The organism is uncultured Flavobacterium sp., assembly GCF_963975515.1.
Classification (GTDB): Bacteria; Bacteroidota; Bacteroidia; order Flavobacteriales; family Flavobacteriaceae; genus Flavobacterium.
In genome coordinates, this window is the sequence record NZ_CAXBGY010000003.1 from 173,015 (window position 1) to 359,980 (window position 186,966).

General features: G+C 29.4%; 170 protein-coding genes, 1 tRNA gene and 1 pseudogene (1 of these 172 running past the window's edge). 77 read left to right on the forward strand and 95 right to left on the reverse strand.

Translation table 11 applies throughout. The annotated features are described in order from the left end of the window. The 7 genes from AAC008_RS05475 to AAC008_RS05505 form a co-directional block, all read left to right on the forward strand. Positions 1–641: the 3' end of a TolC family protein gene (locus AAC008_RS05475; RefSeq protein WP_339887917.1), read on the forward strand. Its footprint begins 673 nt before the window's first position; only the last 641 of its 1,314 coding nucleotides appear in the window; its start codon lies beyond the left edge, outside the window; the stop codon is at positions 639–641. A 93-nt stretch (positions 642–734) separates the two neighbouring features. Next, entirely contained in the window at positions 735–1,820 is a 1,086-nt protein-coding gene (locus AAC008_RS05480; protein ID WP_339887918.1) for an efflux RND transporter periplasmic adaptor subunit, read from the forward strand. An 84-nt stretch (positions 1,821–1,904) separates the two neighbouring features. Further along, positions 1,905–5,135: an efflux RND transporter permease subunit gene (locus AAC008_RS05485; RefSeq protein WP_339887919.1), complete on the forward strand. Its 3,231-nt coding sequence runs from the start codon at positions 1,905–1,907 to the stop codon at positions 5,133–5,135. Between the two features lie 5 nt (positions 5,136–5,140). Then, positions 5,141–5,446 (forward strand): hypothetical protein, encoded by a 306-nt coding sequence (locus AAC008_RS05490; protein WP_339887920.1) that lies wholly within the window; start codon positions 5,141–5,143, stop codon positions 5,444–5,446. Positions 5,447–5,457: 11 nt separating this feature from the next. Continuing rightward, positions 5,458–5,646 (forward strand): DUF2892 domain-containing protein, encoded by a 189-nt coding sequence (locus AAC008_RS05495; protein WP_339833703.1) that lies wholly within the window; start codon positions 5,458–5,460, stop codon positions 5,644–5,646. A gap of 174 nt (positions 5,647–5,820) precedes the next feature. Beyond that, entirely contained in the window at positions 5,821–7,347 is a 1,527-nt protein-coding gene (locus AAC008_RS05500) for a PAS domain-containing sensor histidine kinase (protein WP_339887921.1), read from the forward strand. A gap of 17 nt (positions 7,348–7,364) precedes the next feature. Continuing rightward, entirely contained in the window at positions 7,365–7,751 is a 387-nt protein-coding gene (locus AAC008_RS05505; RefSeq protein ID WP_339887923.1) for a response regulator, read from the forward strand. 174 nt (positions 7,752–7,925) lie between these two features. On the opposite strand, the gene AAC008_RS05510 is transcribed toward AAC008_RS05505, so the two are convergent. Then, positions 7,926–8,180 carry a heavy metal-binding domain-containing protein gene (locus AAC008_RS05510; RefSeq protein WP_339887924.1) on the reverse strand — a complete coding sequence of 85 codons (255 nt, stop codon included), beginning with the start codon at positions 8,178–8,180 and terminating at the stop codon, positions 7,926–7,928. Positions 8,181–8,325: 145 nt separating this feature from the next. Here AAC008_RS05510 and ffh point away from each other — a divergent pair, with 145 nt between their 5' ends. From ffh to AAC008_RS05525, 3 genes are all read left to right on the forward strand, one after another. After that, a complete protein-coding gene (ffh, locus tag AAC008_RS05515) occupies positions 8,326–9,663 on the forward strand; it encodes a signal recognition particle protein (RefSeq protein ID WP_339887926.1) in 1,338 nt (445 codons plus the stop codon). Between the two features lie 76 nt (positions 9,664–9,739). After that, positions 9,740–10,627: a tetrahydrofolate dehydrogenase/cyclohydrolase catalytic domain-containing protein gene (locus AAC008_RS05520; RefSeq protein ID WP_339887927.1), complete on the forward strand. Its 888-nt coding sequence runs from the start codon at positions 9,740–9,742 to the stop codon at positions 10,625–10,627. A gap of 80 nt (positions 10,628–10,707) precedes the next feature. Beyond that, a complete protein-coding gene (locus tag AAC008_RS05525) occupies positions 10,708–11,199 on the forward strand; it encodes a GNAT family N-acetyltransferase (RefSeq protein ID WP_339887928.1) in 492 nt (163 codons plus the stop codon). Between the two features lie 8 nt (positions 11,200–11,207). Here AAC008_RS05525 and AAC008_RS05530 read toward each other — a convergent pair whose 3' ends face one another. The 6 genes from AAC008_RS05530 to AAC008_RS05555 all read right to left on the reverse strand — a co-directional run bounded on the left by AAC008_RS05530 (position 11,208) and on the right by AAC008_RS05555 (position 19,550). After that, a complete protein-coding gene (locus AAC008_RS05530; protein ID WP_339887930.1) occupies positions 11,208–12,518 on the reverse strand; it encodes a DUF2254 domain-containing protein in 1,311 nt (436 codons plus the stop codon). Between the two features lie 220 nt (positions 12,519–12,738). Next, positions 12,739–14,586, reverse strand: a complete 1,848-nt coding sequence (locus AAC008_RS05535; protein WP_339887931.1) for a Xaa-Pro dipeptidyl-peptidase — start codon at positions 14,584–14,586, stop codon at positions 12,739–12,741. 229 nt (positions 14,587–14,815) lie between these two features. Then, the gene (locus tag AAC008_RS05540; RefSeq protein WP_339887932.1) at positions 14,816–16,660 is read right to left on the reverse strand and encodes a cystathionine beta-synthase; all 1,845 of its coding nucleotides are present in this window, start codon (positions 16,658–16,660) and stop codon (positions 14,816–14,818) included. Between the two features lie 32 nt (positions 16,661–16,692). Further along, the gene (gene rluF, locus AAC008_RS05545; protein WP_339887933.1) at positions 16,693–17,490 is read right to left on the reverse strand and encodes a 23S rRNA pseudouridine(2604) synthase RluF; all 798 of its coding nucleotides are present in this window, start codon (positions 17,488–17,490) and stop codon (positions 16,693–16,695) included. Between the two features lie 182 nt (positions 17,491–17,672). Further along, positions 17,673–18,452, reverse strand: a complete 780-nt coding sequence (locus AAC008_RS05550; RefSeq protein WP_339887934.1) for a C4-type zinc ribbon domain-containing protein — start codon at positions 18,450–18,452, stop codon at positions 17,673–17,675. Between the two features lie 3 nt (positions 18,453–18,455). Next, positions 18,456–19,550 (reverse strand): Nif3-like dinuclear metal center hexameric protein, encoded by a 1,095-nt coding sequence (locus AAC008_RS05555; protein ID WP_339887935.1) that lies wholly within the window; start codon positions 19,548–19,550, stop codon positions 18,456–18,458. Positions 19,551–19,634: 84 nt separating this feature from the next. Between AAC008_RS05555 and lpxK the strand changes: the two genes are divergently transcribed. Both lpxK and AAC008_RS05565 read left to right on the forward strand, forming a co-directional pair. Beyond that, on the forward strand, positions 19,635–20,654 hold the full coding sequence (gene lpxK, locus AAC008_RS05560) for a tetraacyldisaccharide 4'-kinase (RefSeq protein ID WP_339887936.1): 1,020 nt from the start codon (positions 19,635–19,637) through the stop codon (positions 20,652–20,654). Further along, on the forward strand, positions 20,626–21,441 hold the full coding sequence (locus AAC008_RS05565) for a purine-nucleoside phosphorylase (protein ID WP_339887938.1): 816 nt from the start codon (positions 20,626–20,628) through the stop codon (positions 21,439–21,441). Before lpxK ends, AAC008_RS05565 begins: the two co-directional genes overlap by 29 nt. Here the strand turns inward: AAC008_RS05565 and gap are convergent. The 7 genes from gap to recF form a co-directional block, all read right to left on the reverse strand. Continuing rightward, positions 21,424–22,416, reverse strand: a complete 993-nt coding sequence (gene gap, locus AAC008_RS05570) for a type I glyceraldehyde-3-phosphate dehydrogenase (protein WP_339887940.1) — start codon at positions 22,414–22,416, stop codon at positions 21,424–21,426. The genes AAC008_RS05565 and gap overlap by 18 nt on opposite strands. Before the next feature lie 94 nt (positions 22,417–22,510). After that, positions 22,511–23,386, reverse strand: a complete 876-nt coding sequence (gene lipA, locus AAC008_RS05575; RefSeq protein ID WP_339887941.1) for a lipoyl synthase — start codon at positions 23,384–23,386, stop codon at positions 22,511–22,513. Positions 23,387–23,493: 107 nt separating this feature from the next. Beyond that, positions 23,494–24,039, reverse strand: a complete 546-nt coding sequence (locus AAC008_RS05580; protein WP_339888142.1) for a sigma-70 family RNA polymerase sigma factor — start codon at positions 24,037–24,039, stop codon at positions 23,494–23,496. 5 nt (positions 24,040–24,044) lie between these two features. Further along, on the reverse strand, positions 24,045–25,151 hold the full coding sequence (locus AAC008_RS05585) for a glycosyltransferase (protein ID WP_339888143.1): 1,107 nt from the start codon (positions 25,149–25,151) through the stop codon (positions 24,045–24,047). An 18-nt stretch (positions 25,152–25,169) separates the two neighbouring features. Further along, complete coding sequence (locus AAC008_RS05590; protein WP_339887943.1) at positions 25,170–25,373, reverse strand: membrane or secreted protein; 204 nt, start codon at positions 25,371–25,373, stop codon at positions 25,170–25,172. 117 nt (positions 25,374–25,490) lie between these two features. Beyond that, positions 25,491–26,498: a UDP-N-acetylmuramate dehydrogenase gene (gene murB / locus AAC008_RS05595; protein ID WP_339887944.1), complete on the reverse strand. Its 1,008-nt coding sequence runs from the start codon at positions 26,496–26,498 to the stop codon at positions 25,491–25,493. A gap of 53 nt (positions 26,499–26,551) precedes the next feature. Continuing rightward, entirely contained in the window at positions 26,552–27,631 is a 1,080-nt protein-coding gene (gene recF, locus AAC008_RS05600) for a DNA replication and repair protein RecF (RefSeq protein ID WP_339887945.1), read from the reverse strand. Between the two features lie 156 nt (positions 27,632–27,787). On the opposite strand from recF, the gene AAC008_RS05605 reads away from it, so the two are divergent. From AAC008_RS05605 to AAC008_RS05635, 7 genes are all read left to right on the forward strand, one after another. After that, the gene (locus tag AAC008_RS05605; RefSeq protein WP_339887946.1) at positions 27,788–28,570 is read left to right on the forward strand and encodes a tetratricopeptide repeat protein; all 783 of its coding nucleotides are present in this window, start codon (positions 27,788–27,790) and stop codon (positions 28,568–28,570) included. Positions 28,571–28,572: 2 nt separating this feature from the next. After that, on the forward strand, positions 28,573–29,052 hold the full coding sequence (gene ribH / locus AAC008_RS05610; RefSeq protein WP_339887948.1) for a 6,7-dimethyl-8-ribityllumazine synthase: 480 nt from the start codon (positions 28,573–28,575) through the stop codon (positions 29,050–29,052). Positions 29,053–29,156: 104 nt separating this feature from the next. Continuing rightward, the gene (locus tag AAC008_RS05615) at positions 29,157–29,432 is read left to right on the forward strand and encodes a hypothetical protein (protein ID WP_026718069.1); all 276 of its coding nucleotides are present in this window, start codon (positions 29,157–29,159) and stop codon (positions 29,430–29,432) included. Next, a complete protein-coding gene (gene mutL, locus AAC008_RS05620; RefSeq protein ID WP_339887950.1) occupies positions 29,432–31,267 on the forward strand; it encodes a DNA mismatch repair endonuclease MutL in 1,836 nt (611 codons plus the stop codon). Before AAC008_RS05615 ends, mutL begins: the two co-directional genes overlap by 1 nt. After that, positions 31,267–32,013 carry a rhomboid family intramembrane serine protease gene (locus AAC008_RS05625; protein WP_339888144.1) on the forward strand — a complete coding sequence of 249 codons (747 nt, stop codon included), beginning with the start codon at positions 31,267–31,269 and terminating at the stop codon, positions 32,011–32,013. The genes mutL and AAC008_RS05625 overlap by 1 nt, the downstream gene beginning before the upstream one ends. Positions 32,014–32,042: 29 nt before the next feature. Next, on the forward strand, positions 32,043–32,885 hold the full coding sequence (locus tag AAC008_RS05630; RefSeq protein WP_339887951.1) for a rhomboid family intramembrane serine protease: 843 nt from the start codon (positions 32,043–32,045) through the stop codon (positions 32,883–32,885). A 6-nt stretch (positions 32,886–32,891) separates the two neighbouring features. Continuing rightward, positions 32,892–33,932, forward strand: a complete 1,041-nt coding sequence (locus AAC008_RS05635) for an endonuclease/exonuclease/phosphatase family protein (protein ID WP_339887952.1) — start codon at positions 32,892–32,894, stop codon at positions 33,930–33,932. 3 nt (positions 33,933–33,935) lie between these two features. On the opposite strand, the gene AAC008_RS05640 is transcribed toward AAC008_RS05635, so the two are convergent. The 7 genes from AAC008_RS05640 to AAC008_RS05670 all read right to left on the reverse strand — a co-directional run bounded on the left by AAC008_RS05640 (position 33,936) and on the right by AAC008_RS05670 (position 42,111). Next, positions 33,936–34,547 (reverse strand): WbqC family protein, encoded by a 612-nt coding sequence (locus tag AAC008_RS05640; RefSeq protein WP_339887954.1) that lies wholly within the window; start codon positions 34,545–34,547, stop codon positions 33,936–33,938. Positions 34,548–34,559: 12 nt separating this feature from the next. Continuing rightward, positions 34,560–36,320 carry a signal peptidase I gene (gene lepB, locus AAC008_RS05645; RefSeq protein WP_339887955.1) on the reverse strand — a complete coding sequence of 587 codons (1,761 nt, stop codon included), beginning with the start codon at positions 36,318–36,320 and terminating at the stop codon, positions 34,560–34,562. Between the two features lie 62 nt (positions 36,321–36,382). Beyond that, complete coding sequence (gene dapB / locus AAC008_RS05650; RefSeq protein WP_339887957.1) at positions 36,383–37,081, reverse strand: 4-hydroxy-tetrahydrodipicolinate reductase; 699 nt, start codon at positions 37,079–37,081, stop codon at positions 36,383–36,385. A 54-nt stretch (positions 37,082–37,135) separates the two neighbouring features. Next, positions 37,136–37,696, reverse strand: coding sequence for a DUF5683 domain-containing protein (locus tag AAC008_RS05655; RefSeq protein ID WP_339887958.1), 561 nt, complete (start codon positions 37,694–37,696; stop codon positions 37,136–37,138). Further along, positions 37,696–38,592, reverse strand: coding sequence for a ParB/RepB/Spo0J family partition protein (locus AAC008_RS05660; RefSeq protein ID WP_339887959.1), 897 nt, complete (start codon positions 38,590–38,592; stop codon positions 37,696–37,698). The genes AAC008_RS05655 and AAC008_RS05660 overlap by 1 nt, the downstream gene beginning before the upstream one ends. A gap of 3 nt (positions 38,593–38,595) precedes the next feature. After that, a complete protein-coding gene (locus AAC008_RS05665) occupies positions 38,596–39,363 on the reverse strand; it encodes an AAA family ATPase (RefSeq protein WP_339887960.1) in 768 nt (255 codons plus the stop codon). A 357-nt stretch (positions 39,364–39,720) separates the two neighbouring features. After that, complete coding sequence (locus AAC008_RS05670; protein ID WP_339887961.1) at positions 39,721–42,111, reverse strand: T9SS type B sorting domain-containing protein; 2,391 nt, start codon at positions 42,109–42,111, stop codon at positions 39,721–39,723. Positions 42,112–42,406: 295 nt separating this feature from the next. On the opposite strand from AAC008_RS05670, the gene AAC008_RS05675 reads away from it, so the two are divergent. After that, positions 42,407–42,967: a hypothetical protein gene (locus AAC008_RS05675; protein WP_339887962.1), complete on the forward strand. Its 561-nt coding sequence runs from the start codon at positions 42,407–42,409 to the stop codon at positions 42,965–42,967. 144 nt (positions 42,968–43,111) lie between these two features. Here the strand turns inward: AAC008_RS05675 and scpA are convergent, their stop codons facing one another. The 4 genes from scpA to udk are packed head-to-tail and all read right to left on the reverse strand — an operon-like array spanning position 43,112 to position 47,653. Next, the gene (gene scpA, locus AAC008_RS05680; protein WP_339887964.1) at positions 43,112–45,274 is read right to left on the reverse strand and encodes a methylmalonyl-CoA mutase; all 2,163 of its coding nucleotides are present in this window, start codon (positions 45,272–45,274) and stop codon (positions 43,112–43,114) included. A gap of 3 nt (positions 45,275–45,277) precedes the next feature. After that, a complete protein-coding gene (locus tag AAC008_RS05685) occupies positions 45,278–46,636 on the reverse strand; it encodes a methylmalonyl-CoA mutase subunit beta (RefSeq protein WP_339888145.1) in 1,359 nt (452 codons plus the stop codon). 54 nt (positions 46,637–46,690) lie between these two features. Further along, entirely contained in the window at positions 46,691–47,041 is a 351-nt protein-coding gene (locus AAC008_RS05690) for a septum formation initiator family protein (RefSeq protein ID WP_339887965.1), read from the reverse strand. Continuing rightward, on the reverse strand, positions 47,042–47,653 hold the full coding sequence (udk, locus tag AAC008_RS05695; RefSeq protein WP_339887966.1) for a uridine kinase: 612 nt from the start codon (positions 47,651–47,653) through the stop codon (positions 47,042–47,044). Positions 47,654–47,786: 133 nt separating this feature from the next. Between udk and AAC008_RS05700 the strand changes: the two genes are divergently transcribed. Further along, positions 47,787–47,861 (forward strand) — tRNA-Pro (locus AAC008_RS05700). Positions 47,862–48,009: 148 nt separating this feature from the next. Then, entirely contained in the window at positions 48,010–48,957 is a 948-nt protein-coding gene (trxB, locus tag AAC008_RS05705) for a thioredoxin-disulfide reductase (RefSeq protein ID WP_339887967.1), read from the forward strand. A 64-nt stretch (positions 48,958–49,021) separates the two neighbouring features. On the opposite strand, the gene AAC008_RS05710 is transcribed toward trxB, so the two are convergent. The 4 genes from AAC008_RS05710 to AAC008_RS05725 form a co-directional block, all read right to left on the reverse strand. Beyond that, complete coding sequence (locus tag AAC008_RS05710) at positions 49,022–49,858, reverse strand: DUF2807 domain-containing protein (RefSeq protein WP_339887968.1); 837 nt, start codon at positions 49,856–49,858, stop codon at positions 49,022–49,024. An 81-nt stretch (positions 49,859–49,939) separates the two neighbouring features. Continuing rightward, positions 49,940–50,680: a head GIN domain-containing protein gene (locus AAC008_RS05715; protein ID WP_339887970.1), complete on the reverse strand. Its 741-nt coding sequence runs from the start codon at positions 50,678–50,680 to the stop codon at positions 49,940–49,942. A 30-nt stretch (positions 50,681–50,710) separates the two neighbouring features. Then, positions 50,711–52,441, reverse strand: a complete 1,731-nt coding sequence (locus AAC008_RS05720; RefSeq protein WP_339887971.1) for a PspC domain-containing protein — start codon at positions 52,439–52,441, stop codon at positions 50,711–50,713. A gap of 10 nt (positions 52,442–52,451) precedes the next feature. After that, complete coding sequence (locus AAC008_RS05725; protein WP_026718092.1) at positions 52,452–52,775, reverse strand: PadR family transcriptional regulator; 324 nt, start codon at positions 52,773–52,775, stop codon at positions 52,452–52,454. A 304-nt stretch (positions 52,776–53,079) separates the two neighbouring features. On the opposite strand from AAC008_RS05725, the gene AAC008_RS05730 reads away from it, so the two are divergent. Next, entirely contained in the window at positions 53,080–53,538 is a 459-nt protein-coding gene (locus AAC008_RS05730; protein WP_339887973.1) for a DUF4442 domain-containing protein, read from the forward strand. A gap of 185 nt (positions 53,539–53,723) precedes the next feature. Further along, on the forward strand, positions 53,724–54,629 hold the full coding sequence (locus AAC008_RS05735; RefSeq protein WP_339887974.1) for a TIGR01777 family oxidoreductase: 906 nt from the start codon (positions 53,724–53,726) through the stop codon (positions 54,627–54,629). A gap of 45 nt (positions 54,630–54,674) precedes the next feature. Here the strand turns inward: AAC008_RS05735 and AAC008_RS05740 are convergent, their stop codons facing one another. Beyond that, on the reverse strand, positions 54,675–55,313 hold the full coding sequence (locus tag AAC008_RS05740; RefSeq protein WP_339887975.1) for a YceI family protein: 639 nt from the start codon (positions 55,311–55,313) through the stop codon (positions 54,675–54,677). Positions 55,314–55,463: 150 nt separating this feature from the next. On the opposite strand from AAC008_RS05740, the gene AAC008_RS05745 reads away from it, so the two are divergent. From AAC008_RS05745 to AAC008_RS05780, 8 genes are all read left to right on the forward strand, one after another. Further along, positions 55,464–56,021, forward strand: coding sequence for a nucleotide exchange factor GrpE (locus AAC008_RS05745; RefSeq protein ID WP_339887976.1), 558 nt, complete (start codon positions 55,464–55,466; stop codon positions 56,019–56,021). A 74-nt stretch (positions 56,022–56,095) separates the two neighbouring features. After that, a complete protein-coding gene (gene dnaJ / locus AAC008_RS05750; protein ID WP_339887977.1) occupies positions 56,096–57,220 on the forward strand; it encodes a molecular chaperone DnaJ in 1,125 nt (374 codons plus the stop codon). A gap of 158 nt (positions 57,221–57,378) precedes the next feature. Then, on the forward strand, positions 57,379–58,302 hold the full coding sequence (locus AAC008_RS05755; RefSeq protein WP_339887978.1) for an ABC transporter ATP-binding protein: 924 nt from the start codon (positions 57,379–57,381) through the stop codon (positions 58,300–58,302). Next, complete coding sequence (locus AAC008_RS05760) at positions 58,302–59,603, forward strand: ABC transporter permease (RefSeq protein WP_339887979.1); 1,302 nt, start codon at positions 58,302–58,304, stop codon at positions 59,601–59,603. Before AAC008_RS05755 ends, AAC008_RS05760 begins: the two co-directional genes overlap by 1 nt. Before the next feature lie 6 nt (positions 59,604–59,609). Continuing rightward, positions 59,610–60,434 carry a mechanosensitive ion channel domain-containing protein gene (locus tag AAC008_RS05765; protein WP_339887980.1) on the forward strand — a complete coding sequence of 275 codons (825 nt, stop codon included), beginning with the start codon at positions 59,610–59,612 and terminating at the stop codon, positions 60,432–60,434. Between the two features lie 188 nt (positions 60,435–60,622). Continuing rightward, positions 60,623–61,786, forward strand: a complete 1,164-nt coding sequence (locus AAC008_RS05770) for a sigma-54 dependent transcriptional regulator (RefSeq protein WP_339888146.1) — start codon at positions 60,623–60,625, stop codon at positions 61,784–61,786. 71 nt (positions 61,787–61,857) lie between these two features. Next, complete coding sequence (locus AAC008_RS05775; RefSeq protein ID WP_339887981.1) at positions 61,858–62,472, forward strand: DEAD/DEAH box helicase; 615 nt, start codon at positions 61,858–61,860, stop codon at positions 62,470–62,472. 82 nt (positions 62,473–62,554) lie between these two features. Then, on the forward strand, positions 62,555–62,773 hold the full coding sequence (locus AAC008_RS05780) for a DUF2007 domain-containing protein (protein ID WP_339887982.1): 219 nt from the start codon (positions 62,555–62,557) through the stop codon (positions 62,771–62,773). 132 nt (positions 62,774–62,905) lie between these two features. Here AAC008_RS05780 and AAC008_RS05785 read toward each other — a convergent pair whose 3' ends face one another. Next, entirely contained in the window at positions 62,906–63,520 is a 615-nt protein-coding gene (locus AAC008_RS05785) for a YceI family protein (RefSeq protein WP_339887983.1), read from the reverse strand. 274 nt (positions 63,521–63,794) lie between these two features. Here AAC008_RS05785 and AAC008_RS05790 point away from each other — a divergent pair, with 274 nt between their 5' ends. Beyond that, positions 63,795–65,429, forward strand: coding sequence for an ABC-F family ATP-binding cassette domain-containing protein (locus AAC008_RS05790; RefSeq protein WP_339887984.1), 1,635 nt, complete (start codon positions 63,795–63,797; stop codon positions 65,427–65,429). Positions 65,430–65,515: 86 nt separating this feature from the next. Next, on the forward strand, positions 65,516–66,136 hold the full coding sequence (locus tag AAC008_RS05795; protein ID WP_339887986.1) for a tetratricopeptide repeat protein: 621 nt from the start codon (positions 65,516–65,518) through the stop codon (positions 66,134–66,136). Between the two features lie 163 nt (positions 66,137–66,299). Here AAC008_RS05795 and AAC008_RS05800 read toward each other — a convergent pair whose 3' ends face one another. The 10 genes from AAC008_RS05800 to AAC008_RS05845 form a co-directional block, all read right to left on the reverse strand. After that, on the reverse strand, positions 66,300–66,989 hold the full coding sequence (locus tag AAC008_RS05800; RefSeq protein WP_339887987.1) for a hypothetical protein: 690 nt from the start codon (positions 66,987–66,989) through the stop codon (positions 66,300–66,302). A gap of 29 nt (positions 66,990–67,018) precedes the next feature. Further along, complete coding sequence (locus tag AAC008_RS05805) at positions 67,019–67,477, reverse strand: heme-binding domain-containing protein (RefSeq protein ID WP_339887989.1); 459 nt, start codon at positions 67,475–67,477, stop codon at positions 67,019–67,021. 82 nt (positions 67,478–67,559) lie between these two features. After that, complete coding sequence (locus tag AAC008_RS05810; protein WP_339887991.1) at positions 67,560–67,892, reverse strand: hypothetical protein; 333 nt, start codon at positions 67,890–67,892, stop codon at positions 67,560–67,562. Further along, positions 67,889–69,076 (reverse strand): hypothetical protein, encoded by a 1,188-nt coding sequence (locus AAC008_RS05815; RefSeq protein WP_339887993.1) that lies wholly within the window; start codon positions 69,074–69,076, stop codon positions 67,889–67,891. Before AAC008_RS05815 ends, AAC008_RS05810 begins: the two co-directional genes overlap by 4 nt. A 32-nt stretch (positions 69,077–69,108) precedes the next feature. Further along, positions 69,109–69,933, reverse strand: coding sequence for an RnfABCDGE type electron transport complex subunit D (locus AAC008_RS05820; protein ID WP_339887994.1), 825 nt, complete (start codon positions 69,931–69,933; stop codon positions 69,109–69,111). A 97-nt stretch (positions 69,934–70,030) separates the two neighbouring features. Beyond that, complete coding sequence (locus tag AAC008_RS05825; RefSeq protein WP_339887996.1) at positions 70,031–71,527, reverse strand: DUF2330 domain-containing protein; 1,497 nt, start codon at positions 71,525–71,527, stop codon at positions 70,031–70,033. A gap of 19 nt (positions 71,528–71,546) precedes the next feature. Next, positions 71,547–73,751, reverse strand: coding sequence for a von Willebrand factor type A domain-containing protein (locus tag AAC008_RS05830; RefSeq protein ID WP_339887997.1), 2,205 nt, complete (start codon positions 73,749–73,751; stop codon positions 71,547–71,549). A gap of 45 nt (positions 73,752–73,796) precedes the next feature. Continuing rightward, the gene (locus AAC008_RS05835) at positions 73,797–74,774 is read right to left on the reverse strand and encodes a hypothetical protein (protein WP_339887998.1); all 978 of its coding nucleotides are present in this window, start codon (positions 74,772–74,774) and stop codon (positions 73,797–73,799) included. 55 nt (positions 74,775–74,829) lie between these two features. Further along, on the reverse strand, positions 74,830–75,366 hold the full coding sequence (locus AAC008_RS05840; protein WP_339888000.1) for a sigma-70 family RNA polymerase sigma factor: 537 nt from the start codon (positions 75,364–75,366) through the stop codon (positions 74,830–74,832). Positions 75,367–75,431: 65 nt separating this feature from the next. Beyond that, a complete protein-coding gene (locus AAC008_RS05845; RefSeq protein WP_339888001.1) occupies positions 75,432–76,253 on the reverse strand; it encodes a hypothetical protein in 822 nt (273 codons plus the stop codon). Between the two features lie 60 nt (positions 76,254–76,313). Here AAC008_RS05845 and AAC008_RS05850 point away from each other — a divergent pair, with 60 nt between their 5' ends. From AAC008_RS05850 to AAC008_RS05870, 5 genes are all read left to right on the forward strand, one after another. After that, positions 76,314–77,192, forward strand: a complete 879-nt coding sequence (locus tag AAC008_RS05850; protein ID WP_339888003.1) for a PPK2 family polyphosphate kinase — start codon at positions 76,314–76,316, stop codon at positions 77,190–77,192. Between the two features lie 26 nt (positions 77,193–77,218). Next, the gene (locus AAC008_RS05855) at positions 77,219–78,595 is read left to right on the forward strand and encodes an MATE family efflux transporter (protein ID WP_339888004.1); all 1,377 of its coding nucleotides are present in this window, start codon (positions 77,219–77,221) and stop codon (positions 78,593–78,595) included. A gap of 6 nt (positions 78,596–78,601) precedes the next feature. Further along, the gene (locus AAC008_RS05860) at positions 78,602–78,829 is read left to right on the forward strand and encodes a hypothetical protein (RefSeq protein WP_026718117.1); all 228 of its coding nucleotides are present in this window, start codon (positions 78,602–78,604) and stop codon (positions 78,827–78,829) included. Positions 78,830–79,037: 208 nt separating this feature from the next. Continuing rightward, a complete protein-coding gene (locus AAC008_RS05865) occupies positions 79,038–80,828 on the forward strand; it encodes an OmpA family protein (protein ID WP_339888005.1) in 1,791 nt (596 codons plus the stop codon). A gap of 3 nt (positions 80,829–80,831) precedes the next feature. Further along, the gene (locus AAC008_RS05870) at positions 80,832–81,884 is read left to right on the forward strand and encodes a hypothetical protein (RefSeq protein WP_339888007.1); all 1,053 of its coding nucleotides are present in this window, start codon (positions 80,832–80,834) and stop codon (positions 81,882–81,884) included. A gap of 17 nt (positions 81,885–81,901) precedes the next feature. Here the strand turns inward: AAC008_RS05870 and AAC008_RS05875 are convergent, their stop codons facing one another. The 4 genes from AAC008_RS05875 to meaB form a co-directional block, all read right to left on the reverse strand. After that, complete coding sequence (locus tag AAC008_RS05875) at positions 81,902–82,543, reverse strand: response regulator transcription factor (RefSeq protein ID WP_339888008.1); 642 nt, start codon at positions 82,541–82,543, stop codon at positions 81,902–81,904. A 2-nt stretch (positions 82,544–82,545) separates the two neighbouring features. Then, complete coding sequence (locus AAC008_RS05880; protein WP_339888010.1) at positions 82,546–83,304, reverse strand: ATP-binding protein; 759 nt, start codon at positions 83,302–83,304, stop codon at positions 82,546–82,548. Positions 83,305–83,954: 650 nt separating this feature from the next. Further along, on the reverse strand, positions 83,955–84,590 hold the full coding sequence (locus tag AAC008_RS05885) for a hypothetical protein (protein ID WP_339888012.1): 636 nt from the start codon (positions 84,588–84,590) through the stop codon (positions 83,955–83,957). Positions 84,591–84,822: 232 nt separating this feature from the next. Next, a complete protein-coding gene (meaB, locus tag AAC008_RS05890; RefSeq protein ID WP_339888013.1) occupies positions 84,823–85,932 on the reverse strand; it encodes a methylmalonyl Co-A mutase-associated GTPase MeaB in 1,110 nt (369 codons plus the stop codon). A gap of 73 nt (positions 85,933–86,005) precedes the next feature. Between meaB and AAC008_RS05895 the strand changes: the two genes are divergently transcribed. Both AAC008_RS05895 and AAC008_RS05900 read left to right on the forward strand, forming a co-directional pair. Beyond that, on the forward strand, positions 86,006–86,917 hold the full coding sequence (locus tag AAC008_RS05895) for an AEC family transporter (protein ID WP_339888015.1): 912 nt from the start codon (positions 86,006–86,008) through the stop codon (positions 86,915–86,917). A 10-nt stretch (positions 86,918–86,927) separates the two neighbouring features. Then, positions 86,928–88,334, forward strand: coding sequence for an FAD-linked oxidase C-terminal domain-containing protein (locus AAC008_RS05900; RefSeq protein ID WP_339888017.1), 1,407 nt, complete (start codon positions 86,928–86,930; stop codon positions 88,332–88,334). An 11-nt stretch (positions 88,335–88,345) separates the two neighbouring features. Here AAC008_RS05900 and AAC008_RS05905 read toward each other — a convergent pair whose 3' ends face one another. The 6 genes from AAC008_RS05905 to AAC008_RS05930 all read right to left on the reverse strand — a co-directional run bounded on the left by AAC008_RS05905 (position 88,346) and on the right by AAC008_RS05930 (position 93,160). Further along, positions 88,346–88,972 (reverse strand): hypothetical protein, encoded by a 627-nt coding sequence (locus AAC008_RS05905; protein WP_339888018.1) that lies wholly within the window; start codon positions 88,970–88,972, stop codon positions 88,346–88,348. A gap of 128 nt (positions 88,973–89,100) precedes the next feature. After that, positions 89,101–90,159, reverse strand: a complete 1,059-nt coding sequence (locus AAC008_RS05910; RefSeq protein ID WP_339888020.1) for a nucleoid-associated protein — start codon at positions 90,157–90,159, stop codon at positions 89,101–89,103. Positions 90,160–90,194: 35 nt separating this feature from the next. After that, a complete protein-coding gene (locus AAC008_RS05915) occupies positions 90,195–90,554 on the reverse strand; it encodes a four helix bundle protein (protein WP_339888022.1) in 360 nt (119 codons plus the stop codon). Positions 90,555–90,598: 44 nt separating this feature from the next. After that, positions 90,599–91,126 (reverse strand): hypothetical protein, encoded by a 528-nt coding sequence (locus AAC008_RS05920; RefSeq protein ID WP_339888023.1) that lies wholly within the window; start codon positions 91,124–91,126, stop codon positions 90,599–90,601. An 83-nt stretch (positions 91,127–91,209) separates the two neighbouring features. Beyond that, on the reverse strand, positions 91,210–92,124 hold the full coding sequence (locus AAC008_RS05925) for a glutaminase (protein ID WP_339888024.1): 915 nt from the start codon (positions 92,122–92,124) through the stop codon (positions 91,210–91,212). 73 nt (positions 92,125–92,197) lie between these two features. Beyond that, positions 92,198–93,160 (reverse strand): lipid A deacylase LpxR family protein, encoded by a 963-nt coding sequence (locus tag AAC008_RS05930; protein WP_339888025.1) that lies wholly within the window; start codon positions 93,158–93,160, stop codon positions 92,198–92,200. Positions 93,161–93,308: 148 nt separating this feature from the next. On the opposite strand from AAC008_RS05930, the gene AAC008_RS05935 reads away from it, so the two are divergent. From AAC008_RS05935 to AAC008_RS05960, 6 genes are all read left to right on the forward strand, one after another. Next, a complete protein-coding gene (locus AAC008_RS05935; RefSeq protein ID WP_339888026.1) occupies positions 93,309–95,462 on the forward strand; it encodes a TonB-dependent receptor in 2,154 nt (717 codons plus the stop codon). A gap of 430 nt (positions 95,463–95,892) precedes the next feature. After that, positions 95,893–96,513, forward strand: coding sequence for a hypothetical protein (locus AAC008_RS05940; protein ID WP_339888027.1), 621 nt, complete (start codon positions 95,893–95,895; stop codon positions 96,511–96,513). A gap of 17 nt (positions 96,514–96,530) precedes the next feature. After that, complete coding sequence (locus AAC008_RS05945) at positions 96,531–97,871, forward strand: 2TM domain-containing protein (protein WP_339888028.1); 1,341 nt, start codon at positions 96,531–96,533, stop codon at positions 97,869–97,871. A 2-nt stretch (positions 97,872–97,873) separates the two neighbouring features. Beyond that, on the forward strand, positions 97,874–98,176 hold the full coding sequence (locus tag AAC008_RS05950) for a 2TM domain-containing protein (protein WP_339888029.1): 303 nt from the start codon (positions 97,874–97,876) through the stop codon (positions 98,174–98,176). Position 98,177: 1 nt separating this feature from the next. Further along, positions 98,178–98,546 (forward strand): 2TM domain-containing protein, encoded by a 369-nt coding sequence (locus AAC008_RS05955; RefSeq protein WP_339888030.1) that lies wholly within the window; start codon positions 98,178–98,180, stop codon positions 98,544–98,546. Between the two features lie 93 nt (positions 98,547–98,639). Continuing rightward, the gene (locus tag AAC008_RS05960; protein ID WP_339888032.1) at positions 98,640–99,395 is read left to right on the forward strand and encodes a LytTR family DNA-binding domain-containing protein; all 756 of its coding nucleotides are present in this window, start codon (positions 98,640–98,642) and stop codon (positions 99,393–99,395) included. Positions 99,396–99,489: 94 nt separating this feature from the next. On the opposite strand, the gene AAC008_RS05965 is transcribed toward AAC008_RS05960, so the two are convergent. The 11 genes from AAC008_RS05965 to AAC008_RS06015 all read right to left on the reverse strand — a co-directional run bounded on the left by AAC008_RS05965 (position 99,490) and on the right by AAC008_RS06015 (position 110,007). Further along, on the reverse strand, positions 99,490–100,263 hold the full coding sequence (locus AAC008_RS05965) for a CDP-alcohol phosphatidyltransferase family protein (RefSeq protein WP_339888033.1): 774 nt from the start codon (positions 100,261–100,263) through the stop codon (positions 99,490–99,492). Between the two features lie 54 nt (positions 100,264–100,317). Further along, complete coding sequence (locus AAC008_RS05970) at positions 100,318–101,337, reverse strand: COX15/CtaA family protein (RefSeq protein ID WP_339888035.1); 1,020 nt, start codon at positions 101,335–101,337, stop codon at positions 100,318–100,320. 66 nt (positions 101,338–101,403) lie between these two features. Then, the gene (locus AAC008_RS05975) at positions 101,404–102,819 is read right to left on the reverse strand and encodes an HD domain-containing protein (protein ID WP_339888036.1); all 1,416 of its coding nucleotides are present in this window, start codon (positions 102,817–102,819) and stop codon (positions 101,404–101,406) included. Positions 102,820–102,881: 62 nt separating this feature from the next. Then, complete coding sequence (locus AAC008_RS05980) at positions 102,882–103,448, reverse strand: L-threonylcarbamoyladenylate synthase (RefSeq protein ID WP_339888038.1); 567 nt, start codon at positions 103,446–103,448, stop codon at positions 102,882–102,884. 3 nt (positions 103,449–103,451) lie between these two features. Continuing rightward, positions 103,452–104,099, reverse strand: coding sequence for an acetyltransferase (locus tag AAC008_RS05985; RefSeq protein WP_339888039.1), 648 nt, complete (start codon positions 104,097–104,099; stop codon positions 103,452–103,454). Next, entirely contained in the window at positions 104,093–105,169 is a 1,077-nt protein-coding gene (locus AAC008_RS05990; RefSeq protein ID WP_339888041.1) for a DegT/DnrJ/EryC1/StrS family aminotransferase, read from the reverse strand. The genes AAC008_RS05985 and AAC008_RS05990 overlap by 7 nt, the downstream gene beginning before the upstream one ends. Continuing rightward, complete coding sequence (locus tag AAC008_RS05995) at positions 105,166–106,332, reverse strand: glycosyltransferase (protein WP_339888042.1); 1,167 nt, start codon at positions 106,330–106,332, stop codon at positions 105,166–105,168. The genes AAC008_RS05990 and AAC008_RS05995 overlap by 4 nt, the downstream gene beginning before the upstream one ends. A gap of 2 nt (positions 106,333–106,334) precedes the next feature. After that, a complete protein-coding gene (locus AAC008_RS06000) occupies positions 106,335–107,153 on the reverse strand; it encodes a glycosyltransferase (RefSeq protein ID WP_339888043.1) in 819 nt (272 codons plus the stop codon). Positions 107,154–107,172: 19 nt separating this feature from the next. Next, complete coding sequence (locus tag AAC008_RS06005) at positions 107,173–108,141, reverse strand: glycosyltransferase family 2 protein (protein ID WP_339888044.1); 969 nt, start codon at positions 108,139–108,141, stop codon at positions 107,173–107,175. Between the two features lies 1 nt (position 108,142). Further along, the gene (locus AAC008_RS06010) at positions 108,143–109,084 is read right to left on the reverse strand and encodes a lipopolysaccharide core biosynthesis protein rfaS (protein WP_339888046.1); all 942 of its coding nucleotides are present in this window, start codon (positions 109,082–109,084) and stop codon (positions 108,143–108,145) included. A 5-nt stretch (positions 109,085–109,089) separates the two neighbouring features. Then, entirely contained in the window at positions 109,090–110,007 is a 918-nt protein-coding gene (locus AAC008_RS06015; protein ID WP_339888047.1) for a glycosyltransferase family 2 protein, read from the reverse strand. A gap of 93 nt (positions 110,008–110,100) precedes the next feature. Here AAC008_RS06015 and AAC008_RS06020 point away from each other — a divergent pair, with 93 nt between their 5' ends. Then, positions 110,101–111,210 (forward strand): glycosyltransferase family 4 protein, encoded by a 1,110-nt coding sequence (locus AAC008_RS06020; RefSeq protein ID WP_339888048.1) that lies wholly within the window; start codon positions 110,101–110,103, stop codon positions 111,208–111,210. On the opposite strand, the gene AAC008_RS06025 is transcribed toward AAC008_RS06020, so the two are convergent. Then, positions 111,211–112,008: a glycosyltransferase family 2 protein gene (locus tag AAC008_RS06025; RefSeq protein ID WP_339888050.1), complete on the reverse strand. Its 798-nt coding sequence runs from the start codon at positions 112,006–112,008 to the stop codon at positions 111,211–111,213. 79 nt (positions 112,009–112,087) lie between these two features. Here AAC008_RS06025 and AAC008_RS06030 point away from each other — a divergent pair, with 79 nt between their 5' ends. From AAC008_RS06030 to AAC008_RS06040, 3 genes are read left to right on the forward strand one after another with little or no spacing between them, the layout of a single operon-like run. After that, positions 112,088–112,849 (forward strand): Kdo domain containing protein, encoded by a 762-nt coding sequence (locus tag AAC008_RS06030; RefSeq protein WP_339888052.1) that lies wholly within the window; start codon positions 112,088–112,090, stop codon positions 112,847–112,849. A gap of 25 nt (positions 112,850–112,874) precedes the next feature. Next, positions 112,875–113,690 carry a glycosyltransferase family 2 protein gene (locus AAC008_RS06035; RefSeq protein ID WP_339888053.1) on the forward strand — a complete coding sequence of 272 codons (816 nt, stop codon included), beginning with the start codon at positions 112,875–112,877 and terminating at the stop codon, positions 113,688–113,690. Between the two features lie 13 nt (positions 113,691–113,703). Next, complete coding sequence (locus tag AAC008_RS06040) at positions 113,704–114,282, forward strand: hypothetical protein (protein ID WP_339888055.1); 579 nt, start codon at positions 113,704–113,706, stop codon at positions 114,280–114,282. 36 nt (positions 114,283–114,318) lie between these two features. Here the strand turns inward: AAC008_RS06040 and AAC008_RS06045 are convergent, their stop codons facing one another. After that, entirely contained in the window at positions 114,319–115,380 is a 1,062-nt protein-coding gene (locus AAC008_RS06045; RefSeq protein WP_339888056.1) for a glycosyltransferase family 9 protein, read from the reverse strand. A gap of 92 nt (positions 115,381–115,472) precedes the next feature. On the opposite strand from AAC008_RS06045, the gene AAC008_RS06050 reads away from it, so the two are divergent. Further along, positions 115,473–116,234, forward strand: a complete 762-nt coding sequence (locus tag AAC008_RS06050) for a glycosyltransferase family 2 protein (protein ID WP_339888057.1) — start codon at positions 115,473–115,475, stop codon at positions 116,232–116,234. Here AAC008_RS06050 and AAC008_RS06055 read toward each other — a convergent pair. Further along, entirely contained in the window at positions 116,220–118,088 is a 1,869-nt protein-coding gene (locus AAC008_RS06055) for a sulfatase-like hydrolase/transferase (RefSeq protein WP_339888058.1), read from the reverse strand. The genes AAC008_RS06050 and AAC008_RS06055 overlap by 15 nt on opposite strands. A 42-nt stretch (positions 118,089–118,130) precedes the next feature. Next, positions 118,131–118,946: a 2,3,4,5-tetrahydropyridine-2,6-dicarboxylate N-succinyltransferase gene (locus AAC008_RS06060; RefSeq protein WP_339888060.1), complete on the reverse strand. Its 816-nt coding sequence runs from the start codon at positions 118,944–118,946 to the stop codon at positions 118,131–118,133. Between the two features lie 94 nt (positions 118,947–119,040). Here AAC008_RS06060 and AAC008_RS06065 point away from each other — a divergent pair, with 94 nt between their 5' ends. From AAC008_RS06065 to AAC008_RS06080, 4 genes are all read left to right on the forward strand, one after another. Then, positions 119,041–119,892: an META domain-containing protein gene (locus tag AAC008_RS06065; RefSeq protein ID WP_339888061.1), complete on the forward strand. Its 852-nt coding sequence runs from the start codon at positions 119,041–119,043 to the stop codon at positions 119,890–119,892. 7 nt (positions 119,893–119,899) lie between these two features. Next, the gene (gene ruvX, locus AAC008_RS06070) at positions 119,900–120,310 is read left to right on the forward strand and encodes a Holliday junction resolvase RuvX (RefSeq protein ID WP_339888063.1); all 411 of its coding nucleotides are present in this window, start codon (positions 119,900–119,902) and stop codon (positions 120,308–120,310) included. 125 nt (positions 120,311–120,435) lie between these two features. Further along, positions 120,436–121,023 (forward strand): peptide deformylase, encoded by a 588-nt coding sequence (def, locus tag AAC008_RS06075; RefSeq protein WP_339888064.1) that lies wholly within the window; start codon positions 120,436–120,438, stop codon positions 121,021–121,023. Positions 121,024–121,116: 93 nt separating this feature from the next. Next, positions 121,117–121,542 (forward strand): DUF5606 domain-containing protein, encoded by a 426-nt coding sequence (locus tag AAC008_RS06080; protein WP_339888065.1) that lies wholly within the window; start codon positions 121,117–121,119, stop codon positions 121,540–121,542. 79 nt (positions 121,543–121,621) lie between these two features. On the opposite strand, the gene AAC008_RS06085 is transcribed toward AAC008_RS06080, so the two are convergent. Further along, a complete protein-coding gene (locus tag AAC008_RS06085) occupies positions 121,622–122,038 on the reverse strand; it encodes a hypothetical protein (protein WP_339888066.1) in 417 nt (138 codons plus the stop codon). A 160-nt stretch (positions 122,039–122,198) separates the two neighbouring features. Here AAC008_RS06085 and mazG point away from each other — a divergent pair, with 160 nt between their 5' ends. Continuing rightward, the gene (mazG, locus tag AAC008_RS06090) at positions 122,199–122,972 is read left to right on the forward strand and encodes a nucleoside triphosphate pyrophosphohydrolase (protein WP_339888068.1); all 774 of its coding nucleotides are present in this window, start codon (positions 122,199–122,201) and stop codon (positions 122,970–122,972) included. 176 nt (positions 122,973–123,148) lie between these two features. Beyond that, the gene (locus AAC008_RS06095; RefSeq protein WP_339888069.1) at positions 123,149–123,442 is read left to right on the forward strand and encodes an antibiotic biosynthesis monooxygenase; all 294 of its coding nucleotides are present in this window, start codon (positions 123,149–123,151) and stop codon (positions 123,440–123,442) included. A gap of 31 nt (positions 123,443–123,473) precedes the next feature. Here the strand turns inward: AAC008_RS06095 and AAC008_RS06100 are convergent, their stop codons facing one another. The 18 genes from AAC008_RS06100 to AAC008_RS06185 all read right to left on the reverse strand — a co-directional run bounded on the left by AAC008_RS06100 (position 123,474) and on the right by AAC008_RS06185 (position 148,103). Then, a complete protein-coding gene (locus AAC008_RS06100; protein ID WP_339888071.1) occupies positions 123,474–125,465 on the reverse strand; it encodes a DUF349 domain-containing protein in 1,992 nt (663 codons plus the stop codon). A 140-nt stretch (positions 125,466–125,605) separates the two neighbouring features. Beyond that, positions 125,606–126,364, reverse strand: coding sequence for a shikimate dehydrogenase (locus AAC008_RS06105; protein ID WP_339888072.1), 759 nt, complete (start codon positions 126,362–126,364; stop codon positions 125,606–125,608). A gap of 10 nt (positions 126,365–126,374) precedes the next feature. Then, positions 126,375–127,343, reverse strand: a complete 969-nt coding sequence (locus AAC008_RS06110) for a DUF368 domain-containing protein (RefSeq protein WP_339888074.1) — start codon at positions 127,341–127,343, stop codon at positions 126,375–126,377. A 41-nt stretch (positions 127,344–127,384) separates the two neighbouring features. Next, entirely contained in the window at positions 127,385–128,782 is a 1,398-nt protein-coding gene (locus AAC008_RS06115) for a tetratricopeptide repeat protein (protein WP_339888075.1), read from the reverse strand. Positions 128,783–128,950: 168 nt separating this feature from the next. Then, on the reverse strand, positions 128,951–130,135 hold the full coding sequence (locus AAC008_RS06120) for an aspartate aminotransferase family protein (protein ID WP_339888076.1): 1,185 nt from the start codon (positions 130,133–130,135) through the stop codon (positions 128,951–128,953). A 53-nt stretch (positions 130,136–130,188) separates the two neighbouring features. Further along, complete coding sequence (locus AAC008_RS06125; protein WP_339888078.1) at positions 130,189–131,847, reverse strand: OstA-like protein; 1,659 nt, start codon at positions 131,845–131,847, stop codon at positions 130,189–130,191. Between the two features lie 181 nt (positions 131,848–132,028). Then, positions 132,029–133,300: an adenylosuccinate synthase gene (locus AAC008_RS06130; RefSeq protein ID WP_339888080.1), complete on the reverse strand. Its 1,272-nt coding sequence runs from the start codon at positions 133,298–133,300 to the stop codon at positions 132,029–132,031. Between the two features lie 37 nt (positions 133,301–133,337). Further along, positions 133,338–133,778 carry a transcriptional repressor gene (locus AAC008_RS06135; RefSeq protein WP_339888081.1) on the reverse strand — a complete coding sequence of 147 codons (441 nt, stop codon included), beginning with the start codon at positions 133,776–133,778 and terminating at the stop codon, positions 133,338–133,340. Between the two features lie 94 nt (positions 133,779–133,872). After that, complete coding sequence (locus AAC008_RS06140) at positions 133,873–136,095, reverse strand: RelA/SpoT family protein (protein ID WP_339888082.1); 2,223 nt, start codon at positions 136,093–136,095, stop codon at positions 133,873–133,875. Between the two features lie 480 nt (positions 136,096–136,575). Next, complete coding sequence (locus AAC008_RS06145) at positions 136,576–137,361, reverse strand: RNA methyltransferase (RefSeq protein WP_339888084.1); 786 nt, start codon at positions 137,359–137,361, stop codon at positions 136,576–136,578. A gap of 114 nt (positions 137,362–137,475) precedes the next feature. Next, complete coding sequence (locus AAC008_RS06150) at positions 137,476–138,762, reverse strand: amidohydrolase family protein (RefSeq protein WP_339888085.1); 1,287 nt, start codon at positions 138,760–138,762, stop codon at positions 137,476–137,478. A gap of 52 nt (positions 138,763–138,814) precedes the next feature. Continuing rightward, on the reverse strand, positions 138,815–141,790 hold the full coding sequence (locus tag AAC008_RS06155) for an amidohydrolase family protein (RefSeq protein ID WP_339888086.1): 2,976 nt from the start codon (positions 141,788–141,790) through the stop codon (positions 138,815–138,817). A 73-nt stretch (positions 141,791–141,863) separates the two neighbouring features. Further along, on the reverse strand, positions 141,864–143,198 hold the full coding sequence (locus AAC008_RS06160; protein WP_339888087.1) for a DUF58 domain-containing protein: 1,335 nt from the start codon (positions 143,196–143,198) through the stop codon (positions 141,864–141,866). 13 nt (positions 143,199–143,211) lie between these two features. Further along, the gene (locus tag AAC008_RS06165; protein WP_339888088.1) at positions 143,212–144,216 is read right to left on the reverse strand and encodes a MoxR family ATPase; all 1,005 of its coding nucleotides are present in this window, start codon (positions 144,214–144,216) and stop codon (positions 143,212–143,214) included. 44 nt (positions 144,217–144,260) lie between these two features. Beyond that, positions 144,261–145,466 (reverse strand): DUF4350 domain-containing protein, encoded by a 1,206-nt coding sequence (locus tag AAC008_RS06170; RefSeq protein WP_339888090.1) that lies wholly within the window; start codon positions 145,464–145,466, stop codon positions 144,261–144,263. A gap of 1 nt (position 145,467) precedes the next feature. Continuing rightward, a complete protein-coding gene (locus AAC008_RS06175) occupies positions 145,468–146,193 on the reverse strand; it encodes a DUF4129 domain-containing protein (protein WP_339888091.1) in 726 nt (241 codons plus the stop codon). Continuing rightward, the gene (locus AAC008_RS06180; protein WP_339888093.1) at positions 146,186–147,139 is read right to left on the reverse strand and encodes a hypothetical protein; all 954 of its coding nucleotides are present in this window, start codon (positions 147,137–147,139) and stop codon (positions 146,186–146,188) included. Before AAC008_RS06180 ends, AAC008_RS06175 begins: the two co-directional genes overlap by 8 nt. Next, a complete protein-coding gene (locus AAC008_RS06185; RefSeq protein WP_339888094.1) occupies positions 147,123–148,103 on the reverse strand; it encodes a stage II sporulation protein M in 981 nt (326 codons plus the stop codon). The genes AAC008_RS06180 and AAC008_RS06185 overlap by 17 nt, the downstream gene beginning before the upstream one ends. 20 nt (positions 148,104–148,123) lie before the next feature. Between AAC008_RS06185 and AAC008_RS06190 the strand changes: the two genes are divergently transcribed. Beyond that, positions 148,124–148,864, forward strand: coding sequence for an RDD family protein (locus AAC008_RS06190; RefSeq protein WP_339888095.1), 741 nt, complete (start codon positions 148,124–148,126; stop codon positions 148,862–148,864). A gap of 1 nt (position 148,865) precedes the next feature. Here AAC008_RS06190 and AAC008_RS06195 read toward each other — a convergent pair whose 3' ends face one another. After that, positions 148,866–150,668, reverse strand: coding sequence for a gliding motility-associated C-terminal domain-containing protein (locus AAC008_RS06195; protein ID WP_339888096.1), 1,803 nt, complete (start codon positions 150,666–150,668; stop codon positions 148,866–148,868). A 78-nt stretch (positions 150,669–150,746) separates the two neighbouring features. On the opposite strand from AAC008_RS06195, the gene AAC008_RS06200 reads away from it, so the two are divergent. Genes AAC008_RS06200 through AAC008_RS06210 form a run of 3 tightly spaced genes read left to right on the forward strand, consistent with a single transcriptional unit; the run spans position 150,747 to position 154,102 of the window. Beyond that, positions 150,747–151,727 carry a GNAT family N-acetyltransferase gene (locus AAC008_RS06200; RefSeq protein ID WP_339888097.1) on the forward strand — a complete coding sequence of 327 codons (981 nt, stop codon included), beginning with the start codon at positions 150,747–150,749 and terminating at the stop codon, positions 151,725–151,727. Further along, entirely contained in the window at positions 151,724–152,827 is a 1,104-nt protein-coding gene (locus AAC008_RS06205) for a DegT/DnrJ/EryC1/StrS family aminotransferase (RefSeq protein WP_339888099.1), read from the forward strand. Before AAC008_RS06200 ends, AAC008_RS06205 begins: the two co-directional genes overlap by 4 nt. Continuing rightward, positions 152,828–154,102 carry an O-antigen translocase gene (locus AAC008_RS06210; protein ID WP_339888100.1) on the forward strand — a complete coding sequence of 425 codons (1,275 nt, stop codon included), beginning with the start codon at positions 152,828–152,830 and terminating at the stop codon, positions 154,100–154,102. A gap of 1 nt (position 154,103) precedes the next feature. Here the strand turns inward: AAC008_RS06210 and AAC008_RS06215 are convergent, their stop codons facing one another. Together AAC008_RS06215 and AAC008_RS06220 are read right to left on the reverse strand one after the other, a co-directional pair. Further along, the gene (locus AAC008_RS06215; protein ID WP_339888102.1) at positions 154,104–155,516 is read right to left on the reverse strand and encodes a DUF6056 family protein; all 1,413 of its coding nucleotides are present in this window, start codon (positions 155,514–155,516) and stop codon (positions 154,104–154,106) included. Between the two features lie 2 nt (positions 155,517–155,518). Further along, complete coding sequence (locus tag AAC008_RS06220) at positions 155,519–156,670, reverse strand: glycosyltransferase (protein WP_339888103.1); 1,152 nt, start codon at positions 156,668–156,670, stop codon at positions 155,519–155,521. A 396-nt stretch (positions 156,671–157,066) separates the two neighbouring features. On the opposite strand from AAC008_RS06220, the gene AAC008_RS06225 reads away from it, so the two are divergent. Next, positions 157,067–158,161, forward strand: a complete 1,095-nt coding sequence (locus AAC008_RS06225; RefSeq protein WP_339888105.1) for a glycosyltransferase — start codon at positions 157,067–157,069, stop codon at positions 158,159–158,161. Positions 158,162–158,165: 4 nt separating this feature from the next. Continuing rightward, positions 158,166–158,564, forward strand: a complete 399-nt coding sequence (locus tag AAC008_RS06230; protein WP_339888107.1) for an FdtA/QdtA family cupin domain-containing protein — start codon at positions 158,166–158,168, stop codon at positions 158,562–158,564. On the opposite strand, the gene AAC008_RS06235 is transcribed toward AAC008_RS06230, so the two are convergent. Then, a complete protein-coding gene (locus tag AAC008_RS06235) occupies positions 158,539–159,486 on the reverse strand; it encodes a glycosyltransferase family A protein (RefSeq protein ID WP_339888108.1) in 948 nt (315 codons plus the stop codon). The genes AAC008_RS06230 and AAC008_RS06235 overlap by 26 nt on opposite strands. Positions 159,487–159,509: 23 nt before the next feature. Beyond that, positions 159,510–160,634: a glycosyltransferase gene (locus AAC008_RS06240; RefSeq protein WP_339888109.1), complete on the reverse strand. Its 1,125-nt coding sequence runs from the start codon at positions 160,632–160,634 to the stop codon at positions 159,510–159,512. 752 nt (positions 160,635–161,386) lie between these two features. Here AAC008_RS06240 and AAC008_RS06245 point away from each other — a divergent pair. Further along, entirely contained in the window at positions 161,387–161,998 is a 612-nt protein-coding gene (locus tag AAC008_RS06245; protein ID WP_339888110.1) for a hypothetical protein, read from the forward strand. Here AAC008_RS06245 and AAC008_RS06250 read toward each other — a convergent pair. Further along, positions 161,967–162,650, reverse strand: coding sequence for an ATP-binding cassette domain-containing protein (locus AAC008_RS06250; RefSeq protein WP_339888112.1), 684 nt, complete (start codon positions 162,648–162,650; stop codon positions 161,967–161,969). The two genes, AAC008_RS06245 and AAC008_RS06250, sit on opposite strands and share 32 nt — an antisense overlap. Before the next feature lie 173 nt (positions 162,651–162,823). Between AAC008_RS06250 and AAC008_RS06255 the strand changes: the two genes are divergently transcribed. The 10 genes from AAC008_RS06255 to AAC008_RS06300 all read left to right on the forward strand — a co-directional run bounded on the left by AAC008_RS06255 (position 162,824) and on the right by AAC008_RS06300 (position 181,026). Then, the gene (locus AAC008_RS06255) at positions 162,824–165,838 is read left to right on the forward strand and encodes a tetratricopeptide repeat protein (protein ID WP_339888114.1); all 3,015 of its coding nucleotides are present in this window, start codon (positions 162,824–162,826) and stop codon (positions 165,836–165,838) included. Positions 165,839–165,893: 55 nt separating this feature from the next. Then, a complete protein-coding gene (locus tag AAC008_RS06260) occupies positions 165,894–167,648 on the forward strand; it encodes a TonB-dependent receptor (RefSeq protein ID WP_339888115.1) in 1,755 nt (584 codons plus the stop codon). A 65-nt stretch (positions 167,649–167,713) separates the two neighbouring features. Next, positions 167,714–168,163, forward strand: coding sequence for a hypothetical protein (locus AAC008_RS06265; RefSeq protein ID WP_339888116.1), 450 nt, complete (start codon positions 167,714–167,716; stop codon positions 168,161–168,163). A gap of 194 nt (positions 168,164–168,357) precedes the next feature. Further along, a complete protein-coding gene (gene asnB / locus AAC008_RS06270; protein WP_339888118.1) occupies positions 168,358–170,022 on the forward strand; it encodes an asparagine synthase B in 1,665 nt (554 codons plus the stop codon). Between the two features lie 269 nt (positions 170,023–170,291). Continuing rightward, the gene (gene gyrB, locus AAC008_RS06275) at positions 170,292–172,235 is read left to right on the forward strand and encodes a DNA topoisomerase (ATP-hydrolyzing) subunit B (protein ID WP_339888119.1); all 1,944 of its coding nucleotides are present in this window, start codon (positions 170,292–170,294) and stop codon (positions 172,233–172,235) included. Beyond that, positions 172,207–173,241 carry a DUF6588 family protein gene (locus AAC008_RS06280; RefSeq protein WP_339888120.1) on the forward strand — a complete coding sequence of 345 codons (1,035 nt, stop codon included), beginning with the start codon at positions 172,207–172,209 and terminating at the stop codon, positions 173,239–173,241. Before gyrB ends, AAC008_RS06280 begins: the two co-directional genes overlap by 29 nt. Before the next feature lie 27 nt (positions 173,242–173,268). Next, positions 173,269–174,201: a malate dehydrogenase gene (locus tag AAC008_RS06285; RefSeq protein WP_339888122.1), complete on the forward strand. Its 933-nt coding sequence runs from the start codon at positions 173,269–173,271 to the stop codon at positions 174,199–174,201. 98 nt (positions 174,202–174,299) lie between these two features. Further along, positions 174,300–177,200 carry a T9SS type A sorting domain-containing protein gene (locus tag AAC008_RS06290; protein WP_339888124.1) on the forward strand — a complete coding sequence of 967 codons (2,901 nt, stop codon included), beginning with the start codon at positions 174,300–174,302 and terminating at the stop codon, positions 177,198–177,200. A 199-nt stretch (positions 177,201–177,399) separates the two neighbouring features. Then, a complete protein-coding gene (gene secDF / locus AAC008_RS06295; RefSeq protein ID WP_339888125.1) occupies positions 177,400–180,336 on the forward strand; it encodes a protein translocase subunit SecDF in 2,937 nt (978 codons plus the stop codon). 102 nt (positions 180,337–180,438) lie between these two features. Then, the gene (locus tag AAC008_RS06300; protein ID WP_339888126.1) at positions 180,439–181,026 is read left to right on the forward strand and encodes a hypothetical protein; all 588 of its coding nucleotides are present in this window, start codon (positions 180,439–180,441) and stop codon (positions 181,024–181,026) included. 65 nt (positions 181,027–181,091) lie between these two features. Here the strand turns inward: AAC008_RS06300 and lgt are convergent, their stop codons facing one another. The 4 genes from lgt to folE form a co-directional block, all read right to left on the reverse strand. Then, on the reverse strand, positions 181,092–182,018 hold the full coding sequence (gene lgt / locus AAC008_RS06305) for a prolipoprotein diacylglyceryl transferase (protein WP_339888128.1): 927 nt from the start codon (positions 182,016–182,018) through the stop codon (positions 181,092–181,094). A 233-nt stretch (positions 182,019–182,251) separates the two neighbouring features. Beyond that, positions 182,252–182,479 carry a membrane protein insertion efficiency factor YidD gene (gene yidD, locus AAC008_RS06310; RefSeq protein ID WP_339888130.1) on the reverse strand — a complete coding sequence of 76 codons (228 nt, stop codon included), beginning with the start codon at positions 182,477–182,479 and terminating at the stop codon, positions 182,252–182,254. 138 nt (positions 182,480–182,617) lie between these two features. Then, complete coding sequence (gene cysS, locus AAC008_RS06315) at positions 182,618–184,099, reverse strand: cysteine--tRNA ligase (RefSeq protein ID WP_339888132.1); 1,482 nt, start codon at positions 184,097–184,099, stop codon at positions 182,618–182,620. A gap of 154 nt (positions 184,100–184,253) precedes the next feature. After that, the gene (folE, locus tag AAC008_RS06320) at positions 184,254–184,925 is read right to left on the reverse strand and encodes a GTP cyclohydrolase I FolE (RefSeq protein ID WP_339888133.1); all 672 of its coding nucleotides are present in this window, start codon (positions 184,923–184,925) and stop codon (positions 184,254–184,256) included. Positions 184,926–185,093: 168 nt separating this feature from the next. Between folE and AAC008_RS06325 the strand changes: the two genes are divergently transcribed. Next, positions 185,094–185,495: a hypothetical protein gene (locus AAC008_RS06325; protein ID WP_339888134.1), complete on the forward strand. Its 402-nt coding sequence runs from the start codon at positions 185,094–185,096 to the stop codon at positions 185,493–185,495. Between the two features lie 9 nt (positions 185,496–185,504). Beyond that, a pseudogene (locus AAC008_RS06330) lies at positions 185,505–186,966 on the forward strand (hypothetical protein); the annotation flags it as partial.

The following is a 186,966-nucleotide window of genomic DNA, read 5'->3' on the forward strand; positions in this document are numbered from 1 at the left end:
CTTCAGATTATTTAGCTTTTTTATTGAATGAAGATAATACAAACAAAGTTTTCAAACCGATTGAAGATATTGAAAAAGTAATTGAAATTTTATCATTTGACCCAAAATTGATTTCCAATAGAAAAGACATTTTAGCCATGGATAAATCAGTAGAAGCTTATGGACAAATGACACAAATGAATAAAATGGGTTTCTTACCTAGATTAAATGCTTTTGGAAGTTATGAATTATATGACACCAAAATTTTTCAAACAGGTGCAAAAGGATATACAGTTGGAGCACAATTATCTTGGAGTGTTTTTGATGGCTATAAAACTATCGGAAAATATCAAAAAGCAAAAGCAGATTATGATAAAGCTCAAACAGAAAGCCAACAATACAAAGCTCAAAGTCAGTTAGAATTAAATAAAACCAATCGTCAATTGTTAGATGCTGAAAATAAAGTGAATCTTTCAAAATTAGCTTTAGAACAATCACAAGAAGCTTATAGAATTAGAGAAAATCGTTTCAAGGAAGGTTTAGAAAAAACAACCGATTTATTAAATTCAGAAACCTTACAATTCCAAAAAGAATTAGAATACTTACAAGCCGTTTTTGAATATAATTTCACCCAAAAATATTTAGAATTTTTAACCCAATAAGAAGAAAGAAACAAGAAGAAAGAGAAAAGACAGAATTTTTTAAGATTTCTCATATTTCTCAAATCTGTGTTCCAAAAAAATAAAATTATCAAGATGAAAACAAAAATAACAATAGTAATCCTTTCAACTCTTTTCCTAATCTCTTGTGGTGGTGAAAAGAAAAACGAAATAGCAACTGAAACTCCTATCGCAGTAAAAGTTAGCGGAACAACCGAAAATGATAACAGTCCATTTGTAACAGCCAGTGGGAAAATAGAATCACAAAATAGTGCTAATGTTAGTACAAGAATGATGGGTTATGTAACCAAAGTTCACGTAAAAATGGGACAAAAAGTAAGTCAAGGTCAATTATTGGTAAGCATTAATAACACGGATTTACAAGCCAAAAAAGCACAAGTTGACGCTTCCATTTTACAAGCTACAGCTGGATTTAATAATGCTAAAAAAGATTATGAACGTTTCAAAACCTTATTTTCTCAACAAAGTGCGTCTCAAAAAGAATTAGATGATATGACATCGCGTTACGAAATGGCAAAAGCCGGTTTAGAAGGAGCCAAACAAATGCGTAACGAAGTTATGGCTCAATTTTCTTATGCTAATATTACAGCACCATTTTCAGGAGATGTTACTAATACTTTCGTGAAAGAAGGAGATATGGCAAATCCAGGAATGCCTTTAGTTAGTGTGGAAGGAAACGGTTTAATGCAAGTAATGGCAATGGTTTCTGAAGGAGATATCACTTCAATCAAAAACGGAATGCCTGTGACAGTTTTAGTAAAATCATCTAACCAAGAATTAAAAGGAAAAGTGAGCGAAATAAGTGGTTCAGCAACAAATACAGGTGGACAATATTTAGTAAAAATCAATTTAGATAAAACAGATAAAAATATCCTTTCGGGAATGTTTGTAAATGTTCAATTTCCTATTGAAAAAGCAAAAAAAGCAACCGAAACTACTAAATCAGATAGAGTTCTCGTTCCAGAATCAGCTTTGATAACAAATGGACAATTAACTGGAATTTACACTGTAAGTAATAATGTAGCTATTCTACGTTGGATTAGAACTGGAAAATCATTCGGAAATCAAGTAGAAGTTTTATCAGGATTATCAGCAGATGAAAAATACATCGTTTCAGCTGAAGGGAAATTATATAACGGAGTAAAAGTTAGTGTTCAGTAATTAGTTTTTAGTATTCAATCATAGTTTTCAGTTTGCAACAACTTGAAACTAAAAAAACTAAAAAAAACTTTTAAACAAAAAATTATGCAAGAAGGTATAGCAGGTAAAATAGCCCATTTTTTCATCAATTCTAAATTAACCATTTTATTGATGGTTGGTTTGATGATTATTGGTATATATAGTTCGTTCTTAATTCCACGTGAAGAAGAACCACAGATTAATGTTCCCATGGCTGATGTAATGATTGGTTATCCAGGAGCAAGTCCGGCAGAAGTAGAAAGTAGAGTGATTAAACCACTTGAAAAAGTATTGTCAAACATCAAAGGAGTAGAGCATTTACATAGTATGGCTATGAATGGTCAAGCGATGATAATTGTACAGTTTTATGTAGGAGAAGATTCAGAGCGTTCATATGTGAAATTATACGATGAGTTGATGAAAAACGAAAATATATTCCCAAAAGGAGTATATAAACCAATGGTAAAAACACGTTCTATTGACGATGTTCCAATGTTGGGATTAACGCTTTGGAGTGAAACATTAAACGATTTTGAAATCCGTCAAATTGCGGAAGAAGTTACTTCTGAAATTGAAAAAGTAAAAGACGTTGCCATCACCAAAGAAATTGGTGGAAGAACTCGTGAACTTAAAGTAGTTTTAGACAAAGATAAAATGGCTGAAAACGGAGTAGATGCTCTTGGAATTATGCAAATGATTCAAGCCAATAATGGAAGTTCTCAATCAGGAAATTTTGTTTCAAACGATACGGAATACTTAATCACAACAGGTGAGTTTCTAAAAAGTTCAGAAGATGTAGAAAATTTAGTAATTGGTGTAAATGCAAATATGCCAGTATATTTAAAACAAGTAGCAAAAATTCAAGATGGACCAGCAACTCCAAGTAGTTATGTGTCTTTTGGATATGGAAAAGCCAATGAAAAATATACAAAAAATAAATCAGAATATCCAGCCGTTACGATTTCAGTAGGAAAAGTAAAAGGTGCGGATGCGATGAAAATTGCTGATAAAATTCTTGAAAAAGTAGAAGGTTTAAAGAAAACATTAATTACAAACGATGTGCAAGTTGAGGTTTCACGTAATTATGGAGAAACAGCTTCACACAAAGTAGGTGAATTACTAATGCACCTAGGAATTGCAATTATTGCAGTAACACTTTTAGTAATGCTAGCCATGGGTTGGCGTGGTGGATTAGTAGTATTTTTTTCTGTGCCATTAACGTTTGCCTTGACATTGTTTGCCTATTATATGTTAGGTTATACGTTAAACAGAATTACACTTTTTGCTCTAGTTTTCGTTGTCGGAATTGTTGTGGATGATAGTATCATCATTGCCGAAAATATGCACCGACATTTCAAAATGAAGCGATTGCCCTTCAAACAAGCAGCAATTTTTGCCATTAACGAAGTAGGAAATCCAACAATATTAGCAACGTTTACCGTAATTGCTGCGATTCTTCCAATGGCTTTCGTATCAGGAATGATGGGACCATATATGAGTCCAATGCCAATTGGTGCTTCTATAGCCATGTTATTGTCATTATTTGTTGCCTTAACGGTGACACCTTATTTAGGCTATCATTTATTACACGAAAAAGACGAACAAAAAGAAAAAGAAGAACAAGGTTTAGAAACGTCTTGGATTTATAGAATGTACAATAAATTGGAACGACCATTTTTAGATAGTTCTACAAAGCGTAGGGTAATGCTAGGAGTTACCGTTCTATTATTAATGGGTTCTGTAGCGATGTTTTTTACGAAATCTGTTTTAGTAAAAATGTTGCCTTTCGATAACAAAAACGAGTTTCAAGTTGTAGTAGATATGCCTGAAGGAACTACGTTAGAAAGAACAGCTGCTGTAACACAAGAAATTGCTCAATATTTGACAACAATTCCAGAAGTTGTGGATTATCAAAATTACATTGGAACTTCTGCACCTATTACGTTTAACGGATTGGTTCGTCATTACGATTTGCGTGGAGGAAGTAATATGGCTGATATTCAAGTAAACTTATTGCACAAAGCAGATCGTGATTTACAAAGTCATGATATTGCTAAAATCGTTCGTCCAGAAGTACAAAAAATTGCTAAAAAATATGGAGCTAATGTAAAAATTATTGAAGTGCCACCTGGACCACCAGTTTTATCGACTTTAGTTGCCGAAATTTATGGACCAGATTATAAACAACAAATCGAAGTGGCCAATCAAGTAAAAGGAATTCTTGAAAAAACAGCAGATATTGTAGATGTGGATTGGATGACCGAAGACAATCAAATTGAATACACATTAGAAGTAGATAAAGAAAAAGCAATGCTAAACGGAATTGCACCACAACAAGTAGTTGGAAATTTGACGTATTTATTAAAAGAATATCCAGTTTCTACTTTGTATGATGAAAATTCAAACAGTAGTGTGGGAATTGTACTTTCATTAGATGATAAAGACAAATCATCTTTACAAGACATTCAAAACTTAAAAATAAAAGGTAGTAGAGGCAATGTAGTTCCAGTTACTGATTTGGTTAAGGTTGTTGAGGGAACTTTGCAAAAAACCATTTATAGAAAAGACCAAAAACGAGTTGTTTATGTTACAGCTGATATGGCTGGCGATTTGGAAAGTCCTGTTTATGCTATTTTAGGGATGAATGAAGAATTGCAAAAAATGAAACTACCAAAAGGCTACAAAGTCAATGAATTGTATATGGAACAACCTACAGACGAAAGTGATTTTACTGTAAAATGGGATGGTGAATGGCAAATTACTTTAGAAGTTTTCCGTGATTTAGGAATTGCTTTTGGAGTAGTAATCGTAATCATTTACATGTTGATTGTTGGATGGTTCCAAAACTTCAAAACACCAATGGTAATGATGATGGCTATTCCGCTTTCATTAGTTGGAATTGTATTTGGTCACTGGTTATTAGGAGCTTATTTTACGGCTACATCCTTTATTGGAATGATTGCTTTAGCAGGAGTAATGGTCCGAAATTCCGTCTTGCTAATTGACTTCATAGAAATTAGATTAAACGATGGAATTCCCTTAAAACAAGCTATTATTGAAGCTGGAGCCGTAAGAACAACACCAATTTTACTAACAACTGGTGCAGTTGTAATTGGAGCCGTAATAATCCTTTTTGATCCAATTTTCCAAGGTTTAGCTATTTCATTGGTATTTGGAGCAATCGTTTCAACTGTATTAACTTTAATCGTTGTGCCATTAATTTACTACATCGTGGAACGCAAAAAATGGGAACATCAAGTGGTTGTTGAAGAAAGCACAGGTGAATCTAATAAATAAATATCATGAAATTACTAATAATTACAGCCATAAAAGAGTTTGAAAAAGAAATCAAACAACAATTAAAAAAAGCAAAAGTCAGTACATTTTCATATAAAAATGTCATTGGATATAGAGATAATACAGAAGATGCTATAGAATCCAATTGGTTTTCAAGCGAAATGAATAAGTCAGAATCTATATTGTTTTATGCTTTTGTAAAAAAGGAAAATGTAGATATGTTGTTTGAATCCATAAATGAATTTAACACAAAACAAGAAACGCTTTCAAAAATTCATGTTGCAGTTTTAGCAATTGAAAAATCAAATTAAAAACAGAAAAAATGGTAGAAAAATTAATAAAAAGAATCGCTGGAATATTTATAATTATAAGTGTTCTATTAGGAATGTATGTAAATCCAAACTTTTATTGGTTTACTTTATTTGTCGGAGCAAATTTGCTACAATCATCATTCACCAATTGGTGTTTATTAGGAGACATTCTTCGAAAAGTGTTTAAAGTAAAAGATTAAAAATAATTGTGACTGGTAAGTAATTCTTAAAAGCCGAAATGTAATTAGTTATGTTTCGGTTTTTTGTATTAATTTTAAAGACCAAAACTCAGATAATGAACGAATTATTATTTTGTTTTTATTAATTTATTTTCTTACATTTATGAACTATTGAATAGTAAAAACTAGCTTTTTATGATAGAGCGAATAGACCAGCAAATAAAAGATTTGAAATTAAAATTGGAGAACTTAGAAAAAGAAAAATTTCTAACAGACCAATTTTTAGACAGAATTACAGATGCATTTGTAGCATTAGACGAAAATTGGTGTTATACCTATGTTAACAAACATGCCGGAATATTACTTAATCGCGAACCTCAAGATTTAATAGGTAAACATATTTGGACTGAATTCTCTGAAGGTATAGATCAGCCATTTTATAATGCTTATCAGAAAGCATTTGAAAATCAGAAATATGTTTATTTTGAAGAATATTATTCTCCATACGATAAGTGGTTTAGTAATCATATTTATCCATCTCCTAATGGATTATCTATTTATTTTAAAAACATAACGGAAGAAAAAAAAGCAGAAAAACAATTAAAGAAAAGTGAATTATTTAATCGAAGTATATTAAATTCAATTGATTCGCAAATTATAGTTATTGAAAATTGTGGAACTATTGTAGCAGTTAATGAGTTATGGAAAAACTTTATAACTGATAATGGAGAAACAACTTTAATACATTGTAATGATGAATGTAGTGAAAAATGTAATTACATTATTGAAACACAAAAAAGAGTAGATTTAGGTAATAAAAAAGCAGCTGAAGCTTTAGAGGTAATTCGAGAAGTAACAGAAGGAAAGAAGGCTATAGCAGTTTATGAATATCCATGCAACAACCAACATGTAAACCGATGGTTTATGATGAGGGTAACAAGGTTTGAAAAAAACCTGCCCATGGTTGTAATAGTTCATACAGAAATTACAAATCTAAAAAAAGTAGAAGAACAACTTTTATTAAAGAATACAGAATTAATAAAATCCAATAACGAATTAGACCGTTTTGTATATAGCACATCTCATGATTTACGCTCTCCTTTAAAATCAATATTAGGCCTTTCTGAATTAATTAAAGATGAAATGGCACCGGATGATATTGAACAGAAAGGACGTATGGATATGATAAAAGAAAGTGTTATTAAACTTGATGATTTTATTGAATATATTTTGGTGTATTCTAAAAACTCAAGATTAGAAGTAACCCATGATGAAATTATTTTTGATAAATTAATTCAAGAAATAAGAAATTCACTTCAATTTTTGGAAGGTTCTGATAGCATTAAATTAATCTTAGATATTGATGAGTCTTTAAAAATCATTTCTGATAAAAATAGGTTAACTGTTATTATGAATAACATAATTACTAATGCTGTAAAATACCAAAGACAAGATATAAATGATTCATTTGTGAAAGTTAGCGTTAAAAAAACTAAAAATAAATTAACTATTATTGTTGAAGATAATGGAATTGGTATAGAAAAAGAAAAACAAAGTCAAGTATTTGATATGTTCTTTAGAGCAACTCACGAATCTACAGGTTCAGGGTTAGGATTGTATATAATCAAAGAAATGATTGAAAAATTAAATGGTTCAATTATTGTTGAATCAGAATTGTTAAAAGGCTCTAAATTTACAGTTACAATTCCAAATTTGGGTTAATAAATTACTTTTTGAAAATGAAAAAAAAACATATTTTATTAATTGATGACAATAAAATTGATAATTATTTATCTAGTTATATTATTTCTAAAAATCAACTAGCCGAAAAAACAACTATTGAAACTTCTGCAGTAAAGGCCTTAGAATTGTTAAAAGTATTGAATGATTCAGAATTTCCAGATTTGATAATGTTAGATTTAAAAATGCCTGCAATGGATGGTTTTGAATTCCTTGATGATTTAATAAACTTTCCTGTCAATAAAACAGAGAGTTGTATCGTTGTTATGGTAACTTCGTCAAATAACCAAATAGATATTAACCGTTCAAAAGAATATCCTATCATTAAAAAATTCATAAATAAACCAATCACATTACAAGCTTTTAACGAAATTATAAATATTTAGTAAGCTTAATTTGATGCAAAATAAAAAATTTGTGAGGAAAAATATTTTAAGTTGAAGACCAAATAAAATTAAAATGCCGTACCATTCTTGAAACTGCATTTTTTTTATCACTATAAATAAATTAAACTATCATTTTACTATACTAACAGCTGTACCGGTAATAGATACAGCAACCTAATTAGTTGTGGTTAGTTCAATGTCAACTGCAATTCCTACGACAGCATTTGCATTCAGTTTTTCAGCATTCTCTTTTAATTGCTCAAAGGCTTGTGCTTTAACTTCGGAAACACTTTCACTAATTCCTGCATAATATTTTTGCATGTTGAAAGTCATTTTCATTTTTTGCACATTTACTGCAGTTCCTGAAACAATACCTCTATATTCTAAAATTTTATAACCTTCTACGGAATTGGTTGTTGTTAATATCATAATAAAAGCTTTAATCGTTAAGTTAATGTGTTAGTCTGTTAATCTGAATTATTGTTACTATTTTTTTCATTTTAAATGCTATATTCATCTTTGCAACTTTGCAACTTTATACTATCTTTGTAGCTTATAAAAATCACAAACCATTATGTTTAATAATTTAACCGATAAATTAGATAAAGCGTTTCATATTTTAAAAGGGCACGGAAAAATTACCGATGTAAATGTTGCCGATACCTTAAAAGAAGTACGTAGAGCTTTATTAGATGCCGATGTTAACTTTAAGATTGCTAAAGATTTTACAACAAAAGTAAAAGAAAAAGCAATTGGTCAAAACGTGTTAACTAGCTTACAACCAGGACAATTGTTGGTAAAAGTTGTTAAAGACGAATTAACCGAATTAATGGGTGGTGAAGTTGAAGGTATAAACTTATCAGGGACACCTTCAGTGATTTTAATGTCAGGTTTACAAGGTTCTGGTAAAACAACTTTCTCTGGAAAATTGGCTAACTTTCTTAAAACAAAAAAGAATAAGAAACCATTATTAGTAGCTTGTGATATTTATCGTCCAGCGGCAATTAACCAATTGCATGTAGTTGGGGATCAAATTGGTGTTGAGGTTTATTCAGAACCAGAAAACAAAAATCCAGTTGAAATTGCTCAAAATGCAATCAAACACGCAAAAGCAAACGGATTTAATGTAGTAATTGTCGATACAGCTGGTCGTTTAGCAATAGACGAACATATGATGAACGAAATTGCTGAGGTTCACAAAGCAATTCAACCACAAGAAACATTATTTGTTGTAGATGCAATGACAGGTCAAGATGCTGTAAACACAGCAAAAGCTTTCAACGATAAATTAAATTTTGACGGAGTTATTCTAACGAAATTAGATGGTGATACACGTGGTGGAGCTGCTATTTCTATTAAGTCTGTTGTTGATAAACCTATAAAATTCATTGGTACAGGTGAAAAAATGGACGCAATTGATGTGTTCTATCCTTCACGTATGGCTGATAGAATTTTAGGAATGGGAGATGTTGTTTCCCTTGTGGAAAGAGCACAAGAACAATATGACGAAGAAGAAGCAAGAAAATTACAAAAGAAAATTGCTAAAAATGAATTTGGTTTTGATGATTTCTTATCCCAAATTCAACAAATAAAGAAAATGGGTAGCATGAAAGATTTGGTTGGAATGATACCAGGTGCTGGAAAAGCTATGAAAGACGTTGAAATCGAAGATGATGCCTTCAAACATATTGAAGCAATCATTCATTCAATGACGCCAATTGAAAGAAGTAAACCATCAGTAATTGATGTAAAAAGAAAAAATAGAATTGCAAAAGGTTCAGGGACAAAAATTGAGCAAGTAAATCAATTGATGAAACAATTCGAACAGATGAGCAAAATGATGAAAATGATGCAAGGTGGCGGTGGCAAAAATATGATGAAAATGATGCAAGGCATGAAAGGCATGAGATAATAGTTAAAGACGCGTTTTACCGCGTCTTTTTTTTAGATATAAATTATTAACTACAACTACACACAACAAACACAAAATGATTTTATTAGACGGTAAAAAAGTATCAGAAGACATTAAAAATGAAATTACTGCTGAAGTAGCAAAAATGAAAGCTAATGGAGAAAAAGTTCCTCATTTAGCAGCAGTTATTGTAGGAAGTGATGGAGCTAGTTTAACTTATGTAGGAAGTAAAGTGAGAGCTTGTGAAAGAGTTGGTTTTGAATCTACTTTAGTAAAAATGCCAAACACAACTTCTGAAACCGAACTGCTTAAAAAAATCAAAGAATTAAACGAAAATGATGATATTGATGGATTCATCGTTCAGTTACCATTGCCTAAACAAATTGATACTCAAAAAGTATTAATGGCAGTAGATCCAAGTAAAGATGTTGACGGATTTCATCCTGAGAACTTCGGAAAAATGGCTTTAGATATGTCAACTTTTATTCCGGCAACTCCTTTTGGAATTCTTGAATTATTAGAAAGATATAACGTTGATACAGCTGGGAAACATACCGTTGTTATTGGTCGTAGTCACATTGTGGGTCGTCCAATGAGTATTTTAATGGGAAGAAAAGGGTTTCCTGGAAATTCGACTGTAACATTAACGCACAGTCACACTAAAAATATCAACCAAATTACAAGCCAAGCTGACATTATTATTACTGCACTAGGTGTTCCAAATTATTTAAAAGCCGAAATGGTAAAAGATGACGTTGTAGTTATAGATGTCGGAATTACACGTGTAGCTGACGAAACAACAGAAAAAGGATATAGAATTACAGGTGATGTGGATTTTGAGAATGTTTCAAAAAAGGCATCATACATAACTCCAGTTCCTGGTGGAGTAGGACCAATGACAATTGCAATGTTGTTAAAAAACACACTTTTAGCTAGAGAACAAAAACGAATGAAAAACGCATAATTTTCAAAAATAAACTAAAACTATTATCACGAATTTACATCACTTTTTTAGTGTGAATTCGTGATTTTTTTCTAAAAAAAATGGAAATAATCCAAATAACTAAATCTCAATTACCAATAGTGGCTAAATTGGCTCATGAAATTTGGCCATCTGCTTATGGTGAAATTTTGTCAAAAGAACAATTGACATACATGTTAGATAAATTTTACAGTTTGGAAGCTTTAAGTCAACAATTAGAAGAAAAGAATCATGTTTTTTTACTAGCTGAAGAAAATGGAGAATTCATTGGTTTCGCTTCCTATGAATTGAATATTGAAAACCATAAGACAAAGATTCATAAAATTTATGTTTTGCCAACAACGCAAGGTAAAGGTTATGGAGTTCAATTGATTAATGAAATAGAAAATAGATCCAAAGCGATTAAAAATGATGTTTTGTTTCTAAATGTAAATCGTTTCAATAAAGCCCAATATTTCTATAAAAAGTTAGGTTTTGAAGTTGTTTATGAAGAAGATATTGAAATCGGTAATGGTTATTTGATGGAAGATTTTGTGATGGAAAAGAAGATTTAATTTTTATTTTACTCAGATAAAATTCTTTTTGACCTTACGTATAAATCATTAAAGTCAATTTCTTCTTTAATGGTTTGTTTTCCAACATTTAAAATCATTTTGGCATGTTTTATAACTGCTTTTTTATGATTTTCTTTCTTAACGAAACCATTAATTGTAATTTGTGCTTCCATTAGCCTAATAATTACAGCTGTACTTCCTGCAGAAAATTGTCTAATTTGATTAAAGGCTGCATCTAATAAACCTTCAAATTCAGTTGTGTTTGCAATTATTCTTAAATTATTCTCATTATCAATTCTATACTTTGAGGGAAAATCAATTTGAGAAAGTCGGCACATTGTAGCCGTTAAATTATCAATACAAGTAATAGCAGTATAAGGATCATTTACACCAGGAGAAAGAGCTCGTGATGCAATTTCAACCATTTGATGAATGGAGAACTCAAGGTCTTGTTCTGCAACTTTTATTTTTCCAATAACGAATTGATTACAAATATCTTCGATTTGTTCTTTGTTTAAATCATTGTTAAAGTATAATTTTCCAATTTCAATTCCTTCAACTAAATGATCTCCTGGTCTAAAATACAATTCTAACAAGGTATCAAAAGAAGAAACTGCTTTTAAAAGAGATTCACTATCAATATATTGAATATAACCGCTTTTTGGCGATTTAATAATAATTGTATTAAGATATTTTGACTTTATAGTGTCAACAATGTTTATTTTTTCGTTATCTAATGCTTCCCCCATTTTATTAGGATACAAAGAATTAATTTGCTCATAAATAACTTCTGAAATGTCTGAAATAACTTTATCAGCCTGAATACTTGTTGCTATTTTATGTATAAATATTATAAGAAGTATAATGTTAACTAAAGCAGTAATTATGGCTACAAGAATCGAAATTACAGGTATAAAGGTATAATTATCACCTTCTTTTATAGCATTTAGAACAAAAAGACAATATAAGTATGTTGCAACGTAAGAACCTAAAACAACTTGATTAAGTCTTACATACATGAAGTTTTTAATTAACCTTGGGCCAAATTGAGAAGAAGCCAAAGTTAATGCCACAAGAGTCACTGAAAAAACAGTTCCTGCAACACCTATCATGGCTCCGGAAATAGTAGACAATATACTTCTAGCCGAATCAGCACTAGTAACAAAAAAGTATTTACCCAAGCCATCCTGTGAAAATGTAAATTTTTGATCTAATATAACTAACCCAACAGATAGGAAAATCGAAATAGCAATAATCAATACAGGAACAAACCAAAAAGTAGTCATCAACTTTTTATAGAAAAATAGTATTTTTTTCATTTTAATAAGGAATTTTGTGATCAAAGAATCTTCTTTGTGGTTTTAGATTAATTATATAATTTAGTAATCTTATTATCTAAGAAATTAATCTAAACCGTCTCAATTAAAACAATATTTCATGAAAAATTTAAATCTTATTTTATCCAATTTAACAATACAAAGAGGTTTTTTAAATTAAAAATTTAATAAACTTTACTGAAGCTTTAATTACAACTTAATATTAATTTTCTTTTACGGCATTAGAAAAAGCATCAAGTCCACCCACAATAGGTAAAGTTAAAATTGTTCCGTCTAAATCAATAGTTAATTCCGTGCCTGGTTCTGGATGTAAAGTATATTCTTTATCGCTAGAAAAAATCATTAACCCTATTTGTTGTCCTTTTTTGATGATTTGATCGTCTGGCATTAAATCGAAAGAAACTTCATAGAATTTACCATTGACTAAAGGTTCACCTTTTCTTATCGAACTATGGTTTTGTGGATCAGCCCAACCACGAGTAATGATGTTGTCATTGATTTTTGTGCCTCTTCCTTCATTCCAAGGAAGTGATACTAACCAAACTGATAAATTGGCAGCAGGTTTACTACTGGATAATTTAACTGTAATTCTTGGAACTCCAGAAATATGCACATCTTGTGAAAACTTTGGAGTTACATATAAAACACGGTGATTTGTGTTTTCAGCTCTAGCTAAAATCTCACCAGTAAATGAATAATTATCAACTAAAGTTTCTTTCCCTTGATTTGAAGATTTAGTTGTTGTTAAACCTCCAACTTTCGGAGCACCTTTAGTTAAATAAAATGATATTGATTCAGCATCTGGGTTTGGGTAATCTTTATAGGGTGTTGGGTTGCTCATGTCATCATTTTCGCGAACAATCCATGCTTTGTTTGTTTCTTTTTCTATGCCATTATCAATACCAAATAAATAATGTGTAAACCATTTGTTCATCATACTAATTGGTGGCTGACCACCGTGAGCATTTTGATGGTAGTAAATACCTGTTTCTAAGCCCATTTCTTTGGCTTTCTTATAAATACGGTAACTATGTTCCGGCATCACATTCCAATCGTTAAAACCGTGAGACATTAGCATAGCGGCTTTCATGGTTCCCATATGATTAAGATAATCACGTCCAGCCCAAAAATCGTTGTAATCTCCAGTAATTCTGTCCATTCCGTTTTTCATTTCGGTATCACGAATTAAAGCATTGCTATAAGCTCGTTTAGATTCATCACCACTATGAATAAAATCATACAAAACATCAACGTCTTCTCCTAAATAACCTCCAGGAGAACGTACTAATCCGTTAGAACGATAATAATGATAATAAGATGTATTTGGAGCAACCGGAATGATAACTTCTAAGCCTTTTACTCCTGTTGTAGCAGCTGCTAAAGGAATAGTTCCATTGTAAGATGTACCAGTCATACCAACCTTTCCAGTAGTCCAATAAGCTTTAACTTTTTCATTTCCATCAGGAGTTGTATATCCTTTTGCTCTACCATTTAACCAATCAATGACTGCTTTTGGGGCTAAGGATTCGTTTTCGCCACCAACTGTTGGTGAACCTTGTGATAAACCAGTTCCAGGAGAACAAGAATGTACTACAATAAAACCTCTAGGTAACCAAGTTGAAACTTGTGAGTTTGATATAATAGGACGTTTACCTGTTCTAACCACTTCTGCATGAACACGTTCTTTTCCTATTTGTCCTAATTCATGATTTACATCCCAAAAGCCACCTTCTACATCTGGTGCAACACCAGAATAATACGGGCTTGATTCATAAATAACAGGAAGTTTTAATCCTTCAGTATCGGTTTGAATAGGTCTTGTGACATCAACATACATTCGGTCTTTTTTACCGTCACCATCAGTGTCAAAAGCTGTTTCTACCCAAAGATCATGTCTAATCCATTTTTCAGAATCTTTAAATTCAGGAACAATTTGTGCCTCTCCATTTTCAAAAACAGGAACAGATTTTGCAACCGTTTGTGCATTTGCAGAAATGAAAGGAAAAATTAGTACTGATAAAAAGAAACTTAATTTGATTATTTTTTTCATGATATCTTTTTTTTTTTTTTGTCTTTATTGGTTTTAATGTTTGTTAACGTTTTACGCTAGGATATTTGATTTTATTAATCACAAACATAACAAATATATACAAAATTTTTAATCGTAGTGGTTTTTCAGAAGGAAAAGTATAGTTCAAATTATTTAAATAAAACTCTTACTAGTCCTATTTTTTTAGTTTTTAATACACCAATTCGATTTTGCTTATCATAAATCAATATCAAATACTTTCAACAAACTTTAAAAACACTTTTTTATGAAGTTCAAGATCTAAATTAGGAGAAAGAGAAGCACGAACAATATAGTCTTTATCACCTTCTTTAGTTGTTCCTTGAGTAGAGGTTGCTGGTATTGTCCAATAGCATCCTTTTAACTGTCCATAACTTACACAAAATTTGCTTTCATTTGGAATTTCAGTGATCATTAAGTTGATTAGCTTTAGGTTTAATTCTCTCTTATGCGCTTCTTTTTCAGTAGCAGTATTTCCTTTTGCAGGAAGGTCTAATGAAAAAACAGAAGGTGTAAATCCTTGTTCAGTCAATTCTTCTGAAACAAAATTAATTTTTGCACCAGGTAAAGAAGTGTGGATGAAATTTACAAAATCACGAGTATTTTTATAGGCATCAACAATTCTTTGATTCATTGAAGGCAATTGTTTGGCTAATATCTCATATTGAAGCGCTGTAGCTTCATTATCACAAAGATCTAAATGCATAGCTATTTTTTCCATCAAAGCATCTGTTTTTTTATTTCCTACACAATAACCTGCAGTACATAGTCCGCCACTTGGGAATTTTGATCCACTTGCAAATGAAATCGTTCTAACTGTTGCAAGTATATCATTTTCACCTAAAAAATGTACATTAGGACAAAATGTTTGATCTAAAATAAAAACAGGATCAATTGCGATTGAACCTTTTACCGTTTTGCGTTCTTGACTTAAAACATTTTTTAAATCTATAAGATTTGGAACTTCAACTCTTGGGTTTGTTGGAATCTCGGCAATGATATACGGAATAGCATCTTCATTAGCAATTTGAGATAATACGGTATCAATACTTTGAACCATGTCATTGTCACCATCAACAAGCAAATCTATTATTTCAACATTATCAATACAAGCGGCAACACGTCTTGCTTGGTCATTTGTTCCACCATAACAATTAGGAGGAACGATAATTTTGATTGCTTTTCCGCTATGTTTCTCTTTTGCATCGTGAATTAATCCCATTAAAATTGCATACTGAATTGATAATCCACTTGAAGCAACTAATGGTTTTGTTTCCGTATTTGTTATCTTTTTAATTGAATTTAAGACCGATTTTTTGTCTGCTTCAATATTTTTTGTTGTTGTGTTAACGGCAGATTGTGATACAAGAAGTTTTAAGGCAGTAAGAGAATCATCAGGTGTCATTGCAATGGTTTCTCTTCTTCTTACATGCTGAATATCTGAAATGTAATTTTCATTTTGTTCTCCGTTAACAATCAAAACACTTCCTAAATTGCTATAAAGACTTATGAAAAAATCAACTCCAATTGGAATATCAATTGCATCAAATTTTTCTTCATTTGAAATTAAAACGGTACTACCATCAAAAGCTGGAATTGCTTCTGTATTTTCAACTTTCTTTAAATCAAAATGATAGCCATAAATGGTTTTTACTATTTCAGCATCAAAAAAATCAGGTAATTTACCCGTATAGATGATTTGGGTTTTTTTATTATCTAATAAGTTTTTTCTCAGAACTGCTAAAACAGGAACTGTCATCGATGAAAAACTAATTACATTTTCTGATTTTAGATTGTTTAAGTTAGCTATTCCCCATTCTAGTATACAAGATAAAGGGTGACCTAAACGAATATAATCGTAAGCAGTAGGTAATTCATTAAGTGCTAGTGAGTCGGAATTATTGTTATTGTATAAGGTTTCAAACTGATCTAAAAATTGCGTTTTGGCTAATTTTTCATCATAAATATCTAATCTATGAGTTGTTATATTCAACCAACCAATAGGCATGTTTTTTAGTACTTCTTTAATGTAATTTAGCATTTTATTTTCTTTCATTATTTTTCTTTTGAGTTGGATAGGAGCATTGATTATTTCTTCTTAAAAGTCTTATTAGGAGTAGCTCTTTGTCCTGGAATATTTCTGTCAACTTTTGGTAAACTAGCCTCTTCTGTTTTGCTTGAAGGTTCAATTAATTCGTTTAATTGTGTGATTTCAGATTCAGATAAATTTCTAAATTGTCCAACAGGAACATCTAATGAAATATTAATTATACGAGTTCGTTTTAAGGCTACAACTTCATAGTCTAAATATTCACACATTCTACGAATTTGACGGTTTAAACCTTGCGTTAAGATTATTCGAAAGACGGTTTTACTAATTTGTTCGACTTTACATTTTTTGGTCAAAGTCTCTAAAATTGGAATACCGTTACCCATTCTTTGGATAAAACGTTCTGTGATTGTTTTATTTACGGTTACAATATATTCTTTTTCGTGGTTGTTTCTTGCACGAAGAATTTTATTGACAATATCTCCATCATTGGTCATAAAAATTAAACCTTCACTGGCTTTGTCTAATCGTCCAATAGGAAAAACTCGTTCAGGATAATTGATATAATCAACAATATTATCTCGTATACTTTGATTAGTGGTGCATTCTATTCCGACAGGTTTATTGAAAGCTAAATAGATTCTTTTTTCAGTATTTTCATTAATCATAGTGCCATCGACACGAACTTGGTCTTTTGAAGTGATTTTTGTTCCCATTTCTGGGACAACTCCATTAATTGTGACTCTTCCTTGTTCAATTAACTTATCAGCTTCTCTGCGAGAGCAATAGCCAGATTCTGATAAGAATTTATTAATTCGTGTTGCATTTTCTTCCATAGTGCAAAGATATGAAATAGAATTATGAATTGTGAATTATGAATTATGAATTTCTAGAGCTTTAAGATTATTTAGAATTTAATATAATATGGAAAATTGTTATAAACGGATAGAGCTTAAAAATCGTATCTATAATCAAAAATAAAGGCAAAAAAAAATCCCGATTTTCATCGGGATTCATATTACATTTTAGCGAAAAGCTTTTCCATTTTTTCTCTTTCTTCTTCAGCTAACATACTGTCAACTAAAATTCTTCCACTATGTTCATCAGTAATTATTTTTTTTCTACCAGCAATTTCCATTTGAGTTTGTGGTGGAATTGTAAAGAAAGATCCTGCCGAAGCTCCACGTTCGATAGAAACAACTGCCATTCCGTTTCTTACACTTCCTCTAATTCTGTTGTAAGCGTTTAGCAATCTTTCTTCTATTTGTTTTTGATATTCTTCTGATTTTTTAGTTAAGAAAGTTTCTTCTTTTTCTGTTTCAGATAAAATATCGTTTAATTCAGATTTTTTATGCTTTAAGTGCGTTTGTTTAGATTCTAAACGCTCTTTTGATTGTCCGATAACTTCTTTTTTGTGCTCTAAAGAAGCTTTCATTTCTTTAATGTGCTTTTCAGCCAATTGAATTTCTAATTCTTGAAATTCCATTTCCTTAGCCAAAGAGTTGAATTCTCTATTATTACGAACATTATTTTGTTGTTCTAAATATTTTTTGATTGAAGTTTTATGCTCATCAATTGCATTTTTCTTTTCTTTGATTTTTTCATCAATGCTTTCCAAGTCAGCTTTTAACTTGTCTAAACGAGTAGTTAGTCCTGTAACTTCATCTTCTAAATCTTCAACTTCTAAAGGCAATTCACCTCTAACATTTCTGATTTCATCAATTTTAGAATCGATTAGTTGTAAAGCATATAATGCTCTTAATTTGTCTTCAACGTTTAATTCTTTAGTAGCTGCCATATTTTAAAAGTACTTAACTGGATTTGTATTTTCTTGTGATAAAATGATTGCAAAATTAGTGATTTTTTCTTTAAGATAATCAACAATATAGTTTTTTGTAAATCTTTCGCTTTCAAAATGACCAATATCGGCCAATAATAGTTGATTTTCAGCTTCGTAAAATTGATGGTATTTTAAATCTGCCGTAAGGTAAGCGTCTGCTCCCGAGGCAATAGCGTTCTTTATTGCATAACTTCCTGATCCACCAAGAACAGCAACTTTTTTAATGGGTTTTCCTAAAAGTTTACTATGTCTAATGCCTTTGCAATCTAGTTTTTCTCTAATTAATTGTAAGAAATCTGATTCTGAAAGAGCGTTTTTAAGCGAGCCAACTCTTCCTAAGCCTATATTTTGATGTTCATTTTCGATGCTGTAAATTTCATATGCAACTTCTTCATAGACATGATTTGAGAATAATGCTTTTATGATTTTTGATTGCAAATGCTTTTCAAATGTGACTTCAATTTTAATTTCTTTAGCTTCTACAAACTCAAATCGCGAACCCATTTCTGGATTGCTATTTTCATTTCCCATGTAAGTTCCGATACCTTGACTACTGAAACTACAATCTTCATAATTTCCTATATTTCCTGCACCAGCATCAAATAATGAATTTCTTAATTTTTCTGCATTATCAGAAACTGTATAAGTCACTAATTTTTGAATATAATTTTGTTTTGGAATCAATACTTTTGAATTTTCTATTCCTAAAGCATCACAAAAAATCTTATTAACTCCATCTTTATGATTGTCTAATGCTGTATGAACGGCATAAATTGCTACATCATTTTTAATGGCTTTAATAACAGCTCTTTCGACATAATTTTTTCCAGTAATTTTCTTTAAACCACCAAAAAGAATAGGATGGAAGCATACAACCAAATTGCAATTTTTAGCAATAGCTTCATCAATAACTGTTTCTAAAGCATCGTGACAAACTAAAATTCCAGTTAGATTTGTATTTGCATCACCAAGTAGTAAACCAACATTGTCAAAACTTTCGGCATAACCAAGTGGAGCCATTTCTTCAAGGATTGCAAGTGTGTCTTTGATTTTCATTTGGAAATAAATTTTAGTTTAACAAAGTAACGAATAATCATTTCAAGATAAAAATTTGATGTAAAAAAAGTGTATTTTCGTGCTATGAATATTTTTCGAAAACTACTGTTTCCTATCGCGCTAATTTATTGGTTAGTGACTTTTATTAGAAATTTTCTATATGATGTCGGATTTTTTAAAAGTGAAAGCTTTGATATTCCGATTATTGCAGTTGGAAATTTGAGTGTTGGTGGTACAGGAAAATCCCCTCAAATTGAATATTTAATTCGGTTATTGTCCGATAATTATCAAGTAGCAACTCTAAGTCGTGGTTATAAAAGAAGCACAACAGGTTTTGTTTTGGCGGACCATAACGCAAATGCAAAAACGCTTGGTGATGAGCCTTTTCAATTTTATTCTAAATATCCAAAAACTATTGTGGCTGTTGATGAAAATAGAGTAGAAGGCATTGAAATTCTTTTGGATTTAGATAAAAAACCAAACGTTATTTTGTTAGATGATGCTTTTCAACATCGAAAAGTTAAAGCTGGGTTTTATATTTTATTGACTGCTTATGATGATTTATTTTGCGATGATTTTATTTTGCCTTTCGGGAATTTACGTGAACCAAGTTTTGGAAAAAATCGTGCTGATATGATAATTGTCACTAAATGCCCCAATGATATTGACGAACTTGCACAACAGAAAATTAAAGATAAATTGAAAGTTTCGCAACCTATTTATTTTACTTCAATTGCTTATGATGCGAATGTGTATAATGAATCAGGTCGACTTTCGTTAAATGAAATAAAAGAAGAAGAAAAAGTTATCGTTGCTGGAATTGCAAAACCAAAGCCATTTTTTGACTTTTTAGAAGTAAATTCTAGTCAAACTTTGATTTTTCCAGATCATCATAATTTTGAAGAAAAAGATATAAATTCAATTTTAAATAAAGCAAAAAATAATAAAATCATTACAACCGAAAAAGATTATGTAAGACTGAATGATAAGTTGCCCAAAAAGCAGCTATATTATTTACCAATTCAAGCAAAATTTTTAAACGCTAGTACTGATTTTGATAAAAAAATAACAGATTATGTGGAACAAAGTTCAAGAAACCGTTAATTATATTCAATCAAAAACAAATAATTTCAAACCAGATTTTGGTGTGATTTTAGGTTCAGGTTTAGGAGGTTTTTCAGAAGACATTCAAATTGAATATACTTTAGAATATAAAGATATTCCAAATTTTCCAGTTTCGACTGTTGTAGGTCATAAAGGAGCTTTGATATTTGGATCAATTGGAACAAAAAAAGTGTTGGCTATGCAAGGTAGATTTCATTTTTATGAAGGTTATAATATGCAAGAAGTTACTTTTCCGGTTCGTGTGATGAAATACTTAGGTTTACAAAACTTAATTGTTTCTAATGCTTCTGGTGGAGTTAATCCAAATTTTGTTGTTGGTGATGTTATGATTATAACTGATCATATTAATATGATGCCAGAACATCCTTTAAGAGGGCATAATGATGAACGTTTTGGACCAAGATTTGTAAATATGAGTGAACCATATTCTAGAAAAATGATTCAATCTGCTAAAGAAATTTCAAAAAACTTGAATATTGATGTTAAAGAAGGTGTTTATGTAGGTTTACAAGGCCCAACTTTTGAAACGTTAGCTGAATATAAAATGGTAAAAGCAATTGGTGGTGATTGTGTTGGAATGTCAACAGTTCCAGAAGTTATTGTAGCCAAACACATGAATATGGATTGCTTTGGAGTTTCAGTAATTACAGATATGGGTGATGTTGAAAATATAGAAGAAGTAAATCACGAAGAAGTTTTAAAAGCAGCTAAAAAAGCTGAACCACATGTGAGAAGCTTGATTAAGAATTTAATTTCTAATTTTTAAAATCAAATCAATAATTCTTGATGAATAACCAACTTCATTGTCATACCAACCAACTATCTTAACCATGTTGTCAATTACTGAAGTTAGTTGCGCATCAAAAAGACAAGAATTAGTATTGCCAATTATATCAACAGAAACGATTGGGTCTTCCGTGTAATCTAAGATTCCTTTTAAATTAATTTCAGATGCTTTTTTGAATGCAGCGTTAATTTCATCAATTGTAACTTTTCTTTTTACATTTAAAGTAATATCAGTTAAAGAACCATCTGGAACAGGAACGCGTATGCCACAACCACCAATTTTACCTTCTAGTTCAGGAAAAATTTTAGTCAAGGCTTTGGCTGCACCTGTTGTCGTTGGTACTATAGATTGTGAAGCACCTCTTGCTCTTCTTAAATCTTTATGAGGTTGATCGTGTAAACTTTGATCAGTAGTGTAGGAGTGAACCGTCGTAATGTATGCTTGCTCAATTCCACATAATTCTTGCATAATTTTAAGCATTGGAGCAGCATTATTTGTGGTGCAACTAGCGTTTGAAATTATAGTTTCAGAACCATCTAAAATATCTTCATTTACACCTAAAACAACTGTTTTTATGATGTCATCTTCAGGTGGAACAGATAAAATTACTTTTTTGGCTCCAGCTAAAATATGTTGATTTAATAATTCTGTAGTTTTAAATTTTCCTGTTGCTTCAATTACAACATCAATATTTAAAGATTTCCAATCTAAGTTTTTGATTTCTTTTTCACTAAAAAACAAATACGATTTGTCATTGATAACAATCGAATTTGAAGTATGTGAAACTTTTTCTTTTAAAACACCATGAATACTGTCATATTTAATTAAATGACTCATGGTTTTTGTATCAGCAATATCGTTGATTGCAATAACTTCTATTGTAGGATGATTTAATAATAAGCGAAAAACATTTCGACCTATTCTTCCAAAACCATTAATTGCGATGCGAGTCATTTTTATGGGTTAAAAGGTTAATGTTTAAAATTTTAAAAGGGTTTGTGTGTAGGTTTTCTTTTAACCTCATAACCTTTTAAACTTTTAACCATTTTTATAAAATATGTTTTTCAGCATGATAAGACGAACGAACTAAAGCACCACTTTCTACATGTCTAAATCCTAATTCTTTTCCTATTTTTTCGTATTTTTCAAATTGTTCTGGAGTGATATATTCTTTAACAGGTAAGTGTTTTTTTGAGGGTTGAAGATATTGTCCAATAGTTACAATGTCTACTTTAGCATTAGCTAAATCGTGTAAAACTTCGATAACTTCTTCTTCTGTTTCTCCTAAACCTAACATGATTCCAGATTTAGTTCTTTTGATTCCTTGTTCTTTTAAGTAACGAAGTACTTCTAAGCTTCTTTCATATTTCGCTTGAATTCGTACTTCACGAGTTAAGCGTTTAACCGTTTCCATATTGTGTGAAACTACTTCTGGAGCAACTTCTACAATTCGGTCTATGTTTCTAGTATTTCCTTGAAAATCAGGGATAAGTGTTTCTAGTGTTGTAGTTGGATTCATTCTGCGAATTGCTTTCACTGTTTCTGCCCAAATGATTGAACCCATATCTTTAATGTCATCTCTATCTACACTTGTAATTACTGCATGTTTAATGCTCATTAGTTTGATAGAACGTGCAACTTTTTCTGGTTCATCCCAATCAACATCTTCTGGACGACCCGTTTTTACACCACAAAAACCACATGAACGTGTACAAATGTTTCCTAAAATCATAAATGTTGCAGTTCCTTCACCCCAACATTCACCCATGTTTGGACAACTTCCAGATGCACAAATAGTATTTAATTTGTATTTGTCAACTAATCCACGTAGATCAGTATATTTTTTTCCTGTTGGTAATTTTACACGGAGCCATTTTGGTTTTGGTTCTCTTGGTGGGAATACATTTTCTATAGCGTTGTTCATCGGCTTAAAATTTGAATGGCAAAGATACGATATTGAATTTAGAATTCAGAAGTTAGAATTTAGAAAATAAAGTTAAAAAGTAATAGAAGTTTTTAAAACAGAAAATATTATTTTTTCTTAATGATTTCAGCCAGCAATTTCTTGCCTCTTAAAAGCTTTATTTTAATATTATTCAAAGGTTCTTCTAATTGATCTGCTATTTCTTGGTAACTCATTTCTTGAAAATAACGCATTTGAATTACTTCTTGATAAGCAGGCTTTAATTCTTTAATACAAAGTAATAGTTGAGCTAAATTTTGTTCAATAATCAATTCATCTTCTGCAGTTGGCGAATCATCAGCAATTGAATTAGCATAATTAGAATCATCATTAGTGTCAACAAAAAGTGAAGATTTCTTTTTGCGAAGCATATCAATATGAACATTTTTTGCAATGGCAATTAACCAAGTATTAAAGCCATATTCAGTATTATAGTTGCTAATTTTATCGAAAGCTTTGGCAAAAGTTTCTATTACAATGTCTTCTGTGTCAGTTTCATTTTCAGTACGTTTAATCATAAAACCATAAACTTCATTCCAATAGAAATCTAATAGAAAAGTAAAAGCTACTTGGTCACCCATTTGAGCTTTTTCAATGTTGGTTTGTATGATAATTGATGTTACTTCCAATGTACAGGTTTAGAAAAAATATTTGTTAAAAATATATTGATATGTGTAAATATAAGCACTAATTCTATAATTGGATACCAATACATTACATCTTTTTCATTTAATTTTCCTGCTCCATAGCCTAATGAAATCCATGTAAATATGTATCTAAATAAAATAATTCCTAGAACAATCATCCATTGAAATTGAAAAGCTAATAAAATAATAGCCAAAACAAAGAACAAAACTTGCGAAAGGAAATATAATCCCAATTGGAATTTATCAAAAGGTTTGTAGAGTTTTGCAGTAGTTACGTGTCTTCTTTTTTGGTTAAACCAATCTTTAAAAGTTGTTCTTGGTGTTGAATAGGTAAAGCTTTCTTCTGAAAAAATTATAGCAGTATTTTCTTTATCAGCAGCTTGATTGACAAACAAGTCATCGTCACCAGAACGCACTCGCATATGATCCATAAATCCACGATTGTCAAAGAAAACAGATTTTTTATAAGCTAAATTTCGTCCAACACCCATATAAGGTTTCCCTATTTTAGCCCAAGAAAAATATTGAACAGCGGTTAAAAGGGTTTCGTAACGAATGATTTTATTTAAGAATGAATTCTTAATTTTATCATAAGCACCATAACCTAAAACAATTGTTTTCTTCATGGTGAATTGAGATGTAATTTGTTGCAACCAATCTTTTGAATTTGGATAGCAATCAGCATCAATAAATACTAAATAGTCTTTTGTTGCCGCTTTAATTCCTAATGTTAAAGCAAATTTTTTGTTTCCCCAAAAGGCTTCATTGTTTTCAACTTTAACCAATTTTACATTTGGATATTGTTTCTCAAATTCTTCAAAAAGATCTAGAGTTTCATCGCTAGAAGCATCGTCAATTAAGACAATTTCGTAATCCGAATAATTTTGATTAATTAATAATGGAAAAAATTTCTTTACGTTTTCAGCTTCGTTTTTTGCACAAACAATAACTGAAACCGGAACTTTTTTAGGAGTAATATCTTGTTTTTTAGCAAAAGTAAATCGACCAAAAATTCCGATATAATAAATAAATTGAATCACAACTATTGCTATGAATGAATAAAGCAAAATGAATAAAATCATTTCCATTTAAATAAATTAGTTATGAGATGTCTCTGTACAATCTTTCATTTGTTCTGGAGTTTTTCCGCAAAAGCCACAGCTTTCTCCGTCTTTATTTAAAAATGGACTTTGACTAGCACAAGTTCCTGAGAATTTACCGTCTTTTTTCGCCCAAATCTTTATAGCAATTCCAGCAAATGCAAGTGCTAATAATCCTATGGTAAGTAAAATAAGTTTCATCTTTAATGTGTAATTTTTATTGGGTACAAAGATAATAAAGTATTGTTAGATTTTCAGATTTTCGGATGATAGATTTTCTGAAAGTCTGAACATCTAATATCTGTACATCCAATATCTCTATATCACATTCACTTCAGCTTCAATAAAAATTCCAAATTTCTCAAAAATAGTTTGTTGAATATCTTTTGAAACGGCTAAAACTTCTTGACCTGTTGCGTTGCCATAATTCACTAAAACTAAAGCTTGATTCTTGTGAATTCCAGCATCACCAAAGCGCTTTCCTTTAAAACCAGCTTGTTCAATTAGCCAGCCTGCGGGAACTTTGACTTCTGTTTCAGAAACCACATAATGAGGTATTTCTGGATGATTTTGCTTGATTTTGTCGTAATCTGCTTTTAAAATAATTGGGTTTTTAAAGAAACTTCCGCTATTTCCAAGTTCTTTTGGGTTTGGAAGTTTACTTTGTCTAATAGAAATTACAGCATTACTAATCTCTTTTAAGGTAGGATTTGTAATATTGTCTTTTTCTAGTTCAGTATCAATTGCTCCATAAGAAGTATTGATTTTATGATTTGTCTTGGTTAACTTGAAAGTTACATCAGTAATAATGTATTGGTTTTTTAATTCGTTTTTAAAAACACTTTCTCTATAACCAAAATTACAAGTTGCTTTATCAAATGATTTTATACTTTGATCATCAATTTTCATGGCTGTGCAACTATCAAAAGTGTCTTTAATTTCAACGCCATAAGCACCAATATTTTGAATTGGTGTAGTGCCAACATTTCCTGGAATTAAAGATAAATTTTCAAGTCCTCCAAAATCATGTTTAATGCACCAAAGGACAAATTCGTGCCAATTTTCACCAGCTTGAGCTTTAACCCAAACATGATTTTCGTATTCTTTTACAATTTCAATTCCTTTTAAATTTACATGAACGACTAATTTTTCAATGTTTTGAGTTAACAACATATTACTTCCTCCGCCAAGTACAAAAATATCTTGATTCGATTTAAGAACAGAAGCTAATTCGTTTGTATTTGTCACAGCTACAAACTCTTTTGCTTGAGCAGAAATACCAAACGTATTGTATTCTTTTAATTGAAAATTTGACTGAAAATTCATAGGTAAAAATTAAAGGACAAAAATATGATTTATTATTCAATAATAATATCAACTTAAAGTTTAAAAATCTTATAAGATTGAAGAGTAGATTGAATTATTGTTTCGGTTCTCTGTTCGTGAGTATCAGTGATAAAAATTTGTCCAAAAACATCATTATTTACCATGGAAACTATTTTTTGAACTCTTGTTTCGTCTAATTTGTCGAAAATATCATCGAATAATAAAATGGGAAGAACACCACTTTTTTCTTTGATAAATTCAAATTGAGCTAATTTTAAAGCTATTAAAAACGATTTTTGTTGGCCTTGAGAACCAAATTTTTTAATAGGAAAACCATCAATTTCAAACGATAAATCATCTTTGTGAATTCCAACTGAAGTGTATTGTAAGGCTTTATCTTTAGGTAAATTATTCTTTAATAAATTTTCTAACGAATTTTCAAACAATTGACTTTCATATTTTAGTTGTACTTCTTCTGCCGAATCTGTAATAGTTTGATGATGTTTTTGGAAGATCGGAATAAAACTATCTAAAAATTGTTTTCTTTTGTTGAATATTTTTAATCCAATTTCAGCCATTGGTTCGTCATAAATGGCTAAATTATCAGCATCAAAAACCTGATTTAACGCAAAATACTTCAGTAAAGCATTTCTTTGAGAGACAATTTTTTGGTAACGAATTAATTCATTCAAATAGGAATTATCTAAAATAGAAATTACACTATCAATAAACTTCCTTCTCGTTTCACTTCCTTCTGTAATTAAATCAGAATCAGATGGAGAAATAATAACTAAAGGAATAAAACCAATATGCTCTGATAGTTTATCGTAAATTTTACCATTGCGTTTTATGGTTTTTTTTTGCCCTTTTTTTAGACTACAAACTACTTTTTCTTCTTTTTCCTCTTTTTCGAAAATACCATCTATTACAAAAAATTCTTCACCATGCTTAATATTTTGGCTTGCTAATGGGTTAAAATAACTTTTTCCATAAGCCAAATGGTAGATAGCATCCAAAACATTTGTTTTTCCAACACCATTTTTACCAACAAAACTATTGATTTTGGTATCAAAGTCATATTGTAGATCGGTTATGTTCTTGTAATTAAGTAAGGAAATGGATTTTAAAAACACTAGTAAATTTAAGATTTGGGAGGTGAAAAAATAGTAAAGCACAAATTTAAGTGTAAATTATGGAAAATAATAGAGAGATTGTTTTTAATTTTCTTAAAATTTTTATGGCTAATTCAATAAAAGTTATATTTTTGCACCTCATTAAATTAAAAGCAAATGGCAACGTATAACAAAAGAGGATATAAAGCACCTAAACCAAAAGATATTGCAGATGATGCATCAAATGAAATTGATGGAACTTTTGACGGGGATAGTACTACTGAAGAAGTTTTTGAAACCCTAGACGTTCAAGCTAATAAAGCGGAAGACTGGGTTGTTAAAAATCAAAAATTAATAATGGGAGTTGTTGGAGCAATAGTTCTTTTATTGGTTGCTTATTTTGTTTACGACAGGTTTATTGTTGAACCAAATGAAGAAAAAGCAGTTAACGAAATGTTTCAATCGCAACAATACTTTAAGCAAGCAGTTGATGGACAGGCTACTCCGGATTCATTATTTAATTTAGCGTTAAAAGGCGCTGAAGGAAAGTTAGGGTTTGAAGGAATTATTTCAGAATATTCTGGAACTAAGTCAGCTAACTTGGCTCAGTATTATGCTGGAATGTCTTATTTAAATTTAAAAGATTATAAAAAAGCGGTAGAGCATTTAGAGAAATTTTCTTCTGATGATGAAATGTTAAAACCAATTGCTTTAGGAGCTATCGGTGATTCATTCTCTGAATTGAAAAAAGTTGATGATGCACTTTCTTATTATTTAAAAGCTGCTGAAGCTTCTGATAATGATTTTACGTCTCCTCGTTATTTAATGAAACATGGTTTATTAGCTATGTTGAATGGTAAAAACGAAGTGGCTTTAAAATCATTCAAAACAATTAAAGAAAAATATAGCACTTCTACAGAAGCGGCAAATATTGACGGATATATTGCAAGAGTTGAATAAATATGGCAACAGAAAATAAAAATTTATCTAATTACGATAAAAACGCAATCCCAAACGTGAAAGATTTTCGGTTTGGGATTGTTGTTTCAGAATGGAACGACGATGTAACCGAAGGTCTTTTTAAAGGTGCTTTTGATACATTAGTGGATTGCGGTGCTTTGTCAGAAAACATTGTAAGATGGAATGTGCCAGGAAGTTTTGAACTAATCTTTGGAGCCAAGAAAATGCACGAACAAGTTGAAGTCGATGCAGTTATAGTAATTGGTTCTCTTATCAAAGGAGAAACAATGCATTTTGAATATGTTTGTGAAGGTGTAACGCAAGGAATTAAAGATTTAAACTTAATGTATGATGTTCCTACAATTTTCTGTCTTTTAACAGACAACAACAAACAACAATCACTTGACAGAAGTGGTGGAAAACACGGAAACAAAGGAGTTGAAGCAGCCATTGCAGCTATTAAAATGGTAACTTTGGGTTAAATTTGACTTAAAAAATAGTTAACCTACTCATTTGAGTAGGTTTTTTTATGGCTTTTAGCTAATAATTCTGTAAATTTGATTATTATTTAACTAACAAAAATGCTATGTTTATTAAATCATTGTTAAGACTTCATTCTCATAGAAGGTTTGATTATCAACCTCGCTATTATGACGAACAAAAAGAACAAAGAGAACAAAGACTTGAAAACAGACGACTATTGAGAGATACTGAAAAACGTATTTCCTTTAGAACGGGTTGGCATGCAGAAAGTAAAATGTATTCTTCAAGGTCAAGTAGTTTTAGAATAGCAATTATAGCTGGTGTTTTAATCTTAATTTGTTACTTCATTTTACGTTCGCTAAATATCGATTTATATTAATGTCAGCAAAAATTAAACTATTACCTGATCACGTTGCCAATCAAATTGCCGCTGGAGAAGTTGTTCAACGACCTGCTTCTGTAGTGAAAGAATTGATTGAAAATGCAGTAGATGCAAACGCTACAGAAATAAAACTTATTATAAAAGATGCTGGTAAAACCTTAATTCAAGTAATTGATAATGGTTCTGGTATGAATATTATTGATGCTAGAATGTGTTTTGATCGACATGCTACTTCAAAAATAAAAAATGCAGAAGATTTATTTGATTTACATACCAAAGGGTTTCGTGGTGAAGCTTTAGCTTCAATTGCTGCTATTGCTCATGTTGAATTAAAAACGAAACTAGCAGCTGAAGAATTAGGAACACATATAATAATTGAAGGAAGTAAATTTACTTCTCAAGATGTTGTTGTTTCTCCAACTGGAACTTCTTTTTCAGTTAAAAATTTGTTTTATAATATTCCAGCAAGAAGAAATTTTCTTAAATCAGATACAGTTGAATTTAGGCACATAGTTGATGAATTTCAACGTGTAGCTTTAGCGCATCCAAATATTTGTTTTATCTTATATCATAATGGAGAAGAATATTTAAATTTACCTATTTCAAATTATAGGCAACGTATTGTGAATCTTTTTACAGGAAAAACTAATGAAAAATTAGTTCCTGTAACTGAAAATACCGACATAGTTGCAATTCATGGATTTGTTTCAAAACCTGAATTCGCCAAGAAAAACAGAGGAGAACAATTTCTATTTGTAAATGATAGATACATAAAAAGTGGTTATTTGCATCATGCGATTATGAATGCATATGATGGTTTATTGAAAGAAGGAACACAACCTTCTTATTTTTTATATTTTGATGTACCAAAACATACCATTGATATTAATATTCATCCGACAAAAACTGAAATTAAGTTTGATGATGAGCAATCTATTTATGCAATTTTAAGAGCTAGTATTAAACATAGTTTGGGTCAATTCAATGTTTCTCCAATTTTAGATTTTGAACGTGATTCTAATTTAGATACACCATACGAATATTCTAAAAAAGAAGCAGATGCTCCTGTAGTAGAATTTGATACAACTTTTAATCCTTTTGTAAAATCTACTGAAAAGCCTGTTCGTCATGTCTATCAAAAGAAGGAGACGGCAAATTGGGAAAGTTTATATGTTGGATTAACCGATGAATTTCAATCTAAAAGTAATCATTATGAATCTGATGAAGTAGCCTCTTCTTTATTTGATAATGTAGAAGTAGATTCAGTTGTTCAAAAAAACTATCAATTACAGAAAAAATATATTGTAAGTCCAATAAAATCAGGTTTATTAATTATTGATCAAAGAAAAGCACATCAACGTATTTTGTACGAACAATTTTTAACAAACATTACTATATTAAAGGGAAATAGTCAACAATTATTATTTCCTTTATCAATCATAATGTCATCACACGAATTAGAATTACTAAAAGAATTAAAAGTCCAGTTGGAACACACGGGTTTTGTATTCGATAAATTTACAAAAGAAACCGTTATTTTTTCTGGAATTCCAACCAATGTTCAAGAAGGAAAAGTGCCTAGTTTGTTAGATGATTTAGTTAACGACTTGCAACAAGACTTTCCACAAAGTAGTTTTTCTCAAAATGATAGTATAGCCAAATCTATGGCAAATAGTTTAGCTATAAAAACAGGAACTTATCTAACACAGTTAGAAATAGACAATATGGTTAATGCTATGTTTGCTTGTAAAGATCCAAATATTTCACCTTTTCATAAACCAACATTCATCACAATAACAACTGATGATTTAGATAAACGATTCTCTTTATGATGAACATCACCGAAACAGTTAAGCAGCTGTTAATTATCAATATTTTATTTTTCATTGGAAGCCAATTCGTACCTGCTTCTTATGATCTATTGGCTTTACATTATTTTGAAAGCGAGAAGTTTAAACTTTGGCAACCTTTGACTTCGATGTTTATGCATGGAGGTTTGATGCACATTGCATTTAATATGTTTGCCTTATATTCATTCGGAAGTGCGTTAGAGCATAGATGGGGAGCAAAGAAGTTTATCTTTTTCTACATTTCTTGTGGTTTAGGTTCAGCCGTATTGTATTCTGCTTTCAATTATTATCAATTTCATGAAGCAATTCAACCATTATTCGATGGTGGTTTGTCTAGCTCTCAAATTTTAACTGCTTTCAACGAACGAAAATTTGATTTATTCAACGGAATTATTACTCAAGCTCAATTTAATGGTATGGATAGTGTGTTTTACGGAACAGCTGTTGGTGCTTCTGGAGCAATATATGGTTTACTAGTTGCGTTTGCATTTTTATATCCAAATGCTGAATTAGCTTTGATGTTTATTCCAGTTCCGATAAAAGCCAAATATTTTGTACCTGGAATTTTAGTTATTGATTTAGTGTTAGGTTTAAAAGGAAATTCAATTTTTGGTGATGGTGGAACAGGAATTGCTCATTTTGCCCATTTAGGTGGTGCATTATGTGGTTTCTTAATGATGTGGTATTGGAAAAAAAATCAATTTAACGATAACCGTTGGGATAGATAAATATAGTAGATTTTAGAATAAATAAACACATGAATATTTTCCAAGATTTAAAAAACCAATATACAAATAACGGTATTGTTCAAAAACTTATTTTTTGGAACATAGGTATTTTTTTGTTGACTATTGTTTTCTTTTATAATTTTAAATCTGGTGCTTTTTCTTTTCCTAAATGGTTAGTGCTTTACTCTACTTTTTCAGATGTAGCAACAAAACCATGGACATTGATTTCTTATATGTTTGTGCATTCAGATTTTATTCACTTGTTGTTTAATATGCTGACGCTACATTTTGTAAGTCGATTTTTCCTTACATTTTTCACAGAAAAACAATACTTAGTGGTTTATTTACTTGGAGGAATTTTTGCTGGATTTGTTTTTGTCTTAATTTATTATTTTTTAGGAATAACAGTTCCTGTTGTTGGAGCAAGTGGTGCTATCATGACTTTGTTAGTTGCTGCAACAACTTATTCACCTTATTATATTTTACAAATTCCTTTGATCGGAAGAATAAAATTGTGGCATATAACGGCTTTAGTTCTTTTCATAGATATCTTGCAATTGTTGTTGGTAAATACAGGAGGACATATTGTTCATCTTTCGGGTGCGTTTTTCGGTTTCTTATATGTATTTTTGTTAAAAAGAGGAACAGATTTAGCCAAACCGTTTTCTAATTTATCTTTTAAAAGACCAGTAAAAAAGAAAACACCTTTTTCAAGAGTTCACGTAAATAAACCTAGTTCAAATCTTTCTAAAGTTGCTAAAACAGATGTTGAGCAAAAAAAAGTAGATGATATTTTAGATAAAATAAGTAAATCAGGTTATGATAGTTTGACAAAAGAAGAAAAAGAATTTCTTTTTAAACTCGGAAAATAAGCAGGCATGAAGAACCAAACATGGTTAAGTAAAATTATGCATTTTTTAAATATTGTACTAGTTGTAGTTACAATACTTGCTTATGTCTTACCTTTTTTAGCACCCAAATTATTCCCTTTTTTAAGTGTGTTTTCATTGGTTTTGCCTTTTCTATTAATTCTTAATTTTTTATTTTTTGTTTATTGGTTGCTTCAATTAAAAAAATACATGTTTATTTCTGGAATCGTTTTGTTATTAGGAATAACATTCATCAATAAACTGTATAAATTTTCTGAAACTAATATTCCAGAATCAGAAAATGATTTTGTTATAATGAGTTATAATGTGCGATTATTCAATTTATATGAATGGTTGCCTAAAAAAGACGTACCAAAAGAAATTAATAAATTTGTTGCTCAAGAGAATCCAGATATACTTTGTATTCAAGAATTTTCTCCAGTTGATGCTATTAATTTTAGTCAGTATAAATATAATTACATTAATGTTGAAGGAAAGAAAAACAAATATGGACAAGCTATTTATTCTAAATTTAAAATAATAAATAAAGGAGAAATTGAGTTTCCACATTCTTCTAATAAAGTAATTTATGCAGATGTTTTACGTAAAAAAGATACAATTAGAGTTTATAGTATGCATATGCAATCTGTTAAAATAAGTACAGATATAAACGATAATATTGATGAAGAAAAGTCAAAATTTATTTTTAAAAGAATTAGCGAAGCTTTCACAGAACAGCAACTACAAGCAGAATTAATTAAGAAAAATGTTGACGCTTGTAAATTGCCAAAGATTATTTGTGGAGATATGAATAATAGTGCTTTTTCATACGTGTATAGGTTAATAAAAAATGATTTAAAAGATGCGTTTGAAGAAGCTGGCACTGGTTTTGGGAAATCGTATAACTTTAAATATTACCCTGCTAGAATTGATTATTTATTAGTTGAAAAAGAGTTTGAAGTTAAACAATATCAGTCATTTGATGCTTTTTTTAATAGTGATCACTTTCCGCTTTCTACTAGATTAGAACTGAAAAAGAAAGATAATTAGTATTTATAAAATTTGTTTTTTCAGATAATCTACAGCATATCTTCCTTCATTAAATAACAAATCAAGAATGCTTAAATTATTTATAAAACCATGTTTGTCATCAAAAACTTGCGTGTATGATTCAATTTGAGTTGTATCTTTTTTTCCGTTGACTAAGTAGCGTAAATCATTTTCGTTTTCAATAGTATGAAAATATTCTGTTGTTTTTAAAAAAGGTAATTCAATTCCTAAACACGAATTTACTATATCAAAAGTTTCAAAATTTAAATCAATTAAAAACTTATGTTTCTTTTGATAAATTGGAGCGATATCATCAATAAAATATTCAAAAAAAGGAGAATTTTTATAAGCAGATTCTAATGATTTTAAATGAATTTTTTGCCAATTCGAACTATCATCAATTAGTACATCTTTGTATTTCTGATTTTTTTCTGTAGAATGTTTAACGGAAATATTAAGCAATTGAAGTCCGTTTGCACTGTAAATATACATTCGGTTTCTATTCGTTTGCTTTTGAAAATTATCGTCAACTTCAAATACCAATTCTTCTGCCTGAATCATTGCAATATAATGACTAATAGAAGGAAAATATGTTGGATGAAGTAGGGTTTTCATTGATTTCGAGAACTACTGATTTTCTTTTTTCTTTTTCTTTCCTCTAAAGTAATCAAACGCAAAATAACCAGCTAATAAGAATAAGAAAAATTTAAAATACGATTGTGGTTGACCTTCACCGCTTACTGTAGTAAACATTCTATCCCAACGAATTTTGTTCATTATTCCTTGTGCATTTGAATCCCAACTCATCCAAATAAAGATTGGTTTTCCAACAACATGATCAGCAGGAACATAACCCCAATAACGTGAATCTTCAGAATTGTGACGATTGTCTCCCATCATCCAATAGTAATCTTGTTTAAACGTATATGATGTAGCAACTTGACCGTTAATTCTAATCTCGTTTCCAGTTTGTTGTAAAGTGTTTCCTTCGTATTCTGTAATTAACCTTTTGTAATATGGAAGTGTTTCTAAATTTAATTCCACTTTTTTTCCAGCTTCAGGAATATAAATTGGCCCTAAATTATCTTTTGTCCAGTTCTTCTGATTTGGTCCATGTGGAAAAATATCGTACATTTCTTTAGTACTTATTACCGATTTTTGACTTTTTATCAAATTAACAAACTCTAATGGAAGTCTGTTGATGCATAATAAGTTTTTGTTTGTATCTTCAAAGACAACAAATTTATTGGATTCTTTTATTCTAGTTACAATGTTTTTTAATTCATTGTCATTGATTTTTGGATCAATTTTAAATTCATATGAGAATATTGTATTTGTTGTGTCAATCATTCTTTCAACATCAGAGACACCAGGGATTTTCTTTAATTTCTCAACGTTTTCAGAAGTCAAAGCTGGAAAATATGCTGTTTTTTGTTCTGCAAGAAATCCATATCTATCGTGCGTATTTAATTCACTAAATAATGAATTATAGTCAACATTATCTAAAGGTTCTACTTTTGCTGAATATGAAAATTGTGGTTTTGCTCTTTCTGATAAAACTAAAACTTTATCGTTTACATATAGTTCAGAATTCTTTATTTCAATTTTATCACCAGGAATTCCAACACATCTTTTTACATAATTAGATCGTTTGTCAATTGGTTTCCATGCATATCTGTGTAAAGGGTCTCTAAATTGATAAACAGTATCAATAGGCCAGTTGAAAACTACAATGTCATTATTTTTTATTTTTTCATAACCTGGTAACCTAAAATAAGGCAATTGTGGCCAGATAGTATATGATTTAGTCTTTATGAAAGGAATAGTATCATGAACCATTGGAGCAGCAACAGTAGTCATTGGAGTTCTTGCTCCATAATTATATTTACTCACAAATAAGAAATCACCAACTAATAACGATTTTTCTAATGAAGAAGTCGGAATTGTAAAAGGTTGAATAAAATAAGTGTGTACAAAAGTAGCAACAACAATTGCAAATAATAATGAACTAACAGTATCAGCAGTTTTATTAGTTGGTACTAAACTTCTATCTGTAATATAAGTTGGGTTTTGCGTGTAATTAATATAATAGATATAAAAACCTAATGTAAGAATTACTAAAGCAGTATCTTTTGAAGAGTTATAGCCAAAACTTCTAATAGTTTCTACCCAAACAACTGGAATCATTATTAGGTTGATAATAGGAATAAATAGTAAAAAAGTGTACCATTTAGGTCTATTGATAATTTGCATTAAAACTATTGCATTGTAAACAGGAATAAATGCTTCCCAAGCTTGTCTACCTGCTTTTACATACAATTTCCAAGTTCCTAATCCGTGAATCAGTTGAACTATTATTATGAAGAATAACCATTGTAATGCTGTCATTTTTTATTGTTTAAAAGTTTAAAAGTTTCTGTGTTTAAATTAACTCAGAAACAACATATATTTTATATTCCTAAAACGTCTTTCATAGTAAAGACACCTTTTTTTCCTATTAACCACTCAGCTGCAATTACAGAACCTAGTGCAAAACCTTCTCTGTTATGTGCTGTGTGTTTTATTTCTATTTGATCTACTTCAGAATCATAAAAAACGCTGTGAGTTCCGGGTACGTTTTCAATTCTTTTGGCATCAATATGTATTTCGTTGTTCTTTGGATTTTCTAATGTCCAATTTGTATAATCTGAATTTTCTATAACGCCTTTAGCTAAAGAAATGGCTGTTCCGCTTGGGGCATCTAATTTTTGTGTATGATGAATTTCTTCCATTGAAACGTTATATTGTTTCAAATTACTCATCATTTTTGCTAAATAGTTGTTTAGTTCAAAGAAAATATTAACCCCTAGACTAAAATTAGAACCATAAATAAAGCTTCCATTATTTGTTTTGCAAAGTTCAACCACTTTGTCATAATTTTCTAACCAACCTGTTGTTCCTGAAATTACTGGAATATTGTTTTTTAAACATTCGGAAATATGAGAAACGGCAGAATCAGGAACGCTAAAATCAATCGCGACATCTGCATTTTTCAAACCTTCAAAAGAATTAGCACTTGATTTTTTTAAAACTATAGAATGTCCTCTTTCTAAAGCTATTTTTTCAATAACCTTTCCCATTTTTCCGTAGCCTAAAAGTGCAATTTTCATGTAGATAAGTATATAGAAATTAGTGTTTGTTACAGTTTGAAGCGTTAATTAAAGTTAAAAATTGTAATTAAAAGTCAATCCCAAATTTTGCCTATTGTTTAACTGATTTTGATATAAATCTGGTTTTATAGATAAGTTGTCATTCACGTTAAACTGAATCAAATGTGCGTCAACATTAGCATCTACTATGTTTAAAATGTAGATTCCAACAGTTAATAGCATCGATAAGTCTCTGTTTCTTTGATGGAATTTTTGAGCACTAATTAATCGTGCGTCATCTAAATTTCCATAAATAGGATGATTTGGATCTGATGTTCCATCAAGTCTTCTTTTGTACTCATCTCTAAATTTATGATATTCTCTTTGATTAAAAGTATAAGAATATATGGAAATTCCCAAGCCGGCATAAACAATTGGAATTTTCCAATATTTTTTATTATAGGCTTGTCCAAGACCAGGTAAAATAGCTGAATAAAATGCAGCTTTTGAAGGTGTCAAAGGATCTATAGTTTTAACAACAGTGTCTTTTGCCTTAATGATTTCTGGTTTCTGTGCAAAAAGAGTATTGCTACAAAAAAAAGAAAGAAGTAAATATATGAAAACTGTTTGCTTCACTATTCTTTAATAAGTTTCAAAATACGTTCAAAATCTTCTTCAGAATGAAATGGAATAGTAATTTTTCCTTTTCCATTTCCTGCTGATTTAATATCTACTTTTGCTCCAAAATAATGCGCAAAAGTTTTCTTTTGTTCTTCATCTATTTGAAAAGAATCAGATTTAGGTTTCTTAGCTTTTGGTAAAAGGCTTTCTTGGTATTTTTTTACTAAAGCTTCTGTATCTCTAACGGATAAATTTTCGGTAACGATTTTATGGTAAATATCTCCTTGAACATCGTTATCTTCTATGTTTATTAATGCTCTTCCGTGGCCCATAGAAATAAATCCATCACGAATTCCAGTTTGTATAATTGGATCTAATTTTAATAAACGAAGATAATTGGCAATAGTTGAACGTTTTTTTCCAACACGATCACTCATTTGCTCTTGTGTAAGGTTGATTTCGTCAATTAAACGTTGATATGATAAAGCAATTTCAATAGGATCTAAATCATGACGTTGGATATTTTCTACCAAAGCCATTTCAAGTGATTCTTGATCATTTGCAATACGAATATAGGCAGGAACAGTTTCAAGACCAATAATTTTTGAAGCTCTTAAACGTCTTTCTCCAGAAATTAATTGGTATTTGTTAAAGTCAAGTTTACGAACCGTAATAGGTTGTATTACACCTAGTTCTTTAATAGAAGTTGCTAATTCGTTAAGCGTTTCTTCATTAAAATTTGTTCTAGGTTGAAACGGATTTATCTCAATTGAATTAATGTCTAATTCAACAATATTTCCTACTACTTTATCTGCATTTTTATCTTCTACCGATTTTATATCATTGGCAGGATCTTTTAAAAGAGCAGATAATCCTCTTCCTAATGCTTGCTTTTTTACAGCTTTCGTCATGCGTTATGCTTTGTTTTTTTTAATAATTTCTTCTGCCAATTGTAAATAATTAGAAGCACCTTTACTGGTTGCGTCATAATTAATTATACTTTCTCCAAAACTTGGAGCTTCACTTAATTTGATATTTCTTTGAATTATTGTATTGAAAACCATATCAGAGAAGTGTTTTTGTACTTCTTCAACCACTTGATTTGACAAACGTAAACGGCTATCATACATAGTTAATAACAAACCTTCAATATCTAAATCGGCATTATGTATTTTCTGAACACTCTTAATTGTTGTTAATAGTTTTCCTAAACCTTCAAGAGCAAAATACTCACATTGAATAGGAATGATTACGCTATCAGCAGCCGTTAGTGCATTTAAAGTAAGTAAACCGAGAGAAGGAGCACAGTCAATTAAGATGTAATCGTACTTGTCTTTAACGCTTTCTAATGCTTGTTTAAGCATGTACTCGCGATTTTCTTTATCTACTAATTCTATTTCAATGGCTACTAGATCGATATGAGCTGGAATAACCCACACATTTGGTGCAGAACAACTTATTATAGCTTCTTCTGGAGTATTACTGTGTTCTAGAATTTGGTAAGAACCAATTTCAACAGCTTCAACATCGATACCCAATCCACTACTGGCATTTGCCTGAGGATCAGCATCAATTAATAGTACTTTTTTTTCCAAAGCTCCCAATGAAGCTGCTAAGTTTATTGAAGTTGTTGTTTTACCTACACCACCTTTTTGATTTGCAATTGCAATGATTTTACCCATTTGATATATTAAAATTAGGAACGGTAAAAATACAATTAATTATGGTTTTTTCAAGTCTATTTTGTTAACAATAGAATAAAGTTATTAGTGTAAAAGTTAAAATATTCTTTATAAATAAGGTGTAGTATTTGATTTAAAAACAAAAAACACGAAATGAATCGTGTTTCTGTAAGGTTTTAATCTCTTTTTGGACTATTTTTTTTGTCTCGTTTTTCTGCTTTCTTTTCTTTAGCAGTTTTAAGCGGTTCTTTCTTTTCCGTTTTTTTTGCGTCTTGACTCTTTGCCATAATATAAATTTTTAATTAAGTAAAGATAATAAATTTAATTTCATTAAATACAAAAGAAACACTTATTTGCTTATCGCGATAAGCTGAAATGAGCTCTAAAAGTTCTGGAAATATTGTTTTCTTCAAAATTAATAGTAAACCAATAATCATCTGCAGGTAAAGAATACCCATTGAAAGTTCCGTCCCAACCAGCATTATTAGGTAAAATTTGTTTAATTAATTTTCCATATCTATCAAAAATAGACACTTCTACTTTCTTTAAATTATTTAAACCAGTAATCATCCAATAATCATTTATTCCGTCACCATTTGGAGTAAAAAAATGAGGGTAATTTAATATAAGAATATCTTTTGATAAAGGAGGAGAACATCCATTTTGATCCATAACTGTAACTGTATGATTACCAGATGAAACATTGGTAAATATATTGTTGTTTTGGAAGTTACCATTGTCTAATTGGTATAAATAATCTCCACTAGCAAAGGCTAAAACGGTTACGATTTGATTTTCAGAAAAAGCTCCAGTTGTTGTGTATTCTATACTTGTTAAAGTAGGTTCTAAAACGTTTACACTTATGGTTTGTGAGACAGCACACTGATTAGGATTTGGTGTAAATGTGTAACTTCCTGAAGCTGTATTGTCAATTACTGAAGGATTCCAGGAGCCGTTAATGTTGTTAGGAGATGTTGTGTCTAAAGTTGGTGCATTTGAACCTGCACAAAACGTAATTACATCAATAAAATCAGGAATAAAACCACTGGAAACTGTAATTGATATTTGATATGTTTGAATATTTTGACAACTAGTTGCTTGTGGAGTGAAAGTATAAGTTGTAGTTCCAGTATTTGAAGTGTTAATAGTTGTAGGATTCCAAGTTCCAGTAATTGGGATTGTGTTTGATGATGTCGTTGGTAAAGTTGGAGCTGTTGCATTTAAACAATAAGTGGTTGGAATAGTTGTAAAAGTAGGGGTAATGTTTGTTTGTGGATTTATAGTTATCGTTATCGTTTCAGCCATTCCTTCACAACCGTTAACTATCGGAGAAACTGTATAAGTAACTGTTCCATTTGTACTTCCGGTATAAATTAAAGTTTGTGCAATTGTATTTCCAGTTCCGTTAGAAAATCCCGTAACATTTGTTGAAGTAGCCGTCCAATTAAAAGTTGCATTTGAATCTGAAGCTGTTAATGTAATGGATGTTGTTTCAGTTGAACAAATTGTTGTTGTTCCCGAATAAGAAGCTGTTGTCATTGGTAAAAGTGTGACAGCAGTTCTAGTATTGCTTATACAACCTGTAGATAAATTATAAGCTTCTGCATAAAAAGTTCCCGAAGCTGTTGAAGTGTAACTAGACGAGTTTGATTGCAGTAAATTGCCATTAGTTGGAGCATCATACCAATTGACACTCTCATTTGCGTTTGCTGTTACACTTAATGAAGTACCTTGGTTGCTGCAAAGCGTTTGATTGCCATTTGAGACAGGTGGATTTGGTAAAGCATTAATAATTACAGTAAAAACATCAGACAAAGTCGAGCAATAAGGGTTGCTTAAATTTACAATGTCATTAGCGACTTTCACTCTATAATAAGTAGTTGTTGTAATGGTTGGAATGAAGTAAAGAGAAGAGGTTTCACCTGTTATATCTACATAATTAACGTTATTGCTACTTTGTTGCCATTGGTAAACATTTGAAGCTGTTCCAGTTGTACTAACTTGTAATTGGTTGTTGGTTATAGTTTCGTTTTCACAAATTGATATTGAATTTGAAGGATTTCCACTATTAGTAATGTTGCTATATTCACCACAAGCACGAAACATAATATCGTCAATAGCTAAATCATTTCCTAAACCACCATTAAAATTATTTCTCATTTTTAAAATCACAGAGGTTTGCCCTGCAGGCATTGTAAAAACTAGACCAAATTGATTCCAAACCGGAGTAAATGTATTAGCAATAATTCCTGTGCTACCAGTTTTAAGCAATATTGTATCAGTTACATCCCATATTTCGAAAGTTACATTTATTGGAGATTGATTAGTAGTAGCATTTAATATATTTAATACCCATGCTGAGAATTCAAAAGTTGTATTGCTGCATAAACCAGTAACAGTTCTTTTGTAAAATTGACTTGGATTAATATCTGCATTAACTATTAAACATTTTCCATTTACTCCATCCGCTTCTGAATCAGGTGTGTGATCTAAAGAGTACATCCAATTTTGTGAATTTGGAATAAGATTAGTTCTATAGTACAAAGTATATTGGCCATCATTAGGAAAACCACTATTTACATAAGTATAATTGGTTACACCAGTCGCCAAAGCAGGTCCGTAACTTGTGCCACTTCCAAAATTTTCAAAGAAAATAGGTGCACCGCTACTTCCGTTGCAGAAACTTAATTGACTAAAAGCAAATGTATAATTTAAAAAAAGGACTAATATTAAGTAGTTCTTATTCATTATTGATAAATTTTAATATAAAAAAACATTTTTATAAATATAAACCCAAATAATTTATGATAATCATGATTTATGTTTATAAAAACTATACACTTAAGCTAGTGATATTGCCTAGTTAAAAAGCGTTCTATGCCATTTTACAAAGCAAGTTGAGAAAGATACCTAAAGGTGTATAGGTAATGTTAAGGTAATCACAACATTTTCGGTTGTATTATATTTCTTTGATTTTTAAATATGTGTTTAAATTGATAGTGTTGTTCTTAAAACAAGTTTTAACTTTACAAAAAATCACACCTTGAAAATAACAATCCTAACTCCAATGGAAATTGAGCAAGAAAAAGTACTAAATGCTCTTTCTCGCATTGCTAATTTAAAACATACTTATCAAGTCTTAGTTTCGGGTATTGGTAGAGAAAGTACAGCTAAAGCTTTAATGCAATTGTCAGAAAATGATGTTTGTGTTTTAATGGGTTTTGCTGCTGTGGTTGGTAAAGAATTAAACTTGCCTGCTCATTTGGGTTTAGGTAAGCCTGTTGAAATTACAACTTCTTCTATATATGGTTTTGAAGGTGGTTTGTTTGAGAATGGCAAACCTATAAGTGTTGACCCAAAACTAAGTTTGCCGTGTTTGTCTTCGTTGACTTCGGATAAGTTTGTTAGAACTACAGATTTAGAAGAAGGTACAGTTGTAAATATGGAAGATTATACTTTTATGTATTTAAAGAGACCTCAGGATTTTATTGTTCGCATAGTTTCTGATTTTTTACCTCATGAAACCGAAATTGACTTTTTTGAACATGTAAAAGCAATTGATTTTATGGAAGGGGTTTTAGCTATAGAACAAATTGAAGTTTAGTTTTTTAGGAACACAGATTTAAGGAGTTTGAGAAATCTATAAAATCTCTATTTGGGAGTTTTTGAATAAAAAAAACACCAACTTTTCAGTTGATGTTTTTGTAATTTTATATGCTGAATCGAGTTCGGCATGACAACGGTGAGATTAATCTTCCAATAAAACCTCCAAGATTGTTATTGCAGCTTCACTGATTTTAGTTCCAGGACCAAAAACGGCAACTGCACCAGCATCAAATAAGAATTGGTAATCTTGAGCAGGAATTACTCCACCAACAATAACCATAATATCTTCTCTTCCGTATTTTTTAAGTTCTTCAATTACTTGAGGAACTAGCGTTTTATGTCCAGCAGCTAAAGAAGAAACTCCTAAAATGTGAACGTCATTTTCAACAGCTTGTTTGGCAGCTTCTTTTGGAGTTTGAAATAATGGACCAATATCTACGTCAAAACCTACATCAGCATAACCTGTTGCTACCACTTTGGCTCCACGATCGTGACCGTCTTGTCCCATTTTGGCAATCATTATTCTTGGACGACGACCGTCTTTCTTTGCGAAAGCATCGGCTAATTGTTTTGCCTTTTCAAAGCTTTCGTCATTTTTTATTTCTTTACTATACACTCCGCTAAAACTTCTAATTTGTGCTTTATATCTTCCGAATACTTCTTCTAAAGCATCGCTAATTTCTCCTAATGTTGCTCTTTGTTTCGCAGCTTCAACAGCTAAAGATAATAAATTATCATTTTTATTCTGATGTATATTAGAATCTTTTGAACTTTCCACACTAGCTCTTGCACAATCAGTTAATTTTGCTAAACACGATTTTACTTTATCATTATCACGAGAAGCTTTTATTTGTTCTAATCGTTCAATTTGTTGTTTGCGAACCATATCATTGTCCACATCCAAAATATGTAAAGGATCTTCTTTTTCTAAACGGTATTTGTTTACACCAACTATTATATCTTGAGTACTATCAATACGTGCTTGTTTACGAGCAGCAGCTTCTTCAATACGTAATTTCGGAATTCCTTCTTCGATGGCTTTTGTCATTCCACCTAAAGATTCTACTTCTTCGATTAAAGCCCAAGCTTTTTCGGCAATTTCAGCCGTTAAACTTTCCACATAATAACTTCCAGCCCAAGGATCAACAGTTTTGGTGATTTTGGTCTCTTCTTGCAAGAAAATTTGTGTGTTACGTGCAATTCTAGCAGAAAAATCTGTTGGTAAAGCAATTGCCTCATCTAATGCATTGGTGTGTAAAGATTGTGTTCCTCCAAAAGCAGCAGCGGCAGCTTCAATAGTTGTTCTTGCTATGTTGTTAAAAGGATCTTGTTCTGTTAAACTCCAACCACTAGTTTGACAATGTGTTCTTAAAGATAATGATTTATCGCTTTTTGGGTTGAATTGTTTTACCAGTTTTGCCCATAACATTCTTCCAGCTCGCATTTTGGCAATTTCCATAAAATGGTTCATTCCAATTGCCCAGAAAAATGATAATCTTGGTGCAAATGTATCAATGTCCATTCCAGCTGCAATTCCAGTTCTGATGTAATCTAAACCATCTGCTAAAGTGTAGGCTAATTCAATATCAGCCGTTGCTCCAGCTTCTTGCATGTGATAACCCGAAATTGAAATTGAGTTAAATTTTGGCATATTATCACTGGTATATTCAAAAATATCAGCAATAATTTTCATAGAAGGAGTAGGTGGATAGATGTATGTATTTCTAACCATAAACTCTTTTAAAATATCGTTTTGGATAGTTCCAGATAAGTCTTTAATATCGACACCTTGTTCCATTGCGGCAACAATATAGAATGCCATTATAGGTAAAACAGCACCATTCATAGTCATGGAAACTGACATTTCTCCTAAAGGAATTTGGTCAAAAAGCACTTTCATGTCTTCTACAGAATCGATGGCAACACCAGCTTTTCCTACATCACCGAAAACTCTTTCGTGATCTGAATCGTAACCTCTATGTGTGGCTAAATCGAAGGCAACTGATAATCCTTTTTGTCCTGCGGCTAAATTTCTTCTATAGAAAGCGTTACTTTCTTCTGCAGTAGAAAAACCTGCATATTGACGTACTGTCCAAGGTCTTTGTACATACATTGTTGCATAAGGACCACGAAGATTTGGTGCAAAACCTGCTGCAAAACCAATGTGTTCAAGTTTTTCAATGTCTTCTTTTGAATACGTTGGTTTTACTTCTATATTTTCTGCAGTAAGAAAGTTTTCAGTGTTTGACACTTCTGATTTCTGATTTCTGACTTCTAACTTTAAATGTTGGATGTTTTTTCTCATGACTTATTCTTCAGCATTTAATCGTTCTTGTTCCATTTTTTCTGCTAAACGTTTTTCGATTATAGGTGTGATTAACGTTTTTCTTGGATTGTTTTTCACAAAAGGATATAATTCTAAATCGTGTTTCATTTTGTCATTTTTGTTGGGATATTTATTAGTTCCTAACAAAATTTCTTTTCCGTTATCGAATAAATCTTGCTCTTTTTGAGCAGATTCGTTAATTTTTCTTTGGATAGTTCCTTCTACTAATTGTGTAATAAAACCACCATTTAATTCAATGTCTTTAAATAATTCAAGAGCTTTTTCGGCTAATTGTTCTGTTAAAGATTCAATGTAATAAGCACCATCAGCTGGATTATTTACTTTATCAAAATAGCTTTCTTTTTTCAAAATTAATAATTGGTTTCTTGCTATTCTGTCACCAAATTCATTGTCTTTATGATATAATGCATCATAAGCTAAATTTGCTACTTCATTTGCTCCACCTAAAATAGCTGACATGCATTCAGTTGTTGTACGTAGCATATTTACATTATAATCGTATAATGTTTTGTTTCGTTTTGTGGGTGTTGCTATGATATTACATTCATGTGTGTGATTGTATTCTTTAGCTAAAGCATTGAATAGGATTCTTAAAGCTCTTAGTTTAGCGATTTCAAAAAAGTAGTTTGTTCCAACAGAAACTTCAATAGTAATAGGTTGGTTTAAGTTTTCAATTCTATTAAAATATTCGTTTATATGTGCTAAAGTATAAGCTAATTGCTGAACCATATTAGCTCCAGCATTTTGATATATTCCAGATTGGATGGATAAAAATGGAGTTTTAGCGCTAATTTGATTTAGAGATTTAAAATCAGTTTCTAAATTTTTAAACCAATTTCCATCTTTCACTAATTGTCCGATTGGATCGATTTGAACCGAGAAAGTAGCTTTATTTTTTGTTGCGAATTCAGTTAGTTTGTTAACGAAATCGATTGATAAAAATTTCAAATTAAAGTAATAAGAAATGTTTTCAAAAGGAAGGTTTTTTAGTAAGCTTTCTAAAGAAACGGTTTCATTTTCAATTGTAAATCTTATGCTTTCTGCTCCTCTTTTTAGAGAATCAATTGTTTTTGAATTAGATTTTTCTACATCATGAACATAAATGTTTTGTAGAATTTTAAATTCAGAAACTTTTGTTTGAACATTATTAATTAAATTATCTTCATCGTTATGATAAAAAGGTTTTACTTTGATGCCTTCTAAGCTTTCCCAAACTAGGTTTTCATTATAGTCGGCTCCTTTTAATTCAAATTGAATTTGTTGTTTCCATTGTTTGGAGGTAACTTTTTCAAACCCATTAAATAAATTGTTCTCTTTTATCACGATTGTTGAATTTATTTATTCCAAAACATTTTACTTGTTTTGGAATTTTATTTAAAATCTTTTTTTTGACTCTTCATCATGCAAATCATCTTCAAACTCTATGATGTAAATATCTTCGCTATCTTTTTTCATAAAGTATTTTTCGCGAGCATATTTTTCAATCATATCTGGATTTTGAAGTTTTTTTATTTTAATACTATCGGCAGTTATTTCCTCTTTATAGTATTTTTGATTTGCTTCTAATTCATTTATTTCTTTATTTAAAAGTCTATGATCAATATACGAATAATTGTCTAAGAATAACATCCAAATCACAAAAAACAACACTACCAAAAAGTACCTATTCCAAATAATTTTTAGGAAAGGATATTTTAGGCGTAATTGTTGAATTTTTTTGAACATTTATTTTTCTATTCGTTGATTAATTACTGCTCTTACTACATCAATAGCTACTGTGTTGTATTTGTCATTTGGTATGATAATGTCGGCAAAAGCTTTTGTAGGTTCAATAAATTGTTGGTGCATAGGTTTAAGTGTGTTTTGGTAACGATTTAAGACTTCTTCCATGTCTCTTCCACGCTCTGCAATGTCTCTTTTTAAACGTCTTATTAGTCTTTCATCAGAATCTGCATGAACAAATACTTTTATGTCAAACAACTCTCTAAGTTCAGGATTTGCAAGAATTAATATTCCTTCTACAATCATAACTTTTCTTGGATGAGTTACAATTACATCATCTGTTCTATTATGGGTAACGAATGAATATACAGGCTGTTCAATTGTTTTTTCTTCTTTTAATTGCTTTAAATGCTCTACTAAAAGTTCAAAATCTATAGCTCTTGGATGATCAAAATTAATTTTTGTACGTTCATCATAGCTCAAGTTAGAAGTTTCACGATAATATGAGTCTTGAGAAATAATTCCGACTTCAGTTTGAGGTAATTCGTTCATTATTTGGTGAACAACTGTTGTTTTTCCACTTCCTGTACCACCTGCAATTCCAATTATAAGCATAAAAATGTATCTTTATTATTTGACAAATTTAAGTATTTGAATTTAATTATATGCTTTTAATTTACACAGAAAAAAATATTTTTAAAATTCATTGCAGATATAAATAATTACATTACATTTGCACCTCACTTTTCGGGGTGTAGCGTAGCCCGGTCATCGCGCCTGCTTTGGGAGCAGGAGGTCGCAGGTTCGAATCCTGCCACCCCGACAAAAACCTTCTTGGACTTCAAGGAGGTTTTTTAATTTCAGAAAATCTTCAATAACTTATAATTATACTATAATAGATTTTTTGTAAGCTATAATACATTTCAATTCATTCAAAATTATTACTTTTGGGGCTTTAAAATAAAATAATTATGTCAGATACAATAGAGAAAGTAAAATGTTTAATAATAGGTTCTGGGCCTGCAGGATATACAGCTGCAATTTACGCTTCGAGAGCTAATATGTTTCCAGTTTTATATCAAGGAACCCAACCAGGTGGTCAATTGACAACAACAAATGAAGTAGAGAATTGGCCTGGAAATCCAGAAGGAATTACTGGACCCGAAATGATGGTTGGTTTACAAGCTCAAGCGCAACGTTTTGGTGCTGATGTTCGTGATGGTTGGGTTACTAAAGTAGATTTTTCTGGTGATATTCATAAAGTTTGGATTCAAGATGATAAAGAAATTCATGCAGAAACTGTAATCATTTCAACTGGGGCTTCGGCTAAATACTTGGGATTACCTTCTGAACAAAAATATTTAAATTTAGGTGGAGGAGTTTCTGCCTGTGCAATTTGTGATGGCTTTTTCTACAGAAATCAGGAAGTAGTAATAGTTGGGGCAGGAGATAGTGCTTGTGAAGAAGCTCATTATTTATCTAAACTATGTAAAAAAGTTACCATGTTAGTAAGAAGTGAGCAATTTAGAGCTTCTAAAATTATGGAGGCACGTGTTCGAAAAACAGCTAATATCGAAATTTTAATGAATCACGATACTGTTGAAGTTTTGGGTGATGGACAAGTTGTTACTGGTGTAAAAGTTCTAAATAAAGCAACTAATACTGAATTGGAAATTTCAGCAACTGGATTTTTCGTTGCCATTGGTCACAAACCAAACACAGATATTTTTAAAGATTTTTTAAACCTTGATGAAACGGGTTATATATTAAATACACCTGGGAGTTCTAAAACTAATATTGATGGCGTATTTGTATCTGGTGATGCTGCGGATCATGTTTATCGTCAAGCTATAACAGCTGCGGGAACAGGTTGTATGGCTGCATTAGATGCTGAAAGATATTTGGCTGCAAAAGAGTAATTAAGTATCACTTTGTTTCAGTTATATAAAAAAATCCAGCAATTGAGCTGGATTTTTTTTTATTCTATTTTTCAATTTTTTGAAGTCTAGCATTATTTCTAAAGACTGGAATTTCGACTTTAGCATCGCCTAGAAACTCGATTTCTGATTTTCCTGTGGCAGAAATGGTTACTTTATCTTTTACATTTATTTCGCAATAGCTATACATTTCAGTAGATAAATTCATTTCATTAACTGCTAATTTTTTTGCTTTTAGATTTGCATCGTTATCTAATCTGATATTCGCTATAGTAGTTTCGCCTTCAATTTCAGCTTTAGATTTTTGATACATATCTAATTTTAAACTCGCAGAAGCTATCAATGCTTTTAATTCGCTGCTTGTGCTTAATTCTAGTGTTGTTTTGTCAGCTTTTATGTTTAATTCGGCTTCTGATTTATCATTAAGTATAAGTGTAAAATCGGTAGATTTAACATTTAAAAATGATTTTGAATTATCAAAGTTTTTTATGGTGATGCTGTCTAAATTTAAATCGGCTAACGCATTCAGTTTAGCTTCATTTTTAACAACAACCATTTTTAAATTACTTGTATAATTTACTCGAACACTAAATTTTTTGGCTCTAATGACATCTTTTGTTGAATAAAGTTTTAGCGTGCTTCCTATTATTTCAAAAATAATTGCATCATGTAGATTGTCATCAGCTTCAATTTCCACTGAATTTTTTTCTCCTTTTACCAAATAGACATCTAAATTATCCGCTATGTCAACAGAGTCGAAAGTATCAACTTCTTTAACTGTCACTGTTATGATTTTAGATCCTTTAATTTTTTCTTTCTTTTGTGCATAAGAAAAAGTTGTTATAAATAAAACAACAATGATATAAGCTATTTTAAATTTCATAGTATTAATTTAATTAGTTACAAATGTATGTTTTTTTATATATCAAAAAAAACACCAGTTTTTGGCTGATGTTTATTTTTTTTATTTTTTTGATACACTTGCACCCGAACTTTCGTCTACTTTTATTTGTTTTGGAGTGGTGTAATATTTGATACTACTTCCACTTGAAGCATCTGCATCTAGAGATTCGGTTGGATTTACTTTTGTAGAACTTCCGCTAGAAGACTTACAAACAGCATTTGCTACTTCTAAATCATTTAGAATAATTGAGCTTCCGCTAGAAGCTTCTGTTCTTAGATTTTCAGATTTACCATTTGCAATAATCTCACTTCCGCTACTACTATCACATGTTAAGTTTTTAGCATTAACACGTAGGTTCATTTCGCTGCCACTACTTGATTTTAAATCTAAATTTTCTGATTTAATTGTTGTAACACTTTCTACAGAAGATCCGCTTGAAGAGGATATTTTTCTAAGATTAGGAACTTTAACATAAACAGTTCTTTCATCGGCTGTATTGATGTTTTTATCAAAATAGATGGCCAAAACTCCGTTTGAAACTTCTGTTTTTAAATGTTCTTGTAAGTTTTCATTTGTTTTAACTTCAATAGCATAGTTGTCAGATTGCTCAATGATAACTTTAATACCTGTTTTAGCTTCAATAGCATCAAAATTTTCGGTAGTTCTTTTTGATGATGTTACGTTTCCGTCTCCGGTTAGGCCATCATTCATGAAATTTACATTATTTCCACATGAAACCGCTAACAGTAACATGACAGCTGTAATAATGATTTTTGTAAGTTGGAAAATAAATTTTACCATGATTAGTTTTTTAGTTCTTCAGAAGAAGAGTTATTTTTTGTTTTTTGTTTGTATTTTTATTCCGTTTTCGTCAATATTAATAGTGCTAATTTCTGATTCAGAGGTAATAATATCTTTACCATTTATTTTTAATTCTACTTTACTGTCTTCGTCATCAGAATTCCATTCATTATCATCTTCATTATTTGGACAATCAAGACATTCAAATTCACCGTTAATTAGTTTGTAATGATGGTTTTCTTCTCCATAATACATATCAATATCAGAATAACGATTAGTTAAATAATCAGAAATAGATTCATTAGGGTAAATGACAGTTCCTTTTGGTATGTATAAATAAATATGAACTTCTTGATCTCTAAATTTATTACTTCTGTCTGTAAGTAAATAATTGTCTAAATTAATGATATTTCCTTGAATTTCAAAATTATAGATTATTTTTTGAGCTCTATTTTTGGCATCATTATAAGAACGACCATTAGCTGTCTTTTCAATTTGAATAAAGGGTTTGCTTTCATCTGTTTTCATTAAATGTATTTTTACATTGTTAGAATAGATGATTTCTTTGTCCTTTTCATCTGCTGTAAATCTAAAATCAGTTCTGTTGAAAACACTTTTTGAATAAAAGCTATTGTATTTCATATTGATTTTAAGCGTATCATTTGGAGAAATAATTAACTCTCTTTTTTCAACAACTTTACCTTCATGACCAACTTGAGATGCTTGACTTAATCCAAAATAGACTAAAAATACTATGGATAATATCCAAATTCCCAATAAGCTATATTTGGCATAACTTCCAATTGATTTTAAGTTGTTTACCAATAATTTCAATCCTAAAATAAAGAAGAAAAAGATTGGAATAGCAGCAGCAAAAAATGAAAATATATACAAAATCCACATTGGAAAATCAGTATAATTACTTGCTCTTAAATATTCATTCCAAGGCATGCTGACATGGTCAAGTGTGGTTGAAAAAAACATAAAAATTGTTCCGATAAGTAATCCAATTAAAGAAATTGAAGCTACTAAGACGATAAAACCTCCTAACAATTTACCTATAATTTTAAAAATAGTTGTAAAAATATCTTCTATAGTAGAACCTACTCTTTGAGAACCATTCCTTGCATTATGCATCATTTTTTCAGTATCAATGTCGCTAATTTTTGAAGTAATATCGTCAATGCCTTCCTTTACTTTTTTTTCGATATTAGTAATGTTAATAGGCATTCCACGCATTTCTAGCTTTTGGGTTGTTGTTATAGCTTCTGGAATAATTATCCATAAAATGATATAGATGAAAAATCCAGTTCCAAAGAATACTAATAAAATTGCCATAACAATTCTTAACCAAATAGGATCTACACCTATATATTGGCTTATTCCAGATAAAACTCCACCAATAATTGAATTGTCCTTATCTCTATATAGTTTTTTTGTACCACCATTATTATTGTAATTATATGTAGAACTATTATATGAATTATTTATTGGTTCATCGTCTATTTTATAATCTTCTGGTTGACCCATAATGGCAATCATGTCGTCAACTTCTTTAGCGCTAATTACTTGTTTTTCATTTTTAATTTTTTCTTGAAAAAGTTCAGCTATTCTGCTTTCGATGTCTTTAATAATTTCATCTCTTCCTTCAGGGGAAAGTGAACGTTTCACGGCATCTAAATAGCGGGTCAGCTTGCTATAAGCATCTTCGTCTATGTGGAAAAAGAACCCTCCTAAATTTATACTTATTGTCTTGTTCATGATCTTAATTTTAGTTTGTTATGGTGTTCACAGCGTCGGATAATTCTTTCCAAGTACTGCCTAATTCGTTTAAAAATTCTTTTCCTTCATCTGTTAAGCCATAATATTTTCTTGGTGGTCCAGATGTTGATTCTTCCCAACGATAAAGTAATAATCCATCGTTTTTTAGTCTTGTTAATAAAGGATAAACTGTTCCCTCAACGACTAATAGCTTAGCTTCTTTTAATGTTTCTAAGATTTCAGAAGTATATGCATCTTTTACTTTTAATACAGAAAGAATGCAAAATTCTAAAACACCTTTTCTCATTTGAGCTTTTGTGTTTTCAATGTTCATAATTCACTTTTGTTTTTTTTAAGTTACTACTCATTTTTTGATTTATTATGAACTCGTTTCAGAATCTGTTGAATTTTTAACTGATTTGTTTCAGTATTTCAGAATCTTCTGATTGATTTTAAGTCCATTTTTATTGATGATTGAAACTAATAAATTCTTTAACCTATTATTTTCCTATACAAATATATGTCTATTAGAAGGTATTATGTTACGCATAGTACTAATATTTAACATTAATTTAACTTTTTCGTTTTAGTATGTATGCATAGTATTTTTTTGTACATTAGCGAAAAATATACTACTCATGAGCATTTCTCCTTTTAAATTGAACTTATATATGTTTTATAAATTGCCTTCAGCTTTTTGGTGTGGCGTTAGAGCAAAATCAATTTCAGCGGAAGTTTGTCAATCAAGTGTTAAACACAGATGGTTTAATCAAAACCCTTTTAATTCAATGTATTTTGCTGTTCAAGCAATGGCTGCAGAATTCACTACAGGAGTTTTAGTGATGTATCAAGTTAAAAAAAGTGGAAAAAAAATTTCGATGTTGGTAGCAAATAACAAGGCTACTTTTACCAAAAAAGCAAAAGGAAGAATTACATTTGAGTGCAATCAAGGTGCTTTAATTGAAGATACAATTCAAAAAGCTATAGAAACAAAAGAAGGACAAACTATTTGGTTAACTTCAATAGGAACTGACGAAAAAGGAGATCAAGTATCAGAAATGCAATTTGAATGGAGTGTCAAATTAAAATCTCGATAATTCAAATTAGAATCTCAAAAAAAAGTAATTCATTTGCCGTTCGTTTTTTAGCCAAAGGATAATTTGTTTGTTTTCTGAAAATATAATAGTTGAAAATCCAGTATCTAATAACAACAACTGTTAAGAGTAGTTAAATACCTATTGATTTGATAATTTCTTCCGTAACTTTGAATAAAAAGATAAAGATGAAAGTATTAATAACAGGTGCAACCGGGATGATAGGTCAAGAGTTGGTGAAAGTTTTGCATCAAAATAATGTAAAAGTAAATTATCTATCAACTTCAAAAGATAAATTAGTTTCAAGAGAGAATTATAAAGGATTTTATTGGAATCCAGATACAAATGAAATTGATATCACTGCTTTTGATGGAGTTTCGGTAGTTTATCATTTAGCAGGAGCAACTGTAGCCAAAAGATGGACATCTTCTTACAAAAAAGAAATTCTTGACAGTAGAACGATTCCGACAAGATTGCTGTTTTCGACTTTAGAAAAGAATCCTAATAAAGTTACTCAAATTATTTCGGCATCTGCAATAGGAATATACCCTAATAGTTTAGGAGCTATTTATAATGAAGAGAATACCGGAGTAGATGATTCCTTTTTGGGAGAAGTGGTTCAAAAATGGGAAAATGAAGTTGATGCTTTTAAAAAGCTTAATATATTAGTTACAAAAATTAGAATTGGAATTGTACTTTCTAACAAAGGAGGAGCATTGCCACAAATGGTTAATCCTATTAAATATGGAGTAGGAGCAGCTTTTGGTTCAGGAAAACAATATCAATCTTGGATTCATGTAGAAGATTTGGTTAATATTTTTTATTACACCCAGGTTTCTGAATTAGATGGAATTTATAATGCTGTAGCACCACATCCTGTTACGAATTCAGTTATGACAAAAGAAATAGCTAAAGTTATTAAAAGACCTTTGTGGTTGCCTAATATTCCAAAATTCGTAATGAAAATGATATTAGGAGAAATGTATATTTTGGTTTTTTCAAGTCAAAGCGTGAGTGCTTTAAAGATTTTAAATCAAGGCTATCAGTTTAAATACGCTACATTAGAGAAAGCCTTAGCTAATTTATTAAAATAAAAAAAGCACCCTATTTGAGTGCTTATAGTGGAATTTAAATAGTATTTATTTTTTTTCTTTTATGTTAAGTTGAAGTACAATATCATCATCAATAAATTTATCTCCTAAATCATCAAAAATAGATTTTGAGCCATAATTAACACCCCAAAGTGTTCGGTTAATTTTAAATTCTGGGGAAGTCAATGTAATAACATCATCAACTTTTTCCAAAGAAACGGGAAACTTCACTTTGTTAATTTTATTTTTAATGGTTAAGTTTCCTTCAAGCATATCAACACCATTTTCATTTGTAAAGGTTAAGACTTCAAAAGATGCTTCTGGATATCTTTTAACATTAAAAAAATGATCTTCAACATCATCTCTATCGCCTTTTAAATGGGCTTCTAATTTAGCTTTATCTTCACCTTCTAAATCGTTAACATGGATGGTATTCATGTCAATTACAAACTTTCCTTCTGTAATTTTACCAGCATCAACACTAAATTCACCAAATTTAATTTTGATTGTTCCTGAATGTTTTCCTGTTTGTTTTGAGCCTATCCACGTAATAGAAGAAGTTGAGTCAACTTCAAACTTTCCTTTAATACTTTCATCAATAGTAGTTGATACTAAAGTTTCTTTTTCTTCCTCTTTACAACTAATAAATAATAAAAGCCCTAATCCTAATAGTGTTAATTTTTTCATATACTTTATTTAAGTTAATAATTATTTCAAATATAATGAAATATTAATCAATATTAAAAAATAGTAAATTCTGTTAAAATTAATTTTTGTGACAATTTGACATTAAATAAGAAATGGCAATACATTTGCTATATACCAACAAAAGAAAAAATGTTTAAAAAAATATTCAAAAATATGAACCAAGAAAGTACTGAAAACATTGAAAAAGATGAAGTAAACGGAGAAACTGTTTCAGAAAATCAAGAAGTACAACAACCAGAATTATCTTTAGAAGAACAACTTCAAGAAGATTTAGCAAAGGAAAAGGATAAATTTTTGCGTCTTTTTGCAGAATATGACAATTTTAAAAAACGTACAGCCAAAGAAAGAATCGATTTATTCAAAACAGCAAATCAAGAAGTTTTACAATCTATGTTACCTGTTTTAGATGATTTTGACAGAGCTATGATAGAAATTTCGAAATCTGAAGATGAGGATTTAATAAAGGGTGTAGAATTAATTCACGAAAAACTAAAATCTACATTGGTTTCTAAGGGATTAGAAATAGTTGAATTAAAAGCAGGTGATATTTTTGATGCTGATTTTGCAGAAGCTATTACACAAATTCCTTCTCCAGAGATGAAGGGTAAAATTGTAGATGTAATAGAAAAAGGGTATAAGTTAGGAGACAAGATTATTCGTTTTCCTAAAGTAGTAATTGGTCAATAATAGTAATCCATAACTATTCCATGAGCCAAATTTTATTGGAATATGGGATTTTTTTATTGGAATTTATATAAAACATGAAGAAAGATTTTTACGAAATATTAGGTGTTAGCAAATCAGCAACTCCAGAAGAAATAAAAAAGGCTTACCGAAAAAAGGCGATCCAATATCACCCAGATAAAAATCCAGGTGATTCAGAAGCAGAAGAAAATTTCAAAACGGCTGCAGAAGCCTATGAAGTTCTTGGTGATGCTGACAAAAGAGCACGATATGACAGAATGGGTCATGCTGCCTTTGATGGTGCTGGTGGAGGACATGGAGGTGGTCAACACATGAACATGGACGACATCTTTAGCCAATTTGGAGACATTTTTGGAAGTGCCTTCGGTGGTGGTTTCGGTGGAAGTGGTTTTGGTGGTGGAGGTCAACGTAGAGTAAAAGGAAGCAATCTTCGTATAAAAGTTAAATTAACATTAGAAGAAATAGCTAATGGTGTTGAGAAAAAAGTAAAAGTAAAACGCAAGGTACAAGCTGCTGGTGCTACTTTTAGAACTTGTTCTACATGTAATGGTCAAGGACAAGTTATGCGTGTTTCTAATACGATTTTAGGAAGAATGCAAACAGCTGCTACTTGTCCAACTTGTCAAGGTTCGGGACAAATTTTGGATAAAAAACCAGAAGGTGCTGATGCATTTGGTATGTTGGTAGACGAAGATACAGTTTCAATCAAAATACCTGCTGGAGTTGTAGATGGAATGCAATTAAAAGTTTCTGGAAAAGGAAATGAAGCACCAGGTGGAAATAGTATTCCAGGTGATTTAATTGTAGCCATTGAAGAAATTGAACACGAATTTTTAAAACGTGAAGGAGAAAACCTTCATTATGATTTATATGTAAGTTTTCCAGAAGCTGCTTTAGGAATTTCTAAAGAAATTGAAACAGTTTCAGGAAAAGTTAGAATCAAATTGGAAGAAGGAATTCAGTCTGGAAAAATATTAAGATTAAAAGGAAAAGGAATTCCAAGTATCAATTCATATGGAAATGGTGATTTATTAGTTCACGTTAATGTTTGGACGCCAAAAACCTTAAATAAAGAACAAAAGAATTTCTTTGAAAAAATGATATCAGACGAAAACTTCATTCCAAACCCTGAAAAATCTGATAAATCTTTTTTTGAAAAAGTTAAAGATATGTTTTCATAAGTAAAATTAATTAGTTACATTTGAAAATCACTTTTTTAGGAAAGTGAATTTTTCTTTTTCATAGCAATTTTTCCCATCTTAAAGTTTATTCATTAAGGTGGGTTTTTTTTGTAACAAATCTTATGCAACTCCAACTAATACAATAAACCTCATTTTAAATGAATTCTATATTAGAAGTAAAAAATGTAAACAAACAATTTGGTGATTATAAAGCACTAAATAATGTTTCATTTACAATTCCAGAAGGTTCTATTTATGGCTTACTTGGGCCAAATGGTGCTGGTAAAACAACTTTAATCCGAATCATCAATCAAATTACTATGCCAGATTCTGGTGAAGTTTATTTGGATGGAAAAAAATTAAGTCCTTCGGATATTCAACATATTGGATATATGCCAGAAGAACGTGGTTTGTATAAAACTATGAAAGTTGGAGAACAGTGTTTGTATTTGGCTCAGTTAAAAGGGCTTTCAAAAGAAGATGCAAACAAACAATTAAAATACTGGTTTGAAAAATTAGAAATAGAAGGTTGGTGGAACAAAAAAATCCAAGAACTTTCAAAAGGAATGGCTCAAAAAATTCAATTTGTAGTTACAGTTCTTCATAAGCCAAAACTTTTAATTTTAGACGAACCTTTTTCGGGTTTTGATCCAGTAAACGCAAATCTAATCAAAGACGAAATTATTGAATTAAACAAACAAGGAACATCTATCATTTTTTCAACACACAGAATGGAAAGTGTAGAAGAAATGTGTGATTACATTGCTTTAATTCACAAGTCAAACAAACTTATTGAAGGAAAATTAGTTGATGTTAAAAAAGAATACAGAACCAATACTTTTGAAGTTGGAATAATTTCTCCAAACGTAGAAGGATTAATGTATGACTTAACGCAAAAATTCAAAGTAGGACAAACAAATTTCAAATCGTTGAATGATGATATAAAATTAGATATTCAATTAGGAGCACATAACTCTAATGAACTTTTAAGTATTTTAACTAAAAACGGTCAAGTGACTCATTTTTTAGAGAAAATTCCAAGTGTAAACGATATATTCATTCAAACTGTAAGTAATAAATAATGAAAACATTATCCTTAATAATAAAAAGAGAATTTATTGCCAAAGTTCGAAACAAGTCTTTTATAGTAATGACATTTTTAAGTCCATTATTATTTGTAGGAATTGCAGTTTTCGTTGGTTTTTTAGCTTCAATGGATAAAGATGAAGCCACGCAAATTGCCATTCATGATGAAGTAGGATTGTTCAAAAATGAATTCAAAAACGACAAAAATACGCATTATGTAGATATTTCATTTATGTCTTTTCAAACAGCAAAAGACACTGCTACTAACAATTATGATGGGTTATTGTATATTCCAAAGGTAGATTCAATTCAACAATTGGCTCAAAAAATTGAGTATATTTCAGAAGATAGTCCAAGTATAGAATTTATTTCAGATGTTGAACATATTGTTGATTCTACACTAACTTCTGATAAATTAAAAATATTAGGTTTTGATGCCAAACAAATTGAAGATGCAAAAGTGAATTCAGATTTAAAACTTTCGAAATTCTCTGGAGAAGAAACTGTAAAAGGTATTAATGAAATTAAATTAATTATTGGAGGAGTTTTTGGTTATTTAATCATGATGTTTATCATCATTTATGGAAACTTTGTAATGCGAAGTGTAATAGAAGAAAAAACAAATCGAATTATAGAAATCATTATTTCGTCAGTGAAACCATTTCAATTAATGATGGGAAAAATTATAGGAAATTCATTAGCAGGAATTCTTCAATTTGTAATTTGGGCAATTGTTGGAGGAATCTTATTTTTTGTATTTTCTTATTTTTTAGGTATGCAAATGGGTGCATCATCACCAACAGATATGGCAGCAAGTGCAGAAGTTTCTAGTTTTTCAGCAAATATTCCATTATACATAAATGAAATGAAGAGCTTGCCAATTGCAACATTACTAATCAGTTTTATAATCTACTTTATTGGAGGCTACTTTCTTTACAGTTCATTTTATGCAGCAATTGGTGCAGCAGTTGATTCTGAAACAGATTCTCAACAATTCTTATTGCCAATAATTTTGCCTTTAGTATTGGGAGTTTATATTGGGTTTTTCACAGTTCTAAATGATCCACACGGAACAATTGCAACTGTTTTTTCAATATTTCCATTAACTTCACCAATAGTAATGTTAATGAGAATACCTTTTGGTGTACCTTTATGGCAAATATTACTTTCTATGGTAATTTTGTTTGCAACCTTCTTATTTGTAGTATGGTTTGCAGCTAAAATCTACAGAGTTGGAATACTTATGTATGGAAAAAAACCAACTTGGAAAGAACTATACAAATGGTTAAAATACTAATTGTAAATGCAAGAAATTTTAGACATATTAAACTTTAAATTAATTGATGGAGAAAAAATAAAATTTTCGCTATTAAACTTTATTTTTTTAGTTGCAATACTTGTTTTTACGTCATACATTTTAAAATTTGTTAGGAGTATTGTAACTCGTAAATTGCCATTAGAAGACAAAAATAAATTTATTAGCATATTTCAATTTATAAAATATCTTGTTTATGTTTTTGCAATTATGTTTACACTTGATATTTCGGGTGTTGATATGAAAATATTCTTAACAGCTTCTGCAGCCTTATTTGTTGGACTTGGATTTGCGTTACAAACATTTTTCTTAGATATTATTTCTGGCGTTTTAATGATTTTAGATCAATCACTTCATGTTGGAGATATTATAGAAGTTGACGGAAAAGTTGGGGTCGTAAAAGAAATTCGTTTAAGAACAACTCGAATGGTTACAAGAAATGATAGAGTTATGGTTATTCCAAATAACAAATTCATGACCGATATTTTGTTCAACTGGACGCAAAATACAACCACAAATAGAGAGCAAGTAAAAGTTGGAGTAGCCTATGGTAGTGATGTTAATTTAGTAAAACAAGTTTTAGAAGATTGCGCAAAAAATACTGAAGGAGTTGTAGAAGAAAATAAAATTTTAGTTCTTTTCGAAGACTTTGCTGATTCATCTTTAAACTTTTCACTATATTTTTATGTAAATGACGGAATGAAGAGTCCAAAAATTCAAAGCGATATTCGTTTCAAAATTGATGCAGCTTTCAGACAAAATAAAATTGCAATTCCTTTTCCACAAAGAGATATTCACATTATAAATAAATAAATTTTTTAAAAACAGCAAGTTTGGGCTTTATCTAGTTATGTCTTTCCTGCTGTCCATTCTATTTTTTTATCTCGTTTTAAAACGAGATAAAAAAGATGCCATTCCCATCAGGGTTAGATAGAGAAATGTCTTTATTTTTTACTAACTTTGCCCATAACCTTTTACCAATCATCTATAACCTAAAATTGATGCCAAAAATACTAATCATAGAAGACGAAGCAACAATTCGTAGAGTACTAATAAAAATCCTTTCAGAAGAAAACGATAGTTATGTAGTAGAAGAAGCAGAAGATGGTTTGCAAGGAATAGAAAAGATTAAAAATGAAGATTATGATTTGGTTTTGTGCGACATCAAAATGCCAAGAATGGATGGTGTTGAGGTCTTAGAAGCCGTTAAAAAAATCAAACCCGAAATTCCAATGGTAATGATTTCTGGTCACGGAGATTTAGAAACAGCTGTAAATACAATGCGTTTAGGTGCTTTTGATTACATTTCAAAACCACCAGATTTAAACAGATTATTAAATACAGTTAGAAATGCTTTAGATAAAAAACAATTAGTCGTTGAAAACAAAAACCTAAAGAAAAAAGTCAGTAAAAACTATCAAATGGTTGGAAACAGTGACGAAATTAATCATATTAGAACTATGATTGACAAAGTTGCTCCAACAGATGCACGAGTTTTAATAACTGGCCCAAACGGAACAGGAAAAGAACTAGTTGCTCATCAATTACACGAAAAAAGCGAGCGTTATTCGGCACCAATTATCGAAGTAAACTGTGCAGCAATTCCAAGTGAATTAATAGAAAGCGAATTGTTTGGACACGTAAAAGGAGCCTTTACATCAGCTGTAAAAGACAGAGCAGGGAAATTTGAAGCTGCTCACAAAGGAACCATTTTCTTAGATGAAATAGGAGATATGAGTTTGCCAGCTCAAGCAAAAGTTCTAAGAGCTTTACAAGAAAATTTAATCCAAAGAGTAGGAGCAGACAAAGACATTAAAGTAGATGTTAGAGTTATTGCCGCAACCAACAAAGACTTAAAAAAAGAAATAGCAGAAGGTCGTTTTAGAGAAGATTTATACCATCGTTTGGCTGTAATCTTAATTAAAGTTCCATCTTTAAACGAAAGAAGAAACGATATTCCAGAACTAATTGAACATTTTGCAAATAAAATAGCAGAAGAACAAGGAAATACGGTTAAAAACTTCTCAAAACAAGCCGTCAAACTATTACAAGAATACGATTGGACAGGAAATATTCGTGAACTTCGTAATGTAGTGGAAAGACTTATCATTCTTGGAGGAACAGAAATTTCTGAAAATGATGTAAAAATGTTCGCAAGTAAGTAATTTTGAGTAATTAGTAAAAAGTGATTAGTAACTAGCTAATTACTATTTACTAATCACTAATCACTAAAAAAATGAAATTAAAAAAAATAAATCAAGGACTTCAAAACGGATTAATTCGAAACGGATTAACAGAAGCCAATGAATTACAAGAAGAAACATTTTCTACTATTAAAAGTGGTGCAGATGTCGTTATCCAATCTAAAAAAGGAACAGGAAAAACAACAACTATCGTTTTAAATGTAATCCAAAAATTAAATGAACCTAAAGAACAATCTCCTAGAGCTTTAGTTTTTGTTGATGACAAGCCTCAAGTTTTAGAAATGGTAGAATTGTTCAAACAATTAGGAAAAGACAATGAAGTAAGAGTTTATGGAGTTCATGATAAAACTGATTTAGACGAAGACAAAAATCAAATTTCAGACGGAATTGACGTATTAGTCGGGACAGCAAATAAATTAAATTTCATGTTTTCTTCTGCGGGTTTCAATGTCAATCGTTTAAAAGTAATGATAGTTGATGATGCTGATAATTTGTTTAGAAATAGAATGGATTCGCCTATATTAAGAATGTCAGACAGCATGCCAAAAATGCAAAAAATATTCTTTTGCAATCAAATAACAGAAAAAATTGAAATAATGGCTGATAGAATAATGGTTGAGCCTTTATTTATAGAGTTTGATGAATAATACAGATTTTTAGATTTTCAGAAAGAAGATTTATATGCAAGTCTTTTAACCTCATAACCTTTAACCTTTTAACCCAAATAAAATGGCACTAGTAAAAATATTTTCAGGAAGCGAAATTATCGCAATGGCTTTACAAAAAAAATTACAAGAAAATGAAATTGTTTGTATGGCAAAAAACAACTTACAATCAGCAAGAGTAGCTGGTTTTGGTAACACAGATTTAGCTGTAGAAGTTTTTATTAACGAAGCAGACAAAGAAAAAGCAGAACCAATAATTGACGATTTTAAAATGAATCTTTAGTTTTTCACTTTATTCTTGTAATGCTGAACTTATTTCAGTAGCTAAAAAAGACACAAATTTCACAAATTAACACAAATAAAATCTGTGAAAATTCGTGAAATCTGTGTCAACTTCTTTAGGTTTTGATTATATTTATTGAAACAAAACTTCTCCCATAATATCTACGGTTTCCCAAGTTTTGCTTACACCATCTGCACCTTTGTGTAAATCAAAACAAGCTTTGTTGATTGCAGCTAAAGCAGTTCCTCCACCAAAGTCATTTAAATTTAAAGTAGTTTTCATACTCAATAAATTATTTTCAAAAGTATATTCTAAAGGAATTTGTTTTGTAACATCATTCATTGATAAAGTCATAAATAACTGATTATCTCTAAAATTTAAAATTCCAGAAAGTAATTCAGTATTTTTCATAGTACCAAAAAAGATAGTTTTTAATTTAGAGTCTCTATCCTCGTTATCTGTAAATAAACTGCTCACAGGAATTGAAAAAGCAACACCTTCTAAAACTTCTTGAGGAGTACTTCCAGTTTTTACATCTTTCAATTCAATTTGCTTAAAACTTCCACCAACAGCTACTTTTTCTGTTGTTTTAAAACCTGTCCATTTTACTTTTGTAGAATCATTTACAATAGTTAAACCTTTAACTTCTGTTGGAGTTTCAGTTGGAGTTTCTGTTTTTTCTTCTTTTTTACAACTAGTAAAAGTTACAAAAACTAATCCTAAGACTAGTAAACTTATTTTTTTCATATTATGCTGAATTTATTTCAGCATCTCATCAATGCTGAACGGTTACTTGTTAATTTTTATGCTGAATTCACTTCAGCATCTGTTAATTTTAACTAAATCAATCAAAGGTAAGAAGTTTATTAAACCGAATCCAAATACAACTGTTAATTATTGATTAAAAGTTAATTTTTTTCCAATTGCCAAATTCCACAATTAGACTATATTTGCACCTTCAAAATCGATTCTTCGATTCTTCGAAATTTCGAACAATCAAAAATCGAACAATCTAAACAAAATGATTACAGTAAACGACGTAGCAGTAGAATTTGGTGGAACAGTACTTTTTAGTGATGTAACTTTTGCCATAAATGAAACCGATAAAATTGCCCTTATGGGTAAAAATGGGGCAGGAAAATCTACGCTATTAAAGATTGTAGCTGGTCAAGACAAACCATCGCGTGGAAATATTTCAGCTCCAAAAGAAGCTGTGATTGCTTATTTGCCTCAACATTTATTGTCAAATGACGATTGTACGGTTATGGAAGAAACTTCAAAAGCATTTGCAGATGTTTTGGATATGAAGAAAGAAATTGACGAAATTAATGAGCAATTAACAATTCGTACGGATTATGAAAGTGATGCGTACATGAAATTAATTGAAAGAGTTTCTGAACTTTCAGAGAAATTTTATGCGATTGATGAAGTCAATTATGAAGCTGAAGTAGAAAAAGTATTAAAAGGTTTAGGTTTTGAACGTGAAGATTTTAGTCGTTTGACTTCTGAATTTTCTGGAGGTTGGAGAATGCGAATTGAATTGGCAAAAATCCTTTTAAAGAAACCCGATTTAATTTTATTAGATGAACCAACAAATCACTTGGATATGGATAGTATTCAATGGTTAGAGGACTTTTTAATCAATCAAGCAAAAGCTGTGATGGTAATTTCGCATGATAGAGCGTTTGTAGATAACATCACAAACAGAACGATTGAAGTTACCATGGGAAGAATTTATGACTACAAAGCCAAATATTCTCATTATTTAGAATTAAGAAAAGATAGACGTGTTCATCAGCAAAAAGCTTATGATGAACAACAAAAATTTATAGCCGATAATCAAGCGTTTATTGATAGATTTCGTGGTACATTTTCAAAAACAGAATCCGTTCAATCTCGTGTTAAAATGTTGGAAAAAATTGTTCCCATTGAAGTGGATGAAGTAGATAATTCAGCTTTAAAGTTGAAATTTCCAGCTTCAGTTCGTTCAGGACAATATCCTGTTGTGGTTAAAGATTTGCATAAAAGTTATGGTGATCATGTCATTTTTAAAGATGCAAATGTTGTTATTGAAAGAGGTCAAAAAGTAGCTTTCGTAGGTAAAAATGGTGAAGGAAAATCAACGATGATTAAAGCCATTATGAAAGAAATCGAAATTAATTCGGGTAGTGTTGAAATTGGTCACAATGCTCAAATTGGTTATTTTGCTCAAAATCAAGCTTCTTTATTAGACGAAAGTGCAACAATTTTTGAAGTCATTGATAGAATTGCTGTTGGTGATGTTCGTACGCAAATCAAGAATATTTTAGGAGCTTTCATGTTTCAAGGTGATGATATTCACAAAAAAGTCAAAGTGCTTTCTGGTGGTGAAAAAACACGTTTAGCGATGATTAAATTATTGTTGGAACCTGTTAATTTATTGATTTTGGATGAACCTTCAAATCACTTAGACATGAAAACTAAAGACATCATTAAAGATGCTTTACGCGATTTTGACGGAACATTAATCTTAGTTTCTCACGATAGAGATTTCTTAGACGGTTTAGCTACGAAAGTGTTTGAATTTGGGAACAAACGTGTTAAAGAACATTTCGAAGACTTAAAAGGTTTCTTAGAACACAAGAAAATGGATTCTTTAAAGGAAATTGAGAAATAGTTTTTTGAGTTGTGAATTGTTAGTTATAAATTATGAGTTAGTGGCAATCGGCGAGAAGAGGAAAATAAGACAAATAATTATTAAAAATGAAATTTAAAATATATCTAGTAATTATTTTAATTACTTTTCAATCTTGTAAAAAAGATAGTGCTAAAATAATCTATAATGTTGACGAAAAGCCACGAGAAATTATCGCTCATGGAAATGAAAAGTATATTAAAGATAAAAATGCTTTAAAGCTTTTTGAAATTGGATTATCAAATATTGAGTATAAAGACTATGAAAAAGCTAAAGAATATTTTCTTAAAGCTAATGTAATTGAAGAAAACAACATTGTAATTCTAAATTGTTTGGCATTAGTAGAAAGTTCAATGGGAAATAATAAGAAATCAATTGAAATGCTTTATAAAAATATTTCAATTGATTCATCTCAAATTAATACTTATACTAATTTAGGGCAAAATTTGATGAGTGAAAAGAAATATATTGAAGCAAACGAAATTCTACTTTTAGGTTTAAAAAAATCAATTGATCCTAATTTACATCAAAAATCTGGGTTATTATTAAATTTAGCTATTTCATTTAAAAATTTAAAACAATGCGATGAAGCACTAAAATATGCGAATGAAGCTCTTGCAATTTCTCAAAATAATGAATTTACAAACTTTGCTAATCAAATTATTGTCGAAAGTAAAAAATGTAAGTAGCAAAAGACTGCCACTAACAACGGTTTGTAGCAATTGCTTGGCTTGGTCTTTGTTTGAATTTTCTCCGAAAATTCATTAGGAGTTTGGTACTTGTGAAATTAAGTGTTAAATTTACGCAACTGCTTCAAGCCGCAGAACGTTGTCACGTTAATTACTTAGATTATTATATTTCTCCACCGCGAATTGAATTTGAATTAGAGATAATGAATACTTTATCAAAATTTAAATCAAAATCTATGCTTTCTCTCAATTGATCAAATTCAGTTTCGCTTAAACCATTTCCAATGTTATCAATCAAGGCAAGCCACCAAGTTTTATATTCAGATTTATATTCTTCTATTTGTTCGGCTTTTACTGGTATAATAACTTTTAAACTGTCGAGAATATTACCTAAAACAAATCCTCCTTCATTAAAGTCAACACAAGTACCAAAATGGTATTGAATATCAAATTTTTTATTTGAAGGGAATATTTTTAATTCTAGGTTTTCATTTATTTGGTATTCTTTTTTAAATTCCATAGTTAAGGAATGTGTTTCCAATATGAAATTTATTTTTTGTTTAATAATTTTATTATAATTAATTGGTCTGGAATATCTTATTCCAAAATATGCAGATTTTTTATGTTCTCCATTTCCAAAAGACTCAATTTGATTGATGATTTTTGGAAGTAAACTATGTCTTACTTTCTCAATTGGGTTTCCATTATGAAACTGATTTAGTCTTCTAACTTCAACTGCAATTTTATCATCAATTACAAAATCAGGGGTTCTATTTCCTTTAGGTTCAAATACGATGTTTTTGTAACCAATTGATTTAAAATAAGTTTCGGCAATTTTTTCTTCTATTTTCAACTTTTGTTCATATTAAATCAAACTTAAGACTATTGAATACCACTATTTATCTTCTTCTCAATCTCTTTAAAATAAGCTATAAGTTCAGCTTGTTGAGCTTCTGTCAAAACAGCTTCTTTGTGAATAATGGTATAACTTGATAAAGGCATTTCTCCTTTTTCAATCATTTCTCCACATTCTTCTAATTTATGTGCTTGTTTTTTAGCAGTATAAGTTCCAAATTCAGAAAAATTTAGGTGTTTTTTTCCATCTTCAATGTGGTTTTTCACAAACCATCCAACAGGTTGAATATTAGTATACCAAGGATAAGCACTTTGATTGGAATGACAATCATAACAAGCAGCTTTCATTGTTGAAGCAATTTCCGTTGGCGTTTCATGTATTTTTAAAAAATCTTGATTGATATCGGTTTCAGGATTTGTTTTATCAATCTGAAAAAACTGAATTACAACTAAAGCAACTAAAAGAACAATTAAAACTTTTTTCATAATTTAAGTATTTGAATAAATATAAATAAAAGTACTACTTTTTTGATAATTTTTTGACTAGGATTGTGTTTTTAAGCTCATTTTAAGTTTTCTTCCATTTTTCAAAACCTAAAACACCTTTTCTAAATTCTTTTTGCCATTTAGTTCCAAATTCTTTATTTAAGTCATCAAAAACGTGAGCATTTAGTTTTTCATATTTTTCAATATTTTCTGGGACAATACATCCAAAATCGTGAAATTGAACTTTGTATTTTTTTGCAAAAGCTACATCTTCTTTAGTAATAACAGAAGCAAATCCACCAATTACATAAATAGTTGGTTTATCATTTGGTTCTAAATCAACGTAAATCACTTCTTGTGCAGTTGCATTTATTCCTATTAAAAGAATTAGAAAAGTGTAAATAATGTTTTTCATAATGTTTTATTTTTTAAAATTTGATTTATCACATCAGAACCACCCCATTCTACAAGAGTAAATCCTTTTCGTTCTGTTTTAGGAAGTATTTGTTCTTTTATTGATGTAAATTCATCTAATCCATAATATTCCATATAAACTCGAATTGAAGTGTCAGGTTTTGGATTGACATTGTTTATAGAAACTTCATCACATTCATCATTCACTAAAAAATGAATGAAATTGTATTTTTTTTGTTCTAAAATCGGTAACCAAAACTGAATAAACTCGTTAGTTTCAATAGTGTTTAGTCCAATATGTTCCAATTTTTCGATTAAGAAATTGGTTAGTTCTTCTTTTTCAACTACAAACCCGCTTTCATATTGATAATGCTCTGGTTCAAAAGAAATATCTCCATCCCAAAATAAGGAAGAATAATTTCGTTTGGTTTTGGTATCAAATAATTGTCCGTTTGGTTCAGCAATTACGTTCCAATTTTTATCATATTTAGGAAAAGTAGTTAATAATTTACCTTTAAAATCAAAAGACAAAGTGACTTCTGTTTTTTCTTTTGGATATAAATAAATTATTGGTTTTAAAACCCTTATGGTTTCATTTGTTGGATTTTCCTTTAAGGAAACATTTATCACTTTTTGATTTTCAATTAAAATACGTTGCGAAATAGAACCAAATCTTGAAAACAATAAGACATCATCTTTTTGAACTTCAATAGCATAATTTCCCAAAGAATCAGATTGAGTAATTATATCTGAATTCAAATTTTCAATAGCAACTTTTAAAGGAATATCTTCACAATCAGTTATTTTTCCTGTGATTATTTTAGATTTTTCTTTTGTGTTTGGTTCATATGAATAAGCATATAGTTTGTAAAGTTTACTTAATTCTTTTTTTGAAATACCTTTTGAAGTAATTTCAATAGCTCCATATTTTCCTTTTTCGTCATATTTTGAAATTGAAGCATCTCCTTTTAAAACATTTATAGATTTAATTTTTTTTGAATCTAAAGTATTCATCAATTCATAATCAACTAATTTTTCATTTAAGATAATTAGAGGATTATCACTTTTGAGAATTACTTTATTTCTATTACTAATAGTCCAACCAGTTTTTTTAGGTAAACTATCCTGTCCCAAAAAAGTCATAGAACTAAAAAACAGCATTATAAGTAGATTTATTTTTATCATATTCTATTTTTATAAGTTATGTAAACGAAGTTTTACCAACAATATTTTTTGTTTTTCCAAATTTTATCAAACACAATTGTTAAAGGTGACAAGAATATCAAAACCCAAACTGGTGCTGCGTAAAAATGATTAAAAGTTGTTAAATAGAAAGCAATTATGGCTAAAATTAAAGCAAATACAATTCTTCCTTTTTTGTTATTTGGTGTTGTCATTGGATCTGTTATCATAAAAAATGTAAATAACATTAAAGTTCCGTTGGTCATTTGATGTGTCCAGAAATCTATGGGCCAGCCCAAATATAAGATGTTTCTAATGAATAACAAACCTCCAAATGTTGCAATGAAAGTTAATGCAATGTCAATTCGTGCTACTTTTTTAATGACTAAAAATCCAAGTGATCCAATAATGAATAAATAGACAACATTGCTTCCCCATTGTCCTGGAGAAATCCAGGCATGATGCGTAAATACTATTGTTCCAATAACACCAACATTCGCGGGATTAAAAACGTGTTTCCCTTTATATTTGATTAAGAATTTAGAACCAATTGCAATTAAACTGGCTAAAATTACCCAATAAAAAACATCCACTTTAAGCAACAAACAAAGTCCGAGAGAAGTGATAAATGCACTTTTCCATGAAGTATAATTTTTAGTTGTAAAGTGAATAAATACTAACTGAAAAATAATACAACTTGTAAATGTTAATCCAATTTGGAATAAAAATTCCTTTGGAAAATCATTGGCAAACAAAACCATAAGCAAGAAGCTTCCCAAAAATAAAATTTGAAAATGTCGAGCATCACTTAGTAATGATAATAAACTATTTTTAGGAAGTTCTATGGTTTTTGTGTTCATGGTTATATGTTTTTATAATTTTTTTACCACCCCGTCCTTCGGACACCCCTCCAAAGGAGGGGAAATTCCGTTTATAAGAACATTTATCGTTAATAATTTAGAATAAGAAGTTTTTGACAACAGCTAATTTTGGTAAAAGAGTTTTTCTCTTGTAAATCAAGAAAGCTATTAATGCAAAACCACTTAATTGTAATAAAATTGGAAGTGTTTTATTAGGTTTATTTCCTTTTGAGAAGAAAAATAAGCCTCCTTTTTTAGTGTCACTTTTTGCATTTTTATACCCTAATTTTGTTCTGATTTCGTTGGTGTAATCATCATAAGAATCAGTATCCCAATTGGTTAAATTGGCTAAAGTTTCTAATTCATTTTCTCGTCTGTTTAAAACATCATTGTAATATCTTCTTCCTTCTGAACAAGTTTCCATATCAACATTTACACTGTGTTGCATGATATATCTTCCTTGAAAAGATTGTTGGTCCATAGTTTCTTGAAATTGTAAATCCATTGGAAAATTAGCTCTATCATAACGAACATGTAAACGTGTAAAGAATAAATTTCCTTCATAATCACTTCCTTGCCAACCTTCTGGTGTTCTGTAATTGGCAAAGAAAACGCCAGCATCTTTCAATTCAGCATAACTTGGTGGAGTAGTGGAACAAGGGTCACATTTTTGATAATTGTGTGAACTCAAATCCCATGCATATTCCGTGAAAACAGCGTTTTTTCCATACTTTTTATATTGTTTTGAAAACATATCTTGATAAAAATTTTGAAATTTTTCTCTCATGAAAGTTGGAATATTTTTATCCGTTGGTATTTTTACGGTTCTGTAATTGGTACTTTCTACTCTTCCGTTTTTGGTAAAAGCATAGATGATTAAGTCTTGGGCTCCATTTGCATTTGCCATGCCTAAACGAATAGGTAACATGAATTTTTCGCTTTCAAATGAAATTTGGATTGGACTTAATTCATTTCTACCTAATTTTTTCATTTCTGCTAAATTGACTTTCACTACAAAAAAATTCATTTTCGATTTGATATATGGTTCCAAAACTTCTTCCGCTTTAGCTGGAATTTTATAATCATTTTGAAGTAACCAAGTTTTTAAACCAGTTGATTCTTTTGCAGATAAAATTAGAATATCATATTCACCAACAGTATATTTTGCTTCAATAGTTACACCTAAATCTTTTTCTTTTTTCGTAACCATTTTAATCGAATTAGCAGAAACACTTTCCATTACCATCATATCATCATACCTGTATTTTGGTTGACACGGGTGTTCGTCATAATATTCAACCAAACGAGGTTCTGAATATTTATTTAATTTGTTGAAAATATCTTTTCTAACGACTTTAATGTCGCTTTCTTTCAATACAGTTGGAACTGGAATTACAATGGCAAAATCTTTTACATCACCTTTAAAATCGCTGTTCATGGTTACTGTGTTTTTATTTCCATCACGCACAAGAATTACTTCTGAAGCTTGATTAAAAATTTTAGTATCACCTGTGGAAACATAAAATCCGCAGAACGATTGTAGTATTGGTAGCATTATAAATACTAGCAAAACAAGGATTACTTTCTTTTTCATAATTTTATTTTTTTTAAATTTAATTTATAGTATTTGTTGCTTCAACTAGGCGAATAAATTCAGCTTTATAACCTTCGACGTCAATTGATTTTCCTTGTAGTGCTAAGTTTTTTATATCGTTTGAAGCTTTGTTACTTATCAATTTTGAATCTCTCAATTTTAATCCAAACCAAGCGACTGCAGCACTAAATTTGAAGTCTTCAGTAGCATTTTGTAATGAATTATTTGTGTTTTTAATAACTTCAACCATTTCAATACTCTTTTTGCCATCTGGTTTTTTATAGCGAAATTTTACTGTTGCTAATTCATCTGAATAATTGGTTGCAGCCTTACTTTTTTCAGAATATTTTAATTCAGGAATTTCATTTGTAAATGAGCTTTCAATTCCTGTTGGGATAATTTCATATAAAGCAGTCACTGTGTGACCACTTCCTAGTTCACCAGCATCAATGGCATCATTTTTAAAATCTTCGGTACGTAATTTCCTGTTTTCATAACCAATTAAACGATAATTTTGAACGTGTTTTGGATTGAATTCAATTTGGATTTTAACATCTTTTGCAATGGCATACATACTACCTTTGAATTCCTTACCCAAAAAACGATTTGCTTCTTGAATATTATCGATGTAGGCATAGTTTCCGTTTCCTTTATCAGCTAAAATTTCCATTTTACTGTCTTTGTAATTTCCCATTCCGTAACCTAAACACGTTAAGAATACTCCAGTTTTACGTTTTTCTTCAATTAAAGTTTCCATGTCTTTGTTAGAAGTTGAACCTACATTAAAATCACCATCAGTGGCTAAAATAATTCTGTTATTTCCACCTTTTATAAAGTTTTCTGAAGCAATTTTATAAGCTAATTCGATTCCTGCTCCACCAGCAGTACTTCCACCAGCAGTTAAATTATCAAGAGATTTTATTATTGTTTCTTTATCATTTCCTGAAGTAGTTGGTAATACTAATCCTGCAGCACCAGCATAAACAACAATAGCTACTTTATCGTTTTCTCTTAATTGATTTACCAATACTTTCATAGATTCTTTCAAAAGTGGTAGTTTGTTTTGATCACTCATTGAACCTGATACATCGATTAAAAAAACAAAATTTGAATTAGGAAGGTTGTCACTTGGAATTTCTTTTCCTTGTAATCCAATTTTTATTAATTTATGTTTTTCATTCCATGGACAATCATTATATTCTGTATGAATTGCAAATGGATGATCATCAGATGGTTTTGAGTAGTTATATTTAAAAAAATTAACCATTTCTTCAACTCGTACTGCATCTTTTGGTACTATTTGACCTTGATTAATGAATCTTCTAACGTTTGTATAAGATGCATTGTCAACATCAATTGAAAAAGTTGAAAGAGGTTCATTAGTAGGATTTGTAAACTGATTTTCAACAAATGAATCATAATCTTCTTGATCTGGTTCAATAGCTGGAATTGGTTGGTTGTTCTTTTTAATTTGATCGAGTAGTTTTTTCTTCTCTTCTTTTGGTAAACCGTTTTTTGAAACCACAACAATTACTCCGTTTACACCTCTATCGCCATATAATGCTGCACCTTGAGATCCTTTAATTACATTCATTGCTTCAATTTCTTTAGGATCCATATTTTGTAATGTTTCGACTGTCGAAATTTTATTATCAATAACAACAAGAGCCTCATTAGTTCCTGTAATTGAGCGATTACCTCTTAATACAATTGAGTTATTTTGATTTACACCATTGTTTTTCGTAGTTATTTGAAGACCTGATACTTTTCCTGAGAGCGATTTTATTGTTTTAGGATTTGCTCTTTGTGCTAATTCACTACTCTTAACACTTTGATATGATGAAGTAGTTGCATCAGCTTTTCTACCTTTACCAACAATTCCAGTGAGTACGACTTCCTCACCGACATATCCATTTTCAAGAACCACATCAATGACTTTTTGTTTTCCCACTTTTACAGTTTTTTTCTTTTTTCCTGTGAAAGTAAATTCTATCTCATCTTGTTCACTTGCTTCAATGGAATATTTGCCGTTAAAATCAGTTGTAGTTCCTTTTGTAGTTCCTTTGACAATAACAGTTGCTCCAGGTAATGTTCCTAATTCATCACTTACGGTTCCAGTAATAACAATGTAGTTTTCATAATTTTTTTCATGATTTATAGTTTTAAAATTTAGGAAAAGTATAAGCATAGCAATCCCTGACGAAATATGTATTAGATTTTTCATAATATAATGTTTTAGTTAAAAAATTGGTTTTTCTTTTTTTTGAATTTAGTTTTTAATGGAAATAATAACTACTCCATTGTTTCCTTTTTTACCATATATTGGTTTGGCTTCTTCAGGTAAATAGACTTTTATGGAATCTATTTTTTGAGCATTTAAAGGAGCATATTTACTTGTAGGTTTTTCTCCAAATAAGGATTCTTCTGAAAACTCTTCTCCATTGATAATATAGATTGGGTTTTTTAGTTCAACCATTTCATCCATTTCGCTTGAACTTAAATCTTCTCTTTTTTTAGATGATAACTCTCCGTTAATTAGAACTAAATCATCGCTTTTTGTTTGAGGTTTTACAACTTTTTCTTCAATTTCGGATTTTTTAGATTTTACAACGTCGTATTTAAAGTTTGAACTTCTAGCAGCATATATTGTTCTGTTGCTTAAAAAATCATTGCTTTTCGAGCTTGAAGAATTATAATAACCTTTTTCAACAGCTTCTTTTTGAGACATTAATTGAATATCATCAGAAACCTCTTCTGCAGCAAATGATGTTTTAGGTGACTCTGAAATTTTTTTGTCTTTTTTTAATGTAGTAGAAATTTCATATTGAACGACTTCATCTTCATTAATTATTGCTTTCGGTTTGTTTGAAGTAGTAGAAGCATTATTTGAATTTGCAAAAGTTTCTACTTCTGGTAATGACTTATTATTTTCCGTTTTATTGGCATCAATTTGGATTTCAATATTCTCTTGAGATTTTTCTGTTGATGATTCAATATTTGTTTTTGGTTCGATTGGTTCAGTTAATTCTTTTTGTGTATTGAATAATTGAATTCCAACCGTAAAAAACAATAAGAAAGAAGCAGCAATGGCTAGTTTTTTCCAAACTTCGCTTTTCTTTTTTATTATTTTAGTGTCGAGTTTTTCTTCTACACGATTCCACACTTTATCCATTCCTGGAAATGATGTTTCTTCTGCTTTGTTAGAAGCGTTTTTGATTTTTTGATATATTTTTTCTTCGTTTTTCATTTTGTGCTGAATTTTATGCTGAATTTTTTACAGCATCTTTTCATGTATGTTTTAATTATTTTGCTTTTTGATAGTAAAAGGTATTCACTAATTCTTTCAATTTTGTTTTAGCAACGTTTAATTGTGATTTGGATGTTCCTTCAGATATTTTAAGTTGCTCGGCAATTTCTCTATGCGAAAAACCTTCAATTACAAAAAGATTAAAAATCGTTCGACAACCTTCTGGAATTTTCTCAACCAATTTCAACAAATCTTCTTCTTCTAAATCCGTTACTTCGTCTGTAAAAGGTTGCGATTGCATGTTAGTATCTTCCAAATAAAGATTGAAATTCAAATTCTTTTTGAGTTGTAACAAACATTGATTGACTGCAATTTTTCGTGCCCAACCTTCAAAAGCTTTATTTTCTTTGAGTTGTTCTATTTTAGTAAAGATGATGTAAAAAGCATCGGCCAATACTTCTTCAATCTCTTCTTCTTTTTTGAGATAGCGTTTGCAAGTGTAATACAACTTAGTTGCCATCTGTTCATATAATAAACGTTGGGCTTCTCGTTGATTTTTTTTGCAGGCTATGATTATATTTTCATCTATCATAAAAGGTTCCTTTATTATAAGAGCATAAAAAGTTGTAAAAGGTTGGAAAGGTTTTGAAAAAAAGTTTATTTCTTAATTGTTAATTTGAAAATATTTGATTCCAAAATGGCTGTGTCATTGTCTTCACACAATAAAAAATCTATTTGATTTTCTGTTTTTTTATAAAGTGTAATTCCTTCAAATTTATTTTTACTTGAAATTAAAATTGTTTCTTCAATTGAAAAATCCGTTAATTTCATTTTACCTAAAAATGTTCCTACTATTTCTCCATCGTCATAAGTTGAAATTGTGTTTTCTGCTGATGCTAAAAAATAAATGGTTTCATCTACTAAAATTGCATCTGTAAATGAAGATTGAATATTATTAATTTTAGGTAATTCAATTTTTTTAAATTCAATTTCAATTTCTTTGTCTTTATCAACGATAAAAATTCCATTTGACGCATTTTTTCCATTTCCTCTTTGAAATAAATAAAACTTTTTATTAAGATAAAATACACCTTCAATATTTAGTTCGTCATCTTGTATTGAAAATTGAGACTTTAATTTACTATAAAGTTCAGATAAATCTTTTTCTTTAATTCTATTATTCAAAAATTGATATGTTTTTAACATTTCCCTATTTTCAGTAGAACCAGAACCAAAAATAAATAATTTGTTTCCATCTAAAGCCATAGACTCAAAATCAGGTTTTTCTTTTTTTGGAATATTTTCTTGAGGATTTTCGACCAAAGCAATTTTATTTAATTTATTAGAATCTATTTTATATTCATATAAATACGAACTGTTATCTGAAATTAAATAAATTAAATTATTGTGAAAAAAAAGTCCAGAAGCTGAACCAATTCCTATTATTTGAAAAAAGAGTTGTAGTTGAAATTTTTCCATACTTTTACAAAACAAGTTAAATTATAAAGACAAATATAATTGTAATTAATAGTAAAACACATGAAAACCTTAAAATCTGAAGACTTTAAAGTAACAAAAACCATAAAGTTAAAAAATATTCCAACTTTCATAATTGTAGAAACTTCTGAAAAGAAGAAAGAAAAAGAATTACAAAAAATTCGTGAAAAATTAAGTAAAGTACAAGACAGAATGTACGCTCATAATAAATATGGTGTGTTAATTTGCTTACAAGGAATGGATACCGCTGGAAAAGATAGTCTAATTCGTGAAGTTTTTAAAGAATTTAATGCACGTGGAGTAGTGGTTCATAGTTTTAAAACTCCTTCATCCAATGAATTGGAACATGATTTTTTATGGAGACATTATATTGCATTGCCAGAAAAAGGAAAATTTTCGGTTTTTAACAGAACACATTATGAAAATGTTTTGATAACCAAAGTGCATCCAGAATATATTATGAATGAAAATATTCCGAGTATTGATAGTTTGGATGACGTTAATGAGGATTTTTGGGAAAACCGTTTTGAAAGTATCAATGCTTTTGAAAAGCACGTTGCCTTAAATGGTGTAATTATTATGAAATTCTTTTTGCACTTGAGTAAAGAAGAGCAACGTCAACGTTTGCTTCGAAGATTAGAAACTGAAAAACACAATTGGAAATTTTCTCCAGCTGATTTAGCAGAACGTCAATTATGGGATAAATATCAAAATTGTTATCAAGATATTTTGAATAAAACGTCTAAAGAACATGCTCCTTGGTTTGTAATTCCGGCTGATAATAAAGAAACAGCTCGTTATATTGTTGCCAAAACTATTTTAGACGAATTAAATAAATACGAGTTTCATTATCCAGAATTGGAAGATGAAGTAAAAGACAATATTAAAATGTATCATGATAAGTTAAGTAGCGAGAAATAACTATCTTTGCCGCTTTAAAATTACAAATGAATTTATCAACTTATACCAAAGAGTTTACTTATAATTTAAAACTGGCTTATCCTATTATTCTTGGAATGTTAGGGCATACTGTTGTTGGTATTGTAGATAATATCATGGTTGGGAAAATTGGTCCAGATGAATTGGCAGCAGTTTCATTAGGAAATAGTTTTGTTTTTATAGCCATGTCACTTGGAATTGGATTTTCAACAGCTATAACTCCTTTAGTAGCCGAAGCTGATGGAAAAAATAATATTGAAGATGGAAGAAGTGCATTTCATCATGGATTGTATTTGTGTACCATTTTAGGATTTGCATTATTTACAATAATCTTTTTTGCTAAGCCGTTAATTTCATTTATGGGACAACCAGAACATGTAGTTGAATTAGCAAAACCTTATTTAGATATTGTAGCTTTTTCATTAATTCCTTTAATAGTATTTCAAGCTTATAAGCAGTTTGCTGATGGAATGAGCGAAACTAAATACTCTATGTGGGCAACTATTATTGCTAATATTGTTAATGTAATTTTCAATTATTTGTTAATTTATGGAATTTGGTTTTTTCCAAAAATGGGAATCGTTGGAGCAGCAATTGGAACTATAATTTCACGTTTTGTAATGTTAGGTTACATGCATTATATGATGAATAAAAAAGAAAAGTTTTATCCCTTTTTTAAAGGTTTTGATTTAAAGAAAATTAAAAGAGAAGTCAATATAAAAATCATCAAGTTAGGAACACCTTCAGCATTACAAATGTTTTTTGAAATTGCTTTATTTACAGGGGCAATTTTGCTTTCGGGTTATTTAGGAACTACGAGTCAAGCCGCGAACCAAATCGCTTTAAGTTTAGCGTCTTTCACCTTTATGTTTGCGATGGGATTAAGTGTTGCAGCTATGATTAGAGTTGGAAATCAAAAAGGATTAAACGATTATAAAAAATTGCGAATTGTAGCTGTGTCAATATTCTTACTAGCTATTCTTTTAGAAATAGTTTTTGCATTAATATTTGTGTTATTTCATAACTCATTACCAGCTTTATTTGTTGATATGAATAGTTTAACAGATTTAGCTAAAAACACAGAAGTAGTTGCAATTGCTGGACAATTATTGTTAGTTGCAGCAGTTTTTCAAATTTCAGACGGTTTGCAAGTTGTTGTCTTAGGAGCTTTACGTGGCTTACAAGATGTAAAAATCCCGATGTATATGACTTTTGTTTCTTATTGGGTTATTGGCTTTCCAATCTCAATTTACTTAGGATTATATACAGATTTAAAAGCAGCAGGAATTTGGATAGGATTATTAGCAGGACTAACTTCTGCAGCAATATTTTTGTATATTCGCTTTAATTATTTGACAAAGAAATTAATAAATCAAAACTCATAGCTTACCATGGAAAGACCAAAATTTATATTAGGAGACAATACTGATTTTCCAGATGATATCTTTATTGTACATTTAGATTATCCACGTTTTTTAATCAATTTAAAAGATGATGAAGTTGAGTTTTTAGAAGATATCGAAGAAGAAGACGAACGCGAATTAGAATCAGAAATGGAACACCTAATAACTTTAGCAGGTGAATTTTATGATAAAGAAATGGAAAATTATGAAGAGTAAATATAATTAAATATTTTTTTTGAATTAGAAAAAAATATTTAATTATATTTATTTATGAATTTTATTACAGGAAGATAATAATAATGAAGTATCAAATTTGGAAAAAGTATCAAATTTGTAATAATATTCAATATTTTTTATAATCTTTGTAATTGATTTAGTTGTTTAATGAAGACAGATTACATTACATAATATTTTTTAATCAAATATGAAAAAAATAAAATTAATCATAATAATAACATTGTACTTAAGTCAATTAACAAGTATAAATGCACAAGAATTACAGCCAATAGACACTACATCTAATGTTGTTAATTTAAAAGGTTTTCAGGTAGCTTTGAGAGGTGGATTCGATATCCCAACATTTGACAACAATACTCCTTATATTGATTATAAAGGAGGATTAATGGCAGGAGCGTCAGTTGATTATTATTTTAAATGGTATGGGTTAGGGATTGATTTTGATTATATTCAAAACAAACCATCAAGTAGTTACGTTACTGGGAACTTGTATTATAATGGTTATAATGTTACTAGTTTAAATTTAACTGAAGATAAAATCACAAGAAATTTTATAGGAATTGGTCCAAGTTTCAAATATCAACCTACAAATAAATATAGTGTTGAATTGAAATTAAGAGCTGGTATAAGTTCTATAGATGGTGGACAAACAAGTTTAGTTGGAAGTTATGTGAATTCTTCCAATGTACCTTCAACAGAAATATTTAATTATCATAATGGATATTCTCAAACTAATGTATTTTCTGCAAAAGGATCATTACAGTTTAATTATTTTGTAACTAATAATCTTGGATTAAGTGTTGGTGGTTATTATTTAAAACATTTTGATTCAGAAGAATCTAAAAACAACTTATTAAATTACACGACTAGTTATAAACCTATTACTTCAGTATTAGGTGCTAATAATGAATCTACTAATCAAACATCTAATACACAATTAAGAGAAAATCCTTGTAATTGCGATGTTAGTTCTATAGGCGTTTTTGTTGGACTTGTTTATAAATTTACTTCAGATCCAAATAAGCCTAAAAAAGAAAAAAAGAAAAAAGAAAAAGTTAAGGAAGTTTACTCGTTGACAGTTACAGCTAGAGATAAATTCACAAAAAATATACTACCTGATACAGAAGTTGTTTTAAAAAATGATGATGATGAAATTTTAAAAACGGGAAAAACTAATTCTTTTGGTGTTGTTGTTTTTGAAGATATTGAGCCTGACAGTTACATTATAGAAGGAGCTCTTTACGGGATAAATTTAGAAACGGAAAATACAAAAAAGCGTGAATTTAAGAAAGGTCTAACATTACAAAAAGAGTTACAGTATACAGATAAAAACTTTATATTAAATGGAAAAACAGTAAGATGTAACACTACTAGCCCATTATCTGATGTCTCTGTTGTTTTAAGAAGTTTAGATGCAACTATTCAGAAAAATTCTATTACAAATGAAAAAGGAGAATATATTTTCAACTTGAATGAAAAAACTTCTTTTACTATTTATGGTAAAAAAAATAATTTCTTTTCACAGACAGAAACTATAAATACTGAAAATTATGACAGAAACACAACACTATTCGTTAAGTTAGAAATATGTATGGAACAAGTTGATTGTGGAAAAGCAATTAAACTAAATAATATTCAGTACGATACGGATAAATATGCAGTTAAGAAAGAAGCTAAAGTAGAATTAAATAGATTGGTTCAATTTTTAAATGATAATCCAGAGATAAATGTGGAATTATCTTCTCACACTGATTCTAGAGGTCAAAATAAATACAATCAGACCTTATCACAAAACAGAGCAAATGCTGTTGTTGATTATATTGTTTCTCAAGGAATTAAAAGAAGTAGATTATTAGCCAATGGTTACGGTGAGTCTCAACTTTTAAACGAATGTGCTGATGAAGTAGAGTGCACAGAAGAACAACATCAAGTAAATAGAAGAACAGAAATGAAAGTTATTTGTCCTGATAAAAAATAAATCATGAAAAAAAGAATAGTATATCCAGTTTTAGCTTTAATAGTAGCATCATTTTCAATTATTGTATCATGTTCTAGTAATGATTGTGAGTATGTATTGATAGAAGATATTAATGGCAGCAATTTATGTGCAGCTAAAAATATTTTAAATATCTCTACAGGAATTGACGAAGTTGGAAATGTTATTGCACCTGGTGATAATGTTTCAGACCCATATTGGAGATTGATTAATAGGCCCTTATATAATCAATTTTCTACTACAACTTCAGATCAAAATTTAATAAATACTATTAATGGTAATGCCTTTATAGTTAATTATAATAATTCTAATAGTACAGATTGGATTAACCAAAACAATTCCTCTTCAATTAGTCCTGTAAACGTAGGAACAAATCAAATATTTAGTGCTGGTACGATTGGTAATCCTTTTGGATTTATTACTCCATATATTTTTGAAAGATCCTTTTGTGTAAAAGATCCTATAAGTTTAATTATTGATATAGAAGCAAGAGGCGAATTAAGTGTGAAATTTGAATTAGTTAATAACGCAACTAATTTCGTATATGCTACAAGTCAAGATATAAATAATTCTAGTGATTCTTGGTATGATACAGTGAATATTCCCGCTGGTACTTATAGTATAAGAGCTTATTTGATTTATAAGGGCTCTACTTTACCAGCATTTTCTTTAGTAGGTTCTATTAAAACAGTTAATGATAGTTTTGTTCTAACAAATAATAACAATAACTGTTGTAGTAACAATATTATAGGTTTAACTGTAATAAGCGATGATGATTGTAATAATGACTTTGATTCAAATGTTGATAGCATTTTTAGTAATTTAATAACTGCTACTATTATTGATTCTTCAGGAACAGTTGTTAGTAGCCAAGATATTGATATAAATGGTAATATTATATTTGCAGGTTTACCAGACGGTACTTATACCATTCAACTATTTATTCCAGATTCGGCCCAAGCCATTTCTCCAAATAATTTTCAAGTTACTGTTGTAAACAATGAAGTAAAGAATTTCAATATTTTTGTTTGTCCGTAATCATTTTGTACTAAATTTTAAGGAACATAAATTTTGTGTTTAATTGCGTAAAGCACTAAACCTATTCTGTTTTTTACATTAAGTTTTACAAATAAATTGTCTCTGTAGCCATCAATTGTTTTGGGGCTTAGATTCATTTTATCAGCAACTTCCTTATAAGTTAATTCGGTGCAAATAAGTTTTAGAAATTCAATTTCATTTTCTTTTAAAATTGCTTCTTGTTGACTTTTACCGGTTACGGAATTCATAAGTGCATCCGTTACTATGTTTGAATGATAAACTCCAGTTTCAATAATTTTTAATAAGGCTATTTCTAAAGTTTGTTTGTCCACATCTTTTAGTAAATATCCTTTTGCACCAGCACGAACCATTTTTAGAATGGTATTTTCATCTTCCTCAACAGTTAAGGCCAAAACTGCTACTTCAGGATGATTTTTACTTATCCATTCTGTGGTTTCAATGCCATTCATAATAGGCATGTTTATATCCATAAGAACGATTTTAGGAATATTGTTTTTTGATTTGAATTGTTCTACTAATTCAGCACCATTCTTACATAAATAACTGACTTTAAATGATTCAAATTTATCAACTATACCAGCAATGGCCTGCGATAATAAAGTGTGATCTTCAACAAGAACTATAGAATGTTTTTTCATTTTTAAATTAATCGGTGAATAATTGTTAATAGTGTTCCTTTATTTTCTTCTGATTCTATTGAAATCTCAGCATTAATCAAAGCTCCTCTTTTCTTCATGTTATTTAAGCCAATTCCATTTGTTGAACTTTGAGAAGCATCAAAGCCAACTCCATTATCTTTTACTATAATTATTAATTCATGATTAGTGAATTTCAGTATCACATTTAGTATAGAAGCTCTTGAATGCTTAATAGTATTTGAGAAAAATTCTTGAAGAATTCTAAAAATAATGATTTCTGTTTTCGCATCTAAATCTATATAATCACCTTCAATAACTAAATCGGATTTAATATAATTTAAACGGTTAAATCTGTCAATTTCTAGTTGAATAGCTTGATTTAATTTAATATTTGAGATAAAATCAGGGTTGATTACTTTGGATAATGCTCTAACTTCATTTAAAATTACAGTTAAATTATCATTTACATCTTTAATGTTTTCAGGATTGTCACCGACACTTTGAAGTTGAATTTTAGCTAAAGTCAATAATTGACCAATATTGTCATGAAGTTCCCAACTTATATTTCTTAAAGTTTGTTCACGGATTTCTACTTGAGATTCAGCAATTTCTTTTTCGAATTGTTGTTGCGTTTCTACTTGTTTGTGTAGAAGGACATTTTTCTTTTTTTGAAAAATTATAAACAAGAAAACCATTATAACACATACACTAAATAAAACTATGATAGCTAAAAATAATCCCTCTGTTCCTTGCTGCTCCATATAAAACCTGAAATTATTATTAAATTATATACAAATACTAGTAAAAAATTTACAGCATAAATATAAGGAATTGTGGGTGAAGTTTTATAATAATTTCTAATTACATTAAAAGGAATGTTTGGTAATAAAAATAATAGCAGTCCAATACTTATCCAAAATACCATCATCTTATTAATATGTATAATTTTATCAGAGTTTAAAATTTCGTATAAATAGATTAAAATTGAAGTAATTATTACAATACCACCTGTTATATAAGTGTTAGAAAAATAATCTCTGAAAAAATCATCAATAAATAGCAAATTTATTAAGTAACTTGCATAATAACAGGCCAAAAGGATTGAAATTATTTTTTTGCTTTTTAAACTTTTTACAGCATTTTTAAACAATAATATATAAAAAGTAAAGGAGACAATTTGAAAAATATTATAAAAAAACACATTAAAAATGGATATGTTTTGACTATAATATCTTGCAGTAAAGTCATTTATTACAATATACCAAAGCAGAAATAAAAAGTATTTTAAATACGTATCTTTATACTTATAATAACACAAAGACCCTGCAATCGCTGTGACTATTTGAAAATAAGTAAAAAAAGTTTTTAAATCTGCTATAGGTATATTCTTAATTTCCATTAATTATTTAATTTATTCACCCGGAGGAGGTGTTAACTGCATGTCGTTTAATATCAAACTTGTTTTAACTGATTCATTTGATTTTGGGTTACTAGGACGTGAATCTTTTTTGCATAAAAGACCATCAATCGCTTTAAAGTTTCCAATTAATCTATTTTCTCCAGTGGGTTCTATATAAAAAGGAACATTTTTTAAATTTGGGTATACTCTTCCCCACTCATTAGGCTCAACTTCAATTGTAGGAGCTAAAAAGAATGTCTCTCTATTTCTATAAACTTGTGCTTTATGACTATTCTTTAATGTGTCAGGGTAAGCAGCAAAATAAACCCTAATACCAGATATTTTTTTCTTGTTTAAACGTTCAACTTCATCTAAATAGGCAATGTATTGTTTTAGAGAATCTAACTCGATAAAGGCAAACAACGTTGGGTCATATTCTTTTTCTGGTGTTGAGTTATTATCCTTAATTAACTTTCCAATAGAATCTTGATAAAAATTCTTCATCTCAATAGCTTGATCAACTGAAATTATTTGAGTTGGTTCTTTACTGTTATTTAGATTTTCTTCTTCACTTTTAGGATTACAAGAACTTAAAAATAATAAAGTTAAAAAAAGTAATGTGGTCGTAATTGCTTTATTTTTTTTCATCTTAATTTATTGTGTTACAAATTTAATTTAATGCTTTCATTTCCTTTAAGGAAAAACACCCTTTTTTACTGAGTGTTTAATCTTTTTATTAAAGGTTATTTTCCTTTTTATTATTAGTATAAAACGTTAATATTTGTACTATCTGCTTTATTAAAATAAGGTATAGTTAGTTTAGTTTGTTTTTGATAGAAAACCTCAGTGAATATAATTAGCATTGAGGTTTTTGCTTTGTTTATTTAAAATACTTCTCCAATAAACTCTTAGCTGCTACAAAAGGTGAAACTTCATTGTTTTGCACCGCTTTTTTATTTTCTTCAAGTAGTTTTATAATATCAGGATGATTATAGAAGTTGTTTTTTAACTGCTCATTTATGGTTTCCATCATCCAAAATTGATTCTGATCTTGTCTTTTCTTTTCGAAGAAATGATTCTCTTTTGCTAAATCAAAATACTCTGAAATTATAATCCAAACATTATCAATTCCTGTTTTTTCAAAAGAACTACAAGTTGTCACTTTCGGAATCCAACCGCTACTTTTTGCAGGAAATAAATGTAAAGCTCTATTAAATTCAGCTTTAGCCAATTTTGCTTTAGAAATGTTATCACCATCCGCTTTATTGATTACAATGGTGTCAGCCATTTCCATAATTCCACGCTTAATTCCTTGTAATTCATCACCAGCTCCAGCAATTTTTAAAAGTAAAAAGAAATCAACCATACTATGAACTGCGGTTTCACTTTGACCAACTCCAACCGTTTCAATTAATATAGTATCAAAACCACAAGCTTCACATAAAATGATGCTTTCACGTGTTTTTCGGGCTACACCACCAAGACTATCTCCAGATGCACTTGGACGAATAAAAGCATTTTCATCTTTGACTAATTCTTCCATTCGAGTTTTATCACCCAAAATACTTCCGTGACTTATAGAACTACTAGGATCAACAGCTAAAACAGCTACTTTTTTACCAATAGAAGTCAAATAAGTTCCAAAAGCTTCAATAAACGTACTTTTTCCAACACCAGGAACACCAGTGATTCCAATTCTAACGGATTTATTAGCAAAAGGCAAACAACTATTTATAACTTCATTTGCACGCTCTAAATGTTCTGGATTTGTACTTTCGACTAGAGTAATTGCTCTACTTAAAGCGATTTTGTTACCCTTTTTTATAGCTTCAATTAATTCATTTGCAGACGGAATAATTTTTCGTTTTAATTGAATCCTTTTAGCCACAGTATTGCTCAACGAATCTGGTTGATTGATGCCGTTAACTTCTGATAATGCTGATTTTTTGCCTTGCTCTTCCAAAAATTGTCTCTTTCTGTAAATGTACAATTTTTTTGAAAAAAAAGAACTTTCCATTTAATAATCAAATAATGCTTTTACCTTTGTAATTCATAATAATACAATGGATAATATTCTTCTAATTTTCATTTGTCTTTTGATTGGTGTTTCTTTTCAATATGTAAAAGCGTTTCCCAAAAACATGCATATTGCTTTAAATCAATTTGTTATTTATGTTTCTTTACCCGGATTAGCCTTGTATTATATTCCAAAAATAGAAATATCAACCGCTTTATTATATCCATTAGGAATCGCATGGTTGGGTTTTGGACTCTCGTTTTTGTTTTTTTACACTTTAGGAAAATATTTGGGCTGGTCCAAGAAACTAACAGGTTGTTTAATTTTAACTGCTGGTTTGGGAAATACGTCATTTGTTGGATTTCCAGTAATTGAAGCTTTATATGGCTCAAAAGGTATTGAAACAGCAATCGTTATAGATCAACCAGGGTCATTTGTAGTAATGGCAACCTTAGGAATTATTGTTGTTACACTATTTTCTAGAGAAAAATTGAGTTCAAATGCAATTGTTAAGAAAATTTTATTTTTCCCTCCTTTCATTGCCTTTATAGTTGCTTTATCGCTCAATATCTTTGATGTTGATTTTCCTGTAGATTTCCAATCTGTTTTTCAGCGAATTGGTAATACTGTTACTCCAATTGCATTGATTGCGGTTGGTTTGCAATTGAAAATTGAAAGAAAAAGCAAACATTGGAACTTTCTTACTTTAGGTTTGTTATTTAAATTAATGATTACACCTGTTTTTTTCTTTATTTTGTACAAGAAAATATTTGGAGCATCAGGCTTAATGATTGATGTTTCTATTTTAGAGTCAGCAATGGCTCCAATGATTACAGGAGCAATTTTGGCTTCAACTTATGGTTTAAAACCAAAATTAAGCAGTATGATGGTTGGAATTGGAATTCCGTTATCATTCATAACTTTAGCTTTTTGGTACTGGATTTTATTAAATTTTTAAAATAAGAAAAATGGAATTAAAGAAAAATATATACGATTTATTAAAAAATATTGTTGGTGAATCTTACATCTTTACGGATGAAGATACTAGAAATCATTACGGTCACGATGAAACAGAAGATTATGTTTTTCCTCCAAGTGTAGTTTTGAAACCTGCTAATGCTCATGAAATTTCTGAAATTCTAAAAGTAGCCAATCAATTTTATATTCCTGTAACACCAATAGGAGCAAGAACGGGTTTAAGCGGTGGTGCATTATGTGTTCAGAAAGGAATTGGACTTTCGATGGAACGGTTAAATAAAATCATAGAAATTGATGAAAAAAATCTTCAAATTACGGTTGAACCAGCTGTAATTACTCAAGTTTTGCGTGAAGCAGTTTTAGAAAAAAACCTATCTTATCCAGTAGATCCAAGTAGTCAAGGAAGTTGTTTTATTGGTGGAAATGTTGCCGAAAATGCTGGTGGAGCAAGAGCTTTGAAATATGGTGTAACGAAAGATTATGTTTTAAATTTAGAAATCGTTTTACCTAATGGTGAAATTATTTGGACAGGAGCAAATACATTAAAAAACTCAACAGGTTACAACCTGACGCAATTAATGGTTGGAAGTGAAGGAACTTTAGGAGTTATAACTAAAATCGTTTTAAAGTTGATTCCTGCTAATAAGCACAATGTGTTGTTGTTAGTTCCTTTCTATAATTCAACTCAAGCGTGTGAAGCCGTTTCTGCTATTTTTAGAGCTGGAATTGTGCCAAGTGCATTAGAGTTTATGGAGCGTGATGCTTTAGAATGGACGATGAAATATATTGATGGTGTAAGTGTTGAAATTAAAGATAATATTCAAGCGCATTTATTGATTGAAGTGGACGGAAATTATCCAGAAATTTTAATGCAGGAAGCCGAAAAAATTCTAGAAGTTGTTGAACAATATGAAATTGATGAGGTTTTATTTGCTGATTCAGATGAACAAAAGAATGCTTTATGGAAAATGCGTAGAGCTGTTGGTGAAGCCGTTAAATCAAATTCAATTTATAAAGAAGAAGATACAGTTGTTCCAAGATATGAATTACCAGCTTTATTAAATGGAATAAAGGCAATAGGAATGAAATACGGTTTTCAATCGGTTTGTTATGGTCATGCTGGTGATGGAAATTTGCATGTAAACATTATCAAAGGAGAATTATCTGATGAACAATGGAAGAAAGAAATCCCAAAGGGAATCAGAGAGATTTTTGAATTAACAGTTGCTCTAAAAGGAACACTTTCTGGAGAACACGGAATAGGATATGTACAAAAGAATTATATGGACATAGCGTTTACAAAAACACATTTAGAACTTATGGAAAGTATTAAACGCGTTTTTGATGCCAATCATATTTTAAATCCAGGAAAGATTTTTCCTGATGAAGAGGTTTAATTAGTAAACTACTAACTCATAGTATTCAGATATTCTCTCAAAATTTGAAGTTCTTTGTCTTCTTCTTCAATAGTAATTGAGTAATCTTTGATAATTGATTGTGTTAAGTGCTCAGCTGCTGTGATTTTAGTATTTCTGTGTTGAATTTTCTTTGTTAATCGAGCGATATAAAGTAAAATTATTCCAATTAAAAACCCTAAGATTGCCATAAATTGAAATTTATTTTTATCATTACTTTGTATTGAATCTCCAATGGATTTATCAATGTTTTGAACTAATAAAATAGAATTTGAATTGGCAGAATTATTAGAAATTTCTTCAACTTTTGCCTGTAATGAAGAACCTGTTTCTTGCATAAAATAGGTTTTGTAATCTTGAATAATTTCATTTTTTACTGCTTCATCTTTTACTATAATTTGAGGAAAAAAGAAAAACAAAATCGAACCTAAAATTAAAATAATTCCTAAAATAAGCGTGATAAATCTTTTGGTTGACAAATAAGCGCTTCCAAACCAACGACCAATTTTTGAACCTGATAATTCATCGTCCAAGTTGTTCAAAAGCGTCATTCGTTCTTTTAAAACTATTTGGCGGTTTGATTTTTCTTCTATGAATTTCTGTAAGTCTAGTTTGTTCATATACGCTGAATTTATTTCAGCATCTTATGATGCTAAAAATTATTATTCAAATATAAAGAAAATCCTCAATTACTTATTCGCAATTGAGGACTTTTATTTTTTGAACACTATTTACTGAATACTGAACACTAGCTTTTCTGTTCTTTGTTAAAGTAAACCAAGTAATAATACATTTGTTTTTCTTCGTCCCAACCTTTTTCAACAAATTTTTGAGCTGAATCAGAATTCACGAAGTCTAATTTAATTTGAACATTTGTATCTAAATGAATCGTATTTTTTAGTTTTTTACGAACGTCAGTCACAGCTGCATTTGCAATAGGAAAATTTGTTACATCTTCTATGCTATATTTTTCACCTTTATCTACTTTGTAGTTTTTAAATTCTGGAATAAACTCAGGGTTTTCCATAACTTCATTCAAGAAGGAAGTTTCTTCAAAAGCATCATTTTTTGCAAAGTGATTGATAGCTCTATTCATAAATAAAACCTCTTGTTGCTTATCTTCTGCGGGTAAAACGACATCTTTAGCAAAATCTTGACAGAATTTTAGATATTTCTTAGTCATGAAATTTTCATCCTGAAAAGCATCAACTGATAAGAAATGTTCTAACCAATAACGAGCATCATATCTGTTGCTATCAATTGTTAATATTTTATACCCTTCTTCTTTTTTATAATTGAAAATCAAACAACCTTTATCTAATTTGTTTAAATTGATTCCTTGTTGTAAAATCATTTCCAAACTACTACCGTTTTCTTCAAATTGTAAAAAATCAGTTTGGATTTCACTTTTGAAAACGCCAATAGCATCCACAACATTGTTATCAATCGACACATTTGAAAGGTAAGCTATATAAACTTCACCATTCTTAATATGTGGATGATTTGATTGCTCAAATAAGTGAGAAGTTATTTTTTTTGAAATGGTATGTACTTCGCTTGGATTATTGAAAATCTCAGTCGCCAAATTATACATATCATTATACTCTAAATCAACATCATGCGCAAACTGAAAGTAATTTTCTTCTTTTTCACGAAAAGGTTTAAAGAAATATTCTTTCAATAAAGGCATAATTTCATCGTTTAATCGATATGGATTTTCAGATAAAAAAATAGCTTCGTTACGGCTTTTGTTTCCAACTCTATGAATGGAAAGATTGTCTATGTGGGCGTTGAAAAGGTTTATCATTTGTTTTAAGTTTCTAAGTAACTAAGAGGTTGAAGTTACTGAGTGTTTTTAATTTTATTTATGAAAGAAACTAACATTCTTTCAATTTCTCTGGTGTCTTCATATATTTCATTGAATTTTACTTCATTTAAATATTGAATGTTTTTTGCAATTTCTAATTGTGTTTGTAATTCAAATAAAGATCCTAATGAAATGTTTAAAAATCTTAGATATTCTTTATTGCTTTCTCGTCCAAATCCTTCAGCAACATTACTTGGAATTGAAACGGAACATCTTCTAATTTGTGATGTTAAACCAAAGACTTCCTCTTTTGGAAAGTGATTTGTATAAGTATAAATTTTAGTAACTAAAGACATTGATTTTTGCCAAATAAATATATCTCTAAATGTTTTCATAAACTCAGTTACTTTTATTCTTAGCTACTTAGTTACTTTAAAAATTAATTCCAATTTTCTTCAAAACCAAAGTCTTCAAAGCTATCATCTCCTTCGAACATGTCTAAATCATCTTCGTCATAATCCTCTTCATCTAAACCACCTTCAGCTTCAAATAATTTATCTTCAGATTCTAAAGGAACTTCACCTTGTGAAAATAATAAGGCTGGATAGACTAATCCTTCTTGTTTTTCATCTTCAATTACGGCTAATTCCACGTAGAAAGTCCACATGTTTAAGAAATCATAAACGTAAATAATTTTTGTATGATGTTTGTCTAAATTATCTTCAAGGATAAATTCATTCATAGGTCTAACATCATCAGAATCATCACCTGTGTCAAATAAAGGAATTTCAAATTCTTGATTCCATTCATCATCACACATATAAAAGGAAGCCATTTCGGTTCCGTCAAAGCCAAAAGCGTTAACAATTGCGTTGTGTAAATCTTCTAAAGTATTTGTTTTTTCTATTACAATATCTCTAAAAATATCCTCTTTAGTATCTAATATAGCTCTAAATTTATAAATCATTTGTTTGAAATTTTATGAACTGCAAAAGTAAGTAATATTTAAGAAACTACTTTTGTCAAAAGTGCATTTGTTGATAAGATTTTCTAAAATATTGAGGCTTCAGTGATTGTGGTTAATCGTTCTAAAGTTTCTAATCCATAAACCGAATTTCCTTTTTTATTCAATTTTGGACTCCAAACAGCAACGGTATAATTATTTGGAAAAACAGCAGTAACGCCACCACCAACACCACTTTTTCCGGGTAAACCTACTTTAAAAGTAAATTCTCCAGCTTGATCATAAAAACCACACATTTGCATTAAGGCATTTATTCTTTTGCATTGACTTGAAGTAAGTAAACGTTCGTTATTATATGGATTTATCCCATTATTTGAAAAGATTTGAAAGCTTTTGGCTAGTTCTTCACAACTCATGGCTAAGGCACATTGATGATAATAAAAATCTAAAACATCTTCAGGATTGTTTTTAATATTTTCATAAGATTTGATGTAATTTACTAATGCAGCATTTCTAAAACCAGTTTCTTTTTCAGAATTGACAACCTCTAAATTATAATTTATTGATTTTGAATTTGCCAATGTTCTTACAAAATCTAAAAAATATGTTTTTGGATCTTCAAAATGTTCTAGCATTAAATCGGCAATAACTAAAGCACCAGCATTTATAAAAGGATTTCTTGGAATTCCGTTTTCATATTCTAATTGAACTAAGGAATTAAATGCATTTCCAGATGGTTCAAAATTGACTCTTTTCCATAAATCATTACCTATTTTGGAAAAAATTAAAGCTGTTGTGAAAACTTTTGTAATACTTTGAATCGAAAAATTTTCAGTTGCATTTCCTACATTATAAATATTTTGCTGATTGTCAATTAATGAAATTCCGAATTTAGAAGCATCAACTTTGGCTAATTCAGGAATATATTCAGCAATAGAACCATTATTTTCTAGTAGCTTTACTTCGTTATATATTGAGTTTAATATTTGTTGGTAATCCATGAGTAATGTTTTTGTAAATGTACTAATCAAAGAAGTACAATTTTAATAAAGTATATTTTATTTTTATACCTTATTAAAATGTGAAACCAATTTTAATTCCGCCCCATTTTGCTGAACTTCCAGAATCAAATTCTCTTGTGATAGCTGAACGGGAATATTCAAAATATAAAGTTTTTGTTTTTAAAACGATTCCATAATTGTGTTGAGCTGTAAAACGTTCAACAGAAGAATTAGAAATAGTATAAGGACTTTTTTGATTAAATAAACCACCTTGAAGCGTTGCATCATAACCAATTACATTCAAAACAGGTTGTGTGTAAAAATACAATTGAAATTTATTCTTTTCATTATTTGAAGTAAACGGTGAATTTATAATTCCGATTGTTGCATTTAAACCCAATGAAGCATTTGTAAATAGGGTTCCAGCTTTTAAATTTGCATCAGATTGTATAGAAAGTAAATTTTTGAAACGAAAAAGTTGTTTTTCTAATCCGATTTCATAATTTAGAACGATGTCATTTTTAACTTGATTTTTCCAACCTTGTGGAATTGTATTTCCGGTTGCTTCATGAATGGCAACTTGCATTTCTTTGCCAAATGCTCCAGGACCAATTATTCCAAGATTCAAAGAAGAATAACCTCTATATCTCTTTTCAATATTTGTCGAAATCACAAAACTTTTAAGCATTATTGCTGCAGCAAAAGGTCTGTCGCCATATTGAATTTCTGGACTTTTATAGGAATTAGGAGTAAAACCAATGTGCTCAATAGAAATTCCGAATTTGTTTTCAGTGTTTTCTGGAATAAAAAATAAGTTGTTGACAGGGTTTTTTTCAAAAAAAGGAGAAACTAACTCAAAATTATAACCTTGTGTGTAATTTTCATCTGTTGAAGTGAAGTAATCATTGTCATAATTAAACCTAAAATAAGTATCACTTTTAATATCTCTAAAAGAAGCCATATTATTAATTTTTTGTGCCAATAAACAATTAGGAATGATAAGTAGTAAAAGAAGTTTTATAGTATTTGTTTTCATACTATCATTTACGAAAATAAGGAAATAATAGTTTTTTAATACATAAATTACAATTCATCCTTAAAATTCTACAGTTCGGAAAAGGTTAGTTTTTATTGATTAGCTTTTACTACAATTTTGCTTCATCAAACTAACTAAAATTAAAAAGATGAAAACGATTTTAACTTTATTAATCACATTTATAACTCTTTTAAGTTACTCTCAAACCACTTTGAAGGGGAAAGTCATTGATGAGCAAAAGAATCCAATTGTAGCTGCCAATGTGTTTTTGAAAGGTACTTATGATGGAACAATTACAGATGAAAACGGAGAATTTTCATTTAGAACAACTTCATCGGGAAATCAAATTTTGCAAATCAGTTTTATTTCTTTTGAAACTCTAACAGTAAAAATTGAAGTTGAGAACTATCAACCAAAAACATTCAACTTAAAAGATGACTTAAATACACTAGATGCAGTGGTTGTTTCAGCCGGAACTTTTAAAGCTGGTGATAATAGTAAGGTTACAGCCTTGAAACCTTTAGATATTGTCACAACAGCTGGTTCTGCCGGAAATATTATTGGTGCCTTACAAACTTTGCCAGGAACACAAACTGTTGGAGAAAGTGGTCGTTTATTTGTTCGTGGTGGAGAATCGAATGAAACGCAAACTTATGTAGATGGAATTAGAGTAGCGCAACCTTATGGTGCAACAGCTAATAATGTGCCAACAAGAGGACGTTTTTCTCCGTTTTTGTTTGATGGAATTACGTTTTCAACGGGTGGTTATAGTGCTGAATATGGTGATGCCCTTTCAAGTGTGCTTTTGATGAATACAATTGATGAACCTGTACAAGATCAAACGGATATTTCGATAATGACTGTTGGTGCTGGTTTAGGAAAAACAAAGATATGGGAAAATAGTTCGTTGACTTTTAATACTAGTTATATGAATTTAGCTCCATATCAAGCCATTATTCCTCAAAATTTAGATTGGAATAAACCTGTTGAGGTATTTTCGGGTGAAAGTATTTTTAGAACTAAAATTAAAAAAGGATTGCTAAAAATCTACGCAGCTTTTGATAAAACCAATTTCGATATCAATCAAAAAGACGTGAATTTTGAAGATAAAATTAGAGTTGATATTACGAACAAAAACCTTTATTTGAATTCTTCATTCGTAGGATATGTTGCTGAAAACACTAAGCTTCAAACGGGTTTGAGTTATGGTTACAGTCAAAATAAAATCAATTTAGCAAATGATAACGTTGGTAATAATGAAAGAAGTTTACATTATAAATTAAAATTTACTCAGTTTTTGACCCATAGAATAAAATTAAATTTTGGAGGAGATTATTTTCATACCAATTTTGATGAGTCTTTTCAAGAAAATCAAGCCAATAGTTTTCTTTCCGGATATGATAATAATTTAGGAGCTTTGTTTGCTGAAACCGAAATCTTCTTTTCTAAAAAACTAGCTATGAATGTTGGATTAAGAGGTTCAAATGCTTCTATTGTAAATGACTTTGTAGTTGAACCAAGAATTTCAATGGCTTATAAAATCGCTGAAAATAATCAGGTTTCTTTGGCTTATGGAACTTTTAATCAAACGCCTAATCAAAGTTATTTGAAATATACTTCTAATTTGAATTATGAAAACACGTCACATTATATTCTGAATTATATGTATAATAAAGAAGGCAAAATGTTCAGAGCTGAAGGGTATTATAAAAATTATAATGATTTGGTAAAATACAATACTTCATCTGCTCAATTTGATAGTGATTTCAACAATAACGGTTATGGTTTTGCTAAAGGAATCGATTTGTTTTGGAGAGATAATAAATCCATTAAAAATTTAGAATATTGGATTTCCTATTCATTTATTGATTCAAAAAGAGATTATAAAAATTATGAAACTAACGTAACCCCAAGTTTTATTGCAAAACATAATTTTTCATTAGTCACTAAATATTGGGTTGAAAAACTAAAATCACAAATTAGTGGAACCTATTCATACAATTCAGGAAGACCTTATGATAATCCAAATTCAGTTGTTTTTATGAATGAGCAAACACAATCATATAACAATTTGAGTTTTAGCTGGGCTTATCTTTTATCACAACAAAAAATACTATTCCTTTCAGTTTCAAATGCCATAGGAACAAATACTATTTTTGGATACAATTATGCCAATTCACCAGATTTAAACGGACAGTTCCAACGTCAAGCCATTACACAACCAGCCAATCGCTTTGTTTTTGTAGGATTCTTTTGGACCATTAGTGATAATAAAAAGACTAATAATTTAGATAACTTGTAGGATTGAAATTAATAGTAGCAATTTAACTATTTGTTCATTTGAAGTTCATTGCCTTATTCTTTAAATTCAAGGCTTTAGACGTCATCTTTGGGGTTGTTTACTCCGTGTTTGGCATTGTCTGCGTCATATTTGGCATTATATAACGCCAATTTTGGGGTTCTAGACGTCATTTTTGGCATTGTTTACATCATTTTTGGGGTTATATAATGCCATACTTGGGGTTGTTAACGTCATATTTGGGGTTTTTGATGGTTGTTTATATAATTAAGTCCTATAAACACTAAAAATGAATTTTGTTATGCTCTTTTTTAGAAAACAACAATTCATCCTCAATATTCAACAGTTCGGTAATAACAATTTTATAATCATAACATTCTGGTGCAACTTTGTACTATCAAAAAAAGAAATACTAACTTTAAATTTTAATATCATGACAAAAATTATCACATTCATCGCAATTTTAGTTTGTGGATTAGTTTCAGCACAAACAAATTATGAAACAGGCATGGCAAAAGGAATGCAACTTTGGTCAGAAGGAAAAAACACAGAAGCTTCAGCTACATTTGAACGCATTGCTTCTGCAGAATCAAAAGAATGGTTGCCTAACTATTATGTGGCTCTTATTAATACGCTATCATCTTTTCAAACACAAGACAAAGAAGAAATTAAATCATTGTTAGATAAAGCTCAAAATGCTTTAGATGTTGAATTTAAGAAAGACAGCCAAAATGCAGAGTTATTAGTAGTTCAAGGATTAATCTACACAGGATGGATTGTTTCCGACCCTATGACAAACGGAATGAAATATTCTGGAATGGCAAATGGAGTTTATGCAAAAGCAGCTAAAATTGCACCAGAAAATCCAAGAGTTATGTTTTCTAAAGCAGAATTTGAAATGGGTTCAGCAAAGTATTTTGGACAAGATACAGCGCCAATGTGCGAACAAATTGCAAAATCGATACCTTTGTTTGAGAATTTTCAATTAGAAACACCATTTCATCCAAATTGGGGATTAGATAGAGCTAAAGAAGTTTCAGCGGATTGTAACTAATACTTAAAATTACTAAAATGAAAAATAGATATATAAAAGAATTTCCGAGAGCATTAATAATTGGTTTTTCTATTTTTTGTATCATAGTTTTGATTAATGTTCTTAATGGTCACGAAGTTTCTTTTAATGACGAATTAAAGATTACATTTTTATACACATTACTTTATAGTTTTTCATTACATCTGGCAAATACGTATTTGTTTATAGTATTAGACAAGGTTTTTGTAAATAAGAGATTTTCAAGAAAAAGAATTGTTGTAGGGTTTGTGTCTTCTTTTTTTTTATCCTTATTTATTATTTTTTTATTGAGAATGTTTGGAAATGTAATTGTAGAAGGAGAGAAGTTGTCTGATTTTATTAAATATGAAACTCCTTCAAACTACATAATGGCATCCATATTTACTTTTGTAGTTCTTTTGATTATTCATTTAATTTATTTCTATAAAGCCTATCAAGAAAATAGAGTAAAAGAACAAAAAATCATTGCAGGAACGGCTTCAGCCAAGTTTGAAAGTCTAAAAAGTCAAATTGATCCTCATTTTTTATTCAACAGTTTAAATGTTTTGAGTTCTTTGATTGAGGAAAATCCAGAAAATGCACAAAAATTCACTACTTCATTATCTAAAATTTATAGATATGTTTTGGAGCAAAAAGATAAAGAATTGGTTACAGTTGCTGAAGAATTAGCTTTCGCAAAAACGTACATGAACTTATTAAAAATGCGTTTTGAAGATAGTATTACGTATGAAGTTCCAGAGGGTTTTAATGATGAAGATGCTAAAGTGGTTCCGTTATCCTTACAGTTATTATTAGAAAACTGTATTAAACATAATATTGTAAGCGAGAAAAAGCCATTACACATCAAAATAAGCATACAAAACAACGAATTAATAGTAGAAAATAACAAGCAAAAAAAGGAAGTATTGCAGGATCGAAGAGGTGTTGGACTTCAAAATATTGTAAGTCGATATGCAATTTTAACTAAGAGAAATGTTCTAGTAGAGGATACTGATGAATATTTCAGAATAAAACTTCCAATTTTAACTAAACAAATATCAGTTATGGAAACAACCTACAATTACAACGAACAAACAGCTTACGATAGAGCTAAAGATAGAGTAGAAAAGTTAAAAGGGTTCTATGGCAATTTAATTTCTTATTGCTGTGTTATTCCAATTCTTATTGTGATTAATTTAAGCACATCAAGTTTTCAATGGTTTTGGTTTCCAATGTTAGGTTGGGGATTGGGTTTAACTTTTCATGCTTTTGAAACTTTTGGATATGGAAAGTCTTGGGAAGAAAAGAAAATTCAAGAGATATTACAAAAAGAAAATAAAGAAGAATCAAAATGGAAATAATTATGGAAACAAACAATGATTTTGAACGCTATCAGAAAGCAAAAAAACAAGTACAAGAATTAAAAGGATTTTATAGTCATTTATTAAGTTATGTAATAGTAATGATTGTAATAATATACATCAACCTTAAATATACACCAGAAGTTTTATGGTTCATTTGGACGTTATTAGGTTGGGGAATTGGTATATTTTTTCATGCGATGCGAGTGTTTAATTTTTTCCCGTTTTTCAATAAAGATTGGGAGAAAAATAAGATTAAACAATTTATGGAAGAAGAAAAGTCTAATAAAAATAAATTTCAATAAGATGAGTATAGGAGAAAGAGTACAACGAAGAATGGACAAAGGAGATTTTAAAAATTATATTCCAACAAGTCCAGAAGATGCTAAATATTATGAAGCATTAAAAAGAGTAAAACGCATAAAAGGATTTTATACACATGCATTAGTTTATTTTGTTATTAACTTAATGTTTGTTGTAATTAACTATCAAAATTTAGGTGAAGGAGAAAGCTATTTTCAATGGCATAATTTTATAACAGCTTTCTTTTGGGGAATTGGATTATTAGCTCATGGATTATCTGTTTTTTTACCAGGAATGATTTTAGGAAATGACTGGGAAGAACGAAAAATTAAAGAGTTGATGGAAAAAAATAAAAACAATAAATGGGAATAAATTTTGAATTTAGAAGTCAGAATTTAGAATTCAGAAGTTTTACATAAAACCTTTTAACCTCATAAACTTTTAAACTTATAACCATAATTTAAAATGAACATAATTATAATAGAAGACGAAAAACCAGCTGCAAGATTATTGCAACGAAAAGTTGAAAAATTGGGTTTAGAAGTACATACACTTTTACATTCTGTGGAAGATTCAATTGAGTGGTTTCAAAACAATAATCACCCAGATTTGATTTTTTTAGATATTCAACTTTCGGATGGATTATCGTTCGAAATTTTTGAGCAAATTGACATCAAAAGTGCGGTCATTTTTACGACTGCTTTTGATGAATATGCGTTGCGTGCTTTCAAGTTAAATAGCATCGATTATTTGCTAAAACCAATTGATGATGTTGACCTAGAAATTGCCGTAAATAAATTTAAAAATCAAGTCCAAAAAAACACGGCTTCAAACTTGGATTTTGAGATGATAAAAAAGATGATTTTAGGAAATGAAACTAAAGAATACAAAAGTAGATTTTCTGTAAAAATCGGACAACAACTAAAAGTGATTTCAATTGATGAGGTTGAGTGTTTTTACAGTGAAAATAAAGGAACCTATTTGCATACTTTTGAAAACCGAAATTATCTTTTAGATACAACTTTGGAACAAATAGAGGAGGAGTTAAACCCAAAAGAATTTTATCGCGTGAGTAGAAAATTTATTATTCCTTTAAAGGCAATTAATGAAATTCAAGTCTATAGTAATTCTAGATTAAAAGTAATTTTACCTTCTTATAAAGACGAAGAAGTTGTCGTTTCAAGAGAAAAAGTTTCTGATTTTAAGTCTTGGATTGGTTAAAATTACATATTGAATTAGTGGTTTATGTAATTTATTTTAAAATTTTGTTAATCAAATAATTAAAGGCTAACTATAGAATTTATCTATTGTGATTTTAAGTCTTTATAAAGCGTTTTCTTATGCCTATAAATGCAAAAATTAATAGCGTAAATAAAATGAAAAAAGGAACTATAAATTCTATTAAATTTAAGGGTAACATTATGGCAATTATCAGCAACTGAAAACCTAATCCAAAAACAGATAATGATGTCATAAACCAATTTGGAAACGTTTTTACCTTATACGCATCCTTATCTAAAAAGTGAATTATTTTATCAAAAACTCCGTAAACTACTGTGTAAATTTTGAACAAAATATCAACCGATTTTTGACTTTCACCAGGTAAAGCTTTAGGAGATTTGTATTCAAAAATCTTGCTCGTTGAGTCACCACCAACCGATTTATTTCTCAAAATTACATAGTAATAATTGTATAAAGTTCCTTGCAATTGTATGCCAAAAAAGGCCAGAATTGTAAGCCAAAAAGAGGTGTTTGAAACGTAACAAATTGCCATAAAAAACATGAAATTTAAGACAATGTCAAAGACACTATCAAGGTATCTTCCGGTGTAAGATGGAGTGTTTTTTATACGCGCTAATTCACCATCTGCAGCATCAATAATTGACTTTAAAACAATGAAAAATCCTGCGGCAAAATAGTAGTGATTTAAGATGCAATATATCGCAATTAATCCGGAAATTCCGAAAAGTAAAGTAACATGAATTGGAGTGAATTTGGTGTTTTTTAATTGCAAAGCAAAGGCTTTTCCAAAGGTTCTTCCATAGTCTGATAAATCTAAAAATTTATCTTTTTCGGCAAGTTTTGACATTCATAATAATCAAAGAAATGTGACAATATAGTCGGAATAGTAAATATACTATTTTTATTTAGATAAACGATGCAAGACAAATGTCATAGCCGTTAAAAGTAAAAAAGCCATCAATTGATGTGCTAAACCTAACCACATGGGAACATGAAAAAGTAAGGTAAAAACACCAAGAATGAATTGTAGAAAAACAAATGAAATTAGCACTTTTAAACTTCTACATTGAGTTGTGTTTAAATTAATTTTTCGGCTTTTATAATATAAGAATGCTATTAATGCAACAACGACATAAGCGAAAGTTCTATGTACAAACTGAACGCCACTTTTACCTTCAATTAGATTTTTAAATAATGTCGGTTGTTCAATAAATACACTGTCATGTATAAATTGCCCGTCGCTCATTAAAGGCCAATGGTTGTGTATTAAACCCGCATTTAAACCAGCTACAAATCCACCGTAAATAATTTGGATAATTAAAGCGACTAAAGCAACTTGTGCAATAATTTTTAATGATTTATAGATTTCATTTTTTTCGGGATACATTAAATCTAAAGCAACCCAAAGTGTGTAGGCAAAAGTAATAAACGCAAACGTTAAGTGTAAAGCCAATCTAAAGTGACTTACATCTGGATTATCAATTAAGCCACTTCTTACCATAAACCAGCCTAAAAACCCTTGAAAAGCACCCATTATTAGTAGAATGATACATTTCTTTATGGTTGCTTTGTCTAATTTCTTTTTTATTAAGAAATATACGAACGGAATTATAAAAACAATTCCTATAATTCGTCCAATAAAACGGTGAAACCATTCCCAAAAATAGATGAATTTATAATCAGAAAGCGTAAAGTCGTTGTGAATGTTGATTTTCTGGTATTCTGGAAATTTCTTGTACTCTTCAAAAGCATCAACCCATTTTTCATCGCTTAAAGGTGGAAAAGTATCAGTTACCAAATGCCAATCAGTCATCGATAAACCAGAATTTGTTAGACGAGTAATTCCTCCAACCATTACCATGATGAATAATAATACACATCCTGAAAGTAACCAAATTATGACTGATTTATTATTTTTCATCTTTACTTTTTACAAAAATAATTCTATATTTTTAATCTCTAATCCTAACAGTTGTTAAATGAAAAGTTAAACTTTTTTCAAGCCCATTTTTTCAGCTCTATTCAATACAAATTGATAAGCAGCTTCATATTCATTAGGAATTTCTCCTTCTAAAATTGCTTCTTTAACAGCTTCTTTTAGTGTACCAATCTCTCTTGAGGGCTTTAGATTGAATATTTCCATGATTTCTTCACCAGAAATTGGAGGTTGAAAGTTTCTTACTGAATCTTTTTCTTCAACTTCAACAATTTTTTGTCTAACGATATTGAAATTATTATGGTATTTTTTAAACTTGTGCGGATTTTTTGTGGTAATATCAGCTTCGCAAAGAGTCATTAAATTTTCTACATCTTCACCAGCATCAAAAACTAAACGTCTTACTGCAGAATCTGTTACAATATCTTCAGCTAAAACAATTGGACGTGAACTCAACATAACCATTTTTTGAACAAATTTCATTTTTTGGTTCTGAGGCATGTGTAATCTTATAAAGATACGTTTAACCATTTTTCCACCTAAAAATTCATGTCCATGAAAAGTCCAGCCATTTTTTTTACTGAATCTTTTTGTCGGAGCTTTTCCAATATCATGTAATAATGCAGCCCAACGAAGCCAAACATCATCAGTATTTGGACAAATGTTATCTACAACTTCTAAAGTATGGTAAAAATTGTTTTTATGTGTATGACCTTCAATTTCTTCAACATTATTTAAGTCAGTTAATTCTGGAAGAATAATATTTAAAAGTCCGGTTTTATATAACAATAGAAATCCAATAGAAGGTTTGTCGGTAGAAAGGATTTTATTTAGTTCATCTACAATTCGTTCACCAGAAATTATTGAAATTCTTTCTTTATTTCTTGATATTGCTTCTAAAGATTCTGTTTCAATTTCAAAATTTAATTGTGTAGCAAAACGAATGGCACGCATCATTCTCAAAGGATCATCAGAATAAGTAATGTCAGGGTTTAAAGGTGTTTTTATGGTTTTTGATTCTAAATCAGCTACACCATTAAAAGGATCAACTAAATCACCGTAATTTTCTTCCTTTAAAGAAAAAGCCATAGCATTTATAGTAAAATCACGTCTTTCTTGATCATCTTGTAATGTTCCTATTTCGACTTTTGGATTTCGACTTTCCGTTTGATAGCTTTCTTTTCGAGCACCCACAAATTCTACATCAGTGTCTTTGTAACGAAGCATTGCTGTTCCATAATTTTTAAAAACTTGGACTTTTGGTTTGTTAGGTAAAAGTTCAGAAACTTTTAATGCTAAATCAATTCCACTACCAACAGCAACAATGTCAATATCTTTTTTTAAAGGTCTTTCTAAGAGATAATCACGAACAAATCCACCAATAACATAACTATCTACATTAAGTTCTTGACTTGCTTTTGCAATGATTTTAAATATTGGGTTATTTAGTGCTTTTGTATAATTCATTTTTTTTGACCTCAAATTCGCAAATTCCTGTAATTGGGATTTGGGATTTATTTTTTGGAATTTTACTTACGAATAATCTTCACCTGACTATCTAAACTTAATTTAATTATAGTTGAAGGTTTTTCGCAAATTTTATCTTTGTGCAAATTTACTACATAGTCAACACCTTTAATAATTTCTGGGTCAATTTCTTTGAAAGATTTTGGTGAAGGCATTCCTGATAAATTAGCAGAAGTAGAAACTAAAGGTTTCTTCATGCGTTCCATAAGTTTGAAACAAAAAGGTTCTTTAACGATTCTTATGGCTAAAGTATTGTCTTCTGCAATTAAATTTTTAGCTACATTTTTAGGCTTGTCTAATATTAAAGTAGTTGGGTTTTCGGACATATCTAAAATTTCCCAAGCAACTTCTGGTACATCTTTGAATATGTTGAAAACCATTTTATCCGAATTCATCAAACAAATCATGCTTTTACTTTCTTCTCGCTTTTTTAATGCGTAGATTTTGGCAACAGCCTCTTCATTTGAAGCATCACAGCCAATTCCCCAAACGGTATCAGTTGGATAAAGGATTATTCCGCCTTCTTTAATTACTTCGTATGCGTTGTTTATTTCTGTATTTATGTCCAATTTTTAAAAATTAAGAGGTTCTATTTGTTTTTTTATTATCGCAGGAACACCTGCTACCATACAATTATCTGGAACGTCCTTTGTAACCACAGAACCTGCAGCAACAATAACATTTTTTCCTATATTTATTTTAGGCAAAATCGTAACGTTCGTGCCAATTATTGTATAATTTCCAATATTACAGTTCCCGGAAACATTTGTTCCAGGTGATATTTCAACAAATTTACCGATTTTGGAATCATGCCCAATAGTACAACTAAGATTAATCAATGTTCCTTTTCCAATATGAACATCATTTGTTATTATTGAGCCGCACATAATATTACAACCTTCTTGAATACTATTTCCATAATGACCAATTTGAGAATTTTTACTTACAATAGAACTAAAAACACCACCAATTGAAACAAATTTATCATATATTGTTTTTCTTAAAATTGGATTACCAATGCCTATTGAGAACGTATTTGAATTGGTTTTAAAATAATGAGAGGCCTCTTCAATATTTGTTAAAATATCAAATTGATTATAAAGTTTTTTTTCTTGAAGATCATTTACATCATCATAAAAAGCCAGGTTATTCAATTCATTATTTAAATGTAACACTTCAAGAATTTCTTTTGCAAAACCTTTTGCTCCAATAATTAGCATAAATTATTATTTATAATATTTATAATATTTTTTTGTTCGGGTAATGTAAGTTCAAAATATAAAGGTAAACATAAAACTCTAGAAGCAATAGACTCAGAAATTGGCATTTCATTCCCGTTTACGTAGGGAATTGTATTTAGAGAAGGATAAAAGTATCGTCTTGGAAAAATATTATTTTCATTAAGCACTTTTTGTACTAGAAGTAATTGACTTTCAGAATTAAAAATAATAGGATAATAACTATAATTCCATATGGTGTTTTCTCTAAGTTTCATTTTGTTTAAAATATCAAAATTTATCATTTCATCATAAACAGAAACTATTTTTTTTCTAGCTTTAAATATTTCATCAATTTGATCAAATACTGCTAATCCTAGAGCTGATTGTAATTCAGATATTTTTGCATTTATTCCAAGTCCATGAAAATCTAATGGACCGTTATGGCCAAAATTGTGACTATAAAAGAGTTTGTTATAGGTATTTTTATCATTACAAAACATGGCTCCACCTTCTCCAGTATGAAATATTTTAGTAGCATGAAAACTGCATGTACTAACATCACCGTAGTTAAAAATAGATTTGTTATTATAATACACTCCAAAACAGTGAGCTGCATCGTAAATTACTTTCAAGTTATGTTTAGTAGCTATTTTTTCAATAATATCTACATTGCAAGGATTTCCAAAAACATGAGTCGCTAAAATAGCAGTCGTTTTATTTGTAATTGCTGCTTCAATTTTAGTTTCATCTATTGTTAAATACTCTTTGTTAATATCAACAAAAACAGGCTTGCAGTTTTCCCAAATAATAGAAGATGTTGTGGCAACATAAGAAAAAGGAGTTGTTATTATTTCTCCATTATTTCCAAATAATTTTAAAGCTATTTGAATAGGTAGTGTTCCATTAGTAGTAATAATAATATTTTCTACTTTTAGAAAACTTTTTAATTTATCTTCTAATTCTAAGGTTAATTCGCCTCTATTTGTTAGCCATTGGTTTTTCCAAATCCTTTCAAGATATTGGTTATAAGCAATTAAAGAAGGAAAAAAAGTTTTTGTTACAGTTATCAAAATAATAAATTGTTAAAAAATTCTAGTCTTGGGGTAATTTGATTTTCAAAACTATACAAATGTAACATTTTATTCCTACCGTTTTCAGCAATTTTTTGGAGTTTAACTCTATCCTTATCTAATTCTATTATGTTTGCTACGATGTCTTCAATACTATCTTTAATTAAAATAAAACCTTCATTACCTTTTAAATTTATTTTTTCAGCCTCGTTGAAGTAGTCAGTCATAAAGTTTAAATTGCCATATAATGAAGCTGTTACGCAAGTTGCCAAAGGAAAACCATCAAAGCCATTTTTACTTAAAATAAATGGTCTGTTTGCTGAAATCAATATATGCGTTTCTTTTACTATTTTGGTGAATTCGAATTCATTTAAACTTCCTTTAAAATCAATTATATTTTTAATTTCTGTATCCCTGACGTCATTTTCTGAAAACCCTCCAATTACAATAAAATTAAAAGTTTCTTTTTTGTAAAGTAGTTGTTTTACAATTTTTAAAAATACATCAAACCCTTTGTCAGCACCATCGGATGTGTATTTGTTAGCAAAAAATAATATATTTAAACAGTCAGAAGATTTCTTATAGGTATAGTCTTTAATTTCAGGTAGATTTAAATTTAAAGGTACACCGAAAATAAGTTTAATCTTGTCTTCTTTACAAATTTTTTTTTCAATTAAATATGTTTTTGTAATGTTTTGATTTACAATAACACCTTTAAAATAATTTGACTGACAAACCTTTCTTAAATAAGAATCTATTTGTTCGTTATTAAAACCAAATCCTCCTCCTGGATAAAGTGTGAATGCAAAATTAGTATTGTTCTCTTCAAAAGTTGGATAAAATTTAATTAAATTATTGTAGAATAAAGTATAAGCTAAATCGTAATTTATATTAGTTTTTTTCTTTAAAACATAAATTTTTTCTTTTAACGAAGGGTAGTTAGAAGTTAATAGAGAAATGTTTTCTTTATAACTTTTATTCTGATTATAATGGATGTAAGTTGTACAATCAGTATAAATTTTAGTATTCTTGAAGACGTTACAAAGTTCTGCATATTCATTACTTCTCCATGGTGACAATGGTGAAGGAAAAATATCATCTAATATGACTAAGCCTTTATTTCTCTTTCTAATGATATTTTTAAAAAAGTTTATAATTTTCAAGCTTATTTTTTTAATAATGATTTTATTTTAATTTTAATTTTTTTTCTCCAAGGAATTTCTTCTGGTAATAATACTTTAATTTGTTCATTAAGTAGTGTTCTAATTTCTTTCTTAAAATGAGGCTTGATTTTCTTTATGAATTTAATCCATATTGCCGTTCGTTCTTCTTGATCTTTTGAAGACCAATAGGAAGCACCATGAACACGATAAACAGCCATAATATCTTTCATATAATAAATTTTTCCATATTGACTATTTAACATATGTAAAAAATAGTCTCCAACAGGAGATTTAATAAAGTACTTAGGAAATTTTGGAAACAAATTATTTCGATACATAACCGTACAAGTATGTATGAAATTTCCGTGTGCTAAATCTATAATTGTAGATGTTTCTTTTGGTTCTTTAGTAATAAAGTCATCGGTTAATTTGCCTTCAACTTCAACTAAAGCCTTATGAAAAGTCATTGCATAGTCTGGGTTTTTTTCAAGAAAGTTTACTTGTTTTTGAAGTTTGTTTTTGTCTGTCCAATAATCATCTCCTTCACATAAAGCAATATATTTTCCTTTTGAATTCTTTAAAGTATTTACAAAATTAGGCATCATTCCTATGTTTTGTGAATTATCTAAAAAACGAATTAAGTTTCCCTTTTCGTGATCTGTAATAATTTCATTAACTAACTCAGAAGTTTTGTCAGGAGAATTGTCATTAGCTACAATTAACTCAAAATCAAATGTTGTATTTTGATTTAAAACTGCCTCAATAGTTTGTTTTAAATAATTTTCATGATTATACGTTATCATGCAAATAGATACCATCATAGTCTAAGTGTTGATATGGTTAAATTTGTCTTTTACCTTTTTTCTTATCTTTTCGTTTTCTAAAAAAATATAAGATAGGATTAACTTTTTTCATTTGTTTATCAGCTTCAAAATAATAATCTAATAATTTTTTTTCAATTTTTTCAGAATCAAGAAATGTATCCATTTTTAATTCTTTATATTTCTCATACTGAGAAAAAAGTGTTCGTGTTAAAATTTTATAATCTCTAAACGATTTTGGTTTTAAAATTCCTAAAATTATTTGCATGTTTTTAGGAGATTTTTTTATTTTTTCTGCATTTTTAACAATGTTTCCAACACCCATTTGTTGGTTAGAATGTATTCTATACGAAATCAAATTTTCTGTTGAGTAAAACAAAGTTTTTCTTTCTGATAATATATATGCAAACCACTCGTCATGCAAAAATATTTTTTCTAGAGTTTGAAAAGGGAAACAAAAATCTTTTACTTCTTTTTTAATACACAAAGTAGCTCCTGTAAGGTAATTTCCTTTTAAAAGTAATAATCTATGCAAATCTAGAGGTTTTATTATTTTACTTTCAAAGAAATAAACGCTATCCCAAAGTGAAATGTTTTCAAATAATATTTTATCGTTATCATCAATTAAACTAGCATTTGAAAAAACTCCTTCTGCAGTAGGGTTGTTTGTGAATACTTCTAATGTTTTTTCTACTTTATCTTTTCTCCATAAATCATCTTGATCTGATAAAAAAATGAAATCACCAGAACAAAGCTGAATTGCTTTTTCAAAATTTTTATTACTTTTTAGATTTACTTCGTTTTTATAAAGTGTAATTAAATTTGGATATTTAATTTGATAATCTTCTATAATTTTTATAGTTGAGTCAGTTGAAATATCATCACAGATTACAATTTCATCAACAGTAATTGTTTGATTTAAGATTGAATCAAGTTGTTTTGTTAAAAAGTTTTCACCATTGTAGGTGCAAAGTGCTACTGAAATCATATTATTTTAATATTGTTTTAACCCAATTTTCTAAACTGTATTTGTTGTAAATATCATCAGGTAATTTTTCATATTCTTTTTCGAGAAAATCTTTCGGAATTTCTGTTACATTTTCATTCCAAACAAAAATATTATTTGGATTATAAAAATCATAATTTATTATGTCTTTATTGGTTGTAATTAATTTTTTATTTAAACCAATAGCTTCAAAAACTCTAAAAGTCAAACCGTTTTGAATTTCTTTATGAATGTCTAAAATAATTTTAGATTCTTTCATTCTTTTTTGATTTTCTTCAAAAGGTATAAATTCTGTTATAAATTTAATGTTTTTAGAAAAGTTTTCTGTTTTTGTATTGGATTTAACTTTAATAAAAATATCAGGTTTTAAACCATTGTTAATCAAAAGAGATGTTATTTTTTCAATGGTTAAAAGTCTGTTGTCAAAATTCCCAATATAATAGGCATCAATTATGTTTTTATTACTTGATTGAGTATCAAAATAAAAATTTGTTAGAAGTTGCATGTTATATTTTTCAACATCTTTAGGTTCAAAACTAAATTTTAAATCAAAAAAAGGTAATGTTCTTTCATATCTTCCAATTAATTTAAAGCTATCCCAATAATAAACAATAGATTTTTTAGCTTTTCTAGTAATATATTCTAGTTCATTATTTAATAAATAATCAGGACTTATTATAAAAACATAATCAAATTGGTCTGTTGGTTTAATTTGATTTGCATAATATTTACTCGCCCATTTTTTTTTTAAATTTATATTAAAAAGAGACTTACTAATAAAGTTTAATATTTTTTCAGTTTTGTTTTTGTACTTATAATCGTTAAACAAAATTGTTTTTACCTCAAATCCAGTAAATTCAATTATACCTTTTTCAATGACTTTATGAATACCTAAATAATCTTGGCAAAAAAACAAAACTTTCATTTTTATTATTTTTTATTTTGCTTATGTTTTAAGGAGTCGTTAAGTCTTCCACCTCTAAATAATATTTTGAATAAATACCAATATTTTGGTTTTCTAAAACTTTTTATAAAATACTTTACTTGAAGAAATATTAATATGATTCTATAATTAACATAGCCATAATGTTTTCTAATTACATATAACAGAGATATTTTTAATTCAGTTTTAATTTCAATAGATTTTGGTGTACTTGCACCATGAAAGTGAATGAATTTTGCATCTGGAATTAAATAAGCATATTTATTAATTTTAGCTAATCGAATGCATAAATCCGTTTCTTCATGATATAAAAAAATGTTAGTATCAAAACCACCAACATTCCAAAAATCTTCAGATTTTACAACCATAAAACTTCCAGAAACAAATTGGCCTTGTTTTGGTTGTTTGTATTCAATTTTTCTGTTTGGATATTTTTTAGGATTTATTTTTTCTAAAAAATAACGTCCAAATAACTCTTTTAAAGGAGATGAAAAATGATCTAAAGTTGGTAACAATGTACCATTTTCTTTAAAACTTTGTGGTCCACAAATTCCGTATAGCTTATTTTGTTTCATCTCATTAATAATGATAGAAAAACAGTCGTTTAAAAGTAGTGAATCGTTATTTATAAAAGCATAATAAGTAGCGTCAGAAAATTGACAGCCAATCATATTTCCCCCTCCAAAACCAACATTAATATGATTTTTTAAAAAAGAAATTATTGGGCTGTTTAATTCTTTTAAGTAATTTTCTAGTTTGTCAACATCTTCTTTATTAGAATGATTGTCAACTATCTTTATATTGTAATTTAATTCTTTTGAAGTATGTTCAAAAATGCTTTCTATACATTTAATAGTATAATTACTGGTATTGTAGTTAATAATAACAATAGATAAATCTAGCATTTTAGTTTTTTTTGTTTAATTCTCTTTTGTATCTGCAACTTTTTTTATATATTTTTACAAAAAATAATCATAGGCAAAGTAACAAATAATTTTATGAAAATACTACATATATCTGGTGCAAAAGGATGGGGAGGAAATGAGCAGCAGATAATCTATATAGTGCCACAGTTAAACGAATTAAATGTTGAAAATATTGTATATGGGATAAATAAATCTGTTTTAGAACAAGAATGTAATAAAGTAAATATCCCTTTTTTAGGTGTTAAAACAAGAAAATTAAACAAGTTTTCTAATTATAAGCATTTAGCAAAAATTATTAAAGAAAATAAACCAGATATTGTTCATTTACACACAAGTGATTCCTTAATGTTTTTTCTTATGTCTAATTTGATTTACAGTTTTAAAGTAAAATTAATTTTTTCAAAAAAAGGAGTAGGAGTTAGTGGTAGTTTTTTAAGTAAATTAAAATACAATAATAAAAGATTAGATTCAATTATTTGTGTTTCAAAAATGGTTCAAGATTCTTTTGGTAAGACTTTAAACAAAGAAACTCTAAATAAGACTGTTGTTATAAATGACAGTGTTTCTTTAAATATTTTAAATGAATCTAGTAAAATAAATATTAGAGAATTATATAATATTCCTAAAGAAAAATTTATTATTGGAAATATTGCTAATCACACTAATGCAAAGGATTTATATACATTAATTGATGTTTTAGCAGAATTAAAACATAATTTAAATAGAAAAGATATTGTTTTCATACAAGTTGGAGAATTTTCAAAAAAAACGGATAGATTAAAACAATATGCTATAGACAAAAAAGTATTTAAGGATATTGTTTTTATGGATAAAGTCAAAAATGCTTCATCATTAAATACTCAATTTGACGCTTTTTTATTAACATCACAAAGAGAAGGTGGTCCTACATCTTTACTTGAAGCTATGTTGATCGGAATTCCGACAGTTTCTACTAAAGTTGGAGTTGTTTCTGATGTTATTATTGATGGAGAAAACGGATTTATGGCAGAAATAAAAGACAGTAAATCATTAGCCGAAAAAACAGCACGACTTCTAGACAATAAAGAATTGCAAAAACAGTTTTCAGAAAAAGGAAAAACAATAATTAAAGAACAATTTACAGCAAGATATATAGCTCAAAAAACTTTAGAAGAATATCAAAAAATTGTAGCTAAAAACTAATTATAAATACTGATTTATCCCTTTTTCAATAAAAGTTATCTTCTTTTCTGTGGTTTCTTTTTCGATTGCATTATTAATTTCAAGATTGTTTTTATCTTGTTCTTTATGATAAACATGATAAGCAATGGCAGTTTGCTTCAATCTTTTACCTTTTATGCCAATATTGTGTAAACGTTGAATCATTTCAGAATCATCAATTCCCCAACCGACTAATCCTTCATTAAAACCATTGATTTTAATAAAATCTTCTTTCCAAAAAGACATATTACAACCTCTTAATTTACTCGAACGTTCCTCATGAGTTTTAGCAAATTTCATAAATAATGGAAAACGAACAGTTCTTGTTCTTTTTTTAATTCCTTCTGCAAAAAACCCAAAGTTGATTATTTTTTTATCAAAAATAGTTTTTAAAATATCTTTTTGAATATTTACTCTTGAACCAAATAAATAAAGTCCCTTTTCTGCATAAGTCAAATGATCTTTTACAAAATCTTTGTGCATAATAATGTCACCATCAATTTCAATAATGTAATCATATTTAGCTTTAGCAATAGCTTTATTCATAATCATTGGCTTCTGATTACCATTGTCTTCATGAAAAACATGTATTAATGGAACAGGAAAATCAGCTTGAAATTTTTTAATCAAAATTGTGGTTTCTTCTCTTGAACCATCATCAGCAATTAATACTTCATCGGGTAAAACACTTTGATTCTTTATACTTAAAAGTAAAAGTTCTAAAGCTTCTGGCCAATTATAAGTTGGAGTTACAAGGGATGATTTTGGTAATAAACTCATTTTTTTGATTTATTTTTTGGTAAAAATACCTAAAATATTGGTTTAATTAAATTGTATGCATAATTTTGAAAAAAAAATAATGGTGTACAAACTTAACGATGCCTTTTTAGAAAAGAAACAACAAATTGAAAATTTCATCAAGAATTTCGATAATTCGGGTAAAGTATTCATAAAAGGAAACAGAAATACCATTAAACTTTTTGAGTTAGATAAATTGACTTTAAATGTAAAATCGTTTAAAGAACCCAATCTAATTAATAAAATTGCTTATCGTTATTTTAGAAAATCTAAAGCACAACGTTCGTTTGAATATGCCAATTTTCTTTTAGAGAATAACATTGGAACACCAAGACCAGTCGCTTATTTTGAAAACACATCTTTGCTAGGTTTAAAAGACAGTTACTATGTAAGTGAACATTTAGAATGTGATTTAACGTATCGTGAATTAGTTGAAACCGATTATCCAGATGCAGAAAATATTTTACGTCAGTTTACACAATTCACGTTTTCTATGCACGAAAAAGGAATTGAGTTTTTAGATCATTCACCAGGAAACACTTTAATTATCAAAAGACCTGAAGGAAAATATGATTTTTATTTAGTAGATTTAAATAGAATGAAATTCCATACCAAAATGGATTTTGAAACGCGCATGAAAAACTTGTCTAAAATCACTCCAAAAGAAGACATGGTTGCTACTATGAGTAATGAGTATGCTAAGCTTTCTGGAATTAATGAAGATAAGGTTTTTTCAACAATGTGGAATCTAACTAAAGATTTTCAATATCGTTTTTACCGAAAAAAAAGGATAAAAAAGAGGTTAAAGTTTTGGAAAAAATAGTAATTTTCCATTCTTAATAGTTTTCATGAAGTTATCCGTAATTATTACTACTTACAATTCAGAAGAATGGCTATCAAAAGTTCTCGAAGGTTATTGCCAACAAACCGAGAATGATTTTGAAGTTGTTGTTGCTGATGATGGCTCTAATGAAAAAACCAAAGACATTATTGAATCTTTTCAATCAAAATTTAAATTTCCAATTATACACGTTTGGCAAGAAGACGATGGTTTTCAAAAATGTAAAATTCTAAATAAAGCCATTCTTAAAACGAATTCAGATTATTTATTATTTACGGATGGAGATTGTGTTCCTAGAAAAGATTTTGTTTCTCAACATTTAAAATTTCAGGAAAAAGGATATTTTCTTTCTGGTGGATATTTCAAATTACCAATGGAAACTTCAAAAGCCATTTCATTTGAAGATATAAAATCACAAAACTGTTTTTCAACTTCATGGTTAATAAAAAATGGAGTAAAAAGTAGTTTTAAGTTGACAAAATTAACGCATAATAAATACTTCGCTATTTTTATGAATTGGATAACTCCAACTAAGAAAACCTTTAATGGTCACAATACATCTTGTTTTAAGAGTGATTTAATCGCAGTAAATGGTTTTAACGAAGAAATGCAATATGGTGGTTTAGATAGAGAAGTAGGTGAGCGTTTATTTAATTTTGGAGTTTTAGCAAAGCAAATTCGTTATCAAGCTATTTGTTTGCATTTAGATCACAAAAGAGGTTATGCAACCAAAGAAATTTGGGATAAAAACTTTGCTATTAGAGCTTTCAATAAAAAGCATAATGTTACTGCAATTGAAAAAGGAATTTCTCAATATTTCTAAAATTTAAAATAACATGAAAAAATTAATTTTACTAACTATAATTATAATTGGAATTTTGGGTTGTTCAAACTTAAAAGAAGGTTTTAATTATGAAAATGAAGTTGGAATTAAAACAGAAACAGCTAATCCAAACATACCATTTATTTATAAAAACGGTTATAAAAATTTTGAAATAAAGCAAATTCTTTCATTAAATAAAAAAGATTCAATATATGTAAATCGGTTGTGTTTTAACGCTGTTCTTTCTGCAATGTATACACAAAGAATTATGTATAATAAGTTTGGAAAATGGGATAAAGAAATTTGGTTGAGTGAAACTGAGATGCCAATTTTGATTTGGGAAAAACGAAAACTTTTAGACTCTCAAGCTGAATTATTTACAGTTTTTGTAAGTGGAACTGAAAGTTGGGAAGAAATTTATGCTTCTGCAATTGTTTTTGATTCAAAAGACCAAGATTGTCTATCTGAAATTTCAGATAATAAAAATTTACTAATTAAGTTTTTTTCAACGGAAATCATAAACTTGAGTTCCAATAAAAAATTTCATGATGTATATTCGAAAATGATAAATGATCACAACGAGAAAAAATAATAAGTGCTAATTCTTGAAATTTGTGTAAAAAACAAACTAAATAATTCTCTCGAAAAACGCATCTAATTTTTTCTTAATCAAGTCAATAGGATATTCTTCAAAGTATTTAAAAGTATGTTCTTTTATGTGTTTTTCATCGTGTTCTGCATAAATTTCTGGTTTCAAATCTTTTAAATGAATAGAAATGTTCTTTTCATCTTCAAAAATCTGCCAAGTTTCTTTATCAACACTTGGAGAAAATAATGAAAACGTTGGTACAAATAATGCTTTTGCCATATTTACAGAACCACCTTCATTACCAATCAAAGCATTGCATTGAGATAATAAGCCTAAAAATTCACGTAGACTTTTTCCATAAATATCAAAGAAAATAACTTGTTGTGTTTTTTTGTTACACAAGTTATAAAGTTTTAAAGCATCTTCTTTTTGATTTGGAATATAATTGAAAAGTAAAGAAGCATTCGTTTTTTCTACCGTATAATCTAACAATTCAGCCATGTGTTGCAATGGATAGGTTTTGTACCATTCACTTCCTAAAATACCAATCATAAATAAAGGTTGGTTTTGTGGAATATTGGCTTCTAAAATTGTCTTTTTTGCTGATTCAATTTCTGAATTAGAAAGGAATATTTTTGGCTTAAAATCTATTATTTCTTCTTTGATTAAAGGTTTTAACAAAGCCAATCTGTTTTCAATAGCTAAACCATAGTTGCTTTTTGTGCCATTTGGTAAACGCTTGATATTGTGATTATAAAATACTTTTGAATACCCTTTGTCATAAGATATTTTATATTTTGCACCAGAAAAAAGAGTAATTAAATTGGTTTCTAATTTACTGTAAGCATCAATTACGACATCATATTTTTGACTTCTAATTTTAAAAATGAATTTAAATAACGATAAATAGTTTTTTCGAACCTTTTGTTCTAAAACAATTATGTTCGAAATCGCTTTGTTTTCTTTTAAAACATCCACGCAATTGGCATAGCACATATAATCAATTGTTGCATTTGGGTAATGATCTTTAAGGCTATTGGCTAATATTGAACTGGTTAAAACATCACCAATTCGTTTTTGTTGAATGATTAAAATTTTCATTTTTATAATTTAAAGTGCTAATGTACATAAGTAATATCAAACATAAAAACTTTAAATAAAAACTGTATTTTTGCAAGTATAAAATTCAAATTATGGCAATCAGCGGTTTAGTTATTACATTTAATGAAGAAAAAAACATTGGAAAATGTATTGATGCTTTATTCAAAGTTTGTGATGAAGTCATTATTGTTGATTCATTAAGTAAAGACAGAACAGTTGAAATAGCTGAATCTAAAGGGGCAAAAGTAATTTCTCAAGCTTATTTAGGTGATGGACCACAACGAACGCATGGTCTACCTTATTGTAAAAATGATTGGATTTTAAACTTAGATGCTGATGAATTTTTAGATAAAGATGCTGAAAAATTCATTGTTGAAGAACAATATTTAATAGGAAACTATGATGCTTTTTCTTTTAGAGTAAAGAATTTTTTAGGTGATGAATTAATCGATTTTTCAGGTTGGTATCCAGATCATAAAGTTCGTTTTTTTAACAAAGTAACAGCAAAACCATCAGAAGCTAAAGTACATCAATCTATTGTAACAACTAATGAAAAGAGAGTTTCAGTTCATATTTTACATTATGGTTGGGATTCATTAGAACAAATTATAGCTAAGAAAAATCAATATTCAACTTGGCATGCACAACAACTCTTTGATCAAGGAAAAAGAGTAGGAGCAGCAAAACCAGTAATCAATGGATTAACAGCATTTATTAGATGTTATTTCTTGAAAAAAGGAGTTTTTAACGGAATAGATGGAATTACAATTGCCTTGATTCAAGGATTCTTTTCACACATGAAATATGCGAAATTGCTAAAATTACAACGTCAAGAAAAATTATTGAACCGTTAATTGATTTTTGATAATTCGTTCGTTAAACGATTGTACATAAGCTTTTATAAAACGTTCCATTGTTGCCGTTTTTTCTTTTTCAGTCGAAATTAAATTGGTTTTCATCAATTCATCTTTCTTGAAATTATATAAAGCCAATGCTTTTTTGCCATCAAAAGCCATGTAATAATCACCTTGAATGTAATGGTAAATATTGTCTAAATAATACACCACAAAATCCTTGTCAGATTGATATGATTTACCAAATGAAACCATATTAGTTTTAATTTGTAATAAATCAATTAAAGAAGGCATAATATCAATTTGTTGAATGTTTTTATAATTTACACCTTCAAAAGTTGGATTTCCTGGGTTATAAAATAAAATAGGCACTCTAAATTTTCCAACATTAGTTTTGTATTTATCTTCTGTTGGTTCAGATGAAGTATGATCAGCAGTAATAACAAAAATGGTATTTTTAAACCAATCTTGTTTTTGTGCAGTAGCAAAAAATTGTTTTAAAGCATAATCAGAATACGCAATGCTTTCATGAATTTTTGTAGTTCCTTTTGGAAATTTTCCTTTATGTTTTTCGGGAATTTTATAAGGATTATGAGATGAAATACTAAAGATTGAAGTAAAAAATGGTTGTTTAAAACTCGACATTTTATTGCAATAAAACTGAAAAAACTCTTCATCAAAGATTCCCCATTTACCATCAAAAGCTTCAGGACCATTATATTCGTTTTTACCATAATAAGCGTCAAATCCAGCTACTTTGCAATATTGATCAAAGTTTTGACTTCCGTTAAAAGCACCATGAAAAAATGCAGTATTGTAACCGTTGTCTTTTAAAATTTTGGGCAAACCATAAATTTCATTAATAGAATAACTAGACGTAATCAAAGATGAACTCATCAAACTAGGAATACTAGAAAGCGTTGAAGGAACAGCATCAATAGATAATTTTCCATTAGCAAAACCGTTTTCAAAAAACAGTGATTTTGTAATTAGTGAATCTAAAAAAGGAGTTTGACCACGTTGGATATTTTCTCTTCCAAAACTTTCCAGAATAATAACAACAACGTTTTGTTTTGTAGCACTTTCTGTTGGATTAGTCAAAACTACTGGGTTGAAAATAGAATTCAATTCAGCTTCTTCATAATATTTTGGAGATTCAAGAGTTTCTTTTTTACCAATAGTTTTTAAGATGCAAAAAGGAGTATTTAAAACTAAAGCCGAATGACTAATTGACCCGTAATTAACAGCATCAACAACTTTTAAAGGCTTTTTTTGAAATCCACCACGACCTAATAAAAAGACAAATCCTAGTAAGAATATGAAAAGACCAATTTGTTTAACAACCAAATAGTTAGTTTTTTCCTCAGAAAACACAAGCTTAATATTCGGAATTACTTTCCAAAAAGCAACTGCTAAAACAAAAGCAATTATTGGCAAAAACCAAAATTCAGTTAAAAAGGAGAAGATTAATCCACCAATTTCATGTTCCATTCCGGTTGCAGTAATCATTCCAAAGGAACTTCTTCTTCCAGTGAATTTGTAATACTCAAAATCAACGAAATTCGTTAAGATGAAAAGTAAGTTCACTGCAAAAAAGCCAATTTTTAGTCCTTTTTGATAACCTGATTTATATTTAAATTTCCCTGGAATAAAATGCAGAATTGCAAATACAATATTGATATAAGCTATAGCTGATAAATCAAAATGTAAACCTCCTAAAAACGTTTTTAAGGATAAGCCGTTAAAAGCATTTTTATTGAAATACAAAAACAATAATCTACACAATTGATAAATGATAACAATCAGTAAAAAACGCTTAAAAAATAATTTTATACTTTGGAAGTAATTTCTCATCGATTAAATTGGAATTTGGAATTTCAAATTTTGGAATTTATTTTAAACAGCTACATCATATTCACGTAAAGCATCATTCAATGAAGTTTTTAAATCAGTAGAAGGTTTACGTTTTCCAATGATTAAAGCACAAGGCACTTGATAATCACCAGCAGCAAATTTCTTAGTATAACTTCCAGGAATCACTACACAACGTGCAGGAACAACTCCTTTATATTCAATTGGTTCATCACCAGTTACGTCAATAATTTTTGTAGAACCAGTTAAAACCACATTTGCTCCTAAAACAGCTTCTTTTTCCACTCGAACACCTTCAACCACAATACATCTTGAACCAATAAAAGCACCATCTTCAATAATAACTGGAGCTGCTTGTAAGGGTTCTAAAACACCACCAATTCCAACACCACCAGAAAGATGTACGTTTTTACCAATTTGAGCACAACTTCCTACTGTAGCCCAAGTATCAACCATTGTTCCTTCATCTACATATGCACCTATATTTACATAACTTGGCATTAAAATAACACCTTTAGAAATATAAGCACCATAACGAGCAACAGCTGGTGGCACAACGCGAATACCTTTTTCGGCATAATTGCGTTTCAATTCCATTTTATCATGATACTCAAAAATACCAGATTCCCAAGTTTCCATTTTCTGAATAGGAAAATACATAACAACTGCTTTTTTAACCCATTCGTTTACTTGCCAACCGTTATCTGTTGGTTCAGCTACACGTAATTTTCCGTTATCTAATAAGTCAATAACTTCTCTAATAGCAGCAGTAGTTTCAGTTTCTTGTAATAAAGCACGGTTTTCCCAAGCTTTTTCTATAATTGATTGTAAGTTTTGCATTTTATAAAATTTTCACAAATATAAGATTTAATATAAATTTGGAATTGTTTTTGTTTGGTTAATAATTGATTAATTTTACAAAATAATAAGAATTATGAAAAAGTTTTTAGTAGTTACTTTGATGATGGGTTTAAGTTTGACTTCTTGTAAAAAAGAAGCAACAATGAATAAAGAAGAAATAGTAGTTGATTCAACTGCGGTTGAAATTCCTATTGATATGCACAATGCGATGAGTAGTTTGGATTATCAAGGAACTTATTTAGGAAGTTTACCTTGTGCTGATTGTGAGGCAATTGAAACAAAAATAATTTTAACAGATGATAGTTTTATAAAAGAAGCTGTTTATAAAGGAAAATCAAAAGAAGTTTATAAAGAATCTGGTAGTATTCAGTGGAATAAAGAAGGTAATACCATTACATTAGTTGGTGTAGATCCTTCAAACCTTTATTTTGTTGGAGAAAATGTTTTAATTCATTTAGATTCAGATGGGAATAGGGTGAAGGGCTCTTTGGCTCCTTATTATGAACTAAAGAAAGAATTAAAATCAGAAGTTAAAGAAGAAACTAATTCAGGTACTGAAACTAAAGTTAAAAATCCTAAATTAGAGCTAAAGAATTCAAAATGGAAATTGGTAAAACTAAATGGTAAATCTATTGAAAATTCTAGCGAAGAAGAAGTAAAAGGAATCACATTTTCACCAAATGGAAGAATAAGTGCTTTTGCAGGATGTAATAGAATGGGTGGCGATTATAAGTTAGATGAAAATACTATGCGAATTAAATTTTCAAAGGTTTTTTCTACACAAATGGCTTGTGCAGACATGGAAACAGAAAGCGAATTAGCTAAAGTTTTAGAAGTTACAGACAATTATAGTTATGATGGTAAAATCTTAACCTTAAACAAAGCAAGAATGGCACCTTTAGCTGAATTTCATATAATTAAATAAAAAAATAATGCCAAGAATTCTATCTATAGATTACGGAATGAAACGAACTGGAATTGCTATAACAGACGAAATGCAAATTATTGCTTCTGGTTTGACAACAGTTCCTTCAGAAACATTAATTACTTTTTTAAAAGAATATTTTTCTAAAGAAAAAGTCGAAAAAGTGATTGTTGGTGAACCAAAACAAATGGATGGAACTCCTTCTGAAAGTGCAGCTGTCATTGAAAAATTTATAAAGACATTTAAAATTGCATTTCCAGAAATGCCTTTAGACAGAATAGATGAGCGTTTTACTTCAAAAATGGCATTTCAAACGATGATTGACAGTGGTTTAAAGAAAAATCAACGAAAAAACAAAGCTTTGATAGACGAAATTGCAGCAACAATTATGCTACAAGATTATATGAATAAGAAGTAGAATTAAGAAGTCAGATTTTTGGATGATGACTTTTTAGATAAAAGTTCAACAATTAAACTTTTTATACTGAAATCAAAATACTATTTTTGCACCAAATAAGTTTTATTACTTAAATAATTAAAAGAATGATTTTACCAATATATGGTTATGGCGAAGCTGTTTTAAGAAAACATTGCGAAGAAATTGCTAATGATTATCCAAATTTAAAGGAAGTGATTGCCAATATGTACGAAACTATGAATAACGCTTTCGGCGTTGGATTAGCAGCACCACAAGTAGGAGTGCCAATTCGTATTTTTATTGTTGATACTTCACCCTTTGCAGATAGTGATGATGTTTCTAAAGAGGAAGCAGCAGAATTAAAAGTATTTAAGCAAACATTCATCAATGCAAAAATCCTTAAAGAAGAAGGAGCAATGTGGACTTTTAACGAAGGTTGCTTAAGTATTCCAGATGTTCGTGAAGATGTTTCTCGTCATGATACAATTACGATTGAATATTATGATGAAGATTTCAACAAGAAAACCGAAGTTTATAACGGATTAATTGCTCGAGTGATTCAACATGAATATGATCATATTGAAGGAATATTATTTACAGATCACGTTTCTTCATTAAAGAAAAAGTTGATTGCAAAAAAGTTAAAAAATATCATGGAAGGCAAAGCATTTCCGGATTATAGAATGAAATTTTTCAGTAAAAAAGGAAGATAATTCACTGTTCAGTAAAAAAAGTTAAACTTTATACTTTCAACTTTGCATTTTCAACTTTAAAATATATATTTGCCACCCAATAATTACATTAAAATGAGTTTACAAAAAATATTAGCTATTTCTGGAAAGCCAGGATTATATGATTTAAAATTACAAACACGTACAGGATTTGTAGCTGAATCATTATTAGATGGAAAAAAAATTACTGTTGGTTTAAGAGCAAACGTAAGTTTGTTATCTGAAATTGCTGTTTATACATATAACGAAGAAGTTCGTTTAGCCGAAATTTTTAAAGCAATTGCAACAAAAGAAAATGAAGGTCCAGCTATTTCTCACAAAGAAACAGATGAAAATTTAAAAACATATTTTAGAGAAATTTTACCAGAATTTGATGAAGATAGAGTTTATACTTCAGACATTAAAAAAGTAATGAATTGGTACAACTTATTACAATCAAAAGGAATGATTTCTATTGAAGCATTAACAGCACAAGAAAAACCAGAAGAAGCTTCAGAGTAAGCTCTTTTTAATTATATAAAAAAAAGTCCAAACCTAGGTTTGGACTTTTTTGTTTTATATTGAAAAGTATATTTAATATTTATTTTTTTGAAAAAGACTGAGCTAATTTTGCACCAATCAAAGCCATAGGAATATAGGCTAAAGCAATATCTGCAACCGCAAACCATGTTGGACCAGGAAGCATATAATTAACCGCAATTCCGCCAAGAAGAAACAAACTACCAATTGCAATTGCAAACTTCATTTTATGAGTTGCAGCAAAATAATAAGCTATTGTTGCACCAGCTAAAGTTCCTAATGCATGGGCTAAAAGCGGAAAAATAAAATGTTCATTTGGTAAAGTTGGCATAACAGCTGCTAAAGCCTCCATGTCGTTTGGGTCAATTCCTTCGATTGGAAAAATTGTATTTCCTGCTTGAATAAGTCCCATGTTGATTATGCTTCCTGCAAACCAACCAAGAACGACTGCTAAAATATTTTTGATTATTGGGTTCATGATTTTTTGTTTTATGTAATTCCTCAAATATATAAAACAAATTATTAAAAAGCCTTACTATTTTTAAACTCCATATTTAATTCACTTCTAAAAATATTTCCATAATTTTACATTTATTCAATTACAATCTCAAAAATCAAATTCAATAGCAATTATAAATATGAACAACAGAGAAAATCAATTAGTAGCTTTTAATCGTTTGTTAGATATTATGGATGAGTTGCGAGAAAAATGTCCGTGGGATAAAAAGCAAACTTTAGAAAGTCTACGTCATTTAACCATTGAAGAAACTTATGAATTAGGTGATGCAATTTTAGATAATGATTTGCCAGAAATTAAAAAAGAGTTGGGTGATTTGTTGTTGCACATTGTTTTTTATGCAAAAATAGGAAGTGAAACTAATGATTTTGATATTGCTGATGTAGCGAATTCAATTTGTGATAAATTAATTGATAGACATCCACATATTTATGGTGATGTAGTTGTTGAAGATGAAGAAGAAGTCAAACGCAATTGGGAGAAACTAAAACTAAAAGAAGGACGAAAATCGGTTTTAGAAGGTGTTCCTAAGAGTTTACCAGCTTTGGTAAAGGCAAGTCGCATTCAAGATAAAGTTAAAGGTGTTGGATTTGATTGGGAAGAAAGTCATCAAGTTTGGGATAAAGTACAGGAAGAGTTAAATGAACTTCAAGTTGAAGTCAAATCAGGTAATAAAGACAAGATGGAAGCCGAGTTTGGTGATGTTTTGTTCTCAATGATTAATTATGCTCGTTTCTTAAAAATAAACCCAGAAGACGCTTTAGAACGTACTAATAAAAAATTCATGAAACGATTTATGTATTTAGAGAGTAAAGCGGTTGAATTAGGCAAAGATTTATCAGATATGTCTTTGGTTGAAATGGATGTTTTTTGGGAAGAAGCTAAGCGATTGTAATTTTCAGAGCTCAGTTTGCAGAATTTAATAATCAATATTTATATTAAAATTATATTTAGCTAATCTCATTTTTACAATTGCCGTTGACTTCAGTCAACGGTTATGAGTTTTGCATATAAAGGAATTTAGCCAAATATTTTCAGTTCAATAACTCAACAATTTAATAAATAAAAAAAATGTACTACGCAGTAATATTCACATCAGAACGAACAGAAATTGAAGAAGGTTATGTTGAAATGGCTCAAAGAATGGAAGAATTAGCTAAACAACAAGAGGGTTTTATTGGAGTTGAATCAGCTAGAAATGAGATTGGAATCACTGTTTCATATTGGAAAGATTTGGAAGCTATCAAAAAATGGAAACAAAACATGGAACATCTTGTAGCTCAAGAAAAGGGTAGGAGTGATTGGTACAAATCCTACACAACCCGAATTTGTTTGGTGGAACGAGAATATAGTTTTAAGATATAAAAAAAAATCCCGACGAATCGGGATTTTAATTTTATAATTGATTTAACCTTGAAAGTTTTTCTTTCCAGATTTTTAAATCTTCTTTATGCTTATCGATGTTTTTGTGAACCTCTTTAATAAATGGATTTTCTCCTTTTTTTGAGCTTGAAGTAATAAATTGAATGTTATTCTCTAATTGTAAAATTTCACTTTGGACTTCGTCAATTCTTTTGCGAAGAAAGTAAGATTCTTTTTCTAATGCTCTGTTGTCATCATTTTCGGCTAAATGCTCTAAACGATTATCAAACTTCATTAATTCTGTATCTTTTTTAGATAAACTTAATTTTTCAAAAAGTGCATCTAAAATTTTATTGAATTTTCCTTCAATATGTCTTTTGTTGAAAGGAACTCTTCCAAAAGATTTCCATTTTTCAATATTTGCTTTTATAGCATCTAAATCTTTTTTATGTTCACCAACTAATTCAAACGATTTAATTTCATCTAAAAAGTTTTTCTTATTTTCATAAGATTCAATTTCTTCTTTATTTTCTTCGTTTTGAACTTTGTGTAATCTATCAAAATAAGCATTACAAGCCGATTTAAAGTCTTTCCATACAGAATCAGAATGCTTTCTTGGTACATGACCAATTTTCTTCCATTCATCCTGAATTTGCTTCATTATTGGAGTAGTTACTTTAAAGTCTTCACTATCTTTTAGTGATTTTGCTTTTTCAACTAAAGCCAATTTTTTATTCAAATTATCTTGTTGGTCATGCTTAATCTCTTTGTAAAAAGCATTTTTGTTTTTATTGAATTCACGAACAGCCGTTTTAAATTTTGCCCAAGTTTCTTCATTTAATTCTGAAGGAACTTTTCCGGCTTTGAAAAAAGTTTCGCGTAAAGCTTCCATTTTTTTCATTTGGTTTTGCCAACCTTTGTGACCGCTAATTGCTTCAGTAGACAAAGCATTAATGCTTTCAATGATTTTTTGTTTAGCTTCAAAATGTTCCAATTCACGTACATGAGCGTTAGCATTTAATGCTTCACGTTTGTCATGCATTTGTTTAGTAATCTCACTAAATTCATTCCAAACAATTTCTCTATGTTCTCTGTCAACTGGACCAACTTCTTCTTTCCAAACTCTATGTAATTGTTGCAATTCTCTAAAAGCTTTCATTACATCTGGTTCAGCTAATAAATCTTTAGCACGAACAATTAATTGTTGTTTTTGTTCTAAATTATTTTTAAAATCTTGGTCACGAGCTTCCTTGTCTAAATGAATTAAATCATAAAAACGCTCCACATGAAAATGATAGTTATTCCAAAGGATATTATATTTATCTCTAGGGATAGAACCAGCATTGTTCCAGCGTTCTCTAATTTCGTTCATTTTTTTGAACATATCACCAATAGAGTCGTCAGTAGATTCAATAAGATTTTTTAAATCATCAATGATTGTATTTCTAACCTCAAAGTTGTTTTTAAGATTACTTTGTAATTGGTTATAATGTTTTGATTTTTTTGCACGATAATCGTCAAAAATATCATCAAATTTATTTTTTATTGTAGAGTGATATTCAAAACCTTCCGTATTTCCCTCGTTTTGCTCACTATATTGTTCACGTTTCTCTTCCAATAAATCATGAAAATGAGACATAAATGCTTTTCTAATTTCTTCAACATGGTCTTTTATAGCCATTACTTTTTCATTAGAAACTAATTTTTCTAATTCTTCAGTAAGAGCTTCCATTGACATTGAATCGTAATCCAATACTGGAATTTCATGTCTGTCTTTTATGGTGTCATCTTCGCTTTCTTCTGCATTTGAATTATCAATTTCGTCCATTGCAGCATTTGAAGTAGTGTTTTCAGCAACAACTTCTTTGGTTACTTCTTCGGTTACTTCTTCTGCAATAGGTTCAGCTTTATCTTTTACTTCAAGAATTTCTTCAACAACAGGTTGAATTTCAGTAGTTTCATGTGATAATTCTTGCTTGTTTTCTCCATCTGCGTTTTGCAGGTTATCATTCTTTTCTTCTAACATGATTCATGTATAAGTTACTATTATGCTTCGAAGATACTAACTCACAAGGAAATTTCAAAAGAAAAAGCTAAAGATTGAAGATTAAAGATTTACCACTAGATATTTAGGCGTTATTTTTTAATTTTAAAATAGCGATAAAATTATTTTTTATTCCAAATTTTCCATGATTTTTCAGCTTGAAAAACCAACATTTCATATCCGTTTTTTGTTATAGCTCCCTGTTCTTTTGCTTTTTTTAAAAACATTGATTCTTCTGGATTGTATACCAAATCAAAAGCGATGTGTTTTTTTGTAAATAAGCTGTAATCAAGTTTTGGGCAATCTTCAATATTTGGAAATGTTCCAACTGGAGTTGTATTTATAATTATAGAATATTCTTCAAATAAAGAGGCATTAATTTCGTCATAAGCGATTTGAAATTCGTCTGGATTTCTTGAAACAAAATCATATTCAATATTTAGTTTTTTTAGCGCATATGCAATTCCTTTGCTTGCTCCACCAGTTCCTAAAATTAATGCTTTTGTATGATGTGATTCTAATAAAGGTTTTAGTGCTTTTTTAAAGCCATAAAAATCGGTATTGTAGCCAATTAATTCTTTTTGTTTGTTGATAACTATCGTGTTAACTGATCCGATTTTTTTAGCATTTTTGGATAAAGAATCTAAATATGGAATAATTTCTTCTTTGTAGGGAATAGTTACATTTAAGCCTTTTAATCCTTTGTTTTTAGCGAAAATTTCAGGAAATTCTTTAATAGAAGATAAGTCAAAATTCAAATATTCACAGTTATCAAAATGATAGGCTGCAAATTTTTCAGTAAAGTGTTTTTTAGAAAAAGAATAGCTTATGTCTTTGCCGATTAAACCATACTTTTTTTGTTTTTTTACTTTCTTTTTCATCTTTAAATCATTAATTTTTCCCTAATCGAGCAGCGATTTTTTCCATTCCATAAATTACAAGAAATCCAAAAATAGCTAAAAGTATTGAAGTTAAAACTTGTGCATCACCATTAAAATCTTGTGGCAAAATACTTTTTTCTAAAAAAGGAACTGTTTCTCCGTGACTGTTTATGCGTGTTTCTAGAACTTCTTTCCAAGGCCATACTTTGTTTAAAGAGCCAATCATAAATCCAATTAACAAAGCTAAAGTAGTGTTTTTATGGCGTTCAAACATCCAATGTAGAATTTTTGAAAAAGACTTTAGACCGATGATTGCACCAATAGCAAAGACTCCAAGTTTCATCATTGCAGTTGATAGTAATTCCATATTCATCTGAGTTAAACCTTCTCTAAATTGATTAATGGTTCCAATTACGGTTTCATATGAACCCATTAATAACAAAATGAAAGCTCCAGAGATTCCGGGTAAAATCATGGCAATTATAGCAATAAATCCGGAAAGGAAAAGATAAGGATAACTATCTGGACTACTTACTGGTCTTGCAATTGTAATGTAATATGTCAAAACAACTCCAACGATTAAAGCAATAATTGAAACTATTTCCCATTTGGTTATTTGTTTCCAAATGAGTAAAATACTAGCAATAATTAATCCGAAGAAAAAGGACCAAACCATAATAGGTTTAGAAGCTAGTAAATGGGTTATTATCTTAGAAAAAGTTAAAACACTTATAGCAATTCCGATAAGTAGAGAAAGCAAAAAGGAAGCATTGGCTTGTTTCCAAGCTGCTTTTAAACCTTCTTTTTTTAGTGTTTTTAAAAGTGAAAGATTAATTCCGTTTATACTATCAATCAATTCTTGATAAATACCAGAAATAAATGCAATTGTACCACCAGAAACACCAGGAACAACATCTGCTGCACCCATAGCAATTCCTTTTAGTGAAATGATTAAGTAATCGGGAAATAATTTTCTCATTGTATGAAATAATTGAAAAAAGCTAAAATCAAAGGTATAAACTAATTTCTAAATTTAATGATTTGATTTTGAATTGATTTTTTATTCCAAATTGCAGGAAAATGATTTTCTAAAATACTGTGATTTTTATAATTACTTTGTAATGCATTTACTAAATGAAATTTTCCTTTTTTAGTCTGATTTAGAATATAATATAAACCAGCTAAACGATATTCTATTTCATAATGATCTGGGTGTTTTTCTACTCCTTGTAAAAGTGCTTCAATAGCAATTTGATAGTCACCAACATATTGTAATGAATCTGCCCAATAGATATAAGTGTCTAAATCAGTATCACCTAATTCAAAGGCTCTTCTGTAACCATATTCAGCTTCTTCATAAGATTTTAAAGCTCTATTTATTGACGCAAAACGTTTCCAGTACAACTTATTATCACCTTCAATTCCGATTGCTTTATTTACATAATACAATGCTTTCTTATAGTCAAATTGTCTAATGTAGAAGTCTGTGATAGCAATCCAAGCTTTATCTAATAATGGATCTTCGTGTACCGTTTTTGAATAAAATTTTAAAGCTTCTTTGTTGTTGCCTAATTTTTCATAACATTTGGCAACACGTAAGAGTACAAATGAAGTTACATCATCTAATTCCATAGTGATTTTGTAACAATCAATAGCTTCTTGGTATTTTTTTAATTTTTCTAGAGCTTTTGCTTTTTCTAAATAAGCACCTAAAAAGGAATCATCAATTAATGTTGCGTATTCAAAAGCCCAAACTGCTTTTTCGAAGTCTTTTAATGCGTAATATTGGCGTCCTAATTGATGCCAAGCTACTTCGCTATATGGATTTTTGTTTATAAATTGATCTAAATATAAAACAGCTTCTTGGTTTTGATCTAAGAAATCAAAACAATAAACTACATTATAAAGCGATGAATAATCTTCAGTATCTTCATTTAAACATTTGATGAAATTTTCTTTGGCTAATTCTAAATTATCCATAAAAAGATATTCCATTCCAATCATAGAATATACATCTGCAAAATCATCAGTATATTTTAGAGCAGTTTTTAAAGATTCAATAGCTTTTTCGTGCTCATCTTTTTTAGAAAAAATATTCGCTTTTTGAATATAAATTTCTTCGTTTGTAGGTTCAATAGCATATAAATCATTCAGTAATCTATCTGCTAATTCAATTTTATCATCAAAAATTAATATTTCTACTTGAACTAACTTTAATCCAGTAGATTTCGGATGTTGCTCTAAGGCAAGTTTTAGTGCTTTTTTGGCAAGGTTTAACCTTCCTGTATCCATGTAATGAAGAATGATTTCTTCAAACTCTTCGGAATCAAAAAATAAAACTTTGTTAGTTTTAAGCATTGATTCAAATTTGGATAAGGATAAGCCTTGGTTGTTTTCTTCTTCGTGACTCAAATTCATAGCTTTTGGTTTTGAAAATTTATCCTATCTAAAATTAACTAAATTAAAGGCTAATCTAATTTTTAGCTTTTATTGTTTTAAACAATTTAATTAACAATTTCAATAGTTAAATCGCTAAAAGTTAGGTAATAAAGGTTTTCCGTTTTTTGGTTTTCCAATAGTTCTCTTTTATTCAGCGTCAATTTCTTTAAGAACTTCAAGAATAATGCCACAACCTTCTTCAATTTCTTCGTTTGAAATTGTAAGTGGTGGAGTGATACGTATAGCACAACCTTCGAACAATAACCAAAATAAAATTAAACCTTTGTCTTGACAGCGAAGTATGACTTTGTCTGTTATTTCAGGACTTTTTGTCATGGCAGCCAACATTAACCCTTTTCCACGAATTTCGGTAATCAAAGGATGAACCAATAATTTTCGAATTAACTGTTCTTTTTCTAAGGCTTGTTGCATTAAATTGGTTTCGGTTAATTCTTGTAAAGTAGCTAAACAAGCTGCGGCAATAACAGGATGACCACCAAAAGTTGTAATATGTCCTAATTTTGGATTATGGCTTAATAAATCCATCATTTTTTCTGAAGCTGTGAAAGCACCAACAGGCATTCCACTTCCCATTCCTTTTCCCATAACAACTACATCTGGTATGACATCATAGTTTTGGAATCCGAATAATTTTCCTGTACGACCAAAACCTGGTTGGATTTCGTCTAAAATCATGATTGCTCCAACTTCATCACATCGTTGACGTACTTTTTTAAGAAAATCGTTATGAGGTTGAATAAATCCAGCACCACCTTGAATAGTTTCAAGTAGTATACCAGCAGTTTTTGTGGTAATCTTTTCTAAATCAGCTTCATTGTTAAATGTAATGAAATCTACATCAGGAATTAAAGGTCTGAATATTTGTTTGCGTTCTTCAAAGCCCATGACACTCATGCTTCCCATAGTGTTTCCATGATAAGCGTTATGACATGAGATTAATTGACTTCTTCCAGTAACTCTTCGGGCTAATTTTAAAGCACCTTCAATAGCTTCTGTTCCAGAATTTACTAAATAGGTTTTCGTTAATGGATAAGGTAAGTTTTTGGCTAATAATTTACACAATTCAACAGCTGGTGATTGTGCATATTCACCATAAACCATAACGTGTGAATATTTATCCAATTGATTTTTTACAGCATCATTAACGCGTTTGTTTTGATGTCCAAGTGTGTTTGCTGAAACTCCAGCTACAAAATCAAGAAATTTGTTTCCTTTTGTGTCATAAATATAAGAACCTTTAGCATAAGAAATTTCCATTGCTAATGGGTGAGGAGTTGTTTGTGCTTGGTATTTTAGGAAATCAGATAACATTTTATAGTTATGAATTATGAGTTATGAGTTTTACATATTAACTCATAACTGATTTATTTTTTCTTTTTTGGCTTGTTTTTATCGTAATCAAGAGTTTCTTTTAGAACATCCATTGGAACTTCTTCAATTAATTCTTTAGCTTTAGTTTCTGATTGAATTTTTTCATCTAAATCGAGTTCTTCTTGTGGAAAAATATCATCTTTTGATTTTATTTCTTCATCACCACGCCAGAGAAAACCTCTTAGCTTCCTGGCGTTTAATGGAAATTCTTCTTCTGGATATATATAACCGTCAGTTTTATTAAAAAATGTTATAGTCTCGATTTTATTCTCTACTAATTCTAAATTTATTCTGCTACAAACGCTTTTATTGATGCCAACTAATTCGTCTTCTTCATTATATAAATAAGATATAGCTTCACAATTTTTAACGATATCTACTTCATAAAGTTTATTTTCTCTAAATTTCCCATACAAATTTTGTCCTTTTACTTGATTGTAGCCATTTTCGCTTAAAGTATCTTTTTGAATCAAAAAAGCATTATTTAATACTTTTAAAGAATCCACTTTTTCTGATTCGTTATTGCCAATAATGTGCATAATATCACCAGTCATTTGGCTTTTGTTGCTCCATAAAATTGGTTTTCCAATCATTTTAGTTAAAGCATTTTTATTACTTGAATGAAGAGAATCACATTTACCACTCATGTCTAAATTAAAGAATCTTACATTGTTATAAGCTCTAATAATTCGATTTTCTGGTGGACCAGTTACTAAAATTCGTTTTCCATGCATGTACATAGAATCGTTTTCGGTTTTGGTAATAATCAATGCTTTTTTAGTAATAAACATTGAGTCGTTTTTGGTTAACGTATTTCTATAAACTTCAGCATAGTGTCCTTTGGCAACTAGATTATTGACTGTATCCGTAATTTTTACATTATTAACTAATTTAGAAAAGTTTTTCTTTCTATCATAGAAAATATCATCACCTTCAATTCGTCTGCTGTTGTAGAGAATATGAGAGTTTTTCTTTAATTTTCCAATGTCGTTTGTAGTGTCATAAAAACCATTTTCTGTATAGATATAATCGGTTTTACTTGTTATCGTTGATGGTCCATAAACATAAGCGTGTCCCGAATTATCGTAATAATCCAAATGATTTGTCTTGATTGTGCTTCTTGGGTTTACAACTGTTACAGCAGTTTTAAAGGAGTATTTTTTCTCATTCAAATGATATTTTCCTGATTTGCTTTTTAAGACATTGTCTTTATTAGTAATTGTACCGTAACTATTGTAAAAAGCTTCTTGGGATTTTCTGTCAAAATAAACAGTATCTGTAACTAAATTTGAATCAGGAGAACGCATATTTACGTCACCTGTGGCATATGCAAATTCTTTATCACCATTATATTCTGCATAACGACTGTTCATAAAAATAGTGTCACCTTGCACTAATTGTACATTTCCAAATGCTTTTACATAATTTTCTGCTGTAAAATGATAGGCTTTATTACAGCTTATTTTCACTCCATTGTGAAGTACACGAACATTCCCTGTAAAGACAATTGCTCCAGGAATTTCGTTTTGATTTTTATCAATAAAGTCAGAATACTCAATAATAATTTTACCTGAATTATTAGTCTCATTCTGTGCAAAAAGCGGATTACTTGTCAGAATAAAAAGTAAAAATATGTATATGTAATTTTTCAATGCTATTTATTTTGCGTCAAATTTAATTAAAAAGTACAAAAGCTAATTTCAATTAAGAAAGTTTTATAATTAAAATGTTTATTTAAGACACTAAAACTTTTCTAAAACGACAAAGATTTCACAAATTTTCACAGATTAATTTGTGAAAATTTGTGAAATCTGTGTAAAAAAAATAAATTAATTATTTTGTAATCGTTTGTTTTCTATCTGGTCCAACCGAAATAACTTTTATAGGCACTTCAACCTCTTTTTCAATGAATTCGATGTATTCTTTTAATTCTTTAGGTAATTCATCATAAGTTGTCATTTTTGTTAAATCTGCTTGCCAACCTTTTATTTCAGTATAAACTGGTTCTACGTTTTCTGGTTCGATGTTGTAAGGTAAATGACTAATTTCTTTTCCTTTATATGTATAAGCTGTACACACTTTTAAAGTATCAAAACCTGATAATACATCACCTTTCATCATGTATAATTCGGTTACACCATTTACTTGAACAGCGTATTTAAGAGCAACTAAATCTAACCAACCACATCTTCTTGCTCTTCCTGTTACAGAACCAAATTCGTTTCCGATTTTAGCCATTGCAGTTCCAACTTCGTCGAATAATTCTGTTGGAAATGGTCCACTTCCTACACGAGTTGTGTAAGCTTTGAAGATTCCGAATACTTGTTTTACTCTGTTTGGAGCAATTCCTAAACCAGTACAAGCACCTGCAGCAGTTGTATTAGAAGATGTAACGAATGGATAAGTTCCAAAATCAACATCTAATAACGAGCCTTGAGCTCCTTCTGCTAGAATTGTTTTTCCTTCTTTTAATGATTTGTTTAAATATTCTTCCGAATCAATAAAAGTCAATTTTTTTAGTTCTTCAATAGATGCGAAAAATTCATCTTCCATTTCTTGAAGGTTGTATTGTAAATCGACATCATAGAAAGCAATCATTGATTCATGTTTGTCAGCTAAAGCTCTATAACGCAATTTGAAGTCTTCTAATTCAATATCACCGACGCGAATTCCGTTTCTACCTGTTTTGTCCATGTAAGTTGGTCCAATTCCTTTTAGAGTAGAACCAATTTTAGCTTTACCTTTTGAAGCTTCAGAAGCTGCATCAAGTAATCTATGTGTTGGTAAAATAAGGTGTGCTTTTCTTGAAATTAATAATTTTGAAGTAATATCTAAATTGAATTTAGCTAGACCTTCAATTTCTTTATGAAAAACTACTGGGTCAATTACAACACCGTTTCCTATTATGTTTTTTGCGTTTTTATGAAAAATTCCAGAAGGAATAGTTCTTAAAACATGTTTTATTCCGTCAAATTCTAAAGTATGACCAGCATTTGGTCCACCTTGAAAACGAGCAATAATATCATATTTTGAAGTAAGTACATCAACGATTTTTCCTTTTCCTTCGTCACCCCATTGTAATCCTAGTAATAAATCTACGGTCATCTTTGTAATGTTTGTTGTAAGTTGTTTGTGTATGTAGTTAGTTTTCTTTTTTTGTTGCGTAAAAATACAATGAATGAGTTTGGATATTAATTCCAAAAATTTCTTCCATGGTTTCTTTAATTTGTTGAATTCTCGGATCACAAAATTCGATAACTTCACCAGAATCTGTCATAATGATATGGTCGTGTTGTTTGTCGAAATATGATTTTTCATAATGGGCTTGATTTTGTCCAAATTGATGACGTCTAACCAATCCACATTCTAATAATAATTCTATTGTGTTATAAAGTGTTGCTCTACTTACACGATAGTTTTTATTTTTCATTTTGATATAAAGTGATTCAATATCAAAGTGTTCTTTAGATTCGTAAATTTCTTGAAGTATAGCAAAGCGTTCAGGAGTTTTGCGATGTGCTTTGTCTTCTAAATACTTAGTGAATACGTTTTTTACTACTTCTTGATTTGTGTTGTTTTCCATAGGGTTAACCATCAGATAATGGCAAAGATACTTTTATTTTTTTGATTTTGTTTTCTGTGTGAAATACGTTTTCCAAATTTATTAACAATCACGTTTAATTTTTGTAAATTCTTGTAATCTTTTCAATTCCATCTACCTTTTTGATGTTCTCAATTAATTTTTTTAGAATTGTATTGTTAGCAACAACTACAGTTATTTTTCCATTAAAAATTCCTGCCTCACTACTCAATGCAATATTTTGAATGTTTACATGCATTTGATTGGAAATCACTTTTGTTAACTCATTGGTTAATCCCATTGTGTCCATTCCTGTTATGTTAAGCATTGCTCTAAATTCTTCTTGACTAGAATCGATCCATTTAGCTTGCATAATTCTATACGCATAATTTGATTGCATACTTATGGCATTTGGACAATCTTTTTTATGCACTTTTATTCCTTCATTAATAGTAACAAATCCAAAAACGGCATCGCCAGGAATTGGATTGCAACAACTAGAAAGTTTATATTCTAATTTGTCTTGTTCAGTCCCAAAAACGAGCATATCGTATTTTTTGTTAAGCTCGTTTTCTTTAATTTTTTCTGGTTTAACACTTGGTGTTCGAGTAATTGTTTTTTTGAAAAAATTAACTAATGTATTGCTTTTTTGAGCTGCAAAATCTTTTAGTTTCTGATTTTCTATAGAACCTGTACCTATTTTATAAAATAAATCTAAACTAGTTTGCAATTTGAAATAGTTGACTAGTTCATTTATCGTAGCTTCATTTAACGTTATTTTTAAATGACGCAATTTTCGAGTTAAAATTTCTTTTCCGTCTTCGGCAATTCGTTTTGTACTTTCGTTTAAAACATTCCTGATTTTATTTTTTGCTCTCGAAGTTGTAACATAGTCAATCCATTGTGAAGAAGGTTTTTGATTTTCAGAAGTTATAATTTCAACTTGATCACCACTACTTAAGACATGATTTAAAGGAACTAATTTTCCGTTAACTCTTGTTCCTCTTGTTTTACAGCCAATTTCGGAGTGAATACTAAAAGCAAAATCCAAGGAAGTTGCTCCTTTTGGTAATGATTTTATATCCCCTTTTGGAGTAAAAATATAGATTTCTTTTGCATATAAGTTTAACTTAAATTCTTCTACAAAATCTACAGCATTTTTTGATGAATGATTTTCAATAGCTTCTTTTAATTGATTTAACCAGATTTCTAAACCATGTTCTTCACTACCAACACCTTTGTATTTATGGTGTGCAGCATAACCTTTTTCTGCAATTTCATCCATACGTTCACTACGAACTTGAATTTCTACCCAGCGGCCTTTTGGTCCCATTACTGTAATGTGAAGTGCTTCATATCCACTTGATTTTGGAGAAGAAATCCAATCACGTAAACGGCTTGGACTTGGGCGATAATGATCCGTAACTATTGAATATATTTTCCATGCTAGAAATTTTTCTTCTTGAGGGTTGGATTTATATATAATTCGTAATGCAAATTTATCATAGACTTCATCAAAGGTGACACCTTGCGTTTTCATTTTTCTACGAATCGAATAAATGGATTTTGGTCTTCCTTTTAAAGAAAACTCAATACCTTCTTTATGCATAGATTCGCTCAAAACATCAGAAATTGATTTAATATACTCATCTTGCTCTTCTTTTGTTTCCTTAATTTTACTGACAATTTCATTGAAAACTTCTGGTTCAGTATATTTTAATCCTAAATCTTCTAATTGTGTTTTAATGTTATATAAGCCTAAACGATGGGCAAGAGGTGCATAAATATATAGTGTTTCGGAAGCAATTTTGGCTTGTTTGTAATCGACCATGCTATCCATAGTTTGCATATTGTGCAATCTATCAGCAATTTTTATTAAGATTACACGAACATCTTCGTTTAGTGTAAGTAACATTTTACGAAAATTTTCAGCTTGCATAGAAGCACTTTGTTCTGTTTTTACTTGAGCAATTTTGGTTAACCCTTCGACTAATTGTGCGATTTTAGGATTAAACATTTTTTCAATGTCCTTAACAGTGATGTCTGTATCTTCAACAACATCATGCATAAGAGCAGCAGCAATAGAAGTTGCTCCCAATCCAATTTCTGAGGCAACAATTTTTGCAACAGCAATGGGATGGAAGATATAAGCTTCTCCAGATTTTCGTCTTTGGTCTTTATGGGCATCTACAGCTACATCGAATGCTTTTCGAATTAGTTTCTTGTCTTCGGCTGTAAGGGTTTGATAACTAATGCGTAAAAGCTCTTTGTATTCTTTCGCAATGGCTTTGTTTTCTACTTCAATATCAATTTCAATCATAAGGTTGCATTAGATACCTAAAGTTATAACAAAGTTATGGATTGGACAAATTAATTTTGGAGATTTTATAAGTCAAGAGTTTAAATTAAATGATTATCTCTTATGTACTTTAATAATAAAAACATCAAAACAAAATTAACAATTATTAAAATATAAATTAACAACCTTTTTTTAAGTGAAATTTCAGTTTCTTTAACTATAGAATAACTAATTTTTTTAAATTTTGCTTGTAAAATTAAAGCTATGATAAAGATTAATATCAAATAAAAATAAAAAGGAATATCAATAAAAAGAAATGATACACACATTATATCAATAGTAAAAACACAAGTAATTATCATTAATGGAAAATAAAACCATTGTTCTTCTTCTGATTTATAAAATGGTGTGTAAAGTTTTGCAATCGATATGAAAATATAGTTTAAAATATCCAAATTAGTGTTGTTAAATCTTTTTAAATAAAAATATTGAATTAATAAATTAAAACCCACGTTGCCTTTTAGCTTCAAACAATAAAATCGCTGCAGCTACAGAAACATTCATAGAATCTATTGCTCCTTGCATTGGAATTATGATGTTTTGTGTGCTTTCGTCTCTCCAAAGTTGGGTTAAACCTGTGGCTTCTGTTCCAACCACTAAAGCAGTTGGAGTTGTGTAGTCTACTTTATGATATTCGTTTGAATTTTGCAACGTTGCACTATAAAAATTAATGTTTTTTTCTTTTAGAAACGCAATAACTTCTTCGGTTGATCCTGTTGCAATTTGGTTTGTAAATAAACATCCAACACTTGAACGAACGATATTTGGGTTATACAAATCTGTTTTTGGATTGGCTAAAATTACGGCATCAATATTTGCTGCATCAGCGGTACGAAGCATGGCTCCAATATTTCCAGGTTTTTCAATAGATTCTAAAACTAAAATCAAAGGGTTTTCTGGTAATTTTAAATCGGAAAGCGATAGGTTTTTTGTTTTGGCTATGGCTAAAATTCCTTCAGTCGTATCGCGATAAGCTAATTTTTGATAGACGTCTTTTGATATTTCGATATATTCTTTTGATTGATAGATTGAAGGATTGATAGATTGAAGGGAAAGTTCATTGCAATATAAAATTGTATCTATTTCGTAATTTCCTTTTAGGGCTAATTCAATTTCTCGTTTTCCTTCTATTAAAAATGTGCCCGTTTGTTTGCGTGCTTTTGCTTTTTCTTGCAATTGCACTAAAGTTTTGATGTAAGGATTTTGTATGGAAGTAATTTGTTTCATTGTATAGCAATTAAACGACAAATTTAGGTAAAAAAAAACCGCAAATTCACAAATTAATAAACCTAAAACAACTTTATTAATTTGTGAATTTGCGGTTTTTTATAAAACTACTTCTTATTTGTTTTCAAATTTTTCTTTATAACGGTTGTATAACTCTGTTTGGTGACTTTCTAAACTGATTTGTCTACCGTCAATTAAAGCTGTCGATATTTTGTTGGTTTTCATATCTAATGCATCTCCATCTGAAATGAATAATGTAGCACTTTTACCTTCTTCAAGCGTTCCATAATTGGCATCAATTCCTAGTATTTTTGCTGAATTTGATGTGATTAATTGTAGTGCTTTTTCTTTATCCATTCCCCAAGCTACACAAGTTCCTGCGTAAAAGGGAAGATTTCTAGCTTGCATTCTTTCCATGTCACCTTCATTTTGTAAACCAACTAATACTCCAGCATCAGATAATAATTTTGCATTTTTAAAAGGTAAGTTTACGTCTTCATCTTCTAACATTGGTAAATCGTGTACTCTTCTTAAAAGTACAGAAACGTTATTTTCAACTAATAATGCAGTATTTTTGAAGGCATAATAACCACCTACAATTGTCATTTTTTGAATGTTGTTTTTCTTTTTGAAAAGAATAGCATCTATAATTTCTTTTTCACCATCTGCATGAATGAATAATTGTTTCTCACCTTTTTCTATTCCTTTCATAGCTTCGTAAGGAATATCTTTTACTGTAACTTTTGAAGCAGCATAAGCTTTTGCATTGTTGAAAAAATCTTGAATTTCAGTAGTTTGGTCGTCGTATTTTTTATTCGGTTGAATTCCTCCTGGTTCAGCCCACCAACCAGCACGAGAATAACTTCTTGGCCAGTTTAAATGAATTCCGTCATTTTCTTTTATAACTGCATCTTCCCAATTCCATGCATCTAATTGAACGATTGATGAAGTCCCAGAAATTCGTCCACCTCTTGGTGTTATTTGTGCTAATAGAACTCCGTTTGGACGAGCTACTTCAACTAAGCCAGATTCTGCATTATAGGCAATAATACTTCGAATATGTGGATTCATTTCGCCTAGTTCACTTTCGTCATCTGAGGCTTTTACGGCATCAATTTCGACTAAACCTAGAGTAGCATTTGGAGCAATGAAACCAGGGTAGATTTCTTTTCCATGAGCATCTATTGTAATGTCATGTTGAAAAACCTTCATAACAGTTGCATCTCCAATAGCAACAATTTTACCTTCTTTGATAGAAATCAAGCTATTTTCAATAATTTTTCCGTTACCAATATGAGCTTTTCCTCCTATGATAAGAATGCTTTTTGTTTGTTTTGAAGCTGGTGTTTGTTGTCCAAAGGCAAAACTAGTTAGTAATAATAATACTATATATTTTTTCATTGTATAAGGTGTGTTTCAGTTTATTTCAATTGTTTTTGTTTAGAATTTATTTCTAAAATTCTTCCACAGTATCACAATGATAATGTTTCACTTCTTTTTTCTTTGGAGCTTGTGTTTTTAAGCCTTTGTTTTTTGCTTCAATTAAAGTGTTGATTAATTCACTACGTTGTTTTTGAATAGTTTCTAACGTTGTTGTCTCTTTTTCTAAATCGTAGAAAATAGTTCCATCTACAATAGTTTTTTCAGCTTTAGCGTAGATAGATAATGGATTGTCTGACCAAAGTACAACGTCAGCATCTTTACCAACTTTTATACTTCCAACTTTATTGTCTACTTGTAATAATTTTGCTGGATTTAAGGTTACAAAATTCCAAGCCACTTCTTCCGAAACATTTCCGTATTTCACTGCCTTTGAAGCTTCTTGATTTAGACGCCTTGACATTTCTGCATCATCAGAATTTATAGAAACCATTACACCTTGACTTTGCATTAAAGCTGCGTTGTATGGAATTGCATCGTTAACTTCATATTTATAAGCCCACCAATCTGCGAATGTTGAACCACCTACACCGTGTTCAGCCATTTTATCCGCTAATTTATAACCTTCTAATATATGCGTAAAAGTTTGAATTTTGAAATTATAACGTTCAGCCAATTTCATTAACATATTAATTTCAGATTGAACGTAAGAATGACATGTGATGAAACGTTTTTTACTAATAATTTCGTTTAAAACTTCCATTTCTATATCATAACGGAAATTTTTATTGCTTGCTTTTTCTTTTTTGTATTCTAAAGCACGAGTAAAATAATCTTCATACACTTGTTCAACTCCCATTCTTGACTGTGGAAAACGACCGCTTCCCCAATTAGATTGTTTTACATTTTCACCTAAAGCAAATTTGATATATTTTGGAGCGTCTTTTACAATCATTTCATCAGGAGAATAACCCCATTTTAACTTGATAAATGCGGCACGACCACCAATTGGATTGGCAGAACCATGCAGTAAGTTAGATGATGTAACTCCACCAGCAAGATTTCTATAAATATTGATATCATCCGAATTAACAACATCTTCGATTGTTACCTCGGCAGAAGAATTTTGCCCACCTTCATTAACTCCATTTGAAATAGCAATGTGAGAATGTTCATCGATAATTCCGGCTGTTAAATGTTTACCAGTAGCATCAATTTTTTTTGCTTTAGTTGAAGAAATATTTTTACCTATTTTACTAATTTTACCATTTTCGATTAAAACATCGGTTTCTTTAAGAATTCCTTCTTTTTCACCTGTCCAAACGGTTGCGTTTTTGAAAAGTAGTGTTTCCTGTTTTGGTTTTTTATCATTACCATAAGCTAAATTTGGAAACGTTACAGGAACCATTGTTGGTACTTTTGGTTCATCCTCTTTTTTGTCTTCCTTCTTTTTATCTTCAGGTTTTTCAGCAACTTCTTTTTTAGTGGCTTTCCAAGTTGTTTCCTGGCCATTTTCTAGAACTGCTTTTCCTTCTAAATAATTTAAAGTTTTTGTTCCAGTTAATCTATAATATGCAGATTTGATAGAATCGTTTGTTTTGATAACTAAATTTACCCAAGGTTCCTTGTAATTTAATTTAGTTCCATAATCGATACTGTCTTTTGAAGTTTTAGCCTCTAATTTTTCAAGTTCACCTGAAATTTTCAGGTCAAAAGATTTGTTGTTGAATACTAAATTGTACTCACCACGAATATCTTCCACATTCATTTTATCAAGAATATTTCTATTTCCTTGCACCCAATTTTCGTGAATTTTGCTGTCTTTTTCGAAAATATCTCCAGAAACTATGATAAAGTTGGCTAAAGCCCCTTTTTTCAAAGAACCTAAATTATTGGATTGATTCATTAATTTAGCTGGAGTTTCAGTTAAAGCAGCAATAGCTTTTTCCTTTGGTAAACCATATAAAACAGCTTTTCTTAAATTTTCTAAAAAATCTTTTGCTTCTTTATTATCATAAGTAGTTAAAACAAATGGAACATTATTGTCAGCTAAAATCTTTAAATTAAAAGGAGCTTGATTCCAAAATTTCATATCACTTAAACTCACTTGTTGTGCTAAATAAGGATCAGAAACATCATATGCATCTGGGAAATCTAAAGGGATGATATATGTTGCACCAGTATTTTTGATTTCTTTTATTTTTTCAAATTCATTTCCATCACCTTTAATAAGGTAATTTACACCAAATTCATTTGCAATTTTATTAGCTCTTAAACTATTTAATTTATCACCAGCGTTGAATATTTGGATAAGATTTTTGTTAGCATTAAAGCTTTCAAGCGACAAATCTTTTGTTTTTGAAGTACCTTGAGCGTACCATTTTCCATCGTGATAGACTTGACGGATTAAAGCCATTGCTCCCATTAAAGAAGAAGGATAAGATTGTCTAGAAAATTTACTTCTATTAAACGTAAAATGTTGTGATATTTTGTTGTTTAGGATTCTTGTTGCGTTATTTCCTTCATCATTTAAAGTCCATAATAAACCTGTACCTGCAATAACTCCATCATTAAAATGGCTTAAAACTGTTCCAAAACCAATAGCTCGTAATTTTTCAGCACTTTTGTTTTCATAGTTTAAGTTTTCAAAGGCATTGTAATCTGTTTTTATATGGTCATTCCAATAATAACCTTCACGAGAAGAATCATATTGAGCAGATGAACCTCTTTCTGGTTTGTCTGTTGGTTTTTGAATTCCGAATTCACTAAAAACATCAATAAATGATGCATAAATAGTTTTTCCAGTTCCATCTATAATAGTTGCATTTTTTGGAATTGAAACTTTTGTTCCGACTTCTAAAATTTTGCCATCTTTAAAAAGAAGAGTTGCTTTTTCTAGTTTTTGAGTGGATGAAACATAAATAGTAGCATTGGTTACAGCTACATGATTTTTGAAAGATTGTTTTACTCCATCATTTTTGGGAAAATAATCTTGGGCTTGAAGTGAAATTGTAAAACAAAACACTAATAGTAATTTAATGAAACGCATTTAATCGCAAATTTGAATTAGGCGATAAATATAGTTAAATATGTAAGTATAAAAAATATTTGTGAATTACTATTTATAAAATCCCTCTAGCTTTAATTTCAAGATATTTATTGATAACGTCTAATGTTAAGTTTTCAGGTTGCGTTAAAACCGAATAAATTCCGTATTTTCTTAATTCATTTACAATTAAACGTTTTTCGAAAGCGAATTTTTCGGCTATAACTTTGTCATATACTTCTTGAACGTTGTTTGCTTTTTTGTTTATTAATTCATTTAATTCTGTGTTGTTAAAAAATACAATTACTAATAAATGATTTTTTGCAATTCCTTTTAAGTAAGGAAGTTGTCTGTGTAAACCATCAAGAGTTTCAAAATTGGTGTAAAGAATTAATAAACTTCGTTGGTTAATTTTGTTTTTAATGTCAACATATAATCTACTGAAATCACTTTCAAAAAAATCGGTTTTGATGTTGTATAGATTTTCTAGAATTAACTGCATTTGACTTTGACGTTTTTCTGCAACAACTCTGTTTTCTACTTTTTTAGAAAACGCCAATGTTCCAGCTTTATCATGCTTTTTTAGAATTACATTTGATAAGACTAGTGTAGCATTTATAGCATAATCTAAAAGACTCAAACCATTAAAAGGCATTTTCATGACACGTCCTTTGTCAATTATCATGTAAACGTTTTGTGATTTTTCATCTTGGAATTGATTCACCATTAATTGATCCCTTTTTGCAGTAGCTTTCCAATTTATGGTTCTTATATCATCACCTTGAACATATTCTTTAATTTGTTCAAATTCCATTGTATGACCAATTCTCCTGATTTTTTTCAACCCATATTGGGATAATGAATTTGAAAAAGCCATCAAATCATATTTTCGTAATTGTATATAGGATGGATAAGTTGGAACTAATTGATTATTGGCAAAACTGAATCTTTTAGAAGTTAATCTCAACGGAGAACTCGCAAAAAGATTTAGACTTCCAAAAAAATATTCACCTCTTTCTGTTGGTCTTAAAAAGTATTTATATTCATCTTTAGACTGAGTATTAATTCGTCTAAAAACATTGAAATTTCTGACTTGAAATTGATACGGAATTTCATCAATAATTCTTGCATAAACAGGAAAAGTATATTTACTTTTTATCCGAATAACGATTTCGTTTTCATCACCATTTGAAAGTTTTTCTGGCGTTTCTCTAACTGCTTCTATTGGAGATTTTGCAAGGAAAAGCAATAAAATATCAATAATTGTAAAGACTATAAAAATGTATAAAATATACCAACTTGCATTGTAAAACATTGGAAAAAAATAAGACAACACAAAACAACCTATGATGCTAATAAGGCAATAGAAAAAGAAATTTGTAAGGTAAAGTTGTTTAAATAGTTGTTTCATTTTTTCGAAATAATTATCTTGGAATTTCTACAGAATCTATAATTTGTTTGATGATTTCGCTGCTGTTTAAACCTTCCATTTCTCGTTCTGGAGTTACGACAACTCTATGTTGCATAACTGGAATCGCAGCTTCTTTGATATCATCTGGTATAACGAAATCTCTTCCTTTTATAGCAGCAAAACCTTTAGCAGCATTTAAGATTGCAATGGAAGCTCTTGGTGAAGCTCCTAAATACAAAAACGGATTTTCACGCGTGTTTAAAACGATTTTTGCAATATATTCAATAAGATGTGGTTCAATTAAAATTTGCTTTACTAAACCTTGAAAACTTAAAATATCACTTTGAGAAACAATTTTTGCAATGTCAGACAATTTGTCTCTGTTTTGTAAATCATTTTCTTTGTGAATAATAGCAACTTCTTCTTCTAAATTAGGATAGCCAATATTTATTTTGAACAAGAAACGGTCTAATTGTGCTTCGGGTAAACGATACGTTCCTTCTTGCTCAATTGGATTTTGCGTTGCAATTACGATGAAAGGTTTCTCTAGAATATAAGTCGTTCCATCAGCCGTGATTTGCGTTTCTTCCATAACTTCGAACAAAGCAGCTTGTGTTTTGGCTGGCGCACGATTAATTTCATCAATCAAAATGAAATTTGAAAAAATTGGCCCTTTTTTAAACTCAAAACTCGATTTTGATAAGTCATAAACAGAAGTTCCAATAATGTCTGAAGGCATTAAATCTGGTGTAAACTGAATTCTATTAAAATCAAGAGATAACGTTTTTGATAATAATTTAGCTGTGATAGTTTTTGCAACTCCAGGAACACCTTCAAGTAAAACGTGACCATTAGCTAAAATGGCAACTAACAATTGATCAATCATTTTAGATTGTCCGACAATTACTTTCCCTATTTCTTCTCTAACTTTTTGTAAACTATCCTGTAATGGTGCTAAATCAATACGATTATTAAAATTCAAATTATCGTTTTCGTTTTCTTCTATATTATTTTCCATTTATACTTAATGTATTTCAACATCTTTCGATGCTTTGTTAATGTTTATTTATCTTTTTTCTGATTTAATTTTTCGATGGCAAGATTTAGTGTAACGATGTCACTTTCATTACAAGTTTCTTTTCTTTTTAATTGATTGATTAATTGGACTAATTCTGCAATTTCTTCTTTTTTGTTTCCTGATTTTTGTTGAAAACGGTTTATGAAAGTAGCATCGAGCTCAGTAGTTTCAATCAAATATTCATTTCTTGTTTTTTCAAGGAAATATATTATTTTTTTATCAATGATATTTTTGTGATTTCCTTCTTGATAATATAAATTTCCTATAGTTTTTGTAAAATCAACAGTAGTATTTCTCAAAGGTTCAATAATTGGAATTACTCGTTGTTTTCTTTTAGCGTTAAATACAATAAATATCAAAATACTGATCAATGAAATATACCAAGCCCAACGCAAACTTGCTTGACTTAAAATGTATCGCATTGGTGATTGATTGAGTTGTCCGCTATTATATGATTTAACAAACCAATAGATTTTATCCTGATTTAAATAGGAAGTAATTTGCTCTACATATTCATGATTCTTATTCTTTAACATGTAGTAATTGGTAAAAACAATAGGTTGTGTATGCAAGTAAAAGTTTCCACTTTTATATGGAATTTTTATAAAATTTGTCAAGTTTTCTTTTGTACTGCTTTGATGACCTAAGACTACTGTAGTTGTCGTATCAATTTTTGAAAAATATTTGGTTGAAACGCCTTTAGAATAGTAATAATCTTTAGGATTTAAATTTTTATTGTAAACCTTCAAAGCAAATGAATCCATGAAAATACTACTGGTTTCAATTTCAAAACCTAATGTGTCTTTTAAATTCTTAGAGAAAGAACTTGAGCTGATAAAAACATCATTTCCTCTACTAGCATAGTAAAAAAGTTCGTCGACAGAATTTTTATCAATAGTAAACTCATCATTTATGAAAAGAATATCACCTTTAACCGTGTAAGTTGAATCTTCATAATCATACTTGTCATAAAAATATTCATAAGGTGTATTACTATGTTTTGTCACTTTTTGATTAGAAAATAATTTTTCAGATTCTTGACCAAAAATATAAAGTCCAAACGGAATTTTATCATTTAAAGCAAAAGTTGGCGTCCAATTAATAGGCTTTGGTCTACTAGCATCAACAAGTATGATTCCTATTAAAATAAGAACCAATAAAAAGACATATACTTTTAGGTTTCTATTCATGTTAAGGTTGAATGGCTTTTAGGAATGATTTTTCTGCTTTTTGGAAATCAGTTTCAGATATAGCAAATTCACCATACCAACAATATTCATAGATGTATGATAAGAATTGAAATTCAGATTTAGTTTCAGCATTTTTAATTTCATACAAATAATCTGAATTGGTTTTTTCAATATCCCATTCAATAACTTTTTTATCAGACATTGATTTTAACAACCATAAATAATAATATCGAATAGAAGTTCTGTATTCTTTATCTGATTTTGAAGAAGATATTAATTTTTTAAAATCTACAGTATGAATGTTTTCTTCGACTAATTCTGAAACATTAATAGTTTTAGAAGATTTTCCAAAAACCCAACCACCTTCTTTATTAATGATAATTTTTACAATCATATAAATTACAAAACCAATTATCAAAAAAGCAATGACTTTCATTAAAATTTCTAAGCCTGAAAGTGTTCCTTGAGCATTACTAAAATCAAATAAATCTCTAAAAAAGTCACCTACATTTTTCCAAAATCTATTCCAAGCGGATAATTTTGTATCATCTACTTTTTGTTCATATAGAAATTCATTAGAAGTATATTCTTCTTTAAATTTTGGATCAAGTTTCTTAGATTTAATGGTTTCTGTATCATATTTTACATCTGTTATTGATCGCAATGAGTCGTTTTGTCCAAAACAAAAAGCAGTTATGAAAAATAAAATAGTTAAGAATTTATTCACTATCAGTTCCTATTAAATCAATATCACTTTTGATTGCGTTGTTTTCTTGTTCCTCTTTACTACTGTAATAAATTATTCCTTGATTGATTAGAATCAAATTTTGAAGCATATAATTAAATAGAATAGACGCTATCATTGCTATAGTCATCATTATTGTCATGAAAGAAAAAGCTTCACTATATTGTTCTTGGTTTCCTTGCATACGTTCAGGGTTAATAAAGAATGAAGCCACTCCGATAATGTAAGGAACAAAATAAACGATTCCAACAACGATTTGAACGATAACGAACATTATAACTGTTGAACCAATTATTGGCCAAATTTTTTCTTTTAAAAGGTTAAAACCATTGCTCATTGATGTCAAAAAGTTCTTTTCTGTTGAGATATAATCGTAATAACTTAACGAAACCCAACTAACAAAAGCAGGTAAAACGATAATCATTAATGGTAATCCAATAATTAGAAACATCAATGCAATAAGTAATGCAAAAGTTATAAAAAATAGGGGCAAAAATGTTATTAATGACGCTAAAAAGAAAATAATGGATTTTCCAATTTTAGATTTAATAAAGTTAATTAAATTCTTAGTAGTAATTTCTTTTTTTGACTCGATTAGGCTCAGGTAAGCGATTGGAAATGTATAATTGATTATACTGATAACAAAAATCAAAAGTAACATTGTAATTCCACCAACAATTAAAACTGGTAAATTTGAAGTTAGATTATTCAATAGAAGATTTTCGCTAGTTTGATTGTTATTAATACTAGCAAAAATACCTTCAAAAAATATTTTCATAAAAAAATACAAAAGCACAACCAAAATTAGTAAAAAACCACCGTTGATGATGAAATAATTTTTAAAGTAGTTTTTACCATGAATTTTAAAAAAATCAAAAGTATCACTCACTAATTCGTTAAAATCTCTCTTTTTATATAGCTGAAACATTTTGTTTATTTATTTTTTTGTGAACTTTAAAAGGATAAATCAAATAATAATAACTTATTGCGCTTAATGTTGAAAGTATGATAAAAACACTTAAAAAGTGAGGCATATCTATAGAATATCTTGTAATAAAACCTTCTAAAAACCCAGCAACAACAGTAAATGGCATTGTGCTTAAGAAAATTTTAAACGTATTTTTAAATCCAATTTTAAAGGAATTAAACCTTGAAAACGTATTGGGAAACAAAATACTTGCACCTAATGCAAAACCAGCAGCAGCTTCAATTACCATTGCAAAAATTTCCATGGAACCATGAATCCAAATTCCTCTTACGCTTTCCCAAAAAACACCTTCTCTGTAAAAGAAATATTGGAAAGAACCCAGCATTATACAATTTTTAATTAAAATATAAAATGTGCCAAAACCTAAAAATATACCAAAGAAATAGGATAATGCTCCAACTCTTAAATTATTAAATGTAATTCCAACAAAACTTCCCCAGTTAGTAGCTGATTTATATACTGCAACAGGATTTCCGTCTTTGATGTTTTCTAAAGACATGTTTACATAAGCATCACCTAAAATTAAACGAATGAAAGTATCATCATTTCTGGCAGAAATAGTTCCGATGGCTGTCAAAATTCCAAAAATTAAAAAAGCATACAAAACATATCGTCTATATTGATAAACTAATAGTGGAACTTCAGTTTTAAAAAAATAAATTAGTTTATTTGTGTCTTCTCTTTTAGTTTTGTAAATCTTTTGATAGGTTTGCGAAGCTAAATGATTAAGATAAACAACAGTCTTGCTTTTTGGATAGTAAGTTTGTGCGTACGACAAATCATTAACCAAATGTATGTACAAACTGGCTAAATCGTCAGGATTTTTTTTAAGTTTACCAAAAATAGCTTGTTCAAATTCAAGCCATTTTTCTTTATTTTGTTTTATGAATGCAACTTCTCTCATTAGAGGCTAAAATAAAAAATATGAATCAATTATCAATCACAACTACACAAAATGTTAATATAAATTTTACAGCGGCTTCTGTAGGTTCGAGAATTGCAGGTCAACTACTTGATATATTGGTTCTTATAGCTTACTCGGTTGTGATGTATTATATTATAGATTTATCAGGATTGAACAAAATGTTTGCTAAAATGGACGGCTGGTCTTCTGGTGCAATTATGATTATTCTTTTTTCTCCCGTTATTTTCTACACATTAGTTCTAGAAAGTCTGTGGGAAGGACAAACTATCGGAAAAAAAATTATGAAGATGAAAGTGATCAAAATAGATGGTTATCAGGCTGGTTTTGGAGATTACTTAATTAGATGGTTATTTAGATTAATCGAAGTAATGATAGGAAATGGTGTTATAGGGTTATTGGTCATAATATTCAACAAACGAAATCAGAGAATGGGTGATATGGCAGCAGGAACTGCAGTGATTTCTTTAAAGAGTAATATTAACATCAATCATACCATTTTAGAAGATTTAAACGAGGATTATATTCCGACTTATCCTTTAGTTATAAAGCTTTCTGATAATGATGCTCGAATTATTAAAGAAACTTTTGAAGTAGCTGTTAAAACTAGAGATTATGGAACTTTAATAAAATTAAGAGAAAAAATTATTAATGTAACAGGAATTAAAAACCAATCTGGAAACGATCAAGATTTTATTAGAACTTTACTTAAGGATTACAATTATTACACACAGAATATGTAATTTATCTAGTAAGGTAAAGATAACCTACTAAAGGTTCATTATAGTCTGGATCATTTAGAAATACTACATAGTAATACGTTCCAGCTGGAGCATATTTTTCGTCTACACCATTTTCGACATAACCGTCCCAATCTGGTTTTGATTGATTTCCAGTCCAAAGCCATTTTCCCCAACGGTTGTATATTTTAACTTCAAAATTCAGAAAAACATCACGTAAGCCTTCTATAAAAAAGCCATCATTAAATCCATCAAAATTTCCTGAAACATAATTATAAACAGTTGGCGGACAATTTTTTGTAGTTAAAAAAAAAGAAGTAAATCCATAACAATTGTCATTTTCTAACCGAATATAAATTTCTTGAGGAGTCGAATTAGCTACAAAATTAGATGTATTAAAGATTGGATTAGTTTGATTTAAAGCATCATCAATTGTTGTGTAAAAATGAACTATTTGATTAGTATCTGTTTTAACCAAATCTTCGTAATGAGAAAAATTAAATGTACCTTTTGTTAAACCTTCATTACAAGAAACCAAATCATCTAAATTATTGAAAGAAGGAGAACTATTTTGAGTTATAGTTAGTAAATCAATATTATTATTTTCGTTAATTTCTGTCACGATTCCAACACCAGTTCCAATATCATCAACTACAAATTGTAAATCAAAATTTGAAGGAATTCCAAACGGTAATAAAATACTAATTTGATCGCTCCAACTTCCACCAATAGGAATAGGCGTAAGAGTTTCTGTGTATTCAATGAATTCACCATTAGCATAAATTGAAATAGGTGTTCCAGCAGGAAGAATTTCGGTTGAATTTAAATTATAAACCGTAAAATCAACTAATAAAATATTTGAATTACATGCTTGATTAGTAACGTCGATAGAAATAGTAGCATCAGGTAATTGACTATTTAATTTAGAAACAATTGCATTAATCATTACAAAATCTTGGTTTGAAGTCATTTGAATATCTGCCGAAGTATCTCCAATTGCAATATTATTTTGAATGCTATAAATATCCAAATCCATGTTATAAAGGTCTATGCTATTAGTTATGGTATTTGTCCCGTTAAAAGCATTTGTTGGAGGATTTAAAGTGTTACTTAAAATATTTCCGTTAATTGAAAGCGTTTCGTTATTAGACAAACCTACATCACCTTCCCACGCGAGAAATCCAATTTTCGCATCATTATTATCAATTACATTTAGTGAGTTTAAAGTAATGTTTAATTGATTTTGGACTTGCGAAACTGCTTGTAAACCATCATAAACGTTTAATTGGTTTAAAGGTAAATTCGGATTATAATAAACCACAACAATTGCCCAACCAGCAAAATTTGTACTGTTTTGAGCATGTAAATTAATAAAACTAGTGACATCTAAGTCAGATAAGGTATAAGTTCCATTTCCAGTAGATTGAATTTGAGATGTAATATCTGTAAAAGCACTAAAAAAATTAAACTGTGTTTGTAGAACATTACTAAAAGTTCTTTGAGCAGTTATATCAACACCATTTAATTTGACATTAAAATCTCCTGTTCCGCAACCAGCCCAATATAAAAAAGCTTTTTCAACTACATCATTGGGTTGCAAAGTTAACGTTGCAGAAGAAGTTGTAAAAATTGCTGGAGTAACTTGAAAAGTATTTTCTACAGGATTCATAGTGTTTCCCAAAAAAGTAAAATCATATCTACCATTAAATTGTTGGTATAAAGAAACATCTTGTCCTTGCACATTTATAGTAAATAACAAAGATAAAAACAGTATTTTTGAAAAAAATAAAGAGTAGTTTTGTTTCAAGATTAGTTAATTTTGATACTAATTTATTAAAAATTAAGTTATTCAGTTAAGAATTTGAATTAATTCATAAAAATAGTTGTGAAAAACATCACTATAAAACAATATACATCTGATTATTATTCACTTTGGAACGAATTTGTAGCTAAAGCCAAAAACGCTACTTTCTTGTTTCACAGAGACTTTATGGAATATCACCAAGATAGGTTTCAAGATTTTTCCTTACTTATTTTTGAAGACGAGAAATTAGTGTCAATTCTTCCAGCCAATAGAGTAGGAGATACTTTATTTTCTCATCAAGGACTTACTTATGGAGGTTTTGTTTTAAACGATAAAATGTTACTTTCAGATTCAATTGAAGTTCTGAAAAAAGCATTGATGTATTTAAATATAAACGGAATTAAAACTCTAAACTTAAAATTAATTCCAACTATTTATCATAAACTTCCATCAAGCGAAATCGATTATATTTTATTTTTATTAGAAGCCAAATTAAACAGTAGAGATAGTATTGCTATTGTAGATTTAGAACATAAACTACCAATTTCTAGAATTAGAAAACGTGGAATTGAAAAAGGTATAAAAAATGAATTGATTCTTAAAGAAGTTGATACTTTTGATGAATTTTGGAACGAAATTTTAATTCCGAATTTAGAAAATAAATATCAAGCAAAACCGGTTCATTCTCTTGACGAAATAACTTATTTGAAAAGTAAATTTCCAAAATTTATTAAACAATATAATGTTTATCACAAAACTAAAATTGTTGCAGGAATTACTGTTTTTGAAAAAGGAAAAGTAATTCATCCACAGTATGTTTCTGGAAATGAAAAGACAAATAATGAATTAGGAAGTTTAGATTTTTTATACAATCATTTGATAAACGAAATTTACAAGGATAAAAAATATTTTGATTTTGGACCTTCAAGTGAAAATCAAGGTAAAAAATTGAATGAATCGTTGCATTATTTTAAAGAAAGTTTTGGTGCAAGAACTATAAATCAGGATTTTTATGAAGTTAAAACAGCAAATTTTAGTTTGCTAGAAAATGTATTAGTATGATAAAATTTCTCGATTTACAAAAGATAAATGCTCAATATCAAGACGAATTTCATCAAAAAATGCAATTGGTTTTAGATAAAGGTTGGTTTATTTTAGGTGATGAAGTAAAGCAATTTGAAACTGATTTTGCTAAATTTACAAATACTAAACACTGTATTGGAGTCGGAAATGGTTTAGATGCTTTAGTTTTGATTTTTAAAGCCTACATTCAATTAGGTTTTATGCAAAAAGGAGACGAAATCATTGTTCCTGCAAATACTTATATTGCTTCCATTTTAGCAGTACTCCAAGCTGATTTAGTTCCAGTTTTAGTGGAACCAAAGTTAGAAACTTACAACATGAATCCAGAATTGATTTCAGAAAAAATAACATCAAAAACCAAAGCCATTTTACCAGTTCATCTGTATGGACAATTATGTGAAATGGATAAAATTAATGAAATTGCCAAACAACATAATTTATTAGTTGTAGAAGATGCAGCACAATCTCACGGTGCTCAATTCGACAATCAACAATCGACAATCAACAATCTTAGATCAGCTTCAGCCTATAGTTTTTATCCAGGAAAAAATTTAGGAGCTTTAGGCGATGCGGGTGCAATTACAACTAATGATGATGATTTGGCTAAAGTATTGTTTTCATTGCGAAATTATGGTTCAGAAAAAAAATATCATAACGAATACGTTGGTGTAAATAGTCGTTTAGACGAAATTCAAGCCGCTTTTTTGAATGTAAAATTGCCTTATTTGAAAGGTGAAAATGCTAAACGAAAAATCATTGCAAAGCGCTATTTGTCTGAAACAAAAAATGACAAAATCACTTTGCCTTATTGGGATTTTTTAACTAATCATGTGTTTCATTTGTTTGTCATTCGAACAGAAAACAGAAATAAATTACAAGAATTTTTGAAAGAAAATGAAATTGAGACTATGATTCATTATCCAATTCCTCCTCATAAACAAAAAGCTTTTTCTGATTGGAATTCTTTATCATTTCCATTAACCGAAAAAATTCATAATGAGGTTTTGAGTATTCCAATTTCTCCCTTAATGACTAATGAGGAAGTTAGCAAAGTGATTCAAATTTTAAATCAATACTAATTGAATATTTTTAAACAAATAGCTCAAAAAGAATTATTCAAGATCACTTCATTGAATAGTGTTAGCGTTATTTTAAAAATTATTATAGGATTTGTTTCCTCAAAAGTAATTGCGATTTTTATTGGTCCAAGTGGAATGGCTTTAGTTGGAAACCTTCGTAATTTCGTTGCTTCAATAGAAGGTGTTGCTACTTTAGGATTTACTAATGGAATTGTAAAATACGTTGCTGAAAAAGAAAAAAATCAAGAGGAATTGAAACGGTTTCTATCCACTATTTTTATCACATTGTTTTTTGTGATTCTAACTTTGAGTGTCTCTCTTTATTTTTTAGCAGATTATTTGAATGAAGAAGTTTTTGGAACCTATTTTCAGTTTCAAGCGATTTTTAAAGCATTTGCCTTGGCTTTGCCTTGGTATATTGCTTCAATAGTTTTAATTTCAATAATTAATGGTTTTGGAGAATTCAAAAAAGTAATTTACATTAACATTATTGGTAATATTTTAGGACTAATAGTTACAGTTATTTTAATCTATTTTCATAAGACATTTGGTGCACTTTTGTCTGTTATTTTGTCACCATCAGTTTTGTTTTTTGTCACTTTGTTTTTTATTCATAAAAAGATAAATTTATTCCAATTAATTTCGATAAATTCATTTGACTTTTCAGTTTTGAAACCTATGTCAGAATATTCATTAATGGCATTAATTTCCATGATTTTTGGACCAATGGTTTACTTAGCTATTAGAAATTCAATAATAGAAGATTTAGACATAAATCAAGCTGGTTATTGGGAAGCAATTACTCGAATTTCAAATTATTACTTATTGTTTTTAACAACTGTTTTATCAGTTTATTTTCTGCCAAAACTTTCAAAATCAACTTCAAATGAAGAAACAAAATCTGTCTTTTGGAGTTATTATAAAGAGATAATTCCATTTTTTTTGGTTGGATTAGTTATGGTTTATTTTATGAAGAATATCATAATTCAAATTTTATTTACCAATGAGTTTTCGGCTGTTTCAGATTTATTCTTTTGGCAATTGTTAGGGGATTTTTTTAAAGCTTTATCTTTAATTTTGGGCTACCAGTTTTTTGCCAAGAAATTAACGAAAGCATTTATTATTACCGAAATAATTTCCTTAATAATTTTGTGGTTTTCAAGTACTTATTTGTTGCGTATTTATGGACTTGAAGGCATTGTAATGGCTCACGCATTTACCTTTTTTATGTATTTTGTAGTTTTGGGAATTTTCTTTAGAAAAAGTCTGATTTAATTTATTCTGTAAACTCAGTTTCAGAAGGTTCAACAGTTACAGATTTACCATAATATTCAGAAATATCTTGATTTTTCCAATTTTCTAAATCATTCGTTAAACCCATAATAATATCCTGATGAATTGTTTCTGGTTTCTTTGTCAAAGCAGGAACAATAATTTCTTTTTCCTTCGAATTTTTAATCAATTCAAAACGGTTTTTCATTTGATTGTTATATGAATAGGCTTTACCATTAACCAAATCTTCATATGCATTTGTAATAGGCGAGTCTGAAAAAGTAAAGAAAATTACAAGTAAACTTAAGGCTGTTTTAGTTGACTTATTGAATTGAATTTCGATATCATATTTAACTTTAAGAAAATTCAGTAGACACAGAATAGTATACAATCCAGAAATAATAAAATAGAAATAAATACTATTTAAAGATCTATCAGCAATCATATTATTTTGTATAAAAAAGCTTGGAAAAAGGCTCAAAAAAAGCAAGGAAATCAAAATTAAAAAAGACCATTTTGGGTGCAGAAATTTATAATGATTTTCTTGAATTATTTTATAGGTCTTCTTAATATATAATAAGATAAAAAGTAATAACAAAGGCAACCATTTTAAAAAGAATAAAACAGAGTGAATTGTAGATTTGAATATGGAATTAAATAAACTATGTTTTCCAACAATTGTCATTGTTTCACTTCTCGCTGCATTTCCTGGTGCAAATAATTCTAAACTACCAAAAACGACTGCAAATATTGCTAGTAATAAAAGCGGCAAATCAAGTTTTTTAGTTGTCCAAAGTTGGTAAATAAAATACACACCAATTAAAGCCAAATTTAATAGGGTTACAATTTCATTACAACCCATTGAAAAAGCTATGAATAATAGAGATAAAAACAGGTAAATATATTTATTTGTAATTTTAAATTTAATAAAAAATGAAATAAATAATAAAGTCAAAGTAACACCAAACTGATAAGTTATTGCTGCTGGTAACCAATAAAAAGCCGAACAAACTTCTGGAACTTGAATAAAATAGAGGATTATAATTAAACTACTAATTGCCCATTTTTTTGAAGTAGATATTGAATAAAAAATATTCGAAATAAAATATTTTACAGCAAAAACAAAAAGGAGAAGTAACGCAATTGGAATTATTTTATAAAAATAAAAATCCCCAAAATACAACGGACTAAAAAACAGCAAACCATTCGAAAAATATCGACCACTCCAATTGTTGTAATGCCAAAAATGCACATCATATAGTCCATGTTTTAATGATAAATTTGTTAAGTAGAAATCATCAGTTGCGGGATTGTTAAAAAACGATATAAGAACAAAAGGTATTAATATCACTACTAATAATCTTATTAGAAGTTTATCTGTTTTTAATGAAAATATGCTTTTTATTAAATTATTCATCTTTAATTTTTACTAGAATTCCATTTATCTAAATAAGTTTTAGCTATTTTAATGCAATCATGTTCTTTTTTTACAAATTTGCTTGCATTTTGACCAATTTCAATCAATTTTGATGGGTTTTCGATTAAAAATGATAGTTTTTTGACTAAATCATTCACATCAGGTAAAGCATTAATTGCAACTTCATTTTCTTCTAAATGATAATACTCTAAAAACTCTTTATCTGCACCAGTTAAAACTACTTTTCCTTTTGCCATTGCTTCTAAAGCATTATAACCTTGATCATAACCATAAACTTGGTCTAACAAAATGTGACAATCATTATATATGCTGATATATTGCTTGTAAGGAATATTTGTAGTGATTTGAATATTGACTTTGTCTTTATATTTTTCTTCTATAATTTCCAATGCTTTTTCGAAAAAATGAACCCCTTTTTTAAATGAATTTCCAGAATTTATACCTAAAAAAATATTGATTTTGCCTGAAATATCTAACTCTTTAGGTTCAATTTGAGTAAGATTTATTGGATTTGGAATCATGCCAATATATTTCAGATTTTCTTTTAATGGATTTACGTAATCTAAATCTGTAGCAATAACTCCAGCAATATTTTCATATAAAAACTGATGAATTTTTTGATGCGTTTTTGTCAAGTATTCAAACATAAATGCATATTGTTCTTTAGCTTTTTCAACTTTTTCAAAATAAGGATTCATTATAGAATATCTTTCTTTTTTTTGAAGCATGTGATTCAAAGTCATAAAATCAACGCCACTACACAAAAGAAAAACCTTTTTATTTTGATTGAATATTTTTTTCAGCAAATAAAATTCAAATTTCTGTGTCGTCTGAATTGGAGCTTCATTAATCAATTGAACAACATCAAAATTTCTCAACTTATTCAAATGAAAATAAAAACGAAGGCCACGTTCAATTTTAGAAATATCAAACTTAGTGGTTCTATAAATTATTTGTCTTGGAATATTTCCTAATTTGCTTTCGCACCAAACAGAACGATTTGAATAATCCGAAGGATAGTTTTTAAAGCCATCACCATTATTGATTAAGACAACTTCGTGACCTAAAGCAACCAAACCTTCTTTCAAAGAATTGTGCAATCGACTAAACTCACCTACAAGTAATATTCGCATTTAAAAAATTATTTTACATTTGCTAAAATACATAAAATTTAAGATTGTTGATTAACGATTGTTGATTTTTGAAGCTGTTCACTCACAATTAAATTTAATGTAAAGAAAATACAGATTACACAAATTTACACAGATTGTTAGGTTTTTTGCTTATTATATTATTTCTAAATTAATTTTCTACATAACTGTTATTAGTAATAATTGACAATTTTTATCTCTGAACTTGTTTCAGGGTGTTTTTTATTTCATATTTTACAAAAAAAATCTGTGTAAATTTGTGAAATCTGTGAAAAATTTGGTAATCTTAATTAGTTGTAAAGTTTTCTATAAAAGGTTTTTTATTTATGCAACTTTGTAACTTCTTTGTGTAACTTTGTGGAATAACCCCATCAATAATTGAATAAAACTAATAAACCTTTAAAAATCTGTTTAACAACGGTTTCACTTTCTGGTGGTGGAGCGGAAAGATGTGCTGCGTCTTTGTCACATTATTTTGTAAATCAAGGTTTTGAAGTGCATCACGTGGTTTTAGCTGGAGAAATTAAATATGATTACTCAGGTGAATTATTACATTTAGAAACCTTAAAAGATAAAAAGAATAGTATTTTTAGTCGTTTTAAAAGATTTTTTGCGTTAAAAAAATATTTCAAGAAACACCAATTTGATATAATTATTGATTTTAGAGTCAAGGAATTTTATTTACAAGAATTCATTATTCATAATTTTATCTATAAAAAATTTATCCAGACAATTCACAGTAACGCTATTGAACATTATATTCCAAAAAATAATTTTTTAGCCAATCAATTATACAAAAAAGCATCAGGTTTAGTGGCAGTTTCAAGTGAAATTGAAAAGAATATTCAAGATAATTATTCTTTTAAAAATCTGACTCAAATTTATAATCCTATTGATTTTTCAAGTATTGAAAAGTTTAAATCTGAAGCAACTAATTTAGATTTTAAATATATCTTAGGAGTTGGAAGAATGGAAGATAACGTAAAACAATTTGATCATTTAATGGAAAGTTATTCCAATTCTAATTTACCAAAAGAGAATGTCAAATTAGTTATTCTTGGTGAAGGAAAATTGAAACAAAAATGGCAAGATTTAGCTAAATCGTTACAACAAGAAAACAATATTGTCTTTTTAGGAAATGTACAAAATCCATATGCTTATTATTCTCAAGCTTTATTTACAACTATGACAAGTAAATATGAAGGTTTTCCAATGGTTTTATTAGAATCATTAGCTTGTGAAACTCCAGTTGTTTCTTATGATTTGCATTCTGGTCCAAGCGAAATAATTTTTCAAAATGGAAACGGAATTTTAGTCGATAATCAAAATAAAGTAGCAATGACTGAAGCTTTAAACGAAATGATTTCAAATAAAGAATTATATTTACATTGTACACAAAATGCTAAAAGTAGCGTTGAGCGATTTTCATTAGAAAGTATTGGAAATGAATGGTTACAAATTTTAAAGAATTAGAATAATGAACATAGAAATAATAGACATTCCAAAAGTAGAAGATTATAGAGGAAATTTGGCAATCATTGAAAAAGATGTGGTTCCTTTTGAAATTAAACGTGTTTATTATTTGTATGATGTGCCAAGTTCTGCACAACGTGGTGGACATGCACACAAAGATCAATTTGAATTTTTAATAGCTCTTTCGGGAAGTTTTGATGTGGTTTTAAACGATGGAAAATCTATTCAAAAAGTGACTTTAAACAAACCAGATAAAGGCTTATTAATTAAAACTAATGTTTGGAGAGAATTAGATAATTTTTCTTCTGGAGCCGTTTGTTTGGTTTTAAATTCGGATGTTTTTTTAGAAGAAGATTACATCAGAAACTTTGATGATTTTATTTCGTATTTGAGTAAGAAGTAAGTTTAATTCCTTTTTGAACCAAGAACTTCTTAAAATTTGAAACTAATTTCACAATTGAAGTTGGAAAAAGCAGTAAAAATTGTTGTTTTCTGTTTAAGTTTTTTAAATCTATTTGTTTGATAATTTCTTTACTTTTTTCTTCGTTTCCTTCAAATTTTAAATGTTTGGCTAAAACATAACGTTCAAAATCTAGATATTTTTTTAAATTAGGATTTTTTAGCGCTAAATCATCATACTTACTATAATCGGGCAAAGATTTATCAGAAATTTTTGAAGTTGTAATTTGGTTTTCAGATTGCATATTGTATTGCATTCCAAACACGTTAAAATAAGCCAATTTGAATTGCGAATTTACTCGAATATTAAAATCAATATCTTCAGAAAAAGTTAATGTTTCATCATAAAAACCAACTTTTTTAAAAACCGATTTGTGAAAACAAACAGAGCCATGATTGTAAATTCCTTGTTGTAAGTTATGCTTGAAAAAATCAATAATTTGCTTAGCATTTTTGGCTAAAAACTTAGTTCCGTTTTGTGGAATTACAACCTTGTTTCCATAAACTTCTTCATAGTTTGTTGCAAATATTTTAGCTTCTTTAAAAGTATCAATTAACTCTTTTATTAATTCTAGAAAATTAGGTTTCCAAACATCATCAGCGTCTAAATAAGTAATGTATTCAGCTTTTGCATTTTGAATTCCAGTATTTCTTGTTGCAGATAATCCTTTGTTTTTTTCGTGATGAATCAAAGTTACTTTTTCAGATAAATAAGATTCAATTTTAGAAACACTTTTGTCAGTAGAACAATCATTTACAATAATAACTTCAAAGTCTGCATAGGTTTGATTGAGAATGCTTTTTAAAGCACTTTCAACGTAGTTTTCTTTGTTGTATAGTGGAATGATTGCTGTAAAAAATGGCATTTTAATTAATTATGAATTGTAAATTATGAATTATGAAATTTATGCTGAACACTTTTTTCTTCTTCAAATATATAATCAAAAATGGAATTCCAACCGATAAAATCAGGTTTCTTTGAAATTAAAGTTTTGTCGAAAATTAATTTATTTTCAATAAATAGTTTTAATTTTTCAGCCAATTCTTCTGGTATTGTTGGATTAAAAAAACTCACTTTGTCATATTTACCAACAGTTTCTTTAGCATAAGGTAAATCAGAAGCAAAAATAGGTTTGTTAAATTCTTTAGTTTCAGTTAATGGCAAACCCCAAGTTTCTAGTTTTGAAGGAAATAATAAAGCGTCCATAACTTCATAATAACCAGCAACTTCACTTCTATTTAGTTTTCCAATGAATTTAAAGCAATTGTGATTTGAATATTTATCATAAATTGATTTTGCATACTTATTTTCGTTTCCAGAAATGGTAAAATGAACTTCAATTTTATCTTGAATGTCTTTTGGTAAAAGTAAAATAGCTTCACAAGCACATTCGAAATTTTTGAACATTCTAGGAAAACTAGGGTAAAAGAAGTGAACTTTTTTAGGATTCAATTCAATTTTACTATAATCAATATTAACTTGAGTTTCTGGATAAGCAACTTTGCAGTTTTTAAGAGAAAACCATTGTTCAAATTGATTTTTTATCCAATATTGTTGCACAAAAACGACATCATTTGAATGAATGTTTATTTGGGTTAAATATTTATAAAATTTTGAAAATAAGCCAATTTTAAATCCAAAAAGCCATTCTTTACTGCTTAATTTGTAAAAAGGGGCAGGATTATGATAATAGACATATTTCTTCTTAGAAACTACATTTGGAGATAAATCATGCATTGAAAACCAAATATCAGCATTGAGATCCTTAGATAATTTTTTAAAATAAAAATATTCATAATACAATCTAGAAAGCCAATTTCTTTTCGATTTTGGAAATTCAATGAATTCAATATTAGGAATTGGAAATAATTTCTTAGAATTTACTAAAGCAATAACCTTTATATTCTTGTTTGCAGTATATTTTTCTAATTCTACTAAACAATCCGTCATTATTGAAAGTATTCCACTATCAACAACATTTATTCCAGAAATTACGATTGTTTTTTGATTCATTATAATTTAAATATACCGTATTTAGATTGTAAACCATACAAAACTACATTTCTAAATTCAAATTACAATAATTTAGTTATTTTTGTTTAAATGTTTTTGAATTGAAAAAAGATATAGAAAAGTTTAAACCTTATTTGAAGCTATTATTTATTGGAATAATATGTATTTCTGTTTTTTATTTTTTAATGCAATTAGAATATCAAACGTATATTTTTCCTGATACATATTCTTATTTACAATCAATAAATCAACTTTATAGTGATTTTACATTTAACGACCACAGACCATTTTTATTTTCATTTTTAAATGGAATACCTTTACTGTTTAATTTACCTAACGAATATATTTTAAAATGGAGTTTACTACTAAATATATTAGCCTGGCTAGGAACTATTTTACTTATTTATAGAATTATTACATCTATAACATCAAAAAAAAGAGCTTTTGTTTTTGCATTATTTTATGTTTTTTTAATAGGTAGTTTAAGTATTGTGTTTCATCTACTAACTGAACCAATTTTTACATTTTTTTTACTTTTAATTGTTTATTTTTTTAGGGAGTTTGAAGTTACTAAAAACAATAAGTTTTTATCTTTTGCAATAGCTCTTTTACTATTAAGCCTTTTAATAAAACCAATTCTGAAATTTTTTATTTTAATTGTAATTATCTTTTATTTTAAAAACATTTTTAAAGTTTTAAAAAGCAAATTTTCAATAATAATATACATAGCTACAAGTTTAGTTTTTTTGCAAATGTATTCCATAAAAAAAACTTACGGAGATTTTACTATAAGTACTATTGACACTTCAACTTATTATAACTATTTGGGTACAAAAGCTGATTGTTTTAAAAACAATATTGAGTTTGAACAAGGACACAATCAAAGGCATTTGTATTTTTCAAAATTATCTCTTTTAGAAAAAAAAGAAGTTGCAATTGAAGATTTAAAGCAACAACTAAAGTCAAATAAAATAAATCTATTAAAAGCTTATTTTTCTAATTTATATATAAATACATCTAAAGGAAGTGCAAGTGTCTTTGGTTGTGATAACAAAATGAATACAAGGTACTTTAGTGCTGTTCAATTTGTTTTTAAAGCAATCTCAAAAATACAAAATATACTTTTTACACTGTTTGGTGTAATTGCATCGATAATAATTTTAATAAGAAATAAAGAGAAAGAAAAAACACTAAAAATGGTTTCTTTGGCAATATTGTATTTATTTTTTATATCAGGTGTTTCTAGTGATCAAGGTGATAGATTACATTTAGTCTTCTTTCCACTAGTGATAATTTTAATGGCAAAGTTTTTTAATGATAAATACATTAAAACTAAACCGTTCTTTGCACTACTTCAAAAATAGTTCCGTCTTCTAATTTTAGTGTTTTTGTTGGAAATTTCATAATTAAGGCATAATCATGCGTTGCCATTAAAATCGTTTTTCCGTTTTCGTTGATGTTTTTTAATACATTCATAATTTCAACCGAAGTTTGTGGATCAAGATTTCCAGTTGGTTCATCGGCTAAAATTAATTCAGGATCATTTAATAAAGCTCTTGCAATGGCAACACGTTGTTGTTCTCCACCAGAAATTTGATGAGGCATTTTGTGTGCTTGCATTTTCATGCCAACTTTATCTAAAACTTCTTCGATTTTTAAATTCATTTCGGCTTTTTCTTTCCAGCCAGTTGCTTTTAAAACAAACAATAAATTATCATGAATATTTCTATCTGGCAACAATTTAAAATCCTGAAAAACAACCCCTAGTTTTCTTCTTAAATACGGAATGTCTTTCTCTTTTAATTTACGTAAATCATAGTCAACAATACTTCCTTCACCTTCAAGTAAAGCTAAATCACCATAAAGAGTTTTTAATAAACTACTTTTTCCTGCACCGGTTTTTCCTATCAAATAAATAAATTCACCACGTTTTACTTCAAGATTCACATTAGATAAAACTCTATTGTTTTCTTGATTTATGGATACGTTTTGTAAGGAAAGAATGGTTTCTGCCATGATTTTATAGATTTATTGTGTAAATGTAATAATAGTAATGTTCTATTCAAAATAATATCAATCAATTGTAAAAAAATAACAAATTTGTTTAAAACCTTGTTCACAATATAAACTATGCTTCACCCGTTAGTAGTCATATATAACTTATATTTGAGATTCTAAAACCGGATAAAATGAAGCTTACAAAACACATTTTTTATTTATTACTATTCTTTCAAACCACCTTTGTTGTAGCGCAACAAACAGCTATTTATTCGCATGAATTAAAAGAATTTGATAGAGCAGTAGAACTTTATAAAGACAAACAATATCAATCGGCTCAAATTATTTTTGATAAAGTAATCAATACCGTTTCAAGTACAGATGTAAAAGCAGATTGTGCTTATTATATTGCTAATTGTGCTATTCGTTTAAACCAAATGGGTGCAGATCAATTAATGGAAGATTTTGTGGAAAAATATCCAACAAGTACAAAACAAAATCAAGCATTTATTGAAGTAGCTCATTATTATTTTGATCAAAGCAATTATCCTCAAGCGTTAAAATATTTTGATAAAGTAGATGAAAATGGTTTGACAACTTATGAAAGAGAAAAATTCAATTTTCAAAAAGGATATGCCTATTTTACAGCAAAAAACGTAAAAGAATCTTCAAATTACTTCAATAAAGTAGTTAATTCTAAAGAATTTGGAAATCAAGCCAAATATTATTTAGGTTATTTAGCTTATGAGACTGACGATTTTAAAAAAGCCAATGACTATTTCGACAAAGTATCAGACCAAGATAGATACAAAGAAAAAATGGGTTATTTTCAGGCTGATATGAATTTTAAATTAGGAAATTTCCAAAAAGCAATTGATTTAGGTTTAGCTCAAATGTCAAAATCTAGAGGAACTGAAATAAGTGAATTGTCTAAAATTATTGGAGAAAGCTACTTTAATTTAAAACAATATGACAAAGCAATTCCATATTTAGAAGATTACAAAGGAACAAGAGGAAAGTGGAATAACACAGATTATTACCAACTAGGTTATGCTTATTATCAACAAAAAGATTACGAAAAAGCAATATCGCAATTCAATAAAATTATTGGTGGAAATGATGCTGTGGCTCAAAATGCTTACTATCATTTGGCAGAATGTTATTTGCGTACAGATAAGAAAAATCAAGCATTAACAGCTTTTAAAACGGCATCTGAAATGGAATTTGATTTAAAAATTCAAGAAGATGCTTATTTAAATTACGCTAAATTGAGTTACGAAATTGGAAATTCATTCAAAAGTACTCCTGAAGTTTTACAAGCTTATTTGACTAAATATCCAAATTCGTCTTACAAACAAGAAATAAATAACTTATTGATTAGCTCTTATATCACATCAAAAAATTATAAAGAAGCTTTAGTCCTTTTGGAAAAAAATAAATCTCCAGAAAATCGTCAAGCTTATCAATTGGCAAATTTTTATAGAGGTTTAGAGTTATATATTGATGGAAATAACAAAGAAGCTTTAAGTCTATTCAAGAAAGCAATCACAGAAAATAAAGATCCAAAATACACGGCAAGAGCACTTTTCTGGAAAGCTGAAACAGAATATAATTTAGATCAATTTAGTGAAGCTAAAATTACATTTAAGCAATTTCAAAACAATAGTGCTTCAGCTTCTACGCCAGAAAACACAAACATTAATTACAATTTAGGGTATACTTATTTTAAATTGAAAGAATACGATAATGCTATTTCAACTTTTGGAACTTACATAGCTTCAAACAAAAATGATAAGACAAGACTAACAGATGCTTACTTACGTTTGGGTGATTGTAATTTTATTTCAGCAAAATATTGGCCAGCAATGGATGCCTATAATAAGGTAATGGAATTAAAAAGTCCAGATGCAGATTATGCAGCCTATCAAAAAGGAATTAGTTATGGTTTCGTAGGGAAAAATGACAGGAAAATAGATGATTTAGAAAATTTTTCAAAAGTATATCCTTCATCACAATATGCAGATGATGTTTTGTATGAACTAGGAAATACTTATGTAAATGAAAACAAAGTAGATAAAGCCATTCAGACTTTTGATAAATTAATTGCTAATCATAAAACAAGTTCTTATTTAGCAAAAGCGATTTTAAAACAGGGTTTAATTCATTATAACAACGGAAAAGAAGATTTAGCGATTGCAAAATTCAAAAAAGTGGCTGCTGATTTTCCAAACTCACCAGAAGCTTTAGAAGCAGTTTCTACAGCACGATTAATTTATATTGATAATGGTAGAGTAGATGAATATGCTGCTTGGGTTAAAACATTAAATTTCATTGAAGTTAGTAATGCAGATTTAGATAACACAACTTATGAATCAGCAGAAAAACAATATTTAATGAATAATGCAAAACAAGCTATTTCTGGATTTACAACCTATTTAGGTAGTTTTCCAAATGGTCTTCATGCATTAAATGCTAATTTCTATTTGGCACAATTATATTATGCAGATGGTTTAGAAAATAATGCTATCAAACATTATGAATATGTAATTAGCAAAGCTAGAAGTGAATTTACTGAACAAGCTTTAGCGCGTTTAGGTCAAGTTTATTTAAAGGCAAAATCATACGATAAAGCAATTATTGTTTTAAAACGATTAGAAACAGAAGCAGATTTTCCTCAAAACGTAACATTTGCTCAATCTAATTTGATGAAATCCTACTACGAGAAAAAAGATTATACAAATGCTGTGACTTATGCTGATAAAGTATTGTCAAATGATAAAACAGAAGATAGAGTAAAAAGTGATGCGCAAATTATTGTCGCTCGTTCTGCTATAAAAACGGGTGATGAAGGAAAAGCAAAAATAGCTTATCAAAACCTACAAAAAATAGCAAAAGGTGAATTAGCAGCAGAAGCTTTGTACTATGACGCTTATTTTAAAAACAAAGACGGAAAATTTGCTGATTCTAATAAAATTGTAGAAAAATATGCTAAAGATTATTCGGGTTATCAATATTTTGCCGCTAAAAGTTTAGTAATTATGGCAAAAAATTATTACCAATTAAAAGATAGTTTTCAAGCGACTTCAATTTTGAAAATGGTTATTGAGGAATATGATGAATATCCAGAAGTAGTAACAGAAGCAAAGGATGAATTAGCAACAATTAAATCAGAAGAAGCAAAACGTAATTCTTCAATCCAAGAGTAATAAAATCAATAAAGTCTGTCATGCTGAACTAGATTCAGTATCTAAAATAAGAAAAATGAGATATTTAAAAAATATAATTCTAGTAACAGTAATTTTTTCTTTCCAGTTGGCTTTAGCCCAAAAGAAAGATGAAAATATAGGTTCTGAAGTGGTAAATATTGTAAAACCATATAGTCCAACAATTTCTGATGCTTTCAAAGTAAAAGAAACACCAACTTTTGAAGATGATGCAGAAGTACAAAAAGAGAAAATAGAATATTCAATTTTTTCATTTCCTGTAGCTTCAACTTTTACACCAGCAAAAGGAAAAGCAGCTGATGTAGAAAAAGCTAAAAAAGAAAAATTATTCAAAAATTATGCAACTTTAGGTTTGGGTAATTACTTGACTGTTAATGCAGAATTATTCATCACAGAAGATATCAGTAGAAGTGAATATGTAGGAGGAATGATACGTCATTTATCATCACAAGGAGATATTGATGGAGTTGTTTTGGATAATCAATTTGCCACAACAAGTGCTGATGTGACTTACGGAAGTCGCGATAAAGATTTACATTACAATGTAGACTTAGGATTCAAAAATCAAGTAAGCAATTGGTATGGTTTACCAACTGAATTTGTAGCTTTTGATGAAGCAGCTTTAAACTCAATTAAAGAGAAACAATCTTTTAATACTATTCAATTAGGTGGTAAATTAGGAATGAAAGATAGTTTTTTAGACAATTCAACTTTATTGTTTAAACGATTTTCGGATGCATTAGGTTCTGGAGAAAACAGATTTTACATCAAGCCAGAAACTTCATTTGAAGTTATGAATACTAAAGTAAAATTAGATGTAATTGTAGATTATGTTGGAGGAAGTTTTGATAGAAGCTATTATGCTGAACAATCGTATAAATATAGCAACATAAACTTCGGCGCAAGTCCAAGTATTTTGCTACAAGAAGATGATTATTCTGTTCAATTTGGAGCTTCAGTTTTTTATAGTACACAGAAAGTAGATGGAATTTCAGACAGTAAAGTTTTTATATATCCAAACATAAAAGCATCATATAAATTAGTGCCAGAAATTTTAACAGCTTATGCTGGAGCAGAAGGAACATTACATCAAAACTCTTATGCAGATTTTGTAGATGTTAATCCATTTGTTTCTCCAACACTTTATGTTTCACCAACGAATCAAAAATATGATGTTTATGGAGGTTTAAAAGGAAAATTATCTAATTCCGTTTCTTTTAATTTAAGAGCATCATATAAAGATGAAGAGGCAAAAGCTTTATTCAAAAACAATGCATTTGATCCATTAGTAACAAATACTGAAGGATATGTTTTTGGAAACTCTTTTGATGTAGCTTATGATAACGTAAAAACAATTACAGGATTTGCAGAATTGAAAGCTGATTTTTCGAAAAACGTTTCTTTTGGAATAAGCGGTTCATATAATAACTATTCAGTGGACGAAGAGCAAGAAGCATGGAATTTACCTCAAATTCAATTAGCTTCAACAGTAGATTTTAATATTACAGATAAATGGTATGCTGGTGCAAAAGTATTTTTTGTTGGAGATAGAAAAGACCAAATTGCAGTACAAGATGATTTAATGATTGTTCCTGCAACTTTTACAACACAAACAGTAATATTAGACAGTTATTTCGATTTAAATGCACACATTGGATACAAATACAACGAAAGATTAACGGGTTTCTTAAAAGGAAACAACTTAGCAAGTCAGAATTACCAACGTTGGGCGAATTTTCCAGTGCAATCTATTCAAGTAATGATTGGAGCTAATTATAAGTTTGATTTTTAAATGATAATTAATTATAATGAAACGCTAAGTGATACTTTAACTTAGCGTTTTTTATTTAAAAGAAAATGCCAACAAAACCTCAAATCCTTTCTCAATACAAATCCATAGTTCAAGAAAAAATTGAAATCCTTCAAAAAATGATTTCAGATTTAGCTATTGATGCACAAAACGATGCCAAAGGTTCAGCTGGTGACAAACATGAAACTGCATTAGCCATGATGCATTTAGAACAAGAAAAACTGACTCAAAAGCTAAAAGAAGTACTGGAGCATAAAGCTATTTTAGATAAAATTGACGATTCTCAAAATCACAATGTTGTTGCTTTAGGAAGTTTGGTAAAAGCCAATGAAACTTATTTCTTTGTAAGTGCAGCTTTACCAAAAATTACAATAGAAAATCACGATGTTTTCGCACTTTCACCTCAATCACCATTAGGAACAAAATTAATGGGAAACAAAATTGATTTCCAGTTTGAAATTAATACTACAAAATATAGAATTCAATCGGTTGAATAACAATTTCAAATATAAATATCATTTTTTTGCATTTTTAGTTATGAATTTATATTAAAAAATATTTTTTGGTTACGAATTATAACTAAATATTAATTTATAGTTTCATTTAAGTCGTTTTATCCTCAATTTTGTTAAACAATTTAAACGGTTAGTCTTTTAACCCTTTAAACCAATAACTTTTTAAACTCAAAAATATGTGCGGAATAGTATGTGCCTTCGACCTAAAACAAAAAGCTGAAACTTTAAGACCAAAGGTTTTAGAAATGTCTAAAATAATTCGTCATCGTGGACCAGATTGGAGTGGAATTTATTCTGATGAAAAAGCGATTATGTCTCACGAACGTTTGGCAATTGTTGATCCAGCTTCAGGAAAACAACCTTTATTTTCAAAAGATAAAAGTTTAGTTTTAGCGGCTAATGGAGAAATATACAACCACAGAGAATTAAGAAAACAATTTGAAGGCAAATACGAATTTCAAACTGAAAGTGATTGTGAAGTCATTTTAGCTTTATACCAAGAAAAAGGAGTACATTTTTTAGATGAAATGAACGGAATATTTGGTTTCGCTATTTACGATGTTGAAAAAGACGAATATTTCATTGCTCGTGATCATATGGGAATTATACCTTTATATATAGGTTGGGATGAACATGGAACTTTTTACGTAGCGTCAGAATTAAAAGCTTTAGAAGGAGTTTGTACAAAAATTGAATTATTTCCACCAGGACATTATATGTCAAGTAAAGATGGTGAATTTGTGCAATGGTATAAAAGAGAATGGACAGACTTTGAAGCGGTAAAAGATAACGAAACAAGTATTATTGAAATAAAAACAGCCTTAGAAGCAGCAGTTAGAAGACAATTAATGAGTGACGTGCCTTATGGAGTTTTACTTTCAGGAGGATTAGATTCATCAATAACTTCAGCTATTGCCAAAAAATATGCTCAAAAAAGGATTGAATCAGATAGTAAATCAGACGCTTGGTATCCACAATTACATTCCTTTGCAGTTGGGTTAAATGGATCTCCAGATTTAGCAGCAGCTCAAAAAGTAGCAGATCACTTAGGAACGATTCATCATGAAATTAAATTTACTATTCAGGAAGGTTTAGACGCAATTAAAGATGTTATTTATAATATAGAAACGTATGATGTAACTACAATTCGTGCTTCAACTCCAATGTATTTAATGGCAAGAGTTATTAAGTCTATGGGAATTAAAATGGTTCTTTCAGGAGAAGGTGCAGACGAATTATTTGGAGGTTATTTATATTTTCACAAAGCACCAAACGCACAAGAATTTCACGAAGAAACAGTTCGTAAATTAAGCAAATTACACATGTACGATTGTCTTCGTGCTAATAAAAGTCTAGCCGCTTGGGGAATTGAAGGTCGTGTACCATTTTTAGATAAAGAATTTATGGATGTTGCTATGCGAATCAACCCACAAGACAAAATGATTAACGGTGAACGCATGGAAAAATGGGTTTTACGTAAAGCTTTTGAAGATATGTTACCAGAGAGTGTAGCTTGGAGACAAAAAGAACAATTCAGTGATGGAGTAGGGTATAGTTGGATTGATACTTTAAAGGAAGTCGTAGCTAAAGAAGTTTCGGATGAACAATTGGCAAATGCTAAATATAAATTTCCAATTCAAACACCAACATCAAAAGAAGAATATTATTACCGTTCAATTTTTACAGAACATTTTCCAAGTGATGCAGCTGCTAAAAGCGTTCCACAAGAAGCAAGTGTTGCTTGTAGTACAAAAATAGCCTTAGAATGGGATGAAGCTTTTAAAAATATGAATGATCCTTCCGGAAGAGCAGTTGCAAATGTACATACGGAAGCGTATTAGATTTTTCGATAGTTCGATTCTTCGAAACATCTAATAATCAAACCATCGAAAAGTCTCTTCTAAGCAATTTTATAAAATAAACTAATTTAAACAAAAGGCTAAATTGATTAAAATTCGATTTTAGCCTTTTTTTAAGCGATTTGCGAGACTTTTTAGAAATTAACAAATGTTGATAACTTGCGGTCATTTTAAGGTGCTTTTTAGCTATGTTCTTTATTAAATGGCTATATTTGTGTTTGTAATAAAAAAATCGTTTAAGATTTAATAATATGAGTGAAGAAATAAACAAAAGCAATTATTCAGCAGACAGTATTCAGGCCTTAGAAGGAATGGAGCACGTAAGAATGCGACCTTCTATGTATATTGGAGATGTTGGAGTCAGAGGACTTCATCATTTAGTGTATGAAGTCGTAGATAACTCTATTGACGAAGCAATGGGTGGTTATTGTGATACTATTAGAGTAGATATTAATGAAGATGGTTCAGTTTCAGTAGAAGATAATGGTCGTGGTATTCCAGTTGGAATTCATAAAAAAGAAGGAGTTTCTGCCCTAGAAGTTGTAATGACTAAAATTGGTGCTGGAGGTAAATTCGATAAAGATTCATACAAAGTTTCTGGAGGATTACACGGAGTTGGAGTTTCTGTTGTAAATGCATTGTCAAATCATTTACGCGCAACAGTTCATAGTTCTGATGGAAAAATTTACGAACAAGAATACGAAAAAGGTAAAGCGCTTTATCCGGTTAAACAAATTGGAACAACAGATAAAAGAGGTACAATTGTAACTTTTTATCCTGATGATTCAATCTTTACGCAGTCAGTTGAGTTTTCTTATGATACATTGTCTGCTCGTATGCGTGAATTGTCATTCTTAAATAAAGGAATTACAATTACATTTACTGATAAAAGAGAAGTAGATAAAGACGGAAACTTTGTGTCTGAAATTTTTCATTCAACAGAAGGTTTAAAAGAATATATCAGATATTTAGATGCAAATCGTGAGCCTATAATAAACCATGTTATTTCAATGGATTCTGATAAAGGAGAAATTCCAGTTGAGGTTGCATTGATTTATAATACAAGTTACACAGAAAATATATTTTCTTATGTAAATAATATTAATACACACGAAGGAGGAACGCATTTACAAGGTTTTAGAACAGGTTTAACTCGTTCTTTAAAGAAATATGCAGATGCTTCTGGATTACTAGATAAATTAAAATTCGAAATTTCTGGAGATGATTTCCGTGAAGGGTTAACAGCTATTATTTCGGTAAAAGTTGCAGAACCACAATTCGAAGGACAAACCAAAACAAAATTAGGAAATAGAGAGGTTGTTTCACCAGTTAGTCAGGCTGTTGGTGATATGATTGAAGCTTATTTAGAAGAAAATCCTAATGATGCTAAAATTATTGTTCAAAAAGTAATCTTGGCTGCTCAAGCTCGTCACGCTGCAAAAAAAGCACGTGAAATGGTTCAAAGAAAAACCGTTATGGGTGGTGGTGGATTACCTGGAAAATTATCTGATTGTTCAGAACAAGATCCAGCAAAATGCGAAGTATTCCTAGTAGAGGGAGATTCGGCAGGTGGAACGGCAAAACAAGGTCGTGATAGAATGTTTCAAGCTATTTTGCCTTTAAGAGGTAAAATTTTGAACGTTGAAAAAGCCATGCAACACAAAGTTTTTGAAAACGAAGAGATAAGAAATATATTTACAGCTTTAGGTGTAACTGTTGGTACAGAAGAAGATAGTAAAGCCTTAAATCTTTCAAAATTAAGATACCATAAAGTAGTAATTATGTGTGATGCCGATGTCGATGGTTCTCACATTTCTACTTTAATATTAACGTTCTTCTTTAGATTTATGAAAGAATTAATTGAAGGTGGACATGTTTATATTGCAGCACCACCTTTATATTTAGTTAAAAAAGGAAACAAAAAAGAATACGCTTGGTCAAATGATCAACGTGATTTAATAAATCAAAAAATGGGTGGTTCAGCGTCAATTCAACGTTATAAAGGTCTTGGAGAGATGAATGCAGAACAGTTATGGGATACAACCATGAATCCAGATTTTAGAACATTACGTCATGTAAATATTGATAGTTTATCCGAAGCAGATAGAGTTTTCTCAATGTTAATGGGAGATGAGGTTCCACCTCGTAGAGAGTTTATTGAAAAAAATGCAGCTTACGCAAATATTGACGCTTAAGATGGATAAAGTTGCTACGATTGTTTTATTTTTATTAGTTATTACAACTAATCAATTGAAAGCACAAAATGCAGAAGTATTTCAACAAATAGGGTATCTACTTAATGATGCCCTTTTGTATTCTGATAAATACATAACTCCTGCTACTGATGCCGCAGTTTATCAAGCATCTTCTGGTTGGATGACTTCTGCTAAGAAAAAAGAATTAGGAGAAGTAACGTTTGGAGTAAATGCTAATTTATTTTTTGTGCCTAAATTGGATAGAACTTTCACGGCAAGTAATAATGACTTTGAGTTCTTCTCTATAGAAGGACAAAATAGTGTTGAGGTTCCTACAGCTTTAGGAAACAATAATCAATATTATTTAGTGGGTGATTTAGGAGGTTCAGAAGTACGATTAAAATCTCCAGAAGGAGTTAATGAAGAAACTGTTTTTTATCCGTATTTACAAGCTGGTGTTGGTCTTTGGTATGGTACAGAAGTACTAGTTAAATACTCTCCAAAAACCAAGCTTAAAAAAGGAGATTATCAAGTTTATGGAGCTGGTTTAAAACATAATTTGGATCAGTATTTTTCTGAAAATTTCAACAAAACTATTCATGTATCTGCATTGGTTGCTTATTCTAAAGAAAATTTGAGTTTCGATTTTGTTGATATTCAATCTGCTTATGGAACTTTAGGAATTAATTCTTTAGGAAGTAGTATAGATACCTATCAAACTCAGATTAATATATCTAAAACACATAAAAATTTAGAAATATTATGGGGAATTATTTTTAACATAAGTGATTTCAATTATAAGTTTGATGGAGAAAAAGGAAGCATTGAAGAAATTATTCCTTTACAGGATATTTTGAATGATAGAATGAAAGATTTGAGTAAAACAAAACGAAATTTAATAGGTGAATTTTCTGGTAGATATCAATTTAACAAGTTTTTTGTACAAGGTACACTTGCTTTTGGTAAATTTGTAAACACAAATGTTTCATTACAATATGAATTTTAATTTAATAATTTTATAAATAACACAAATATGAAAGTTACAATAGTAGGTGCTGGTAATGTAGGTGCTACTTGTGCAGATGTTATTTCTTATAGAGGAATTGCAAGCGAAGTAGTTTTATTAGACATCAAAGAAGGTTTTGCAGAAGGAAAAGCAATGGATATTATGCAATGCTCAACCACAACAGGTTTTAATACTGTAGTTTCGGGAAGCACAAATGATTATACTAAAACAGCTAAATCTGATGTAGTAGTGATTACATCTGGAATTCCAAGAAAACCAGGAATGACTCGTGAAGAATTAATCGGAATTAATGCTGGAATTGTAAAATCAGTTGCAGTAAATATTTTAGAACATTCTCCAGATGCAATTATCGTTGTAGTATCTAACCCTATGGATACAATGGCATATTTAACATTAAAAGCAACAGGTTTGCCTAAAAATAGAGTTATTGGAATGGGTGGAGCTTTAGATAGCTCACGTTTCAAATATTTCTTATCACAAGCTTTACAGAAACCATCAAATGATGTGCAAGGTATGGTAATTGGTGGTCATGGTGACACAACTATGATTCCATTAACAAGATTAGCTTCTTACAATGGTTCTCCAATTGCAAACTTCATGTCACAAGAAGAAATGGATAAAGTTGCTGCTTCAACAATGGTTGGTGGTGCAACGTTGACAGGTTTATTAGGAACTTCAGCTTGGTATGCTCCTGGAGCTTCTGTAGCATTTTTAGTAGATTCTATCTTAAACAACCAAAAACGTATGATTCCTTGTTCAGTTATGTTAGAAGGAGAATATGGACAAAGCGATATTTGTATCGGTGTTCCATGTATTATCGGAAGAAACGGTGTAGAAGAAATTGTAGATGTAAAATTAAATGATGCTGAAAAAGCATTATTTGCTAAAAGTGCAGAAGCAGTTAGAAATATGAATGCTGATTTGAAATCGGTTTTATAATTCCTATAATAAATTTTTACTAAAGCGATAAATTATAAACATTTATCGCTTTTTTTATTTAATAATTATATATTTGAGATGATTAATATAGTAAAATCATGAAGAATAGTATAAAATTATTAAGTTGTTTTCTTTTATTATTTCTTGTTAAATTTTCAGGTTTTTCTCAGAAAACTGATTCTAGTTTTTCACCAAATGGAATATTTGATAATGTTTTTGACGACAAAGGCAATAGTTTTAAATTATCTGATATTATTGTTGAAGAATCTAGAAAGATAAGTAATGGAAATGTAATTAATAATACTCTGCTTTGTACTTCTGGTATTTTTGAATTATATTTTGAAACTGGTTGCGGAATGGAAGTTGTTGGAAATACTATTCATGACCAACGAAGAGCAATTATTTGTCAGGCATTTAGTGACATGTCTGATTTTATTATAACACCATTAAAAAATTCAGGAAATAGCAATAAAGTTAAAATTTGGATTAGAAGTCCCGTTTCATTAGGGTTACCTACAGGTGCTGTGGGTGCTGCTTCAGCTTATTACAATGTTCCTACTGGAAACAATATAATCGCATCTCAAGGATATCCTATTAGAGGTATTGTAGATAATGAAATATGGAAAACTATAAATTCAGGAACAGATTCATACTCAAATACTGTATTTCCAATTTCTACTACAGGTCAAGATATCAATTTTTATCACGGGTATACTTGTTTCAATTTTAATAGTTCTACCGTTTGGAATTTAGATATGAATAAACATGACTCAGCTTCAGGTTACGTTTTGAATAGTGTTGATTTTTATACAGTAATAATACATGAGTTAACACATTTATTAGGTTTTAATAGCTTGATGAATTCTACAGGATATAGTTTATTTTGGGGTAATTCTAATTTAGATAATTCAGGGTGGTATTTTACAAGATATGATAAATTTTTAAAAACACCATCAAATATATCGTTGATTAGTAATTCATATTCTGGTTCCTCTAATTGTCAGATGTATGATTATTTTTTCAATTCAAATGTTTCAAACGCAGTGATTTACCCTCTATGTGCAAATAGTACACCTTATCAAGGTAATTCAGGGTTGTTTAATTGTCCTACTTCAATTATTTATTCTGGTACTGCAACTGTTCCTGTTTATACACCACCATGTTTTGAAAACGGAAGCAGCTTAAGTCATTTTGAAGACGCCTGCTACAATAATAATTCTAATGACCAATATTTTATGATGAGTGATAGAGCAAGCGGTCTTTTTGCAAAACGATTTTTAACTACAGAAGAACGTTTAACTTTATGTGATATTGGTTATAGTTTAAATACTACTTTTGGTACTACTTCAAATTTTACTTATAAAGATTATAATTCAACTATTTGCAATGGCAATGGTGTTGCTGGAACTAATGATGGAATAAATTCTTCGGGTGGTTATATCTATCAGGGACTTTCTGGAACTATAATTCCAATTAGTGGAATATTGAGTAACGATTATACAAATGGTTCATTAAATAATTTAAGATATGAATATGTACAAAATTTAACGGATCCTAATGCATATTTTTCTCAAGCATCAGGCTCTAGTAACCAAACTATTACTATGACTTCTTACGTTCCAGGAATACATGTATTAAGATATGTTCCATATGACAATGCTACTGGTAAAAGAGGTAATGTTACTTATATATACGTTAATGTTCTAAACAATTGTAATCAAGAAGATATTTGTAGTTTAGTTAAAAATGGAAATTTTGAAGAACATAATTATTCCCCAAATAACAATAGTCAAATTTATAAAGCCTGTGGGTGGCAAAATGCTAGTTATAAGACAACTGCAGAGTATTACAACTCAAACGCAACATCACAGTCTTATGGGATTCCGTGTAATTTTGCAGGACTTCAACATGATAAAATTTCTAATAATCATGCCTATGCGGGTATGTTTATTAGTTTTTTTAGACCAAATTTTTTACAAAACGTTTATTCAGAATCTATTAAAACAGAATTAGTGAGTGCTTTAGAACCAAATACTCAATATAATTTGTCATTTGATGTTTCTAATGCGGATAAATATAGACAAAGGTCAATAAAATTTCAAGCACTGATTACTGATACAAATATAGAATTAATCACAGGTGGAATTATTCCAGATAACTTTATTAATAATAATGTGGTTTTTTTAACTAATTCAACTTTCTCAAATTCAAGTTCAGCAAGTACTGATGGATGGGAAAATATAAGTTTTACTTTTACAACAGGGAATAATGCTAATTTAAAATATTTGTATTTAGGAGGATTAAATAACGTTCTTACTCAAACTGAAAACAATCCAAATACAGATTGCAATGGAGTTACGCTTCCAAATTATAGTGCGGAAGCTTATTATTATCTAGATAATGTTAGACTGGTTCCTGTGTTTCCAATTAATTATTTAAATGCAAATGATGATGATTTTACAAATACACCTATTAATGGTCAAAATGGGGGAATAACTAACAGTGTTTTTAATAATGATTATTATGATGAATTATTAAATAACCAAGCTAATATATCAAATGTGGTTTTTTCACTAGTAAGTCCTTCACCTATTCCAGGAGCTTCAATAAATGACCTTGGGCAAATTGTTATTCCAGCAAATACTAATGTAGGGAATTATACATTTAATTATACGATTAGTAATTTAGATAACTGCGTTAATGATGCAGCAACAGCTATGGTGACAATAGATAATAATTTAGCTAACGATAATTATTCTAATTCAAACCAAACTATTAATGTATTTCCAAATCCAACTTTTAATTCAGTTTCCTTTGATAATAGTTTTGCTAACTATTATTCGGTATTTGTTTACAATACTTTGGGACAAAAGTTGAGTTTTCAAAATTTAGAATCTTCAAAAAATGAGACAATTAATCTAAGTGAATTACCTAAAGGAGTATATTTTTTAATGTTTTTAGGAGAAAACAACCAAGTTGTAAAAATTGTTAAAAATTAAATTTACTCATAAATATATTGTAATCTAATTAAAATCAGGCTGTTATTTTTTAACAGCCTTTTTTATTAAATATAAAATAACAGTTACTTTTATTATTATAGGACTATTTTAACATTAGTATAAAATAAAATTGTTTAATCCTATTGTATATTATATATTTGTTCGTTTTTTAAAATACAATAAATTAATTTTTTGAATAATGCAGAATAAAGGACTTATTAAATTTTTCGCAATTATTTTTGCCGTAGCATGTATCTACCAATTAACGTTTACTTACGTTGCAAATAGTTATGCAGAAAAAGCAAAATCATTTGCAAATGGAGATTTCGCAAAAGAGCAAAAATACCTAGATTCTATAGGTAAGGAGAAAGTATACATGGGTAATACTTACAATGAAGTAGTTGCAAAGCAAATCAACAAAGGATTAGACTTAGAAGGTGGAATCAATGTTATTCTTCAGATATCAGTAAAAGATATTTTAAAAGGATTAGCTAATAATACTAAAAACCCAGTTTTTAATAAAGCATTAGCCGAAACAGCAAATAATCAAGTTGGTAATCAAACTTATTTAGATGCTTTCTTTGAAACTTTTGATAAAGAGGCAGCAGCATCAAACACTAAATTATCTAGTGCTGAGATTTTTGGAACAAGAGCATTGGATGATGTTATTAAGTTTAACATGACTAATAATCAAGTTAAACCATTAATTAAAGCTGAAGTAGCAAAATCTGTTGAAAGTGCTTTTGAAGTATTAAGAAAACGTATTGACCAATTTGGTGTAACACAACCTAATATTCAAATGTTAGGAGAAACAGGTAGAATTTTAGTAGAATTGCCAGGTGCAAAAGATGTGGATCGTATTAAGAAATTATTACAAGGAACTGCACAATTAGAATTTTGGGAAACTTACAAAATTGACGAAGTTGCTGAATATATTGTTTCAGTAAATGAAGCTTTAAAGAAAACAGAAGTTAAAGGAAAAGATATTAAAGAAACAGTTTCTAAAGGAATTGACTCTTTATTAGTTGATAAAGCAGATACTTTATCAAATCAAGTAAATCCATTATTCGATAAAATTCAGGTTAGTCAACAACCAGGAACTTCAATAATTGGATATGCAAAACTTTCTGATACAGCAAAAATCAATTCTTATTTCAAAAGAAGTGATATGAAAGCTTTATTGCCAAGTAAATTGGCTGATGTAAAGTTTGCTTGGGGAAAAGTTAATGACAAGACTCCAGATATTACTGAATTATATGCATTAAAAGGAAATAGAGAGAATGTTGCTCCTATTAGTGGTGGCGTTATTACTAATGCAACGGATACTTATGATGGTACTGGGAAACCTGCTGTTAGTATGCAAATGAACGGTAAAGGAGCAAAAGCTTGGGAAAAAATGACAGGTGAAGTTTCTCAACAAGGTAACGCAATCGCAATTACATTAGATAATACAGTGTATTCTGCACCAGGTGTCTCAAAAGGACCAATTTCTGGTGGAAGTTCTGAAATTTCTGGTTCTTTTACAATTGAAGAAACAAAAGATTTAGCTAACGTATTGAGAGCTGGTAAATTACCTGCAAGAGCTGATATTTTACAATCTGACGTAGTTGGACCTTCATTAGGTCAAGAAGCTATTGATAATGGTATTATGTCATTCATCATTGGATTCTCATTGGTATTATTATGGATGGTTTTTTATTATGGAAAAACAGGGTTCTATGCTAATTTAGCATTATTAGTAAATATTCTTTTCATCTTTGGAGCTTTAGCAAGTTTTGGAGCTGTATTAACATTACCTGGTATTGCTGGTATTGTCTTAACGATTGGTATGGCAGTTGATGCTAACGTAATTATCTTTGAAAGAGCTAAAGAAGAATTAGATTCAGGTAAAACAATTGAAGAAGCTGTTAATTATGCATATACATGGAAAGGAGCAATGTCATCTATTATTGATGCCAATGTAACTACTTTTATTACAGCATTAATTTTATTCTTCTTAGGAACAGGACCAATTAAAGGTTTTGCAACTACTTTACTTATAGGTATTCTAACTTCGTTGTTTACTGCAATTTTTATAACTAGAATATTCTTAGATTGGAGTATTTCTAAAGGAGAAAAATTAGCGTTTTCAACATCAATTACTAAAAACTGGTTCAAAAACATGAACTTTGATTTCTTAGGAAAAAGAAAAATTGCTTATGTTATTTCAGGAGTTTTAATCGCTTTATCTTTATTCTCAATCTTTACAAAAAGCTTAAATTTAGGTGCAGATTTCGTTGGAGGAAGAACGTTTCAAGTTCGTTTTGATAAAGCTGTAGTTGCTCCAGATGTAACTCAAGATTTAGTAGCTACTTTTGGAAGTGCCGAAGCAAAAGTTTTTGGTAACGATAATCAATTAAAAATTACTACAAAGTATAAAGTTAATGAAGAAAGCGAAGGGGTTGATAAAGAAGTAAATGAAATGTTATACAAAACATTGCAAAAATATTTACCAAAAGGAACAACTTATGAAGATTTTGTTGTGTCTTCTGATACAAAAGCTTACGGAATTATGAAGTCTTCTAAAGTATCGGGAACAATTTCAAAAGATATAACAACGAACTCTATTTGGGCTGTTTTTGGTTCTTTATTTGTAGTGTTCTTATATTTAATGCTTTCATTTAAAAAATGGCAATTTGGACTTGGAGCTGTACTAGCAGTTGCACATGATGTTATTATTGTATTAGGTATATTCTCATTCTTCTACAACATATTACCATTCAACATGGAAATTGACCAAGCATTTATTGCGGCTATCTTAACAGTAATTGGTTATTCATTAAATGACACGGTAATTGTATTTGATAGAATTCGTGAATATTTAGATTATAACTCAACATCAGATTTTGATGGTTTAGTAAATAAAGCTATTAATACAACATTAAGTAGAACTATAAATACTTCTGCAACTACATTAGTAGTTTTAGTAGCAATATTTATCTTAGGTGGTGAAACTATCAGAGGATTCGTATTTGCTATTCTAGTAGGTATCTTAGTAGGTACATATTCTTCATTATTTGTTGCAACACCAATTATGCGTGATTCAATGAGTGAAAAAGAAAAATTAAAAATGGCTCAATTCAAAAAAGAAGATTAGTCAAAAAAATATAAGTTTGAAAAAAAATCCTAAAATGAAAATTTTAGGATTTTTTTTTGATTAACTCTATCTATATTTGTTTAAATTTTAACTTCAAAATATATGAAAAAACTTATTTTAGGATTACTGATTCTACCTTTAATGTCTATAGCCCAAGATGGAGAATCAAAGGAATATAGTGGGGAGATTAAATCCAACCTTTTTGACTTGGTAGTAGGAAAATCTTTTAATGTTGGATATGAACATTTTTTAAAGGGTAATCAATCCGTTCAGCTTGATGTTACCTTATTTGATACATATTCTTATATAGACGCTTCGGAGTTAGAAAAAAATGGACTAATTGGAATACAAGCCTCATACAATATTTATTTTTCTAAAAGTAAGAAACAACATGGCTTTGTGTTTTCACCTTTTTTAAAATATAGAGTTGGTAAACAAGAAACAATTGACTACTATTATTACTATGATTATAATAATGGTACAGGTTCAAGCTCAAATATGATTAGAGAATTTGATTTGAGTGGATTAGAAGCCGGTTTTGGTATAGGTCATAAATGGCTATTTAATGATAAAATAAGTCTTACTTTAGGATCTCAAATTGCTAGAAATTTTTCAAATTCAAAAGAAATTAGTGACAACTATTCAGATATAAATTTTAAAGCTCACGTAACTTTAGGATTTAGATTGTAAGAAAAAAAAAGGCCTTAAATTATTAAGGTCTTTTTTTCTTTATTCAATTGCTTAAATTGTTTTTTTTATGCAGATTTCTTTGCTCTAAACATAAAGAAAATTCCAGCAATTACAAATGGAATACTCAACCATTGACCAGTAGAAAGTAAACCTAGACTTTCTTCAAATCCACCTTGACTTTCTTTAACGTATTCAACTATAAATCTAACTGTCCAAAGTAATACTAAGAATGTTCCAAAAAGTAATCCTTGCTTGTTTCTAGCGTCAGTTTTCCAATACATATAAAAGAGTATAGCAAATACAAAAACATAACCTAAAGCTTCATATAATTGAGCAGGATGTTTTGGAGTGACTTCAGCTAATACATCAGAGAATTGTGGATTAGTTTCAATAGCCTTATAAGCATCATTTACATCTGAAATATTAGTTTTTTCAAAAGCTTCTCTTGGGGTAAATTTATCTCTTATAAATTTAATTCCGAATGACGAAGTAGTTTCTTTTCCAACAATTTCTGAATTAAAAAAATTACCCAATCGAACAAATATAGCACCACTAGCAACTGGAATTACAATTCTATCTAAAATCCATAATAAAGGCTTGTCAATTATTTTTTTACGTTTAATTATTATCATGGCAATTATAATAACTATTGCAGCACCATGACTTGCTAAACCAGCAAAACCTGTAAATTCCCAACCATCTGCAGTTTCTCTTATAGGTAATAAAATTTCCAATAAATGATTTTTGAAATAAGCCCAATCGTAAAAAAATACATGACCTAATCTAGCACCTAATAATGTTGCAACTACCGTGTACACAAAAACGTTATCTAATTTTTCAACAGATAAGCCATCTCTTTCAAAAATAGGTTTCATGATATACCAACCTAATCCGAAAGCAACTACAAACATTAAACTATAAAAACGAAGTGTAATAAAACCTAAATCAAATCCTTCAGAAGGATTCCAAACCATATATAATGCGTTGTTCATGTGTGTTTTTCTTTTAAAAGGGTAAAAATAAAGATTATTATCTGTTAAGTTGTTAAAAAAGATTAAAATTCAATAGCAATGATAATTTCAATATCAAAAAATAAAACCAATTTCAATGACAATAAAAAAATTATTCAAATTTCTCTAATTTTTAAAGTCTGTGTTCCAAATAATCTTCAATTTCTACTAAAAAATATTGGTTAATTTCAGATTTATAGAACTGAACACAAAAATCAAGGAACTGGATCATAACCACTTTTTCCCCAAGGATGACAACTAGCAATTCGTTTAATAGCTAACCAACCACCTTTAAACAAGCCATGTTTCTGTAAAGCTTCAACAGTATAATGGGAACATGTTGGTTCAAAACGACAAGCAGCAGGTGTAAACGGAGAAATTGCTCCTTGGTAAAAACGTACCAAAAGCACAAAAGGAAAAATTAATATTTTTTTTAAGCTCAAAATAATTCTTATTCATTGCCGTTCGGCTTAAGCCAACGGATTTGTTTTAAATTTCAATTTCAAAAAAAGATTATTCAAATTTCTATAATTTCTCAGATCTGTGTTCCAAATAATTTATTTATTCAGCAGTCTTATATTTTAAATTGAGAAACTCGTTCCATCTTTACCATCTTTCAAGATAACTCCTGTAGTAGCAAGTTTGTCGCGAATTTCATCCGATAAAGCCCAGTTTTTATTGGCTCTAGCTTCATCTCTCATCGTGATTAGCATCTCAACAACTCCTGTTAATTTATCTGTATTATTACTTGATGATTTTACATTTTTAATTCCTAAAACATCAAACACAAATGCATTCAAAGTTTCTTTTAAAATCGCAATATCTTCAGCAGTTAAAGTTTCTTTTTTATCATTTACTAGATTGATGTATTTTACACCTTCAAACAAATTTGCTATTAGAATTGGAGTATTGAAATCATCATTCATGGCTTTATAACACTGCTCTTTCCAGTTTTGAATAGATAGAGTAGAAGTAGTGCTTGGAACTAATTTGTCTAACAAAGCAATTCCTTCCATCAAACGATTAAAACCTTTTTCAGCTGCAACCATCGCATCATTAGAAATATCTAAAACACTTCTGTAATGCGCTTGTAAAAAACTGAAACGAATAACATTTGCACTAAAACTCTTTTCAAAAAATGGATTATTTCCACCTACTAATTCCATAGGTAAAACATAATTTCCTGTAGATTTACTCATGCGAAGTCCATTCATGGTCAACATATTTGTATGCATCCAATAATTTACTGGAGAATGACCAAAACTAGCTTTAGCTTGAGCAATTTCACATTCATGATGCGGAAATTTTAAATCCATTCCACCACCGTGAATATCAAAGTTTTCACCCAAATATTTTGTACTCATTGCAGTACATTCCAAATGCCATCCCGGAAAACCAGCTCCCCAAGGAGAGTTCCATCGCATTATGTGTGCAGGAGAAGCATTTTTCCAAAGCGCAAAATCTTGTGGATTTTTTTTCTCACTTTGTCCATCTAAATCTCTTGTGTTAGCAAATAATTCTTCTACATTACGGTTACTTAATTCACCATAATTTAAGCCTTTTTTATTGTATTCTAATACATCAAAATATACAGAACCATTACTTTCATAAGCAAATCCATCAGCAATCATGCGTTGCGTTAATTCAATTTGCTCAATAATGTGTCCCGTTGCAGTTGGTTCAATAGTTGGTTCTAAAAAATTAAACTCTTGCAAAACCTTATGAAAATCTACAGTATATTTCTGAACAATTTCCATTGGTTCTAATTTCTCCAATTTCGATTGCTTTACAAAACGATCATTTTCTACATCACCATCATCAGTTAAATGTCCGGCATCAGTAATGTTTCTTACATATCGAATGTTATAACCCAAATGCAATAAATACCTATAGATAACATCAAAACTCATAAAAGTTCTCACGTTTCCTAAGTGTACATTACTATAAACCGTTGGCCCACATACATACATACCTACATTTCCATCCGAAATCGGAGTAAATAATTCCTTTTTTCCAGAAGTTGTGTTATATAAGTGTAACGAATTGTTTTTATATAGTTGCATATTTTTTATTTCTTGTGCTGAATTTATTTCAGTATTTTGAAGCTAATCCTGCTATTCGCTATATCTTTTTATCTCGTTTTAAGAACGAGACAAAAAGGATGCCGCTACTATCAGGGCTAGGGCAATTATTTTCAGTTGAAATTATTTTTTAAAATTAAAAAGTAGTTTCCATTTTAATATAATCCAAAAACTCTCTTCTTACGTTGTCTTCTTTGAATTTTCCACCAAATTCGGCAGTAACCGTACTACTTTCTATGTCTCTTATTCCTCTAGAATTCACACATAAATGTTTTGCATCAATAACGCAAGCAACATCTTCTGTGCCTAATACTTTCTTAAGTTCTTCAACAATCTGAATATTCAAACGTTCTTGAACTTGAGGTCTTTTAGCAAAATAATCAACAATTCGGTTCATTTTAGATAAGCCTACAACAGTTCCGTTAGAAATATAAGCAACGTGTGCACGACCTACGATAGGAAGTAAATGATGCTCGCAAGTAGAATAAACAACAATGTTTTTTTCTACCAACATTTCGTTGTATTTGTATTTGTTGTCAAAGGTAGAAGAGCTAGGTTTTTTATCTGGATTTAATCCACCAAAAATCTCTTTTACAAACATCTTTGCAACACGGTTTGGAGTACCTTTTAGACTGTCGTCTGTTAAGTCCATTCCAAGTGTATTTAAGATATTTTCAACATCTTTTTTTATTAATTCAATTTTTTCTTCATCAGAAATAGCAAAAGCATCTGCTCTTAAAGGAGTATTAGTACTTGTTCCAATATGGTTTTCGCCAATTTCTAAATTAAAATCTTCGTTTTTAGACATATTATTATGCAATAAGTTTATAGCAATTTTTTAAAGTGCAAAGATAAATAATAAACTTTAAAAAAGAGTAGAAATGTTAAAACTATACATTTTAATATATTTTGTTTAATTTAATGTTAAATTTTTGTACATTTCGACACCCTTAATTAACTATTATTTTATAAAAATATGAAAGTAAAAGTACTTTTAGCGTTACTGCTATTTATCACATCAATCAGTATAAAAGCCCAGGAAACAAAATCATCTTGTGATTTTGAATATTCAATAGATATTAAATCTACTGAAAACAAAGGTTCAGCTATTTTTAACTGGGATATTTCGAAGAACAAAGATAAAACCATTGAAGTTATAGTTGAAATTGTTCCAATAAAAGATTGCTACAATAATGAGAAAGCAACCAGATATAGAGAAACAGTTTTCTTTAATTTAAAAAGTATTGAGTTAATAGATAAGAATTCAATAGAAACTAATACAGATAAATTAAGATCAAAATGTTTTAAATGGAGAGTAGTAATCAAATCAGATGTTTGTACTAAAAAGTATGACTGGAACTATTATTCTTTATTATAAAAAATTATTATGAAAAAAATTACTTTACTTTTTATATTATTAGTTAATCTAGCAAATGGGCAAGGAGCTTCATGTGACCAAGCAACTGCATTTTGTGCTGGTTCTGGTGCTTTTATTTTCCCAAACATCACTGGTTCTGATAATTCAGATGATATTGCATGTTTATTTAGTCAACCAAATGCCTCATGGTTTTATTTGCAAATTGAAAATTCGGGTGTATTAGAGTTTAATATCGTACAAAATTCAGCTTTCAACGCTGCGGGTATACCAATAGGTACTGAGATAGATGTAGATTTCGTGGCTTGGGGGCCATTTGCTCCGGGACAAGATTTTTGTTCTTTGATAAATATGGGAAGTTGTTCTCCTTGTCCAAGTAACACAAGTGATCCGAATTATTATCCTGTTGGAAATATAATTGATTGTAGTTATAGTAGTTTAGCTGTTGAAAACTTTACTATTCCTAATGGAGTTTCTGGTCAGATTTACGTAGTTTTAATCACTAATTATGATGATGATCCAGGCTTCATACAACTACAACAAACTAATTCTGCTAATGCAAATGCAGGTTCTACAAATTGTGATGTTGTTTGTGGTGTTGATGTGGGACCCGATCAAATTTTTTGTAGCACTTCAACAACATGTTATACAATTAACGCTCTTTTTAATGCACCTTCTGCTCAACCTGGAACACCAGTTTATGTTTGGTCACTAGATATAGGAGATGGTAATGGACCAGTTATTCAGCCGGCTTTCACTACACAATCTATTACTGTTTGTCAAAGTGGTATTTGGTCAGTCACTGTAACAAGACCTGGTTGTACAGCTGGAGCCACTGATGAAGTACTCGTCACATTTTCTGCACCACCAAACCTTAATACTCCCCCAGATATTACAGGTACTGCAGGAAGTTGTAGTCCTGAGTTTGATTTAACCTCTATTATTGTAGGTATGTTAGGTTCACAAAATCCAGCAGATTATTATGTTACTTTTCACTTGGATTTATTTGATTCTTTTGATGGTTCAAATCCAATTCCAAATCCTACTACATTTACCACCACAACATCAATACCAATTTATGTTCGTGTAGAAAACCTAAACAATCCTCTTTGTTTCGAAAACACAGAATTTAATCTTATTGTAGATTGTGTCGCCACAGCAACTATGCCACCAGATATGATTGTCTGCGACGATATTACTAATAATGGAACCGAAACATTTAATTTAACAACACAAAACGCTGCTATATATGATGTACTTGATCCAACTCAATATACTATAACATATCATACCACATTATTAGGAGCACAAACTAATAATTCTACTGATTTAGCAACACCACCAACAGCATACGTTGGAGGGCCAAATCAGATTATTTATGTTCGCTTAGAATCAAATATTGATTCTACTATATATGACACAACCTCATTCAATTTAATAGTAAATCCATTACCAACTGCAGCAATTGGTGCAA

Coding starts and splice junctions, on each gene's coding strand:
- AAC008_RS05765 (WP_339887980.1), top strand. CDS start 59,610: ATGCAAGAAATTTTAGACATATTAAACTTTAAATTAATTGATGGAGAA.
- AAC008_RS05525 (WP_339887928.1), top strand. CDS start 10,708: ATGGAAATAATCCAAATAACTAAATCTCAATTACCAATAGTGGCTAAA.
- AAC008_RS05850 (WP_339888003.1), top strand. CDS start 76,314: ATGAAAACCTTAAAATCTGAAGACTTTAAAGTAACAAAAACCATAAAG.
- AAC008_RS05945 (WP_339888028.1), top strand. CDS start 96,531: ATGAAAAATAGATATATAAAAGAATTTCCGAGAGCATTAATAATTGGT.
- AAC008_RS06250 (WP_339888112.1), bottom strand. CDS start 162,650: ATGGCAGAAACCATTCTTTCCTTACAAAACGTATCCATAAATCAAGAA.
- murB (WP_339887944.1), bottom strand. CDS start 26,498: ATGAATTTTCAGTCAAATTTTCAATTAAAAGAATACAATACGTTTGGT.
- AAC008_RS05975 (WP_339888036.1), bottom strand. CDS start 102,819: ATGAATTATACAAAAGCACTAAATAACCCAATATTTAAAATCATTGCA.
- AAC008_RS05550 (WP_339887934.1), bottom strand. CDS start 18,452: ATGGCAGCTACTAAAGAATTAAACGTTGAAGACAAATTAAGAGCATTA.
- AAC008_RS05615 (WP_026718069.1), top strand. CDS start 29,157: ATGTTTATTAAATCATTGTTAAGACTTCATTCTCATAGAAGGTTTGAT.
- AAC008_RS06165 (WP_339888088.1), bottom strand. CDS start 144,216: ATGGAAAATAATATAGAAGAAAACGAAAACGATAATTTGAATTTTAAT.
- AAC008_RS05835 (WP_339887998.1), bottom strand. CDS start 74,774: ATGAAAAACGAAGAAAAAATATATCAAAAAATCAAAAACGCTTCTAAC.
- AAC008_RS06060 (WP_339888060.1), bottom strand. CDS start 118,946: ATGCAAAACTTACAATCAATTATAGAAAAAGCTTGGGAAAACCGTGCT.
- AAC008_RS06245 (WP_339888110.1), top strand. CDS start 161,387: ATGTATTCCATAAAAAAAACTTACGGAGATTTTACTATAAGTACTATT.
- gap (WP_339887940.1), bottom strand. CDS start 22,416: ATGACTCGCATCGCAATTAATGGTTTTGGAAGAATAGGTCGAAATGTT.
- AAC008_RS06000 (WP_339888043.1), bottom strand. CDS start 107,153: ATGATGGTATCTATTTGCATGATAACGTATAATCATGAAAATTATTTA.
- AAC008_RS05735 (WP_339887974.1), top strand. CDS start 53,724: ATGAAAGTATTAATAACAGGTGCAACCGGGATGATAGGTCAAGAGTTG.
- dnaJ (WP_339887977.1), top strand. CDS start 56,096: ATGAAGAAAGATTTTTACGAAATATTAGGTGTTAGCAAATCAGCAACT.
- folE (WP_339888133.1), bottom strand. CDS start 184,925: ATGTCTAAAAACGAAGATTTTAATTTAGAAATTGGCGAAAACCATATT.
- AAC008_RS05790 (WP_339887984.1), top strand. CDS start 63,795: ATGATTACAGTAAACGACGTAGCAGTAGAATTTGGTGGAACAGTACTT.
- AAC008_RS05840 (WP_339888000.1), bottom strand. CDS start 75,366: ATGATAGATGAAAATATAATCATAGCCTGCAAAAAAAATCAACGAGAA.
- AAC008_RS05780 (WP_339887982.1), top strand. CDS start 62,555: ATGGCACTAGTAAAAATATTTTCAGGAAGCGAAATTATCGCAATGGCT.
- AAC008_RS06150 (WP_339888085.1), bottom strand. CDS start 138,762: ATGAAAAAATATATAGTATTATTATTACTAACTAGTTTTGCCTTTGGA.
- AAC008_RS05730 (WP_339887973.1), top strand. CDS start 53,080: ATGAGCATTTCTCCTTTTAAATTGAACTTATATATGTTTTATAAATTG.
- AAC008_RS05785 (WP_339887983.1), bottom strand. CDS start 63,520: ATGAAAAAAATAAGTTTACTAGTCTTAGGATTAGTTTTTGTAACTTTT.
- AAC008_RS06220 (WP_339888103.1), bottom strand. CDS start 156,670: ATGCGAATATTACTTGTAGGTGAGTTTAGTCGATTGCACAATTCTTTG.
- AAC008_RS06260 (WP_339888115.1), top strand. CDS start 165,894: ATGAGATATTTAAAAAATATAATTCTAGTAACAGTAATTTTTTCTTTC.
- rluF (WP_339887933.1), bottom strand. CDS start 17,490: ATGGAAGAAAATGCAACACGAATTAATAAATTCTTATCAGAATCTGGC.
- AAC008_RS05815 (WP_339887993.1), bottom strand. CDS start 69,076: ATGATAAAAATAAATCTACTTATAATGCTGTTTTTTAGTTCTATGACT.
- AAC008_RS05555 (WP_339887935.1), bottom strand. CDS start 19,550: ATGAAAATCAAAGACACACTTGCAATCCTTGAAGAAATGGCTCCACTT.
- trxB (WP_339887967.1), top strand. CDS start 48,010: ATGTCAGATACAATAGAGAAAGTAAAATGTTTAATAATAGGTTCTGGG.
- AAC008_RS05870 (WP_339888007.1), top strand. CDS start 80,832: ATGAAAAAAAGAATAGTATATCCAGTTTTAGCTTTAATAGTAGCATCA.
- AAC008_RS05805 (WP_339887989.1), bottom strand. CDS start 67,477: ATGAAAAAAGTTTTAATTGTTCTTTTAGTTGCTTTAGTTGTAATTCAG.
- AAC008_RS05970 (WP_339888035.1), bottom strand. CDS start 101,337: ATGAAAAATAATAAATCAGTCATAATTTGGTTACTTTCAGGATGTGTA.
- AAC008_RS06105 (WP_339888072.1), bottom strand. CDS start 126,364: ATGAAAAAGAAAGTAAAAAAACAAAAAAAGTATGGTTTAATCGGCAAA.
- AAC008_RS06100 (WP_339888071.1), bottom strand. CDS start 125,465: ATGTTAGAAGAAAAGAATGATAACCTGCAAAACGCAGATGGAGAAAAC.
- AAC008_RS05775 (WP_339887981.1), top strand. CDS start 61,858: ATGAAATTAAAAAAAATAAATCAAGGACTTCAAAACGGATTAATTCGA.
- AAC008_RS05720 (WP_339887971.1), bottom strand. CDS start 52,441: ATGAACAAGACAATAAGTATAAATTTAGGAGGGTTCTTTTTCCACATA.
- AAC008_RS05495 (WP_339833703.1), top strand. CDS start 5,458: ATGGTAGAAAAATTAATAAAAAGAATCGCTGGAATATTTATAATTATA.
- AAC008_RS06300 (WP_339888126.1), top strand. CDS start 180,439: ATGAAAAAACTTATTTTAGGATTACTGATTCTACCTTTAATGTCTATA.
- AAC008_RS06140 (WP_339888082.1), bottom strand. CDS start 136,095: ATGATTGAAATTGATATTGAAGTAGAAAACAAAGCCATTGCGAAAGAA.
- AAC008_RS05925 (WP_339888024.1), bottom strand. CDS start 92,124: ATGGATTACCAACAAATATTAAACTCAATATATAACGAAGTAAAGCTA.
- lgt (WP_339888128.1), bottom strand. CDS start 182,018: ATGAACAACGCATTATATATGGTTTGGAATCCTTCTGAAGGATTTGAT.
- AAC008_RS05760 (WP_339887979.1), top strand. CDS start 58,302: ATGAAAACATTATCCTTAATAATAAAAAGAGAATTTATTGCCAAAGTT.
- AAC008_RS06080 (WP_339888065.1), top strand. CDS start 121,117: ATGAGTTTACAAAAAATATTAGCTATTTCTGGAAAGCCAGGATTATAT.
- AAC008_RS06005 (WP_339888044.1), bottom strand. CDS start 108,141: ATGATTTCAGTAGCACTTTGCACCTACAATGGTGAAAACTTTTTAACA.
- AAC008_RS05755 (WP_339887978.1), top strand. CDS start 57,379: ATGAATTCTATATTAGAAGTAAAAAATGTAAACAAACAATTTGGTGAT.
- AAC008_RS06280 (WP_339888120.1), top strand. CDS start 172,207: ATGCAGCTTACGCAAATATTGACGCTTAAGATGGATAAAGTTGCTACG.
- AAC008_RS06055 (WP_339888058.1), bottom strand. CDS start 118,088: ATGAGAAATTACTTCCAAAGTATAAAATTATTTTTTAAGCGTTTTTTA.
- AAC008_RS05500 (WP_339887921.1), top strand. CDS start 5,821: ATGATAGAGCGAATAGACCAGCAAATAAAAGATTTGAAATTAAAATTG.
- AAC008_RS05490 (WP_339887920.1), top strand. CDS start 5,141: ATGAAATTACTAATAATTACAGCCATAAAAGAGTTTGAAAAAGAAATC.
- AAC008_RS05590 (WP_339887943.1), bottom strand. CDS start 25,373: ATGAAACTTATTTTACTTACCATAGGATTATTAGCACTTGCATTTGCT.
- AAC008_RS05895 (WP_339888015.1), top strand. CDS start 86,006: ATGGATAATATTCTTCTAATTTTCATTTGTCTTTTGATTGGTGTTTCT.
- ffh (WP_339887926.1), top strand. CDS start 8,326: ATGTTTAATAATTTAACCGATAAATTAGATAAAGCGTTTCATATTTTA.
- AAC008_RS06050 (WP_339888057.1), top strand. CDS start 115,473: ATGGCAATCAGCGGTTTAGTTATTACATTTAATGAAGAAAAAAACATT.
- AAC008_RS05535 (WP_339887931.1), bottom strand. CDS start 14,586: ATGAAAAAAATAATCAAATTAAGTTTCTTTTTATCAGTACTAATTTTT.
- AAC008_RS06160 (WP_339888087.1), bottom strand. CDS start 143,198: ATGAAACAACTATTTAAACAACTTTACCTTACAAATTTCTTTTTCTAT.
- AAC008_RS06025 (WP_339888050.1), bottom strand. CDS start 112,008: ATGAGTTTATTACCAAAATCATCCCTTGTAACTCCAACTTATAATTGG.
- dapB (WP_339887957.1), bottom strand. CDS start 37,081: ATGAAAATTGCACTTTTAGGCTACGGAAAAATGGGAAAGGTTATTGAA.
- AAC008_RS05920 (WP_339888023.1), bottom strand. CDS start 91,126: ATGATTTATAAATTTAGAGCTATATTAGATACTAAAGAGGATATTTTT.
- AAC008_RS06045 (WP_339888056.1), bottom strand. CDS start 115,380: ATGAAAATTTTAATCATTCAACAAAAACGAATTGGTGATGTTTTAACC.
- asnB (WP_339888118.1), top strand. CDS start 168,358: ATGTGCGGAATAGTATGTGCCTTCGACCTAAAACAAAAAGCTGAAACT.
- AAC008_RS05855 (WP_339888004.1), top strand. CDS start 77,219: ATGAATTTATCAACTTATACCAAAGAGTTTACTTATAATTTAAAACTG.
- AAC008_RS05745 (WP_339887976.1), top strand. CDS start 55,464: ATGTTTAAAAAAATATTCAAAAATATGAACCAAGAAAGTACTGAAAAC.
- AAC008_RS05540 (WP_339887932.1), bottom strand. CDS start 16,660: ATGAAAGAAAATAAAATGCTAAATTACATTAAAGAAGTACTAAAAAAC.
- AAC008_RS06185 (WP_339888094.1), bottom strand. CDS start 148,103: ATGAGAGAAGTTGCATTCATAAAACAAAATAAAGAAAAATGGCTTGAA.
- AAC008_RS05810 (WP_339887991.1), bottom strand. CDS start 67,892: ATGAAAAACATTATTTACACTTTTCTAATTCTTTTAATAGGAATAAAT.
- AAC008_RS05770 (WP_339888146.1), top strand. CDS start 60,623: ATGCCAAAAATACTAATCATAGAAGACGAAGCAACAATTCGTAGAGTA.
- gyrB (WP_339888119.1), top strand. CDS start 170,292: ATGAGTGAAGAAATAAACAAAAGCAATTATTCAGCAGACAGTATTCAG.
- AAC008_RS05825 (WP_339887996.1), bottom strand. CDS start 71,527: ATGAAAAAGAAAGTAATCCTTGTTTTGCTAGTATTTATAATGCTACCA.
- AAC008_RS05630 (WP_339887951.1), top strand. CDS start 32,043: ATGAATATTTTCCAAGATTTAAAAAACCAATATACAAATAACGGTATT.
- AAC008_RS05660 (WP_339887959.1), bottom strand. CDS start 38,592: ATGACGAAAGCTGTAAAAAAGCAAGCATTAGGAAGAGGATTATCTGCT.
- AAC008_RS05950 (WP_339888029.1), top strand. CDS start 97,874: ATGGAAACAAACAATGATTTTGAACGCTATCAGAAAGCAAAAAAACAA.
- AAC008_RS05865 (WP_339888005.1), top strand. CDS start 79,038: ATGAAAAAAATAAAATTAATCATAATAATAACATTGTACTTAAGTCAA.
- AAC008_RS05910 (WP_339888020.1), bottom strand. CDS start 90,159: ATGATAAACCTTTTCAACGCCCACATAGACAATCTTTCCATTCATAGA.
- AAC008_RS05710 (WP_339887968.1), bottom strand. CDS start 49,858: ATGAAATTTAAAATAGCTTATATCATTGTTGTTTTATTTATAACAACT.
- secDF (WP_339888125.1), top strand. CDS start 177,400: ATGCAGAATAAAGGACTTATTAAATTTTTCGCAATTATTTTTGCCGTA.
- AAC008_RS05960 (WP_339888032.1), top strand. CDS start 98,640: ATGAACATAATTATAATAGAAGACGAAAAACCAGCTGCAAGATTATTG.
- AAC008_RS05985 (WP_339888039.1), bottom strand. CDS start 104,099: ATGCTAATTATTGGAGCAAAAGGTTTTGCAAAAGAAATTCTTGAAGTG.
- mutL (WP_339887950.1), top strand. CDS start 29,432: ATGTCAGCAAAAATTAAACTATTACCTGATCACGTTGCCAATCAAATT.
- AAC008_RS05690 (WP_339887965.1), bottom strand. CDS start 47,041: ATGTTCAAAAAAATTCAACAATTACGCCTAAAATATCCTTTCCTAAAA.
- AAC008_RS05900 (WP_339888017.1), top strand. CDS start 86,928: ATGGAATTAAAGAAAAATATATACGATTTATTAAAAAATATTGTTGGT.
- def (WP_339888064.1), top strand. CDS start 120,436: ATGATTTTACCAATATATGGTTATGGCGAAGCTGTTTTAAGAAAACAT.
- AAC008_RS05830 (WP_339887997.1), bottom strand. CDS start 73,751: ATGAAAAATCTAATACATATTTCGTCAGGGATTGCTATGCTTATACTT.
- lipA (WP_339887941.1), bottom strand. CDS start 23,386: ATGAACAACGCTATAGAAAATGTATTCCCACCAAGAGAACCAAAACCA.
- ribH (WP_339887948.1), top strand. CDS start 28,573: ATGGCAACAGAAAATAAAAATTTATCTAATTACGATAAAAACGCAATC.
- AAC008_RS05480 (WP_339887918.1), top strand. CDS start 735: ATGAAAACAAAAATAACAATAGTAATCCTTTCAACTCTTTTCCTAATC.
- AAC008_RS06115 (WP_339888075.1), bottom strand. CDS start 128,782: ATGAATTTGAGTCACGAAGAAGAAAACAACCAAGGCTTATCCTTATCC.
- AAC008_RS05565 (WP_339887938.1), top strand. CDS start 20,626: ATGTGGAACAAAGTTCAAGAAACCGTTAATTATATTCAATCAAAAACA.
- AAC008_RS05605 (WP_339887946.1), top strand. CDS start 27,788: ATGGCAACGTATAACAAAAGAGGATATAAAGCACCTAAACCAAAAGAT.
- AAC008_RS05885 (WP_339888012.1), bottom strand. CDS start 84,590: ATGAAAAAAAATAAAGCAATTACGACCACATTACTTTTTTTAACTTTA.
- AAC008_RS05740 (WP_339887975.1), bottom strand. CDS start 55,313: ATGAAAAAATTAACACTATTAGGATTAGGGCTTTTATTATTTATTAGT.
- AAC008_RS06035 (WP_339888053.1), top strand. CDS start 112,875: ATGAAGTTATCCGTAATTATTACTACTTACAATTCAGAAGAATGGCTA.
- AAC008_RS06215 (WP_339888102.1), bottom strand. CDS start 155,516: ATGAATAATTTAATAAAAAGCATATTTTCATTAAAAACAGATAAACTT.
- AAC008_RS06255 (WP_339888114.1), top strand. CDS start 162,824: ATGAAGCTTACAAAACACATTTTTTATTTATTACTATTCTTTCAAACC.
- AAC008_RS05485 (WP_339887919.1), top strand. CDS start 1,905: ATGCAAGAAGGTATAGCAGGTAAAATAGCCCATTTTTTCATCAATTCT.
- udk (WP_339887966.1), bottom strand. CDS start 47,653: ATGCTTATAATTGGAATTGCAGGTGGTACAGGAAGTGGAAAAACAACA.
- AAC008_RS05715 (WP_339887970.1), bottom strand. CDS start 50,680: ATGGTAAAATTTATTTTCCAACTTACAAAAATCATTATTACAGCTGTC.
- AAC008_RS05845 (WP_339888001.1), bottom strand. CDS start 76,253: ATGGAAAAATTTCAACTACAACTCTTTTTTCAAATAATAGGAATTGGT.
- AAC008_RS06205 (WP_339888099.1), top strand. CDS start 151,724: ATGATAAAATTTCTCGATTTACAAAAGATAAATGCTCAATATCAAGAC.
- AAC008_RS06130 (WP_339888080.1), bottom strand. CDS start 133,300: ATGACCGTAGATTTATTACTAGGATTACAATGGGGTGACGAAGGAAAA.
- AAC008_RS05665 (WP_339887960.1), bottom strand. CDS start 39,363: ATGGGTAAAATCATTGCAATTGCAAATCAAAAAGGTGGTGTAGGTAAA.
- mazG (WP_339888068.1), top strand. CDS start 122,199: ATGAACAACAGAGAAAATCAATTAGTAGCTTTTAATCGTTTGTTAGAT.
- AAC008_RS05955 (WP_339888030.1), top strand. CDS start 98,178: ATGAGTATAGGAGAAAGAGTACAACGAAGAATGGACAAAGGAGATTTT.
- AAC008_RS05640 (WP_339887954.1), bottom strand. CDS start 34,547: ATGAAAACCCTACTTCATCCAACATATTTTCCTTCTATTAGTCATTAT.
- AAC008_RS05905 (WP_339888018.1), bottom strand. CDS start 88,972: ATGAACAAACTAGACTTACAGAAATTCATAGAAGAAAAATCAAACCGC.
- AAC008_RS06190 (WP_339888095.1), top strand. CDS start 148,124: ATGAATCAATTATCAATCACAACTACACAAAATGTTAATATAAATTTT.
- ruvX (WP_339888063.1), top strand. CDS start 119,900: ATGCCAAGAATTCTATCTATAGATTACGGAATGAAACGAACTGGAATT.
- AAC008_RS05860 (WP_026718117.1), top strand. CDS start 78,602: ATGGAAAGACCAAAATTTATATTAGGAGACAATACTGATTTTCCAGAT.
- AAC008_RS05725 (WP_026718092.1), bottom strand. CDS start 52,775: ATGAACATTGAAAACACAAAAGCTCAAATGAGAAAAGGTGTTTTAGAA.
- AAC008_RS05625 (WP_339888144.1), top strand. CDS start 31,267: ATGAACATCACCGAAACAGTTAAGCAGCTGTTAATTATCAATATTTTA.
- AAC008_RS05935 (WP_339888026.1), top strand. CDS start 93,309: ATGAAAACGATTTTAACTTTATTAATCACATTTATAACTCTTTTAAGT.
- AAC008_RS05670 (WP_339887961.1), bottom strand. CDS start 42,111: ATGAATAAGAACTACTTAATATTAGTCCTTTTTTTAAATTATACATTT.
- AAC008_RS05875 (WP_339888008.1), bottom strand. CDS start 82,543: ATGAAAAAACATTCTATAGTTCTTGTTGAAGATCACACTTTATTATCG.
- AAC008_RS05505 (WP_339887923.1), top strand. CDS start 7,365: ATGAAAAAAAAACATATTTTATTAATTGATGACAATAAAATTGATAAT.
- AAC008_RS06235 (WP_339888108.1), bottom strand. CDS start 159,486: ATGCCATTTTTTACAGCAATCATTCCACTATACAACAAAGAAAACTAC.
- AAC008_RS06285 (WP_339888122.1), top strand. CDS start 173,269: ATGAAAGTTACAATAGTAGGTGCTGGTAATGTAGGTGCTACTTGTGCA.
- AAC008_RS06095 (WP_339888069.1), top strand. CDS start 123,149: ATGTACTACGCAGTAATATTCACATCAGAACGAACAGAAATTGAAGAA.
- AAC008_RS06145 (WP_339888084.1), bottom strand. CDS start 137,361: ATGAAACAAATTACTTCCATACAAAATCCTTACATCAAAACTTTAGTG.
- AAC008_RS05635 (WP_339887952.1), top strand. CDS start 32,892: ATGAAGAACCAAACATGGTTAAGTAAAATTATGCATTTTTTAAATATT.
- AAC008_RS05930 (WP_339888025.1), bottom strand. CDS start 93,160: ATGAAAACAAATACTATAAAACTTCTTTTACTACTTATCATTCCTAAT.
- AAC008_RS06085 (WP_339888066.1), bottom strand. CDS start 122,038: ATGAACCCAATAATCAAAAATATTTTAGCAGTCGTTCTTGGTTGGTTT.
- AAC008_RS06265 (WP_339888116.1), top strand. CDS start 167,714: ATGCCAACAAAACCTCAAATCCTTTCTCAATACAAATCCATAGTTCAA.
- AAC008_RS05915 (WP_339888022.1), bottom strand. CDS start 90,554: ATGAAAACATTTAGAGATATATTTATTTGGCAAAAATCAATGTCTTTA.
- AAC008_RS06065 (WP_339888061.1), top strand. CDS start 119,041: ATGAAAAAGTTTTTAGTAGTTACTTTGATGATGGGTTTAAGTTTGACT.
- AAC008_RS06040 (WP_339888055.1), top strand. CDS start 113,704: ATGAAAAAATTAATTTTACTAACTATAATTATAATTGGAATTTTGGGT.
- AAC008_RS05880 (WP_339888010.1), bottom strand. CDS start 83,304: ATGGAGCAGCAAGGAACAGAGGGATTATTTTTAGCTATCATAGTTTTA.
- AAC008_RS05795 (WP_339887986.1), top strand. CDS start 65,516: ATGAAATTTAAAATATATCTAGTAATTATTTTAATTACTTTTCAATCT.
- AAC008_RS06020 (WP_339888048.1), top strand. CDS start 110,101: ATGAAAATACTACATATATCTGGTGCAAAAGGATGGGGAGGAAATGAG.
- AAC008_RS06290 (WP_339888124.1), top strand. CDS start 174,300: ATGAAGAATAGTATAAAATTATTAAGTTGTTTTCTTTTATTATTTCTT.
- AAC008_RS05820 (WP_339887994.1), bottom strand. CDS start 69,933: ATGAACACAAAAACCATAGAACTTCCTAAAAATAGTTTATTATCATTA.
- AAC008_RS05520 (WP_339887927.1), top strand. CDS start 9,740: ATGATTTTATTAGACGGTAAAAAAGTATCAGAAGACATTAAAAATGAA.
- AAC008_RS05530 (WP_339887930.1), bottom strand. CDS start 12,518: ATGAAAAAAATACTATTTTTCTATAAAAAGTTGATGACTACTTTTTGG.
- AAC008_RS05965 (WP_339888033.1), bottom strand. CDS start 100,263: ATGTCAAAACTTGCCGAAAAAGATAAATTTTTAGATTTATCAGACTAT.
- AAC008_RS06230 (WP_339888107.1), top strand. CDS start 158,166: ATGAACATAGAAATAATAGACATTCCAAAAGTAGAAGATTATAGAGGA.
- AAC008_RS06110 (WP_339888074.1), bottom strand. CDS start 127,343: ATGAGAAAATTATTTCCCGATTACTTAATCATTTCACTAAAAGGAATT.
- lepB (WP_339887955.1), bottom strand. CDS start 36,320: ATGACAGCATTACAATGGTTATTCTTCATAATAATAGTTCAACTGATT.
- lpxK (WP_339887936.1), top strand. CDS start 19,635: ATGAATATTTTTCGAAAACTACTGTTTCCTATCGCGCTAATTTATTGG.
- AAC008_RS05510 (WP_339887924.1), bottom strand. CDS start 8,180: ATGATATTAACAACAACCAATTCCGTAGAAGGTTATAAAATTTTAGAA.
- AAC008_RS06030 (WP_339888052.1), top strand. CDS start 112,088: ATGGTGTACAAACTTAACGATGCCTTTTTAGAAAAGAAACAACAAATT.
- scpA (WP_339887964.1), bottom strand. CDS start 45,274: ATGAGAAAAAACATCCAACATTTAAAGTTAGAAGTCAGAAATCAGAAA.
- AAC008_RS06240 (WP_339888109.1), bottom strand. CDS start 160,634: ATGAATCAAAAAACAATCGTAATTTCTGGAATAAATGTTGTTGATAGT.
- AAC008_RS06015 (WP_339888047.1), bottom strand. CDS start 110,007: ATGCTAGATTTATCTATTGTTATTATTAACTACAATACCAGTAATTAT.
- AAC008_RS06120 (WP_339888076.1), bottom strand. CDS start 130,135: ATGTTATCTGATTTCCTAAAATACCAAGCACAAACAACTCCTCACCCA.
- AAC008_RS06135 (WP_339888081.1), bottom strand. CDS start 133,778: ATGGAAAACAACACAAATCAAGAAGTAGTAAAAAACGTATTCACTAAG.
- AAC008_RS06010 (WP_339888046.1), bottom strand. CDS start 109,084: ATGAAAGTTTTGTTTTTTTGCCAAGATTATTTAGGTATTCATAAAGTC.
- AAC008_RS06325 (WP_339888134.1), top strand. CDS start 185,094: ATGAAAGTAAAAGTACTTTTAGCGTTACTGCTATTTATCACATCAATC.
- AAC008_RS06155 (WP_339888086.1), bottom strand. CDS start 141,790: ATGCGTTTCATTAAATTACTATTAGTGTTTTGTTTTACAATTTCACTT.
- AAC008_RS05940 (WP_339888027.1), top strand. CDS start 95,893: ATGACAAAAATTATCACATTCATCGCAATTTTAGTTTGTGGATTAGTT.
- AAC008_RS06170 (WP_339888090.1), bottom strand. CDS start 145,466: ATGAATAGAAACCTAAAAGTATATGTCTTTTTATTGGTTCTTATTTTA.
- AAC008_RS06180 (WP_339888093.1), bottom strand. CDS start 147,139: ATGTTTCAGCTATATAAAAAGAGAGATTTTAACGAATTAGTGAGTGAT.
- cysS (WP_339888132.1), bottom strand. CDS start 184,099: ATGCAACTATATAAAAACAATTCGTTACACTTATATAACACAACTTCT.